Annotated in this window: 210 protein-coding genes and 3 tRNA genes (2 of these 213 cut by a window edge); 131 read left to right on the top strand and 82 right to left on the bottom strand. The window is 70.5% G+C overall.

Annotation, left to right across the window (positions count from 1 at the left end; genetic code table 11):
* The 3 genes from C4K88_RS10590 to C4K88_RS10580 form a co-directional block, all read right to left on the bottom strand.
* On the bottom strand, positions 1–516 hold the 5' portion of the coding sequence (locus C4K88_RS10590; RefSeq protein ID WP_104121583.1) for an ABC transporter ATP-binding protein. The gene continues 1308 nt to the left of window position 1, outside the view; 516 of the gene's 1824 nt are visible here — the first part of the coding sequence; its start codon is at positions 514–516; its stop codon lies off the left edge, out of view.
* A 111-nt stretch (positions 517–627) separates the two neighbouring features.
* Complete coding sequence (locus tag C4K88_RS10585) at positions 628–1575, bottom strand: metallophosphoesterase (RefSeq protein WP_438502347.1); 948 nt, start codon at positions 1573–1575, stop codon at positions 628–630.
* Position 1576: 1 nt separating this feature from the next.
* Positions 1577–3844, bottom strand: coding sequence for a transglycosylase domain-containing protein (locus C4K88_RS10580; protein ID WP_104121581.1), 2268 nt, complete (start codon positions 3842–3844; stop codon positions 1577–1579).
* 35 nt (positions 3845–3879) lie between these two features.
* On the opposite strand from C4K88_RS10580, the gene sp36 reads away from it, so the two are divergent.
* Genes sp36 through C4K88_RS10570 form a run of 3 tightly spaced genes read left to right on the top strand, consistent with a single transcriptional unit; the run spans position 3880 to position 5438 of the window.
* Complete coding sequence (gene sp36, locus C4K88_RS17140) at positions 3880–4035, top strand: Sp36 family protein (protein ID WP_146065669.1); 156 nt, start codon at positions 3880–3882, stop codon at positions 4033–4035.
* Between the two features lie 2 nt (positions 4036–4037).
* Positions 4038–4520: a RidA family protein gene (locus tag C4K88_RS10575; protein WP_241521834.1), complete on the top strand. Its 483-nt coding sequence runs from the start codon at positions 4038–4040 to the stop codon at positions 4518–4520.
* A gap of 3 nt (positions 4521–4523) precedes the next feature.
* On the top strand, positions 4524–5438 hold the full coding sequence (locus C4K88_RS10570; protein ID WP_104121580.1) for an NUDIX hydrolase: 915 nt from the start codon (positions 4524–4526) through the stop codon (positions 5436–5438).
* 179 nt (positions 5439–5617) lie between these two features.
* Here C4K88_RS10570 and C4K88_RS10565 read toward each other — a convergent pair whose 3' ends face one another.
* Positions 5618–6295 carry a Crp/Fnr family transcriptional regulator gene (locus C4K88_RS10565; RefSeq protein ID WP_087028341.1) on the bottom strand — a complete coding sequence of 226 codons (678 nt, stop codon included), beginning with the start codon at positions 6293–6295 and terminating at the stop codon, positions 5618–5620.
* Between the two features lie 224 nt (positions 6296–6519).
* On the opposite strand from C4K88_RS10565, the gene C4K88_RS10560 reads away from it, so the two are divergent.
* Entirely contained in the window at positions 6520–7725 is a 1206-nt protein-coding gene (locus tag C4K88_RS10560; RefSeq protein ID WP_104121579.1) for a MarP family serine protease, read from the top strand.
* A 58-nt stretch (positions 7726–7783) separates the two neighbouring features.
* Positions 7784–8533, top strand: a complete 750-nt coding sequence (locus C4K88_RS10555; RefSeq protein ID WP_104121578.1) for a polysaccharide deacetylase family protein — start codon at positions 7784–7786, stop codon at positions 8531–8533.
* Here the strand turns inward: C4K88_RS10555 and C4K88_RS10550 are convergent.
* Positions 8501–9676 (bottom strand): GNAT family N-acetyltransferase, encoded by a 1176-nt coding sequence (locus tag C4K88_RS10550; protein ID WP_104121577.1) that lies wholly within the window; start codon positions 9674–9676, stop codon positions 8501–8503. The two genes, C4K88_RS10555 and C4K88_RS10550, sit on opposite strands and share 33 nt — an antisense overlap.
* A gap of 85 nt (positions 9677–9761) precedes the next feature.
* Complete coding sequence (locus tag C4K88_RS10545) at positions 9762–10796, bottom strand: DUF2332 domain-containing protein (protein WP_104121576.1); 1035 nt, start codon at positions 10794–10796, stop codon at positions 9762–9764.
* A 240-nt stretch (positions 10797–11036) separates the two neighbouring features.
* On the opposite strand from C4K88_RS10545, the gene C4K88_RS10540 reads away from it, so the two are divergent.
* From C4K88_RS10540 to C4K88_RS10530, 3 genes are all read left to right on the top strand, one after another.
* A complete protein-coding gene (locus C4K88_RS10540) occupies positions 11037–12731 on the top strand; it encodes an ABC transporter substrate-binding protein (RefSeq protein ID WP_104121575.1) in 1695 nt (564 codons plus the stop codon).
* 93 nt (positions 12732–12824) lie between these two features.
* Positions 12825–13829 carry an ABC transporter permease gene (locus C4K88_RS10535; RefSeq protein WP_104121574.1) on the top strand — a complete coding sequence of 335 codons (1005 nt, stop codon included), beginning with the start codon at positions 12825–12827 and terminating at the stop codon, positions 13827–13829.
* A complete protein-coding gene (locus C4K88_RS10530) occupies positions 13826–14767 on the top strand; it encodes an ABC transporter permease (protein WP_104121573.1) in 942 nt (313 codons plus the stop codon). Before C4K88_RS10535 ends, C4K88_RS10530 begins: the two co-directional genes overlap by 4 nt.
* 68 nt (positions 14768–14835) lie before the next feature.
* Here C4K88_RS10530 and C4K88_RS10525 read toward each other — a convergent pair whose 3' ends face one another.
* Positions 14836–15789 carry a DUF5996 family protein gene (locus C4K88_RS10525; protein WP_241521833.1) on the bottom strand — a complete coding sequence of 318 codons (954 nt, stop codon included), beginning with the start codon at positions 15787–15789 and terminating at the stop codon, positions 14836–14838.
* A gap of 290 nt (positions 15790–16079) precedes the next feature.
* Between C4K88_RS10525 and C4K88_RS10520 the strand changes: the two genes are divergently transcribed.
* On the top strand, positions 16080–17534 hold the full coding sequence (locus C4K88_RS10520) for a reverse transcriptase family protein (protein WP_104121572.1): 1455 nt from the start codon (positions 16080–16082) through the stop codon (positions 17532–17534).
* 6 nt (positions 17535–17540) lie between these two features.
* Here C4K88_RS10520 and C4K88_RS10515 read toward each other — a convergent pair whose 3' ends face one another.
* The 4 genes from C4K88_RS10515 to C4K88_RS10500 all read right to left on the bottom strand — a co-directional run bounded on the left by C4K88_RS10515 (position 17541) and on the right by C4K88_RS10500 (position 21915).
* Positions 17541–19385, bottom strand: a complete 1845-nt coding sequence (locus tag C4K88_RS10515) for a dipeptide ABC transporter ATP-binding protein (RefSeq protein ID WP_104121571.1) — start codon at positions 19383–19385, stop codon at positions 17541–17543.
* A 56-nt stretch (positions 19386–19441) separates the two neighbouring features.
* Entirely contained in the window at positions 19442–19924 is a 483-nt protein-coding gene (gene aroQ, locus C4K88_RS10510) for a type II 3-dehydroquinate dehydratase (protein ID WP_104121570.1), read from the bottom strand.
* A gap of 7 nt (positions 19925–19931) precedes the next feature.
* On the bottom strand, positions 19932–21260 hold the full coding sequence (locus C4K88_RS10505) for an MFS transporter (protein ID WP_241521832.1): 1329 nt from the start codon (positions 21258–21260) through the stop codon (positions 19932–19934).
* A 76-nt stretch (positions 21261–21336) separates the two neighbouring features.
* Positions 21337–21915 carry a TetR/AcrR family transcriptional regulator gene (locus C4K88_RS10500; RefSeq protein ID WP_104121568.1) on the bottom strand — a complete coding sequence of 193 codons (579 nt, stop codon included), beginning with the start codon at positions 21913–21915 and terminating at the stop codon, positions 21337–21339.
* A gap of 103 nt (positions 21916–22018) precedes the next feature.
* On the opposite strand from C4K88_RS10500, the gene C4K88_RS10495 reads away from it, so the two are divergent.
* Entirely contained in the window at positions 22019–22441 is a 423-nt protein-coding gene (locus C4K88_RS10495) for an organic hydroperoxide resistance protein (RefSeq protein WP_104121567.1), read from the top strand.
* Between the two features lie 76 nt (positions 22442–22517).
* On the opposite strand, the gene acs is transcribed toward C4K88_RS10495, so the two are convergent.
* Positions 22518–24476 (bottom strand): acetate--CoA ligase, encoded by a 1959-nt coding sequence (gene acs / locus C4K88_RS10490; protein WP_104121566.1) that lies wholly within the window; start codon positions 24474–24476, stop codon positions 22518–22520.
* Between the two features lie 288 nt (positions 24477–24764).
* Here acs and C4K88_RS10485 point away from each other — a divergent pair, with 288 nt between their 5' ends.
* From C4K88_RS10485 to C4K88_RS10475, 3 genes are all read left to right on the top strand, one after another.
* Positions 24765–26258, top strand: a complete 1494-nt coding sequence (locus tag C4K88_RS10485; protein ID WP_104121565.1) for a DUF4118 domain-containing protein — start codon at positions 24765–24767, stop codon at positions 26256–26258.
* Between the two features lie 56 nt (positions 26259–26314).
* A complete protein-coding gene (nth, locus tag C4K88_RS10480; RefSeq protein ID WP_104121564.1) occupies positions 26315–27118 on the top strand; it encodes an endonuclease III in 804 nt (267 codons plus the stop codon).
* 93 nt (positions 27119–27211) lie between these two features.
* Positions 27212–27895, top strand: a complete 684-nt coding sequence (locus C4K88_RS10475) for an NUDIX hydrolase (protein WP_104121563.1) — start codon at positions 27212–27214, stop codon at positions 27893–27895.
* A 100-nt stretch (positions 27896–27995) separates the two neighbouring features.
* On the opposite strand, the gene C4K88_RS10470 is transcribed toward C4K88_RS10475, so the two are convergent.
* The gene (locus C4K88_RS10470; protein ID WP_104121562.1) at positions 27996–29690 is read right to left on the bottom strand and encodes a bifunctional 3'-5' exonuclease/DNA polymerase; all 1695 of its coding nucleotides are present in this window, start codon (positions 29688–29690) and stop codon (positions 27996–27998) included.
* A gap of 122 nt (positions 29691–29812) precedes the next feature.
* On the opposite strand from C4K88_RS10470, the gene ssd reads away from it, so the two are divergent.
* The 7 genes from ssd (at position 29813) to C4K88_RS10435 (ending at position 35714) form a co-directional block, all read left to right on the top strand.
* Complete coding sequence (gene ssd / locus C4K88_RS10465; protein WP_104121561.1) at positions 29813–30886, top strand: septum site-determining protein Ssd; 1074 nt, start codon at positions 29813–29815, stop codon at positions 30884–30886.
* Positions 30883–32490, top strand: a complete 1608-nt coding sequence (locus C4K88_RS10460) for a TadA family conjugal transfer-associated ATPase (protein ID WP_306418612.1) — start codon at positions 30883–30885, stop codon at positions 32488–32490. Before ssd ends, C4K88_RS10460 begins: the two co-directional genes overlap by 4 nt.
* Entirely contained in the window at positions 32487–33263 is a 777-nt protein-coding gene (locus C4K88_RS10455; RefSeq protein WP_104121559.1) for a type II secretion system F family protein, read from the top strand. The genes C4K88_RS10460 and C4K88_RS10455 overlap by 4 nt, the downstream gene beginning before the upstream one ends.
* Positions 33263–33976, top strand: coding sequence for a hypothetical protein (locus C4K88_RS17790; RefSeq protein WP_241521831.1), 714 nt, complete (start codon positions 33263–33265; stop codon positions 33974–33976). The genes C4K88_RS10455 and C4K88_RS17790 overlap by 1 nt, the downstream gene beginning before the upstream one ends.
* Before the next feature lie 487 nt (positions 33977–34463).
* Entirely contained in the window at positions 34464–34799 is a 336-nt protein-coding gene (locus tag C4K88_RS17785) for a DUF4244 domain-containing protein (RefSeq protein ID WP_241521830.1), read from the top strand.
* A gap of 173 nt (positions 34800–34972) precedes the next feature.
* Positions 34973–35311 carry a TadE family type IV pilus minor pilin gene (locus C4K88_RS10440; RefSeq protein ID WP_241521829.1) on the top strand — a complete coding sequence of 113 codons (339 nt, stop codon included), beginning with the start codon at positions 34973–34975 and terminating at the stop codon, positions 35309–35311.
* Positions 35304–35714 (top strand): Rv3654c family TadE-like protein, encoded by a 411-nt coding sequence (locus C4K88_RS10435; RefSeq protein ID WP_104121557.1) that lies wholly within the window; start codon positions 35304–35306, stop codon positions 35712–35714. The genes C4K88_RS10440 and C4K88_RS10435 overlap by 8 nt, the downstream gene beginning before the upstream one ends.
* Positions 35715–35781: 67 nt before the next feature.
* Here C4K88_RS10435 and C4K88_RS10425 read toward each other — a convergent pair whose 3' ends face one another.
* Positions 35782–38358, bottom strand: coding sequence for a DEAD/DEAH box helicase (locus C4K88_RS10425; protein WP_167399021.1), 2577 nt, complete (start codon positions 38356–38358; stop codon positions 35782–35784).
* A 47-nt stretch (positions 38359–38405) separates the two neighbouring features.
* Positions 38406–39056 (bottom strand): GNAT family N-acetyltransferase, encoded by a 651-nt coding sequence (locus tag C4K88_RS10420; protein ID WP_104121556.1) that lies wholly within the window; start codon positions 39054–39056, stop codon positions 38406–38408.
* A gap of 84 nt (positions 39057–39140) precedes the next feature.
* On the opposite strand from C4K88_RS10420, the gene trhO reads away from it, so the two are divergent.
* The 5 genes from trhO to C4K88_RS10395 all read left to right on the top strand — a co-directional run bounded on the left by trhO (position 39141) and on the right by C4K88_RS10395 (position 46523).
* Positions 39141–40067 carry an oxygen-dependent tRNA uridine(34) hydroxylase TrhO gene (trhO, locus tag C4K88_RS10415; protein WP_104121555.1) on the top strand — a complete coding sequence of 309 codons (927 nt, stop codon included), beginning with the start codon at positions 39141–39143 and terminating at the stop codon, positions 40065–40067.
* On the top strand, positions 40067–41788 hold the full coding sequence (locus tag C4K88_RS10410) for a DUF7059 domain-containing protein (protein ID WP_104121554.1): 1722 nt from the start codon (positions 40067–40069) through the stop codon (positions 41786–41788). The genes trhO and C4K88_RS10410 overlap by 1 nt, the downstream gene beginning before the upstream one ends.
* A gap of 120 nt (positions 41789–41908) precedes the next feature.
* A complete protein-coding gene (gene topA / locus C4K88_RS10405; protein ID WP_104121553.1) occupies positions 41909–44656 on the top strand; it encodes a type I DNA topoisomerase in 2748 nt (915 codons plus the stop codon).
* A 54-nt stretch (positions 44657–44710) separates the two neighbouring features.
* Entirely contained in the window at positions 44711–45724 is a 1014-nt protein-coding gene (locus tag C4K88_RS10400) for a Ppx/GppA phosphatase family protein (protein WP_104121552.1), read from the top strand.
* 1 nt (position 45725) lies between these two features.
* Complete coding sequence (locus C4K88_RS10395; protein ID WP_104121551.1) at positions 45726–46523, top strand: sugar phosphate isomerase/epimerase family protein; 798 nt, start codon at positions 45726–45728, stop codon at positions 46521–46523.
* Positions 46524–46620: 97 nt separating this feature from the next.
* Here C4K88_RS10395 and C4K88_RS10390 read toward each other — a convergent pair whose 3' ends face one another.
* A complete protein-coding gene (locus tag C4K88_RS10390) occupies positions 46621–47502 on the bottom strand; it encodes an alpha/beta fold hydrolase (protein ID WP_104121550.1) in 882 nt (293 codons plus the stop codon).
* 63 nt (positions 47503–47565) lie between these two features.
* On the opposite strand from C4K88_RS10390, the gene C4K88_RS10385 reads away from it, so the two are divergent.
* The gene (locus C4K88_RS10385; RefSeq protein WP_104121549.1) at positions 47566–48120 is read left to right on the top strand and encodes a TetR/AcrR family transcriptional regulator; all 555 of its coding nucleotides are present in this window, start codon (positions 47566–47568) and stop codon (positions 48118–48120) included.
* A gap of 318 nt (positions 48121–48438) precedes the next feature.
* Positions 48439–49293 carry a pyrroline-5-carboxylate reductase gene (proC, locus tag C4K88_RS10380; RefSeq protein WP_104121548.1) on the top strand — a complete coding sequence of 285 codons (855 nt, stop codon included), beginning with the start codon at positions 48439–48441 and terminating at the stop codon, positions 49291–49293.
* Here proC and C4K88_RS10375 read toward each other — a convergent pair.
* The 3 genes from C4K88_RS10375 to C4K88_RS10365 are packed head-to-tail and all read right to left on the bottom strand — an operon-like array spanning position 49262 to position 52620.
* Positions 49262–50542, bottom strand: a complete 1281-nt coding sequence (locus C4K88_RS10375) for a glycosyltransferase 87 family protein (RefSeq protein ID WP_104121547.1) — start codon at positions 50540–50542, stop codon at positions 49262–49264. The genes proC and C4K88_RS10375 overlap by 32 nt on opposite strands.
* 4 nt (positions 50543–50546) lie before the next feature.
* Positions 50547–51215: a potassium channel family protein gene (locus C4K88_RS10370; protein ID WP_104121546.1), complete on the bottom strand. Its 669-nt coding sequence runs from the start codon at positions 51213–51215 to the stop codon at positions 50547–50549.
* Positions 51208–52620, bottom strand: coding sequence for a TrkH family potassium uptake protein (locus C4K88_RS10365; protein WP_104121545.1), 1413 nt, complete (start codon positions 52618–52620; stop codon positions 51208–51210). The genes C4K88_RS10370 and C4K88_RS10365 overlap by 8 nt, the downstream gene beginning before the upstream one ends.
* A 136-nt stretch (positions 52621–52756) precedes the next feature.
* Between C4K88_RS10365 and C4K88_RS10360 the strand changes: the two genes are divergently transcribed.
* From C4K88_RS10360 to C4K88_RS10345, 4 genes are all read left to right on the top strand, one after another.
* Positions 52757–53959 (top strand): acetoin utilization protein AcuC, encoded by a 1203-nt coding sequence (locus tag C4K88_RS10360; protein WP_241521828.1) that lies wholly within the window; start codon positions 52757–52759, stop codon positions 53957–53959.
* Between the two features lie 59 nt (positions 53960–54018).
* Entirely contained in the window at positions 54019–54558 is a 540-nt protein-coding gene (locus C4K88_RS10355; protein ID WP_104121544.1) for an ArsR/SmtB family transcription factor, read from the top strand.
* A gap of 14 nt (positions 54559–54572) precedes the next feature.
* Entirely contained in the window at positions 54573–54707 is a 135-nt protein-coding gene (locus tag C4K88_RS17615; RefSeq protein ID WP_438502346.1) for a MerR family transcriptional regulator, read from the top strand.
* A 193-nt stretch (positions 54708–54900) separates the two neighbouring features.
* Positions 54901–54999, top strand: coding sequence for a 30S ribosomal protein bS22 (locus C4K88_RS10345; protein ID WP_003792170.1), 99 nt, complete (start codon positions 54901–54903; stop codon positions 54997–54999).
* A gap of 92 nt (positions 55000–55091) precedes the next feature.
* Here C4K88_RS10345 and C4K88_RS10340 read toward each other — a convergent pair whose 3' ends face one another.
* On the bottom strand, positions 55092–55922 hold the full coding sequence (locus C4K88_RS10340; RefSeq protein ID WP_104121543.1) for an HAD family hydrolase: 831 nt from the start codon (positions 55920–55922) through the stop codon (positions 55092–55094).
* 96 nt (positions 55923–56018) lie between these two features.
* On the opposite strand from C4K88_RS10340, the gene C4K88_RS10335 reads away from it, so the two are divergent.
* Together C4K88_RS10335 and C4K88_RS10330 are read left to right on the top strand one after the other, a co-directional pair.
* On the top strand, positions 56019–56282 hold the full coding sequence (locus C4K88_RS10335; RefSeq protein WP_174705229.1) for a glutaredoxin family protein: 264 nt from the start codon (positions 56019–56021) through the stop codon (positions 56280–56282).
* Positions 56283–56487: 205 nt separating this feature from the next.
* Positions 56488–57174: a redox-sensing transcriptional repressor Rex gene (locus C4K88_RS10330; RefSeq protein WP_104121542.1), complete on the top strand. Its 687-nt coding sequence runs from the start codon at positions 56488–56490 to the stop codon at positions 57172–57174.
* A gap of 28 nt (positions 57175–57202) precedes the next feature.
* On the opposite strand, the gene C4K88_RS10325 is transcribed toward C4K88_RS10330, so the two are convergent.
* The gene (locus C4K88_RS10325; protein ID WP_146065668.1) at positions 57203–57808 is read right to left on the bottom strand and encodes a hypothetical protein; all 606 of its coding nucleotides are present in this window, start codon (positions 57806–57808) and stop codon (positions 57203–57205) included.
* A 197-nt stretch (positions 57809–58005) separates the two neighbouring features.
* Positions 58006–58563 (bottom strand): YceI family protein, encoded by a 558-nt coding sequence (locus tag C4K88_RS10320; protein WP_104121540.1) that lies wholly within the window; start codon positions 58561–58563, stop codon positions 58006–58008.
* 152 nt (positions 58564–58715) lie between these two features.
* Between C4K88_RS10320 and C4K88_RS10315 the strand changes: the two genes are divergently transcribed.
* The 5 genes from C4K88_RS10315 to ccsB are packed head-to-tail and all read left to right on the top strand — an operon-like array spanning position 58716 to position 63662.
* The gene (locus C4K88_RS10315) at positions 58716–59393 is read left to right on the top strand and encodes a histidine phosphatase family protein (protein WP_104121539.1); all 678 of its coding nucleotides are present in this window, start codon (positions 58716–58718) and stop codon (positions 59391–59393) included.
* A gap of 39 nt (positions 59394–59432) precedes the next feature.
* A complete protein-coding gene (locus C4K88_RS10310; RefSeq protein WP_104121538.1) occupies positions 59433–60053 on the top strand; it encodes a TlpA family protein disulfide reductase in 621 nt (206 codons plus the stop codon).
* Between the two features lie 57 nt (positions 60054–60110).
* Positions 60111–60866 (top strand): cytochrome c biogenesis CcdA family protein, encoded by a 756-nt coding sequence (locus C4K88_RS10305; protein ID WP_104121750.1) that lies wholly within the window; start codon positions 60111–60113, stop codon positions 60864–60866.
* Between the two features lie 13 nt (positions 60867–60879).
* Entirely contained in the window at positions 60880–62637 is a 1758-nt protein-coding gene (resB, locus tag C4K88_RS10300) for a cytochrome c biogenesis protein ResB (RefSeq protein ID WP_104121537.1), read from the top strand.
* On the top strand, positions 62637–63662 hold the full coding sequence (gene ccsB, locus C4K88_RS10295) for a c-type cytochrome biogenesis protein CcsB (RefSeq protein WP_104121536.1): 1026 nt from the start codon (positions 62637–62639) through the stop codon (positions 63660–63662). Before resB ends, ccsB begins: the two co-directional genes overlap by 1 nt.
* Before the next feature lie 449 nt (positions 63663–64111).
* Here the strand turns inward: ccsB and C4K88_RS10290 are convergent, their stop codons facing one another.
* On the bottom strand, positions 64112–64558 hold the full coding sequence (locus C4K88_RS10290) for a PLD nuclease N-terminal domain-containing protein (RefSeq protein WP_104121535.1): 447 nt from the start codon (positions 64556–64558) through the stop codon (positions 64112–64114).
* Positions 64559–64588: 30 nt separating this feature from the next.
* Between C4K88_RS10290 and C4K88_RS17370 the strand changes: the two genes are divergently transcribed.
* Positions 64589–64894, top strand: a complete 306-nt coding sequence (locus C4K88_RS17370) for a DUF4229 domain-containing protein (protein ID WP_167399020.1) — start codon at positions 64589–64591, stop codon at positions 64892–64894.
* Between the two features lie 132 nt (positions 64895–65026).
* Here the strand turns inward: C4K88_RS17370 and C4K88_RS10280 are convergent, their stop codons facing one another.
* The 4 genes from C4K88_RS10280 to C4K88_RS10265 are packed head-to-tail and all read right to left on the bottom strand — an operon-like array spanning position 65027 to position 68534.
* Positions 65027–65914 carry a 1,4-dihydroxy-2-naphthoate polyprenyltransferase gene (locus C4K88_RS10280; protein ID WP_104121534.1) on the bottom strand — a complete coding sequence of 296 codons (888 nt, stop codon included), beginning with the start codon at positions 65912–65914 and terminating at the stop codon, positions 65027–65029.
* Between the two features lie 46 nt (positions 65915–65960).
* Entirely contained in the window at positions 65961–67091 is a 1131-nt protein-coding gene (locus C4K88_RS10275; RefSeq protein WP_241521826.1) for an AMP-binding protein, read from the bottom strand.
* A gap of 8 nt (positions 67092–67099) precedes the next feature.
* Positions 67100–68047, bottom strand: coding sequence for a 1,4-dihydroxy-2-naphthoyl-CoA synthase (locus C4K88_RS10270; protein WP_104121533.1), 948 nt, complete (start codon positions 68045–68047; stop codon positions 67100–67102).
* Between the two features lie 49 nt (positions 68048–68096).
* Positions 68097–68534: a VOC family protein gene (locus C4K88_RS10265; protein WP_104121532.1), complete on the bottom strand. Its 438-nt coding sequence runs from the start codon at positions 68532–68534 to the stop codon at positions 68097–68099.
* Between the two features lie 83 nt (positions 68535–68617).
* Here C4K88_RS10265 and C4K88_RS10260 point away from each other — a divergent pair, with 83 nt between their 5' ends.
* Positions 68618–69415 carry a tyrosine-protein phosphatase gene (locus tag C4K88_RS10260; RefSeq protein ID WP_104121531.1) on the top strand — a complete coding sequence of 266 codons (798 nt, stop codon included), beginning with the start codon at positions 68618–68620 and terminating at the stop codon, positions 69413–69415.
* Here C4K88_RS10260 and C4K88_RS10255 read toward each other — a convergent pair.
* Both C4K88_RS10255 and C4K88_RS10250 read right to left on the bottom strand, forming a co-directional pair.
* On the bottom strand, positions 69412–70281 hold the full coding sequence (locus tag C4K88_RS10255) for an SGNH/GDSL hydrolase family protein (RefSeq protein ID WP_104121530.1): 870 nt from the start codon (positions 70279–70281) through the stop codon (positions 69412–69414). The genes C4K88_RS10260 and C4K88_RS10255 overlap by 4 nt on opposite strands.
* Complete coding sequence (locus C4K88_RS10250) at positions 70278–70649, bottom strand: hotdog fold thioesterase (protein ID WP_241521862.1); 372 nt, start codon at positions 70647–70649, stop codon at positions 70278–70280. The genes C4K88_RS10255 and C4K88_RS10250 overlap by 4 nt, the downstream gene beginning before the upstream one ends.
* A gap of 523 nt (positions 70650–71172) precedes the next feature.
* Here C4K88_RS10250 and C4K88_RS10245 point away from each other — a divergent pair.
* From C4K88_RS10245 to C4K88_RS10225, 5 genes are read left to right on the top strand one after another with little or no spacing between them, the layout of a single operon-like run.
* The gene (locus C4K88_RS10245; protein ID WP_104121528.1) at positions 71173–72465 is read left to right on the top strand and encodes an ABC transporter substrate-binding protein; all 1293 of its coding nucleotides are present in this window, start codon (positions 71173–71175) and stop codon (positions 72463–72465) included.
* Between the two features lie 2 nt (positions 72466–72467).
* On the top strand, positions 72468–73454 hold the full coding sequence (locus C4K88_RS10240) for a carbohydrate ABC transporter permease (RefSeq protein WP_104121527.1): 987 nt from the start codon (positions 72468–72470) through the stop codon (positions 73452–73454).
* A complete protein-coding gene (locus tag C4K88_RS10235; protein ID WP_104121526.1) occupies positions 73451–74365 on the top strand; it encodes a carbohydrate ABC transporter permease in 915 nt (304 codons plus the stop codon). The genes C4K88_RS10240 and C4K88_RS10235 overlap by 4 nt, the downstream gene beginning before the upstream one ends.
* Positions 74362–75831, top strand: coding sequence for a GH1 family beta-glucosidase (locus tag C4K88_RS10230; protein WP_104121525.1), 1470 nt, complete (start codon positions 74362–74364; stop codon positions 75829–75831). Before C4K88_RS10235 ends, C4K88_RS10230 begins: the two co-directional genes overlap by 4 nt.
* Positions 75831–76910: a LacI family DNA-binding transcriptional regulator gene (locus tag C4K88_RS10225; RefSeq protein ID WP_438502349.1), complete on the top strand. Its 1080-nt coding sequence runs from the start codon at positions 75831–75833 to the stop codon at positions 76908–76910. The genes C4K88_RS10230 and C4K88_RS10225 overlap by 1 nt, the downstream gene beginning before the upstream one ends.
* Here the strand turns inward: C4K88_RS10225 and C4K88_RS10220 are convergent.
* On the bottom strand, positions 76841–79045 hold the full coding sequence (locus C4K88_RS10220) for a S9 family peptidase (RefSeq protein ID WP_438502345.1): 2205 nt from the start codon (positions 79043–79045) through the stop codon (positions 76841–76843). The two genes, C4K88_RS10225 and C4K88_RS10220, sit on opposite strands and share 70 nt — an antisense overlap.
* Positions 79046–79217: 172 nt before the next feature.
* Between C4K88_RS10220 and C4K88_RS10215 the strand changes: the two genes are divergently transcribed.
* Genes C4K88_RS10215 through paaZ form a run of 4 tightly spaced genes read left to right on the top strand, consistent with a single transcriptional unit; the run spans position 79218 to position 84274 of the window.
* Positions 79218–80426 carry a thiolase family protein gene (locus C4K88_RS10215; RefSeq protein ID WP_104121523.1) on the top strand — a complete coding sequence of 403 codons (1209 nt, stop codon included), beginning with the start codon at positions 79218–79220 and terminating at the stop codon, positions 80424–80426.
* Positions 80426–81166 (top strand): enoyl-CoA hydratase/isomerase family protein, encoded by a 741-nt coding sequence (locus tag C4K88_RS10210; RefSeq protein ID WP_104121522.1) that lies wholly within the window; start codon positions 80426–80428, stop codon positions 81164–81166. Before C4K88_RS10215 ends, C4K88_RS10210 begins: the two co-directional genes overlap by 1 nt.
* Positions 81163–82131, top strand: a complete 969-nt coding sequence (locus C4K88_RS10205; protein WP_104121521.1) for a 3-hydroxyacyl-CoA dehydrogenase family protein — start codon at positions 81163–81165, stop codon at positions 82129–82131. Before C4K88_RS10210 ends, C4K88_RS10205 begins: the two co-directional genes overlap by 4 nt.
* A gap of 55 nt (positions 82132–82186) precedes the next feature.
* Positions 82187–84274, top strand: a complete 2088-nt coding sequence (gene paaZ, locus C4K88_RS10200; RefSeq protein WP_104121520.1) for a phenylacetic acid degradation bifunctional protein PaaZ — start codon at positions 82187–82189, stop codon at positions 84272–84274.
* 108 nt (positions 84275–84382) lie between these two features.
* Here paaZ and C4K88_RS10195 read toward each other — a convergent pair whose 3' ends face one another.
* Together C4K88_RS10195 and C4K88_RS10190 are read right to left on the bottom strand one after the other, a co-directional pair.
* On the bottom strand, positions 84383–85192 hold the full coding sequence (locus C4K88_RS10195; RefSeq protein WP_146065667.1) for a type IV toxin-antitoxin system AbiEi family antitoxin domain-containing protein: 810 nt from the start codon (positions 85190–85192) through the stop codon (positions 84383–84385).
* A 434-nt stretch (positions 85193–85626) separates the two neighbouring features.
* Complete coding sequence (locus C4K88_RS10190) at positions 85627–86238, bottom strand: TetR/AcrR family transcriptional regulator (protein WP_104121518.1); 612 nt, start codon at positions 86236–86238, stop codon at positions 85627–85629.
* Between the two features lie 141 nt (positions 86239–86379).
* Here C4K88_RS10190 and C4K88_RS10185 point away from each other — a divergent pair, with 141 nt between their 5' ends.
* The 7 genes from C4K88_RS10185 (at position 86380) to C4K88_RS10155 (ending at position 91696) form a co-directional block, all read left to right on the top strand.
* Positions 86380–86832 (top strand): helicase associated domain-containing protein, encoded by a 453-nt coding sequence (locus tag C4K88_RS10185; RefSeq protein WP_104121517.1) that lies wholly within the window; start codon positions 86380–86382, stop codon positions 86830–86832.
* A gap of 219 nt (positions 86833–87051) precedes the next feature.
* On the top strand, positions 87052–88029 hold the full coding sequence (paaA, locus tag C4K88_RS10180) for a 1,2-phenylacetyl-CoA epoxidase subunit PaaA (RefSeq protein ID WP_104121516.1): 978 nt from the start codon (positions 87052–87054) through the stop codon (positions 88027–88029).
* A gap of 54 nt (positions 88030–88083) precedes the next feature.
* Positions 88084–88377, top strand: a complete 294-nt coding sequence (gene paaB / locus C4K88_RS10175) for a 1,2-phenylacetyl-CoA epoxidase subunit PaaB (protein WP_104121747.1) — start codon at positions 88084–88086, stop codon at positions 88375–88377.
* Positions 88374–89198 carry a 1,2-phenylacetyl-CoA epoxidase subunit PaaC gene (gene paaC / locus C4K88_RS10170; RefSeq protein ID WP_104121515.1) on the top strand — a complete coding sequence of 275 codons (825 nt, stop codon included), beginning with the start codon at positions 88374–88376 and terminating at the stop codon, positions 89196–89198. Before paaB ends, paaC begins: the two co-directional genes overlap by 4 nt.
* Positions 89199–89219: 21 nt before the next feature.
* Positions 89220–89732: a 1,2-phenylacetyl-CoA epoxidase subunit PaaD gene (gene paaD / locus C4K88_RS10165; protein WP_104121514.1), complete on the top strand. Its 513-nt coding sequence runs from the start codon at positions 89220–89222 to the stop codon at positions 89730–89732.
* Positions 89732–90862, top strand: coding sequence for a 1,2-phenylacetyl-CoA epoxidase subunit PaaE (paaE, locus tag C4K88_RS10160; protein ID WP_104121513.1), 1131 nt, complete (start codon positions 89732–89734; stop codon positions 90860–90862). The genes paaD and paaE overlap by 1 nt, the downstream gene beginning before the upstream one ends.
* A gap of 54 nt (positions 90863–90916) precedes the next feature.
* On the top strand, positions 90917–91696 hold the full coding sequence (locus tag C4K88_RS10155; protein WP_104121746.1) for an enoyl-CoA hydratase/isomerase family protein: 780 nt from the start codon (positions 90917–90919) through the stop codon (positions 91694–91696).
* A gap of 16 nt (positions 91697–91712) precedes the next feature.
* On the opposite strand, the gene C4K88_RS10150 is transcribed toward C4K88_RS10155, so the two are convergent.
* Together C4K88_RS10150 and C4K88_RS10145 are read right to left on the bottom strand one after the other, a co-directional pair.
* Positions 91713–92372 (bottom strand): dihydrofolate reductase family protein, encoded by a 660-nt coding sequence (locus C4K88_RS10150; protein WP_104121512.1) that lies wholly within the window; start codon positions 92370–92372, stop codon positions 91713–91715.
* Between the two features lie 255 nt (positions 92373–92627).
* Positions 92628–93029, bottom strand: a complete 402-nt coding sequence (locus C4K88_RS10145) for a nuclear transport factor 2 family protein (RefSeq protein WP_104121511.1) — start codon at positions 93027–93029, stop codon at positions 92628–92630.
* Between the two features lie 344 nt (positions 93030–93373).
* On the opposite strand from C4K88_RS10145, the gene C4K88_RS10135 reads away from it, so the two are divergent.
* Both C4K88_RS10135 and C4K88_RS10130 read left to right on the top strand, forming a co-directional pair.
* Positions 93374–94582: a cysteine desulfurase-like protein gene (locus C4K88_RS10135; protein ID WP_104121510.1), complete on the top strand. Its 1209-nt coding sequence runs from the start codon at positions 93374–93376 to the stop codon at positions 94580–94582.
* Positions 94583–94732: 150 nt separating this feature from the next.
* Positions 94733–96484: an alkaline phosphatase D family protein gene (locus tag C4K88_RS10130; protein ID WP_104121509.1), complete on the top strand. Its 1752-nt coding sequence runs from the start codon at positions 94733–94735 to the stop codon at positions 96482–96484.
* Between the two features lie 23 nt (positions 96485–96507).
* Here C4K88_RS10130 and C4K88_RS10125 read toward each other — a convergent pair whose 3' ends face one another.
* A complete protein-coding gene (locus C4K88_RS10125; RefSeq protein ID WP_043441957.1) occupies positions 96508–96951 on the bottom strand; it encodes an Lrp/AsnC family transcriptional regulator in 444 nt (147 codons plus the stop codon).
* A gap of 208 nt (positions 96952–97159) precedes the next feature.
* Here C4K88_RS10125 and pdhA point away from each other — a divergent pair, with 208 nt between their 5' ends.
* The 7 genes from pdhA (at position 97160) to C4K88_RS10090 (ending at position 105684) form a co-directional block, all read left to right on the top strand.
* Positions 97160–98356: a pyruvate dehydrogenase (acetyl-transferring) E1 component subunit alpha gene (gene pdhA / locus C4K88_RS10120; RefSeq protein ID WP_104121508.1), complete on the top strand. Its 1197-nt coding sequence runs from the start codon at positions 97160–97162 to the stop codon at positions 98354–98356.
* Entirely contained in the window at positions 98353–99429 is a 1077-nt protein-coding gene (locus C4K88_RS10115; protein ID WP_104121507.1) for an alpha-ketoacid dehydrogenase subunit beta, read from the top strand. Before pdhA ends, C4K88_RS10115 begins: the two co-directional genes overlap by 4 nt.
* Before the next feature lies 1 nt (position 99430).
* Entirely contained in the window at positions 99431–101068 is a 1638-nt protein-coding gene (locus C4K88_RS10110) for a dihydrolipoamide acetyltransferase family protein (protein WP_104121506.1), read from the top strand.
* A gap of 45 nt (positions 101069–101113) precedes the next feature.
* Positions 101114–101491, top strand: coding sequence for a hypothetical protein (locus tag C4K88_RS17880; RefSeq protein ID WP_104121505.1), 378 nt, complete (start codon positions 101114–101116; stop codon positions 101489–101491).
* A gap of 89 nt (positions 101492–101580) precedes the next feature.
* Complete coding sequence (locus tag C4K88_RS10100) at positions 101581–104121, top strand: excinuclease ABC subunit UvrA (protein WP_241521825.1); 2541 nt, start codon at positions 101581–101583, stop codon at positions 104119–104121.
* 70 nt (positions 104122–104191) lie between these two features.
* Positions 104192–104824 carry a membrane protein YczE gene (yczE, locus tag C4K88_RS10095; protein WP_104121503.1) on the top strand — a complete coding sequence of 211 codons (633 nt, stop codon included), beginning with the start codon at positions 104192–104194 and terminating at the stop codon, positions 104822–104824.
* Entirely contained in the window at positions 104821–105684 is an 864-nt protein-coding gene (locus C4K88_RS10090; protein ID WP_104121502.1) for an MBL fold metallo-hydrolase, read from the top strand. Before yczE ends, C4K88_RS10090 begins: the two co-directional genes overlap by 4 nt.
* Before the next feature lie 13 nt (positions 105685–105697).
* On the opposite strand, the gene C4K88_RS10085 is transcribed toward C4K88_RS10090, so the two are convergent.
* On the bottom strand, positions 105698–106966 hold the full coding sequence (locus C4K88_RS10085) for an FAD-binding protein (RefSeq protein WP_104121501.1): 1269 nt from the start codon (positions 106964–106966) through the stop codon (positions 105698–105700).
* A gap of 144 nt (positions 106967–107110) precedes the next feature.
* Here C4K88_RS10085 and C4K88_RS10080 point away from each other — a divergent pair, with 144 nt between their 5' ends.
* The 7 genes from C4K88_RS10080 to C4K88_RS10050 all read left to right on the top strand — a co-directional run bounded on the left by C4K88_RS10080 (position 107111) and on the right by C4K88_RS10050 (position 114500).
* Complete coding sequence (locus C4K88_RS10080; protein ID WP_104121500.1) at positions 107111–108127, top strand: LacI family DNA-binding transcriptional regulator; 1017 nt, start codon at positions 107111–107113, stop codon at positions 108125–108127.
* A gap of 274 nt (positions 108128–108401) precedes the next feature.
* Positions 108402–109748: an ABC transporter substrate-binding protein gene (locus C4K88_RS10075; protein WP_167399019.1), complete on the top strand. Its 1347-nt coding sequence runs from the start codon at positions 108402–108404 to the stop codon at positions 109746–109748.
* A gap of 92 nt (positions 109749–109840) precedes the next feature.
* Positions 109841–110791, top strand: a complete 951-nt coding sequence (locus C4K88_RS10070) for a carbohydrate ABC transporter permease (protein ID WP_104121498.1) — start codon at positions 109841–109843, stop codon at positions 110789–110791.
* A 3-nt stretch (positions 110792–110794) separates the two neighbouring features.
* A complete protein-coding gene (locus C4K88_RS10065; protein WP_104121497.1) occupies positions 110795–111721 on the top strand; it encodes a carbohydrate ABC transporter permease in 927 nt (308 codons plus the stop codon).
* 47 nt (positions 111722–111768) lie between these two features.
* The gene (gene arfA, locus C4K88_RS10060) at positions 111769–113280 is read left to right on the top strand and encodes an arabinosylfuranosidase ArfA (protein ID WP_104121496.1); all 1512 of its coding nucleotides are present in this window, start codon (positions 111769–111771) and stop codon (positions 113278–113280) included.
* Entirely contained in the window at positions 113277–114185 is a 909-nt protein-coding gene (locus C4K88_RS10055) for an aldose 1-epimerase family protein (RefSeq protein ID WP_104121495.1), read from the top strand. Before arfA ends, C4K88_RS10055 begins: the two co-directional genes overlap by 4 nt.
* Before the next feature lie 54 nt (positions 114186–114239).
* Positions 114240–114500 (top strand): DUF2630 family protein, encoded by a 261-nt coding sequence (locus C4K88_RS10050; protein ID WP_104121494.1) that lies wholly within the window; start codon positions 114240–114242, stop codon positions 114498–114500.
* 39 nt (positions 114501–114539) lie between these two features.
* Here the strand turns inward: C4K88_RS10050 and C4K88_RS10045 are convergent, their stop codons facing one another.
* The 4 genes from C4K88_RS10045 to C4K88_RS10030 form a co-directional block, all read right to left on the bottom strand.
* Complete coding sequence (locus tag C4K88_RS10045; protein ID WP_104121493.1) at positions 114540–115448, bottom strand: carbohydrate ABC transporter permease; 909 nt, start codon at positions 115446–115448, stop codon at positions 114540–114542.
* Positions 115445–116596, bottom strand: a complete 1152-nt coding sequence (locus C4K88_RS10040; protein WP_438502344.1) for a carbohydrate ABC transporter permease — start codon at positions 116594–116596, stop codon at positions 115445–115447. Before C4K88_RS10040 ends, C4K88_RS10045 begins: the two co-directional genes overlap by 4 nt.
* 110 nt (positions 116597–116706) lie before the next feature.
* A complete protein-coding gene (locus C4K88_RS10035) occupies positions 116707–117969 on the bottom strand; it encodes a sugar ABC transporter substrate-binding protein (protein WP_104121744.1) in 1263 nt (420 codons plus the stop codon).
* Positions 117970–118001: 32 nt separating this feature from the next.
* Positions 118002–119072, bottom strand: a complete 1071-nt coding sequence (locus C4K88_RS10030) for a LacI family DNA-binding transcriptional regulator (protein WP_104121492.1) — start codon at positions 119070–119072, stop codon at positions 118002–118004.
* Between the two features lie 155 nt (positions 119073–119227).
* Between C4K88_RS10030 and C4K88_RS10025 the strand changes: the two genes are divergently transcribed.
* Positions 119228–121096: a glycogen debranching N-terminal domain-containing protein gene (locus tag C4K88_RS10025; protein ID WP_104121491.1), complete on the top strand. Its 1869-nt coding sequence runs from the start codon at positions 119228–119230 to the stop codon at positions 121094–121096.
* A 31-nt stretch (positions 121097–121127) separates the two neighbouring features.
* On the opposite strand, the gene C4K88_RS10020 is transcribed toward C4K88_RS10025, so the two are convergent.
* The gene (locus C4K88_RS10020; protein WP_104121490.1) at positions 121128–121664 is read right to left on the bottom strand and encodes a GNAT family N-acetyltransferase; all 537 of its coding nucleotides are present in this window, start codon (positions 121662–121664) and stop codon (positions 121128–121130) included.
* A gap of 68 nt (positions 121665–121732) precedes the next feature.
* On the opposite strand from C4K88_RS10020, the gene C4K88_RS10015 reads away from it, so the two are divergent.
* From C4K88_RS10015 to crcB, 5 genes are all read left to right on the top strand, one after another.
* The gene (locus C4K88_RS10015) at positions 121733–122257 is read left to right on the top strand and encodes a GNAT family N-acetyltransferase (RefSeq protein ID WP_104121489.1); all 525 of its coding nucleotides are present in this window, start codon (positions 121733–121735) and stop codon (positions 122255–122257) included.
* 51 nt (positions 122258–122308) lie between these two features.
* Positions 122309–122716: a DUF1801 domain-containing protein gene (locus C4K88_RS10010; RefSeq protein ID WP_104121488.1), complete on the top strand. Its 408-nt coding sequence runs from the start codon at positions 122309–122311 to the stop codon at positions 122714–122716.
* Complete coding sequence (locus C4K88_RS17775) at positions 122713–123459, top strand: dienelactone hydrolase family protein (protein ID WP_241521824.1); 747 nt, start codon at positions 122713–122715, stop codon at positions 123457–123459. Before C4K88_RS10010 ends, C4K88_RS17775 begins: the two co-directional genes overlap by 4 nt.
* Positions 123460–123541: 82 nt before the next feature.
* Positions 123542–123922, top strand: coding sequence for a fluoride efflux transporter FluC (locus C4K88_RS17770; RefSeq protein ID WP_241521823.1), 381 nt, complete (start codon positions 123542–123544; stop codon positions 123920–123922).
* Entirely contained in the window at positions 123919–124314 is a 396-nt protein-coding gene (crcB, locus tag C4K88_RS10000) for a fluoride efflux transporter CrcB (RefSeq protein ID WP_104121487.1), read from the top strand. Before C4K88_RS17770 ends, crcB begins: the two co-directional genes overlap by 4 nt.
* Before the next feature lie 527 nt (positions 124315–124841).
* Here the strand turns inward: crcB and C4K88_RS09995 are convergent.
* The gene (locus tag C4K88_RS09995) at positions 124842–126398 is read right to left on the bottom strand and encodes an HNH endonuclease signature motif containing protein (protein WP_167399018.1); all 1557 of its coding nucleotides are present in this window, start codon (positions 126396–126398) and stop codon (positions 124842–124844) included.
* Positions 126399–126683: 285 nt separating this feature from the next.
* Here C4K88_RS09995 and C4K88_RS09990 point away from each other — a divergent pair, with 285 nt between their 5' ends.
* On the top strand, positions 126684–127916 hold the full coding sequence (locus tag C4K88_RS09990) for an MFS transporter (RefSeq protein ID WP_104121485.1): 1233 nt from the start codon (positions 126684–126686) through the stop codon (positions 127914–127916).
* Positions 127917–128092: 176 nt separating this feature from the next.
* On the opposite strand, the gene C4K88_RS09985 is transcribed toward C4K88_RS09990, so the two are convergent.
* From C4K88_RS09985 to C4K88_RS09975, 3 genes are all read right to left on the bottom strand, one after another.
* Complete coding sequence (locus tag C4K88_RS09985) at positions 128093–128683, bottom strand: hypothetical protein (RefSeq protein ID WP_104121484.1); 591 nt, start codon at positions 128681–128683, stop codon at positions 128093–128095.
* Positions 128684–128692: 9 nt separating this feature from the next.
* Positions 128693–129841 (bottom strand): zinc-dependent alcohol dehydrogenase, encoded by a 1149-nt coding sequence (locus tag C4K88_RS09980; protein ID WP_104121483.1) that lies wholly within the window; start codon positions 129839–129841, stop codon positions 128693–128695.
* Between the two features lie 106 nt (positions 129842–129947).
* Positions 129948–130862, bottom strand: coding sequence for a phosphatase PAP2 family protein (locus C4K88_RS09975; protein ID WP_146065664.1), 915 nt, complete (start codon positions 130860–130862; stop codon positions 129948–129950).
* An 86-nt stretch (positions 130863–130948) separates the two neighbouring features.
* Between C4K88_RS09975 and C4K88_RS09970 the strand changes: the two genes are divergently transcribed.
* The 3 genes from C4K88_RS09970 to menD all read left to right on the top strand — a co-directional run bounded on the left by C4K88_RS09970 (position 130949) and on the right by menD (position 136397).
* Entirely contained in the window at positions 130949–131980 is a 1032-nt protein-coding gene (locus tag C4K88_RS09970; protein ID WP_277621645.1) for an o-succinylbenzoate synthase, read from the top strand.
* A 108-nt stretch (positions 131981–132088) separates the two neighbouring features.
* Complete coding sequence (locus C4K88_RS09965; protein WP_104121480.1) at positions 132089–134206, top strand: PhoX family protein; 2118 nt, start codon at positions 132089–132091, stop codon at positions 134204–134206.
* Positions 134207–134504: 298 nt separating this feature from the next.
* Positions 134505–136397, top strand: a complete 1893-nt coding sequence (gene menD / locus C4K88_RS09960) for a 2-succinyl-5-enolpyruvyl-6-hydroxy-3-cyclohexene-1-carboxylate synthase (protein WP_277621644.1) — start codon at positions 134505–134507, stop codon at positions 136395–136397.
* Here the strand turns inward: menD and C4K88_RS09955 are convergent.
* The 4 genes from C4K88_RS09955 to C4K88_RS09940 form a co-directional block, all read right to left on the bottom strand.
* Positions 136394–137161 (bottom strand): amino acid ABC transporter ATP-binding protein, encoded by a 768-nt coding sequence (locus tag C4K88_RS09955; protein ID WP_104121742.1) that lies wholly within the window; start codon positions 137159–137161, stop codon positions 136394–136396. The genes menD and C4K88_RS09955 overlap by 4 nt on opposite strands.
* Before the next feature lie 5 nt (positions 137162–137166).
* The gene (locus tag C4K88_RS09950; RefSeq protein ID WP_438502343.1) at positions 137167–137820 is read right to left on the bottom strand and encodes an amino acid ABC transporter permease; all 654 of its coding nucleotides are present in this window, start codon (positions 137818–137820) and stop codon (positions 137167–137169) included.
* Positions 137821–138036: 216 nt separating this feature from the next.
* A complete protein-coding gene (locus C4K88_RS09945) occupies positions 138037–138825 on the bottom strand; it encodes a basic amino acid ABC transporter substrate-binding protein (protein ID WP_104121477.1) in 789 nt (262 codons plus the stop codon).
* Between the two features lie 125 nt (positions 138826–138950).
* Positions 138951–140294: an isochorismate synthase gene (locus tag C4K88_RS09940; RefSeq protein ID WP_104121476.1), complete on the bottom strand. Its 1344-nt coding sequence runs from the start codon at positions 140292–140294 to the stop codon at positions 138951–138953.
* 113 nt (positions 140295–140407) lie between these two features.
* Between C4K88_RS09940 and C4K88_RS09935 the strand changes: the two genes are divergently transcribed.
* The 3 genes from C4K88_RS09935 to C4K88_RS09925 are packed head-to-tail and all read left to right on the top strand — an operon-like array spanning position 140408 to position 143587.
* Positions 140408–141172: a demethylmenaquinone methyltransferase gene (locus C4K88_RS09935; protein WP_104121475.1), complete on the top strand. Its 765-nt coding sequence runs from the start codon at positions 140408–140410 to the stop codon at positions 141170–141172.
* Positions 141173–142489 (top strand): geranylgeranyl reductase family protein, encoded by a 1317-nt coding sequence (locus tag C4K88_RS09930; RefSeq protein ID WP_104121474.1) that lies wholly within the window; start codon positions 141173–141175, stop codon positions 142487–142489.
* 9 nt (positions 142490–142498) lie between these two features.
* Positions 142499–143587 carry a polyprenyl synthetase family protein gene (locus C4K88_RS09925; RefSeq protein ID WP_104121473.1) on the top strand — a complete coding sequence of 363 codons (1089 nt, stop codon included), beginning with the start codon at positions 142499–142501 and terminating at the stop codon, positions 143585–143587.
* A gap of 260 nt (positions 143588–143847) precedes the next feature.
* Here C4K88_RS09925 and C4K88_RS09920 read toward each other — a convergent pair whose 3' ends face one another.
* From C4K88_RS09920 to C4K88_RS09910, 3 genes are read right to left on the bottom strand one after another with little or no spacing between them, the layout of a single operon-like run.
* Positions 143848–144321, bottom strand: coding sequence for an HIT family protein (locus C4K88_RS09920; protein WP_104121472.1), 474 nt, complete (start codon positions 144319–144321; stop codon positions 143848–143850).
* Entirely contained in the window at positions 144321–144746 is a 426-nt protein-coding gene (locus tag C4K88_RS09915) for a hypothetical protein (RefSeq protein ID WP_104121471.1), read from the bottom strand. The genes C4K88_RS09920 and C4K88_RS09915 overlap by 1 nt, the downstream gene beginning before the upstream one ends.
* A gap of 36 nt (positions 144747–144782) precedes the next feature.
* Positions 144783–145439 (bottom strand): trimeric intracellular cation channel family protein, encoded by a 657-nt coding sequence (locus tag C4K88_RS09910; RefSeq protein WP_104121470.1) that lies wholly within the window; start codon positions 145437–145439, stop codon positions 144783–144785.
* Between the two features lie 107 nt (positions 145440–145546).
* Here C4K88_RS09910 and C4K88_RS09905 point away from each other — a divergent pair, with 107 nt between their 5' ends.
* Positions 145547–146515, top strand: a complete 969-nt coding sequence (locus C4K88_RS09905; protein WP_104121469.1) for an alpha/beta hydrolase — start codon at positions 145547–145549, stop codon at positions 146513–146515.
* Between the two features lie 47 nt (positions 146516–146562).
* On the opposite strand, the gene C4K88_RS09900 is transcribed toward C4K88_RS09905, so the two are convergent.
* The 3 genes from C4K88_RS09900 to C4K88_RS09890 all read right to left on the bottom strand — a co-directional run bounded on the left by C4K88_RS09900 (position 146563) and on the right by C4K88_RS09890 (position 148534).
* Positions 146563–147024, bottom strand: coding sequence for an ATP-binding protein (locus C4K88_RS09900; protein WP_104121468.1), 462 nt, complete (start codon positions 147022–147024; stop codon positions 146563–146565).
* Positions 147017–147349, bottom strand: coding sequence for an STAS domain-containing protein (locus C4K88_RS09895; RefSeq protein WP_104121467.1), 333 nt, complete (start codon positions 147347–147349; stop codon positions 147017–147019). Before C4K88_RS09895 ends, C4K88_RS09900 begins: the two co-directional genes overlap by 8 nt.
* Before the next feature lie 84 nt (positions 147350–147433).
* A complete protein-coding gene (locus C4K88_RS09890) occupies positions 147434–148534 on the bottom strand; it encodes a PP2C family protein-serine/threonine phosphatase (RefSeq protein WP_104121466.1) in 1101 nt (366 codons plus the stop codon).
* 221 nt (positions 148535–148755) lie between these two features.
* Between C4K88_RS09890 and C4K88_RS09885 the strand changes: the two genes are divergently transcribed.
* Positions 148756–150441 (top strand): sensor histidine kinase, encoded by a 1686-nt coding sequence (locus C4K88_RS09885; protein WP_104121465.1) that lies wholly within the window; start codon positions 148756–148758, stop codon positions 150439–150441.
* A 17-nt stretch (positions 150442–150458) separates the two neighbouring features.
* Here C4K88_RS09885 and C4K88_RS09880 read toward each other — a convergent pair whose 3' ends face one another.
* On the bottom strand, positions 150459–151724 hold the full coding sequence (locus tag C4K88_RS09880) for a sensor histidine kinase (protein ID WP_241521822.1): 1266 nt from the start codon (positions 151722–151724) through the stop codon (positions 150459–150461).
* An 86-nt stretch (positions 151725–151810) separates the two neighbouring features.
* On the bottom strand, positions 151811–153397 hold the full coding sequence (locus C4K88_RS09875; RefSeq protein WP_104121464.1) for a PucR family transcriptional regulator: 1587 nt from the start codon (positions 153395–153397) through the stop codon (positions 151811–151813).
* A gap of 167 nt (positions 153398–153564) precedes the next feature.
* Here C4K88_RS09875 and C4K88_RS09870 point away from each other — a divergent pair, with 167 nt between their 5' ends.
* Positions 153565–154995, top strand: a complete 1431-nt coding sequence (locus C4K88_RS09870) for a gamma-aminobutyraldehyde dehydrogenase (RefSeq protein ID WP_104121463.1) — start codon at positions 153565–153567, stop codon at positions 154993–154995.
* A 27-nt stretch (positions 154996–155022) separates the two neighbouring features.
* Positions 155023–156408 carry a 4-aminobutyrate--2-oxoglutarate transaminase gene (gene gabT, locus C4K88_RS09865; protein WP_104121462.1) on the top strand — a complete coding sequence of 462 codons (1386 nt, stop codon included), beginning with the start codon at positions 155023–155025 and terminating at the stop codon, positions 156406–156408.
* Between the two features lie 97 nt (positions 156409–156505).
* On the opposite strand, the gene C4K88_RS09860 is transcribed toward gabT, so the two are convergent.
* On the bottom strand, positions 156506–157174 hold the full coding sequence (locus C4K88_RS09860; protein ID WP_104121461.1) for a TetR/AcrR family transcriptional regulator: 669 nt from the start codon (positions 157172–157174) through the stop codon (positions 156506–156508).
* A gap of 117 nt (positions 157175–157291) precedes the next feature.
* Here C4K88_RS09860 and C4K88_RS09855 point away from each other — a divergent pair, with 117 nt between their 5' ends.
* The 5 genes from C4K88_RS09855 to C4K88_RS09835 all read left to right on the top strand — a co-directional run bounded on the left by C4K88_RS09855 (position 157292) and on the right by C4K88_RS09835 (position 162688).
* Entirely contained in the window at positions 157292–158725 is a 1434-nt protein-coding gene (locus tag C4K88_RS09855) for a flavin monoamine oxidase family protein (RefSeq protein WP_104121740.1), read from the top strand.
* 2 nt (positions 158726–158727) lie between these two features.
* Complete coding sequence (locus tag C4K88_RS09850; protein WP_104121739.1) at positions 158728–159618, top strand: universal stress protein; 891 nt, start codon at positions 158728–158730, stop codon at positions 159616–159618.
* Positions 159615–161135: an APC family permease gene (locus C4K88_RS09845; RefSeq protein ID WP_104121460.1), complete on the top strand. Its 1521-nt coding sequence runs from the start codon at positions 159615–159617 to the stop codon at positions 161133–161135. The genes C4K88_RS09850 and C4K88_RS09845 overlap by 4 nt, the downstream gene beginning before the upstream one ends.
* Positions 161136–161229: 94 nt before the next feature.
* Positions 161230–162072: a universal stress protein gene (locus tag C4K88_RS09840; RefSeq protein WP_104121459.1), complete on the top strand. Its 843-nt coding sequence runs from the start codon at positions 161230–161232 to the stop codon at positions 162070–162072.
* A 106-nt stretch (positions 162073–162178) separates the two neighbouring features.
* Positions 162179–162688 carry a MarR family winged helix-turn-helix transcriptional regulator gene (locus tag C4K88_RS09835; RefSeq protein WP_167399017.1) on the top strand — a complete coding sequence of 170 codons (510 nt, stop codon included), beginning with the start codon at positions 162179–162181 and terminating at the stop codon, positions 162686–162688.
* Between the two features lie 176 nt (positions 162689–162864).
* On the opposite strand, the gene C4K88_RS09830 is transcribed toward C4K88_RS09835, so the two are convergent.
* Positions 162865–163407: a TetR/AcrR family transcriptional regulator gene (locus tag C4K88_RS09830; protein ID WP_104121457.1), complete on the bottom strand. Its 543-nt coding sequence runs from the start codon at positions 163405–163407 to the stop codon at positions 162865–162867.
* Positions 163408–163509: 102 nt separating this feature from the next.
* Here C4K88_RS09830 and C4K88_RS09825 point away from each other — a divergent pair, with 102 nt between their 5' ends.
* Both C4K88_RS09825 and C4K88_RS09820 read left to right on the top strand, forming a co-directional pair.
* Entirely contained in the window at positions 163510–165066 is a 1557-nt protein-coding gene (locus C4K88_RS09825; protein ID WP_104121456.1) for an APC family permease, read from the top strand.
* Positions 165066–166286, top strand: a complete 1221-nt coding sequence (locus tag C4K88_RS09820; protein WP_104121455.1) for a saccharopine dehydrogenase family protein — start codon at positions 165066–165068, stop codon at positions 166284–166286. The genes C4K88_RS09825 and C4K88_RS09820 overlap by 1 nt, the downstream gene beginning before the upstream one ends.
* 30 nt (positions 166287–166316) lie before the next feature.
* Here the strand turns inward: C4K88_RS09820 and rarD are convergent, their stop codons facing one another.
* The gene (gene rarD, locus C4K88_RS09815; RefSeq protein ID WP_104121454.1) at positions 166317–167396 is read right to left on the bottom strand and encodes an EamA family transporter RarD; all 1080 of its coding nucleotides are present in this window, start codon (positions 167394–167396) and stop codon (positions 166317–166319) included.
* 75 nt (positions 167397–167471) lie between these two features.
* Here rarD and C4K88_RS09810 point away from each other — a divergent pair, with 75 nt between their 5' ends.
* The 5 genes from C4K88_RS09810 (at position 167472) to C4K88_RS09790 (ending at position 174507) form a co-directional block, all read left to right on the top strand.
* Complete coding sequence (locus C4K88_RS09810; protein WP_104121453.1) at positions 167472–168893, top strand: FAD-dependent oxidoreductase; 1422 nt, start codon at positions 167472–167474, stop codon at positions 168891–168893.
* A 62-nt stretch (positions 168894–168955) separates the two neighbouring features.
* A complete protein-coding gene (locus tag C4K88_RS09805; protein WP_104121452.1) occupies positions 168956–170281 on the top strand; it encodes a GAF domain-containing protein in 1326 nt (441 codons plus the stop codon).
* Positions 170282–170437: 156 nt separating this feature from the next.
* On the top strand, positions 170438–172423 hold the full coding sequence (locus C4K88_RS17610) for a peptidoglycan DD-metalloendopeptidase family protein (RefSeq protein WP_241521819.1): 1986 nt from the start codon (positions 170438–170440) through the stop codon (positions 172421–172423).
* Positions 172424–172564: 141 nt separating this feature from the next.
* Positions 172565–174088 carry an acetaldehyde dehydrogenase ExaC gene (exaC, locus tag C4K88_RS09795; protein WP_104121451.1) on the top strand — a complete coding sequence of 508 codons (1524 nt, stop codon included), beginning with the start codon at positions 172565–172567 and terminating at the stop codon, positions 174086–174088.
* Positions 174089–174096: 8 nt separating this feature from the next.
* The gene (locus C4K88_RS09790) at positions 174097–174507 is read left to right on the top strand and encodes a DUF779 domain-containing protein (RefSeq protein ID WP_104121450.1); all 411 of its coding nucleotides are present in this window, start codon (positions 174097–174099) and stop codon (positions 174505–174507) included.
* 69 nt (positions 174508–174576) lie between these two features.
* On the opposite strand, the gene C4K88_RS09785 is transcribed toward C4K88_RS09790, so the two are convergent.
* The 3 genes from C4K88_RS09785 to C4K88_RS09775 all read right to left on the bottom strand — a co-directional run bounded on the left by C4K88_RS09785 (position 174577) and on the right by C4K88_RS09775 (position 176877).
* On the bottom strand, positions 174577–174891 hold the full coding sequence (locus C4K88_RS09785) for an ArsR/SmtB family transcription factor (protein ID WP_174705228.1): 315 nt from the start codon (positions 174889–174891) through the stop codon (positions 174577–174579).
* Positions 174891–175805 carry a cation diffusion facilitator family transporter gene (locus C4K88_RS09780; RefSeq protein WP_104121449.1) on the bottom strand — a complete coding sequence of 305 codons (915 nt, stop codon included), beginning with the start codon at positions 175803–175805 and terminating at the stop codon, positions 174891–174893. Before C4K88_RS09780 ends, C4K88_RS09785 begins: the two co-directional genes overlap by 1 nt.
* A gap of 88 nt (positions 175806–175893) precedes the next feature.
* Positions 175894–176877, bottom strand: coding sequence for an aldo/keto reductase (locus tag C4K88_RS09775; protein ID WP_104121448.1), 984 nt, complete (start codon positions 176875–176877; stop codon positions 175894–175896).
* Between the two features lie 123 nt (positions 176878–177000).
* Between C4K88_RS09775 and C4K88_RS09770 the strand changes: the two genes are divergently transcribed.
* Both C4K88_RS09770 and C4K88_RS09765 read left to right on the top strand, forming a co-directional pair.
* The gene (locus C4K88_RS09770) at positions 177001–177630 is read left to right on the top strand and encodes a TetR/AcrR family transcriptional regulator (protein WP_206604363.1); all 630 of its coding nucleotides are present in this window, start codon (positions 177001–177003) and stop codon (positions 177628–177630) included.
* Positions 177631–177670: 40 nt separating this feature from the next.
* Positions 177671–180223 carry an MMPL family transporter gene (locus C4K88_RS09765; protein WP_104121446.1) on the top strand — a complete coding sequence of 851 codons (2553 nt, stop codon included), beginning with the start codon at positions 177671–177673 and terminating at the stop codon, positions 180221–180223.
* Positions 180224–180302: 79 nt separating this feature from the next.
* Here C4K88_RS09765 and C4K88_RS09760 read toward each other — a convergent pair whose 3' ends face one another.
* A complete protein-coding gene (locus C4K88_RS09760) occupies positions 180303–180938 on the bottom strand; it encodes a YitT family protein (RefSeq protein WP_104121445.1) in 636 nt (211 codons plus the stop codon).
* Positions 180939–181156: 218 nt separating this feature from the next.
* Between C4K88_RS09760 and C4K88_RS09755 the strand changes: the two genes are divergently transcribed.
* The 4 genes from C4K88_RS09755 (at position 181157) to C4K88_RS09740 (ending at position 184949) form a co-directional block, all read left to right on the top strand.
* Positions 181157–181798 (top strand): ABC transporter permease, encoded by a 642-nt coding sequence (locus C4K88_RS09755; RefSeq protein WP_104121444.1) that lies wholly within the window; start codon positions 181157–181159, stop codon positions 181796–181798.
* 4 nt (positions 181799–181802) lie between these two features.
* Positions 181803–183110, top strand: coding sequence for an ABC transporter ATP-binding protein (locus tag C4K88_RS09750; RefSeq protein WP_104121443.1), 1308 nt, complete (start codon positions 181803–181805; stop codon positions 183108–183110).
* An 88-nt stretch (positions 183111–183198) separates the two neighbouring features.
* Complete coding sequence (locus C4K88_RS09745; protein ID WP_438502348.1) at positions 183199–183939, top strand: ABC transporter permease; 741 nt, start codon at positions 183199–183201, stop codon at positions 183937–183939.
* Entirely contained in the window at positions 183936–184949 is a 1014-nt protein-coding gene (locus C4K88_RS09740; protein ID WP_104121441.1) for a glycine betaine ABC transporter substrate-binding protein, read from the top strand. The genes C4K88_RS09745 and C4K88_RS09740 overlap by 4 nt, the downstream gene beginning before the upstream one ends.
* On the opposite strand, the gene C4K88_RS09735 is transcribed toward C4K88_RS09740, so the two are convergent.
* From C4K88_RS09735 to C4K88_RS09720, 4 genes are all read right to left on the bottom strand, one after another.
* The gene (locus C4K88_RS09735) at positions 184946–185317 is read right to left on the bottom strand and encodes a hypothetical protein (RefSeq protein ID WP_104121440.1); all 372 of its coding nucleotides are present in this window, start codon (positions 185315–185317) and stop codon (positions 184946–184948) included. The genes C4K88_RS09740 and C4K88_RS09735 overlap by 4 nt on opposite strands.
* Before the next feature lie 73 nt (positions 185318–185390).
* Positions 185391–186401 carry an adenosine deaminase gene (locus C4K88_RS09730; protein WP_104121439.1) on the bottom strand — a complete coding sequence of 337 codons (1011 nt, stop codon included), beginning with the start codon at positions 186399–186401 and terminating at the stop codon, positions 185391–185393.
* Between the two features lie 82 nt (positions 186402–186483).
* A complete protein-coding gene (locus tag C4K88_RS09725) occupies positions 186484–187971 on the bottom strand; it encodes a catalase (protein ID WP_104121438.1) in 1488 nt (495 codons plus the stop codon).
* 7 nt (positions 187972–187978) lie between these two features.
* Positions 187979–188458, bottom strand: coding sequence for a Fur family transcriptional regulator (locus C4K88_RS09720; RefSeq protein ID WP_241521818.1), 480 nt, complete (start codon positions 188456–188458; stop codon positions 187979–187981).
* A 90-nt stretch (positions 188459–188548) separates the two neighbouring features.
* Here C4K88_RS09720 and C4K88_RS09715 point away from each other — a divergent pair, with 90 nt between their 5' ends.
* The 3 genes from C4K88_RS09715 (at position 188549) to htpX (ending at position 191597) form a co-directional block, all read left to right on the top strand.
* Positions 188549–189253: an esterase/lipase family protein gene (locus tag C4K88_RS09715; protein ID WP_104121437.1), complete on the top strand. Its 705-nt coding sequence runs from the start codon at positions 188549–188551 to the stop codon at positions 189251–189253.
* A 57-nt stretch (positions 189254–189310) separates the two neighbouring features.
* Positions 189311–190597, top strand: coding sequence for an MFS transporter (locus C4K88_RS09710; protein WP_104121736.1), 1287 nt, complete (start codon positions 189311–189313; stop codon positions 190595–190597).
* 118 nt (positions 190598–190715) lie between these two features.
* Positions 190716–191597 carry a zinc metalloprotease HtpX gene (gene htpX, locus C4K88_RS09705; protein ID WP_104121436.1) on the top strand — a complete coding sequence of 294 codons (882 nt, stop codon included), beginning with the start codon at positions 190716–190718 and terminating at the stop codon, positions 191595–191597.
* 76 nt (positions 191598–191673) lie between these two features.
* Here htpX and C4K88_RS09700 read toward each other — a convergent pair whose 3' ends face one another.
* Positions 191674–192162: a YajQ family cyclic di-GMP-binding protein gene (locus tag C4K88_RS09700; protein WP_104051037.1), complete on the bottom strand. Its 489-nt coding sequence runs from the start codon at positions 192160–192162 to the stop codon at positions 191674–191676.
* A 147-nt stretch (positions 192163–192309) separates the two neighbouring features.
* Here C4K88_RS09700 and C4K88_RS17135 point away from each other — a divergent pair, with 147 nt between their 5' ends.
* The 4 genes from C4K88_RS17135 (at position 192310) to C4K88_RS09680 (ending at position 196054) form a co-directional block, all read left to right on the top strand.
* Positions 192310–192693 carry a hypothetical protein gene (locus C4K88_RS17135; RefSeq protein ID WP_146065662.1) on the top strand — a complete coding sequence of 128 codons (384 nt, stop codon included), beginning with the start codon at positions 192310–192312 and terminating at the stop codon, positions 192691–192693.
* A gap of 89 nt (positions 192694–192782) precedes the next feature.
* A tRNA-Tyr gene (locus tag C4K88_RS09690) sits at positions 192783–192864 on the top strand.
* 531 nt (positions 192865–193395) lie between these two features.
* Entirely contained in the window at positions 193396–194832 is a 1437-nt protein-coding gene (locus C4K88_RS09685) for a polysaccharide deacetylase family protein (RefSeq protein WP_167399016.1), read from the top strand.
* A gap of 184 nt (positions 194833–195016) precedes the next feature.
* Positions 195017–196054, top strand: a complete 1038-nt coding sequence (locus C4K88_RS09680; protein ID WP_167399015.1) for an acyltransferase family protein — start codon at positions 195017–195019, stop codon at positions 196052–196054.
* On the opposite strand, the gene C4K88_RS09675 is transcribed toward C4K88_RS09680, so the two are convergent.
* Positions 195999–196526: a DUF6314 family protein gene (locus C4K88_RS09675; protein WP_174705227.1), complete on the bottom strand. Its 528-nt coding sequence runs from the start codon at positions 196524–196526 to the stop codon at positions 195999–196001. The genes C4K88_RS09680 and C4K88_RS09675 overlap by 56 nt on opposite strands.
* Positions 196527–196621: 95 nt before the next feature.
* Here C4K88_RS09675 and C4K88_RS09670 point away from each other — a divergent pair, with 95 nt between their 5' ends.
* Together C4K88_RS09670 and C4K88_RS09665 are read left to right on the top strand one after the other, a co-directional pair.
* Positions 196622–197062 carry a MarR family winged helix-turn-helix transcriptional regulator gene (locus C4K88_RS09670; protein ID WP_241521817.1) on the top strand — a complete coding sequence of 147 codons (441 nt, stop codon included), beginning with the start codon at positions 196622–196624 and terminating at the stop codon, positions 197060–197062.
* 12 nt (positions 197063–197074) lie between these two features.
* Positions 197075–198292 carry an MFS transporter gene (locus tag C4K88_RS09665; protein WP_104121431.1) on the top strand — a complete coding sequence of 406 codons (1218 nt, stop codon included), beginning with the start codon at positions 197075–197077 and terminating at the stop codon, positions 198290–198292.
* An 18-nt stretch (positions 198293–198310) separates the two neighbouring features.
* Here the strand turns inward: C4K88_RS09665 and C4K88_RS09660 are convergent, their stop codons facing one another.
* Positions 198311–198745, bottom strand: a complete 435-nt coding sequence (locus tag C4K88_RS09660; RefSeq protein WP_104121430.1) for a DUF1810 domain-containing protein — start codon at positions 198743–198745, stop codon at positions 198311–198313.
* 84 nt (positions 198746–198829) lie between these two features.
* Between C4K88_RS09660 and trxA the strand changes: the two genes are divergently transcribed.
* Positions 198830–199219 (top strand): thioredoxin, encoded by a 390-nt coding sequence (gene trxA, locus C4K88_RS09655; RefSeq protein ID WP_104121429.1) that lies wholly within the window; start codon positions 198830–198832, stop codon positions 199217–199219.
* A gap of 59 nt (positions 199220–199278) precedes the next feature.
* Here trxA and C4K88_RS09650 read toward each other — a convergent pair whose 3' ends face one another.
* Entirely contained in the window at positions 199279–199566 is a 288-nt protein-coding gene (locus tag C4K88_RS09650; RefSeq protein ID WP_104121428.1) for a putative quinol monooxygenase, read from the bottom strand.
* 74 nt (positions 199567–199640) lie between these two features.
* Positions 199641–200615: a DNA-3-methyladenine glycosylase family protein gene (locus C4K88_RS09645; RefSeq protein ID WP_104121427.1), complete on the bottom strand. Its 975-nt coding sequence runs from the start codon at positions 200613–200615 to the stop codon at positions 199641–199643.
* 261 nt (positions 200616–200876) lie between these two features.
* On the opposite strand from C4K88_RS09645, the gene C4K88_RS09640 reads away from it, so the two are divergent.
* Positions 200877–202091, top strand: a complete 1215-nt coding sequence (locus tag C4K88_RS09640; protein ID WP_104121735.1) for a CapA family protein — start codon at positions 200877–200879, stop codon at positions 202089–202091.
* 60 nt (positions 202092–202151) lie between these two features.
* Here C4K88_RS09640 and C4K88_RS09635 read toward each other — a convergent pair whose 3' ends face one another.
* On the bottom strand, positions 202152–203309 hold the full coding sequence (locus C4K88_RS09635; RefSeq protein WP_241521816.1) for an SLC13 family permease: 1158 nt from the start codon (positions 203307–203309) through the stop codon (positions 202152–202154).
* Between the two features lie 119 nt (positions 203310–203428).
* Here C4K88_RS09635 and C4K88_RS09630 point away from each other — a divergent pair, with 119 nt between their 5' ends.
* Together C4K88_RS09630 and C4K88_RS09625 are read left to right on the top strand one after the other, a co-directional pair.
* Positions 203429–204805 (top strand): cystathionine beta-synthase, encoded by a 1377-nt coding sequence (locus C4K88_RS09630; protein ID WP_104121426.1) that lies wholly within the window; start codon positions 203429–203431, stop codon positions 204803–204805.
* 20 nt (positions 204806–204825) lie between these two features.
* Complete coding sequence (locus C4K88_RS09625; RefSeq protein WP_104121425.1) at positions 204826–205989, top strand: cystathionine gamma-synthase; 1164 nt, start codon at positions 204826–204828, stop codon at positions 205987–205989.
* 99 nt (positions 205990–206088) lie between these two features.
* Here C4K88_RS09625 and C4K88_RS09620 read toward each other — a convergent pair whose 3' ends face one another.
* The 4 genes from C4K88_RS09620 to C4K88_RS09605 form a co-directional block, all read right to left on the bottom strand.
* Positions 206089–207630 carry a sulfatase-like hydrolase/transferase gene (locus C4K88_RS09620; RefSeq protein WP_241521815.1) on the bottom strand — a complete coding sequence of 514 codons (1542 nt, stop codon included), beginning with the start codon at positions 207628–207630 and terminating at the stop codon, positions 206089–206091.
* 259 nt (positions 207631–207889) lie between these two features.
* Entirely contained in the window at positions 207890–209449 is a 1560-nt protein-coding gene (locus tag C4K88_RS09615) for a sulfatase-like hydrolase/transferase (RefSeq protein ID WP_167399013.1), read from the bottom strand.
* A gap of 300 nt (positions 209450–209749) precedes the next feature.
* Positions 209750–210166, bottom strand: coding sequence for a hypothetical protein (locus C4K88_RS09610; RefSeq protein WP_104121423.1), 417 nt, complete (start codon positions 210164–210166; stop codon positions 209750–209752).
* A gap of 8 nt (positions 210167–210174) precedes the next feature.
* Positions 210175–211362: an amidohydrolase gene (locus C4K88_RS09605; protein ID WP_104121422.1), complete on the bottom strand. Its 1188-nt coding sequence runs from the start codon at positions 211360–211362 to the stop codon at positions 210175–210177.
* Between the two features lie 144 nt (positions 211363–211506).
* On the opposite strand from C4K88_RS09605, the gene C4K88_RS09600 reads away from it, so the two are divergent.
* The 7 genes from C4K88_RS09600 to C4K88_RS09570 all read left to right on the top strand — a co-directional run bounded on the left by C4K88_RS09600 (position 211507) and on the right by C4K88_RS09570 (position 218431).
* Positions 211507–212910 carry a glycosyltransferase 87 family protein gene (locus C4K88_RS09600; RefSeq protein ID WP_167399012.1) on the top strand — a complete coding sequence of 468 codons (1404 nt, stop codon included), beginning with the start codon at positions 211507–211509 and terminating at the stop codon, positions 212908–212910.
* Positions 212910–214499 carry a sensor histidine kinase gene (locus C4K88_RS09595; RefSeq protein WP_104121420.1) on the top strand — a complete coding sequence of 530 codons (1590 nt, stop codon included), beginning with the start codon at positions 212910–212912 and terminating at the stop codon, positions 214497–214499. Before C4K88_RS09600 ends, C4K88_RS09595 begins: the two co-directional genes overlap by 1 nt.
* A complete protein-coding gene (locus tag C4K88_RS09590) occupies positions 214496–215170 on the top strand; it encodes a response regulator (RefSeq protein WP_104121419.1) in 675 nt (224 codons plus the stop codon). Before C4K88_RS09595 ends, C4K88_RS09590 begins: the two co-directional genes overlap by 4 nt.
* Before the next feature lie 20 nt (positions 215171–215190).
* A complete protein-coding gene (locus tag C4K88_RS09585; RefSeq protein ID WP_104121732.1) occupies positions 215191–215847 on the top strand; it encodes an MOSC domain-containing protein in 657 nt (218 codons plus the stop codon).
* A 336-nt stretch (positions 215848–216183) separates the two neighbouring features.
* Positions 216184–218103: a DEAD/DEAH box helicase gene (locus C4K88_RS09580; protein ID WP_438502342.1), complete on the top strand. Its 1920-nt coding sequence runs from the start codon at positions 216184–216186 to the stop codon at positions 218101–218103.
* Positions 218104–218230: 127 nt separating this feature from the next.
* A tRNA-Thr gene (locus tag C4K88_RS09575) sits at positions 218231–218302 on the top strand.
* Positions 218303–218357: 55 nt separating this feature from the next.
* Positions 218358–218431 (top strand) — tRNA-Met (locus C4K88_RS09570).
* Between the two features lie 64 nt (positions 218432–218495).
* Here C4K88_RS09570 and C4K88_RS09565 read toward each other — a convergent pair.
* The 3 genes from C4K88_RS09565 to C4K88_RS09555 form a co-directional block, all read right to left on the bottom strand.
* Positions 218496–219665 carry an RtcB family protein gene (locus C4K88_RS09565; RefSeq protein WP_104121418.1) on the bottom strand — a complete coding sequence of 390 codons (1170 nt, stop codon included), beginning with the start codon at positions 219663–219665 and terminating at the stop codon, positions 218496–218498.
* A gap of 71 nt (positions 219666–219736) precedes the next feature.
* Positions 219737–220369: a class I SAM-dependent methyltransferase gene (locus tag C4K88_RS09560; protein ID WP_104121417.1), complete on the bottom strand. Its 633-nt coding sequence runs from the start codon at positions 220367–220369 to the stop codon at positions 219737–219739.
* Positions 220359–221456 (bottom strand): NAD(P)/FAD-dependent oxidoreductase, encoded by a 1098-nt coding sequence (locus C4K88_RS09555; RefSeq protein WP_174705226.1) that lies wholly within the window; start codon positions 221454–221456, stop codon positions 220359–220361. The genes C4K88_RS09560 and C4K88_RS09555 overlap by 11 nt, the downstream gene beginning before the upstream one ends.
* Positions 221457–221547: 91 nt before the next feature.
* Here C4K88_RS09555 and C4K88_RS09550 point away from each other — a divergent pair, with 91 nt between their 5' ends.
* The 3 genes from C4K88_RS09550 to C4K88_RS09540 all read left to right on the top strand — a co-directional run bounded on the left by C4K88_RS09550 (position 221548) and on the right by C4K88_RS09540 (position 224013).
* On the top strand, positions 221548–222132 hold the full coding sequence (locus C4K88_RS09550) for a helix-turn-helix domain-containing protein (protein ID WP_104121415.1): 585 nt from the start codon (positions 221548–221550) through the stop codon (positions 222130–222132).
* A gap of 105 nt (positions 222133–222237) precedes the next feature.
* On the top strand, positions 222238–222804 hold the full coding sequence (locus tag C4K88_RS09545) for a type 1 glutamine amidotransferase domain-containing protein (protein WP_104121414.1): 567 nt from the start codon (positions 222238–222240) through the stop codon (positions 222802–222804).
* Positions 222805–222948: 144 nt separating this feature from the next.
* Positions 222949–224013, top strand: a complete 1065-nt coding sequence (locus tag C4K88_RS09540; protein ID WP_104121413.1) for an ATP-dependent DNA ligase — start codon at positions 222949–222951, stop codon at positions 224011–224013.
* Between the two features lie 30 nt (positions 224014–224043).
* On the opposite strand, the gene C4K88_RS09535 is transcribed toward C4K88_RS09540, so the two are convergent.
* Positions 224044–224466, bottom strand: a complete 423-nt coding sequence (locus tag C4K88_RS09535; RefSeq protein WP_104121412.1) for a pyridoxamine 5'-phosphate oxidase family protein — start codon at positions 224464–224466, stop codon at positions 224044–224046.
* 222 nt (positions 224467–224688) lie between these two features.
* Here C4K88_RS09535 and C4K88_RS09530 point away from each other — a divergent pair, with 222 nt between their 5' ends.
* Positions 224689–225543: the 5' portion of a DUF2797 domain-containing protein gene (locus C4K88_RS09530; protein WP_104121411.1), read on the top strand. Its footprint extends 87 nt past the window's final position; only the first 855 of its 942 coding nucleotides appear in the window; it begins with the start codon at positions 224689–224691; its stop codon lies beyond the right edge, outside the window.

Here is a 225543-nt window from a genome sequence, read left to right as displayed (position 1 = left end):
CGCGAGGAAGATCAGCGCCAGGACCCAGCTCATGAAGAACATGATGACGACGCCGAGGACCACGGTCAGCGACGTGACCACCAGCATGATGAGCCCGAAGGCCATCCACCGCCGCATCAGGTTGAGGTCGCTCATCGCGCGGGAGAGGAGCTGACCGCTGCCCCAGCGGTCGTGGAACTCGACGGTCAGGTTCTGCAGGTGGCGGTAGAAGGACGTACGCATCTTCGTCTCCACCGTCGTCGCCGGCGTGATGACGAACTGGCGGCGCAGTGCCACGAAGGTGGCCTCGAGGACACCGAGGAGCAGGACGACGCCGGACGCGATCCAGACGGTGCGGGCCGACCCGCCCTCCGCCAGGGTGTCGTTGATGAGGACGCGGAGCACCTGGGGGATGGCGAGCGCCATGACGCTCGCCCCGAGGGCGCAGAGCAGACCCAGGACCAGCCGGGGAACGATGGGTCTGACGTGCGGGTAGAGGCGGCCGAGCGATTCCCACAGGGTGTTCTGGTTCTTCATGCCAACTCTTCGGTGATCGATGGTTGTTGGTGTCCCTCAGCAACGATCCTAGGCCACGGGCGCTGTAACGTCGGTCACAGCCCCGCGTTTGTCAGAGCAGGCGGTCGCCGGTCAGTTCCCGCCTCGGGAGGTGAGGTTCAGGAGGACCGCTTCCGGCCGGCAGGCGAACCGGATCGGGGCGAAGCGCGAGGTCCCGATGCCCGCCGAGACGTTGAGCGGCACGGAGCGGCCGTCCGACTCCCACTGCGTGAGCCCCCGCGCGCGCCAGGTCGGCAGGTCGCAGTTGCTGATGAGCGCACCGTAGCCCGGCAGGCAGACCTGCCCGCCGTGCGTGTGCCCGGCGAGGATGAGTTCCGCGCCGTCGGCCGTGAAGTAGTCGAGGACCCGCTGGTAGGGCGCGTGGGCGACGGCCACGCGGAGGTGCGGCGCCTGGGCCGAGGTGCTGCTCCCGGACGGGTAGGGCACGTACCGGTCGCGGCCGAGGTGCGGGTCGTCGACGCCGGTGAAGTCGATGCGCAGGTTCCCGAAGCCGATCGACTGGGACCGGTTCGTCAGGTCCACCCACCCGGCCGCGCCGAACGCGCTGAACATGTCCGCCCAGGGCAGGTCCCGCGGTGCGGACTCCTTGGGGGCGATCGACGGACCCGCGAAGTAGCGCAGCGGGTTCTTCAGCAGCGGCGCGTAGTAGTCGTTGGACCCGGGGACGAACACGCCGGGCACCTTCAGGAGCGGTTCGAGCGCCTCGAGGAGTGGACCCACGGCCTTACCGTGACTGAGGTTGTCACCCGTGTTGACCACGAGGTCGGGCTTCAGGCTCGCCAGACTGTGCAGCCAGTCGGTCTTCGACTTCTGCCCGGGCACCATGTGGATGTCCGAGAGGTGCAGGACCCGCAGGGGAGCGGAACCCGGAGGGAGGATGGGGAGGGTCTCCTCCCGGACCTCGTAGAGCGTGCGCTCGACGGCCGAAGCGTAGGCGAGGGTTGCGGCCGCGGCGGTCAGGGTGAGTCCCGCCGCCCAGCCGAGCGGTGCCCCGCTCCGGGATGTCTGAGTCGATGTCACGCTAGTCGTTTCCTCCGTTGTCATCATTGCCGTTGGTGCCGGTCGTCCCACCAGTGGTACCACCGGTGGAGCCGCCCGTGCCAGTTCCCCGGTTGTTCGTGCCCGGCGTGGTACCGCGCTGGGTGCCGTTGATCATGCGCTGCGGCGGATCGACGAAGGGCTTCCCGACGTGCAGTCCCGGGATCTGCTGCATGAAGCGTGCCCAGGAGGGGCCCGCGATGAGCGAACCGTCGATCTCCGGGTAGGTGCGCCCGCCGATCTGGAGGCCGCTGAGGGACGTGTTGCCCTCCTTCCAGTTCCCGATCCAGCTCGCGGTCGCCATGCCGGAGTTGTAGCCCATGAACCAGGTCTGCGACCGCTGGTCGTTGGTACCGGTCTTGCCGGCCATCGGGATGTCCCCGAACTCGAGGAGCTGGCCGGACCCGCTCTTGATGACCTCCTGTGTCGCGTAGTTCACGCCCCGCGCCGTCTCCTTCGACACGGCCCGCTTGCAGTCCACCGGGGCCACCGGGTAGCTCGTGCCGTCCGCGGCGGTGACCTCGGTGAGGGCGCGGGGCTGGCAGACGTTGCCCTCGGCCGCGAAGCCTGCGAACGCGGTCACCATGGACAGCGGGGCGACGTCCTGGACGCCGCCGATCAGCCCGGGTGCGAGGACATCGAGGCGCTCCGGTTCACCCTCGGCGCTCTTGCCGTTGTGAACGCCCATGTCGAACGCGATGTCGAAGATCCGGCACATGTCCAGCTGGTGGGCGGTCTCCATGGTGATGGTGTTGTAGGACTGGGCCAGCCCCCGGAGGACCGTGTAGGTCCCGTAGTTGGTGTCGCCGTAGTTCTGCGGCGTGTAGCCCTTGCCCTCGTCGGTCAGCACGGTGTAGGCGCCGCCGCGCAGGCAGCTGGCCGGCCACCTGTCGCCGTCGGGGTAGGTGCGCTTCCGGCCGTCGATCGGGGTGTTCAGGGACCTGCCCGAGTCCACCCAGGCGGCCACGGTGAAGGGCTTGAACGTCGATCCGGGCTGGAAACCGCCCACGCCGCCGAGGCTCTTCGTGGGATCCCCGGCCTGGTACTGGTCCACGTTGAAGTTCAGCACCGAGTCGCCGGCGGCCTCGCCCGGGATGTACCGGGTGTTCTGCGCCATGGACAGGATGTCGCCGGTCCCGGGCTCGAGGCTGGTCATGGAATGTCCGACCGCACCGTCGGTGGTGTCGGGGTTCGCCGTCTCGTTGACCGCGGTCTGCGCGGCGGCCTGCACACGCGTGTCGAGGGTCGTCTTGATGGTGAGACCGGAACGGTACAGCACGTCCTCGCGGTCTTCCCGGGTCTCACCGTAGGCGGGGTCGTTGAGAATCAGGTGCGTGACGTAGTCGCAGAAGTAGGGCGCCTGCGCGGCACCCACACAGCCGTTGAGGGTCGGGGTGACGTTCAGGCCGAGGTCCGTCGCGATCGCGGCGTCGTGCTCCTCCTGCGTGATCTTGCCGCGCGTGAGCATGGCATCGATGACGAGGTTGCGGCGCTGCAGTGCACCCTCGGGGTTCTCCGTGGGGCTGTAGACGGTGGGGCCGTTGACGACGCCGGCGAGCAGTGCGCTCTGCGGGATGTCGAGGTCCTTGGCATCCACGTCGAAGAAGTACTTCGAGGCGGCCTGGACGCCGTAGCTCGTGCCGCTGAACTGCACGATGTTGAGGTAGCCCTCGAGGATCTCGTCCTTGGAGAGCTCCTTCTCGACGGCGATGGCGAGCTTCATCTCGCGGAGCTTGTCGCCCACCGACTTTCCGCCGCTCAGGGTGACGACGCCGCCGTTCTGGCGGGCCGTGTCGTTCAGGACGTTGGTGACGAACTGCTGGGTGAGGGTCGAGGCGCCGCGCGTCGACTCGCTCGTGAGGTTGCTCGCGATGGCGCCGAAGATGCCCTCGAGGTCCACGCCGCCGTGCTCGTAGAAGCGGTAGTCCTCGATCGCGATGAGGGCGTCCTTCATGGACGGCGACACCTGGTCGAGGGTGACCGGCTGCCGGTTCTCCTCGTACAGCGTCGCGATGAGCGCCCCGTCCGCGGCCTCGATCCTCGTCGGCTGCGCCAGTGCCTCACGCTCCAGTTCGGCCGGCAGTTCCTCGAAGAACTCGATCGACGCGGAGGCTCCCGTCCCAGCGGCGGCAGCCACGGGTACGAGGAGACCTGCGGCGAGCACGCCGGCCAGTCCACTGATCCCGAGGAATGCGAAGATCTTGCCGAGGGTGGTCGCCGTGTCGAACAGGGGTGATTTGCGCGCAGCCATTATTCCAGTTTACAAGCACGCGCTAGGCTTTCTTCATGACGAAATGGGAGTACTCCACGATTCCGCTCATCATCCACGCGACGAAGCAGATCCTCGATCAGTGGGGTGACGACGGGTGGGAGCTCGTGCAGGTGGTCCCCGGGCCCGACGGCAAGGGCCTCGTCGCCTACCTCAAGCGGGAGAAGAGCTAGCAGTGTCCGCAGGTAATCCCGTGATCTCCGGGGTCGAGGCGCGTCTCGCCGACCTCGGGATCACGCTGCCCGCCGTCGTCCCGCCGGTCGCCTCCTACGTGCCCGCCGTCGTGAGCGGCAACCATGTGTACACGTCCGGGCAGCTGCCCTTCATTGACGGCAAACTCCCAGCTTCCGGCAAGGTCGGCGCGGGTGTCGACGCCGCGACCGCCACGAGCCTCGCGGCGACCTGCGCCGTGAACGCGCTGGCTGCGATCAAGAGCGTGATCGGCGACCTCGACCGCGTGACGCGGATCGTGAAGGTCGTGGGCTTCGTCGCCTCGGATCCCTCGTTCACCGGCCAGCCCGGCGTGATCAACGGCGCCTCGGACCTCCTCGGCAACGCGCTCGGCGACGCGGGCGTGCACGCCCGCTCCGCCGTCGGTGTGGCCGTCCTGCCCCTCGACTCGCCCGTCGAGCTCGAGATCATCGCGGAGTTCGTCTAGGCCGTGGACCGTCTCAGCACCAGGTTCTTCCCCGTACACCCGGACCAGCGCACGGCGGCCCGGAGCTGGGTCGAACACGGGGAGCGCACACCCCTCAAGGCACGCCCGGCGTCGTCCGTGGTGCTCCTGCGCGACAGCGCGATCGGCACGGAGACGTATCTGTCCTACCGGCGCGGGCAGTCCCCGCTGGGGGTCATCGGCTTCCCGGGCGGCAGCGTCGAGGAGTCCGACGACGACGAGATCCCCTGGTACGGCCCCGCGCCGTCCGTGTGGGCGAAGATGCTCGGCGTCGAGGACCACCGGGTGGCCCGGCGCCACGTGCTGTGCGCCATCCGGGAACTGTTCGAGGAGACCGGCGTCCTGCTGGCCGGACCCGATGCGTCGTCGATGGTCGAGGGAACCCAGGCCCGGGAGTGGATGAAGGCGCGCGAGGCCATCAACGAGGGGGAGTGCCGGTTCACGGACATCCTCAGCCGCCGGGGCCTCGGCGTCCGGACGGACCTCATCAAGCCGCTCTCGCACTGGGTCACCCCGGACTTCGCCCACCGCCGGTTCGACACCCACTACTTCGCGGCCGCGCAGCCCGTGAACCAGGAGCCCAGCATCCTCGAGAGCAAGGGCGTCTGGGGCGAGTGGCGGTGGGCCGCGCAGGAGGTGGCCGACCGCGACACCACGCGGCTCGGCGACGAGGTGAGCCAGCCGAACACGGTGGGCTGCACCCTCAGCGAGCTCGCGGTGCCGGCCGTGGAGATCATCCTCGAGAAGATCGGCTCCTCGCGTGGCTGCATCGCCTACCTCTCGCACAAGCGCCCGGTGAAGCTCTACTACCCGGAACTCGCCGAGCGCGACGGCGATCTCATGCTGCAGGTCGAGTGCCCGAAGCTCACCGAGGGCGGGTCGGTCCAGCGCGGGCGCTGACCGCGTCTCACGGTTCGTCGCGCACGTGTGGCCGGCCCCGTCCCTTCCGTATGTCTTTCCTGCTCGTTGCGCACGTGCAGCCGATGCTCGACGGGCGGTCGCCAGGAACCGGAGACCGCCCGCCGGGACCCGCCACAGCTGCACACACGCCCGAGAAAGGGACGGCGCCCGATGGGGCGTCAGCGGCTGCGCTGGCGCAGACGCTGGATGTCGAGGATGACGACGGCGCGCGCCTCGAGGCGGAGCCAGCCGCGCTGGACGAACTCGGCCAGGGCCTTGTTGACCGTCTCACGCGACGCGCCCACGAGCTGCGCCAGTTCCTCCTGCGTGAGTTCGTGGGCCACGAGGATGCCGTCCGTGGCGGGCCGGCCGAACCGGTCCGCGAGGTCGAGCAGGGCCTTCGCGACGCGCCCCGGGACATCCGAGAACACGAGGTCGGCCAGCGATTCGTTGGTGCGCCGCAGGCGACGGGCGAGGGCCTGCAGCAGCTGGGCCGAGACCTCGGGGCGCGTCTCGAGCAGGGTGCGCAGGTTCTCGTTCTTCAGGCCGGCCAGACGCGTCTCGGAGACGGCGGTCGCGGTCGCGGTGCGGGGGCTCGGGTCGAAGAGCGCCATTTCACCGAACAGCTCCCCGGGGCCGAGGATCGCGAGGAGATTCTCGCGGCCGTCCTGGGCGGTCCGTCCGAGCTTGATCTTGCCCGAGACGATGAAGTACAGCTGATCGCCCTGATCGCCCTCGCGGAAGACCGACGACCCGCGGGGCAGGTCGACCTCGATCAGCTCGTCGGTGAGGGCGGCGAAGACGTCGTCCCCCAGTGATGCGAAGAGGGGCGCCCGGCGCAGTACCTCGATGTCCATGAATTCTCCTGAATGCTTCTGTAGTGCGTCGTTCCGCAGCGGTCCGCTGTCTTCTCCTGTCCCATCTTGCCGTACCTGAGCGGTTGTGACGACTGGTACACGTTCCCCGGCCCGGATTGCGGGCGGGGAACGGGGGATTCCCCGCCTTCTCACAAAGTTCGCAGCTAGAATCGCTCGCAGTGCCGGGATCCGCCCAGCCGTCCCGCGCCTATAGCCAGGGGAGAATGTACGTGCCGGAAGTCAGCTTCGGGGAGTTCACCGTCCTCGACATCATCCTGGTGGTGATCCTCCTCGGCTACCTGGTCGCCGGGCTCCGCAACGGGTTCCTCGTCACGCTCGGCGGCATCGCGGGCTTCGTCGCCGGGGCCGTCGCCGCGTTCTTCGCCGTCCCGCTGGTCAGCGGGTGGGTGCCGGACAACCCGTGGCGCCTGATCGCGGTCATCGGCACGGTCATCGTGCTCATCATCGTGGGGCAGGGCGTGGGCTCCGCCCTCGGCGCGTCCATCCGCCGCTGGTCCGACTTCCCGCCCCTGCGCCTCATCGACCGCATCCTCGGCGGGGTGGTGAACGTCGTCGTCGCCGCGCTGGTCCTGTCCATGCTGGCCTTCAGCGTCGGGACCCTCGGGGTTCCGTTCCTCTCCCAGCAGCTCGCATCCTCCCAGGTCATCCGGAGCATCGACACCGCGACGCCCGGGCCCGTGCGGACCTGGCTGGCCCAGCTGCGGACCATCGCGGTCGACGACGGCATCCCCACCATCCTCGAGAGCGTGGGACCGGCCGTCCCCGCCGCGGTGCCCGATGCCTCGGTGGACACGCCCGAACTGGCCGCCGCGGGGGCGTCGGTGGTCCGCATCACCGGTACGGCCTTCCAGTGCGGCCAGAACCAGACCGGCTCGGGCTTCGTCATCGCGCCCGGGCGCGTCATCACGAACGCGCACGTCGTCGCCGGCGTGGAGCGGCCCGTCGTGGAGGTGTCCGGCGGCCGTGCGCTGCCGGGCCGGGTGGTACAGCTCGACACCGCACGCGACGTCGCCGTGATCGCCGTCGACAGTCTGCAGGCCCCGCCGCTGCCGCTCGGCGAGGAGCTCGCGAACGGCGCGACGGCGGCCTTCGCCGGCTACCCCGCGGGCGGCCCGTACCGGATCCAGCCGGCGAGCGTGCAGGGGCTCTCGCCCGTGCTCGTCAACAACATCTACGGCGCTGACCCCCGGCCCCTGCAGATCTACAGCCTCGCCGCGAACGTGCAGCAGGGGAACTCGGGCGGTCCGCTGCTCGACCTGCAGGGGCGCGTCGCCGGCGTCGTCTTCGCGAAGTCGACGGCGGACGCGCCGGTCGGCTACGCGCTGTCCCTCGCGGAACTCCGCCCCATCGCCGAGAGCGCCGGCAGCCTGGACGACACCGTCTCGGCAGGACAGTGCACGCGGGGCTGATCAGGCCCGCTGGTACGCTGTCAGCGCACATCCCGATCGTCGACCAGAGGGAACCACGGTGTTCCACGAAGCCGCCTCATCCGCGGGGCAGGTCCGTCTGACCACGCCGCCGGTGTTCATGTACCACTCGATCAGCCCGTCGGGCGGGCCGGACCCCCACCGGTTGCGGGTGCATCCGGATCGCCTGGACCGGCATCTTCGCCTGCTGCGGCGGTTGGGGCTGCGCGGGGTGTCCCTGTCCGAGTTGCTGCGCGCGCAGGAACGCCGGGAGGCGCATCGGCTGGTCGGGCTCACGTTCGACGACGGCTATACCGATTACCTCGAGCATGCACTCCCCGTCCTGCAGCACCATGGCATGACCAGCACCCTGTATGTCGTGGCCGGACGCCTCGGCGGTACCAACGAGTGGGACGAGGCCCCCCGTCTCGATCTGGTCGACGCCGACCAGGTGCGCGCCGTCGCGGCCGCCGGGCAGGAGATCGGCAGCCACACCATGACCCACCCCCATCTTCCACGCGCGGGCGCGAGCGCCCTGCTCGAGGAGATCAGCGGAAGTCGTGAGGTCCTGCAGGACGTCCTGCAGTCCGCGGTCCCAGGCTTCTGCTACCCGTACGGCGAGTTCGACGACGCCGCCAGGGAGGCGGTCCGTGCCGCGGGGTACGACCACGGATGCGTGATCGGCGACTACGCCCCGGGCGACCGGTTCACCCTGCCGCGCTGCTACATCAGTCCGCGGGACACCTCGGCGCACCTGGTGGCACGCATGGCGCGGCACTCACTGCGGCTGGGGCTGCGCGGACGGCTCTGATCCGACGGTCTCGCCGGGACGCGCCGCCCCCGCAGGCTTGCGCGCTCGCCGTGCCTTCCCTGCCAGCAGTGCCCGCTTGGCGATGCGCCGTGCCGCGAGGACGCCGTCATCGAGGACCATGGCCGCCCGACCCGGTACCGTGCGCGGTAACCGCACCTGATGGAGTGGCAGGGGCCGCGCGGCGAAGTCGGACTTGTACGACTCGTCACCCACGGTGAGGTCGAAGTAGGACGTGCCCCGACGGATCGCGTCCTGCACCAGGCCGTCGACGATCAGGAGACCGAGCGAGTAGTTGCGGAGGCGTTCGACGTCGTAGCCCACGAGCAGGAACAGCTCGCGGTCGGGCTCCACCAGATCGAGGGCGATCGCGACCGGATCCCCGGCAACTTCCAGTACCGCCAGACGCGCCGGTCCTCCCCGGCGCACGCTGTCCTCGGCAACGGCCCGGTAGAAGGCGTAGGTGGCATCGTCCTGCACGAGGTCCACGCCGCCCCGCTCGGCGAAGCGAGCTGCCCGGAAGGCGCGCAATCTCAGCATCAGGGGGGCGACCTCGGCGACGTCCGTCACCACTCGCAGGGTGCGTTCGCCCTTCGGACGCAACCGCTTGTACTTTCGCTCGAGGTGGCGGACGAAGGCCGCGTCCAGGGTCTCGCGCCATGCCTCCGGGGTGCTCTCCAGCGTCATGACGTGGGTGTCGTAGCGGTGTCGGTGCACCAGCGCTCCGCCGAACAGCGCGGCTGTCGCCTGCGGGGAGCCCGCGACGCGGTCCACCCGGAGCAGGTCGAAGCGCCCCAGGGCACGACGGATCCCGGCGACGACCTCCGGGCGGCGGCCGAGTTCCATGAGCGCCGTGGCCGAGGCGACGGCCGCGTTGTAGTCCGCAACTCCGAGGTCGGCGAAGGTGAGGGTCAGGACGGCCCTGCCCGTGCGGACCAGCGGCAGTACCAGCACCAGTTCCCGGTCGGCCTCCCGCCGCACCGTCACCACGACCGGATGGGCGTGTCGAGCAGGAGCGAGGGCTGCGTAGAGGCGGTGCAGCCAGACGCCGTCCTGGAAGGCCGTCGCGGACGAGGCGGCGTGCAGGGCCGCGTACTCGGTGGACAGGAAATCGAAGTGGTCCTCACGCTCGATGCTGTAGCTCATGGCGCTCCTCCCGGGTCCGGATCGTCGCCACAGTACCAGCAGCCTCGTCGGGGGATGCTGGGCCAGGGGAGGCCCGGCGCCCGGGTCACCAAGCAATCGGCACGGACGGCAGGGCCGGGAGCCAGGCGATCGACTGCCCGTGCGGACCCGTCCGGGCCACCGACCGCCCGTTGTGCTGCAGCACGAACAGGCCGTCCCGCTCACCGGGTACCGGCTGCATGGCGCCGGGCACTCCCGTGAGCGTGCGGTGGCCCTCGTGGGAGAGCCAGTGCACCGGGCGGGTCCGGTCCGCCGCCAGCCCCAGCATGGTCCCGGCGAAGCGGTTCCGGCCCGCCTGGTCGAGGTAGGCGAGTACCGCGCTGTGGAACACGACGACGACGGCGTCCCGCGGGGCGCGCCGGACGAGCGGCTCGATGTGCTCGTTCAGGTCACCGCGGACGAGCAGCGGCGGATCGGCCCGGACGACGCCGAGGGCAGCACGCAGCCGCTCGGCGCGGAAGGCGTGCTCCGGCCAGATCAGCGCCTCGAGCCACCGGACGTCGTCCTCGTTCCGCGCGTCGAGCGGGTTCAGGTCGATCCCTGCCCGCCAGATCACCTCCGGCAGCCGCGCGGGCAGCGGCGCGTCCCCGCTGACGGCGCACTCGAGCGGAGGAACCGGGGATCCCGACGCCGGTTCGAGCACCGGCCCCGGGGTGTAGGCGTACGCGTACCGATCGGGGAAGAGGCAGGCGCCGGCTGAGGCGCCGACCTCGATGAGGGCGAGCGGCCGGCCCTCCTCGGCACTGATGGACGCGAGCAGCGGAAGCAGGACGGCGCAGCGCCCCGCCTCGTTGGTCTGGGTGGTCCGGCTCTCCATGACAGCGCGGACGGACGGCCATTCGGCGAGGACGAAGGAGCGGAAGGCGGAGTAGTCGCCGAGGGGCACCCCGACGAAGCGTGCCGCGCCGAGGAACAGGACCGGCTGGCGACGGTGGGGCGGCAGGGTGTCGAGGCGGGAGAGGATGTCGTCGTCGTCGCTGACGCCCGTGCACCACTCGTCGTACAGCGGCGAGTAGCCGCGGGCCTCCACCTCGGCGAAGCGGCGGAAACGCTCGGCGGTGGTCGTTTCGGTCGGGGCCATCGGTCCTCCTCGTGCATCGGCAAGTCCATCGGCAAGTCCTTCGGCAGACCCAGGGGCAGGTCCGCCGCCGGAGTCCTCCCGGGGGTCGCCGATACCAAATCGTAACCACCGGGGCCCCCGAAATGCTGCTTGTGCCCCGTCCGGAAGTTAGGCTCGTCACACCTATCAGCGTGCTGGTCGTCGAGGTCCCTCGGGACCCGGCCCGGCCGCCAGGAATCACTCGTCACCAGGGAGTACTACATGTCCAACCGAGGCACATCCGTGCGCGGCGCAGGTTTCGTCAGGAAACGCGCCGCACTCACCGCGGGAATCTCCATCGCTGCACTCCTCCTCACCGGCTGCGTCCAGAGCCAGCGCGAGGAGAACACCGGGGCCGAGGGCGACTCCGCCGTCGACTCCACCTTCGTCTTCGCCGCGTCCTCCGACCCGAAGTCGCTCGACCCCGCCTTCGCGAGCGACGGCGAGTCCTTCCGTGTCAGCCGGCAGATCTTCGAGGGACTCATCGGCGTCGAGCCCGGCACCGCCGACCCCGCTCCGCTGCTCGCGGAGTCCTGGGAGACGGCCGAGGACGGCCTGTCCACGGTCTTCCAGCTCAAGGAAGGCGTCACCTTCCACGACGGCACCCCCTTCAACGCGGAGGCCGTCTGCTTCAACTTCGACCGCTGGTACAACTGGACCGGCATCCAGCAGGCCGAGTCGACGTCGTACTACTACGGGTCGCTGTTCCGCGGGTTCGCCGACAGCCCCGAGAAGGCCATCTACGAGTCCTGCGAGGCCAACGGGGACAACGAAGTCACCATCAACCTCGCCAAGCCCTTCGCCGGCTTCATCCCCGCGCTCTCGCTGCCGGCCTTCGCCATGCAGAGCCCGACGGCGCTCGAGAAGTACTCGGCCGACGAGATCGGCGGCACCTCCGAAGCCCCGTCGCTGAGCGAATACGCCCTCGGCCACCCCGTGGGGACGGGCCCCTTCAAGTTCGATTCGTGGGACGTCGGCCAGCAGCTCGAGATCTCGATCTACGACGACTACTGGGGCGAGAAGGGCCAGATCACCAAGACGATCTTCCGGATCATCGACGATCCGCAGGCCCGCCGCCAGGCCCTCGAGGCCGGCGACATCGACGGCTACGACCTCGTGGCACCCGCCGACACGCAGTCCCTCAAGGACGCCGGTTACAACATCACCCCGCGCGATCCGTTCACCATCCTCTACCTGGGCATGAACCAGGCCGTCCCCGAGCTCGAGGACCCGAAGGTCCGCGAGGCCATCGCCCACGCGATCGACAAGGACGCCCTCGTGGCACAGACCCTGCCCGAAGGCACGAAGGTGGCCACGCAGTTCATCCCCGACGTCGTCGACGGGTACAACGAGGACGTCACGACCTACGACTTCGACCCCGCCCGCGCCAAGGAACTGCTCGCCGAGGCAGGCTACCCGGACGGCTTCGAGGTCACGTTCAACTACCCGACGAACGTCTCGCGTCCCTACATGCCCACCCCGGAGCAGGTCTTCACCAACCTGCAGGCGCAGCTCAGCGACGTCGGCATCACGGTCAAGCCCGCTCCCGCAGCGTGGTCCCCTGACTACCTGAACCAGATCCAGGCGACGCCCGACCACGGCCTGCACCTGCTCGGCTGGACCGGCGACTACAACGACACCGACAACTTCATCGGCGTCTTCTTCGGCCAGGAGAAGCTGGAGTTCGGCTTCGACAACCCGGAGCTGTTCAAGGCCCTCGACGACGCCCGCGCCGTGAGCGACCGCGACGAGCAGACCGAGCTGTACAAGGAGATCAACGAGCAGATCGCGGAGTACAACCCGGCGATCCCGCTGGCCCACCCCGCTCCTTCGCTGGCGTTCGCGAAGCGCGTCACCTCCTACCCGGCGAGCCCCGTCAACGACGAGGTCTTCACGGAGATCGAGCTGAGCGAGTAGCAGCACCCTGCGGTGCGGGCCGGCCACTGATCCCGGTGGCCGGCCCGCACCGTTCCCCCGCCCGGCATCCCGGTTCACCCGGAAGGATCCCCAGTGTTACGCGTCATCGGTAAGCGGCTAGCCCTGCTCGTCCCCACCCTGTTCGGCCTGTCCATCCTGCTGTTCCTGTGGGTGCGCAACCTCCCCGGCGGCCCGGCCACCGCCCTGCTCGGCGAGAAGGCCACCCCGGAGGCCGTCGCCCGGATCAACGAGCTGTACGGGTTCGACCGCCCGCTGATCACCCAGTACCTGACCTACATGGGCAAGCTCCTCCAGGGTGACTTCGGCGTCTCGATCAACACGGGGCGCCCCGTGCTCGAGGAGTTCGCCACCCGCTTCCCCGCGACCGTCGAGCTGACGATCATCGCCCTGATCTTCGCCGTCGGCGTCGGTGTCCCGCTCGGGTACCTCGCGGCGCGGCACAACGGCCGCCTCATCGACCACGGCTCGGTGGTCCTCAGCCTGATCGGCATCACGGTGCCGGTCTTCTTCCTCGCGTTCATCCTCAAGTACCTGTTCGCGATCCAGTGGTCGCTCCTGCCCCCGGACGGCCGGCAGGACCCGCGGATGGACGCCACGCACTACACGCAGTTCTACGTGCTGGACGGAGTGCTGACCGGCGAGTACGACGCCGCCTGGGACGCCTTCCTGCACCTGATCCTGCCCGGCATCGCCCTCGGCACCATCCCGCTGGCGATCATCGTCCGCATCACGCGCGCCTCGGTCCTCGAGGTGCAGAACGCCGACTACGTGCGCACCGCCCGCGCCAAGGGCCTCAGGGAGAGCACCATCCGCGGCAGCTTCATCCTCCGGAACGCGATGCTCCCCGTCGTTACGACCATCGGCCTGCAGCTGGGCCTGCTCATCTCCGGAGCGGTCCTGACCGAGACGGTTTTCGCCTTCAACGGCATCGGCCGGTTCCTGCGGGACGCCATCTTCGGCCTCGACTATCCGGTCCTCCAGGGCTTCATCATCTTCATCGCCGTCCTCTACGCGCTGATCAACCTGATCGTCGACCTCTCCTACTCCGTCATCGACCCGAGGGTGCGTGTGCAATGAGTACCATCCTGCCCCCCGCCCCCGGCGGTTCCGTGGCCCCGAACGATCCCGCCATCGACACCGGGCGCGGCACCGGCCTGTGGAAGGACGCCTACCTCCGGCTGCGTCGGAATCCGCAGGCGATCGTCGGTGCCGTCATCATCGGGCTCTTCCTGCTCGTGGCCATCCTCGCCCCGATCCTCGCGCCCTACGGCGGCGACGAGCTCCCGGGCCGCACGGCGGTCACCCCCACCACCATTCCCGGTCCGGGCGAGATCGACGGCTTCCCGCTGGGACTGGACCGCTTCGGCGGTGACGTGCTCAGCAAGCTCATCTGGGGTGCCCGGGCATCGCTGCTGATCGGCGTCGTCTCGACGGCGCTCGGCCTCGCGGGCGGCATGCTGCTCGGCGTCCTGGCCGGGGGCCTCGGCGGCTGGGTGGACAGCGCGATCATGCGGTTCGTGGACATCCTGCTCTCCGTCCCCAGCCTCCTTCTCGCCGTCAGCATCGCCGCGATGCTGGGCCAGAGCACCTACGCGATCATGATCGCCATCGGCGTCTCGCAGATCCCCATCTTCGCGCGGCTCCTGCGCTCCACGATGCTGTCGCAGCGGGGCGCCGACTACATCCTCGCCGCGCAGACCCTGGGCCTCAGCCGCCGGACCATCACCATGAGCCACCTGCTGCCGAACAGCATGGGTCCCGTGATCGTGCAGGCCACCCTCAGCCTCGCGACCGCCGTGATCGACGCCGCCGCGCTGGCCTTCCTCGGCCTCGGCGGCGGGCTGCCGCAGACCGCCGAGTGGGGCCGCATGCTCACCTACGCGCAGGCGGAGCTCGGGGTCGCACCCCAGCTCGCCTTCCTCCCGGGCGCGTGCATCGTCATCACCGCACTGGGCTTCACCCTGCTGGGGGAGTCCCTGCGCGAGGCCCTCGACCCGAAGACCCGCAAGAAGTAACCGGCGCGAGCAGGACGCCGGACAGGAGCGGCCATCAGCCTCCGGGCGGGTGGCCGCTCCTGCGCCGTTCAGCGTGCGTGTACGTCCAGCCGCCGCGGGTCGGTCAGGAGCCGCGCGTCCCAGCCGCCCGCCGCCGCGGCGTCGTAGGTGGCCCGCAGGAAGGCGAGCAGCACGGCGTCCGGGTCGGCAGACTTCCGCACGGTCTCGTAGGGCAGCAGGAACTGGCGGAACTCTGCACTGTAGAACGCGCCCTCGACGTCGACGGGCGCGTCCCGGTACCCCTCGGGTTCGGGGTAGGCGTACGAGTAGAACGCGCCCTCCTCGCCGCCTCCGGGCCAGAATCCGCAGCTCGAGAGTTCGTGGGAGTACCCCTCCTCCATGACCCAGTCGGGGCAGTTCGGGGCGCCTCCGGGATGGGTGGGCGCAGGCCGTCCCGAGAAGCGCGTGCAGGCCAGGTCCATGCTTCCCCAGAAGAAGTGCACGGGGCTCACCTTGCCCAGGAACTCGGCCCTGAACCGTGTGAGCACGCGGTCGGCCTGGATGAGCTGGCGCCAGAAGGCCGTGACGGCGCCGGCGTCGTAGGAGGCGTGCCCGTGGTCCTCGGCGAAGGGAACTGCCGGCTCCACCTCCGTGGGGACCGACCGGATCGGTGCGTCGATTCCCAGCTCGGCCAGCGCCCCCAGGGTCCGCTCGTGGAACCGGGCCACGGACTGCGGCTCGAGGGGGACCACGCGGTCCTCACCCGAACTGGCGCGGAGGAGCAGGCGGTGGTTCACGACGTCGAACTCCACGTCGAACACGCCGTTGCCGTAGGGGATCGACGACGTGCCCCAGCCGCGCGCGGTCAGGTAGAACGGCACCTGCCACCAGTGGTTGACCAGGGGAGCGTGGGCCATCCGGATCTTGCCGACGATCTGGCACCACATGTGCAGGGTCGCCCGGGTGTCCTGCCAGTCCTCGACCCGGAGGGCGGGCCAGCCGCCGGCCGTCGTCGTCCCGTTCATCGTGCCGTGCCCGCTCATGGTGTCCTCCGTCGCCGCGTGCGGACAATCTATGCGGCGCGCGGGCTGCCCGTACAGGGCGGGCCCGGACCGGTTGCTAGTGTGACAGCGACGGACCCCGGCCGAGGCGGGCCGCGTACGCCGTGCGCGGTCCTCTCCGGGGCTACCCCGGGGCACGCAGACCGACCGGCACAGGGCACCTCAGGCGCCCGACTGCGCTCCGCGCAGCTCAGCGCCCGAACAGAGTGGCAGGTCGGCCGGGGTCCGTCCCGCCGGCCGGGGGCGGCATACGTGCGGGGCAGAGGGGGAGCATGGACGGCGCCGGCCCGAGGGCGGTCAGGGGTCCGGCGCGCCCGCGCCGTGGGCGCGGAGCCCCGGAAGGGCCGACGTCGGCCTCGGCCACGCTGGCCCGCGAGCCGGCCCCGGGCGTCCCCGGCCTCGCATTCCTCCTGGCGCATGCCTTCCTCGCGGCCCCGGACTGGCGGCGCGAGGATCTGGTTGCGGCGGGCGCGGCTCTCCTCGGCGCACGACGACGCTGGCTGGGGCCCCTCGTCCGCGGCGTCCTCGCCGGCTACCCGCGGCGCCCCGAGGGTGCTCCGCGGGAGCTTGCCCGCTGGATCGCGGCACAGCCCGCCCTGACGGACGCCGTCGCCAGGGCGGCGGCGCGCGGCGAGCCCGTTCGCCCGGCACGGTATCTCCCGCCGGCACCGGAGGAGCAGGCGTTCGGTGACCGTTCCGCACCGGGCGGCGTCGAGGCGTCCGGCGCCAGGGATCTCGCCTGGCTCGCGCGCGAGGTGCGCCTCACCCCGGGGGAGCTCGACTGGTTCGCGGACACCCGGCACTGGAACCGGCGCGCCGGGGCCCCGGCGCTGCACCACTACCGGTACGTGTGGCGTGCCCGGCCGGGTCGCGCGCCGCGGCTCCTGGAGATCCCCGGGATCCGCCTGCGGACGGTGCAGCGCCGGGTGCTCGACCACCTCCTCGCACCGATCCCCCTGCACGAGGCAGCGCACGGCTTCGTGCCCGGACGCAGTGCGCGGACGGGCGCGGCTCTCCACACGGGCGCCGACGTCGTCATCGCGCTCGACCTCGTCTCCTTCTTCGCCCGCGTGCCGCCGGGCCGGGTCTTCGGGGTCTTCCGCCAGGCGGGCTTCCCGGAAGCGACAGCCCACGCCCTCACCGGGCTCTGCACGCACGAGGTCCCGGACGCGGTTCTGCGGGCCATGCCCGACGGCGGCAGCGCCGAGGACCGCTTCGCCCTCGCCCGGGCGCTGCGGACGGCGCACCTGCCGCAGGGTGCGCCGTCGTCGCCCGCCCTCGCCAATCTCGCCGTCCGGCGCCTCGACGCCCGGCTGTCCGGCTGGGCGGCCGCGGCCGGGGGCAGCTACACGCGGTACGCCGACGATCTCGCCTTCAGCGGCCCGGCCGATCTCGCGCGGCGGGCCGACGCGTTCGTCCGCGGCGTCGAGCGCATCGTCGTCGCCGAGGGCCACACCGTGAACCGGCGGAAGACCCGGGTGCGCGGCGCCGCGGTCCGGCAGACGGTGACCGGGGTCGTCGTGAACGCGCGCACCAACGTGGCGCGGACGGACTACGACGCCCTGAAGGCGATCCTCCACAACTGTCGCGTGCACGGGCCGGAGTCCCAGCGGCGCGGGCAGGCCGATTTCCGGGCGCACCTCGCGGGGCGGATCTCCTGGGTGGAGTCCCTGAACCCGCAGCGGGGCCGCAGGCTCAGGGACGCCTTCGAACGGATCAGCTGGTGAGGGGCCCTAGGAGGCCAGCTCGCCGATGTTGAGCTCGTTGCCCGGGATGGAGGCGAGCAGCTTCCGCGTGTACGGGTGGCGTGGGTTCTGGAAGACCTCCTCCGAGCTGGCCGCCTCGACCAGCTCGCCGTCCTTCATGACGCAGACGTAGTCGGAGATGAGGCGGACCACCGCGAGGTCGTGGGAGATGAACAGGTAGCTGAGCCCCAGCTCGGACTGCAGGTCCCCGAGGAGCTTCAGGATCTGCGCCTGCACCAGCACGTCGAGCGCGGAGACCGGCTCGTCGCAGACGATCAGTTCCGGCTTCAGCGCCAGCGCCCGGGCGATCGCGACGCGCTGCCGCTGCCCGCCCGAGAGTTCCGCGGGGTAGCGGCGCAGGGCGTTCTGCGGCAGCGAGACCTGGTCCATCAGTTCGCGGACCCGCGCCGCGCGCTCCTTCTTCGACCCCCTCTTGTAGGCGTTGAGGGGCTCCTCGACGATGCGCTCGATCGTGAACATCGGGTTCAGCGAGGAGTAGGGGTCCTGGAAGATCGGCTGCACGCGCTGCCGGAAGTCGTTCAGCTGCGCCTTGTCGAGGGTCGCGACGTCCAGGCCGTCGAAGGTCATGGTGCCCGACGTCGGTTCGATCAGTTTCAGCAGCATGCGCGCCGTCGTGGTCTTGCCCGAGCCGGACTCACCGACGATCGCGACGGTCTGCCCGCGCGGGATGTCGAGGGTGACGTTCTTCGCCGCGTAGAAGTCCTCCTTGCTGCCGCGTCGCTTGTACACCTTCGTGAGGTCCCGGATCTCGACGATGTTCGCGGGGACGGCGGGCGTCGCGGCCCCCGCCGGCGGTGCCGGCCGGTCCGACGACGTCGTCGCCGCGTGGGCGCCCCCGGTGTGGAGAGCGGCGGGCTCGGAGGTGTCGAGGGTCTCCACGGCGGGCCCGGCCCCCTGCTCGGTGACGGCGGCCCCGGCGAGTTCCAGCCGGCTCGCGGCGTCCGCGGTGAAGGCGCCCGGGCTCAGGCGGACGGCGGCGACGCTGGGGGCCGCGCGCACCAGCGACTGCGTGTAGGGGTGCTGCGGGTCGTTGAGCAGCTGGTCCGCCGGGCCGGTCTCGACGACCCGCCCGCGGTGCATGACCACGAGCTGCGAGGCGCGTTCTGCGGCGAGACCGAGGTCGTGGGTGATGAGGAGCACCGATGTGCCGAGCTGCTCCGTCATGGTCTCGATCTGGTCCAGGATGGTGCGCTGCACCGTCACGTCCAGGGCCGACGTCGGCTCGTCCGCGATCAGCAGGCGCGGCTGGCAGGCGAGGCCGATGGCGATGAGCGCTCGCTGGCGCATGCCGCCCGAGAACTCGTGCGGGTACTGCTTGGCGCGCTCCCCGGCGTCGGGCAGGCCCGCCGCGGTGAGGACCTCGATGACCCGCTGCCTGACGTTCTTCTTCGTGGCCATCCCGTGCACGAGGAGGGTCTCGGCGACCTGCGTGCCGATCTTCGTCACCGGGTTCAGGTTCGACATCGGGTCCTGCGGGACCAGGCCGATCGCCCGGCCGCGGATGGAGCGCATCTTCGCCTCGGGCAGGGTCGTGAGGTCCTGGCCCTCGAAGAGGATGCTGCCGGAGGTCACCCTCCCGTTGCCCGGCAGCAGGCCGATGCAGGCCATCGCCGTCGTCGACTTGCCGGAGCCGGATTCGCCGACGATGGCCAGGGCGCTGCCGCGCCGGAGGGTGAAGCTCGCGTCCTCGACGGCGTGGACCTCGCCGTGGGTGGTGCGGAAGGTCACCGCCAGGTTCCTCACCTCGAGCAGGGGTGCGTCGGGGTTCTCGGGCTGGGCGGCCGCGCTTCCGGCGGGAGTGATGTCCGTCATAGGACCATCGTGCCCTATGGGTCGGGTGATCGGTGCCGTGGCGGGACGGGCGCGCGCTAGTTTTCCGGTGCCCGGGCGGCGTCGGGGGCCGCCGCGGTGAGCCGTCCGGCGAGGTGGTCGACGGCGAGCCGGTAGCCGTCGATGCCCGCGCCGACGATCACGGCGTCGGCCACGCCGGAGATGTACGAGGTGTGCCGGAAGGGCTCCCGGCGGTGCACGTTGCTGATGTGGACCTCGACCACGGGCAGGCCGACGCCCGCGAGGGCGTCACGGATGGCGATCGAGGTGTGCGTGTAGGCCCCGGCGTTGATGACGATGCCGTCCGTCGTGGTGCGCGCGGCGTGGATGGCGTCGATGATCCCGCCCTCGTGGTTCGACTGCACCGCGCGGACGGCACAGCCGCGCTCCCGCGCGGTGTCGGAGGCCAGGCGGACGACGTCGTCGAGCGTCGCCGTCCCGTAGACGTCCGGTTCCCGCGTGCCGAGCAGGTTCAGGTTGGGTCCGTTGATCACGAGGATGCTGGGCGTGCGCGGGGTCATGCCCTAACTATGCCGCACCCGCGGGCGCGGAGGCGGCCGGGTCCGCGGCCCACGCGCGCAGGCGCACCGCGCCGAGCGCGCCGGCCGCGGTGACGAGGCTCATCGCGGCGAGGACGACGCCGGGGTGCCACCACGCGCCGTCGGTGGCGATGCCGAACTGCTGCGTGATGGACGGCGCGAAGCCGGCGACGATCGCGGCGATGCTGTAGGCGAAGGAGAGCGCGGTGAACGCCGTCGCCGGGGTGAAGATGTCCGCCATGAGTCCGCCGAGCGCCGCCCAGCTGGCGGTCGGGAGGATGCCGCCGAGGATGATCGCCGCGACGTACACGGGTTCGGTGGCGATGCTGATGACCCAGTACAGCGGGAAGGCGATCAGTGCCGTGCCGAGCGCCCCGCCGGCGACGACCCGCGCGGAGCCGATGCGCATCGCCAGGTAGCCGAACGCGGGGATGGTGACGAGCTGCAGGACGGACCCCACGAGGGCCGCGTTCAGGACCGTCGCCTGGGACAGTCCCAGGGGCCCGGTGCCGTAGGCCTGCGTGTAGGTGACCATCAGGAAGTAGGAGCCGATGCCCAGGACGGCGGAGGCGACGGCGACGACGATGGCGACCGGCTGGGATGCCAGGACGGCGAGGAAGGGGATGCGGGGGAGCGCCTGCTCGCGGCTCGTCTCCTTGAAGACGGGCGTCTCGTCGATCGCCAGCCGCAGGTAGATCGCGACGGCGAGGAACGGGAAGGCGAGCAGGAACGGGATGCGCCAGCCCCAGGTGGTCATGACCTCGGGGGCGAGGACGGCGAGGGCCAGGAAGATGGCGGAGATCAGCATGGTGCCCACGGGCGAGCCGAGCTGCGGGATGGAGGCGTAGAGCGCCCGCTTGCGCGGCTCGGCGTGCTCGGTGGCGATGAGGATGGAGCCGCCCCACTCGCCGCCGAGGGACAGGCCCTGCAGGAGGCGGAGGACGGTCAGGATGATCGGCGCCCAGATGCCGATGGTCGAGTAGTCCGGCAGCAGGCCCACCGAGCCGGTCGCCAGTCCCATCAGCGTGATGGTCCAGATCAGCGTGCGCTTCCGGCCGATCCGGTCCCCGAGGTGCCCGAAGAGGATGGCGCCGAGCGGGCGGGCGACGAAGCCCATCGCGAAGACCAGGAACGCCGAGAGGGTTCCGGCCAGGGGGTCCTGCTCGGTGAAGAACACCGTGTTGAAGACGAGCGCCGCCGCCGTGCCGAAGACGTAGAAATCGTAGGACTCGAGCGCCGTCCCCACGAAGGAGGCGCCGGCGACGCGGCGGGCCATGCGGGGATTCGTGGCGGGAGGCTGCTGCAGGGTTGTGGACACGCTGACATCATCCTCTCGCCCCGGGGGATCGACCACCTTTCAGGACGAACGTCACACCTTCCGGCCCCGGTCCGGGTCAGGCCGGCAGGGGTGCGCGGCGGTGCGCGCTGATGATCGCCCGTCCGGCGGTCGTGAGGGACCCTGCCACGCCGGCCGGGTCGCCCATGAAGCCGTGCACCATGGCGCCGTCGCGCAGCATGATGAGCTGGTCCGCGACGACGCCGGGTCCCTCCACCGCGAGCTCGGTCAGCAGCTCGGTCACCACCGCGTGCAGCCACCTCCGGTACTGCTCGACGGCGTCCCGCACCGGGTTGCCCTCCGCGGGGTACTCGGCGGCCGCGTTGATGAACGTGCAGCCGCGGAAGCCGGGGCGGCACGCCGCGTCGCCGTTCGCGGCAGCCAGCCGGAGCAGGACGGCGCAGGCGTCCGCGCCCTCTGCCCGCTCATGGTCCACCGCCTCCTGCAGCAGGCGCAGCTGCTCCTCGAGATACGCGACGACGAGGTGGTCCTTGGACCGGAAGTGGCGGTAGAAGGTCACCTTCGTGGTGCCGGCGTCGGCGATGACCCGGTCGGCGCTGACCGAGCGGATGCTCGTGGCGTCGAACAGGTGGGTCGCCGACGCGAGGATGCGCTCGCGGACGGAAGGGGCTGTCATTCTGCTCCGTTCTGGCCGGATGCCGATTTGGTAGAAGTAGAGTTACTAGTTAGTCTACATAGTCGGCAAGGGCATCCGGCCCCCACGACGAAAGGATCGACCCATGAGCGCTCTCTACACGGCGGTGGCGACGGCGACCGGTGACGGCCGCAACGGCAAGGCACGCACCGACGACGGGCAGCTCGTCGTCGACCTCGCGGTCCCCACGGAGATGGGCGGGGCCGGCGGTGCGACCAACCCCGAGCAGCTGTTCGCCGTCGGCTACGCGGCCTGCTTCCACAGTGCCCTCAAGCTCGTCGCGGCCCGCAGCAAGGCCACGATCAGCGAGACGGCGGTGACCGCGGAGGTCAGCATCAGCGCGGTCGAGGGCGGTGCGTTCCAGCTCGCCGTCGCCCTCCACGCCGAGATCGGAGGGGTGGACCAGGAGACCGCGGACCGGCTCGTGGAGCACGCGCACCAGGTGTGCCCCTACTCGAACGCCACGCGCGGCAACATCGAGGTCACGGTCGACGCCACGATCGGCTGATGACTTCCGGATCACACGAGGAAGGCCCCCGCGGGTGCGGGGGCCTTCCTCGTGCGCGTGGACCGGGTCCGGGCTGCTACTTCCGCAGGGACCCGGCGATCTGCTGCATGATCGTCGGATCGGACAGCGTGGTGGCGTCGCCGACCTCGCGTCCCTCCGCGACGTCCTTGAGCAGGCGCCGCATGATCTTCCCGCTGCGGGTCTTCGGCAGCTCGGGCACCACGAGGATGTTCCGCGGCTTCGCGATCGGGCCGATCTCCGTGCCCACGTGGTTGCGCAGGGTGGTGACGATGTCGTCGTCGTCCTTCGCCGAGCCGCGCAGGATCACGAACGCGACGATCGCCTCGCCCGTCGTCTCGTCGCTCGCCCCGACGACGGCGGCCTCCGCCACCGAGGGGTGACTGACGAGGGCCGATTCGATCTCCGTGGTCGAGAGGCGGTGGCCCGAGATGTTCATGACGTCGTCCACCCGGCCGAGGAGCCAGATGTCGCCGTCGGCGTCCTTCTTCGCGCCGTCGCCGGCGAAGTACATGTCGTCGAAGCGCGACCAGTAGGTGTCCTTGAACCGCTGGGGGTCGCCCCAGATGCCGCGCAGCATCGCGGGCCAGGGCTCGCGGATGACGAGGTAGCCGCCGGCGCCGTCCGGGACGGACTCACCCATCTCGTCGACGACGTCGATCGCAATCCCGGGCACGGCGACCTGCGCCGAGCCGGGCTTGGTCGCGGTCACCCCCGGCATGGGGGCGATCATGTGCGCCCCGGTCTCGGTCTGCCACCAGGTGTCCACGATCGGCGCCTTGCCCCCGCCGATCACGTCGCGGTACCACATCCAGGCCTCGGGGTTGATGGGCTCACCGACGGAGCCGAGCACGCGGATCGAGGAGAGGTCGTACTTCTGCGGGATGTCCCGGCCCCACTTCATGAAGGTGCGGATGGCCGTGGGTGCCGTGTAGAGGATGCTCACCCTGTACTTCTCGATGAGTTCCCACCAGCGGCCCTGGTGCGGGGTGTCCGGCGTCCCCTCGTACATCAGCTGGGTGGCGCCGTTCACGAGGGGTGCGTATGTGACGTAGCTGTGCCCGGTGACCCAGCCGATGTCCGCGGTGCACCAGAACACGTCGGTCTCCGGGCGCAGGTCGAAGGTGTTGCGGTGCGTGAACGCGGTCTGGGTGAGGTAGCCGCCGGTCGTGTGCAGGATGCCCTTCGGCTTCCCCGTGGTCCCCGAGGTGTAGAGGATGAACAGGGGGTGTTCGGCGTCGTGCGCCACCGCCATGTGCTCGTCCGGGGCGCCCCCGACGACGTCGTCCCACCAGAGGTCGCGGCCTTCGGTCCAGGTGACGGGCTCGTTGTTGCGGCGGACCACGACGACGTGCGAGACGGTGTGGCCCTCCTTCTCGAGGGCGCCGTCCACGGCGGGCTTGAGGGCGCTCGGCTTGCCGCGGCGGTACGTGCCGTCGGCGGTGACCACGAGCTTGGCCTCGGCGTCGTCGATGCGGCTGCGGAGCGCGTCGGCGGAGAAGCCGCCGAAGACCACGGAGTGGACCGCTCCGATCCGGGCGCAGGCGAGCATGGTGACGACGGCTTCGGGGATCATGGGCAGGTACACGGCCACGCGGTCGCCCTTCTGCACGCCGAGGGACTCGAACGCGTTGGCGGCCTTCTTCACCTCGCGGGTCAGCTCCGCGTAGGTGATGGTGCGGGTGTCCCCGGGCTCGCCCTCGAAGTGGATGGCCACGCGCTCGCCGAGGCCTGCCTCCACGTGCCGGTCGAGGGCGTTGTAGGCGGCGTTCACGGTCCCGCCGACGAACCACTTGGCGAACGGCGCGTCCGACCAGTCGAGGGTCTGGGTGAAATCCTGGTCCCAGGTGAGCAGTTCGCGGGCCTGCCTGGCCCAGAACTCGGTGCCCTGCTCACGGGCCTCGTCGTAGAGCGACGGCTGGGCGACCGCCTGCGCCGCGAACTCCTCGCTCGGCGGGAAACGGCGCTCCTCGTGCAGCAGGTTCTCGAAGGCGTCGCCTTGTCGTTCGGCGGTCATGATCTACCCCTTTGTGACGTGGTCGGTAACGGACGGCAGAAGCGGGGTACGCCCGTCCGGCGCACCACCACGTGCTCTACGCGGAACCCTATCGACTTCTCCCGGACCGCGCGTGCCCTGCGTCACAGGGCCTAGCCGAACTGCGGCGATTGTGCGATGAGCGGCGCAGTGCCGGTGCCAGTGCTTGCTGGAGAAGGTCCGGACCGGTGGCTAGGGTGGAGGCAGGCAATCGACGTCGGAGGCCCCTGGTGCTCCGTGGGACACCAGCGCCATGAACGGGAGTACACCATGACCGAAGCATCCGAGGAACATCGCAGCACAGGCCACGGGTCGGCGGACGCCGCGGTGCGGAACCCGTCCTCCGTGCGGCCCACCGGGTCCGACGCCTCGTCCGCTGAGAGCCGCCCCGTCGGCCGGAGTCGGGCCCTCGTCGGGCCGTTCACCCTGCGCGAGGTGCTGTTCGCCGGCGGGGTGCTGGTCGTCTTCATCGGCACCCTCCTGCCGTTCATCGAGGGGGACGTGCGGTCCGAGAACTTCTGGAACACGGCGCTGCTCTTCTTCGTCGGCATCGGGATCCTGCTGCCCGTGATCGCCCTGGCCCTTCTCGCCGGACGCCGCCTGGGAAGTTCGGGGCTGCGTGTCGGCTCACTGTCGGTCGACCAGTTCGCCTCGGTCTCGTCGGTGCTGGCCACGACCTACTTCTTCCTGCAAACGGTGACCGACTTCCACTACGGGCCGCTGGTGGCCCTGATCGGGTCGCTCGTCATGCTCGTGGCAACCGTCGTCGCTCCGTTCCTGCCCGTCCTCAAGGACGACTTCGCCGACCGTCCCGAAACACCGGCCCACCCGGTGGCGCGCGCCATCACGGCCGCGCAGCCCCGCCCCGCCAAGCCGGCGACCCCCGCCCGGGAGAAGCCTGCCCCCGCGAAGGCCGGTGGTACGAACGCCGGTGGCACGAAGACCGCTGTCACGGACGCCTCGGCGACGGATGCGCCCGCGTCGGGTTCTGCCGCGTCGGCTTTCCGGTTCGGCCGGAAGGACAAGTCCGAGGTGAACCCTGCCGCCGCGCCCGTCCTGCAGAACGGCGCCGGCCTGTACGGGGCCGGAGGAGCGGGGGCCGTGGGCGCCGGCGCCGCAGCCTCGGGCCAGTCCGGTATGGAGCCGGGCGCCGCCCGGAGCTCGGCAGCATCGGCCCCGCCCGTCGACGACGCGTCCACCGACGCATCCACCGACGCGTCCACGGCCAGCGTGCACACCGGCGACGACGAGTCCGCTGACCGCACCGCCGTCGCGTCAGCCCACAGCTCGGTTCCCTCCGCGGAGTCGTCCGAGCCGTCTGCCGGGGGCGCCCACGCCGTCGACAGCCACGATGCGGCGCCGGGCAGCGGGGAGAGCGAAGGCTCCTCGACGGCGGCCCAGGCGTCGTCCGTCGACGAGACCCGGATCCACGACGTCGTCCGCGACGAACCGACCCCGGCCGAGACCGCGCAGCCCACTACGACGGCGCAGCCCGCCGAGGAGCGCAACCGCCAGGAGCCGATCACGGCCACCCGGTCGGCCGCGGAGGAGGAGTCCGTCGTCGAGGCGTTCTGGTTCGCCGTCGGATCCCCCCGCCCGGTCTTCGACGAGCAGACGGACCGTCAGGTCTTCGTGCTGCAGCCCGGCGACTGGGAGGTCGGTATCGAGGACCGCGGGACCGAGTTCCTCGTCCAGGACAAGCGGACGGGCTTCGTCGGAATCCTCCGGGACCTCCGCAACATCGAACGCGCCCCGCAGGACTGACCCCCGCCCCGCCGCCGCACGGGCCGGCGGGGGCAGCACCGGAAGGAGACACGCGAGTGGCAGGCAGGACAGCGCAAACCGGCGGGGAGTCGCCGGTCGCCCTGAAGCGGCGGGCGCGGAAGATCAAGCGCATCCTGGGCGAGACGTACCCGTACGCCGTGGCCGAGCTCGACTTCGGGAACGCGTTCGAACTGCTCGTCGCGACGGTGCTCTCCGCCCAGACCACGGACGTACGCGTGAACCTGACGACGCCGGCGCTGTTCGCCCGCTACCCGGACCCGCGGGCACTGGCCGAGGCCGAGGAGAGTGAACTGCAGGAGCTCATCCGGCCCACGGGGTTCTACCGCGCGAAGGCCAACAGCCTGCTCGCGCTGTCCCGGCGGCTAGTGGACGAGTTCGACGGCGTGGTGCCCGGCACCGTGGAGGACCTGGTGACCCTGCCCGGGGTCGGGCGGAAGACGGCCAACGTCGTCCTGGGCAATGCGTTCGGCATCCCCGGCATCACGGTGGACACGCACTTCGGGCGGCTCGCCCGCCGCTTCGGGTGGACGACAGCCGAGGACCCGGTGAAGGTCGAACAGGACGTCGCCGCCCTGTTCGAGCGCAAGGACTGGACGATGCTCTCGCACCACGTCGTCTTCCACGGTCGCCGGATCTGCCATGCGAAGAAGCCCGCGTGCGGGGCCTGTCCCGTGGCCGCACTGTGCCCGTCCTACGGTGACGGGGAGACGGACCCGACCAGAGCGGCGAAGCTGCTGAAGTACGAACTCGCGCCCGGTCGGGAGGAACTGCTCGAATCCATGCGCGCCGGACGGACGCGGTCCGAACTCCGCGAGGCGGGGCACGGCCTGGGTGCGTAGGACCGCCCGCCCGCGGCCCGGGCAGGATCGTCGGGGCGGACGCCGGTGCCGGCCCGTCCGAGATCAGGTCAGCGCGTTCCGGGGGACCCGGCGGTGACGGCGCGCGACGAGCTGGTCCGCTGGGTGGAGTCCCTGCAGGTGACGACGACGAGCCTCGTGCGCGCGGACGGCTGGCAGTTCGCCACGCTCGATCCCGCGAAGAGCCGGCGGGCCGCCGTGCTCATCCTGTTCGGGACCCGCGGCGACCCGCCGCCGGGCACCCCATCACGGCCTGCACCCGACGACGTCGACCTCCTCTTCGTGATGCGCGCCAGCTCGCTGGCCCACCATCCCGGGCAGGTGGCGTTCCCGGGCGGGACCATCGACGCCGAGGACACGGACGAAGGCGCAGCGGCACTCCGCGAGGCACGCGAGGAGACCGGGGTGGATTCCGACGGCATCGAGATCCTGGGCACGCTGCCCGAGGTGGGGCTTCCGGTCAGCAACTTCCTGGTCACGCCCGTGCTCGCCTGGTGGACGGAGCAGTCCCCGGTCCATGCGGTGGACACCGCGGAGTCGGAGCTCGTCTTCCGGTGCCCCGTGAGCACGCTCCTCGACCCGTCCCGTCGGAGGACGGCCGTGGTGCGACGGAACGGATTCGTCAGCAGGACCCCCGCCTTCCTCACACCGGACGCCGTGATCTGGGGATTCACGGCGATGCTCCTGGACGCGATCTTCGACGGCCTCGGCTGGACGAGGCCGTGGGACCGTTCGCAGGAGATCCCGGCTCCGCTCTGAGGCTCCCGGCCCCGCGGCGCTCGTACGGGCTCGGCGAACCGGCCCGGTGACGGGGGATCCCGCGCAGGACCGGGCGGACGATGCGCGGGCCGCCCTGCGGCTACTTGGCGTCGGCATAGGACGTGACGGTGACCGTCGAGATCGAGAACTCGATGGGGATCTCCCCGAACATCAGCCGGGTCGCGGCCCGCGCGGCGTCGGCGAGGATCGCCGTGGCCTCGGCGTCCCTGCCCTCGGGGACGTGCAGGACCACTTCGTCGTGCAGGAAGAACGCGATCCGGCTGCGCGGCTCCGGGATGGTGCTCTCCGCGAACCGACGCCGGATCTCCGCGAGCCAGCACAGCGCCCACTCCGCGGCGGTCGCCTGGACCACGAAGTTCCGGGTGAAGCGTCCACGGGCCCGCGCCGCGCCGTCCGCGCGGCGCTGCTCCTCCGCCGTCGTCGTGCGTTGCCGTGCCCGCCACTCCTCCGACGCGGGCGGGCAGCCCCGGCCGAGGTGGCTCGACACGCCGTCTCCGGCCTCCCCGGCCCGCGCGGCCGCCTCGACGACGCCGATGGCCCGCGGGTACGTCCGGGTCAGCTGGGGCATGAGGCGCCCGGAGTCGCCGCTCGTCGCCCCGTACATGGCCCCGAGCATGGCGAGCTTCGCCTGCGCGCGGTCACCGCCGAAACCCTGGTCGGCGATGCCCTGGTAGAGGTCCCTGCCCCGGGCCGCCGTGGCGAGCGCCGAGTCCTGACCGAGGGCGGCGAGGACGCGGGGCTCGAGTTGCGCGGCGTCGGCGACGACGAAGACATGCCCCGGGTCGGGGCGGACGGCGTCACGGACCTGGCGCGGGATCTGCAGGGCGCCGCCTCCGCGGGAGGACCAGCGCCCCGACACCACGCCACCCACCACGTACTCCGGCCGGAAGCGGCCGTCCCGGATCCAGGTGTCGAGCCAGTTCCAGCCGTTCGCCGTCCAGAGCCGTGACAGCTTCTTGTAGGCGAGCAACGGCTCGATGGCCGGGTGCCGTTGCTGCTCGAGCTCCCATGACCGCGTCGTCTTCACCTCGATGCCTGCCCGATGCAGGGCCCGCAGGACCTCCTGCGGGGAATCCGGGTTGAGGGTAGGGCTGCCCAGGGTCCGGCGCAGTTCGAAGGCCAGCTGTTCGAGCTTCAGCGGCCGGGCTCCTTCGACGGGGCGCGGGCCCAGGGTCCGTTCGAGGAGGTCCTCGTGCACGTCCCTGCGCCAGGGGAGCCCCCAGTGTTCCATCTCGGACGCGATCAGCGCGCCGGCGGACTCCGCGGCCACGAGGAGGTTCAGGCGCCCGGGATCGGTGGCGTCGGCGAGGGTGGACAGCTGCCGGGTGAACTCCTCCACGACGTCGTCGAGGAGCGGGCCCGTGGCCTCGGGCGGCTCGTCGAACAGCGAGTGCTGGTTCGGTGGGGGCGGCGGCGGGAGCAGGGTCCGGGGAGGTTCGGTGCCGTCCGCCGTGAGCGCCGCGGACCGGATCGACGCCAGGTAGGGCGAGGGAGCGCAGGACGGCGAGTTCGCGAGGAGGGCGCGGGTCAGGGCGATGTCACGGCAGCGGTCGACGTCGACCCCCGCCGCCAGCAGCTCGGGATACCAGAGCCGCGTACTCGACCAGACCCAGACCGGTCGCCGGCCGGCGGCCTGCGCGACGGCGGCGGGGAACCGGTCACGGGCCATCACCATCGGCTCGCCGAGGCGCACGCCGGCGGCGTCCAGGGACTGGAGTGCGACGGCGTCCCGGCTGTCCGGGGTCGGCGGCCCGGGGGCCACGGCGATGTACATGGCCCTATCATCGGCCGCGCCGGTGTCATTCCTGCAATCCCGGAGCGTCGACGTCAGAGGCCGTTGTCCACATAGGGCGTATCGGGCGCACCGGGTGCTGCCCGCCCGGGCAGACTTCCGGCATGACCCAGCAGACGTGGACCCGCGAAGACCATCGGCCGGTGGTCCTCGCCGGCGGTTCCCAGTTCGTCCAGGACCAGGTGGCGCGGGCCTGTGCAGCCGCGGGGGTCACCCCGCACTTCGCCGCCGACCTCGCGCAGGCCCTTCCCCTCGAGCCGACGGTGCTGCTCCTCGGCGCCGACCAGGCCGCCGGCGGGCTGCCGACGCTCCGCGAGGTCGTCGTCGTGGGGTCGGCCGACGACGAGACGAGGGCGTGGGCCGCGGCGGCGCACATGGCGTCCTCCCGCGTGGTCATCCTCCCGCAGGGTGCGGGCTGGCTGGCGGAGCACCTCGGCCGACGCCTCAACCCCACTGCATCCGGGGCCGTCGTCGGCTTCCTCGGGGCGGCCGGCGGGGCGGGGGTGAGCACGTTCGCCTTCTGGTGTGCACGCCACGCCGCAGGCCAGGGGACGACCACGCTGCTGGTGGACGGGCACCCCCTGGGCGGAGGACTGGATCTGGCCCTCGGGATCGAGGAGCGCCCGGGCGTGCGCTGGAGCGACCTGCGCGACCTCCGGGGCACGCTCCGCGCGGAGCAGCTCGCGGGGGCGCTGCCGGCCGACGGGCGTCTCGCCGTCCTGTCCCATGCCGCGCACCCGGAGGGCGCCGGCCAGCCCTCCGGTCACGGGATGGACGCGGCCGGAGCCGTCCTGGATGCCGCCCGCGGGGCGTTCGATCTGAGCATCGTGGACCTCGGCAGCGCCGGCAGCGCCGCGATCCAGGCCCTCGTGCCGCTGTGCGACCAGCTCGTCCTCCTCGTTCCGTCCAGGCCGCGGAGCGCCTTCGCGGTGACCCGCATCCTCGAGGCCTACAGCTCGCTGCCCACCACCGTCGTCCTCCGTGGCCCGGTGCTCGACGGACTGGATGCCTGGCTGGTCGCGGACCTCGCCGGGTGCCCCGGCCCGCTGCCGTACCTGCCGTTCGTCCGGGGGTCGTCCGTGGCGGAGGCCAACGGCAGGATGCTGGACTTCCCGTTGCCCCGGCGGGCCCGGAAGCTCGTCGGCTCGGTCGTCGCCGGTCTGGAGCGGGCGGGATGACCGTCTCCGGTGAGGGCCGGACGGAGTGGCACGGGTCGGCGGGGCGCGGGACAGCGGGGGGCGTTGTATCAGGGCCCGGCTCGGCGGAGGGCGGCGAGGAGGACGGCGCGATCGCAGGAGCGCCCACCAGGCGCCAGCGGCGGGCGGCGAGCGGACGACCGGCCCGTCCGGTCGGGGCGGGCGGAGCCGCAGACACGGGACGCAGTGATCCGCCTGGCACCTCGATGGTCGACTCGGTCCGCAGGGCCGTTCTCGCCGGGAACGTCCAGGCGACCGGGGCGGCCTTCGCGGACGCGATCGGGGCGAGCGGCAGGCTGCTCGGCTCGGAGGGCACCCTGTCCGCGCTCGATCGCGTGCGCGCGGAACTCAAGGGGCTGGGCCCACTCGAGCACCTCCTCGCCGACGAGTCGATCACGGACATCCTCGTCAACGGACCGGACGACGCATGGGTCGACGGCCCGGCCGGCCTGCGTCGCACCGGGTGCACCTTCTCGTCCGATGCGGAGGTACGGGCGTTGGCCGTCCGCCTGGTGGCGGCGGGAGGACGGCGCCTCGACGACGGCTGCCCCGCCGTCGACGTCCGGCTGGAGGGCCTCCGGGTGCACGCCGTCCTCCCGCCGATCTCGACATCGGGAACCCTGCTGTCCATCAGGATCCACCGGGCACGGACGTTCTCGCTCGGGGACCTCATGGACAGCGGGACGGTCGCACCGATGATGGCGGAGGCGCTCCGGCTCATGATGCGCCGCCGCCTGAACTTCCTCATCAGTGGCGCGACGGGAACGGGCAAGACGACGCTCCTGGCCACCCTGCTCGGCCTGGCCGCGCCCCACGAGCGGGTGGTCCTCGTCGAGGACGCTGCGGAGCTGAACCCGGAGCACCCGCACACGGTCGGGTTGCAGGCGCGGCACGGCAACCTCGAGGGGGCGGGCGTACTGGACCTGACCGAGCTCGTCCGGCAGGCGCTGCGCATGCGACCGGACCGGCTCGTGGTGGGGGAGTGCCGGGGCGCCGAGGTCCGCGAACTGCTCGCGGCGATGAACACGGGCCACGACGGCGGCGGGGCGACCATCCACGCCAACTCCGCCGAGGCCGTGCCCGCGCGGCTCAATGCGCTCGCAGCGCTTGCCGGGCTCACGCCGGAGGGAGTGGCGCTCCAGGCAGCGAGCGCCGTCGACGTGGTGGTGCACGTGGTGCGTGATGCGAATGGCAGGCGCGTGGAGAGCCTCGGCAGCCTGGAGCGGGCCGACGCGGGCGGGCTCACCGTGCTGCCCATCCTCACGGATGCGGGGGCGGGCTGCCGGCGGGCCGCGGGCTGGGAGGACTTCGCGCGGCAGGTGTGCTGGCCCGTGTCCGGGTCCGCGCCTGAGCCCGGCCGCGGGGACGGGTCCGGGGACAGGGGCAGGGGCGGGCGCGGGGACAGGGGCAGTGATAGGGACGGGCGCGGGGAAGAGTACGAGAACGTCGGGCCAGGGGCCGTCCCGGGGTCGGCGTCGGGGCTGGGGTACGGGTCGGGGCACGGCGCCGGGACCGGCCGGGGACAGCGCGACGTCCACGAGTGGGGCTCCGGTCATGACCCCGTGCGCGGCGGGCGGGCCCCATGACCGGCGTGGCGGTGGCCCTCCTGATGGCCGTCGCCTGTATCACCCTCGCCATCCCGAGGCCCCGCGCCGCACAGCGCCGGAGGACGCCCGGCGCCGCCGGATCCGACCGATCCGCCGGACGCAGCTCCACCGCTGGCAAGTCCAGCGCCGACAGATCCACCGTCCGCCGGGCCGTCGACCTCCACGAGCTCCCGCTGTTCGTGCACCAGCTCGCGGGCCTCCTCCGCGCGGGCCGCCCTCCGCATGTCCTGTGGGAGGACATGGAGCGTGTCCACGCCGACGGACGCACCGCCTTCACGGCAGCTGCCCTGCCGGTGATCGCGACGGCCCGGCGGGCGGCGGAGCTCGGACTGAGCGTGCCCGATGCTCTGCGCCAGGCCCTGGACGGTGATTCGGGCCGGTCGAGGGGAGACAGGGCCGGCATCCGCGTCGACAGGTTGTGGATCGACCTCGCCGGATGCCTGATCGTCGCGGAGCGCAGCGGCGCGCCGCTCGCCGGGATCCTCGAGCAGTACGCCGCACAGCTCGATGCCCAGCTCGATGGCCTCTCGGCGCGGGAGACCGCGCTCGCCGGGCCGCGGGCAACGGTCGTCCTCCTGGCCTGGCTCCCCGCCGTGGGGCTCGTGCTGGCCATCGCCCTCGGCGTGAATCCGTTCGAGGTGCTCCTGGGGTCCTCCCTCGGACGGCTCGCGCTCGCCGTCGGCGCACTGCTCATGCTCGCGGCCCGCCTCTGGTCCCGCCGTCTGGTCGGGTGGGTCGACGGTACCCCGTGATGGCAGGGCTCGGCGTGTTCCTCCTCCTCGCCGCGGGGGCGCTGGTCCTGATGACGCCGTCCGGCCGGCTGCAGCGCGTCTCCGACGCGCCGGCGGATCGGGCACGGCACCAGGGCGTCAGGGACGGTCCCCTCATCCTCGACCTGCTGGCAGCCGTACTGTCCGCAGGAGCGTCCGTCGAGAACGCGCTGCTGGTCGTCGGGGAGGCCTGCGATCCCTCCATCGGCGCGGTGCTGACGAGGGTGCGCGCAGCCCGCCTCCTCGGTGCATCCTGGGAGGCGGCGTGGGATGCCGGAGCCACTGACGACCGCCCGTCCGCCGCCTCGTCCGCAGGCGTCCCCGCGGCCGATCACTCCGTGAAGGGCCGGCGGCCGATGCCGCCATACGGCTGGCGCCTGTCCTCGCCCTTCGGCCGGGGGCCCACCTCCCCGCGATCAGCGCCCCGGCGCTCGGCCCGCGGGCAGGTCGATCCGCTGCCGATCATCGAGGACGTCAGACAGGGTCTGCGGTTCGGCACGGCAACCGGCGCCCCGTCCGCGGCACTCCTGCATGCCCACGCCGCCCAACTTCGACGGCGCCGCAACCGTGAGGTGGACAGGAGGGCTGCCGCGCTCGGGGTCCAGCTCGTCCTGCCGCTCGGCCTGTGTTCCCTACCGGCGTTCATCTGCCTGGGCGTGGTGCCCGTGGTCCTGGGTCTGCTGCCGGATCTGTGACCCGGCCGGTCGCTCCACCTGCCCCCGGGCATCCGCTCCCGGTACCGTCCGTCCGATCCTGGGCAGTTCTTCCATGGCCCGCCTCGTGCACTCCGGACGACCACGGACGCCTCCGGTCGGAAGGACGCCCGGGTTATCCACTTAGCGGCTCCTCCGCCCCGCGGCCGACCCGCGCATCGACAGAGTTGATCCAGCGACGTTCGTCGCTCACAGCACGTGGGGCGACTCCCCACCGACGAAAGGGCATGTCATGGCGATTCAGACCCAGCGTACGGATGGAGGGGGCACGGCATTCCGGGCCCCCCGGATGGATTCCGGAAGCCCCCTCGATGGTCGAGCCGGCGCGTTCGCGGACGCAGCCACGGTCCGGGCCCAGGACGGAACGCAGGGCACAGCATGGCAGGGGCGGGAACCGATGATCCTCATGCCACCGATACCCCTGCGGCCCCCGACGGCTCACCAGCCCCTCCCTGCCGAGGAGTGTGTGGTGCTTCCTGTGCCGTTCATCCGTCTGGTCCGATCCGTCGATTCCCGACCCGGGGCCGAGCCCGGGACGGACGGGTCCGCCGGCAGCGAACGGGTCCGCCCCGCGGACCGGGCCACCCGCCGCGCCGACGCACGGCGACGGCGGGCCGACGACCGGGTCATCCGGAGGGCGCGGGGCCGGGTCCTGGACCAGGAGGCGGGCATGGCGACGGCAGAGTACGCCATCGCCACCCTCGCGGCGGTGGGGTTCGCCGCGCTCCTTGTCGCAGTGCTCTCCAGCGGTGAGGTCAAGGGACTGCTCATGTCCCTGATCACCTCGGCGCTGAACTTCGGCTGATGAGGACCAGCCAGGGCGGGGCGACACGCGACGCACCGGAGCCCGACACGCCGTCTTCGACGAAGCCGCGTCCCTCTGCGCTGTGCTCCGTACCGCCCGGCGGGACTCCCCCCGCGTGGAGCGTGCGGGGGGACCGGATGGCGCGCTCGTACCGGGGGGAACGTACAGCAAGCTTGCAGCGGGGATCCGTCACCGCCGAGGTTGCCGTCGTCCTCCCCGCCCTGGTCGTCCTGCTCGCTCTGCTCCTCGCGACGGCCCACGTCGGCAGCGCGCAGCTGCGCCTGGAGGAGGCTGCGCGGGCCGGAGCCCGGGAGGTGATGCGGGGCGAGAGCAGCGCGAGCGTGCAGCAGACCGTGCAACGCCTCGCCGGGGACAACGCGACGGCCCAGGTCGGGGTGGCCGGGGACTGGACGACCATCGAGGTCCGGGCCCGTGTGGAGGGTCCCCTCGTCGAGCTCATGGACCTCGAACTGCGCGCGTCGGCCTCGGGACGGAAGGAACACGATGGGTGAAGCGCGGGAGGATGCCAGCAGCGATGCCCGGGAGGGCGCGGCACTGCGGCGGGACGTCGACGCCGAGTGTGGTGCCGGCACGATCCTGATGGGGGCGCTCGCCCTCCTGGCGCTGCTGCTGGTCGCGTCCGCGGCGCTCCTGCTCCAGGCAGCCTCAGCGGCCTCGAAGGCGGCGACGGCGGCCGACCTCGCGGCGCTCGCCGCGGCGGATGCCGCCCGGGGACTGTCCACGGGCGACCCCTGCGCAGCGGCCGCGGCCGTGGCGGAACAGCACGACGCCACGGTCGCGCACTGCGAGATCGGGGCGACCGGCGCGGGGACCGCCGTCATCCGGGTGTCCGTGGAGGTGCCGGGCGTTCTTCCCGACGCCGTCGGTGCGGCACGGGCCGGCCCGCCGCCGTGAGGGTCGCGGGACGGGGGACGCAGCCCGTCCGACGACGGCGTCCCGGTCGCCGCGACCGGTCGAGTCGTCAGGCCGCGCCCGCGCCCGTCCCCGGTCCGGTGCCCCGTGCCGACGAAGCGTCCAATCCCGTCGGATCGGACGGATCGGACGGATCGGACGGATCGGACGGATCGGACGGATCGGACGGATCGGACGGGTCGGACGGGTCGGACGGGTCGGACGGGTCGGACGGGTCGGACGGATCGGACGGATCGGACGGATCGGACGGGTCGGATGTGCCCGCCATGCCGGAGGCGCCGGACACCCCGTCGGAGCGAGTGGCACCGCCCCCGGCCTGCTGCAGGATCAGGGACAGTACTGCCACGGCACCGCCTTTGCTCAGCGGATTGTTCCGGTTGCCGCACTTCGGGGACTGGACGCAGGAGGGGCAGCCGGACTCGCACTCGCAGGCCTCGATGGCGTCCCGGGTCGCCGACAGCCAGGTGCGGGCTGCTTCGAACCCCCGCTCGGCGAACCCGGCGCCCCCGGGGTGGCCGTCGTACACGAAGATGGTCGGCAGGCCGGTGTCGGCATGCAGGGCCGTGGACACGCCTCCGATGTCCCAGCGGTCACTCGAGGCGACCAGGGGCAGCAGCCCGATCGCCGCGTGCTCGGCGGCGTGGAGCGCGCCCGGGAGTTCCTCGGCGAGGATGCCCTCGGCCTCGAGCAGTTCCGGGCTGATCTCGAACCAGACGCTCTTCGTGAAGAGGTCGCGTGCCGCCAGCTCGAGCGGCTCCTCGCCCAGCACCTCGTTCGAGGAGAACGCCTTGCGCTGGAAGGACACCACCTGGGTCGTCACCTTCACGTCACCGAAATTCGCGAGGACACCGCCCCACAGGCTGCTCACGTCCCGGCCGATGACCTCGATCTGCGTGACGTCCCGTGCCTGCGTGTAGTAGTCGGGCTGGGCTCGGGACACCACGGCGCAGTGGTCCTGTTCGTCGAGGTCCTCGACGACGTACGTCCGGCCCTGGTGCACGTACACGGCACCGGGGTGGGCCTGGTAGTGGCTCTGCGGCGAGTCCATCGTCCCGAGCAGGGCACCGGACCCGGCCTCGACGATGTTGATCGGACCACCGCCGTCGGCCCGGAGGTTCACCATCCCGGCCGCACTCTGCGGGTGTGTCCAGAACCAGCCGGCGGGGCGGCGTCGCAGGAAGCCCTGCTCGCACAGGGTGCCCAGCAGGTCCTCCGCCGTGGAGCCGAACAGGGGCAGGTCCGTCGCGGTCAGCGGCAGTTCGGCCGCGGCCGCACAGAGGTGCGGGCCCAGCACGTAGGGGTTCGACGGATCGAAGACCGTGGCTTCGACGGCGAGGTCGAACACAGCTTCCGGGTGGTGGACGAGATAGGTGTCCAGGGGGTCGTCGCTGGCCACGAAGGCGGCGAGGGCGTCCTGGCCGGAGCGGCCCGCCCGGCCGATCTGCTGCATCAGGGACGCGCGGGTTCCGGGCCACCCCGCCACGAGGACGGCGTCGAGGCCGGAGATGTCGATCCCGAGCTCCAGGGCCGACGTGCTCGCCACGCCCAGCAGCTCACCGCTGCGCAGCGACGCCTCGAGGGCGCGCCGCTCCTCCGGCAGGTATCCCGAGCGGTAGGCCGCGATGCGGTGCGGCAGGCTTGGATGCACGTCCTCGAGCATCCGGCGCGAGGTCTGGGCGATGCTCTCCGCGCCGCGCCGGGACTTGATGAACGCGATGGTGCGCACGGAGGACGAGACGAGGTTGGCCAGGAGGTCCGAGGTCTCGGCGATCACGGTCCGCCGGGTGGGTGCGCCGTTCTCGCCCTTCTTCCCGGTGAGCTGCGGCTCCCAGAACGCGACCGTCGTGGAGCCGTGAGGCGAGGAATCCCGGTCGACGGCGCGCGCCGGGGCGCCGATCAGCTTCCCGAAGGACGCGGAGGGCTCCGCCGACGTCGCCGAGGCCCCGATGAACACGGGGTCCGCACCGTAGCTCGCGCAGATGCGCCGCAGGCGGCGCAGCAGATTCGCGACGTGGGAGCCGAAGACGCCCCGGTAGCTGTGGGCCTCGTCGATGATCACGTACTTCAGCCGGCGGAAGAACCTGGCCCACCAGGTGTGGTTCGGCAGGATGCCGTAGTGGAGCATGTCGGGGTTCGCGAGGATCAGGTTGGCGTGGTCGCGGATCCACCGTCGGGCGCCCGTCTCCGTGTCGCCGTCGTAGGTCTCGGCGCGGACGGTGGGGATGCCCAATGCGTTGATGGCGGACAGCTGGTCCGCGGCCAGTGCCTTGGTGGGGGCCAGGTACAGGGCGACGGACCCGGTGGGCACGAGGGTGGCGCGGTCCAGCAGTTCGCTGCGGTGGATCTCGTCGAGCACCGGCAGCTGGTAGCAGAGCGACTTCCCCGAGGCGGTCCCCGTCGCGATGATGGTGTGCGCGCCGTCGTGGGCGGACGTGGCCCCGTCCACCTGGTGCCGCCACGGCTGGTGCACGCCGCGCCGGGTGAACGCCTCGACGACGTCGGGGTGCGCCCAGGCGGGCCACGGCGCGTGCTCCGCGTCGCGGGCGGGGATCTCCCGGACGTGCAGCAGCTGCTCGGGGTCTGGTCCGCCCCCGAGCAGGTCGATGAGGGAATCACGCGCAGCCACCGGGCCATTCTTCCACCGGCGTCCGGGTGGAGCCGCGGGAACGCGCCTTATCCTCTGATGACGAACACGTCGGCGAGGTGTTCCCACCCGAGGAACGCGTAGAGTGCGCGGCCGTCGGCGGAGGCCATCAGCAGGCCCGTGGTGACGTCGTCCTCCAGGACCCCGGCGGTGAGCGCGCGCATGACGAAGCTGCCGAGCCCCCGCCGCCGGAAGTTCTCCTCAGTGATGATGCGGTCGTACACCGCGTAGTCGCCCACGGCCGCCACGGATCCGCGGGCCGCGAGTTCCCCGCGGGACCGCACCAGGACGCGGCGGCAACCGCCGTCCCTGGCGTGCTCCAGCGTGTAGTCGTCGCCGGGCGGGCGCGGGTCCTCGACGTCCTGGCCGCTCATGTCCACGCTCATGAGGGCCTGCTGGCGGTCGGTGACCCGCATGCCGAGCGGGTGCGCCGCGTCGATCAGCTCCCGCATCCGGTTGGTGACCACAGTCAGGACCCGCGTCGGATCCCCTCGCGTGTCGGTGGCCAGATCCAGGAACTGCTCGGTCGTCGGCTCGAACAGGAAATGCTCCGTCTGGTCCTGCTGGTCGGTGAGCAGGACGGAGGTGCTGCGTCCGTCGTCGTGACGTTCGTAACCCCGGCACCTGGTCCATCCCGTGATCCAGGTCTGGAGGAGTTCATTGTCTGCATGGGCGTTCATGTCCTGACGATAGTTCTCCGGCGCCCCCGATGACATACCCGATTGCGAGGTGACGGCTATGAGTCGCGACGTAGACTTTGAACGGTGTCGATGAACCGGATTGCCCTGTATTACGCCTTCGCGCCCCTCCCCGATCCCGAAGCCGTCCGGCTGTGGCAGCGGGCCCTCTGTGAGAAGTGGGGTCTGCGCGGCCGGATTCTCATCTCGAAGGACGGCATCAACGGCACCGTGGGCGGCGACATCGACGCCGTGAAGCAGTACGTGAGGACGACCCGCGAGTACCCGGCCTTCAAGGGCCTGGAGATCAAGTGGTCCGACGGCGGCGCGGAGGACTTCCCGCGGCTCAGCGTGAAGGTCCGCGACGAGATCGTCTCCTTCGGCGCCCCCGGGGAACTGAAGGTCGACGAGAACGGCGTCGTGGGCGGCGGCATCCACCTCGCCCCGGAGGAACTGCACGCGCTCGTCGACGCCCGGCGCGCGGCGGGGGAGGAGGTCGTGTTCTTCGACGGGCGGAACGCCCTCGAGGCGCAGATCGGTCGCTTCAAGGGAGCCGTCGTCCCCGACGTCCGGACCACGCACGACTTCGTCCGCGAACTCGACTCGGGCAGGTACGACGACCTCAAGGACAAGCCCGTGGTCACCTACTGCACGGGCGGCATCCGCTGCGAGGTGCTCTCCAGCCTGATGATCAACCGGGGCTTCCAGGAGGTCTACCAGCTCGACGGCGGGATCGTCCGCTACGGCGAGAAGTACCGCGACGCCGGGCTGTGGGAGGGCTCGCTGTACGTGTTCGACAAGCGGATGCACCTCGAGTTCAGCGACGACGCCGTGACGATCGGCAGGTGCGTGCGCTGCCAGGCGCCCACCAACAAGTTCGAGAACTGCTCCAACCAGTCCTGCCGCAACCTCACCCTGTACTGCGCCGCGTGCGCGGCCGACCCCGCGACCCTGCGCTGCCCGCAGGGGTGCGAGTCGGACGAGGCCGAGGCGACGGCCGCGGGTGCTGCCTGATGCCGGCGGCAGACGCCTGGCCCGAGTTCGACGACGACGTCGCGTCCGCACCGTCGGGCCGTGACCTCGCCGTGCTCGCCGTCCTGGCCGATGACCTGACCGGTCTCGACTACACGGTCGAGGGCGTCGAGGCGCTCCTCGGCCCGGCGGCGTACGCGGCCCTCGGCCGGGACCAGCTCGTGCCGGCCCTGCTGGCCTGTCGCCGCGCCCCCGGGCCGGACGCAGCGCGCGCCACCCCCGTGCTGCTGTGGCTGCTCGGCGAGACCGTGACGGAGCAGGAACTCACCCGGGCGTTCCCCGGCGTCGGCGTGGCGGGCCTCGAGCAGCTGAGGCTCATCGAACGGGCCCCTGACGTCCCCGGGGAGAGCACCGGAGCGAGCGCCCCGGACCATGCCGGAGGCGGCGCCCCGGACGGAGCCGGAGCCGGCGCAGACGCGGGTGCCCCGCACCCCTCCGCGGCACCCCGCTGGCGTGCCGCCGTCGAACTCCGCCCCTACAGCTCGGACGTCGGAGGGCACCTCTGGGTGGCCAGCGACCTCGGCTCGGAGCAGCGCCCCGGTCCCCTGCCCCACGACCACGTCCTCGGGATCGGCGGGGCTTCCCTGACCCTCGCCCAGACCGTCCTGAGGACGCCGGTGGGGCGGGCGCTGGACCTCGGGACGGGGTGCGGTATCCAGGCCTTCCATCTGCTGGCCCACGCCGACCACGTGACGGTGACCGACATCTCCGACCGGGCGCTCGCCTTCACCCGCTTCAACCTCCTCCTCAACGCGCCCGCGCTCGGCATCGATCCGGAGCGGCCCGGTCTCCGGGTCAGCCTCCGGCGGGGCAGCCTCCTCGAGCCGGTCCGCGGCGAGGAGTTCGACCTCGTGGTGTCCAACCCGCCCTTCGTCATCACGCCCCGCACGGGCGGGACCGGTCAGGCATACACCTACCGCGACGGCGGACTCGCGGGCGACGCCATCGTCAGCACGCTCGTGCGGGACCTGCCGGGCGTCCTCACCCCGGGCGGGGCGGCGCAGCTGCTCGGCAACTGGGAGATCACCGAGGGCACCCCGTGGGACCGTCGCATCCGGGGTTTCGTGCCGCCCGGCGTCGACGCCTGGATCATCCAGCGCGAGCAGCTGACGCCCGTGCAGTACGCCGAGACGTGGCTGCGGGACGCCGCCGAACACCGCGACCGCGAGGCCTACGTGGCAGGCTTCGCCGCCTATCTGGCCGACTTCGCCGCACGGGACGTCGAGGGCATCGGCTTCGGATCCGTCTGGCTGAGGCGCCCCCGGACCCCGAGCGACCTGACGCGGGTGACGCTCGAGGAGATCACCCACGACATCGAGCAGCCCGTGGGCCCGCACCTGGCGGCGGCGATCGGCCGCGGCGACTGGCTCGCCGCCCACACCGAGCAGGCCGCGTCCGGGATCGGGATCGCCGACGAGTTCCTGCTCGTCGCCGAGGACGTCACCGAGGAACGCCATCAGAAGCCCGGCGCCGAGCACCCCGGGGTCATCCTGCTGCGGCAGGGCGCCGGCCTCCGCCGGACCACCCTGCTCAGCACCGAACTGGCCGGGTTCGCCTCGGCGTGCGACGGCGATCTCACGGCCGGGCAGATCGCGGGAGCCCTCGCCCTGCTGCTGGACCGGCCCGATGCCGCGTTCACCTCGGAACTGCTGCTGGATGTCGAGCAACTCGTCCGCGAGGGCTTCCTCCTTCCTGCCCCCTGAAACCTGCCATTAGTCTTGTGCAGGTACTCATGACGCATACTGTGGAGTGAGCCCGGCAGCGGGATCCGGACCGGATCCCCAGGACCTGCCGCGGCATTCGCTTGTATATATAGGAGAGAAGTGCCGACCAAGGCCACGGACAAGAAGCACGGCAAGAAGCTCGTCATCGTTGAGTCCCCCAGCAAGATCAAGAGCATTTCGGGCTACCTCGGTGAGGGTTTCCAGGTCGCCGCGTCCATGGGGCACATCCGGGACCTCCCCCAGCCGTCCGACCTCCCCGCCGAGCTGAAGAAGTCCTCGGTGGGTAAGTTCGCGGTGGACCTCGACAAGGACTTCGAGCCCTACTACGTGGTCTCCCCGGAGAAGCGGAAGACCGTCGCCGAGCTGAAGGCCGCCCTGAAGGACGCCGACGAGCTCTACCTCGCCACCGATAACGACCGCGAGGGCGAAGCCATCGCTTGGCACCTGCTGCAGGTTTTGAAGCCGAAGGTCCCCGTCTACCGGCTGACCTTCGGTGAAATCACCAAGGAGGCGGTCACGCGCGCCATGGGTGAGCTGCGCGACGTCGACATCCCCATGGTCGACGCCCAGGAGACCCGGCGCATCCTCGACCGCCTGTACGGGTACGAGATCTCCCCGGTGCTGTGGCGCAAGGTGGCCCGTGGCCTGTCGGCCGGCCGTGTGCAGTCCGTTGCCACACGCCTCGTCGTCGAGCGCGAGCGGGAGCGCATGGCGTTCCGCACGGCGTCCTACTGGGACCTGACCGGCACGTTCACGCCGGAGGATCCGAGCAAGGGCACCGCGTTCCCGGCCAAGCTCGTGGCCGTGGACGGCAGCAGGATCGCCACGGGCAAGGACTTCTCGGACCGCGGCGAGCTGAAGGCCGCGAACGCCGTGCGGCTCGACGAGGATTCCGCGCGATCCCTCGCCACGGGACTCGAGCGCGCAACCTTCCAGGTCCGTTCCCTCGAGACGAAGCCCTACACGCGGCGTCCGGCTGCGCCGTTCACGACGTCGACTCTCCAGCAGGAGGCGGCGCGCAAGCTCCGCTTCAGCTCGAAGGTCACCATGCAGGTGGCGCAGCGCCTGTACGAGAACGGCTACATCACCTACATGCGTACCGACTCGTCGGCGCTCTCGGACCAGGCCATCAATGCCGCCCGCCGGCAGGCGTCGGAGCTGTACGGGCCCGAGTACGTACCCGAGTCCCCGCGCACCTACAAGGGCAAGGCCAAGAACGCGCAGGAGGCCCACGAGGCCATCCGCCCCGCCGGTGATTCCTTCCGGACGCCCGCCCAGGTGGCGCAGGGCCTGCGCGGCGACGAGTTCCGCCTCTACGAACTGATCTGGAAGCGCACCGTCGCCTCGCAGATGGCCGACGCCAAGGGCTCGACGGCGTCGCTGCGTCTCGGCGCGACGAGCGCGGACGGCAGGGACGCCGAATTCTCGGCCTCCGGTACCGTCATCACCTTCCGCGGTTTCATGGCCGCCTACGAGGAGGGCCGCGACGCCGGCCGCAACGAGGACGGGGCCGACGACGACGGCCAGGGCACCCGCCTGCCGAACGTCACCAAGGGCGACGCGCTGGGCGCGGAAGCCGTCGAGGCCGTGGGCCACGAGACCTCGCCGCCCCCGCGCTACACGGAAGCCTCCCTGGTCAAGGTGCTCGACGAACGCGGCATCGGCCGTCCGTCGACGTACGCCGCGACGATGTCCACCATCATGGACCGCGGGTACGTCACCTCCCGGGGGCAGGCCCTCGTGCCGAGCTGGATCGCCTTCTCGGTGGTCCGCCTGCTCGAGGAGCACTTCAACGACTACGTCGACTACGACTTCACCGCGGAGCTCGAGGAGGACCTCGACCGCATCTCCCGCGGCGAGACCGGCCGCGTCGAGTGGCTGAACCGCTTCTACTACGGCAACCGCAAGGACACCGGGCTGCACACCATCGTCAACGACCTCGGCGAGATCGACGCGCGGAGCATCAATTCGGTGGAGATCGCCGAGGGCATCACGCTGCGGGTGGGCAAGTTCGGGCCGTACCTCGAGAAGCCCCTGCCCGCGGACGCCCCGGAGGGCACGGAGCCGCAGCGCGCCAACGTCCCCGAGGACCTCGCACCGGACGAACTGACGGCCGAGAAGGCCATCGAACTGATGGAGGCCCCGACGTCGCAGGAGCGCGTCCTCGGCACGGACCCCGAGACGGGGCGGTCCGTCGTGGCACGCGACGGCCGCTACGGACCGTACGTGATCGAGCTGATCACCGAGCCGACGGCGGAGGAACTCGCCGCCCAGCCGGTCGAGTACTACAAGAACGGCAAACCCAAGCCCCCGAAGAAGCCCGCGAAGGTCAAGCCCCGCACCGGGTCCCTCTTCAAGTCCATGTCCGTGGACACCGTGACCCTCGAGGACGCCCTCAGGCTCATGAACCTGCCGCGGGTCCTCGGCACGGACGAGGAGGGCAAGGAGGTCACGGTGCAGAACGGCCGGTTCGGACCGTACCTGAAGAAGGGCAGCGACTCCCGCTCCATCGGCTCCGAGGAGGAGATCTTCACGATCACCCTCGAGCAGGCGCTGGAGATCTACAAGCAGCCCAAGCAGCGCGGCGGCCGGACCGTCACGCCGCCGCTGGCCGAGTTCGGTGACGATCCCGTGAGCGAGAAGCCGATCGTGGTGAAGGACGGCCGCTTCGGCCCCTACGTCACCGACGGCGATACCAACATCACCGTGCCCGGGTCGATGGCGATCGAGGAACTGACGCGCGAGCAGGCGATCGACATGCTCGCCGAGAAGCGCGCGAAGGGCCCGGCCCCCAAGAAGACGACCCGCCGGGCGCCCGCGAAGCGCAAGGTCGCCGCGGGCAAGTAGCTGAGAGCAGGCAGGACACACGTTGGCGGGGGATGAGCTGGAAGCGCAGGAACCATGCGGCTAGGCGTACTGGACATAGGCTCGAACACGGTCCATCTGCTTCTCGTGGATGCCCACCCCGGCGGGCGGCCGGTGCCGTTCGCGAGCCACAAGAAGCCCCTGCAGCTGGTGGCCTACCTCGAGGAGGACGGCAGTATCTCGCGGCGGGGGCAGGACGAGCTGGTCGGATTCGTCCGCGAGGCCCGCGCGTTCGCCGCCGGGCACGACGCCGAGGACTTCCTGGCGTTCTGCACCTCCGCCATCAGGGAGGCTGCCAACGGCCGCGCGGTCCTGGACCGCGTGCGCCGGGAGACTGGCGTCGACCTCCAGGAGCTGTCCGGGGACCAGGAGGCCGCGGTGACCTTCCAGGCCGTGCGCCGCTGGTACGGCTGGGGCTCGGAGTCGATCCTCAACCTGGACATCGGCGGCGGCTCGTTCGAGATGGCGATGGGCGCCGACGAACTGCCCGAGGTGGCCCTGTCCGTCCCGCTCGGCGCCGGGCGGCTCACGCGGGACTGGCTGCACGGGGACCCGCCGTCGGCCAAGAGCGTGAAGGAACTGCGCCGCTACATCCGGGCGACCCTGCGGGAGGCCGTCCCCCGCTTCGCCCACCTCGGCACCCCGCATCTCGTGGCGGGGACGTCGAAGACCTTCCGCTCCCTCGCCCGGATCGCGGGCGCCGCGCCGTCGGCCGCCGGGCCGTTCGTCCGCCGCGAGCTGCGCCTCGAGGACCTCGGCCTGTGGACGAAGCGGCTCGCGGCCATGACCGTCGAGGACCGCACCCACCTGGACGGCGTCTCCGAGCTGCGCGCCCCGCAGGTGCTGGCGGGCGCCCTCGTGGCCGAGTCCGCCCTCGACCTCTTCGGCGTCCCGTCCATCAGCATCTGCCCGTGGGCGCTGCGCGAGGGACTGCTGCTGAGGCGCTTCGACGCCAAGATGTTCGACGCCGACGAGCCCCTCCCGGGCGCCGGCGTGGGCCACGTCCAGCTCGACGCGACGTCGCGCGCCCCCGTCGCGCGGGGAGCCTGACGTGGCCGGCGCCGGCGGCCTGCCCGCCATCCCCGTCGCCCTGTCCAGTGCGTCGGTCTACCCGCTCGCGGTGCACGACGCCTTCGCCCTCGCGCAGGACCTCGGGTACGACGGCGTCGAGGTGATGGTCACCAACAACTCGGTCAGCCAGGACCCGCACCAGCTGTCCGCACTGAGCGAGCACTACGAGCTGCCGATCCTCGCGATCCACGCACCGACCCTGCTCCTGACCCAGCAGGTCTGGGGCAGGGCCTGGACGAAGATCGAGATGTCCGCGGCGATGGCCGCGGAGGTGGGTGCCTCGACCGTCGTGACCCATCCGCCGTTCCGCTGGCAGACGGGGTACGCCGAGGAGTTCCCCGAGGGGATCGCGCGCATCGCGACGGAGTACGGCGTCGACATCGCCGTCGAGAACATGTACCCGTGGAAGGTGCGCGGCCGCGAGGCGAAGGCCTACCTGCCGCACTGGAATCCGATCCCCGAGCCGTACGAGCGCATCACCTGGGACTTCTCGCACGCCGCGATCGCCGGCATGGACTCCTACGAGGAGATCAGGACGCTCGGCACAAGGCTCGCGCACGTGCACCTGACCGACGGCACGCCGAACGGCAGGGACGAGCACCTTCTCCCCGGCCAGGGCCAGCAGCGGTGCGCGGAGGCGCTGGGGCACCTGGCGGCGTCGGCGTGGGACGGCGTGGTCGCCGTCGAGGTGAGCACGCGCCGCGCGAAGGGGGCCGGGGAGCGTGAGGACTGGCTCGCGGAGACGCTGCGCTTCGCCCGGAAGCACCTGGGCCACTGACCGGCCCCGATGCGGAATCCCCGCAGGCCCCTGCTCCGAGGCGTCGGCAGGGACCGTCCGCCGCCCGTCCGTCAGGGTCGAGGGCGCCGGCCGCGCCTCATGCGGCGCGTCCGAACCAGTCGAGGGCGAGGTCGGCGACCGCGGCGGGGGCGTCGTCGGTGATGAAGTGCGCGGCATCGTCGACGAACGCGAACTCGACCCGATCGGCGTACCGCTCCTCGTTGCGGCAGATACGGCGCAGGATCTGTTCGCTCCACGGGTAGTCGTCACGGCCGTACACGATGAGGGTTGCCACCGTGAGCCGGCGGCGGCGGTAGGTGCCGCGCATCATGCGCATCGCCTCGGGCAGGATCATGCCGCGAACGAGCGGACGCACCGCGCCGTCGATGGCGGGTCGTTGCAGCGGCGCGAGGTGGGCGTCGACGGTCGCCTCGGACATCGGACGGGTCACGTACGCCGCCGAGAAGACTCCGCGCAGAGAAGCTCCCGGGCGGTGCCAGACGAAGGGGGGCAGGTGCCGGAACCCAGGGATGATCTTCGGGCTGAACGCGAAGAAGGCCGGAGGCACCGCGAGTTGCACTGCCGTCCGGACCCGTTCGGGGTGGTCGTAGGTCAGCTGCATCGCGGTCAGGGCGCCCATGTCGTGGGAGACGACGTGCGCACGCTCGATGCCGAGGACATCGAACAGCGCGAGCAGATCGCGGAGTCGCGTCTCCCGCTCCACCCGTGGGTCGTCCGCCACGGTCCAGCCGGCCCCCCGGAGATCGGGGCACAGGACACGGTAGCCGCGCGCGGCGATGACCGGGGCCACGGCGTGCCACTGCCACCAGTGCTCGGGGAACCCGTGCAGCAGCACGACAGGCTCGCCCTCGCCGACGGCAGCGACGTGCGTCCGCAGGCCGGGCGTGTCGACCACGAAATGGTGGAAACCGGTGGCGTCGGGTAGCGGCGGCGACCAGACCGTGGCAGGTGTGGGCATTGCGACCCCCTTCGTGCCAGGAAACTACTATGTTCATAGTAGATCTCGTGGAGGGGAGAATCCATGCCGGCGACCACCCGTGAGCGCGGACTCGAGGCGGCCGTGGAGCTACTCGGCGCCGAGGGCGTGCGCGCATTGAGCCACGCGCGGGTCGACGAGCGGGCGGGCCTGCCGCCGGGGTCCACCTCGAACTGGTTCCGCACGCGCAGGGCCCTGCTCGGCGGCGTGGTCGACTGGATCGCAGACCGCGAGCGGGCCGATTTCGACCGGACGGCACTGCCCGCCATCGAGGGACCTGACGGACTGATCGACGGCCTGTGCGCCATGGTCGAACTGCAGACGGGCGCTTTCGCCGTGCGGACGCGTGCCCGGTACGTCCTCTTCCTCGAACTCGCCGGCGATCCGGAGCTCGGCGAGCCGCTGCGGAGGCAGCGCCGCGAGTTCGAGGAGTGGACCGAGGCGATCGTCGTCGCCGTCGGCATCCCCGATCCGGTGCCGGCGACCCGGGCGCTCATGGCGCTCGGTGACGGACTGCTCCTGCACCGGCTCACGGTCGACCCCGATCTCGACATCCGCCCAGCCATCGAACGCGCGGTGCGTGGCCTCACGGTCTCCTGATCCGACGCCCAGTCCCGGCCCGACCGCCAAGGCCGGGGCGCCCGATCGTCGGCCGGCTGTCGGCTGTCGGCTGTCAGTGACCTGTCCCGACGGCACCGACCGGACGCGGACCTGGGCCGTCGCCATTAACGAACGATGGCGCCGGTGGTCCGGATGGTGGGGGATCCATCCGGTGCCACCGACGCCGGGCCGGATCAGGAAGTTCCGGCCGCATCACTCGCATCCTTATGAGGTACTCCAACAGTAGTCGGCCTCCATGTGCTGCAACATCACGCACGCTGGGAGTAGCCTGTGAGGCCTCCGTGGCAGGATGGCATCATGACCACTTCCAGCGCCCGGCGCATCGCCTTCCTCGGCTGCGGATCCATGAACGAGTCCATCCTGGCCGGCCTCCTGGCCGCCGGCCTCGACCCCGGGCGGGTCACCGCGACAGTGCGGCGCGCCGAGCGTGCGGCAGAGCTCCGACAGCGGCACGGCATCACGGCACTCGCCACGGCGGACGACGACGCCGCGAACACCACCGCCGTACAGGACGCCGACGCCGTCATCCTCGGGGTGAAGCCCGGGGGCATCGTCGCGCTCGCGCGTGAGATCGGCCCGTTCCTGGCCCCGGACGCCGTCGTCCTCAGCGTCGCCGCCGCCGTCACGACCGCGATGATCGAGGCGGTCCTCCCCGAGGGGCAGCCCGTCATCCGCTCGATGCCGAACACCCCGTCGCGGCTCGGCAGGGGGGTGCTCTCGCTCTCCGCGGGAGCCGCGGCCGGACCGGCGCAGATGGCGCGGGCACGGGACCTCCTGGCGCCCGCCGGGACCGTCGTCGAGATCCCCGAGGAGCAGGTGGACGCCCTGTCGGCCGTCAGCGGGTCCGGGCCGGCGTACGCGTTCTACCTGGCGGAGGCGATGGCCGCGGCCGGCGTCGAGCTGGGCCTCGACGCGGGTCTTGCCGCGCTGATCGCCCGGGAGACCGTCGCGGGTGCCGGTTTCATGCTCGCCGAGGAGGGCGCGGACGCCGCCGCCCTCCGCCGCGCCGTCACCAGCCCCAACGGCACCACGCAGAGCGCCCTCGAGACCTTCGAGGAGCGGGGCCTGCCCGGGATCGTCGCCGACGGGGCCCGCGCAGCCACGGCACGCGCGGCCGAGATCACCCGCGGACTGGCGCCTCCCGCCGGCTGACGGGCCGGAGCGACCACAGGACCAGGAGGGCGACCGGCAGGACCACCCCGAGGCCGGTGAAGAGCCGGAGCGGCAGCGGCCCCTCGCCGGAGACCGCGCCGGTGAGCGTGAGTGTGACGGTGATGGAGGAGAACATCATCACGGGCAGCAGGAGCGCCAGCAGCACCCGGCCCGCCGTGCGTCGTCCGCCCGCCTGCTGCCGCGCCAGGACCCAGCCGGCCGGAAACACGAGGGCGATCCACACCCAGTGGTGGAACCACGAGATGGGCGAGATCGCGAGCATGACGACGGCGTTCGCGGCGATCGCCCGCACGGGGTCGCCGTCGTCGTCCGCCCGGCGGATCGCCCGGTAGCCGACCACGACGACCGCCAGGGACGCCAGGACCCACACGGGGCGCTGCAGGGCCTCGGCGAGGCCCGACTGGGCCACGATCGAGTTTAGGGAGACGTTGTAGAGATCGGCCGTCGCGCCCACCCGCGAGGCGTCGAAGAGCGCGTCGAGCCAGAAGATCGCCGACTCGCGCGGCGCCAGGGCCCAGCCCACGCCGACGGTCGCCGCGAAGGACGCCGCGAGCCAGGCCAGGGAGCGCCAGTCGCGGCGGGCGAGGAACACCAGGCCGAAGGCGAGCGGCGTCAGCTTGATGCCCGCGGCGATCCCGATGAGCACGCCCGAGGGCAGCCGGGTGGAGCGCAGCAGGTCGGCGAGGATCAGTACCATCAGGAGGGCGTTGATCTGGCCGAACCCGAGGCCCTCCCGCCAGGGCCCGCTGACGCCGATGAGCAGCATGGCGGCCAGGACGGCGCCGGGCGCCCATCGCCCGGCACTTGCCAGCACACCGGACGTGCGGAGATAGCGCACGACGACGACCGCCACGCCCACGAGGCACAGGCCGGTCAGGGTGGTGACGATCCCGAGGGCGGCGGCCTCCGGGAGGACCGCGAGGGGGACGAAAAGGAGGGCGGCGAAGGGCGGATAGGTGAAGGGCAGGCCCCGCGTGTCGGTCTGGATCAGGGCGTCGTCGTACAGGTCCTTCTCGCCTGCGCGGCCGAGGAGTGCGAGGGCACCCTCGCGGTAGACCGTCAGATCGAGGCCGTGGATCTGCGCCGCGAGGACAACGGCTGCGAGGACGAACGCGCCGCCGAGCCCCGCGGCCCACCGGCCGGCCCACCGAGGGGCCGCTGCGGCGGGTATCTGACGGCGGGATCCGCTGCGCACCCGCCGCGCCGCTTTCCCGGTGGCCTCCTCCATGCGGCTAGGGCCGGCCGGCAAAACGTTCCAGCAGATCCACGTGCCCGGACACGATCAGCATGTCGCGGCCGGACACCTTGGTGTCGGGGCGCGCGTAGGTGAAGTCCTCGCCCGGCGATTTCACGCCGACCACGGTGACGCCGTACTTGGACCGCACCGCGGACTCCGCGAGGGTGAAGCCCTGGGTCTCCTTCGGCGGGTACATCTTCACGATCGCGAAGCCGTCGTCGAACTCGATGAAGTCGAGCATGCGGCCGCCGACGAGGTGCGCGGCGCGCTGGCCGGCGTCCGCCTCCGGGTAGATCACGTGATTCGCGCCGATGCGCTTGAGGATCTTGCCGTGCGAGGGCGTGATGGCCTTGACCCACAGGTGGTCGATCCCGAGGTCCACCAGGTTGGCGGTGATGAGCACGCTCGATTCGATCGAGGTGCCCACCCCCACGACGGCGGCCGAGAACTCCTGGGCGCCGAGCTGGCGGAGGGCGTCGAGGTTCGTGGCGTCGGCCTCGACGACGTGCGTGAGGATGCCGGAGAATTTCTGCACGAGCTGGGGGTCCCGTTCGATCGCCAGCACTTCCCGCCCCTGGCGGACGAGCTGTTCGGCGGTCGCCGCACCGAACCGGCCGAGGCCGATCACGAGGACGGGTGCGTTGTGGGCGGGTCGTTCAGCCAATGATCGGCCTCTCGTCGGGGTAGCGGTAGAGGGTGCTGCGCTGCCTCAGCGCGAGCGCGGAGGCGAGGGTGATGGTGCCCATGCGCCCGGCGAACATCAGGGCGGACAGGACGTACTTCCCTTCGGGCGGCAGCTCGGCGCTGAGGTTCGTGCTGAGCCCGACGGTCGCGAAGGCGGAGATCACCTCGAAGACCACCCGGTCCAGGGGGTCGTCGGAGATCGCGAGGATGAGCCCGCTCCCGAGCAGCACGAGCGTGGCTCCCATGAAGATCACGGAGATCGCTACGCGCATCGCCCCGGAGGGGATGGTCCGGCCCCACGCGCGGACGTCGGAGTCGCCGCGGGCCTCGGCCACGATGGCGAGGAACATGACGGCGATGGTGGTCACCTTGATACCGCCGGCCGTGGAGGCGGAGCCGCCCCCGGCGAACATGAGGGCGTCCGTCAGGAGCATGGTGGTGGTGTTCATGTCGGACTGGTCCACGAGGTTGAACCCGCCCGAGCGCGTCATCACCGAGGCGAAGAGGGAATGGATGGCCTTGTCGGCGACGCTGAGGGTGCCGATCGTGCGGTCGTTCCACCACTCCAGGAAACCCCAGGCGAACGTCCCGGCCACGAGCAGGATCAGTGAGACGAACACCGTGAGCTTGGCGTGCAGGGTCCACTTGCTGAAGCGGTGGCGCACCTGCACGAGGACCATGATCACCGGGAAGCCGAGGCTGCCGAGGAACACCCCGACCATGAGCGGGACGAGGATCCACAGGTCCGTCTCGTACGGGACCAGCCCGTCGCTGTGCGGGGTGAAGCCTGCGTTGTTGAAGGCGGAGATGGAGTAGAAGACGCCGTGCCAGACGGCCTGCCACCAGGGTTCGCCCAGGATCATGAAGCGGGGGATGAGGACGGCGGCGAGAACGATCTCGATCACCACCGATGTCGTGATGACGATCCGCAGGAGTGTACCGATCTCGCCGAGGCGGCTCGCGTTGTTCAGCGCCTCCTGGGCCAGCAGCTTGCCGCGCACCCCGAGGCGCTTGCTCACGATCAGCGCGAGCAGCGAGGCCAGGGTGAGCGTGCCGAGGCCCCCGATGAAGATGCCCAGCAGGATCACCAGCTGGCCGAAGAAGGACCAGTAGGTGGCCGTGGACACCACGGTGAGGCCCGTGACGCAGACAGCGGACACCGCCGTGAAGAAGGCGTCGTGCAGGGGCACCGCCGTCCCGCTGCTGGTGGACATCGGCAGGCTCAGCAGCGCGGTGAACAGGAGGATCACGGCGCTGAAGATGAAGAGGGCCAGACGCGCGGGCGAGCTGTTCGCGAAGGAGTCGGCGAAGTCGCGGATCGAGGCCAGCAGCCTGATGTACCCGCGGCGATCGTCCGTCAGCCATCGTGGCTGTTGACCTACCATTGACGTCCGCTCTGCCCTGTCCGCTGGTCCTTCCGCCGCACCGGCGCGTAACCATGCCTCATTGTGTCCCTGCAGTAGTAAAGCATCTCACCTGTGTGCGGCGTCGGATCATCCCGCATCGCGTAGCCTTTCAGGAATGTCTACGCATTCACGGTCTGCGGTGCCCGTCCAGGTCGCCTGGGACGAGTCGATGCTGGCCTACGACTTCGGCGGCAAGCACCCCATGAACCCCGAGCGGCTGCACCTGACGGCCCGGCTCGCGCGGGACTGCGGGCTGCTGGACCTCGACGGCGTGACGGTCGCGGCTCCCCCCGTGGCCTCCGACGACGAGCTGGCGACGGTTCACAGCCCGGACTACATCAGGGCCGTCCGGCACGTCAGCAGCAACCCCGGCACCTCCGACGCCGCCCGGGGCCTCGGCACCGAGGACACGCCCGCCTTCGCGGGCATGCACGAGGCCAGTGCCCGGTTGGCCGGCGGGTCGCTCGACGCCGCCGAGGCGATCATCCGGGGCTCCGCCGTCAGGGCCGTCAACTTCGGGGGCGGCATGCACCACGCGGCGCGGTCCCGCGCCAGCGGCTTCTGCATCTACAACGACGCCGCGGCCTCCGTCCAGCGGCTGCTCGACCGCGGAGCCCGCCGCGTCCTGTACATCGACGTCGACGCGCACCACGGGGACGGCACGCAGAGCATCTTCTGGGACGAGCCCCGCGTCATGACGGTCTCCCTGCACGAGACGGGTATGAGCCTGTTCCCGGGCACAGGCTTCGCCGCCGAGACCGGGGGGCCGTCGGCGGAGGGCTATGCGGTGAACGTGGCACTGCCCACCGTCGCCGGGGACGCCGCGATGCTGCGGGCCTTCCACGCCGTCGTGCCGCAGCTCGCCGGGGCCTTCGCGCCCGAGGTCATCGTGAGCCAGCACGGCTGCGACTCCCACCGGGAGGATCCCCTCACGAACCTGCGGGTCAGCGTGGATGCCCAGCACGCGCTGATGGTGGGTGTGCGGGAGCTGGCGGACCGACTCTGCGAGGGGCGGTGGATCGCGACCGGGGGAGGCGGGTACGCCCTGGCCAGCGTGGTGCCGCGGTCGTGGTCGCTGCTCGTCGCCGTGGCCGCCGGCGCGCCGGTGGGCCCCGCCACGCCCGTCCCGCCCGCGTGGCGGGAGTACGTGCTCGAGCGGCACGGCGTCGAGGCGCCCCGCCTGATGGGCGACGGCGCGGACATTTGGTGGCGCTCGTGGGAGGTCGGCTACGACCCCAACGACGATCTCGACCGGACGGTGATGGCCACCCGGAAAGCCCTCTTCCCACTCCACGGACTGGACCCCTGGTTCGACTGACCGGGACCCGCCGGTGGCAGCAGGATGCCGCGCTGCGTATATATCGCTAGGGTAGGCGGATGGGAATCGATGATGTATTCGCCGTCATCGCCGAAGGCACGCGCAGGCAGATCCTCGAGAACCTGCGCGACGGCGACAGGGCGGTGGGGGAGCTCGTGATCGAGCTGCAGGTCAGCCAGCCGACGGTGTCGAAGCACCTGAAGGTGCTGCGCGAGGCGGGCCTGGTGAGCATGCGGGCGCAGGGACAGAAGCGCTACTACTCGCTGGAAACCGCCCCGCTCGGGTTGGTGCGCGACTGGCTGGCCGGGTTCGAACCCGCCGACGCCCCGGTGTCCGTCGGGGCGTTCGAGGAGACCGCCCAGGACGGGCGGTCCGGGGCCCGGACGGTGGCGGACGTCGTCGCGGTGCTCGAGCCGGACACGACCGACGGGCCGGGCGTCGAGGACTCGACGGCGCTGGCGGCGGCGGTCCTGACGGTCCCTCCCGCGGTCGGCGTGCCGGACGCGCCGCGACCGATGGGCCGGACCATGGGCCGGGCGGCGGAGCGGGCCGCGGATCTGCTGTCCCAGCTGCGCCGGCGGCGCGACCCGTCGTCGTAGGAACGACCGCGACGATGACCGTGTACAGGCTCGTGCACGCCGGGGAGCCGCCCGCCGTCCGGTTCGGCCCCTCCTGCCGGGTCCCCGAGTCGGCGGCCGAGGGGTTCCTCCGCCGCGCGCAGGCCGACGGGCAGTCCGAGACCGGCTGATCGTTGCTCGTCCGTCGGTTCCCCAAACGGATGTACCCTGTTAAGGAGCGTTTTGGGTGGGTTTCGAGCCTGCCCGACTTAGTGCATCACACGGGCAACTGCCACCAGGCATGCGTCTTTCGTCATCACCAGGGCGTGCCTCGAGCTTTTCGCCGCAGTCCGCCCTGGCAACACAACAGTTTGTGAGGACTCTATGGGTTCAGTAATCAAGAAGCGCCGCAAGCGTATGGCAAAGAAGAAGCACCGCAAGCTGCTTCGCAAGACCCGTCACCAGCGCCGCAACAAGAAGTAGTCAGGCGCCCGGCCATGAGCCGGAGTGTGCCGACCGGCCCGGATTCCCGCCTTCGCGGCGTGGAAGCCGGGCCGTCGTCGTCTGCGGGCCCCTCAGGCGTCGGTGCGGGGACCGGGGCCCCTGAACCGTGAGTATCCGCGCCACAGTCCGTAGACAGAACCGAGGACGGTGGCGGTGCGCAGGCCGAGGGTCGCGGCCCGCCGTCCGCTGCGGAAGTCGTAGACGGGCCAGTGGTTCGCGCGGGCATGGCGGCGGAGCCGGGTGTCCGGGTTGATGGCCACCGGATGCCCGACCGCGCTCAGCAGCGGGATGTCGTTGTAGGAGTCGCTGTAGCCCCAGCAGCGCGAGAGATCGAGGTTTTCCCGCTGCGCCAGGTCCAGCACCGCTGCCGCCTTCGCAGGGCCGTGCAGGAACTCGCCGACCAGCTTGCCGGTGTACAGCCCGTCCGCGACCTCCCCCACCGTCCCGAGGGCACCCGTGAGGCCGAGGCGGCTCGCGATCACGCCGGCCACCTCCACGGGGGTGCCGGTCACCAGCCAGACCTGCCGGTGCGAGGCCAGGTGCTGTTCCGCCAGGGCGCGCGCGCCGGGCCAGATCTTCGAGGCGATCATCTCGTCGTAGACCTCCTCGCCCAGGGCGAGGATGTCCTCGTGGGCGAGCCCGATGGCGAAGGCGAGGGCGGCATCGCGCACCGAATTGACGTCCGTCATCGTCTCGCCCCGCATGATGAAGCGGAGCTGCTTCCAGGCCAGGCCCGCGGCGAAGCGCAGGGTGAAGGCCTTGCGCTGGTACATCTTGCGGCCCACGTGGAAGAGGCTCGCGCCGCGCATCAGGGTGTTGTCCACGTCGAAGAAGGCCGCTTCGCCCGCGACGGTCGCCGAAGGCTGGAGGAGGGGGTGCGAGACCCGGGCGACGTCCGGCATGGCCCGAGTCTAGTTCTTCCCTGCGGTCCCGGGCGGCTTCGTCCGCCCGGACGGGCGTCTGCTGCCTACGCCGCACGGGCGCAGTACCGTGGAGGGATGGAAACGTCCGCGGAGCTGCCCGGTGCCGGCGTCGTACTCCTCACCCGGGCCGGGTGCCACCTCTGCGAGGACGCCCGCGTCGTCGTGCGGCGGGTGACGGCCGACCTCGGCCTGGACTGGCGCGAGGTGAGCGCGGCCGAGGCTCCGGGCCTCGGCGCCCGGTTCGCGGAGGAACTGCCCGTCCTGTTCATCGACGGCGTCCAGCGTGACTTCTGGTCGATCGACGAGTCGAGGCTCAGGCGGCTGCTGACGGATCCCTGACGGGTCCCTGACAGGCCGGTGAACGCATGCCCAGCCGCCGCTCGCCGCCGCTCGCCGCCGCTCGTCGTCCGGCTTGGAGGCCCCGCTCCGGCGGCATACAGTGGTGGTACTTCCGCCCCCGACGCCGAGGGATCACGGAACCGCGGCTCCCGGACCGGGCGCCGCGGTGCTAGCAACGGAGCCGATCACAGTGACAACGCCGGACATGCCAGGCCTCCACCGCGTGGAGGATGCGGCGCGCCACATCCCTCCTGCCTCACTCGCCCGTCTCACCATCTACCTGCGGGCGCTGAACTCCCTGCTCGCGGAAGGCATCGAACGGGTGTCCTCCGAGGAACTCGCGGACGCCGCCGGAGTGAACTCGCCCAAGCTCCGCAAGGACCTCTCCTACCTCGGGTCCTACGGCACCCGGGGCGTGGGTTACGACGTCCAGTACCTCAACCGGCAGATCTCCGCCGCCCTCGGGCTGACGCTCGACTGGCGCGTCGCCATCCTCGGCGCGGGCAACCTGGGACGGGCCCTGGCCGGGTACTCCGGCTTCGCTTCGCGGGGCTTCGAGATCGTGGCGCTCTTCGACGCCGACCAGCTGGTCGTCGGCTCCGAGGTGGGCTACCTCCGGGTCAGTGCCGTGGACGACCTCGAGGCCGTGCTCGGGCGCACCCGCACCAACATGGCGGTGCTCGCGGTTCCCGCGGCGGTCGCGCAGGAGCTGTGTGACCGCCTCGTCGCTGCCGGGATCTCGAGCATCCTCAGCTTCGCGCCCGTGGTGCTGCAGGTGCCGCCTCACGTCCAGCTGCGCAAGGTGGACATGTCCACCGAACTGGAGATCCTGGCCTATCACGCACAAAGGGCGCAGGAGCCGGACCTCGGTCCGATCTCCCGCGCCCAGTAGGCCGGCAGATCCGGCTACGCGCCCGCGCTCAGTACCCGAGCCTCTGCGGAGCGAAGTACGGCCGCGCGGGCTTGAGGTAGGTGAAGACGACGCCCACCACGAGGAGGAGCGTCACCAGCACGCTGGACACCAGCGAGATCACGGATGTCTCGGGCACGGCCTGTCCGGACGACTCCGCGGCGGCGGCGAGCATGGGCACCAGCAGGAGGGTGCCGAGCGTGCCGAGCACGCTGAGTGCGGCGAGGACCGTCGCGGTGATGCGTGCCCAGTTCCGCCCCCTGCGGATGAAGACGGCCACGAGGACGTACAGGGCGGCGATGATCACCGAGATGACGAGGCCGATGCCCACTCCGACCGCGGCTCCCGCCACGTCCGGCACCTCGGTCGTCAGGAGGGAGATGATGCTCACCAGCAGGTAGACGATGCCCGCGGCGAGGATGAGGTAGTACGCCCGGTCGACCTCCTTGGGCGCCGGTCCCTTCTCGACGACGCCGGGCGCGCCCTGGGTGGGGTAGGCGTAGCTCGGGGACTGGGGCTGCTGGGAATAGGGGCCCTGGCCGCTGCCGGCCGACCCCGGTGAATCCCAGGCGGGCCCGTTGTTCTGGCCGTTCGGGTTGTCCTGTGGTGTGCTCATCGTCGCGCCCTCCGCTGATCGGATCGTGGTCATCCGGCCGGTGGTGCCCCCATGGACGCGCCCACCACGGATGTGGTCGCTACCAGCCTAGTTCGAGGCGCCGGGCGGGGGCAGGAGGAAACGCCGACGGCCGGCGTCGCCGCTGAGGACGACGCCGGCCGTCGGGCCGGGTGCCGGGCGCGGGCCCGGGCGGTGGATCAGACCGTGGCGACCGCGGGGGCCACGAAGGCGGCCTCGATGGTGATGGTCACCTTGTCCCCGACGAGGACGCCGCCGGCTTCGAGGGCGGCGTTCCAGGTGAGGCCGAAGTCCTTGCGGGAGATGCTCGTCGAGGCGGAGACCCCGGCGCGGGTGGCCCCGAAGGGGTCCACGGCCACGCCGTTGAACTCGGCCTCGAGGACCACCGGCTTGGTGATGCCGCGGATCGTGAGGTCACCGTTGATCCTGTACGTCTCGCCGGAGCCCTCGTGGGAGGTGGAGACGAAGGTCATCTCCGGGAACTGCTCGACGTCGAAGAAGTCGGCGCCGCGCACATGGGCGTCACGGTTCTCGTCGCCGGAGGTGAAGGAGGCGGTCCTGATGGTCGCCGAGATACTTGAGTCCTCGAGGGACGAGCCGACGGTGAGGGCGGCGTCGACGTCCTGGAAGGAGCCACGGACCTTGCTGATGCCTGCATGGCGGACGCTGAAGCCCACCTCGCTGTGCGAAGGGTCGAAGGACCACGTGCCGGAGGTGAGGCCTGAGGGAACAGTCATGGGAGAACTCCTGGGAAGAGTAGCTGGCGGATGCTTACAGGGACTAGAAGCATGCATATGCATGTTTTATTCCATGGATCGGTCAAAGGTTCAACTGATGCGCGTTCACGTGCCGATTGGCCGTCCCACGGAGCATGGGCGAAACTGGAGGGATGCAGCGATCAACCGTCCACCTGGTCCGCCACGGTGAGGTCCACAACCCCGAAGGAGTCCTCTACGGGCGGCTCCCCGAGTTCCATCTCTCCGGTCTCGGCCGCCAGATGGCCGCACAGGTGGCCCGGCACTTCCTGGCGCGACGCGACGATGGCGCCGACCTCGTGCACCTCGTCGCCTCGCCGCTCGACCGCGCGCAGGAGACCGCACAGCCGCTCGCGGACGTCCTCGGGCTCGCCATCGTCACCGACGGCCGCATCATCGAGGCGGAGAACCGCTTCGAGGGCCTGTCGGGGATCAAGAGCCGGATCCGGCAGCCGCGCCACTGGCCCTTCCTGCTCAACCCGCTCCGCCCCTCCTGGGGCGAGCCCTACCGGGAGCAGGTCGACCGCATGATGGCGGGCGTCCACGACGCGCGCCGCCTGGCCCTCGAGCTCAGTGCCGACAAGGGGGAGGGCCGCCCCGCGGAGGCCATCTTGGTCAGCCATCAGCTCCCCATCTGGGTGACGAGGCTCGCCGCCGAGCACCGCCGGCTCTGGCACGACCCGCGCCAGCGCGAGTGCACGCTCACCTCCGTCACGTCCCTCGAGTTCGACGGCGACACCATCCGGCGCGTGCGCTACGCCGAGCCGTGCGCGGACCTGCTGCCCGAGGCGGCGAATGTCCCCGGCGCGTAATAGAATTACTACACGTCGTAGAAATCAACGGAAGAAGCCGTGACACCACCCGTCCGTCCCGCACCGCGCCGCCGCCCCCTCACGCTGCGCCTGGCGCTGGCCTTCGCCGTGCCGGTCTCGCTGGCACTGGCGTCCTGTGCGGCGGAAGACCCGCTGGCACAGCAGGCCACCGCGGGCGACGGCAAGAACTACATCGCGGGTGATGGCTCGGTCACCGAGTACGCGGCGAGCGACAGGGGAGAGCCCGTCGAGGTCGCGGGCACCCTGTTCGACGGCACCTCCGTGTCGAGCTCCGAGTGGGACGGCCAGGTCACCGTGCTGAACTTCTGGTATGCCTCCTGCGCCCCCTGCCGTGAGGAAGCCCCCGACCTCGTCTCGCTGCACGACGACTACGCGCCGGAGGGCGCCGTCTTCTACGGCGTGAACATCCGCGACGAGAAGGCCACGGCGGAAGCCTTCGAGCGCAGCTTCGACATCCCGTACCAGAGCTTCGCCGACAAGGACGGCGGGGTGCTGCTCGACATGACGCAGTACGTGCCGCCCCAGGCGGTTCCCACCACGATCGTGCTGGACCGTGAGGGGCGCGTCTCGGCGCGCATCCTCGGACTCGCGGACCGCAGCACGCTCAAGGCCCTGATCTCCGATGCCCTCGCCGAATAGCGCGCCGGGCCGGGCGGGCCGATGACGGGGGCGCTGGCCGCGTCGATGCCCCTCGCCGTGGGCAACGCCTTCGCCGATGCCGTCCTGAACGGCTCCATGCTCCTGGCCTTGCCCGTCGCCCTCCTGGCGGGTCTCGTGTCGTTCGTCTCACCCTGCGTCCTCCCCCTGGTCCCCGGCTACCTCGGGTACGTCACCGGCCTGACCGGCGTCGACCTCGAGAAGCAGAAGAGGGGCCGCATGCTGGCCGGGATCGGCCTGTTCGTCCTCGGCTTCTCGGTGGTCTTCATGGCCTACGGGACGCTGTTCGGCCAGCTCGGAGCCTTCCTGCGGGTCTCGCAGGGGTGGCTCCTCCAGGTCCTCGGCGTCGTCGTGATCCTCCTGGGCATCATCTTCATGGGAGGGTTCTCCTGGTTCCAGCGGGAGAGCCGCGTGCACGCCAGGGTCCCGGCAGGGCTCCTGGGTGCGCCGCTGCTCGGGGTGACCTTCGGGCTCGGGTGGGCGCCGTGCATCGGGCCGACCCTGGGTGCGGTGCAGCTGCTCGCCATCTCCGGCAACGACGCCACGGCCCTGAAGGGCGCTGTCCTGACCTTCGTGTACTGCCTCGGGCTCGGGCTGCCTTTCCTGCTGATCGCCCTCGGCGTACGGCGGGGCATGGGCGCGCTCGCGTTCTTCCGGAGGCACCGGCTCGTACTGCAGCGCTCCGGGGGAGGGCTCCTCGTCCTCGTGGGAGTCCTCATGGTCACGGGCGTCTGGAACCTCTGGATCACGCAGCTGCAGGATCTGCTGATCGGCAACGTCGTCCTCCCGATCTGATGGGGAGCGCGGCATGGAATCGAATCGACTTGATGGAAGGCCCACAGTGAAGCAGGACGTCACGCAGGACACGACGGAGAGGCCGGGCACCCCGGAGACCCAGTCTGACGTCGTCCTGCCCTCCCTGGGGTTCTTCGGAACGCTCCGGTGGGCATGGACGCAGCTGACGAGCATGCGCACCGCGCTGTTCCTGCTCCTGCTGCTCGCCGTCGCCGCGGTTCCCGGCTCGCTGTTCCCGCAGCGCCCCGCGAACCCCGCCGTCGTCACGCAGTACATACAGGACAACCCGGACACCGGGCCCATCCTCGACTGGTTCCAGCTCTTCGACGTCTACTCGTCGGTCTGGTTCTCCGCCATCTACCTCCTGCTCTTCATCTCCCTCATCGGCTGCGTGATCCCCCGTGCGATCGCGCACTTCCGGGCGGTGCGCTCGAAGCCGCCGCGCACGCCGAAGCGGCTCTCGCGCCTGCCCGTGCACGGCATGCTCGAGGTGCCGGCGGACCAGGCGCGCCGGACCGGACTCACCCCGGCCACTGCCGCCGAGCAGGCCGCGGTCATGCTCCGGAAGCGCGGCTACCGCGTGGACGTCCGGGACGCGAGTACGGACCGCCCCTCGGTGGGCGCCGAACGCGGACTCGCCAAGGAACTCGGCAACCTCGTGTTCCACACCTCCCTCATCGGGGTCCTCGTGTCGGTCGCCGTCGGCGGATTGTTCGGCTACAACGGCCAGAAGATCGTCGTCGAGGGTGACAGCTTCGTCAACACCCTGATCGGCTACGACTCCTTCAGCCCGGGCTCCAACTTCTCCGACGACCGGCTCGAGCCGTACTCCCTCCGCCTGGACTCCTTCGACGTCCGCTTCGACCGCGAGCAGGAGAGCCACTACGGGCAGCCGCTGGACTTCACCGCGAACGTGACCACGCAGGACGGCCCGGGTGCACCCGAGGAGGCCCAGGTCCTCAAGGTCAACGCGCCGATCACGATCGGCGGGACGAATGTCTACCTCGTCGGCAACGGCTACGCGCCCATGGTCACGGTGCGCGACGGCGAGGGCAACATCGCCTCCGAGGGCCCCGTCGTCTCGGTGCCGTCGGACGGCCTCTACACGTCGCTGATCGTCATCAAGGCCCCGGACGCCAAGCCGGACCAGCTCGGGTTCGTCGGGTTCTTCCTCCCCACGGCGTTCGTGGACGAGCAGGGGGTGTCCTTCTCCCGGGACCCGGACCCCTTCAACCCGCAGCTCAACCTGAACTCCTACTACGGCGATCTCGGGCTCGACGACGGCACGCCGGAGAACGTGTACGTCCTGGACACCGCGGACCTCACCGAGCTGAACAGCCGTACCAGCGACGACGGCGGGATCGTGCTCGGCGTGGGCCAGACCTTCGACCTCCCCGAGGGCAAGGGATCGGTCACGTTCGACGGGCTGAAGCGGTACGTGGCCCTCGACATCCACCACGACCCCGGGGAGGTCGGCGCGCTCGTCTTCTCGACGCTCGCGCTGCTCGGCCTGACGGCGTCCCTGTTCATCGGGCGCCGTAGGCTCTGGGTCCGCACGGGGGAGCACCCCGACGGCCGTCTCGTGGTCGAGTACGGCCTGCTCGCGCGCGGCGAGGACCACCGGCTGCCCGCGGAGGGACAGGCCGTGGAGAAGCTGCTCGCGGATCGATGGTTGGAACCGCAGGGCGGCGCAGGAGAACATAAGGTGCCGGAGGCCGCGTCGTCGGCAGCAGGCACGGGGCAGTCGCACCACAACGCAAAGGACAACTGATGCCACAACCAGTCAACGCAGAGCTCGGGCAGGCCAGTGAGCTCTTCATGCTGCTGGCCTCCATCGCCTACGTGGCGGCCCTGATCTTCTTCGTGCTCGATCTCGTGCGCTCGAGCACGACCATCGGCTCGCTCGAGACCCGGCTCGCCCAGGAGAAAGCCACACCGGCCCTCGCCGGCGTGGGCGCACGCGGCGGCTCGACGTCGGCCGCCGTGCCGACCGGTCCCGCCACCGCCGACGACTCGATGGACTACGGCTCCGGGCCGCGGCGAGGAGCCGCGCGTATCGCCGTCGCGCTGACGGTGCTGGCCGCCGTCATCCATGGCGCCGCCGTCGTCACCCGCGGCATCGCCGCGAATCGCGTGCCGTGGGGCAACATGTACGAGTTCTGCACCACGGGAGCGTTCCTCGTGTCCGTGATCTTCCTGGTCACCCTCACCCGCAAGGACCTCCGCTTCGTCGGGTCCTTCGTGGTGGGCCTCGTCGTCGTCATGCTGTGTGCGGCCACCGTCGGGTTCCCGACGCCCGTCGCCCGGCTGATCCCGGCGCTGCAGAGCTACTGGCTGATCGTGCACGTGTCCATCGCGGTGGCCTCCTCCGCGCTGTTCACCATCACGTTCGCGATGTCGGTGCTGCAACTCCTGCAGTCCTCCCGCGAGACCAAACTCCTCGCGGGCAAGGCGGACACGGCCAGGTTCCTGCGCCTCGTGCCGTCCGCGCTGAGCCTCGAGAACCTGTCCTACCGCCTCAACGCCATCGCGTTCGTGGGCTGGACCTTCACCCTCATGGCCGGTGCCATCTGGGCCGAGCAGGCCTGGGGCCGGTACTGGGGCTGGGACACCAAGGAGGTCTGGACCTTCGTGATCTGGACCGTGTACGCCGGCTACCTCCACGCCCGCGCGACGCGCGGCTGGACGGGGACGCGTGCTGCGTGGCTGTCGATCGTCGGCTACCTCTGCATCGTCTTCAACTTCACGATCGTGAACATCTACTTCTCGGGCCTCCACAGCTACTCGGGGGTCTAGAGGCCACTGCAGGCCACTGCGCAGGATCGGGCCCGCCGCCCGGACACACGAGAGCCCCGCAGCTTCGGCTGCGGGGCTCTCGTGCGTCCAGGGCTCTCGCGTCCGGCGTTTCCGGGTGTCTCTGTGTCCGGCGTCGGGCATGCCCACTGGACGGGGTGAGTCGGTGGGCATGCCCGTCATGCAGAGCAGGGCAGGTCTGTCATGCAGAGCCGGGCGGGTCTGTCGGGCAGGCACGGCGGGTGAGGCGCGAGAGGGCGAGGAACCGGCGTCCGGCTTCGCATCTGCCTACTGGACGGGGTGAGTCGGTGGGCATAGGCAGACATGCGCACTGAAGTCCGCGAGTCGGTGGGCAGTTCTGTCGTGCAGAGCAGAGCAGGGCAGGTGAGTCGGTGGGCATACCTGTCGTGCAGGGCTTGAGGGGAGTGGCGCGGGGGCAGAGAGCCACCCCGTCAGGGCTGGTGCGCTCCCGTGGGGCCCGATCCGGCGTCGTCGTTGCCGTCGCCGTCGTGCTTGCCGTCCTGCGCGGGCTTGTTCGTCCCGGCATCGCGGGCCTTGGCCTCGCGCTCCTTCTGCTCCTGCTCGCGGCGACGCCTCTCCTGATCGCGGGCCTGCTGCCAGCGCTGGGCTTCGAGGTTCTGCAGGAAGGCGGGATCGTCGTCGGGGGCCGTCGGCTGGCGGGGCGCCGGGCGGCGCGGACCCGGGGGCCGCTCGCCACGCGGACGGCCGAGCAGGAACCACATCCCCGCTCCGATGAGTGGCAGGAGCAGGATCGTGATGAACCACGCGGTCTTCGAGATGCTCCGCACTTCGTGTTTTCGGCTCATCACGCAGTCGATCAGCGCATATATGACGACGGCGACTCCGAGGATCGCGGCGAACAGCAGGAGGCGGGGCATGCGCTAATTGTAGGCGAGTAAACTTGGAGCGTGGCCTTCCTCAAATTCACCGCCCTCCGACTGCTCCTGATCCTCGTCTTCTACGTGGCGTGCGTTCAGCTGGGCCTCGGACTGGTCCTCTCGGCAGTCGTGGCCGCCATCCTCGCGTGGTGCGTCACTTACCTGTTCGCCCGGGATCTCCGGAATGCCGCTGCGGCCACCCTGCAGCGCCACATGACGCCCGGCGCCCCTCCGGTGCGGACGGCGGTCGAGCTCGACGACGCCGCCGCCGAGGACGCCCTCGACCCCAACACACCGGTCAACGCCGACCGCAAGCCCCGCCGCGACGCCGCCTGAGGCCAGCCCCGCCGCGACGACGCCTGATGCAAGCCACGACCGCAAGCCCCGCCGCGACGCCGCCTGAGGCCAGCCGCGGCCGGGAGCCCCGGCGAGGGCCTGCGCGATGACGAGGCCCACCGTAGCCTGTGGCTAGGCGAGGGTGCGGGTGAGGACGATGCCCGCCGCGAACAGGATGCTGAAGGCCAGGTTGATCAGCCCGGTCTGCTTCAGGACGGGGATCAGGGTCATGCGCTCGGTGCCGGTGAGCATCAGCCGGCTCGGCAGGATGCCCGCCGGGACGAGCAGCAGGACGAGCAACATCCACGGGTACTCGCCGGTCAGGAACAGCGGCAGCAGGACGGCGGCGGCCAGCATCATCACGTAGCTGATTCGCGCGGCCGTGTCGCCGAGCCTCACGGCCAGGGTCTTCTTCCCGACGGCGGTGTCGGTCGGGATGTCCCGGACGTTGTTGGCCATGAGCAGGGCCATGGCGATCAGTCCGGTGCTCACCGCGCCGATCCAGGCGGCCGCGCTGAGCTGGCCCGCCTGCGTGAATGTGGTGCCGAGGGTCGCGACGAGCCCGAAGAACACGAAGACGAACACGTCGCCCAGCCCGAGGTAGCCGTACGGGTTCTTCCCGCCCGTGTAGCCCCATGCGGCCGCGATGCAGCCTACGCCGACGAGCAGCAGGACCAGCGACGCCTGCGACAGCAGGATCAGGGCCAGCCCTGCGAGCATGGCCACGCCGAAGCACGCGAAGGCCGCGAACTTCACGTGCCGGGGTTGCGCGGCCCCCGACCCGGTCAGGCGGAGCGGTCCCACGCGGACGTCGTCCGTCCCGCGGATGCCGTCCGAGTAGTCGTTCGCATAGTTCACGCCGACCTGCAGCAGCACCGAGACGATCAGCGCGAGCGCGGCGTTGAGGGGTTTGAAGGCTCCGAGGCCGAAGGCCGCGGCGCTGCCGACGATCACGGGGGCGAACGCCATCGGCAGTGTGCGGGGGCGGGCTCCTTCGAGCCACTGAGCGGCAGTCGCCACGGGTCAGTCCTTCGGGATCGGGTGATGCGGGAGCGCCTGCGGGCGCCTAGGCGCGTTCGAGGAGCGTATGGATGGTGCGGCGGTCGGGCTTGCCGCCCGGCAGCAGGGGAAGGGCGTCGAGGGTGACGATCGACTTGGGGACCGCGTGTGCCCCCAGTTCCACGTGGACCGCCTGCCGGATGAGCTCGGCGTCGACATCGCCGACGATCGCGGCGGCCACCGCCGTGCCCCACTCCTCGCTGCGGATCCCGAGCACCAGGGCCTGTTCGACGCCGGGCACCGCCTGGATGACGTCGGAGACCCTCGTGGCCGAGACCTTCAGCGCCCCCGTGATGATGACGTCGTCGAGCCGGCCGTGGACGGTCACGGAACCGTCCGTCGCCACGTCCCCGGCGTCGTCGGTCACGAACCAACGCTGACCGGAGTTGAAGACGAATCGCTCCTCGGTGAGGCCGGGCGCGTCGAGGTAGCCGTCGGCGAGGACGGCGCCGCCGATGCGCAACCGGCCCTCCACGGAGCGGAGCTCGACGCCGTCGAGCGGTGTGCCGTCGTACACGCACCCGCCGCAGGTCTCGCTCATGCCGTACGTCTCGACGATCTTCAGGTCCTGACTGCGGGCGAGGGAGCGCAGGGACGCCCCGGCCGGCGCTCCTCCGAGGAGAATCGCGTCGAAGCGGCGCAGGAGCCGCAAGGTCTCCGGCGTCGGATCGGTCAGCAGCCGGTGGAGCTGGGTGGGCACCAGGGACGTGAAGCGGACGCGGTCGGTCAGTTCGCCCGCGGCGTCCGTGAACGCCTGGGGCGTGAATCCCCCGGAGGTGTCCATGACCCAGGGCTGCGTCCCGGCGTACAGGGAGCGCACGAGGACCTGGAATCCCGCGACGTAGTGCACGGGCAGCGTGAGGAGCCACTGGCCCTCCGCCTGCAGGGCGAGCGCGGTGCCCATCGCCGAGGCCGCGAGGGCGTCCACGCTGAGCATGGTCTGCTTGGGGGTCCCGGTGGATCCCGAGGTGCTGATGATCGCCGCGATCTCGTCATTGGGCAGTTCCCCGCCGAACACCTGATCGGGCATCACATGGGGGGCGACGGCGGGACCCTCGCCGGCGAGGGCGGCGGCGAGGGGCTTGAGCAGCCCGAGGGCGTCGAAGCCCTCGGGGGTGTGCACGGGGAGGAGTTCCACGGCTGCTCCTAGAAGTAGTAGGGGAATGAGGACCAGTCCGGGGAGCGCTTCTCGAGGAACGCCTCCTTGCCCTCCACCGCCTCGTCCGTCATGTACGCGAGGCGGGTCGCCTCGCCCGCGAAGACCTGCTGGCCGGCGAGGCCGTCGTCGGCGAGGTTGAACGCGAACTTCAGCATCCGGAGGGCCTGTGGGCTTTGGCGGGCGATGTCGGCGGCGTACGCGAGCGCGGTCACCTCGAGCTCCTCGTGGTCGACGGCCTCGTTGACGGCGCCCATGTCCACCATGTCCTGTGCGGAATACTCGCGGGCCAGGAAGAAGATCTCCCGCGCCTTCTTCTGTCCGATCTGGCGGGCCAGGAGGGCGGACCCGTACCCGGCGTCGAAGCTGCCCACCGTGGCGTCCGTCTGCTTGAACCGGCCGTGCTGCGCCGACGCGATCGTCAGGTCGGCGACGACGTGCAGGCTGTGCCCGCCGCCCGCGGCCCACCCGTTGACGACGGCGATGACCACCTTCGGCATGGTGCGGATCAGGCGCTGTACCTCGAGGATGTGGAGGCGGCCGGCCCGCGCCGGGTCGATCGTCTCCTTCGTCTCGCCCTCCGCGTACCGGTAGCCGTCGCGGCCCCGGATCCGCTGGTCGCCTCCCGAGCAGAAGGAGTGGCCGCCGTCGCGCGGGCTGGGCCCGTTGCCGGTGAGCAGCACGGTGGCGACGTCGGGCGTCATCCGCGCGTGGTCGAGGGCGCGGTACAGCTCGTCGACGGTCCCCGGGCGGAACGCGTTGCGCACCTCGGGGCGGTCGAAAGCGATCCGCACCGTGGGCAGGTCGCGGACGGCGTCGCCGTCGCGTTCCACCTGCCGGTGGTAGGTGAGGTCGGTGAAGTCCTCGAAGCCCGTGACGACCCGCCAGCGGGTGGGGTCGAAGATGTCGGATACCTTGGCGGGGAGCTCTGAAGTCACCGGTCGAGTCTAGCGGCGCGGGCCCGGGCGCGTGCCCCGGTGCCCGCGGTCAGGCGATGCAGAACTTGTTGCCCTCCGGGTCGAGCATGACGTACCAGGCGTGCGGGCCCTGGGCGTGCTGCTCCACGTAACGCGCGCCCCGTGCCTCGAGCCGCGCCCGCTGGGCGTCGCGGTCGGCGCCGTCCAGATCGACGTCGATGTGCATGCGGTTCTTGACGGTCTTCGGTTCCGGCACCGGTTGGAAGAGGATCCGCTCGCGGCCCGGACGGCCGACGTCGTCCGCCCGGCAGATGGCGGTGCCGTCCTTCCAGACGCGCGCCCCGTTGCGCGTGATGACGTCCGTTTCCCGCGCGTACCCCGCCGTGATCATCCGGTCGATGAACGCCTCGTCGGTCGGTTCGACGGTCCAGCCGAGTGTCTCCGCCCACCAGTCCGCCTGGGCGTGGGGGTCCGTGCAGTCGAGGGTGATCTGGATCGCGAAAGGCATGACGGAAGGCTAGGACTTCCGGAGGGGAAGCGGAAGGGCCGTGCCGGACGGCGGGCCCGTCCGCCCGTTGCTACGCTTCGGCCATGGACGCCACCCCGCTCGCCGGCCCCGACGCCACCCCTGATGTCCCGGCAGCGGACACCAGCGCCTCCGGACGGACGGGTGCCCTGTGGGACGGTGCGGTGAACGCGCGGGACCTCGGCGGTCTCGGGGGCTCCGTCCAGCCGGGCAGGCTCTACCGGATGGGCCGCCGCGAGTGGCTCACGGAGGCGGGATGGCGCCAGGCGTGGGGGCAGGGCGTCCGGACCGTCATCGATCTCCGTTCCCCCGTGGAGGTCGGGCGCCGGGCAACGGACCCGCAGGTCGGGAGCGACGTCGTCGAGCGCTTCGTGTTCCTCAACCGTCCGACGGAGGACCCGGCGGACGAGGAGTTCCGGGCACTGTGCGGCCCGTACCTCAGTTCCCCGGAACACTACGGTGAGAACCTCAGACGGTGGCCGGAGCGATTCGTCGGCATCGCCCAGGCGTTCGTGGCAGCACCTGCCGGGGGCGTGGTGCTCCACTGCGCCGCCGGGAGGGACCGCACGGGACTCGTGGTCGCGGTGCTGCTCGGCGCGGCGGGGATCGGCACCGCGGAGATCTGCGCCGACTACGCGCGGGCCGTCACCGCCATGAACGAGCGGTACCGCGGCCAGGAGACACCGCACGAGACACCGAGGACGGACGACGAGCTCGCCGTGTGGCTCGCCCGGGCGCAGACGCAGCTCGAGGACCTGCTGTCATCACTCGACGCAGCGCGCTACCTCCGCGACGCCGGCCTGAGCGCCGATGAGCTCGCCGGTCTCAGGGCACGCCTGACGCGCCCCGTCCGGCCCCTCTAGCGCTGCAGCTGGGCGAGGTTCACCGAGCTGCGCACGGCGGGGAAGTAGCCGGACCGGTAGCCCTCCGCCGTCGGGTGCAGATTGTCGACGGCACCGGGCTGGAAGGTGATCCAGGGATCCGTGGAGCCGAGCCCGTGACCCTCGAACTTCTGCACGAGGTCGACGAACGTGAATCCGTGAGCCTCGGCCCGGACCCTGATCACCGCGTTCACGGCGTCGGTCGCGTCGTTGAACGCGATCTGCGAGGCGACCGGCAGGAGCGCGGGCGTCCCCGCCTCGGGGGAGAACAGGTGCGGATAGCCGGTGACCACCACGGTTGCCCCGGGCGCCGCGGAACCGACCGTGCTGTACAGCGTATCGAGGGTGCGCTCGAGCGCCGGAAGGGCCGTGGCGTTCTGGACGGCGATGAACTGCTCGCAGTCCGCGGTGGGACGGGTCGCGCACACTCCGGCGACCTGCCCGAAGCCCGCGTCGTTGCCACCCGCTGAGATGGTCACGAGGTCCGTGGACGGGGAGAGGGCGCCGGTGGCGGTGACGCGGGCCACCTGTTCCGGGAGGTCCAGGGCTCCTCCCGCCTCGCTGGCGGCCTTGGCGCCGGCGCAGGTGGCATCGGCCACCAACTCCACCTGTTTCTTCGAGTCGAGGATGCCGGGCAGGCCGAGGGGAGACTGGCCGCACGCGTTCACGTAGGAGCCGGTGCCGAACCCCGAGGCGTACGAGTCCCCGAGCGCCACATGGGCCAGCGGTGCCGGCGGTGCGGCCGCGACGGGGCCTGCGGCGCCCCCGAGCAGGGCAGCCGTGGCCGCCGCGGCGAGGGCGGCGAGCCGCGTCGTCCTGGTCCTGGTGGTGCGCTTCGTGAGGTTCATGGGCTCACGGTACCGGGGATCGGCCGATCGAGGAGCAGGTTGGTGATGCGGAGCGTGCACAGGCGCCGTCCGGCGTCGTCGGTGATCAGCACCTCGTGCGTGGTGAGGGTGCGCCCGAGGTGGATCGGCGTCGCCGTGACGGTGACGACACCGTCCCTCACGCTCCGGTGATGCGTGGCGGATACGTCCACGCCCACCGCCGTCCTGCCGAGGGTGGACGCGTGGATCACCGCGGCCCAGGACCCTACCGCCTCACCGACGGCGAGCGATGCTCCGCCGTGGAGGAGTCCGAAGGACTGGCGGTTCCCCTCGACCGGCATGGTCGCCACGACCCGCTCGACCGACTGTTCCACGATGGCGACGCCCATCCGCTCGTCGAGCTCTCCGAGGGTGATGGTCCAGGGGGGTAGGGCTTCGTTCGTCACGGCGTGCTGCTCCTGTGGGTGGGTCAGAGTGATGGGTTGTCCGCCACTCTAGCGCCGGCCGGTCCCTGCCCAAGGCGGGCGCGTTTCATAACGATCCGGTCAAGGCGGCGTCGCGCACCTCGCGCTGACCTGCGACGATGTCGATCCCACCCCCGCCCTCGGACTGGTGGAAGCGCTCCCACTTGACAGTGTCACAGGTCACAGTCACGATGGATGACACGGCGTGAGAGCGCTCCCACCGGGATCGTCCCACAGAGGGAGGCGCACTCCCCGCCGTTACCACCACCCGCATCCGCGGCGAGCTCATCCATGTGCTCCCGCGCCCGTCGGCGCCTTCGACCTCCTGAAGGACATGTACCAGCCGACCGTTCCAGCCCACGTCCCCTGGGGGCGCGGGTGCCATCAGGAAGTTCCCTCCAGGATCCGCTGCAAACGCAGGGGGATCCGAGTTGACGAAGGAGTCACCGTGCGCAATCGAGTACGAATCACCGCCCTTTCGGCCGCGGCCACCTGCCTCGCCCTGACCCTCACCGCCTGTGGGTCGGGCGGCGAGGAAAACCCCGGAGTGGAGGGGGAGACCGGCACCGAGGACGTCACCCTCTCGGTCGGCACGTTCAACGAATTCGGCTACGAGGAACTCTTCACCGAGTACGAGGAGCTCAACCCGAACGTCACCATCGAGCACAAGAAAGCAGCGACCTCCAACGAGGCCCGCGACAACCTCACCACGCGGCTCGCGGCCGGCTCCGGCCTCTCCGACATCGAGGGTATCGAGGTGGACTGGCTGCCGGAGCTGCTCGAGTACCCGGACCAGTTCGCGGACCTCTCCGACCCCGCCGTCGAGGGACGCTGGCTGGACTGGAAGACCGCCGCCGCCACCACCAAGGACGGCGCCCTCATCGGCTACGGGACGGATGCAGGGCCCCAGGGCGTCTGCTACCGCGCGGACCTGTTCGAGAAGGCCGGGCTCCCGAGCGACCGCGAGTCCGTCGCCGAAATGCTCGACGGCTCCTGGCAGGACTACTTCGACGCCGGCAAGAAGTTCGTCGCGGCGAGCGACGGCGTGGCCTGGTTCGACTCCGCCGGAGCGACCTACCAGGGCATGATCAACCAGGTCCAGAACGCCTACGAGGACAACGACGGCACGGTCATGGCCACCGAGAACGCCGAGGTGAAGGACATCTACGAGCAGGTCCTGCAGGCCTCCGTGGATGACGACCTGTCCGCGCACCTCACACAGTGGGAGGACGACTGGGTAGCCGGCTTCCAGTCCGACGCCTTCGCGACCAAGCTCTGCCCGGGGTGGATGCTCGGCGTCATCGAGGGCAACGCAGAGGGCATCGAGGGCTGGGACATCGCCGATGTCTTCCCCGGCGGCGGCGGCAACTGGGGCGGGTCCTACCTGACCGTGCCCACCCAGGGCGACAACCAGGCCGAGGCCAAGAAGCTCGCGGACTGGCTGACGGCCCCCGAGCAGCAGATCAAGGCCTTCGAATCCAAGGGCACCTTCCCCAGCCAGGTCGACGCCCTCGAGAGCGACACGCTCCAGGGGCAGACCAACGCGTTCTTCAACGACGCCCCCACCGGTGAGATCCTCGCCAGCCGGGCCGCCGCCGTCGACGTCACGCCGTTCAAGGGCCCCAAGTACTTCGCGATCAACGACGCGATGCAGCAGGCCCTGACCCGCGTGGACGTCGACAAGACCGACGACGCGGCCTCCTCCTGGGACAAGTTCGTCACCGCTGTGGGCGCTCTGTAACCATGGCTGTCACGGACCGGGTCCAATCCCCCCACCCCACGGACGGGCAGGCGCCACGCGAGAAGAGCGTGAAGCGGCTGGCCTTCTCCCAAAAGGTGTCGAAGTGGGACGTCAGGCTGTCTCCGTATCTCTACATCTCCCCGTTCTTCCTGCTGTTCGCCGTCACGGGCCTGTTCCCCCTGCTCTACACCGCATGGGTCTCGCTCCACGACTGGAACCTCATCGGGGGACAGGGCGCCTTCACGGGACTGGAGAACTTCCAGTTCGTCCTGGCGCAGCCGTTCTTCTGGAACGCGGTAGGCAATACGTTCAGCATCTTCCTCCTCTCGTCCGTCCCGCAGGTCGTCATCGCCATCGCCATCGCGGCGGTGCTGGATGCCAACCTCCGGGCCAGGACGTTCTGGCGGATGGGCGTCCTCGTCCCCTTCGTGGTGGCCCCCGTGGCCGTCGGACTGATCTTCAACAACCTCTTCGCCGACCAGGCCGGCCTGGTGAACGAACTGTTGACGGGGATCGGACTGGACCCGGTCCGCTGGCACTCCGACTCCCTCGCGAGCCACGCGGCCATCGCGACAATGGTCAACTTCCGCTGGACCGGCTACAACGCGCTGATCTTCCTCGCCGCCATGCAGGCCGTCCCCCGGGACGTCTACGAGGCGGCGACCATCGACGGCGCCGGGCGGCTCCGCCAGTTCTTCTCCGTCACCGTCCCGATGCTGCGGCCGACGATCATCTTCGTGGTGATCACGGCGACCATCGGAGGCCTCCAGATCTTCGACGAGGCCAGGGTCTTCGACCAGGCGGGACTCGGCGGGGCCGACCGGCAGTGGCAGACCCTCACCATGTACATCTGGGAGCTCGGCTGGGGCCAACGCAACTTCGGCAGGGCCTCGGCGGTCGCCTGGCTCCTGTTCCTGATCATCGTGGTCATCGCGCTGGCAAACTTCCTCATCACCCGCCGCATCGCAAGCCAGGGAGGCCGACGATGAGTTCCATCCCCATGATCGAGCAGACTGCAGGCAAGGGCGCGGCCCGTGCCGCCCAGCGGGGCCTCGGCTCCCGACGCCGCGGTGCCCCGGGCGGCACCATGCGGCGCCCGGGCTTCCTCACCTACGGGTTCCTCGGGGCCGTGATCCTCGGGTCGGTGTTCCCGCTCTGGTGGTCCTTCCTGGTGGGCAGCCACGACAGCTCCGTGATCAGCCAGGGCGTCCCCCTGGTGCCCGGCGGCAACTTCGTCGCCAATGCAGCCACCGTGCTGGACAGCATCCCGTTCTGGAAGGCGCTCGGCAACAGCGTTCTCGTCTCGACCGTCACGGCGTTCTCCGTGGTCCTGTTCTCCACGCTCGCCGGGTTCGCCTTCGCGAAGCTCCGCTTCCGCGGGAGCAAGGCCCTGCTCGTGTTCGTCATCGCCACGATGGCGGTCCCCACCCAGCTCGGTGTGGTGCCCCTGTTCATCGTCATGGCGAAGCTCGGCTGGACCGGCTCGCTCTGGGCGGTGATCGTACCCGGCGTGGTCACGGCGTTCGGTGTCTTCTGGATGACCCAGTATCTCCGGGACGCGCTGCCGGACGAGCTCATCGAGGCCGTGCGCATCGACGGCGCCTCGATGATCCAGGCGTTCTGGTACGTGGGACTGCCCGCGGCGCGCCCGGCGGCGGCTATGCTCGCCCTGTTCACGTTCGTCGCCACATGGACCAACTTCTTCTGGCCGTTCATCGTGCTGGATCCCTCCAATCCCACCCTCCCGGTGGCACTGCAGCTGCTCCAGGCCGCGCACTTCGTCGACTACTCGATCGTGCTCGCCGGTGCCGTGCTCTCCACCATCCCCCTGCTGCTCCTCTTCGCAGTCGCAGGACGCCAACTCGTTTCCGGAATCATGCAAGGAGCAGTCAAAGGATGAGCAGTACCGAGATCACCTTCCCCGAGGGCTTCCTCTGGGGCGCGGCGACCGCCGCCTACCAGATCGAGGGCGCAGCCCGCGAGGGCGGCCGCGGGCCGTCCATCTGGGACACGTTCGCCCGGGTCCCCGGCGCCGTCGCGGACGCCCACAACGGCGACGTCGCCTGCGACCACTACCATCGCTCGGCCGACGACGTCGCGCTCATGAAGAGCCTCAACCTGCAGGCGTACCGGTTCTCCACGTCGTGGTCCCGCTGCATGCCGGACGGCGTCACGCCGAACCCCGAGGGCATCGCCTTCTACTCCCGGCTCGTGGACCAGCTGCTCGAAGCCGGGATCAAGCCCTGGCTCACCCTCTACCACTGGGATCTTCCCCAGGCGCTCGAGGACCAGGGCGGCTGGACCAACCGCGACACGGCCTACCGCTTCGCCGAGTACGCAGCACTCATGCACGAGGCCCTCGGCGACCGCGTCCGCATCTGGACCACGCTCAACGAGCCCTGGTGTGCGGCGTTCCTCGGCTACGCCGCCGGCGTGCACGCCCCCGGACGGCAGGAGCCGACGGCGGCCCTGGCCGCGGCGCACCACCTCCTGCTGGGGCACGGTCTGGCGACGCAGGAGCTGCGCCGCCGGGACCCGGAGGCGACGCTCGGCATCACGCTGAACCTCACCGTCCCGGACCCCGCCGACCCGGCCAGCGAGGCCGACCGCGACGCCGCCCGGCGCATCGACGGGCAGTTCAACCGGATCTTCCTCGACCCCGTGCTGCGGGGTTCCTACCCCGAGGACGTCCTCCGCGACGTCGAGCACCTGGGGCTGGCCGACCACATCCACGTGGGGGACCTGGACGTCATCGGCGCCCCCATCGACGTGCTGGGCGTGAACTACTACCACGGTGAAGCCGTGACGACCACGCCGTCGGGGGAAGCCGCACCGCAGGAGGGCCACGCCCCGCTCGAGCGCCCGGTCTCCTCGCCCTACGTCGCAGCGCCGGGCGTCCGTTCGGTCCCGCGCGGGCTGCCCGTGACGGCCATGGACTGGGAGGTGCAGCCCGAGGGGCTCCGCCGCCTGCTCAACCGGCTGCAGGACGAGTACACCGGACCGGCCGGGATCCCGCTCTACATCACGGAGAACGGTGCCGCCTACAACGATGCCGCGGACGCCGACGGCTTCGTGGACGACCAGGACCGCCTCGGCTTCTTCGACGTCCACGTCCGGGCCATGAAGGACGCCATCGACGACGGCGTGGACCTCCGCGGCTACCTCGCGTGGTCCCTCATGGACAACTTCGAGTGGGCCTGGGGCTACCACCAGCGCTTCGGCCTGGTCCGGGTGGACTACGAGAGCCTGGAGCGCACCCCGAAGGCGAGCGCCCTCTGGTACGCCCGCCTGGCCGCCACCAACACCGTGCCGGCCAGAAATTCCGCGCAGGACGTCGTGACGGCGGGTGTCGTATTGTCGGGATGATGAACACGTCCCCGCCCCGGTCGCCGCGCCGGACCGCAAGCCGCCCGAGTCCTACGCTCGAGGATCTTGCGCTGGCGGCCGGGGTGTCGCGGTCCACGGCGTCCCGCGCCATCAACGGCGGGGACCGCGTCAGCCCCGAGGCGCAGGCGGCCGTGGAACGAGCCGTCGGGGACCTCGGGTACATCCCGAACCGGGCGGCCCGCAGCCTCGTGACGCGTCGGACGTCCTCGATCGCCCTGGTCATCCCGGAGCCTGACGTCCGGGTCATGATGGACCCCTTCTTCGCCGTCGTGATCACCGGCATCACGGAGGCTCTCCGGGACACCGACGTGCAGCTGGTGCTGCTGATGTCGCGAGCCGACGACGACGCGTCCCGCACCCTGCGCTACCTGCGCGGCGGGCACGTGGACGGCGCCATCGTGGTCTCGCACCACGAGGCCGACTCCTGGGCGAGGTCCCTCGCCCAGACGGGCCTTCCCACCATCTTCATCGGCCGCCCGTGGGACACGGCCTCGGACGTCACGTATGTGGATTCCGACAACGTGGGCGGCGGCCGGCTGGCGGCCCGACACCTCGTCGGGCTCGGACGCCGCCGCCTCGCGACGGTCGCCGGCCCCGCCGACATGACCGCCGCCGTCGACCGCCTGCGCGGCTGGACCGAGGGGCTCGCCGAGGCCGGCCTCCCCGCGTCGCCCGTGGTGCACGGCGACTTCACGACCGAGGGCGGCGCCGCCGCGGCCCGCCGGCTGATCGCCGAGCACCCGGACATCGACGGCGTCTTCGCGGCGTCGGACCTCATGGCGCTCGGCGTGATCGAGGCACTCCAGGCCGCGGGCCGGACCGTCCCCGGGGACATCGCGGTCATCGGCTACGACAACCACGCGGTCGCGGCGACGGCGCCGACACCCCTCACCACGATCACGCAGCCCATGGTCGGGATGGCTGTCCGGGCGGGGAGGATGCTCCTCGAGGAGATCGAGGCCCCGGGCTCGCACCCGGAGCCCGTCATCTACCCGACGGAGCTCGTCGAGCGCGCCAGCACCGCCGTCGCGCCCACGGCGTCCGCGGCGAACGCGTAGTCCCAGGCGATGTCGCGCCAGCGCGAATAGCGGCCGCTGGCCCCGCCGTGGCCGCCGTCCATCTCGGTCTTCAGGACGATCGGCTCGGTGCCCGTGGTGGTCTCGCGCAGCTGGGCCACCCATTTCGCGGGCTCCACGTAGAGCACCCGCGTGTCGTTGAAGCTGGTCACCGCGGCGATGCGCGGGTAGGCCACGGGACGCACGGTCTCGTAGGGCGTGTACTCCTTCATGTACCGGTACACCTCCGGGTCCGTGATCGGGTTGCCCCACTCCTCCCACTCCAGCGCCGAGAGCGGCAGTTCCGGGTCGAGGATCGTCGTGAGGGCGTCCACGAAGGGCACCTGCGCCACGATCGCCCGGTACTTCTCCGGTGCCAGGTTCACGACGGCGCCCATGAGCAGCCCTCCGGCGGACCCTCCCATCGCGGCGATGCGCCCGGCGTCCACCCATCCCGAGGTGCCGAGGTAGGTCGTGGCGTCCACGAAGTCCGTGAACGTGTTCTTCTTGGCCAGCTTCTTGCCCTGCTCGTACCAGCTGCGGCCCATCTCCCCGCCGCCGCGGATGTGCGCGACGACGAAGACGATGCCCCGGTCCAGCAAGGAGAGCCGGGCGATTGAGAACGCCGGATCCATGCTGACCTCGTAGCTGCCGTAGGCGTAGATCAGGCCCGGATTGGACCCGTCCCGGGGGAGGTCCGCACGGCGGATGACGGACAGTGGGATCAGCGTGCCGTCCGTGGCCGGCGCCCAGTGCCGTTCGGCGACGTAGTCGGCGGGGTCGTAGCCGCCGCGCACCTCGGTCTCCTTCCGCAGCTCCAGCGATCCCTCCTCGAGCACGTAGTCGTAGACGCGCGGCGGCGTGAGATAGGAGGTGTAGGAGAGGCGGATGATCGGGGAGTCGAACTCGGCGTTGGCGAGGTTGCTCGTGAACAGCTCCTCGTCGAAGTCCGGCTCGGTGGGCACGCCCTGCGCGGGCGTCCCGAGGCCCGCCAGCGGCAGGACCTGCACGCGCTCGATGGTGTCCTTCCGGACGGACAGGACCAGGTGGGTGCGGGTGACGGTGGCGCCCTCGACCCGCACGGCGTCGTCGTGCGGGACGACCGTCGTCCACGCCTGGTCGGCGAGCGGCTTGGCGAACTCGCCGGCGGCCACGAGGCTCACCATGGAGTTCTTCGCGTCGCGGTCGTGGGTCAGCAGGTAGTACGGTGCGCCGTCGAGGGTGAGCGGTTCGGCGTCGTACAGGATGCGCTCGTCGCGGGAGAGCAGGGTGGTCAGCCCCCGCTCCGGCGCGGCGAGATCCAGGACGCGGTACTCGCTGTACTCGGAGCAGCCGATGGTGATGAGCAGCTGCGTACGGTCCGCCGAGATCTCGAAGCCGGTCCACAGGGCCACGTCGTCCTCCTGGAAGACGACGGCGTCCTGTTCCACGGGGGTTCCCAACGTGTGCGCGCGCACCTGGTAGGGGCGCCAGGAGTCGTCGACGACGGTGTAGTAGACCCGCGTGCCGTCCGGGGAGAAGGCCAGGCCGTAGAAGACGTTCGGCACGGCGTCCGGCAGCAGGTCCCCGGTCTCGAGGTTCTTGATGCGCAGCGTGAAGCGCTCGTCGCCGGCGTTGTCCTCGCTGTACGCGAGCAGCGTGCCGTCCTCGGTGACGGACAGCCCGCCCAGCGAGAAGAACGGCTTGCCCTCGGCGAGGACGTTGCCGTCGAGCATGACCTGCTCGCCCGGGACGGGCTGCCCGGGAACCACCACGGGCGGCGTCCAGTCGCGGGTGGGATCGCCGGTGTCCTCGGCGGCCACCCGGCACTGGATGCCGTACTGCTTGCCCTCCTCGGTGCGGGAGTAGTACCACCACCCCTTCTTCCGGGCGGGCACGGACAGGTCCGTCTCCTGCGTCCGGTCCCGGATCTCGCCGAAGATGGCCTCGCGGAGCGGTTCCTGGGAGCGGGTGACGGCCTCGGTGTACGCATTCTCGCGCTTCAGGTGCTCGATCAGTTCCGGGCTCTCCTTCTCGCGCATCCACTCGTAGTGATCGATGAACGTGTCCCCGTGGTGGGTGCGCTCGGAGGGCACCTTCCGGGCGGGTGTGGGGAGGGGGATCTCGGTCACGGCGGCATCAGCGGTCATGGCCTCCATCTTGCCACTGCCGGTCCGCCGCCCCGCTGCTCCTGCGGGTCCAGGACCCCGCCGTCGCGGCCGGTTGACCGTGCCGGGGTGCCGTGCAATTCTGGAGCAGGCCTTTACAGAACGAGCGTTCGGTAATTCCTTCGACGGGAACGGGCCGACCACGACGACGAGGGAGACGAACATGGCCGAGGCTTTCCTGGTGGGTGGTGTCCGCACCCCCGTTGCCCGGTACGGCGGCGCCCTCTCGAGCGTCCGGCCGGACGACCTCGCAGCGCTCGTCCTCTCCGCCGTCGTCCAGCGCGCCGGCGTCGACCCTGCCACCGTGGACGAGGTGATCCTCGGCAACGCCAACGGTGCGGGGGAGGAGAACCGCAACGTCGCGCGTCTCGCATCCCTCCTCGCCGGCTTCCCGGACGGCGTCCCCGGCATCACCGTCAACCGGCTCTGCGCCTCGGGCCTCTCCGCCATCATCATGGCGTCCCACATGATCAGGGCCGGGGCCGCCGACATCGTCGTCGCCGGCGGGGTCGAATCCATGAGCCGGGCGCCGTGGGTCATGGAGAAGCCCACCAAGGCCTTCGCGAAGCCCGGGGCCGTGCTGGACACCTCCATCGGGTGGCGCTTCACCAACCCGCTGCTCGCGGCCCGCGACAAGGCCACCTACTCGATGCCCGAGACCGCCGAGGAACTCGCGGCACTGGACCGCATCACGCGCGACGACGCCGACGCCTTCGCGCTGCGGTCCCATCAGCGGGCCCTCGCGGCCATCGACGCCGGACGCTTCGCGGAGGAGATCGTCCCCGTGCAGGTGAACCGCGGCAGGACGTCCTTCTCGGTGGACACCGACGAGGGGCCCCGGGCCGACACCACCCTCGAGGCCCTCGCGGGGCTCCGGCCCGTGGTCCGGCCGGACGGCATCGTCACCGCCGGGAACTCCAGCTCCCTGAACGACGGCGCCTCCGCCGTGATCGTCGCGTCCGAGGCGGCGATCGAGCGGTACGGGCTGACGCCGCGCGCCCGCATCCTCGACGGCGCGTCCGCGGGCGTCCCACCGGAGATCATGGGCATCGGCCCGGTCCCGGCCACGCAGAAGGTCCTCGAGCGCACCGGGCTCACCGTCGCCGACCTCGGCGCCGTCGAACTCAACGAGGCCTTCGCCACGCAGTCGCTGGCCTGCATCCGCCGGCTCGGCCTCGACGAGGAGATCGTGAACCGCGACGGCGGGGCGATCGCGCTCGGCCATCCCCTGGGATCCTCGGGCGCGCGGATCGCGGTCACTCTGCTCGGCAGGCTCGAGCGCGAACTCGCCGGACCCGCCCGGCGCCTCGGCCTGGCGACCATGTGTGTCGGCGTCGGCCAGGGGACCGCCCTGCTCGTCGAGGCCGTCTGATGGCGTCGTCGCTGACGCTCACCGACGCGCCCGGACGCCTCGTCGCCGCCCTGAACCGGCCGGAGGCCCGCAACGCGATCGACCGCCGGATGGTCGACGAGCTCCACGCCGTGTGCGCGGACCTCGAGCGGTCACCGCGCACGCTCATCCTCACCGGGTCCGACGGCGTCTTCGCCTCGGGCGCCGACATCGCCGAGCTGCGCGAGCGCCGCCGCGACGACGCCCTGGCCGGCATCAACTCCACGCTCTTCGCACGCATTGCCGGACTGCCCATGCCCGTCATCGCGGCCCTCGACGGGTACGCGCTGGGCGGGGGCGCGGAACTCGCCTTCGCGGCGGACTTCCGGCTCGGGACCCCGCGCCTGAGGATCGGCAATCCCGAGACAGGCCTCGGCATCCTGCCCGCCGCCGGCGCCACCTGGCGGCTCAAGGAGCTCGTGGGGGAGCCCCTCGCCCTGGAGATCCTCCTCGCCGGGCGCATCCTCTCCGCCGAGGAGGCCCTGGACGCACGCCTCATCACGGAGATCCACGCACCGGAGGATCTCCTACCGGCAGCCCACGCCCTCGCGGACCGCATCGCCCGGCAGGACCCGCTCGCCGTCCGCATCACCAAGAGCGTCTTCCATGCACCCCGGGAGGCGCACCCGATGATCGATCAGCTGGCCCAGTCCATCCTGTTCGAGTCCGACGCCAAGTTCGACCGCATGCAGCGGTTCCTCGACCGAAAGAAGGGTTCATGAGCAGCGGTTCCAGCGGGGTCCCGGTCGACCCCAGCGCCGACGCCAAGGCCGAGCCCGGCACCGACCCCGGCGCTGGCCGCAGCAGCGTCGCGGACCGCGTCCCCGCGCGCGTCGGCGTCCTCGGCGGCGGCCGCATGGGCGCCGGCATCGCCCATGCGTTCTGCCTCGGCGGGGCCGAGGTCGTCGTCGTCGAACGGGACGACGCCGCGGCGCAGGCCGGGCTCGACCGCGTCACCCGGGCCCTCGCCCGCAGCGTCGAGCGCGGGACGACGGCGGCACCGCTCGCCGACCTCGAGGCCCGGATTTCCGTGTCCACGGACTACGCGGACTTCGGCGGGTGCGGCCTCGTGGTGGAGGCCGTGCCGGAGGACCCCGCCCTGAAGCGGCAGGCGCTGCGGGCCGTCGAGGACGTGCTCGACGACGATGCCTGGCTCGCGACGAACACCTCCTCCCTGTCGGTTGACGCGCTCGCGGGCGCGCTGCGCCGCCCCGCGCAGTTCTGCGGGCTCCACTTCTTCAACCCCGTCCCGGCGTCGGCCCTCATCGAGGTGGTCCTCGGGACGGAGACCTCGGCCGGGCTCGAGGAGGCCGCCCGGTCCTGGGTCGCCGCCCTCGGCAAGACGCCCGTCGTCGTGCGCGACTCACCCGGGTTCGCGAGCTCGCGGCTCGGTGTGGCCATCGCCCTGGAGGCGATGCGCATGCTCGAGGAGGGCGTCGCCACGGCGGAGGACATCGACGCCGCGATGGTCCTCGGCTACCGGCACCCGGTGGGCCCCTTGCGCACCACGGATCTCGTAGGGCTGGACGTCCGGCTCGGCATCGCCGAATACCTGGAATCCACCCTCGGACCCCGCTTCGCCCCGCCCGCGATCCTTCGCGAGAAGGTGGCGCGCGGCGACCTCGGCCGCAAGAGCGGCCGCGGCTTCTTCGCCTGGGACGACGCCCCGCCGTCGCCCGCTCCTTGACCCAGCCAGACCCCCAGCGCCCATCCCGGCAGCACCAGTGAAAGGTGAGCGGACCATGACCACCGCCCCGGAACGAGTACAGATCGACGTCGTGCCCAGCTTCCTCGAGGACGCTTGGTGGACGCCCGAGCGGGCCGCCGCGGAGGGCGACGGCACCGTGGTGCGCGACGCCAGCACCGGCGAGGACCTCGCCCTCGTCAGCACGGCCGGGATCGACACGGCCGCCGCGGTCCGGTTCGGGCGGACCACCGGTCAGGCGGCCCTCGGCCGGTTCACGTTCCACGAACGCGCGCTGAAGCTCAAGGAACTCGCCCAGTACCTGAACGCCCAGCGCGAGCCGCTGTACGAGCTGTCGGCGAAGACCGGCGCCACGCGGGTCGACTCGATGGTGGACATCGACGGCGGCATCGGCGTGCTCTTCACGTTCGGGTCCAAGGGTCGCCGCGAACTGCCGAACTCGCACGTGATCGTGGACGGCCCGCCCGAGGTGCTCTCCAAGGACGGCTCGTTCCTCGGCACGCACATCCACACGCGCATCCCCGGCGTCGCGGTGCAGATCAACGCGTTCAACTTCCCGGTGTGGGGCATGCTCGAGAAGCTCGCGCCCGCCTTCCTCGCCGGGGTCCCCACGATCGTGAAGCCGGCCACGCCCACCGGCTTCCTGACCGCAGCCGTCGTGAAGCTCATCATCGGCTCCGCGATCCTGCCCGAGGGGTCCCTGCAGCTCGTCTCCGGCCCGGCCCGCGACATCCTCGACCACCTCGACTACCGCGACCTCGTGTCCTTCACGGGCTCGGCGTCCACCGCGAACCACCTGAAATCCCACGCGTCCGTCGAGCGCGGCGGGGTCCGCTTCACGTGCGAGACCGACTCCCTGAACGCCGCGATCCTCGGTCCGGACGCGGTGCCGGGGACCCCCGAGTTCGAGGCCTTCATCAAGTCCCTGGTCACCGAGATGACCGTCAAGGCCGGGCAGAAGTGCACGAGTATCCGGCGGTCCATCGTGCCCGAGGTGCTGGTCGACGACGTCGTGCGTGCCGCCGGCGAGCGGATCCGCTCGCGGGTGACGCTCGGGGACCCGCGGGCCGACGGCGTCACCATGGGCGCGCTCGCGTCGCTCGCGCAACTCGAGGGCGTGCAGGGTGCCGTCCGCGAACTGCTCGACGGCGGTGCGTCCCTGGCCTTCGGCTCGCTGGACGCGCCCGACGTCGTCCTCGCCGACAACACGACCGGCAAGGCGCCCGGCGGCGCGTTCATGGAGCCGGTGCTGCTCACCTGGGCCGACGTCGAGGCCGGGGCCCTGCACTCCGTGGAGGCGTTCGGGCCTGTCGCGTCCGTCATCGGCTACGAGGACCTGGCGCACGCCGTCCGGCTCGCCGCCCTCGGCTCGGGGTCCCTCGTCGCGACCGTGTGCACCAACGATCCGGCGGTGGCGCAGGAGCTCGTGCTCGGGATCGCCGCGCACCACGGCCGCGTGCTCATCCTCAACCGCGAGGACGCCCGGAGTTCCACGGGCCACGGATCGCCGGTCCCGCACCTCGTCCATGGCGGCCCCGGCCGGGCGGGCGGCGGCGAGGAGCTGGGCGGTATGCGTTCGGTGCTGCACCACATGCAGCGCACCGCAGTACAGGGTTCGCCGAACATGCTCACGAGCATCACGGGGGAGTGGCACACCGGCGCGGACCGCCGGTTCGACGACGCCCACCCGTTCCGGAAGGACCTGGCGACGCTGCGCATCGGCGACGCCGTCCGCTCGGAGCTACGCAAGGTGACGCTCGAGGACATCGAGGCCTTCGCGGAGACCACGGGGGACACCTTCTACGCCCACACTAACGAGGAGGCGGCGGCTGCGAACCCGTTCTTCCCGGGGATCGTGGCCCACGGGTACCTGCTGCTGTCCTGGGCCGCCGGCCTGTTCGTGGACCCCGCACCCGGGCCCGTCCTCGCGAACTACGGACTGGAGAACCTGCGGTTCATCACTCCGGTGGCCGCCGGGGACTCCATCCGGGTGACACTCACGGCCAAGCGCATCACGCCGCGCGAGACCGATGAGTACGGCGAGGTCGCGTGGGACGCCGTCCTGCACAACCAGGCCGATGAGATCGTAGCGACCTACGACGTCCTGACCCTCGTGCGGAAGTAGCCGGCGCTTCGGCCCGGTGCGCGGGTAGCCCGGTGCCCGGTTTCGCTTGTGATGCCCACCGACACGTGCACCTCGGTGGGCATCACCGATCATGCCCACCGGAATCGCTCAGTGACCGGGCCGGCGTGAGGCGATGGCGGCCCGTACGAGTGCCAGGAACTGGTCCGGCTCACGTGTCAGCAGGGCGTGGGTCACCCTGAGGACCGGCACGCCCTGCATGGTGAGCACGTTCCAGCGGCGTCGGTCCTCCTCGAACTCGCGATGGTCGCTGTGGTGCTGGCGCCCGTCCACCTCGATGCCGAGGATTCCGTCCACGTACAGATCGAGCCGGCCCACGCCCCGGATGTATACCTGAGACTGGGTGCTGAGGCCCGCGGACCGGAGGTGGTAGCGCGCCACGGTCTCGAGGACGGACTGCGAATGCGGGTCGATGAGCTCGACGATCCGCCGCAGGGCCCCGTCCCGTCGTCCGCCCACCGAGTCCTTCAGCCGGGCGAGCGGGACGTGGCCCAGCGCGACGGCGGACTCGACGATGCACAGGGCATCTAGTTCGGGCAGGCACCGCATCGCCTGGAGGCAGATCCGCAAGGGAGTGAGCAGTCCCTCCGATCTGTGCACGCGGAATCGGGCGTCGAGGGCGCGCCCGTGGTTCACGCTCGCATGGATCAGCGACGGCGGTCGCAGGGTCCAGAGGCCGGGACCCCGCGCCGCACTGATGCAGGCAAGCTCCGCGTGCACGCAGGTGGCCGTCAGAAGACCACTGGTATGGCCGGGCAGACAGTAGACACCACGGACCGGGCGGAGTACCTCCCCGCGCGTCAGCGCCCGCCTGAGCCGATGAGGGGTGACTCCGGCCCGGAGAAGTCTCGTGCTGCGGGCTACACCGCCGAAGGCTTCCAGCGCATTGCTTGGGTTCATGGAGGCACCCTGACAGTCCGTGCTGCTCGCCGACCCGCATGACCGGCGTATGTGGACAAGGTACTGACACTCATGCACGCCGGTCAGGTGATCGTCAGGGGTGCTTCAGTGGTTCTGCCCACCGACGCCGGCCCCGGTCAGCGGCGCTTGAGTGCTGCTGCCCATCGACACACCTGGTTCGGTGGGGATGTCTCACCATGCCCACTTAGCTGGGCGAGTCGGAGGGCAGAAGGGTTGCACGGGCAGGGGTCGTAGGGCAGAAGGGTTGCGCGGCCCGGGGGCGGGGGTGCTTCAGCGGTTCTGCCCACCGACGCCGGCCCCGGTCAGCGGTGCTTGGGTGCTTCTGCCCATCGACACAGCTGGTTCGGTGGGGATGTCTCACCATGCCCATTTAGCTGGGCGAGTCGGCGGGCAGAAGCGTCGCCCGGCCAGGGTCAGCGCCGATGCAGGCCGTCGAACACCATGTGGATGATGTCGTCGGAGAGCTTCTCTGCGGTCAGGGGGCCACCCGGCTTGTACCACTCGACGATGGAGTTGATGGTGCCGAAGATCAGGCGCGTGGTGGTCCTCGGGTCGATGTCCTTCCGGATGGAGCCCTCATGCCGCGCGGCATCGACGAGGGCCGCCACTTCGCGGTCGAAGGCCCTGCGTCGCTGGAGCGCCTCCCGCTCGATCTCCGTGTTGCCGCGCAACCGCAACAGCAGCGTGACGAAGGGCAGCCGGTCGGTCAGGACGGCGATCGTCCCCCGCAGCACGAACTCGAGCCGGGCGTCCGCGGGGCCGGTGTGCGAACGGGGGTCCTGCAGCACGGATTCCAGGCCGCCGAGCGCCTGATCGAGGGCCAGCCGGAGGAGGTCCCCCTTGGACGGCACGTGGTGGTAGATCGCGGACTTGCTGATGCCGAGCTCTTCGGCGAGCATGCCCATCGACGTCGCCTCGTAGCCGTGCCGGTTGAAGGCTGCGACCGCGACGGCGAGGACCGACTGCTGGTCGTACCCGGGGCGTCCGCGCCGGGCAGCGGCTGGGCGGGATCCGTCGACGGTCATGGGCCCATTTTTGCACGACGCTCCAGCACACCGGACGGGTGGCGGTGAGGGAGGCATCACTCTCAGCGGGTGATAGTTAGCTTGCCTAGTTAGTAGTACCCTTATTACTATCATTTGCTCCACTCGGAAAGGCCGCTCCCCGTGCTGACCACCTCCTGGGACCTCCGCCTGCGGGCACTCATCGCCTTCCGTGACAGTGAGGGCCGTGACCCGTATTTCAGGGCCTCCACGCCGGGCGAGCACCGCCTGGCCGTGTGGCTCGACGAACAGCGCAAGGCCGCCCGTGCCGGTCGCCTGACGCCGGCGCACCGGGCGAAGCTCTGCGAGGCAGGGCTGCTCTCAGAGGACGCGACCGGTCATCAGCGCACCGGGGCCGCCTGGCTGAAGGTCGAGAGCATCTCCGCGTTCCTCGAGGACGAGGGCCGATTGCCGTCCCTCTCCTCTCCCGCGACCGCCGGGGAGAAGCGGCTGGCCGCCTGGATGAACGCCCAGCTCTCCTCGCGAGCCGCCGAGAACGGACCCGTCCGGGAACTGCGGGAGATCCTGGCCGCGAGCCAGGACAGCCGGGACGCGCCACTCGCCCGCGTGGGCTGACGCTGCACCCCAATGACGCAATGACGCAATGACCCAATGACCCAATGACCCAATGACGCCCGGCGCACCACGAGGCCCGCACCTTCCAGGCCTCAAGAATCCCCTCCCTGACCAGCCGAACCCTGCCCGCCCAACCGTTGACCTCCCTCGCCGGCCCTCCCTATACTGAACGAACGGTCGGTAATTAAACCGGACGTCCGGACGAGCGAGGCAGGCACCATGACGGCTACAGCGATCGAGACCCGCGCGGACCACGACGCCGCCGGCGAGAAGGTCTTCAACGACCTCATCGCCCAGGACATGCGCATCGAACCGCGCGACTGGATGCCCGCGGACTACCGCAAGTCCCTGACCCGCCAGATCTCCCAGCATGCGCACTCCGAGATCATCGGCATGCAGCCGGAGGCGAACTGGATCACGCGGGCGCCGTCCCTCAAGCGCAAGGCCGTGCTCATGGCGAAGGTCCAGGACGAGGCCGGGCACGGGCTCTACCTGTACTCCGCTGCGGAGACCCTCGGCACCCCGCGCGACCAGATGACCGAGGACCTCATCGCCGGCAAGGCGCGCTACTCGAGCATCTTCAACTACCCCGTGCTGACCTGGGCGGACATCGGGGCCATCGGCTGGCTCGTCGACGGAGCGGCCATCTGCAACCAGGTGCCCCTCTGCCGCGCCTCCTACGGCCCCTACGGGCGTGCGATGGTCCGCATCTGCAAGGAGGAGTCGTTCCACCAGCGGCAGGGCTTCGAGATCCTGCTCGAACTGGCCAACGGCACCCCCGAGCAGCGCGCCATGGCCCAGGACGCCGTCAATCGCTGGTACGCGCCGTCGCTCATGATGTTCGGTCCGCCGGACGAGGATTCCCCGAACTCGCAGAAGTCCATGGAGTGGAAGATCAAGCGCTTCTCGAACGACGAGCTGCGCTCCCGCTTCGTCGGCATGATGGTCGAGCAGATCAAGGTCCTCGGACTCGACCTGCCGGACAAGGACGTCCGCTTCGACGAGGAGAGCGGCCGGTGGGAGCACGGACCCCTCGACTGGAACGAGTTCAAGGAGGTCCTCGCGGGCCGCGGACCCTGCAACGCCCAGCGCATGGAGCGGCGCCGGGAGGCCCACGAGGACGGCGCCTGGGTCCGCGACGCCGCCTCGGCGTACGCGGCCCGCCAGGCCGCGAAGCACACGACGAAGGCGGCCTAGGTGACCGGCGGATCGACCACGGGCGACGACGGCGCGACCGCACCGACGTCGGGCCTGCACGAGGACCGCGCGGCCTGGCCGCTCTGGGAGGTCTTCGTGCGCTCCTCCCGCGGGCTCTCCCACGTCCATGCGGGATCGCTGCATGCACCCGACGCCGCGATGGCCCTGCGCAACGCCCGTGACCTGTACACGCGCCGCAACGAGGGCGTGAGCCTGTGGGTGGTCCCGGCGTCGTCGATCATCACGAGCGACCCGGACGCGAAGGGGGCCTTCTTCGAATCGCCGCAGGGCAAGGACTACCGGCATGCCACGTACTACACGAAGAGCGAGGGGGTGAAGCACCTGTGAGCGAGGCGAACGCCAGTGCCACCCGCATCACCCCGGGCAACGCGCTGCGGCCCGAGGACATCGCCCTCCAGGACGCGAAGCCCGCCGACGCCGTCGCCCGGTACGCGCTCGGGCTCGGCGACGACGCCCTGATCCTCGCGCAGCGGCTCGGCTGGTGGATCTCCCGGGCCCCCGAACTCGAGGAGGACGTGGCGCTGGCCAACATCGCCCTCGACCAGATCGGCCACGCGCGGTCCTTCCTGACCTACGCCGGCCGTGCCTGGGACAGGACCGAGGACGACCTCGCCTACTTCCGCCGCGAGCCCGAGTTCCGCTCGGTGCACCTCGTCGAGCAGCCCAACGGGGACTTCGCCCGCACCATCGCCCGGCAGTTCGTCGTCTCCCTCTACCAATGGGAGCTCTACTCCCGCCTCGTCCACTCGAGCGATCCGACGCTCGCCGCGATCGCCGCCAAAGCCGTCAAGGAAGTCGACTACCACCGGGACCACGCCACCCAGTGGGTCCTGCGCCTGGCGCTGGGCACGGAGGAGTCGCGCCGCCGGATGATCGCCGGGCTTCGACTCACCTGGCCCTACGTCGAGGAACTGTTCACCGATCACCCGCTCATCGACGAGGTGGGCGACGCCGGCGTCCGCCCGAGCGAGCTCCGCGCACCGTTCGACGACGCCGTGCTGACGGTCCTCACCGAGGCCGAACTCGACGTCCCCGCCGTGCCGGGAGCCACCGGCGGCGGCCGTCTGGGACGCCACAGCGAGCACCTCGGGTACATGCTCGCCGAGATGCAGGTCCTCGCCCGCGAGCACCCCGGGGCGTCGTGGTGAGGGCCTACCTGTGAGCGCGGCATGGTGACCGGCACGGACCTGCGGCCTGCGGCGGCACCCGACGCGGCGGCATGGGACGTCGCGGCCACGGTCGTCGACCCGGAGATCCCGGTCCTGACCATCGAGGACCTCGGCGTGCTGCGTGAGGCCCACGTGGCGCCGTCGGGCCGGGTCGAGGTCGCGATCACTCCCACCTATTCGGGCTGCCCCGCCATGGACGCCATCCGCGACGACGTCACCGCGGCACTGCACGCGGCGGGATACGACGACGTCGCCGTCCGGCTCGTGCTCTCGCCCGCCTGGACCACGGACTGGCTCAGCGACGACGGCAAGGCGAAGCTCGCGCAGTACGGCATCGCGCCGCCGACCGGCAAGGCCGCCGTCGGGCCGGTGCGCCTCGGGCTGAGCGTCAAGTGCCCCCAGTGCTCGTCCCTGAACACCCGCGAGCTGACCCGCTTCGGGTCCACCTCCTGCAAGGCGCTGTACGTGTGCAACGACTGCAGGGAACCCTTCGACTACTTCAAGGTGCACTGATGGCCGTTGTCCTCGCCCCCTCCACCAAGCGGCGGAGCGCCTTCCACACGCTCACCGTCCGTAGCGTCCGCCGTCTGACGGAGGACGCCGTCGAGGTCACCCTCGACGTCCCTCCCACGCTGCAGGACGCCTTCGGGTACCTGCCCGGGCAGTACGTGGCGCTGCGCACCACGCTCGACGTCGACGGCGTCCCGCGGGAGGTCCGCCGCAGCTACTCCATCTGCGCCGACCCCCAACCCGGTGAGCTGCGCGTCGCCGTGAAGCGCGACCTCGGCGGCGTCTTCTCCACCTGGGCCAACGAATCCCTCGCGGCGGGGGACACCCTCGAGGTCATGAGCCCGCTCGGGCAGTTCACACCGCGCACGACGCCGGGGGAGCAGGCCGCCTCGTTCGTCGCCGTCGCCGCCGGGTCCGGGATCACCCCGGTGATCTCGATCGCCCGGTCCATGCTCGCCGCCGGCCCGGACGTGCGCTTCGACCTCGTCTACGCGAACCGCGCCGCGATGGACGTCATGTTCCTCGAGGAGCTCGCCGACCTCAAGGACCGCTACCCCGCCCGCTTCGCGGTGCACCACGTCCTCTCCCGCGAGCAGCGCATCTCGCCGCTGCTCTCGGGCCGGATCGACGCCGACAAGCTGGAGAAACTGCTCGGCACGGTCATCGACACCGACCGCGTGGACGAGTGGTTCCTCTGCGGGCCGTTCGAGCTCGTGCAGCTGTGCCGGGACTTCCTCACCGACCGCGGGGTATCCGCGGACAGGGTGCGCTTCGAACTGTTCACCACGGGTGAGCCCACCCGGCCGGAGGGCAGCCACGGGCGCCCGGTCCTGCCCGCCGACAACGGGGAGAACTACACCATCTCCTTCAACCTGGACGGGCTGCAGGGCTCCGTGCAGAGCCCCACCCACGCCCGCGAGTCCATCCTCAACGCCGCCCTCAGGGTGCGGCCCGACGTGCCGTTCGCGTGCGCCGGCGGGGTCTGCGGGACGTGCCGCGCGAAGCTCGTCCAGGGCACGGTGGCCATGGAGGAGAACTACGCCCTCGAACCCGACGAGGTGGCCGCGGGCTATGTCCTCACGTGCCAGGCCCACCCGACCAGTAGCGACGTCGCCGTCGACTACGACGCCTGAGAGGCAGCCATGACCCCCTCCACCACGCCGCCGCCCGGTGACCCCTCCGCCGGCATGGTCCGCCTCACCATCGTGAACGGCATCGCCGAGGTGGTGCTGGACGCCCCGTACCGGCTCAACGCCGTCGACGAGCAGGCGCTCACCGAGCTCTCCGCCGCGTACGACGCCGCCGCTGCGGGGGTCGCTGACGGCACCGTCCGCGCGCTCGTGCTGCGCGGGGAGGGGCGCGCGTTCTGCGCGGGCCGGGACCTCGGCTCCATCCAGCCGGGAGCCGACGACGCCTTCGGGTTCCTCGATGCCACGCTCACCCCGCTGCTGCGGAGGATGGCCGACTTCCCCGCGCCCACCTTCGCGGCGGCGCAGGGCGCGTGCCTCGGCGTCGGGCTGGGTCTGCTGCTCGCGACGGACGTCGTGTACGTCGCGGACAACGCGAGGATCGGCTCGCCGTTCGCCGCCCTCGGGCTGGCGCTGGATTCCGGCGGGCACTGGCTGTTCACCGAGCGGCTCGGGCCGCACCGGGCGTTGGACCTCATGTACACGGGGGACCTCATGACGGGGGCGGAGGCGGTGGCCGGCGGACTCTTCAGTCGCGCCGTGCCCGCCGCGGAGCTGCTCGACTTCACCCGGTCGAAGGCCGTGCGGGCGGCGAGCGGTCCGCTGCAGGCGCTGGTCGCCTCGAAGCAGCTCGTGGCGCGGATCCGCGACGAGCGGCTCGGACTGTGGCGGGCCATCAGCGGCGAGAACGACGTCCAGGGCGTGCTCGGGGCCTCCGACGACTACCGCGAGGGCCTCGAGGCGTTCCGGGAGAAGCGGGCGCCGCGCTTCACCGCCTGACGCCTGGCGTCCGGGTTCACCGGGCGCCGCGACGCGTGCCGACCAGGTGGACGACCCCCGACGGGGACGGGGTCGCCTCGATGTCGAAGCGTTCCTCCAGCCCTTCGAGGCCCTCCCACAGGCGCTCGCCCCGGCCCAGGATGATCGGCACGACGACGACGTGCAGGTGGTCGATGAGGTCGGCCGCGAGGAACTGGCGGATCGTGATGGCGCCGCCGCCGATCCGCACGTCGAGGCCGCCGGCCAGGGCGCGGGCCTGCTCCAGCGCGACGGCGGGGCCGGCGTCGACGAAGTGGAAGGTCGTCCCGCCGTCCATCTCGAGGGCCGGCCGAAGATGGTGGGTCAGGACGACGACGGGCGTGTGGAACACGGGGTTCTCCCCCCACCAGCCCTTCCACTCCTCGTTCTCCCAGGGTCCGCGTTGGGGGCCGAACTTGTTCCGGCCCATGATCTCCGCGCCGATCCCGGGCCCCCAGGCGCCGGCGAACGCATCGTCGACGCCGAAGGAGGCCTCGGAGTCCCCGTGGAGGCCCATCGCCCGGAAGGTGCGGGTGCCGATCGCCCACTGCATGAGCCGTGAGCCCGCATGCCCGAACGGGGCGTCGAGTCGCTGGCCCTCGCCGGTGGCGAAGCCGTCGAGGGAGACGGAGAAGTTGTGGACACGGACGAGGGACATGGGAGCTCCTGGTGCTGGTCGTGATCACCGGACGCGGCGACTGACGACCGACACTAGACAACGCAACCCCTGATGTACATGGGGCTCGGATCGGACGGCAGTCGAGATCTTCGCGAAGCCTACGAGCGCCGATGGCTGTGACGGTCGTCGCCCGACCGACGCGACACCGGTCAGGGCCACGGCTCACCGGCCATGTGACGGCGCATCCGAACAGCGTGTCCCCACCGGGGATCCGTCGGCCGTCGCCGGGCCGGCTCAGGCGGGTGCGGGGGAGCAGTGCCAGCGGGCTTCTTTCCAGCCCTCGTCGGTGTGTTTCCAGACGATCGTCACGACACACGGGTTCTCAATCACGGCGTCGGCGAGTTCCACTCTCTGCACGAACCGCAGCACGGAGTAGCCCAGGGAATCGACCTGCACGCCGTGGTAGTCGATGACGCGGGAGGACAGCACAGCATCCGCGGCTCGCATCGCCGCGAAGTTCTCGGCCATGTAGGTGTCCCATTGCGCTCGTGTGTCGATCACCACCGTCCGGCCGTGCGGATCGATGTCGACGATGCCGTAGTCATCGTCGACCATCGCGCGCAGGGCATCGAGGTCGAGCGCGTTCACGGCGTCCAGGAGCGCCTGTGTCTCCGCACGGAAGGGAAGATCCGGCATTCGCGGTCCTCGTGACGTCGTCGTCGAGTGCGGGCGGCCGCCCGTAGAGCACTGATGCTAGCGCATGGTTCACCGGGTCGACGGGAATCTCCGCGGACGATGCGGAGGCCGGGTGCCTGCACGGGCCGGAGGGCGAAGGGCTGGCGCCGACGGATATCGGGAAGATCATCGGCGCCAGCCGTGCCACCGTATACCGGTACCCGGGTCTTGGGGAGAAGGACGTCCTGGCACGGACAGGTCACGCATGGCGCACGGGAGTCGAACAGCGAAACACCATCGAGCGATCCACGACGGCCTTCGCCCGCGCCCTTTCCCGTATCGGCCCCACCTGAGACAGTAGCGACATGACCCTGGACATCGCGGGCTTCCGCGCGCACTTCCCCGCCCTGCTCACCGGCACCGCATATTTCGACGGCCCCGGCGGAACACAGACCCCCGCCGTCGTGGGAGCCGCGATAGCGGACGCCATCACCGGGCCGCTGTCCAACCGCGGCCTGGGGGCGGGCTCGGAGAGCAACGCCGAAGCGGCGGTCGGCGGCTTCCGGGCGGCGATGGCCGACCTGCTCGGGGCGCATCCCCGCGGTGTCGTCTACGGGCGAAGCGCCACGCAGCTCACCTACGACTTCTCCCGCCACCTCGCCAAGACCTGGCAGCCGGGTGACGAGGTCGCCGTCTCACGCCTGGATCACGACTCCAACATCCGCCCCTGGGTGCAGGCAGCCGCCGCGGCCGGAGCCACGGTGCGCTGGATCGATTTCGATCCGGACACCACGGAGATCGACGAAGCGTCCGTCGCCGCCGCGATCACCGAGCGCACGAAGCTGGTAGCGATCACCGCGGCGTCGAACCTGCTCGGCACCAAACCGCCGGTGCGCCGTATCGCCGATGCCGCTCACGCCGTCGGTGCGCTGGTCCACGTGGACGGGGTCCATTACACCGCACATGCGGCGGTCGACGTGAAGGCGTTGGGATCCGACTTCTTCACCTGTTCGCCCTACAAATTCCTCGGGCCCCACTGCGGTGTCCTCGTGGCCGACCCGGATCTGCTGGAGTCGCTGCAGCCGGACAAGCTGCTGCCGTCCACGAACGAGGTTCCCGAGCGGTTCGAGTTCGGTACCCTCCCGTACGAGATCATGGCCGGGGCCACCGCGGCCGTGGATTTCCTCGCGGCGATCGCGCCGGGCGCCGCGGCCGGCCGCCGTGCACGCCTCCTCGCATCCGCTCACGTGGTCGATGGGTACGAGCTCGGGTTGCGCTCCCGCATCGAGGCAGGGCTGGCCCACCTGGGCGACGCCGTCACGCTGCACTCGAAGGCCCGGGACCGGACACCGACACTGCTGGTGACCTTCCCGGGCCGTTCCTCCGCGGACGCCTACAGGTTCCTGGTAGGACGGAACATCCTCGCGCCGGCCGGCTCGTTCTACGCGTACGAGGCCTTCCGTCGCCTGGATCTCGAGGACAGCGCCGCCCTGCGGGTCGGTCTGGCGCCGTACAACAGCGACGACGACGTCGACCGCCTCCTGACCGCGCTCGACGAGTTCATTTCTTCGTAGCGCGGGGTGCGGATTCACTCCGAGGAAAGTGCCCCGTCCCTGGACCCGAAGGACGCCATCCGGGCAGGAAGCGTCGCCCTGGACCGCCCGGGTCAGCACGACGGCCATACCGGCCTGCGGGCTGACGGGTAGAAGGAGTACAACATACGTATGACACCAGCTCCCTTGGTCCTTGGCCCCATGCTGCGGTATGTCGACGAAACCTCGGCAAGTATCTGGGTGGAGGTCGGCGCCGCGGCGCGCGTCGTCGTCCGGGCCGCCCGACGATCCTGGGAAGCACGCACCTTCGCGGTGCACGGGCACCATTACGCGCTCGTCGAGGTGGACGGCCTCGCGCCGGCAAGCGTCACCGCCTACACGGTGGAGATCGACGGACACCGGGCCTGGCCGGACCCGCGATCGGATCCCGACGTCCCGCCGTCGAGCATTGCGACACGCACCCCCGGGAAGCCCCTGCGGTTGGCCTTCGGGTCCTGCCGCACGAGCGTCCCCCACACCGAGGAGGGCAATCGCACGCATGGCGTCGACGCCATGCGTGCGTACGCGCTCGACCGGATGAAGGGCGACAGTCCCCCGCGGCCGGACCTGATTCTCTTCCTCGGCGACCAGGTGTACGCCGATTCCACCAGCGAGGAGATGCAGCAGTTCATCCGCGCGCGGAGGGACATCGAGGAGGACCCCGGTACCGAGCTCAAGGACTACGAGGAGTACGCCCACCTGTACAAGCTGGCCTGGTCCGACAGCGCCAACCGATGGTTGCTGTCCACCCTTCCCAGCGCCATGATCTTCGACGACCACGACATCCGCGACGACTGGAACGCCTCCACCTCCTGGAAGCAGGAGATGGAGGCCACCTCCTGGTGGCAGGAACGGATCGTCGCGGGTCTGGCGTCGTACTGGGTGTACCAGCACCTCGGCAACCTGTCACCGGAGCAGCGCGCCGAGGACCGCCTCTGGCAGCGGATCGTCGACCACCACGACGACGCCGAGCTCGACCTGAGCGAGGAGCTCGACACCTTCGCCGATCGGGCGGACAAGGACCCGGCCAGCTACCGCTGGAGCTACTGCCGCGACTTCGACGACACGCGCCTGATCGTGGTCGACTCCCGCGTGTCCCGCGTGCTGACGCCCGATGCGCGGGCCCTGCTCAGCGAGGAGGAGACGGCGTGGCTGGATGACCGGATGGTGGGCGGATTCCGGCACCTGCTGGTGGGAACCTCGCTGCCGTTCCTCCTGCCGCTGGGGCTCCATCACATCGAGTCGTGGGACGAGGCCCTCGCCCAGGGTGCGTGGGGCGCGCGGGGCGCACGGCTGGGTGAGAAGCTGCGGCAAGGCATGGACCTCGAACACTGGGCCGCCTTCCAGAACAGCTTCCGCGCCGTGGCCCTCATGGCCATGGACGTGGCGGACGGCAACCGTGGGCCGGCACCGGAGACGGTGACCTTCCTGTCGGGTGACGTCCACTTCTCGTACGTCGCGGAGGTGGACAGGACGTCGGGCAGCCGGATACTCCAGGCGGTCTGCTCCCCGATCCGCAATCCGCTGCCGCGGCTCCTGCGCTCCTCCACCGCCATCCTCTCCTACACCGTGGCCGCCCCTCTCGGAGCCCTCGTGGCGCGCTCCGTGAAGGTCCCCGACCCACCGTTCCGCTGGCAGAACATCAGGGGGCCCTGGTTCGACAACAATCTCGCGTCGCTCGAGGACACCGCGGACGGGCTCACGCTGTCGTGGCACTCGGGAACGGTGGACGGCGATGACCACCTCAATCCCCGGCTCACGGAGGTCGCCGCCATGACCGTGCCGCGGCGTGAATCCGGGGCTGTGCCGGGAGGGGACGCGGCGCCCGAGGCAGTGCTCTCGACGCCCAGGGGCACGCGGATCCGGAGAGGACGGCGACAGTAGGGAGACGGTGCAACCGCGCGGCCTCAGCGCGTGTCGAGGTCCTCGAAGACCAGGAACGTCTGCGTGTCCAGGACGCCCGGCATCGACTGCAGCTGGTCGAAGATCACCCGCCGCAGCCCCACGTTGTCCTCCGCCCGCACCAGGAGGATGACGTCGAAGTCACCCCCGACCAGCGCGATGTGGTGGATCTCCGGAACGCTGCGCAGCCTGTCGCGGAGCTCCCGCCAGGAGTGCTGCCGTACCTTGAGGGTCACATAGGCGGAGGACCGGAGGCCGGCCTTCGCCGGGTCGATGATCGCCGTGAACCGCGTCAGTACGCCGTCCTCCGTGAGCTTCGCGATACGGGAGTAGGCATGCGCGCGCGAAATGTGTACGCGCTCCGCCACGGAGGTCACGGACTGCCGGCCGTCCCGCGTCAGTTCGGCGAGGATCTTCCGATCGACGTCGTCGAGCACCCCGTCCACCACGTGTCCACGTTCCTTTGCGTAATCCAGCTCACACTGCCAATTCGTCCATAGAATAGCCCCCTTCCCAAGAAAAAATCTACACTTCGTCGAGTCCGTGGATACAAAAGATGCCCGCTGTCCATACTGGTCTCACACAGCATCCAGTGCCGGAGCTACCGCTCCGCGCCGGGAATGGACTGCCGCTGCAGCGGCTGGTGATGGAGGCGGAATGAGTACGGCAACGAATGAGGGCCGCGGTGGCCTGCTCGGCGGGACAGCCGCCGGCGGAGCGCACGACGGCGGCGCGACGCCGGAGGGCGCCCTGCTGCCGTCGGCCGAGCCCGTGCAGCTGGTGGACCCGGACGGACGCCACTCCACCGACGAGCGCTACCTGCTCCCCGACGGCGAAGTGCTGCTGGAGGCCTACGGGCGGCTCGTCGCCGGCCGCCGCATCAACGACCAGGCCAACGCCCTCGTCCGGCAGGGCCGGATGGCCGTGTACCCCTCCTCCCACGGGCAGGAGGCCTGCCAGGTCGCCGCCGCCGCGGTCCTGGACGCCCAGGACTGGCTCTTCCCGACCTACCGGGACACGGTCGCGGTCATCACGCGCGGCGTCGACCCGCTCCAGGTCCTCACGCTGCTCCGCGGCGACTGGCACAGCGGCTACGACCCGCACGAGCACCGCGTCGCCACCCAGGCCACGCCGCTGGCCACGCAGCTCCTCCACGCCGTCGGCGTCGCCCACGCGGCCAAGCTGCGCGGCGAGGACACCGTGGTCCTCGCCATGTGCGGCGACGGCGCGACCAGCGAGGGCGACTTCCACGAGGCCCTGAACTTCGCCGCCGTCTTCCACGTGCCCGTCGTGTTCTTCGTCCAGAACAACGAGTTCGCCATCTCCGTGCCGCTCAGGAACCAGAGCGTCGCGCCGTCTCTCGCCCACAAGGCCATCGGGTACGGCATGCCCGGCGAGCGCGTGGACGGCAACGACCTCGCCGCGCTCCTCGCGGTGCTCGGAAGCGCCGTCCGGAGGGCCCGCGACGGCGGCGGCCCCAGCCTCGTCGAAGCCCACACGTACCGGATGCAGGCCCACACCAACGCGGACGACGCCACCCGCTACCGGTCCGCCGACGACGTCCGGCGCTGGGTGCCGAAGGACCCGATCACGCGCATGCGCACCTACCTGCGCTCCCTGGACCTGCTGACGGACGAGAAGGAGCAGTCCTTCGCCGACGAGGCGGACGCGATCGCCGCCGACATCCGGAAGGGACTCAACACGGAGGTCACTGTGAACCCGGCAGAACTGTTCGAGTACGTGTACACCGAGAAGACGACGCAGCTCCGCGAGCAGGCCGAGCAGCTCCGCGAGGAGCTGGCGCGCGACGCCGCCGGCACCCCCGCGGCAGAGACGAAGGCGGGCGGACGATGACGCAGACCACGGAGGCACCCGCCGGCGGCGCGGACGTCCGAACCGACGACGCTCCGGCGCCGGGAGGCGGGTCGACGTCCACCTTCGCCAAGGCCCTCAACGCAGCCCTCGCGGACTCCATGGCGGCCGATGCCTCCGTGCTGATGTTCGGCGAGGACGTCGGGACGCTCGGCGGCGTCTTCCGCATCACGGACGGCCTGACGGCCCGCTTCGGGGAGCAGCGCTGCTTCGACACCCCGCTCGCCGAGGCCGGCATCATGGGCATGGCCATCGGCATGGCGATGAACGGCATGAAACCCGTCGTCGAGATGCAGTTCGACGCCTTCGCCTACCCGGCCTTCGAGCAGGTGGTCAGCCACGTCGCGAAGATGCCGAACCGCACCAGGGGCACGGTCCGGCTGCCCCTGGTCATCCGGATCCCGTACGCCGGCGGCATCGGCGGCGTGGAACACCACTGCGATTCCTCCGAGGCCTACTACGCGCACACCCCCGGGCTGACGGTCCTGGCCCCGGCAACCGTCCGCGACGCCTACTTCATGCTGCGCGAGGCCATCGCCTCCCCGGACCCCGTGGTGTTCCTCGAACCGAAGAAGCTGTACTGGTCGAAGGAGGAGCTGGACCTCGCGGAGCTGCGCCGGACCTTCGAGGCCGGGCAGGCGCCCCGACGCATCGGCAAGGCCGTCGTCGGCCGCCCCGGGACCGACGCGACCCTCATCAGCTACGGGCCGTCCGTGCCGACGGCGCTCGCGGCGGCCGCGGCGGCCGCCGAGGAGGGCCGGTCCATCGAGGTCATCGACCTCCGCTCCATCGTGCCGTTCGACGACGAGACCGTCTGCGCCAGCGTCCGCCGGACCGGCCGTGCCGTCGTCGTCGCGGAGGCGCCGGGCTTCGCGTCCGTGGCGTCGGAGATCGTGGCCCGCGTGCAGGAGCGCTGCTTCCACTCCCTCGCGGCCCCCGTGCTCCGCGTGACCGGCTTCGACATCCCGTACCCCTCGCCGAAGCTCGAACATTTCTACCTGCCCAGCGTCGACCGCATCCTCGACGCCGTGGACGCCCTGCAGTGGGAGGACTGACATGAGTGCACCCGCCGTCGAATCCGGGCTCCAGGTGTTCGCCCTCCCCGACCTCGGAGAGGGCCTGACCGAGGCCGAGCTGGTGTCCTGGCTCGTCGCCGAGGGGGACACCGTGGCCGTCGACCAGCCCATCGCGGAGGTCGAGACCGCCAAGTCGGTGGTCGAGGTCCCCTCGCCCTTCGCCGGGACCGTCGCCGTCCTGCACGGCCGGCCCGGCCAGGTACTCGACGTCGGTGCGCCGTTCCTCTCCGTCCGGCCCGAGGGCGGTGAAGCTGCGGGCACCGCTCCTGCAGGTGCAGGACAGGAGAGTGCAGAACCGGAGGGTGCAGGACCGACAGCCGACAGTGCCGGCGGTTCAGGCATCGACGCCGGGATCGCCGCCGCCGCCGCGGAACTCCGCGAGGAGGCCGGTGTCCCGGCCGCCGCCACCGGGGGGTCCCCGACGGCCGGTGGAGGCTCGGGGAACGTGCTGATCGGCTACGGCACGCCCGGTGGTCTCGCCGGTGGCCGCACCCGGCCGCGCAAGGGCGCGGTGCCCGTCCCCGCTGCATCGGCTCCGGCCCCGACGACGGCCACCCGGACGACGGCGGCGCCGACCACGCCCGCCGCAGCGCCGGCCTCTCCCGCCGCGACATCAGGTGCTCAGGCCACGGCGACCGACGGGGGAGCGGCACCGGTTGCGACCGCCGGAACGAGCGCACCGTCCGCCGCGGCGCCCACGTGCGTCTCGCCCCTGGTCCGGAAGCTCGCGCGGGACAACGGCGTCCGCCTCGCCGACCTCCACGGGTCGGGGGAGCAGGGGCTGATCCTCCGCCGCGACGTGGAGCAGGCGATCGCCGCGGCGTCGTCGTCGGACCTCGAGGCTCCCGCCGACGTCATCCCCGGCGCGACGCCCGGAATCGCGGCCGCGACGCTCGATCCCCGCTCCGGGCTCGCGGTCCTCGAGCGGACACCGCTGCGGGGTGTCCGGCGGACGATCGCCGACGCGATGACCCGCAGCCGGCGCGAGATCCCCGAGGCGACGGTCTGGGTCGACGTCGACGCCACCGCCCTCGTGGACCTGCGCGAGGAGATGAAGCGCCGGACGCCGGACGCAGTGCCCGGCCTGCTGGCCTTCGTGGCACGGTTCGTCGTGGCCGGTTTGGACCGCTACCCGGAGCTGAACAGCCGGATCGTGACCGGCGACGACGGCGTCCAGGAGCTCGTGCGGGTGGACGGCGTGAACCTCGGGATCGCGGCGCAGACGGACCGCGGCCTCGTGGTGCCCAGCGTCCGGCGGGCCGACACACTGTCCGCCCGCGGACTCGATGCCGAGATCCGCCGCCTCGCCGCCCTGGCCCGTGAGGGGAAGGCCACGCCGTCGGACCTGGCCTCCGGAACCTTCACCCTGAACAACTACGGGGTGTTCGGGGTGGACGGCAGTGCGGCCATCATCAACTACCCGGAATCGGCGATCCTCGGGATGGGCCGGATCATCGACCGCCCGTGGGTCGTGGACGGTCGGCTCGCTGTCCGCAAGGTGACCGAGCTGACGCTCGCCTTCGACCACCGCGTGTGCGACGGCGGCACCGCGGGCGGTTTCCTGCGGTTCGTCGCGGACGCGATCGAGAATCCGGGCGGGATGCTGGCGGACCTGTAGGAGCGGGGGCGGAGTAGAATATGCACCCCACGATGAATCAGGTGCATGATGAAGATCCGCCGCATTCACAGGACGCAGAAGCAGGCCGGCCCGGCATCGACGGCCGACGCCGGGACGGACCAGGAGCCACTGCCGCACCCGGAGGGCCACCACCGCTCCTTTTTCGACGGGCTCGACACCACCGCCCGGATCTTCTTCGGACCGGCGGCGCGCTCCGACGGGAGCACGCCGGTGGTGCACCGCCACGACGCCGCCGAGGAACAGTCCGAGAGCGCCCTGCGCTCCATCGAGATCCACACGGACTCCCTCGGGCACCACTACGCGGTGCAGAAGCGCCGGCCGGCGCGGTCCGCCGCTGGAGTTCAGGAGCAACCGGAGCCGCCTGAGCCGCCCGAGCCATCGGAGGAGCCCCAGGGCCCCTAGGGTCCTCCGGCTGTCAACTCCCCGGAGACGACGGCCGCGCCCCAACCGTCGGTCCTTCGTGCCCGTCGGGGAACCGTAGGGTTGGGGTGGTGATCGAATCCAACGCCCCTGCCCACACCGCCACGGCCCGGGACGGTTTCGTCAGCGTCCGTGGCGCGAGCGAGAACAACCTGCGGGGCGTCGACGTCGACGTGCCGCGCGACGCCGTCGTCGCCTTCACCGGGGTCTCCGGCTCGGGCAAGTCCTCCCTGGCGTTCGGGACCATCTACGCCGAGGCGCAGCGCCGCTACCTGGAATCGGTGGCGCCGTACGCCCGGAGGCTCATCCAGCAGGGGCACTCGCCGCACGTCGGCTCGATCACCGGTCTCCCTCCCGCCGTGGCCCTCCAGCAGCGGCGGGGCACGCCGAGCGTCCGCTCGACCGTCGGGACGCTCACCACCCTCTCCAACTCGGCCCGCATGCTCTACTCGCGGGCGGGCACCTACCCTGCGGACGCCGTCGAACGCCTGGAATCCGACGCTTTCTCACCCAACACCGCGGCGGGAGCGTGTCCGCGCTGCCACGGGCTGGGCATCGCCCGGGACGTCACCGAGGACACGCTGGTCCCCGACCCTGACCTGACCATCCGCGAGGGTGCCATCGCCGCCTGGCCGGGCGCCTGGCAGGGCAAGAACCTCCGCGACGTCGTCAGCGAGCTGGGCCACGACATCGACGTGCCCTGGCGGAAGCTGCCGCAGCAGGCGCGGGACTGGCTGCTGTTCACCGAGGAGCAGCCCGTCGTCGAGGTCACCCCGCAGCGCGACCGCGTGGCCAAGCCCTACAAGGGACGCTTCTGGAGCGCGAAGAGCTACGTGATGCACACCCTCCGCGACTCCAAGAGCCAGCAGATGCGTGACCGCGTGCTGCCCTTCATGGAGTCCGGCCCGTGCGGGGTGTGCGGCGGGAGCGGCCTGCGCCCGGAGGCGCTCGCCGTGACCTTCGCCGGGCTGTCGATCGCGGAGGCCAACGCCCTGCCGCTCGCGGACCTCGCCGTGCACCTCGGGCCGGCGGCCACGCTGGAACACCCGGTCGCCGCCCACGGGTCGTGGACCTCGGGGGAGGGGACGGAGGTCTCCGTCACCATCAGCCGCGACCTCGTCCAGCGGCTCGACGTCCTCGTGGACCTCGGGCTCGGCTACCTGAGCCTGGGCCGCGCCACCCCCACGCTCTCGCCCGGCGAGATGCAGCGGCTGCGCATCGCCACGCAGCTCCGGTCCGGACTGTTCGGTGTCGTCTACGTGCTCGACGAGCCCTCCGCCGGCCTGCACCCCGCCGACGTCGAACCGCTCCTGGCCGTCCTGGAGGCCCTGAAGGACGCCGGGAACTCGGTGTTCGTCGTCGAACACAACATGGACGTCGTCCGCCGCTCGGACTGGATCGTCGACGTCGGCCCGCTCGCCGGGGAGGGCGGGGGCGGCATCATCTACAGCGGCCCCGCCGACGGACTCGTGGACGTGCCGGCCTCCCTCACGGCACCGTTCCTCGCCCGGACCACGCCGGTACCGGTGGACGGCGCCGCCCGGGAGCCCTCGGCCTGGCTCCGCCTCGAGGGCATCCGCCGCCACAACCTCCAGGGGCTCGACGCCGCCATCCCCGTGGGCGTGCTGACCGCCGTGACGGGCGTGTCCGGCTCGGGGAAGTCCACGCTCGTCAGCACGGTCCTCGCCGAGGCCGTGGGTGCACACGTCCGCGACGACACCCCCGCCGACGCCGAACCGGTCGACGACGGCGCGGCCTCCGAGGCGGAGCCCGGCTCCCCGGTGGCCGGCATCAGCGGGCTCGAGGCCTTCGACCGTCTGGTCAGCGTGGACCAGAAACCCATCGGGCGGACACCGCGCTCCAACCTCGCGACCTACACGGGACTGTTCGACGCCGTCCGGAAGGCCTTCGCCGCGACGCCCGCCGCGCGGTCCCGCGGGTTCGGCGCCGGCCGGTTCTCCTTCAACGTGCCGGGCGGACGCTGCGAGACCTGCCAGGGCGAGGGCTTCGTCGCGGTGGAACTCCTGTTCCTGCCCGGGAGCTACGGCCCCTGCCCGGCCTGCGCCGGGTCCCGCTACAACGAGGAGACCCTCGAGGTCACGCTGGAGGGACGCACCATCGCGGACGTCCTCCGGATGACGGTCGACGACGCCTCCTCCTTCCTCGGCGGCATCCCCGCCGCCGACCGCTCGCTCGCCACCCTGCAGGAGGTGGGCCTGGGCTACCTCCGCCTGGGGCAGCCGGCCACGGAACTCTCCGGGGGAGAGGCCCAGCGCATCAAGCTGGCCACCGAACTGCAGCGGGCACGGCGCGGCCACACCCTCTACCTGCTGGACGAGCCCACCACGGGCCTGCATCCCGCGGACGTGGTGCTGCTCCTCGCGCAGCTGCGGAAGCTGGTCGGGGCGGGCAACACGGTGGTCGTCGTCGAACACACGATGGCCGTCGTGGCGGCTGCGGACTGGGTCATCGACCTCGGCCCCGGGGGAGGTTCGGCCGGCGGCAGGATCGTGGCCGCCGGGACGCCCGCGGACATCGCCGGCCTCGCGCCGGACGCCAGCGCGACGGCGCCGTACCTCGCCGATTACCTCGGAGCGCGGGTCGGGGCCTGATCCGGGCGCCACGCGCGTGCCGGCACGAGGCCGTCTTGCCGTCCGTCCCCTCCCCGGTTGTACTGGGACCATGACGTTCCTCGGCGCCCGGCGCGGGCTGCAGCTCCTTCTCGGCCTCTTCCTCTACGGTTTCTCGCTCGCCATGATGATCCGGGCCACGCTCGGGGTGTCGCCGTGGGACGTCCTGGGCCAGGGCGGATCGCTGCGGACCGGCATCCCGTTCGGCACGATGACCATCATCATCGGCGTGATCGTCCTGCTGCTCTGGATCCCGCTGCGCCAGCGCCCGGGCGTCGGTACGGTCCTGAACGTCCTGCTCGTGGGTCCCAGCGCGGAGATCGGGCTCGCGCTGATCGGGGAGCCCGGCCAGCTGTGGGCGCGGATCCTGCTGTTCACCGGCGGGCTCGTGCTGCTGGCGGTGGCCAGCGGCCTCTACATCGGTGCCCGCCTCGGTCCCGGCCCCCGCGACGGCCTCATGACCGGACTCCATACCCGCTTCGGGCTGCCGATCTGGCTCGTCCGCACGGCCATCGAGGGCACCGTGCTGCTGCTCGGGTGGTCGCTGGGCGGCTCGGTCGGCGCCGGCACCGTCGCCTTCGCCCTGCTCATCGGGCCGATGATCAACATCGCGCTGCCGGTCTTCAGGATGCCGGAGCGTGCCGGACCTAGACTGGAGCTCCTGCCGTCAGAGAGGACCCCATGACCACCGACGTCCCCAGCCCCCAGACCTCCAGCCCGTGGCGGGAGCTCGGACCGGGCATCTACGTGCTCCGGACCGCGCGCTTCCGGATGAACGTGGGGCTCGTCGTCGGCTCCGAGCAGGCGCTGGTCGTTGATACGGGTGCGGGACCGCTCGGCGCGGCGGAGGTGTACGCGCACGTGCGGGCCGTCACCGGCCTGCCGCTCGTCGTCGTGAACACCCACGCCCATGCTAGCCACTACTTCGGCAACGACTACTTCGCGGCCCACGGCGTCGAGGAGTTCTGGGCGACATCGCGGTGCAGCGCCGTGCAGGCGGAGAAGGGCGAGGAGCAGCGGGTCCTGGTGCTCGCCGTCGAGCCGGCGATGGGTGCGGGCGACGGCGAGCACACCCGGATCCTCCCCGCGAACCGGCTGGTGGAGGGCAAGCCCGTGGACCTCGACCTGGGCGGGCTGTCGGTGACGCTCTTCCATCTCGGCAGCGGTCACACCGACCACGATCTGCTCGTGGGCGCCGGCAACGTCCTGTTCACGGGGGATCTGCTGGAGGCGGGGTCCGATCCGGTCTTCGAGGACGCGTTCCCCGTGGACTGGGTGCGCACGCTCGGCAAGATGGCCGCCCTCGAGGACCTCTACGACGTGTTCGTGCCCGGTCATGGCGAGCCGGTGGCCGTCCAGGACGTCGTCACGCAGATGAACACGATGCGCAGTGCCATCCGGGTGACCCGGGTGGCCATGGACGAGGCCTCGGTGGACATGACCAAGGCCATCCCGATCCTGCCGTACGGCCCGGAGCAGTCCCGTGCCCTGCTCATCCGCCTGCGCACCCTCGCGCACTGGAAGTGGCTGACGCGCCGGCACTGAGGCCGGCGTCCTCCTACGCCCCGAAGACCGTGCGGTCCAGGAACGCGTTGCGGAACTTCCCGGCGGGATCCAGGCGACCAGCCAGGGCCCGGAAGTCCTCGAAGCGCGGGTAGAGCGGTGCGAGCTGCGCGGCGTCCGCGGCGAAGAGCTTGCCCCAGTGCGGGCGGGCCCCGAGGGGGAGCAGTGCCGCCTCGAGCTCCGGCAGCAGGGCTTCCACCTCCGCCTGCAGCGGCTTCCAGGTGAAGTGCAGGCCGATCCCGTCGCGGCGGTAGTTGCTGCTGAGCCACAGCTCGTCCGCCGCCATGGAGCGCACCTCCGAGACCAGCAGCAGCGGCGCGATCCTCGGCGCGAGGTCCCGCACCGCCTGGATGGCCTCGACCGCGTGCTCGCGGCCCACCAGGTACTCGGTCTGCAGCTCGTCCCCGTTGCTGGGCGTGAACGCGAGCCGGAAGTGGGCCAGCCGGTCCGACCACGGTCCCGGGACGCCGAGCTGCTGCGTGCAGTGGTCCGCGGCCACCCCGGGGACCGGATGGTGGGCCCGGTCCGCCGGCGTCCCGCCGTAGAACGCGTGCGGCGCGGAACTCCCGCCGTCGACGCGGCTCTTCAGCCACGCCTGGCCGATGGTGTCGCCCGACCAGTCCGTGAACAGGCTGACGCTGTACGCGGCGGACGTGGCGGCGTCGTAGTCCGCGAGGACCGCGTCCCACGGAATGTCCGTGAACACGTCCTGCCGCACGTCGAAGGTCGGCTCGATGCGCAGGGTCACCCGGTGGACGACACCGAGGGCGCCGAGGCCCACGACGGCGCCGGGGAAGTCGTCGTCGCCCGCGGCCAGGGCCAGGACGTCGCCGGAGGCTGTCACGAGCTCCAGTCCGACGACGGCGGTGGCGAGGTTGCCGTTCGCATCCCCGGAACCGTGGGTGGCGGTGGCGATGGCGCCGCCGACCGAGATGTGGGGCAGGGAGGCGAGATTGTGCAGGGCGAAGCCGCGCCGCTGCAGGTGCTCGGCGAGGACGCCGTACCGCACGCCCGCCGCCACGGTGACGGTGAGCGCGTCCTCGTCGATCAGCACCCCGGGGTCGAGCACGTCCAGGCAGACGAGGGTCCCCGGGCTGTCCGCGATGTCGTTGAAGGAGTGGCGCGAGCCGAGGGCCCGGACCCGACTGGCTCCTGCCACGGCACGCTGGAGGTCGGCGAGGGAGGTGGGGTGCTCGATCGTCTGCGCCCGGTACTCGTAGTTGCCCGCCCAGTTGAGCCTGTCCCGTACGTCTTCTTCGAGCATGGTGGTCCTTGTCTGGCGGTGTCGCGGCGGCGGAACCCGAGGCTGCGGCGGCACGTGCGGAGAGGGTGCCCGCCCATACTACAACGTTGTAGAATCACCTCACGCGTGACGTGCAGGGCATCACGACGGGACCCGGGGAGCGGCATGGCGGCCACACTGAAGGACGTCGCGCTGGCGGCCGGCGTCTCGATCAAGACCGTCTCCAATGTCATCAACGACTACGAGCACATCCGTCCCGACACCAAGCAGCGCGTCATGGACGCCATCTCCGACCTCGGGTACAGCCCCAACCTCTCCGCCCGGAGCCTGCGTTCGGGGCGGACCGGGGTCATCGGGCTCGCCGTCCCCGAACTCTCGCTGAGCTACTTCGCGGAACTGGCCGACTCCACCATCAAGGCCGCGGAGCGACGGGGGCTGAAGGTCCTGATCGAGCAGACCGGCGGCGACCGCTCGCGTGAGCTCGAGATCCTGTCCGGTCCCCGGTTGCAGATGACGGACGGGCTGCTGTTCAGCCCGCTGGGCATGTCCAACGAGGACGCGGAGTACCTGAACGTGAACTTCCCGCTCGTGCTGCTCGGGGAGCGGATCTTCGGCGGGCCCACCGACCATGTCACCATGAGCAACGTCGAGTCGGCACAGGCCGCCACCGCGCACCTGCTGTCCCGGGGACGACGGCGCATCGCCGTCATCGGTGCGCACGAGGGCGAGGTGATCGGCTCCGCCGGCCTGCGCCTGCGGGGGTACCGGCAGGCGCTCGAGGAGGCCGGCGTCCCGTTCGACCCTCGGCTCCTGGGGTACACGACCCTGTGGCATCGCTCGAACGGCGCCACGTCCATGCGGGAGATGCTCGCGTCCGGTGTCGAGTTCGACGCGGTGTTCGGCCTGAACGACACGCTGGCCCTCGGGGCCATGCGTGTCATGCAGGAGGCGGGCCGCCGGATCCCCGAGGACGTCGCGGTGATCGGCTTTGACGACCTGGACGAGGGCAGGTACTCGCTGCCGACGCTCTCGACCATCGACCCGGGCAGGGACGAGATCGCCGATACCGCCGTGCGGGTGCTGCAGGAACGCATCTCGGGCAGCGCCGGAGACGTCCCGCCGCGCGAGTTCGAGGCGCGGTTCCAGGTCATCGAGCGGGAGTCCTCCGCGCCGTCCCCTTGACTGCGTCGAGATCTTTTCCGGCCTGATGCTTGACAGTGACGGTCACCACTCCGCATGATTTCTACATCGTTTACCTACAACGATGTAAATGACGGACCGACACCCTTGCAACCGCCTCCCCAGCTGGGCGGGGCTGCCGGAGGACGGACCCGGATCAAGGAAGATTCGAGCGGGTACAGCATCCGGTACCCCGGTGATCCTCCTCCCTGCAGCACCTGGCCCGGACGCCCGGGCGGACCACGGTGGACCGCCACCGCGAGAGGAAGCAAGAGATATGAAAGCCAATTTCCTGGCATCGGCCGGCATCGTCGCCGCCACTGCCGTCGCACTGACAGGCTGCTCCGCAGGGAGCGACAGCGGAGGTAGCTCGGAGGCTGCGTCCTGCACGAACACCATCGTCAACGCCGATGCCCCCCAGGTGACCGTCTGGGCCTGGTACCCGGCCTTCGACGAGGTCGTCGACCAGTTCAACAACACCAACGACGACGTCCAGATCTGCTGGACCAACGCGGGCCAGGGCAACGACGAGTACACCAAGTTCTCGACATCGATCGAGTCCGGTTCGGGCGCCCCCGACGTCATCCAGCTCGAATCGGAGGTCCTCTCCAGCTTCACCATCCGCGATTCCCTCGTGGATCTCACCGAGTTCGGCGCTGACGACGTCGAGGCGGACTACGCGGAGGGCGCCTGGGAGGACGCGAGCAGCGGCGACGCCGTCTACGCCATCCCGGTCGACGGCGGACCGATGGGCATGCTCTACCGCCAGGACCTCTTCGATGCGGCAGGCATCGAGGTGCCGACCACCTGGGAGGAGTTCGAGGCAGCGGCCCGGAAGCTCAAGGAGTCCGGCGACGGCGCCGTCATCGGCGACTTCCCGACCAACGGCCGTGCCTTCAACCAGGCGCTCTTCGCCCAGGCCGGATCGGTCCCGTTCGAATACGACTCCGCGAGCCCGCAGGAGATCGGCATCAACGTGAACGACGACGGCGCCAAGAAGGTCCTCGAGTACTGGGACGGACTCGTGAAGGACGGCCTCGTCGCGACCGATGACGCCTTCACGGCCGACTACAACACCAAGCTCGTCGACGGTTCCTACGCCGTCTACCTCGCTGCCGCATGGGGACCGGGGTATCTGCAGGGGCTGTCCGACGCCGACCCCGACGCCGTCTGGCGTGCGGCTCCGCTCCCGCAGTGGGACGCGGCGAACCCCGTCCAGGTGAACTGGGGCGGTTCCACCTTCGCCGTGACCGAGCAGGCCAAGGACAAGGAACTGGCGGCCAAGGTGGCCATGGGGATCTTCGGCAACGAGGAAGGAATGAATCTCGGTGTGGACAAGGGGGCCCTCTTCCCGTCCTACGCGCCGGTGCTCGACTCGGCGGCGTTCGCCGACAAGGAGTACGAGTTCTTCGGCGGCCAGCAGATCAACAAGGACGTCTTCCTCGAGGCGGCGGCGGGCTACGAGGGCGCGACCTTCAGCCCCTTCCAGAACTACGCCTACGACCAGCTCACCGAGCAGCTCTACGCGATGGTGCAGGGGGAGAAAGATGCCGGCCAGGCGCTCGACGACCTCCAGGCATCCCTCGAGCAGTACGCCACCGAGCAGGGCTTCACCGTCAAGTAGCCCGGCGGGGAGGGTGCCGGTCCGCCGGCACCCTCCCGATCCCGGCACCTCCCTTCGCCGCGCTATCCGAACCAGCCCGAGGAAAGACCATCATGGCCACGACCACTGCGCCGACGTCGTCCCAGCCGGCTCCCGCACCCCAGCAGGCCAGGCACCGCCCCGACAGGAACTACCGGCGCAAGCAGCGCTGGGGCTGGCTGTTCGTGGCGCCCTTCGCCCTCATCTTCCTGACCTTCCTCATCCTTCCCCTGGTCTACGCCTTCAGGATGAGCCTGTTCACCAGCACCCTCGCGACCGGCACCAAGTTCGTCGGGGCGGACAACTACCTCAAGGCGTTCTCCGACCCGATCTTCCTCCAGGGACTCGGCACGGTGGCGAAGTTCGCCCTGATCATGATCCCGGCGCAGATGCTCGTGGCCCTCGTCGCGGCACTCGTCCTCGACAACCTGGCCACCTGGGCCTCCAAGTTCTCACGCCTGATGATCTTCATCCCCTACGCCGTCCCTGTTGTCATCGGCGCCCTGATGTGGGGCTTCCTCTACAGCCCGCGGTTCGGTCCTGCCAGTTCCATCTTCAGCATCTTCGGACTGGCGGCACCGGAATTCCTGGCACAGGACAACATCTTCGGCAGCCTGGTGAACATCGTCACCTGGCAGTGGGCCGGCTACTACATGATCATCATCTACGCCGCCCTGAGGGGCATCGACCCCGGGATCTACGAGGCGGCCGTACTCGACGGCGCCTCCGACCGGCAGATCGCCCTCCGTATCAAGGTCCCGATGATCTCCTCCTCCCTGGTCATGGTGGTCATCTTCGCCCTGATCGGCACCCTGCAGTTCTTCACCGAACCTCAGGTCCTCAAGGGAGTGGCACAGGGAGCCATCCCGGTCTCGTACACGCCGAACATGTATGCGTTCACGCTGGCGTTCTCCTATAGCCAGTTCAACTACGCGTCGGCCATCTCGTTCGCCCTCGGCATCGTCGTGTTCGTCTTCTCCTTCATCTTCCTCTTCCTGACCCGCAAGCAGAGCGGACTGAAATAAGCCATGGCACTCGTCACAGACACCCTCCAGCGGCGGGACGGCCGGAAGGGCCGCGGCTCCGCATCACGGAACCGGGCCCGTAACGGCGGTCCTCGCATCGGCTCCCACATCTTCCTGCTGATCCTCGTCATCTACTTCATCACCCCCCTCTGGTGGCTGACGGTCGCGAGCACCAAGGACACCGCAGGACTGTTCGGTGGATCAGGCGGACCGCTCTGGTTCGACGACGAATTCCACTTCTTCAGCAACCTGCAGGGCCTGTTCGAGCGTCAGGACGGCATCTACTGGCGCTGGCTCGGCAACTCGTTCCTCTATGCGATCTCCGGCGGTGTCGGCGCCACCATCCTGGCGGTCCTCGCCGGCTACGGCTTCGCGAAGTACAACTTCCGCGGACGGGCCGCCTTCTTCGGCATCCTGCTCGGAGCGGTCATGGTGCCCCTGACGGCGCTCGTCATCCCGACCTTCGTCCTCCTGAGCTCGGTCGGGCTCGTCAACACCATCTGGGCCGTCATCCTGCCCTCGCTCCTGAGCCCCTTCGGCGTCTACCTGATGAGGGTCTTCGCCCAGGAGGCCGTGCCGGACGAACTCCTCGACGCAGCACGGATCGACGGGGCCGGGGAGATCCGCACGTTCTTCCAGATCGCCCTGCCGCTGCTGCGCCCGGCCATCGTGACCGTGCTCCTGCTGTCGGTCGTCGGGACCTGGAACAACTTCTTCCTCCCGCTCGCCGTCCTCAGCGACCCGCTGCTGCTCCCCGTGACGGTGGGCCTCAACGGCTGGCAAGCCCTCTCCAACGCCGGCAGCGGCGGCGAGGCGCTGTGGAACCTCATCACCACGGGCGCCTTCATCTCGATCATCCCGCTGATCATCGCGTTCCTCTCCCTCCAGAAGTACTGGCAGGGCGGACTCTCGCTGGGCTCGCTCAAGTAGCCCGCACGCCGCCCCACCTGACGCCACCCGAAACAGAAAGCAGTTCGATGCATAACGCACGCCTCACACTCGACCCCTCCTTCACGGTCGGGCGGATCAACCGCAACATCTTCGGTGGCTTCGTCGAACATCTCGGCCGCCATGTCTATGACGGCATCTACGAGCCCGGCCACGCGACCGCGGACGACGAGGGCTTCCGCGAGGACGTCATCGCACTCGTCAGGGAGATGGGCGTCTCGACCATCCGCTACCCCGGGGGGAATTTCGTCTCCGGCTTCCGCTGGGAGGACAGCGTGGGACCGCGCGATGAGCGCCCCACGCGCCTCGACCTCGCCTGGCACTCCACCGAGACCAACCAGGTGGGCATGCACGAGTTCGCGTCCTGGCTGCGGAAGGTCGACAGCGACCTCATGCTGGCCGTGAACCTCGGCACGCGGGGGACGTCCGAGGCCCTCGACCTCCTCGAGTACTCGAACCTGCCCAAGGGCACCGCTCTCGCCGACCAGCGCATGGCCAACGGCCGTCCGGACCCGTTCGACGTCAAGATCTGGTGCCTGGGCAACGAGATGGACGGCCCGTGGCAGCTCGGCCACCGGTCCGCCGAGGACTACGGCAAGCTCGCGGCCATCACGGCCCGGGCCATGCGCCAGCTGGATCCCTCCATCGAACTCGTGGCCTGCGGCTCGTCCAGCGCCCACATGCCGACCTTCGGCGAGTGGGAGCGCGTGGTGCTCTCGCACACGTACGACGTCGTCGACTACATCTCCTGCCACGCGTACTACGAGGAGAAGAACGGGGACCTCGGCTCGTTCCTCGCATCCGCCGTCGACATGGATCACTTCATCGAATCCGTCGTCGCCACCGCGGACCACGTGAAGGCCGTCCGCGGCAGCTCGAAGACCATCAACATCTCCTTCGACGAGTGGAACGTCTGGTACATCAGCCGCTTCGAGAACGTCGACAAGATCGAGGGCCTCGACAACTGGCCCGTGGCCCCGCGCCTGCTCGAGGACTGCTACTCGGTCGCGGACGCCGTCGTGTTCGGCAACCTGATGATCTCGCTGCTGAAGCACGCGGACAGGGTCACCTCGGCGTCCCTGGCGCAGCTCGTCAACGTGATCGCCCCGATCATGACCGAGCCCGGCGGCCCGGCCTGGCGTCAGACCACGTTCTTCCCCTTCTCCATCACCTCGAAGCTCGCCCAGGGGTCGGTGCTCGAACTCAAGCTCGACGCCGGGACATACGAGACCGGCGAGTACGGCGTCGTGCCGCTCGTGGACGCCGTGGCCACGCACGACGACGAGACGGGTGCCACCGCCGTGTTCCTCGTCAACCGCTCGCAGACCGAGGAGACGACCGTGACCATCGACATCGCCGCGCTCGACGGGTTCAGCACCATGACCGCCGAGTCGCTGTACGATACGGACGTATATGCCAAGAACACCCTCGAGGAGCCCGAGCGCGTGACCATGAAGACCAACACGTCAGCGACGATCGACGGCGACTCCGTCACCATCACGCTTCCCCCCGTGTCCTGGACGGCCGTATCCCTCGCATGAAGCATTCCGAATACAGGATCGAGGGCGGCGGCTACACGGCCGTCGTCCTCGGACTCGGTGCAGCCGTCCGCGAGCTGACCCACGAGGGGCGCCCGCTCGTGGTCGGCTTCGGCGCCGACGAGGACATGCCCAACTTCCGGGGCGCCTTCGTCGCCCCGTGGCCCAACCGCATCGCCGACGGGCAGTACTCGTTCGACGGCGCCGACTTCGAACTCCCAATCAACGAACCGGAGCGCGGCACGGCTCTCCACGGGCTCGTGTTCGACATCCCCTGGTCCCTCGTGGAGCACACGGAGTCCGCCGTGACGCTCGGGTGCACGATCGAGCCGACGGACGCGTACCCCTTCACCGTCGCGCTGCACGCGCGATTCAGCGTCGATGGCGCCGGCTTCCGGACGGACGTCACCGCCCTGAACACGGGATCGCGCCGGGCGCCCTACGGTGTCTGCCCCCACCCCTACCTCGTCGCCGGGCCGTCTCCCCTCGATGAATGGGTGCTCGATCTGCCCGCCGCCACCGTCCTGACGGTCACGCCCGACCGGCTGCTGCCCGTGGCGAAGGAGCCCGTGGCCGGGACGCCCTTCGACTTCCGGACGGCCCACGCCCTCGGTGACGTGCAGATCGACCATGCGTTCACGGACCTGAAGCGCGGTGATGCAGGCCTGGCCACGGTGCGCGTCACCGATCCGGCCTCGGGAACCGGGACCGCCATGGTCTGGGACGACACCTGCCCCTGGGCACAGATCCATACCGCGGACCTGCCGCTGAAGCCGGAGAACACGCGGCTCGGTCTCGCCGTCGAACCCATGACCTGCCCGCCGGACGCCTTCAACACCGGCGAGGACCTGATCGTCCTCGCGCCGGGAGGGACGCACCGGACCGGCTGGACCATCTCGGCCCTGTAGCCCCGCCCGACGTTCCCGGGTACGGTACCCCCAGGCACGATGAGGAGGCCCGGCATGGACGACCAGGACATCCTGTCCACCATCCGCTCCCTCGTGGAGGAGGAGCACCGGCTCCGGGAGCGCGCGGCGGGCAGCATGCGGGGTCACGAGAACGAGGGACGCCTGCGCCGCATCGAGGAGAGCCTGGACCAGTGCTGGGACCTGCTGCGGCAGCGCCGGGCCAAGAAGGAGTACGGAGAGAACCCGGATGCGGCGTCGGTCCGGCCGGTCAGCCAGGTGGAGGGCTACTGGCCCCGATCGAGGAGCCGATCCTAGGCCTCTGACGCCGCGCGACGTCAGAGGCCGTCGGTCCGCCTATTCCTTGACGGCCCCCGCCGAGGCGTTCATGATCCGCTTCTGGAAGACGAAGAACACGATCGCCACCGGGACGGTCATCAGGGCAGCCGCCGCGAGCTTCAGCGGGTACTGCGTGCCCTGGCTCAGCTGGCCCGAGGAGAGCTGGGCGACGCCCTTCGTCAGCGTGGTCAGGGCCGGATCCTGTGTGGACACGATGAAGTGGTTCAGCTCGTTCCAGGACCCCTGGAAGGACAGGATGACGATGGTCATGACGGCCGGGCGGGCCATCGGCAGGACCACGGACCAGAACGTCCGGAACGTGCCGGCGCCGTCGATCCGCGCCTGCTCCTCGACGCTGGCGGGGATGGACTCGAAGAAGTTCTTCATGATGAACACCCCGGCGGCATCCGCGAGCAGCGGCAGCACCATCCCGGCGTAGGAGTCGTAGATGCCGAGCTGGTTGATGACGAGGAACTTCGGGATGAGCAGCACCACGCCCGGCACGGCCATGACCGCCACGAGGAGGGCGAAGACCAGGCCCCGTCCGCGGAACGGGATGCGGGCCAGGGCGTAGCCGGCGAGGGAGTTGAAGAACACGCGCCCGGCGGTCACGAAGAGGGTGACGATGAAGGAGTTCTTCGCCCAGGTGGGGAAATCGGACGATTCGAAGAGCTGCGTGTAGGCGGCGGTGGTCCAGTTCTGCGGGATCAGGCCGAGGGGGTTCTGGGCCGCCTCGGGTTCCGTCTTGAAGGAACTCGACACCTGGATGAGGAACGGGAAGATGTAGATCAGGGCCAGGAGGGCCAGCAGCAGGTAGAGGGCCAGGGCCCTGCGTCCCACACTCGGGGCCTTCCTGCGGCGGCGGGTGGACGGCGCCGGCGTCGGGGGTGGTGTCGGCGCGGCGGGACGGGTGGCGAGCTGGCTCATGGCTTCGGCTCCTTGACGGGCAGGGCGCTGCTGGAGGCGGTGCGCGCACCGGTGGACGACGCCGTCACCGGCACCATGCGGCGGCGGCGGGGGACGTCGCGTTCGCGGAGCGCGAGGCGCTGCAGCAGCGTGAGGGTGACGATGATGGCGAACAGGATGAACGCGATCGCCGCGCCCTCGCCCCAACGCTGGTTGTTGAAGGCGGTGCTGAAGGACAGGTAGGCCGGGGTCAGCGTGGTCTTCGCGGGACCGCCCTGCGTGCCGGTGTAGATCTGGTCGAACACCTGCCAGGAGCCGATCAGCCCCAGCGTGAGCACGGTGAACAGGGTGGGGCGCAGCATGGGCAGGGTCACCTGCCAGAAGCGCTGCCAGCCGTTGGCGCCGTCGACCATCGCCGCCTCCTGCACCTCGCCGCTGATGTTCTGCAGCGCCGCGATGAACAGCAGCATGAACGTGCCGGACGTCGTGAAGATCGCCATGAGGATGAAGGCGCTCATCGCCACGGACGGGCCGGCGAGCCACTCCCATCCCGAGACGCCGAGGAAGCCGGGCGCGGTCAGGGCCTCGGGGGCGGTCCGGATGCCGACGGCCGCGAGGATCACGTGGATCACGCCGCGCGGGTCCTGGAACCAGTTCGGTCCCGAGACCGAGATGAAGGAGAGCACGCGGTTCACGACGCCGGTGGAGCTGAACAGGAACAGCCAGAGGACCGTGATCGCGACCGAGCTCGTGACCGAGGGGAAGTAGAACGCGGTGCGGAAGAAGCCGCGGCCACGCAGCACCTGCCGGTTCACGAGGACGGCGAGGAACATGCTGAGCCCGGTCTGGAGGGGCACCACCAGCAGGACGTAGTAGAGGTTGTTGCGGATGGACGTCCCGAAGTCGCGGGAGGCCAGGCCGTCACCGTCGAGGATCGCGGTGTAGTTCTGCCCGCCCACGAAGCTGACGGACCCGCCGACGGGGCTGCCGCGACCGGTCCAGTCGGACACGCTCACCCATGCGGCCATGAGGACCGGGACCACGAGGAAGAGGCCGAGGATCACGACGACGGGCGAGATGAACAGCCAGCCGGTCAGGCCCTGCCGCCCCCGTGTGGTGCGGCGACGGGCGGTGCCGCCGCCGGGAGGTGAGGGAATCGATCGTGCCACCGGAATGCTCCTTCGCAGCGGGGCGGCCGGCCGTCAGGGCCTGGCCAGGGGATGGGACCGCGGCAGCGCCCGTCTTGCGGGCCGGGCGCTGCCGCGGGGTTCAGGGTGCCCTACTGGGCGTCGGCGATCACTGCTTCGAGGTCCGGCTGGACGCCGTCGAGCAGCTGCTGCGGGTCGGCGGTCTTCAGGCTCTCGAGCTGCGCGTTGAGTTCCGCGATGACGTCCACGGCGCCGGGCTGGGCCGGGACGTTCTGGGCGTAGTCGCCGCCCGCGATGAACGGCGCCAGGTCGGGGTACTGCTCCGACCACTGGTCGGCGGCCGACTGCACGGAGGGCATCACGCCGAAGGCCTTCGAGAACGCCAGCTGGCTGTCCACGGAGGTCAGCTGCTCCACGAGCTGCCGGGCGCCCTCGACGTTGTCGCTGTCGGCGGCGATGCCCCAGCAGTTCGTGAACTGCAGAGTGCCCTTGCCGGCCGGGCCCTCGGGCAGTTCGGCGACGGTGTACTCGACGTCCGGGTAGTCGGCGCTCATGGCCCCCGCGATCCAGTTGCCCTCGATGACCATGGCGGCCTGCCCCTTGCCGAAGGCCTCGCCGCCCCAGCCGGCGCCGAGGTCCGAGGAGTAGCTGGCCGATCCGTCGTTCAGGAGCTTCTGCACGTAGCTGAGCGCCTCCACGTTCTCGGGGGAGTTCGCCGTTGCCTCGCCGTCGGTGACGAGGCCACCGCCGGCAGCGGCGGCGAACGCGCCGACGCGCTGGAACTCGGGGCTGAACGCCAGCCCCGCGGTGTCGCCCTTCGTCAGGGTCGCCGCGGTCTCCGCGAGCTCGTCCCACGTGGTCGGGATGTCCGCCTCGGTGAGGCCTGCAGCGGCCCACAGTTCGTCGTTGATCACGAGCGCCAGAGTGGAGAAGTCCTTCGGTGCGCAGTAGAGCGTGTCCTCGTAGGTGAAGGCCTCGCGCAGCGCCGGGTAGAAGTCGTCCTTGCCGGGGAGGTCCTCGGCGTAGGGTTCCAGCGATCCGTTGGCCGCGTAGCCCGCGAAGGAGTCCGCGGAGACGTAGAAGACGTCGGCCGGGTTGCCGGAGGCGAAGCCCTGGCTGAGCTGCTGCGGGAGATCGGAGGCGACGTTCACGGTCGCGTCGATGCCCGACTCGCCGGACCAGGAGGAGACCGCCTCGGTCACGGCGTCCGTCTCGGCGGTCCCCGAAGATCCGATCAGGACGGTCAGGGGAGCATCGGTGGCCTCGGTCTGGTCGCCCGAGCCCTCACCGGCCTCGGAGAAGCCAGACCCGCCGCAGGCGGTCAGCGCCAGAGCGCTCACGGCCACGAGGGTGGCGGCCGCGAGGCGCCGGGAGTTGCGGGGAGTGCCAGTCATCATTGTCTGTGTCCTTCGTCGGTGGTGTTCCATCAGGGGGTGCCGGCGGTGGGGATGCCGGTGTCGAGGGGATACGGGGTGCGCCGGACGAGCGCCGCCGGGAGCAGCAGGTGCTGCTCCGGCGCCGGGACGCCGGCGCCTCCCGTGGTTGTTTCCGCAAGCTGGTGGGTGAGGACTGCGACCGCGTGGCGGGCGGCGGCCTCGATGGGTTGGGCGACGCTCGACAGCCCTACGGCGGCGGCCACCGGGGTGTCGTCGAAGCCGGTCACGGCCGCCGGCACCCCGGGGAAGGCCCGGCGCAGCTCCATGGCGGCGCCGAGTGCGAGGGAGTCACTGACGCAGACGATCGCCGTCGCACCCGCGGCGATCAGGTGGCGGGCCGCGACCGCGCCCGTCTGCACGCCGTCGTCGATGGACGCCGTGAGCTCCTGGATGCGGCCGGGTGCGACGCCGGCTGCGGCGAGGGTGCGCTGCCAGCCGGCGCGGCGGTCGTCCCCGGCCCCCGAGCCGGCCGGCCAGCCGAGGAATCCGATGGACGCGTGGCCGTCGTCGAGGAAGGCGGCGGTGGCCTCGGCCGTCCCGGCGCCGCCATCGACGTCCACCCAGGCGTGCCTGCTCCGGCGCGGATCCTCGGCGTCGTTCCAGGGGCGGCCGAAGGCGGCGAACGGGACGTCGTGGTCGAGGAGCCAGGCTGTGCGCTGATCGCCGTGGTGGGTGCCGGTGAGGACGAACCCGTCGATGTCGGAGACCTGGAGCAGTTCCTCGTACTGGTGGATCTCGTCGGCGTCGGAGTCGGCGCAGAACAGGGTCAACCGGTACCCGTCGCGCTGCGCGGTCTCCGTCAGGGCGTGCAGGAAGCGGTCGAGGATGGAACCGTTGATGCCGTCGTGGACGGGCATGAGGCGCAGGCCGAGGTTCATCGACCGGCGCGTCCGCAGCTGGCGGGCCGCGGCACTCGGGCGGTACCCGCTGGCGGAGATCGCGGCCTCCACCCGGGCGCGGGTCTCCGGCTTCACCCGGTGCGGGGCGTTGATGACGTTCGAGATGGTCTGCCGGGACACCCCGAGGGAATCCGCCAGTGAGACCAGGGTGGTCTTCGTCATGGGTCCTCCTCGTCGTCGGGGTGTGGCACCGGTCACCGATGCCTGTTTACAACAATATGAACGTTCAAATAGGGTGGTGTCAACAAGTAATTTGATCGATCAAACAGTCGGAGCCCGTTGGCGGGCAGACGGCTGCCCAACGACTAGGAGCTCCGATGGCGCACCTCCAGCCCTTCCTGCACGATCTGACCGGCGTCTTCAGCGCGCCCATCCAGGCGTGGTCGGACCCGCACGGCCAGATCCGCGGGACGGGCGCGCAGGGCATCCACTGCGGCGACGACCGCGTGATCAGCAGCGCCGTGCTGACGGTGGACGGTAGCGAGCCGGAGTGGGTCAGCGCCCAGGTGCGATCGGCCTGCCGGGTGGATTTCCTGGCGATGGTGCGGGTCGAGAACGCCGGTGCGGACCCGCTCGTCCAGCTCACGCGCACCCGGACGGCGTCCGCTGACGGGATCCGCGAGGTGGTGCGGATCGACTCCGCCCTCGACGAGCCGGTCACCCTGGTGCTCGCCTGCAGCCTCGCCGCGGACAGCACCCCCATGGAGAAGGTGAAATCCGGTCAGGGATCCGGCACGCCGCTGGCGATCGACGCGCTGCAGTGGAACTGGCGCAACGCCGAGACCACCGCCCTCCTCGATCCCGGCACGGCCGCCGTCTCCTTCGGGGACGGCAGGATCGAGCTCCGCTGGCAGGTCACGGTCGACGCCGGATCGACGGCGGAGATCGCGTGGTCCCTCGCCCTGCAGGACACCGGCGCCCCGATGACGGCGCCCTCCACGGCCCCCCTCGAGGCTCCGGCCGTCGGCGACCGCCGCCTCGACCTGTTGCTGCGGCACTCCATCTCGGACCTCAACGGCCTCCGCATGGCGCCGGCCGACCAGCCCGCAGCGACGTTCCTCGCGGCCGGAGCCCCCTGGTTCTTCACGATGTTCGGCCGCGACTCCCTGATCGCCGCCCGCCTGCTCCTCCCGGTGTCCACGGAGCTCGCCGGCTCCACGCTCACCGCGCTCGCCTCCCGGCAGGGCACCGTCAGCGACGCCTCGACGGCCGAGCAGCCGGGCAAGATCCTCCACGAGGTACGCCGGGGCACGCTCCGGTTCGAGGAGGACGGCACCGGGATCGCCCTTCCCCCGGTCTACTACGGCACCATCGACGCCACCCCGCTGTGGATCATGCTGCTCCACGACGCGTGGCGTGCAGGCCTGGACGACGACGTCGTCGGGCGCCTCCTCGACCCGCTCGAGAAGGCGCTGACGTGGCTGCGGGACTTCGGCGATTCCGACGGCGACGGCTTCCTCGAGTACCTCGACACGAGCGGGCACGGGCTGGCCAACCAGGGGTGGAAGGACTCCGGTGACTCCATCCGCTGGCACGACGGGTCCCTCGCCGAGGGCCCGATCGCCCTCAGCGAGGTCCAGGGCTACGCCTACGAGGCGGCCATCGGGGGAGCGGCGCTGCTCGAGGCGTTCGGCCGCCCCGGTGCGGAGAGCTGGCGCAGCTACGCCGCCTCCCTGGCGGAGCGCTTCCGGGAGGCGTTCTGGTGCTCGGACGCCACCGGCCGCTACCCCGCGATCGCCCTGGATGCTCAGAAGCGCGCCGTCGACGGCGTGACGAGCAACATGGGCCACCTCCTCGGCACGGGGATCCTGACCGCCGAGGAGGAAGCCGTGGTGGTGGCGCGGCTGCTCGACCCGACGATGTTCTCGGGCTTCGGCATCCGGACCGTCTCGACGACCAACGGCGGTTTCTGGCCCACCCGGTACCACGCGGGATCGGTGTGGAGCCACGACACCGGCATGATCATCAGCGGGATGCTCCGGGCGGGCTTCGCGGACGAGGCCGCGGTCCTCGCGAGGGGCCTCCTCGACGCCGCGGAGGGCTTCGACTGGCGGCTGCCCGAACTCTTCTCCGGGCACACGGCCGGCGAGGTGGAGCAGCCGGTGCCCTACCCGGCGTCGTGCCGCCCGCAGGCCTGGGCCGCCGCGTCCGCCGTGCCGATCGCCCAGGCGCTCGGCGCGCTCTGACGCCCTCGCGTGTCGGCGGGACCACCCGGGATCAGTGCAGGATGCGCTGGTACAGCAGGTGGTCCTGCCAGGACCCGGCGATCCTGAGATAGGACGGCGCCGTCCCGATGAGCGTGAAGCCCGCCCCGCGCAGGACCGCCGTCGAGGCGGCGTTGCGCGGCAGGACGGACGCCTGGATGCGGTGCAGTCCCAGCTCGTCCCGGGCATGCCGCAGCACCTCCTGCAGGGCGGCCGAGCAGACGCCCCGACCCTGCAGCCGCCCGGCCACCCAGTACCCCACGTGCGCGCTGAGGAACGGCCCGCGGACGATGCCGGCGAGGGTCATCGTGCCCACGATCCGCTCCTCCGCCTCCAGGACCCACGGCAGGTCGGTGCCGGCGGCCCCGGCTTCGAGCCGCGACGCGATCTGCTCGGCCTGGCCCGCCTCGGTGAAGAAGCGTTCGTCCCGCAGGGGCTCCCACGGCGCGAGGTGCTCCCGGTTGTCCCGGTACGCCCGGGCGAGGGCGGGCGCGTCCTCAGCCCTCAGGAGACGCAGGGTCACACCGCATGGCAGAGTAGGGAAGGGCACCCGGCCACTGTAGTCGGAGGCCCGGCGCCGTCGGTCAGGACGGCGGGAGAGCGGCAGGGAGGTGGCCCGTGGACGGGACCTGGACCATCCGTGAGGCGGCACCCGCGGACGCGGCCGAGTTCGCGCGCATCCAGATCGACGCCTGGCGTGCCGCGTACGGCGGGATCCTGCCCGCCGATTACCTCGCACGCCTGGACAGCGAGCGCCTCACCGCAGTCTGGGAGCACCGTCTGGGCGGCATGGGGATCGACGACCGCCAACTGGCCGTCTGCGTGAGCGGTCGAATCGTCGGGTGGTCGGGCTTCGGGGCGCCGCGGGACGACGTCGACGACGGCGTGGGCGAACTGCACGCCATCAACCTGGACCCTGCTTACTGGTCCGTCGGCATCGGCTCCTTCCTGTTCAGCCGGTCGGTGTGCGAACTGGCCGGCATGGGCTACGGCAGCGCCTACCTGTGGGTGGCCGACGGCAATGCGCGGGCCCTCGCGTTCTACGGGCGGCACGGGTGGACGCTCGACGGCAGCAGCAAGGACGACGACCGGTTCGTTCCGCCGTTGCGCGAACTCCGGGTGGTGTCCCCGCCGTTCGGGTGACGGGCATGTCGGCCCTTCCGGCGGTGTCCCTCCGCTGGCACACTGTCGCCCATGGCCGGAGCCCCTGACCCCCGCATCGACGACTACATCGCCGCGCTGCCCGCCTGGCAGCAGGAGATCTGCCGGACCGTCCGCCGCGTGGCGCACGAAGCCGACCCGGACATCGAGGAGACGATCAAGCGCACCCGCCAGCCCTACTTCGTGCTCGACGGGAACGTGTGTGCACTCCTCGCCACCAGGGACCACGTCAACGTCTTCCTCTACGACGGCGGTCTGGCCCCCGACCCGCACGGCCTCATCACGGGCGGGCAGGGCAACGTGACCGGGCGGACGATCGCCCTCTACGAGGACCGTCCCGTCGACGAGGACGCGCTGCGGGAGATCTTCCGGGCCGTCATCGCGGACAACCGCGCCGGCGGTTGGCGCACCATCACGAAGCGTGCCAACCTAGGCGGATGAGCCCGCTCCACGACATCCCCACCGCGGCCGGCCCGCTCCCCGCCTATGTGGTACGGCCCGACGGACCGGTGCGGGGTGGGCTCGTCCTCATCCACGAGGTGTGGGGGCTCGTGTCCCACACCCGCGATGTCGCCGATCGGTTCGCGCGCGAAGGCTACGTCGTCGTCGCCCCCGATCTCCTCGCTGATCAGGGCATCACCGAGGAGGCCACTGCCGGAATCGACGAGGCCCTGTTCGGGCCGGACGAGGCAGCACGGAACGAGGCACAGCCGAAGCTCCGTGCGCTGCTCGCACCGCTGCGGAACCCTGCCTTCGCGGCGCTCACCACGGAGCGCGTACGGGCATGCTTCACCTTCCTGTACGACGACGTCGCGGTGGCGGGGCGTGTGGGTGTCACCGGCTTCTGCTTCGGCGGGACCTACGGCTTCTCGCTCGCCGTCCACGAGCCGCGCCTGCTCGCCTGCGTGCCGTTCTACGGCCACGCCGACTTCTCGGGCGAGGAGCTGTCCCGCATCACGGCACCCGTCCTGGCCTTCTACGGGGAGGACGACGAGAGCCTGGTCGCCGGCTTGCCCGCACTCGAGGCGGCGATGGCCGAAGCAGGCGTCGATTTCACCGCAGTCCGGTATCCGGGGGCGGGTCACGCCTTCTTCAACGACTCCAACCGCTTCGCCTATCGCGCAGGACCGGCCGGGGACGCCTGGACCCGGACCCTGGACTTCCTCGCCCGATACGTTGCCTGACCCCCAGCGCCGCCGTCCCCCTCGGGACGGGACGCCACCGCACCTCCGGCCGGGATACCTCGGACTGGTGTTCCTCGGCGGCATGAGTGGGACTCTCGTGCGGTTCGGACTGTCCGAGGTCCTGCCCGCTCCATCGGGTCTCCCCTTCGGCATCTTCCTGATCAATATCGCGGGGGCATTCGCCCTCGGTCTGCTCCTCGAGGCCCTGGCACGGCGGGGCCCCGACGAAGGCCGACGCCGGGCGCTGCGGCTCCTGTTCGGTACCGGCTTTCTCGGCGGCTTCACCACCTACAGTGCGCTCGCCGTCGACTCCGCGCTCCTCCTGGGCGGCGGCCGGGCCGCGGCGGGCATGGGCTACCTCGGGCTGTCCGTGGTGGTGGGGCTCGGGGCGACCGCGCTGGGGATCGTGGCGGGAAGCCTTGTCCGTCGTCGCTCACCGGGTAGTCGGGGAGGGCCGCCGTGAGCGTGCTCGTGGTGCTCGCGCTCGGGATTGCAGGTGGGATGGGGGCGGTGGCACGCTTCGTGCTCGACGGCGTCATCAGGGCGCCCCTCCGCGGCGTGGTCCCCATCGGCACCATGACCGTCAACATCACGGGCTCCTTCCTGCTCGGTCTCGTCGCCGCGTTCGGCATGACCGGCGTCCTCCCGTCCGAGTGGACATCGATCTGCGGCGTGGGCTTCCTCGGGGGCTACACCACCTTCAGTACGGCGAGCAGCGAGACTGTGCGACTGCTCCAGGCGAAGCGCATCGGGGCCGCAGTGCTCTCGGGGGCGGGGACGGCGCTGGCGTCGTTCGGGGCGGCAGCGCTGGGCCTGTGGGTGGGGTTCTTTCCGACCGGTCTCGGCGGGAGCTGAAGCCTGGTGCTGGGCCCAGCCGAATCTGGTGGGTTATGAGCGCCGGGTGGAATCTGCCGGGCTGTAGCCGCCGAGCGGAATCAGGCGGGCCTGTAACCGACGGGCAGTGACCGACGGTCCGAGTCCGTCGGTCCGGAAGTGACGGGCAGTGACCGCCGGGCCGAGTCCGCCGGGCCGGAAGCGACGGGCAGTGACCGCCGGGCCGAGTCCGCCGGGCCGGAAGCGACGGGCAGTGACCGCCGGGCCGAGTCCGCCGGGCCGGAAGCGACGGGCAGTGACCGCCGGGCCGAGTCCGCCGGGCCGGAAGCGACGGGCAGTGACCGCCGGGCCGAGTCCGCCGGGCCGGAAGCGACGGGCAGTGACCGCCGGGCCGAGTCCGCCGGGCCGGAAGCGACGGGCAGTGACCGCCGGGCCGAGTCCGCCGGATTTACCGGCCGGCCGAAGCATGCCGGGCCCGTAGCTGCCAGACCGAGTTCGCTGCTCCCTTCATCCGCCCCTCATCGGTGAGTCCGAGTCCTCCCATCCCTTCATCCTCCGCCGGTGTCCGTCAGGTCGGAACTCGCTGTCGGGTCGGATCCTCCGGTGTCCGTCAGGTCGGAGATCGATGGGTTCCAGGCCGTGTCGGATCCAGGTGCTGTGCCGAGTTTGCTGCGAACTGCACGCCCCGCCTGCCAGTACAGATTCCTTCGTGGGTTGCCGGACGATCGTCGATAAGGCGGCGGGGTGAACCACGGGATGCCACCTCGTGATTCGACAGTCCACAGGCCCTCGTGGATGACATGGTGGTGCCTCGAGCACAAAAGCACCCCGTTGTCGACGCTGGTCGCGCCACCACGCGCCCACGGTGTCAGGTGGTGTGCCTCGCACCAGCTGGCCGGAAAGGAGCAGTCCGGGAAGGCGCATCTTTTGTCCCGTGCAACAAGTGCTCGCCGAAGATGTGGTGGGAACAGGCGTTGCGCCCGTCCGACGTCGAGCACCTGCCCGTTCCCGCCCAGGACCAACGGCACGATGTCCGCGTCGCAGGCGAGCCTCCTGATGTTTTGAGCACTGATCTGTCCGGAGAAGACGGAGTCGCCGGCCCGCTCGGTCCGGCCGATCAGGTCCTGGTAGTCGATGGTCACCATCACCTGTGGACGGTGACCACCTGATGCAGGCAGTCCACCGGTGGACAGTGCGATCCTGCAGGCGGAAACCAGACCGTCGAGGAGTTGTTGCGCCCGGGTCGCCCCGCCGTGATCGAGCGACCGCTCCTGCGAAGCACGTGCTGTCCCTTGTGCTGCACGATGTGTTGCCTCCAGTTGTGCGCTGTCGACCTGGTGGTCGGCGAGCCCCGAGGAACTTCGCGGGTTCGCGGCTGCGTTCATGACGGTTGCGAGCTGGTCGAACTGCTCGTCCGTGGCGCCGATCTCCAGAACGTGCAATCCATGGCGTCGTCCCTTGAGGAAGACGCCTTGACGTGCCCGAAGTACCTTCTCCGTCGGTTCCTGCCCGTCCTGGTCGAGCACTGATTCCCAGCGACGTGCCAGGATGCGGAGGATGTCCTCGTCCGACTCGACCGCCTGCCGGGTGAGGTGCTGCTCCATCGACGCGAGCTGTTCGGGCGTCGCGAAGGACTTCACCTGCCCGATCGCATGCGCCACGACGGTAGCCGCACGCCCGCTGATGGCGAAGGAGCCCACGGCTTCACCCAAGGCCTCCAGCGGGGGAGGGAGCGGGTTCCCGGTGGGCGACAGGCTCGGCAGCACGACCGCCGCCAGATGCAGACGACGTCGTGCCTCGGTACGGCTGATCCCCAGCGTCTCCCGAAGGAAATCCGCACAGTTCCTGAAGCCGAGACGGGCCTCGGTGGCCGAGGCGGATGAATCGGACGAGTCGGATGAGCCGGATGAGTCGGATGAGCCGGATGAGCCGGATGAGTCGGATGAGCCGGATGAGTCGGACGACATGACCCCGGGATGCTCCGCATCCGATGGTGCTCCCGCGGGAGGGGATGAGCCGAACCTGCCGTCCTGTGCCGAGGCGAGGCCGTGATGATCCGCCACCCGGGCGGCGAGGACCTGCAGGTGATCGATGACCTTGGACACCTGCTCCACATCGATGACGAACCGGAGGGCGTCCTGGGGTGACAGGAGGTGGTGGTACTGGGACAGGCCGAGTGCACAGTCGCTGAGGAGGGTACGTGCTTCCTCGAGGGAGGACCCAGGCCGGGACGAGAGCTTCATCGGTGTGACCGTCATGACACGATAATATCGAACACGTGTTCTATTAATCGAGGCAGGGGTGCCGTTGTGGAGGGGTAGTGGGGACGTATTTTTCAGACGATCCGGCTTGAACCGACGGGCGGGCACCCTGCGGACTAGGCTGGACGGGTGCCCCAGGAAACCTTCGATCTCCGTGCGATCGCGGTGGGAGCCTACGGGCCGTCGCTGCTCTACGGGGTGGCCACCGGCGCCATCCTGCCGGTCATCGCGCTGACCGCGCGCGACCTCGGCGCGGACGTGGCGACGGCCGCCCTGGTCATCACGCTCTCGGGCATCGGATCGCTGGTCACGAACGTGCCGGCGACGCTGATCGCCACGCGGTTCGGCGAACGGAAGGCGCTGGTGGGGGCGGCGCTCTGGTGCGCGGCGGCCATGTTCCTCGCGCTCGCGGCGCCGACCCTGCCCGTCTTCGCGGCCGCCGTCTTCATGGTGGGCATGGCGGGTGCCGTCTTCGGGCTCGCACGCCAGAGTTACCTCACCGAGGCCGTGCCGGCGCACTTCCGCGCCCGGGCACTGTCCACGCTCGGGGGCGTCACGCGCATCGGGGTCTTCGCTGGCCCGTTCGCGGCCGCCCTCGCCATGAGCGCCGTCGGGCTCGACGGCGCGTACTGGGTGGGTGGGGTGGCGAGCCTCGCCGCGGCGGCCCTGAGCTGGCGGGTTCCCGAACTCGATGCCCCGGGGCGGGGTGCGCTGACGGCCGGGCCCCTCGTGGGGGCCGCGCCCGCTTCCCGTCCGACGGTGCGTTCGATGGTGCGCAGCCACGCCCGGATCTTCCTCACCGTCGGGATCGGGGTCCTGCTGATCGCGGCGGTGCGGGCCACCCGTCAGGCGGTCCTACCCCTGTGGGCCGAGAACATCGGCCTGGACGCCTCCGCCACGGCCCTGATCTACGGTCTGTCGGGCGCGATCGACATGCTGATCTTCTACCCGTCCGGCAAGGTCATGGACGTCCGGGGCCGGCGCTGGATCGCGGTCCCGTGCATGCTCATCATGGGCGTCGCCCTCACGCTCCTGCCCCTCACCGGGGACGCGACGGGCCTGCTCCTGGTCGCCCTGCTCATCGGATTCGGCAACGGCATCGGCTCGGGCATCGTCATGACGCTCGGGGCGGACTTCTCACCCTCGCCCGGCCGGCCCCAGTTCCTCGGCATCTGGCGCCTGCTCACGGACGTCGGGACCATGGCCGGCCCCGGACTGCTCGCCCTCGTGACCGCGCTCGCGACCCTCTCGGCCGGTATCTGGGCGACGGCGGTCCTCGGCTTCCTCGGGGCAGGGGTGCTCTGGTACTGGATCCCGCGGGCGACCCCGGGGTCGGCGGAAGCGGCGCACTCCGTGGGCTGAGGCGCGGGACCGGCGTCGTGCGCGGGACCGTTCCGCCCACCGAGCAGCCGCGTTCGATGGGCATATCCGGTCATGACCGCACAGCTGAGCTGTTGAAGGGGGAGGAAGACGGTGTCGACGGTGCGGGCGCTCCGGGTTCGACGCCGGCGAGTGTGCCCGATGCGGAGCTCCCGGCCTCAGCGTGCCCTGCGGACCGCAGCCCGCACCACCACGACTGCTCCTGCGGCCGCAGCCACCCACGGCCCGGCGACGACGACCGGGTCCAGCCAGAGGTGGTTCACATCCGCCCGCTTCTTGCCGAACCGCGAGGTGATGCCCTGCCGGCGCACCTCCGAGAGGACACCCGTCTGCGTGACCGGGTTGTCGGGGCGCAGCGACGCGAGCGACCACAGGTGCGCTCCCCAGGCGTCCACGCGGTCGCCCGCCAGGAGCAGGAGCCAGTGGGCCGCCCGTCCCTCGCTGTACCGGTAGGCGTAGCGACGGATGCTGCCCGAGACACCGTGCAGCGGCGCGCTCGTCCCGAAGACCGGCGTCAGCTGCCCGTGCTCGATCGATCGCTCCCGCCCCTCCCGGCCCGGCTGCTCCTCGGGGTAGTCCCAGTGGGCTCCGGTACCGGCCGGATCGAACACCTCGCGCGGATAGGAAGGGCGGTCCTTCGGATCTAGGTCCACACCCCAGCCCGGGATCCTGGCCCGCAGCGCCTCGGCACTCGGGACGTCCTTCGGCTTGTTCGCGACGTAGGGCGTGGACGGTGTGGGGGTTGTCATGATGGCCTCCTAGCCGGCGTCCGCGATGATGAGCGGCTTGATGCACCCGTCGAGTTTCGACGAGAACAGGTGGTACCCCTCGGCGATGTGCTCGAGCGGGATCCGGTGGGTGACGATGTCGCTGGGTTTGAGGTAGCCGTTGCGGATGTGCTCGAACAGGCGCGGCCACTGGCGTTTTACCGGCGTCTGGTTCATACGCAGCGTCAAGCCCTTGTTGAGCGCGTCCCCGAACTTCACGGCGCTGAAGATCGGCCCGTACGCTCCGACGACGGCCACGGTGCCTCCCTTGCGCACGGAATCGATCGCCCAGTTCAGGGCCACGGGGGAGCCGCCCTGCAGCTTCAACTTGGTCCCCGTCACCTGCTGGAGGAAGCTGCCGTCCGCCTCCGCCCCGACGGCGTCGATGACGACGTCGGCCCCGAGGTGATCGGTGGTCTTCTTCATCTCCACGATGATGTCGTCGTACTCGGCGAAGTTGAAGGTCTCGGCCTGGGCGAAGACCCGCGCTTTCTCCAGGCGGTACTCCAGGTGGTCGATGACGATGACGCGTCCCGCCCCCATCAGCCACGCCGACTTCGCCGCGAACAGCCCCACCGGGCCGGCGCCGAAGACCACCACGGTGTCGCCCTCGACGATGTCGCCCAGCTGGGCCCCGAAGTACCCGGTGGCCAGGGCGTCGGTGAGCAGCACCGCGTCCTCGCTGTCCATCCAGTCCGGGATGATCGTCGGCCCGACGTCGGCGAAGGGCACCCGCACGAATTCGGCCTGACCGCCGTCGTACCCGCCGCACGTGTGCGAGTAGCCGTAGATGCCGCCCACCGCCGTCGCGTTCGGGTTCACGTTGTGGCAGTTCGAGTACAGGCCGCGGGCGCAGAAGTAGCAGGACCCGCAGTAGACGTTGAAGGGCACCATCACGCGGTCCCCGCGCGTCAGGTTCCGGACCGAGGGTCCCACCTCCTCGACGACCCCGATGAACTCGTGCCCGAACGTGGTGCCCACGCGGGTGTCCGGCATGAGCCCGTGGTACAGGTGCAGGTCGGAACCGCAGATCGCGGCCGTGGTCACACGGATGATGGCGTCGTTGGGGTGCTCGATCGTCGGCATGGGCTTCTCCTCGACCCGGATCTTGTAGGGGCCGCGATACACCATGGCTTTCATCGATAGTCTCCCTCGTCGCTGGTCCGGTCAGCGTGGCACCCCGCCTCCAGCAGGGCAACGACGCGCGGCCGCCCTGCACGCGACGTGCGCGGCGGCCCCGGAGGTGTTAGGGAGTGCGCGGGGCGGCGGACACGCGGGCCTGCGCGGAGAAGAGCCAGCCCGCGGCGGCCGCGAGCGTGAACCCGACGCCGATGATCCACGTGAGCCCCCACCAGAAGAACAGCGGGACGTTCGCGGTCCCGGGCTCCGGGGCCGGCCCGATGGCCAGGACGGCGAGGTAGAGCACCATGGACAGCGCCAGGCCACCGAGCCCCAGCACCCAGCAGGCCACCAACCACCCACGCGACGACGCCCAGTACGCGCCGTAGCCGTGCCAGTTGTTCCAATGGTCGCCGGTCCGCATGATGATCAGGCCGCCGATGAGCGTCCAGGTCCCGACGGCGAGGAGCGCAGCGACGACGTCCGCCGGTCGGTGCCAGAGGTTGATGAACGTGGCCGCCCCCGCCAGGACCGAGTAGGCCCCGCCGGCAGCCGCGGCGAACGGCCGCCACCGCGGCGACGCGATGATGAAGACGGCAGCCGCCGCCGAGGCCGCGAGCGTCGTATGCCCGGAGGGTAATGAATTGAAGGCGAGGGTCTCCACGCCCCGGTCCGGGCGGTCGAACACGATGTTCTTGAGCAGCTGCGTGGTGAGATTCGCGGCGAGGATGACGCCGAAGGCGGTCACTGCGGCCGCCACCCGCCGTCGTACCACGGCCACGAACAGGATCGCGGCCGCCGCTACGACGATCGAGACGAGCGGCAGGGTGTCGAGGAACCGCAGGAACGGGAGCTGCGTGTCGGGTGCTGCGACGTCGGCCTCGCGCCAGGCGGACTCGTCCGCGAACTGGCCCCGGGTGGTCCGGACGAAGGCCCAGTAGGTCCAGCCGAGCGCCGAGGCGCAGAAGACGGCGGCCAGCACGAACAACAGCGGCGAGCGTGCTGCCCGCGCCGATCCGGTGGAGATTCGCTGGGACATCATCCCGTCCATCGTTCCACACGATGGCGCCTGTCCCGTCGCCTTTCCCTGACCTCCGCGGCGGTGTGCCGCTCCCGTACCCTGAGGGCGTGCACACCTCGGACCTTCCCCTGCCGGACCCCCTTCCCCTGCCGCCCCTGGCGGAGGTGGTGGCGTCGGCGCGGGTCGTCTCCGTGCCCATGCGCGTGAAGTTCCGCGGCGTCCTCGTCCGCGAGGCCCTGCTGGTCCGGGGGCCTGCCGGCTGGGGGGAGTTCTGCCCGTTCCTGGAGTACGACGACGCCGAATCCGCGCCGTGGCTCGCCGGCGCCCTTGAAGCGGCCTGGCACGGCTTCCCGGCCCCGGTCCGGTCCGCGGTCCCCGTCAACGCGACGGTCCCGGCCGTCGGGGCGGCCGACGTCGAGGGCGTGCTGGCCCGCTTCGGCCAGGTGGGTGCGGTCAAGGTGAAGGTGGCCGAGCGGGGCCAGTCCCTCGCGGACGACGTCGAGCGGGTCGCCGAGGTGCGCCGCGTCCTGCCCGACGCCGGCATCAAGATCGACGCCAACGGCGGCTGGACGGTCCAGGAGGCGCTGGAGGCCCTCGACGCCCTCCACGGCTTCGGCCTGCAGTACGTGGAGCAGCCCGTGGCGGACATCCCCGGCCTCCGCGCCGTCCGGCTGGAGCTCCGCCGCCGGGGGCAGGCGGTCCTCGTCGCGGCCGACGAGAGCGTGCGCCGCCAGGAGGACCCGCTGCGGGTGGCCCGCGAGGACGCCGCCGACGTCCTCGTCATCAAGGCCCCACCGCTCGGCGGAGTCCGGCGGGCACTGGCGATCATCGACCGGGCCGGGCTGCCCGCCGTCGTCAGCTCAGCCCTCGACACCTCGGTGGGCATCCGTGCCGGGGTGGCCCTCGCAGCCGCGCTCCCGGCCCTGCCGTACGCATGCGGCCTCGCCACCGTCTCGCTCATGGCCGGCGACATCACCGACGCCTCCCTCGTCCCCGAGCGCGGGTACCTCCCGGTGCGGGACGTCGAGGTCGCGGAGGAGCGGCTCGAGCACCTCATGGCCGGCGAGGAGCGGCGGCGCTGGTGGCTGGACCGCCTGACGCGCTGCTACCGGGTGCTCGACGGGGCGCAGCCGCGCTGACGCGAGTTCCGGTTCCGTTCACGCACGGTTCACCGGCGTGCACCGCGCCCGTTCAGGAACCCCCGACAGGGTGGAAGCAACGCCGTTCACCCTGTCGAGAGGTATTCCATGACTGACACCGCGCGCCGCCTCCTGCCCATGCTCGGCCACACCAAAGGGAAGCGCAGCGCCGTCACCTGCGCCCTGAAGTGTGACAACGCCTGCGCCGACGCCGTCTGCAACACCTCCGCCAACAGCTACTTCCGCGACATCGCCTCGCGCGAGTTCTCCCGCCGCAGCGCACTCGGCACCGGGGCGGCGGGAGCCCTGACGCTCCTCGTCGCCTCCCAGACCGGTGCCGGTTCCGCCGTCGCGGCGCCCGGCGGGAAGGGTTCCAACGCCCTGCCCTTCACCGCCATCGCGCCCGTGGACGCGCTGGTCGACGACATGACGGTCCCGCAGGGCTACGGCTGGAAGCCTGTCATCCGCTGGGGCGATCCGATTTTCCGCACGTCGCCGGCCTTCGACGCGAACAAGCAGACCGCCGCCGCGCAGGCGCTGCAGTTCGGCTACAACTGCGACTACACCGACGTCCTCGAGATCGAGGGCAGCAAGGGCCGCCGGGCGGTCCTGTTCGCCAACCACGAGTACACGAACGAGAACATCATGGTGCCCCCGACGACGCCCGCGGCGGAGGTCCGGGGCATCGGCAAGGCGGCCCATGGGTTGTCCGTGGTCGAACTCGAGCGCAAGAACCGGAACAAGCCGTGGTCCTACGTCCAGGGCGCCCCGCTCAACCGCCGCTACCTGACCACCACCGCCTACGAGGTGACCGGCCCCGCCGCCGGGTCGGACCTGCTGAGGACCAAGGACGATCCGGCCGGTCGCAGCATCCTCGGCACGCTCGGCAACTGCGCCGGCGGCACCACCCCGTGGGGCACCATCCTCTCCGGCGAGGAGAACTTCAACGGCTACTTCGTGGCCGCCGGCACCAGCGACGGCGACCGCCGCTACGGCATCACCAGCAAGCCGACGGCGCGCGGCTGGGAGATCGACGAGCCCCGCTTCGACACCCGCAACGCCGGCTACGAGAACGAGAAGCACCGCTTCGGGTACATCGTGGAGGTCGATCCGTTCGACCCCGCGTCGACTCCGCGGAAGCACTCCGCGCTGGGACGCTTCAAGCATGAGGGCGCGAACGTGACCGTCGCCGCGGACGGCCGTGTGGTGGCCTACATGGGCGACGACGAGCGCTTCGACTACCTGTACAAGTTCGTGTCGACGAAGAAGGTCCAGCCGGGCAGCAGTCCTGCGGCGCGCCGGGCGAACATGACCCTGCTCAGCGAGGGCTCGCTGTACGTGGCGCGGTTCCAGGGCAACTCCGTCGCCGAGATCGACGGCACGGGCACGCTCCCGACCGACGGCGCGTTCGACGGCGTGGGCGAGTGGCTGCCGCTGCTCGTCGACAACAAGTCCGTGGTCGCGGGCATGACCGCCGCCGAGGTGTGTGTCTTCACCCGGATCGCCGCGGACAGGATGGGCGCCACCAAGATGGACCGGTGCGAGGACGTCGAACCGAACCCGAGGACCGGCAAGGTGTACGTGGCGTGCACCAACAACACGAACCGCGGCGTCGGCAGCAGCGCCGTCGCGGACGAGGCCAACCCGCGCACCCAGAACCGCGACGGCCACGTCGTCGAGCTCACGGAGGCCGGCGGCAATGCGACGGGTACCCGCTTCACGTGGAACCTGCTGCTGGTCTGTGGTGATCCCGCCCGCAACCCCAGCACCTACTTCGCCGGCTACCCCACGGACAAGGTCTCGCCGATCTCCTGCCCCGACAACGTCGCCTTCGATTCTGCGGGCAACCTGTGGATCTCGACGGACGGGCAGCCGGGCACCGTGGGCTTCGCGGACGGCCTGTTCAAGGTAGGACTGGAGGGCGCCGAACGCGGCCGCGTGCAGCAGTTCCTCGCCGTTCCGCGGGACGCCGAGACGTGCGGCCCGATCATCCACGACCAGGACGGCACCGTCTTCGTGGCGGTACAGCACCCGGGGGAGGACGGCGACTGGGCCGAGCAGGCCTCCCTGTTCCCCGATTACGTGCCTCTGGGCGGCGCCCCGCGCAGGGGAGAGGCCGCGCTGCCGCGCCCGTCGGTGGTCCAGGTCTATCGGGCCTCCGAGGGCCGCCGCGACGAGGACCACAACGGGCGCGGCCGGAAGCGGCAGGGCACACCGCGCCGCTAGCATCCTGCCCGAGGGAGGGGACGGCGGCGAGGCCGAGGCGGGGACGGCGGCTTGCATCGGGGACGGCCGCGGGAAGCGGGGACGGCGGTGAGGCCGAGGCGGCGACGGCGGCCTGCAGCGGGGACGGCCGCGGGGGCGCGGCGTCCGTTCTGCCCGTTGATCGGCTGCTTTCGGTGGGCAGCACTGCGACGTGCCCGGTGAACACCGCGAGTCGATGAGCAGGACGGGCGGATTCCCGTCGTCGGGCGGACGCACCCCTGCGTGGGGCGCGTCCGCGTGCGGGTGGAAGGATGGAACCGTGACCGACGCAGCCCTTCCCCAGCCCTCCTCCCTCGACTCCGCGGCCTCGGCCGCCCGGGTTGTCCGGGCCCTCGTGGCCGGCGGCGTGCACGACGTCGTCGTCGCCCCCGGCTCGCGCAGCGCCCCCCTCGCCTACGCCCTGTCCGACGCGGAGGACGCCGGCCTCGTCCGGCTGCACGTGCGGATCGACGAGCGGTCCGGCGCCTTCACCGCCCTTGGTCTGGCGCTCGGCGGCCAGCGTCCGGCGGCGGTGGTGACGACGTCGGGCACGGCCGTGGGCGAACTCCTGCCGGCGGTCATGGAGGCGAACCACGCCGCGGTGCCCCTGGTGGTGATCTCCGCCGACCGGCCCGGCGAACTGCGCGGCACCGGGGCCAACCAGACCACGGTGCAGCCGGGGCTGTTCGGCGTGCACGTGCGCACGGGTATCGACGTCGGTGCGGGCGAGGACCCGATCCGAGCGATCCAGGACGCCCTGCGCGCGGCCCTCGGTCACGCCATCGACGGCGTCCCGACCGCTCCGCGGGGCCCGGTCCATCTCAATCTCGCCTTCCGCGATCCGCTCGTGCCCGCAGGCTTCGGGGACGCCTGGGACACGGGGGTCACCGGGAACACCGGGGTCACTGGGAACACGGGCGAGGACCGGCCGGCGACCCTGCCGGGGGCCGATCCGGCAGCGTCCGCCGGTGCGGACGACGGCGGCGGCACGGCGCTCATGCCGGTCGGTGGCGCGGCGGGCGGCTCGGTCGGTGCGGACGGCGGCGGCGCCGCGGCGGTCGGGTCGGTCGGCGGCGCGGAAGCACCCGTGTCCGCGGACGACGGCGGCACCGCGGCGGCCGGGCCGGGCCGCACAGGCACCGGCAGGACCGTCGTCGTCGCGGGCCACGGGGCGGGGGAGCTCGCCGCGGTGTTCGCCGCGCACCTGGACCTCCCGCTCTTCGCGGAACCGTCCTCCAATGCGCGGTTCGGTGGCAGCGCCGTCGCACCGTACCGGCTGCTCCTGGAACACCTCGGCGCCCCGATCACGCGGGTGGTGACGTTCGGCCGGCCCACGCTGTCCCGTCCCGTCACCGCGCTGCTGGCCCGGCCCGACGTCGAGCACGCGCTGTACCTCCCGGCGCCCGTCGCCTGGTTCGAGGAGGGACGCCGTCCTGAACGCATCGTCGACACCCTGCCGGAGCTGGTCGCCTTCGCCGGACGCGGCGAGGAGGGCTGGCTGCGCTCGTGGCGGGAGGCGGGCGCTGCGGCGGACGCCGCCCTCCAGACGCTGCTGGCCGACGAGCAGCGCATCACCGGGCTCCACGTGGCCGACGCCGTCTGGGAGCACACGGACGGCAACCTGGTGCTCGGCTCGTCCAACCCCATCCGGGACGTTGACCTCGTCGCCGCCACGGACCAGCATCCGCTGGAGGTCTTCGCGAACCGCGGGCTCGCCGGGATCGACGGCACCATCTCGACGGCCACCGGGGTGGCCCTCTCGGCGGGCATCCCCACGCGCGCGCTCCTGGGGGATCTCACGTTCCTCCACGACGTCGGGGGACTGCTGATCGGCAGCGGCGAACCGCAGCCCGACCTGCAGATCGTGGTCCTCAACGACGGCGGGGGCGGGATCTTCGGTCTGCTCGAGCACGGCGCCGAGAGCACGACGGCGCGCTACGGCCCCGCCGTCGAGCGCCTGTTCGGGACGCCGCACACCGTGGACCTCGCCGCGCTCGCGGCCGCCTACGGGCTGCGCCACGAGCGGGCGACGACGCTGGAGGAGCTGGATACGGCGATGGAGCGGCCCATCAGGGGCCGCTCCATCCTCGAGGTCCGGGCGGAGCGTTCGACGCTCCGGGACCTCCACGCGCGTGTCCGCCGGGCGGTGGCGTCGGCCGCTCGTCCGGCCTAGAGCACCTTCGAGAGGAAGAGCTTCGTCCGCTCGTTCTGCGGGTTCCCGAGGACGTCCTCGGGCTTGCCCTGCTCCACCACGACGCCGCCGTCCATGAAGACCACGCGGTCGCCGACCTCGCGGGCGAAGCCCATCTCGTGCGTGACCACCATCATGGTCATGCCCTCCCGGGCCAGCTGCTTCATGACCTCGAGCACGTCACCGACGAGCTCCGGGTCCAGGGCGCTGGTGGGCTCGTCGAACAGCATCATGTCCGGGTCCATCGACAGGGCGCGGGCGATGGCCACGCGCTGCTGCTGGCCGCCCGAGAGCTGCGCGGGGAAGGCATCGGCCTTCTCCGCGAGGCCCACCTTGGCGAGGTTCCGGCGCGCGACCTCGACCGCCTCGGCCTTCTTGCGCTTCTTGGCGCGCTGCTGGGCGAGGGTCAGGTTCTTCAGGACGCTCAGGTGCGGGAAGAGGTTGAACTGCTGGAACACCATGCCGATGCGCGTGCGCACGCCGTCGAGGTCCGTCTCGCTGTCGGTGATGTCGACGCCCTCCACCATGACCGTACCGCTGGTGGGCTCCTCGAGCCGGTTGACGCAGCGCAGCAGCGTGGACTTGCCGGAGCCGGAGGGCCCGATCACGCACACCACCTCGCCGTGGTCCACATGGAAGTCGATGCCCTTGAGCACCTCGTTGGTGCCGAAGCTCTTGCACAGTGCGCGGACCTCGATTGCGGGGACCGCCGCCGAACGCGTCGGAACCGATGCTGGGTGTGCCACCGGGATCACCGGCCTCTCTTGTTGTGTCGTTCGAGCTTCGCCACGAGCTGGGTGAGCGGCAGCGTGATGATCAGGTACAGCAGCGCGGCGACCACGAGAGGTGTCGCGTTGGCCGTGCTGGTGAGGGCGTCCCGCGAGAACGTGGTCAGTTCGCGGTCGCCGATGGCCATGCCAGCGATGAACAGCAGCGAGGTGTCCTTGATGAGGATGACGAGCTCGTTCGTCAGCGGGGGCGTGATGATGCGGAAGGCCTGGGGGAGGGTCACGGTGACCATGGTCCACGGCCCGTTCATGCCGAGGGAGCGCGCCGCCTCGACCTGCCCCTTGGGCACGGCTTCGATGCCGGCCCGGATGGTCTCCGCGATGTAGGCGGACGAGACGATGATGAGGGCGATCAGCCCCGCACCGGCGTTCCCGCCGGGTGCCCGCCACTGGAAGGCGATCGGGATGGCGTAGGCGAACCCGAAGATGACCAGCAGCGCCGGGAGGCCGCGGAACAGCTCGATCCAGGCGGTCGCGAACCAGCGGTACGGGAGTACCGGGGAGAGTTTCATGAGCGCCAGCAGGAGGCCGAGCAGCAGGCCGCCGACGAAGGCGATGGCCGTGTAGATGACGGTGTTCTTCGCCGCGATCGTGACGATCTCGGGGAAGACCCCCACGGCGACGTCGAGGTTGAAGAAGTACGCCCGGATGGTCGCCCAGTCGGCGGAGAGGAGCACGAAGGCGACGGCGGCGGCGAAGACCGCGTAGAGGACGCCTTGGGTGAGGCGTCTGCGGGTTGAACGTTTCACGCGGGGGACTACCTTCCTTCGGGGGGTGGCACCCGTGCGGCCCCGGAGTCGACGGACGTCCGGGGCCGCACGGGCAGGGCGGGGCTACTCCGCGAAGTAGGAGTCGTAGATTTCCTGGTACTTGCCGTTGTCGCGCAGCGTCTTCAGCTGTTCGTTGACGGCGGCGACGAGTTCCTCGCTGCCGGTCTTGGCCATGATGAAGCCGTACTGCTCGTCGGTCGGCAGTTCCTCGGCGATCGTGAAGGCGCCGTCCTCGGTGTGGCCGATGTTCACCGGGAGGTCCTGCAGCAGGGCGTCGACGTTCCCGGCCTGGATGGCGGCGTACATCTCGGCGTCGGAGGGGAACTGGACCAGTTCCGCCTCGGGGGCCTTCTCGGCGGCGTAGGTCGCGCCGGTGGTGCCCTGCTGGACGCCCACCTTCTTGCCCGCGAGGTCGTCGATCGAGGTGATGTCCGAGCCCTTCGGCACGAGGATGGACTGCAGGGAGTCGTAGTACGGGTCCGAGAACGCGAGGTTCGCCTTGCGCTCCTCGGTGATCGTGACGGCGCTGGCACCGATATCGCACTGGCGGGCACCGAGCACGGCGCCGCTCTGCAGGCCGTCGAAGCCGACGTCCTGGACGGAGAGCTCGAGATCCATCCCGGCGGCGATCTCCTTCATGAGGTCCATGTCGAAGCCGGTGTACTCGCCGTTCTCCTCGTACTCGAAGGGCGGGTAGGGGATGTCGGAGCACACGGTGAGCGCACCCTCGGAGACGAGGTTCAGGCCGCTCGCCGTGTCGGAGCCGGTGTCACCGGAGTCTCCGCCGCACGCGCTCAACGCGAGTGCGCCGGCGGCCATGGCGGCCAGCAGTGCTGATTTCTTGGAAAGCATGGGGTACCTCACTTGGGCGGACGGGGTGGAACGGGGACGGTCCTGCTGATTCTAGCGGCAGGGGAGAGGTGCATCACAGGCGACAGACATTGCCTACCGGTCACCCCGACGGGTGCCGGGACGGATCACCGGGACAGGCCGAGGGCCTCGATCATCGGCCGGAACTTGCTCCACGTCTCGGCGAGCTCCGCCGCGGGCTGCGACCCCTCGACGATCCCGCACCCCGCGTAGAGCCGCACGCGCGTGGGCGTCTCGACGACGGCGCCGCGCAGGGCGATACCCCACTCGCCGTTGCCCCCGGCATCGATCCAGCCCACCGGCCCTGCGTAGGGCCCGCGCTGCAGGTGCTCGAGTTCGCGGATGAGCGCCCCGGCCACCGTGGTCGGGGTCCCGCAGACCGCGGCGGTCGGGTGGAGCGCCTGGACGAGGGCCAGCGACGTCGGCACCCGGCCGTCGTCGTCCGCGGCGAGCTGCGCCGTGACGTCCGAGGCGAGGTGCCACACGTTGGGCAGCTGCAGCACGAACGGCTCGCTGTGGGAGGTCATGGAGCTCGTGAACGGCTGGAGGGTCTCGGTGAGGGAGTCGATCGCGATCTGGTGCTCGTGGAGCTGTTTCTCGGACCCCGCGAGGACCCGGGTGGCGTAGTCCGGGTCGTCGGCCGGGGCGTTGGCGCGGTCCAGGGTCCCGGCGAGCACCCGGGCACGGGCCGTGTTGTTCTCCACCTTGATGAGCATCTCCGGCGTCGACCCGATCAGGCCGTCCACGGCGTACGTCCAGCAGTCCTCGTAGCGCACCGCGAGATCGCGCAGCACCTGCGCCGTCGCCACGGGCGTCTCGAGGTGCGCGACGATGTCCCGTGCCAGCACGAGCTTGCTCAGCTCGCCGGCCTGGACGTGCTTCACGCCCTCGGCGACCGCGCGTTGGTACTGGTCCTCGCTGAGGACGCCAGGGCCGAGGCGGTCGCCGGGGCCGGGGGACCGTCCGGCATCGGGTTCGGAGAGATAGGCCGCGAGCGCCGCCTCCGCCGCTTCCGCGCTCAACTCGGCCTCGGCGTCGGCGGTGATGAGGGTCAGCCAGGCGCGGCCATCACCGCCGCAGCCCACCACCACCCGGGGGACGATGAGGCGGGACTCGTGCGGCGAGGTCTTGGAGAAGGCGAACGAGCCGAAGGCGATGAGGCCGGTGCCGGGGATGCCGAGATCGTCCAGCACCTCCGCGCCGGCGAGTTCGCGGCGCCACCACTCCTGGGCCTGCGTGAAGCGGTCGGGGCCGGTGACGGTGAACCGTGCGGTCTCGCCGTACGCCACGAGTCCGCCGCCGCGGCGGATCCACGTATGGGCGTCGTTGCGGACCACGTAGTCGAGCAGACCCGTCCGCGGGTCCATGTCCGCCCGTGTCACGGTGATGCTGCGGAGCCCGCGGGACTGTCCGGGCGCAGGGGGCAGCGCGGTGAGGGACGGAGTGCTCATGATGCCTCAAGCGTACTCCGCGGCGTCCCGGCGCATCCGTGCGGGACCGTGAGGTTGGGCACGTCGCGCGGACGCCGGTCGGGTCCTCGAGGTTTCTTTGAGACAATGAGCGAGTGAATCGCGCATCGCTGGAGAAGCGGCCTGACGAAGTAGCAGCCATGTTCGACGACGTGGCCCCCAAGTACGACGTCGTCAACGACGTCCTGTCCATGGGGCAGACCCGCCGGTGGCGCCGCATCGTGGTGGACGCCGTCGGCGCGGAGCCGGGACAGCGCGTCCTGGACCTCGCGGCCGGCACGGGCACGTCGAGCGAACCGTACGCGGACGCGGGCATCGACGTCGTCGCCTGCGATTTCTCCCTCGGCATGCTGAAGGTGGGCAAGCGACGCCGCCCGGACATCGACTTCGTGGCGGGGGACGCCACCGACCTCCCCTTCGCGGACAACTCCTTCGACGCGTGCACCATCTCCTTCGGGCTGCGCAACGTGAACGAGCCGCAGAAGGCGCTCGCCGAGATGCTGCGCGTCACCCGTCCGGGCGGGCGCCTCGTCATCGCGGAGTTCTCCCAGCCCACCGTCGCGCTCTGGCGCACCACCTACACCGAGTACCTGATGCGAGCGCTCCCGGCGATCGCGCGCAAGGTCAGCTCCAACCCGGACGCCTACGTGTACCTCGCGGAGTCCATCCGGGCGTGGCCGAACCAGGACGAGCTCGCCGCGTGGATCCGCGACAGCGGCTGGGGCGACGTCGCGTACCGGAACCTCAACGGCGGCATCGTCGCCGTGCATCGTGCCACGAAGGCGCCCGTGGCGCCCGGCGAGGAGCCGCTCCTGCCGGGCCAGGTGCGGCTGCGCCGGCTGACGACGGCGGTCGACTAGATGGCGGTCATCATCGTCGGGGCCGGTCCCGCCGGTTCCACCGCCGCCTACTACCTCGCGCGCGCCGGGATCGAGGTGACCGTCCTCGAGAAGACGCACTTCCCCCGGGAGAAGGTCTGTGGCGACGGCCTGACGCCCCGCGCCACGCGGGAACTGCAGCTGCTCGGCCTGCCGCACGACGAGAGCGAGGGGTGGCGGCGCAACCGCGGCCTCCGCCTGATCGCCGGCAAGCGCACCGTCGAGGTGCCCTGGCCCGAGCTCAGTGACTTCCCCGACTACGGCCTGGTCCGCACGCGCCTCGGCTTCGACGAGGCCCTGGCCCGGCACGCCCGGTCCGCCGGCGCCACGATCCTCGAGGGCCACTCCGTGTCCTCCGCCGTCCGCGACGACGCGGGGCGCGTCACCGGCGTCACGGTGAACCTGCTCGACGCCGACGGCCGCAAGACGGGCGAGACCCGCACCTTCACGACCGACGTCGTCCTCGCCGCCGACGGCAACTCGACCCGGACCGCCGTCAGCCTCGGCATGCAGAAGCGCGACGACCGCCCGCTCGGCGTCGCCGTCCGCACCTACTTCACGAGCCCCCGCACGAACGACGACTGGATGGAGGGCTGGCTCGAACTGCCGGACTCCACCGGCAAGCCCCTGCCCGGCTACGGCTGGGTCTTCGGCGTCGGCGACGGCACCTCCAACGTGGGCCTCGGCATCCTCAACTCCTCCGCCGAGTTCGGGAGGCTCGACTACAAGCAGGTGCTGCGCGACTGGACGGCGGGCATGCCCGCCGAGTGGGGCTTCACGCCGTCGAACATGGTCGGGGAGATCCGCGGGGCGGCACTGCCCATGGGCTTCAACCGGACCCCGCACTACAGCCCGGGGCTCCTGCTCCTCGGCGACGCCGGCGGCATGGTGTCCCCGTTCAACGGTGAGGGCATCTCCTACGCGATGGAGTCCGCCCGCTACGCCGCGGAGTTCATCGAACGGGCGCAGGGAGTGGCCTCGCCGCTCGGCCGTGACCAGGTGATGTCCGGCTACGCGCCCTACGTCCGCGAGCAGTGGGGCAGCCACTTCACGCTCGGCCGGGTCTTCGCGCAGCTGATCGGCAAGCCGGCCATCCTGTCCCTGGCCCTGCGCACGGGCATGCCCGTCCCCATCCTCATGCGGTTCGTGGTGCGCATGCTCGCGAACCTGACGGACGCCGGTGGCCGGGGCTTCGAGGACCGCGTCATCCACCTGCTCGAGTCCCTGGTGCCGCCCACCTCCAACCAGCCGTCCCTGGCCGGTCACCTGCGTGCGCAAAGCGCCGCCCCACTTCGTTAGTCTTAGACCGTGACACAATCCTTCGACTCCGGGTGGGCCAGCGCGGGCCTCGACAGCGCGCTGGACACGGCGGACACCCCGGGCGACGCCCTGCGCCTGCCACCCGGGTTCGCCCTCATCGCCGAGGACCCGGAGCTCGGCCCGTCCGTCTCGTCCTGCCTGGCCGAGGTGGAGAAGCAGCTGCGCAACGCGATCGCCAGCTCGGATCCGCTGGCCGACGCCACGAGCCGGCACCTCGTGGAGGCCGGCGGCAAGCGCATCCGACCGCTCCTGACGATCCTCGCCTCGCACCTCGGCAACCCGACGCGGGCCAAGGTGGTGCAGGCCGCCGTCGTCGTCGAGCTGACGCACCTGGCCACGCTCTACCACGACGACGTCATGGACTCCGCCCCCTACCGCCGCGGTGCCCCGACCGCGCACGAGGTGTGGGGCAACTCCGTCGCCATCCTGACCGGGGACCTCATCTTCGCCCGCGCGTCGATCCTCGTCTCCGAGCTGGGCGGCGAGGCCCTCGGCATCCAGGCCCGGACCTTCGAACGTCTCTGCCTCGGCCAGCTCCACGAGACCGTGGGTCCCCGTGACGGGCAGGACGCCCTCGAGCACTACCTCTCGGTGATCGCAGACAAGACCGGCTCGCTCGTGGCCGCCTCCGGGCAGCTCGGCGCCCTCTTCGCGGACACCCCGCGGGAGGTCATCGACGTCATGGTCGCCTACGGCGAGAAGGTCGGCGTGGCCTTCCAGCTGGCCGACGACGTCATCGACGTGACCGGCCTCAAGGTGAAGTCGGGCAAGGCACCCGGCACCGACCTCCGCGAGGGCGTCCCCACCCTGCCGGTCATCCTGCTGCGCCGTGCGGCGGCGGCGGGTGACCGCTCGGCGGCCGACGTCGTCGCGCTCTTGGACGGCGACCTGTCCTCCGACGAGGCACTCGCCGCCGCCGTCGCCGCCGTGCGCGAGCACCCGCAGACCCGGGAGGCCTGGGCCGTGGCCCAGCAGTGGGCGGACGAGGCCGTGGCGGCGCTCGCGCCCCTGCCGGACGGCGTCGTCAAGCAGGCGCTCGCGAGCTTCGCGCAGGCCGTCGTCAGCCGGGACGTCTAGCCCCGCCCGGGTGCCGTGCCCGGTGGTGCGGCTTCGTGCACGGCCTTCAGCGGCGGAGCGTCGATTCTGCGGCGTGTCCTCGCGCGACACTCCCTTCGGCGGCTGGAACCGGTGCACGACCCCGCACCGTCCCGGGCACGGCGGCTGGAGCCCGTGCACGACCCAGCACCGTCCCGGGCATGGCTGCTGGAACCCGTGCACGACCCCGCACTGTCCCGGACATGGCGGCTGGAGCCCGCACGACGGGAACGACGGCGGAGTTAGCGGGGAAGGAATGCCCTCAGCTCGTCGGCCTTCCGCGCCCTGATCTCCGGGTCCACGATCGGCCGCTTCGGCGTGAAGTAGAAGCCGTCGTCGTGCCAGCGCGGCAGGACGTGCTGGTGGTAGTGCCACACGTGCTGGCTGCCGGCGGGCTCGTTGTGCTGCCGGGTGGAGATGCCGTCGGGCTCCCAGGCCAGCTTGATGGCGATCGCGATGTCACGCGTCAGCGTCATGATGCGGGCCGCGGCGTCGTCGGGCAGCTCGTACAGCAGTTCCACGTGGTCCCGCGGGGTGATCAGGACATGGCCGGGGTTCGGGTCGAAGCCGTGCGAGGCGATGAACGCGAGCGCGAGGTCGTCGGCGTAGATGACGTCGCCCGGGCGGCACAGGTTCTTCGGGTTACCGAAGTCGGAGCGCGCGAGGTCGCAGAACGGACACCGGTACCCCTCCGGGGCGTGGTGGGCGAACTGCATCAGCTCTCGTCGTCCTCCTCGAAGACCCACGCGAACAGGTCGAGCACGTATTCGCTGAACGTGCCCTCCTCGCTCTGCCATTCGCCGCGGACGTTGTTGCGCCGCCATACGATCGGGTCGGGGACGTCCAACTGGTCCGCCCGCATACCCCAGGTGTACTGCTCGTCCTCGTCCTCGAGGAACAGCAGGAAGCCGTCCTCGATCTCCAGCTCGTCGGGGTCCCAGAAGAAGTGGAACGCCTCCATGATGTCCTCGGTGGCGCCGACGGCCCGGTAGAAGTCCCGCAGGGCCAGGGGCAGGTCGAAGTCCTTGCCCTGGAGCATGTCGGCCAGCTCGTCGTCGGACAGGCCGTCCTCCTCCACCCACTCGTCCTCGAAGTACGAGGGCACCAGGGCGCGGAATTTGTCGGAAAACAGCTCAGTCACAAGTACTCCAGGAGTGGGGGTGGGGATACCCCCATCCTAGCGGCCGCCTCCGACGCCGGGGCTCCGTGCGTCCGGGGTCCGTACGGCGAGCGGCGCGTGCCACCCGTAGCGCCAGGCGAGGACCCGCAGGGAGAACACGAGGGACGCGGCGACGGTCCCCGTGACGAGGGTGAAGGTCCCGGTCAGGTAGAGCACGGTGACGACGACGGAGCCCAGCATGGCGGGCAGCGCGTAGATGTCGCGGGGGTCGAAGAGCTGCGGGACCTCGTTCGCGACGACGTCGCGCAGGAGGCCGCCGCCGACGGCCGTGGTGACGCCCAGGAGGGCGGCGGAGACCGGGTGCAGTCCGGCGTCGAGCGCCTTGAGGGTGCCGGTGATGCAGAACAGGGCCAGGCCGCCGGCGTCGAAGACGACGAGGACGCGCATGCCGCGTTCCACGCGGGAGAACACGAAGTACACCAGCACGGTCGCGAGCAGCGGAGGCACCAGGTAGACGGGATTCGTGAAGGCGGCGGGCGGGACGTTGAGGATGAGGTCCCGGGCCACCCCGCCGCCGAGGGACGCGAGGGACGCCAGCAGCAGCGACCCCACGAGGTCGAAGCCCTTGCGGGCCGCCAGCAGGGAACCGGAGACGGCGAAGAAGAACACGCCGAGGAGATCGGCGCCGAGCGCGACGTGCAGAACGGTGTCCATCTGATCCTTCGGCGTTCCGGCGGGGGCCCTCGGGATCCGGTGCGACGGCGGAAGGGCCCATCCATCATGACAGACGGGGCCCCTGCGCCCGGCACTAGGCTGGGCGCATGACGAGCACGGACGCGGATGGTACGGACACGACGGAGCCGAGTGCGAAGCACGGTTCGCTCGCGATGCGCCTGGCGGCACGGCTGATCGGCTTCCTGCCGACGAAGCGGAACCTGGACGGCACCGACTGGGTGAACGCGACGTACCCGGGCCGCAGCTATCCGGCGACGGCCGCCATCCCCTGGACGCTGAAGCGGACCCACACCGTCCAGGAGAAGCGGATCGACGGCCTCAGGACCCTGACGATCCGCCCGCTGCGGGGCGCGACGCGCTCGCACATCGTCTACACGCACGGCGGGATCTACATCAACGAACTGGCCCGGCCGCACTGGTGGATCATTGCCGAGCTGACGAAGCGGACCGGGGCCGCCGTCACCGTGCCCCTGTACCGGCTGGCGCCGGAGAGCAGCTACCGGGAGGCCTTCCCGTACCTGGTGTCCGTGTACCGCGACGTCCTCAGGACGGCGCAGCCCGAGGACGTCACGCTGATGGGGGACTCGGCGGGCGGCGCGCTCGCCGTCGCGCAGACGTGGGCGTTCCGGGAGGCAGGGCTTCCTTCCCCCGGGCGCGTCGTCGCCTTCTCGCCCTGGCTCGACGTCACGGCGACCAATCCCGCCATCCCCGCCTACGAGGCCGTCGACCCGATGCTGTCGGTGGGCGGCGGGGTGCAGGCGGGGCTGTGGTGGGCGGACGGCGACGACCCCCGGACGCCGCTGGTCAGTCCGGCCTGCGCGCCGGAGGACCTGCTGGCGGTCCTGCCGCGCACCCGCATCTACCAGGGCACGCGCGACGTCTGCATGGCGGACGCCGTGGTCTTCCGGGACCGTGCGGTCGCGGCCGGTGCCGCCGTGGACCTGGAGGTCTACCCGGGCGGCTTCCACGTGTTCCCGGCGTTTCCCCGCCTCCCGGAGTCACGGGCGGTCTTCGCGGATATCACCGCGTTCCTGGGCCGGCCGGCCCTCCCCTGACGGGCACCGGCCTGGGCCGGTCCAGGCCCGTCACAGGGCCGGCGGGGTCAGTTCCGGCCGGAGTCCCGGGAGAGGACCCAGATGTTGGTGTCGCCCTCGCGCTCGACCGTGACGGTGGTGACGAGCGCGCGGATCATCGAGAGCCCGCGCCCGGACTCGTCGTAGTCCTCCAACAGCGCGTCGTCGTCGAGGGCGGCAGGGCCAGTGGGACCGGTGAGATCGGGCACCGGATCCATCGGCGCGGCGCCGATCTCGCTGATGACGGCGCGCAGCCGCGCGACGGCGACGGTGAGCTCGACGCCGAGGAGGAGCGTGGCGCCCTCCGCGGGGATACCGTGCTGGACGACGTTGCTCGCGGCCTCGATCACCGCCGTGGTGAAGGCCATGCGGTCGGGCTCCGGCACGAAGGCGGCATCCAGCCACAACTGTTCGAGGAGGAGGTGCAGGTCCTCGATGGCCTGCTCCGCGGCGGGCTCCTCGAGGGTGCGCCGTGCCAGGATGTCAGTCATTGCGGAAGGCGTCGTCCGCCGACGCGTGGGGCGTGAGCACGCGGTGCATGCTGGTGAGCTCGAGCACCATGGTGACCTGCGGCTGCACCGCGGCGATCCGCAGGTCGCCGCCGGACTGCCGGGCCAGCTTCAGGCAGCCGATCAGCGCGCCGAGGCCCGAGGAGTCCATGAAGCTGGTGTCCGCCAGGTTCACGACGATCCGCTTCCCGCCGCCGCTCACCACCTCGTCGACGACCTTGCGCAGCGACGGCGCCGCGACCATGTTGAGTCGCCCGTTCGCCGCGACCTCGGTGTAGTGCCCTTTGTCCTGGACCGTGAATTCCATCGTTCCTCTTCCGTCGTCCTGTCCTGAAACCCTGTGTCCTGCAGTGGTGCCCCGGACCTGCCGCAGGGGTCGGCCCGGCCGGTGTCAGCCGCGCGCGTGGCGCAGGATGACCACCGTGACGTCGTCGGCGACCTCAGGCACGTCCGCCAGGTCCAGCAGCACCGCGCAGGCCTCCTCGGCGCTCGCCGCCGTGGAGACCACGTCCGCGACCGCCTCCGTGAACCGGTCGACCGTCTCGTAGATGTCGAGCAGGCCGTCGCTCACGATCGCGAGCGAGTCACCGGGCGCGAGGCGCAGGGAGGCCGCACGCCAGGTCTGGTCCGGCCAGGCGCCGACGGGCGGGCCCGCGGAGGGCAGGCGGGCCACGCTGCCGTCCGCCGCGACGTGCAGCGCGAGGCCGTGTCCGGCGTCGACGTATCCGACGACGCCGCTGGCGCCATCGAGGCGGCCGTGGAACAGCGTGACGAAGGAGCTGGTGTGGTCGAGGTCCGCCTCCGTGGACCGCGCCGCCGTCGCGAACGCCGTCTCCAGGCCCGGCTGGGACGCCACGGAGCGCATGGTCGCGCGGACGGTCGCCGCGACCAGCGCGGCACCCATGCCCTTGCCCATGGCGTCGGCGACGGTGAAGTGCAGGCCGTCCGGTGTGGGATACCAGTCGTAGAAGTCGCCGCCCACGCTCCTCGACGGCCGGAAGCGCCCGGCCAGGTCGAACCCGTCGAGGGTGAGCTTCTGGCGGGGCAGCAGGTTCTGCTGCACCTCCGCGGCGCGCTGCCGCTCGTCCGCGTTCGCGACGTCGACGGCGGCCCGGTGGCTCTGGCGCCGGAACAGGGAGTTGATGCGCGCCACGAGTTCCCGGGGACTGAAGGGCTTGCTGATGTACTCGTCCGCGCCCGTCTCGAGGCCCGTGAGGCGCTCGATCTCGTCGGTGCGGGCCGTGATCATGAGGATGTAGGCGTCGGAGAAGGTGCGGACCTCCCGGCAGATCTCCACGCCGTCACCGTCGGGGAGGTTGAGGTCCAGGGTGATGAGATCGGCGCCCGCGCGTGCCTTCTGGAGCCCTTCGCGTGCGGTCGAGGCCTCGGTCACCTCGAAGCCCTCGCGCTTCAGGATCTGGACGAGCAGACCGCGGATGTCGCCGTCGTCCTCGACGACGAGGGCACGGCGGATCTCCGGGGCGACAGTCATGTTGCTCATTAAACGCTACGGATCACGGCGTTCAGGACGCCACACCCCGCGCCGCCCCGATCGCTGGGTTGTTGCGGCGAACTTGAGGCGATCTTGAGGGCACCATCGACTTTCGGTACCAGGAATCGCGGGGCGGCCGCGTTAGTGTGTGGCTGGCGGGCCGAGTATCGCCCCGTTCCGACGAACGAATCCGACGAACACATAGGGGGCGCGGCGAGCTGATGGACAGAGTGCTCTCCTATCTCACCCTCGACACACGGCAGTTCCACGAGCTCACGCTGCGCTCGCGGGTGACCCTCAGCCAGCTGCCCCTGTCGCTCACCGTCCTGCTGATCGTCGCCTTCGGTCTGGCGTTCCACCAGGAGCTCTTCGCCAGCCCGTCCTTCCTGATCGGCCTGTGGCTGCAGGCCGTGCTGCTGGCCCTGTGCGTGCTCGTCCCCTGGGACCGGCTCCCGCACGCGAGCTTCCTCGTGATCCCGCTGCTGGACTTCGTGCCGATCGGGTTCATGCGCTACGGGGCAAGCACGATCATCACCGGCGTCGGACTCCTCACGGTGTTCCCCGTCATCTGGCTCGCCGCTTCCGGCCTGTACCCGCGGGCCCTGCTGGCCGCGAGTTTCCTCGCTTCGCTGGCCGTCGTGTGGGTGCCGGTCTTCGTCACGGATGTCGCGGTGACCTCGCAGTCGCTGACGCAGTCCTTCCTCCTGCCCTTCATCATGCTCGCAATCGGGGTGACCATCCGCGTGATGACGGCGAGCATGATGGCCCAGCAGGCCGTCGTCGAGGAGAAGGACCGCGCCCTGCGGGGACTGCTCGAGGAGAGCGCACGCCGCGAACGGCTGCTGGACACCGTGGTCAACAGCGTGGACATCGGGGTGACCGCCGTCGACGAGGCCGGGCGGACGGTCCTCGCGAATCGTAAGCTCGAGCACTTCCGTGCGCTCGCCGGCGGGGCAGGGGATGCCGACGAGGCTACCCTCCGCATCTTCCAGCAGGACGGCGAGACGGACCTGCCGGCGGTCCGGCGGCCCACGCGGCGGGCGGCGGAGGGCCAGGTGTTCTCCGACTACCTGCTGTGGTGGGGCGAACGGCCCGGCCAGCGGGTGCTCTCGGCGTCGTCCCGGCTGATGACCAACCAGGCGGGGGACCGGGAGGGTTCCGTGGTGACGTTCAACGACGTCACGGAGCTCGTCACCGCCCTGAACGCGAGGGACGAGTTCGTGGCGACCGTCTCGCACGAGCTGAGGACCCCGCTGACCGCGATCCGCGGCTACCTCGAACTGCTGCTGGGGACACCGGATCTCGACCCGGAGGTGGCCTCCGGCCTCGAGGTGGTGTCCCGGAACTCCGAACGGCTGCACAAGCTCGTGGTGGACCTCCTGTCCGCCGCGGAGGGGTCTCCCGAGATCCAGCCGGTGCCCACGGACTTCTCCGACCTCGTCGGCCGGCGCGTGGCCACGGCCGAGGAGGGCAATACGAACCCGCTGGTGGCGTTCGAGGACCTCACCGATCCGGGGCTCGTCGCCCTGTGTGATGCCTCGAGGATCACCCAGGTGGTGGACAACCTGCTCTCGAACGCGATCAAGTACTCGCCGGCCGGAGGGCGGGTGACCGTCCGCGCCCGCGAGGTCGGGGGCCAGGTGGAGTGCACCGTCAGCGATGAGGGCAGCGGCATGACCGCCGAGGAGCAGAGGGGTGTGTTCTCCAAGTTCTTCCGCACCGCGGGTGCCCGCAACGCGGCGATCCCCGGGGTGGGCCTCGGGCTCGCGCTCTCCAAGGCGATCGTGGAACGTCACGGTGGCACCATCACCTGCCGCAGCGTCCTCGGCGAGGGCTCCACCTTCGCGTTCCGCCTGCCGCTCGCCCACGCGGAGCATGGCCAGGAACTGCAGGAGCAGCGACTCTAGCCGGGCCGGGACGCCGGTCAGGCCGGGCCGAGGTCCACGGTGGCCGTGATCCCGCCGCCGGGCGTCTCCGTGAGGCTGATCGACCCTCCGTGCGCTGCCGCGATCCGCGCGCACGTCGCCAGGCCGATCCCGCTCCCGGCCGGATCGCCGTCCCGGTGCAGCCGTACCAGGGGCTCCAGGACCCGCTGCCGGTCCGCCGGGTCGATGCCTTTGCCGTGGTCGATGACGTGCAGCAGTTGCGTCGGACCGGCGCTCGCGATCACCTCGATGCGCGGCGGGCAGCCGGGCGTCGCGTACTTGATGCCGTTCGCCACGAGGTTCTGCAGCAGCGCGGTGACCTGCGCCTCGTCGACGCTCAGCTCGGCGTCCTGCACCGTCACCACGGCATCGCAGGCGCTGCTGAGCGGCAGGACGTCCTGCAGGACGGCGCTCATCAGAGTGTTCAGGCGGACCGTCCGGCGGCTGATCCTCCCGCCGATGCGGGAGAACTCCAGGACCTCCTCCACGGTGGAGAGCATGCGGTTGGCACTGCCCCTGATGATGCCGAAGTAGCGGGCCGCCGGTCCGCCGGCGACGTCGTCGTCCTGCTCGCTCAGCTCGGCGTAGCCGAGGATCGCGGTCAGCGGGTTCCGGAGATCATGGCTCACGCGGGCCGCGAACCCGGCCAGGTCCTCGTTGCTGCGCCGCACCACCTCGAGGGCCTCGACGAGCTGACGCGTCTTGAACTGCAGCTCGAGGACCTCCACGACCTGCCGTGCCAGGATCTCGAGCCCCTCCCGCTGCTCGGCGTCGATCGTCCGCACCGTGGGCGAGAACACGCAGAGCGTGCCGAGGGCTGCACCGTGCCCCGTGACGAGCGGGACGGACGCATAGGAGCGCACGTGAGCGAGGCCGCCGTTGACGAAGGGGTTGTCCGCGAACCGCCGGTCGAGGGAGGCGTCCGCGAGGGCGGTGATCGCCCCGCTCGTGAAGACCTTGGAACACATCGAGTCGTTGCGCGAGCAGACGGCGGCGTCCACGCCGACGGCCGCGATCTGGTGCTGCTGGTCCGCCGTGATGATGTTGATGGCGCCGGCCTCCATGCCACTCACCCGCACGGCGAGCTTCACGAGGTTGAGCAGTTCCGGCGGCGTCTCGTAGTCGGGCCGACCGCCCGAGGGGCCGGCGGTGTCGCCGTAGGGAAGCCGGTAGTCCTGCAGGGCCGCCAGGCGGGCGATCTCCTGGAGATCGGACTGGTCGGTGGAAGACCTCTCGGTGGACGACCCGGTGGAAAGCAGCGACACGAAGACCCCCGAAGAACTGTGAGACCGGTACAGGTGCGTCCACTATCCCACGCAGGACGTCCGTGCCGACGCAGGTGCGGGCCGCGTCAGCCGAGGGCCCGGACGCGCAGGGCCAGATACAGGTGCACGCGGTCCGCGGTGACCGCCGGATCGTAGCCCGTGAGCGTGACGACCTGCTGGAGCCGGTAGCGGATGGTGTTGCGGTGCAGGTCCAGGGCCGCGGCCACGGCGGCCACCGAGCCGTCGAGGTCGAGGTAGCGCTGCAGTGTGGTCAGCAGCCCCGCACCGTGCGAGTCGTCGAAGGCCTCGAGCGGCCGGAGGGTCTCCGCGGCGAGGTCGGCGAGCGGGACGTCAGCGCTGGCCATGAGCAGGGACGTCAGGCTCAGGCGGTCGGCGACGTTGAGGGGCTGCCCCCGCTGCAGCGCCTCGCGGGCCTCGAAGTAGCTCCACCGCAGGCCGTTCGGCTGGGCGTAGGTGCCGCCGACGCCGATGCGCGCGGTCAGCCCGGCCCCGTGCAGGTACCGGCTCAACCCGGCGGGATCGGGCGTGGCGCCGGCGGGAAGGACGAGCACGAGCCGGTCGTCGACGAGCCCGGTGGCGCCGTCGTCCCAGCCGTCGGGCAGGGGGAGCGTCCGCAGGGCGCGTCGCTGGCCGGAGGCGACGTCGACGATCAGCACGCTGTGCCGGAGCGTCGTGTCGATGCCCGAGCTGGCGAGCCGGACCGCCGCCTCGGCGCCGGAAAGCGTGCCGCGCACCACGTCCTCGAGCAGCTGGCCCGCCGCGGTGCGGGCGCCGGTCCGGTTCCTGGCCCGGTTGGTGAGCTCGACCGAGATCAGGCTCTGCGCGTAGTCGACGACGGCGGACCGGCCGTAGGGCTCGGCGATGGCGAGGGTGCAGCGGTCCTTGAGGCCGGTGGCGACGGGCAGCCGGTGCCACGACACCGGTCCGGCGTCACCCGTCGGCGTGTCAACCGTCGGCGCGTCACCCGTCGGCGCGGACGCGGGCAACGCGGAGGTGGGCAGGGCGCCACCTGCCGGGGCGTCACCCGTCGGCGCGGACGCGGGCAACGTGGAGGCAGGCAGGGAAGAGGCCGTCGGGGCTGTCCTCGGGGCCGGGGCGGGAGGGCCCGGCCGGGACGCCCGGGCGATGCACGCGCCGTACTGGAACAGGGCGACGTCGCTCCCGAGCATGCGGGCGAGCTCGCCGAGGAGCGCGGACAGACCGCCTGCGCCCAGCAGCGCCGAGGCCAGGACGGCATGGCCCTCGAGGAGGTCCTCGAGGCCGGCGTAGTGATCGGCGGACAGGGCGTCGGCGACCGTCTTCCCGATGGCGATGAAGGGCACCTCGTACGGCACCCGGAAGGCGGGCAGGCCGACGGCGTCCGCCTCCGCGAGCAGGGCCGCGGGGATCCGCCGGTGCGTGAGCCCGACGCCGAACCCGATGGCCAGGGCCCCGGCGTCGTGCGCCCGCCGGACGAACGCCCGCTGGGCGGCGCCCGTCTTCAGGCGCACGCCGGTGGTGAGGACCACCTCGGCGCCGTTGAGAAACGGTCGCGGATCCTCGAGCTCGGTCACGGCGACCCACTGGATGGGCTGGGCCGGCGGTTCCGACCGGCCTTCCCCGACCAGGCCGAGGGCGGGATCGGACAGCAGGTCCGCGAGCGTGATGGCCATGGACCCAGCTTAGGCGGCACTGTGCCCTTGCACGTACGCAAGGGGTTGGTGCTGTGCAGATAACTCTGGCATGGCATGCGGCGTGCCGGTACGGTCGGGACGACACCCCGTGGCCGGAGGTACCCCGAACGCGCCGCGGACTCCATCCTCGTGAAAGGCGCTGCAGCGTGGCTGAGACCCTTCAGAACTACATCGACGGAGCGTTCGTGACGCCCGCCGGGACCGAGCTCCTGGACATCGTCAACCCGACCAACGGCGAGGTGGTCGCGCAGTCGCCCGTCTCCACGGCGGCCGACGTCGACGACGCCATGCGCGCCGCGGCGCGTGCCTTCACCACCTGGAAGCGGACCACGCCGAGCCAGCGTCAGCTCATGCTGCTGAAGCTCGCGGACGCCGTCGAGGCCGCCAGCGACGAACTCGTCGAGGCCCAGCACCGCAACACGGGTCAGGTGCGCGCGATGATCGCCGCCGAGGAGGTCGCCGTCGGCGCCGACCAGCTGCGGTTCTTCGCCGGTGCCGCACGGCTCATGGAGGGCAAGTCCGCGGGCGAGTACATGGAGGGCCACACCTCCTACGTGCGCCGCGAGCCCATCGGCGTCGTCGCCCAGGTGGCACCGTGGAACTATCCGCTCCTCATGGCCATCTGGAAGATCGGCCCCGCCCTCGCCGCAGGCAACACGGTGGTCCTCAAGCCGAGCGACACCACACCGGAGTCCACCCTCGTCCTCGCGCGCCTCACGCAGGGTATCCTGCCCGACGGCGTCCTGAACGTCGTACTCGGCACGGGGGAGACCGGCGCCGCCATGACGGAGCACCCCGTGCCCGGGCTCGTGTCCATCACCGGGTCCGTGCGGGCAGGGATCGCCGTGGCGACCAGCGCCGCGAAGGGCCTCAAGCGGGCCCACCTCGAACTGGGCGGCAAGGCCCCCGCCGTCGTCTTCGCCGACGCCGACCTCGTCAGGAGCGCGCAGGCCATCGCCGAGTTCGCGTTCTTCAACGCCGGCCAGGACTGCACGGCCATCACCCGCGTGCTCGTGCAGGAGCAGGCGCACGACGAGTTCGTCGCCGCGATGGTCGCCCACACGGCCACCCTGAGGACCGGCAGCGCGGAGGATTCCGAGAACTACTTCGGGCCGCTGAACAACATCAACCACTTCAACGCCGTGAACGCCGTCATCGACGCCCTGCCCGCCCACTGCAGCATCGCGACGGGCGGTCGGCGCGCCGGGGAGAAGGGCTACTTCTTCGAGCCGACGATCGTCACCGGCGCCCGGCAGGACGACGCCGTGGTGCAGCAGGAGACGTTCGGGCCGGTCGTGACGGTCCAGACGTTCACCACCGAGGAGGAGGCGATCGAGCTCGCCAACGGTGTGGACTACGCCCTGGCCTCGAGCGTCTGGACCTCGAACCACGGCACCGCGCTGCGTGTGTCCCGCGACCTCGACTTCGGGGCGGTCTGGATCAACACGCACATCATGCTGACCGCCGAGATGCCGCACGGCGGCTTCAAGCACTCCGGCTACGGCAAGGACCTCTCCATGTACGGCGTGGAGGACTACACCCGCATCAAGCACGTCATGAGCGTGCTGGACGCCTGAGCGTCCCCTTCTGGATAGGAATCATCAATGACCACCATCGCAACCACCCCCGGCGCCGTCGCGCCCGGTTTCAGGCTCGAGCAGAAGCGCCGCATCACCGGCGCCTTCCCCGGCCCGAAGTCCACGGAGCTGGCCGCGCGCCGCGCCGCCGTCGTCGCCAAGGGCGTCGCCTCGGGCGTGCCCGTCTATGCGGCGGACGCCGACGGCGGCATCGTCCAGGACGTCGACGGCAACTCCTTCATCGACCTCGGCGCCGGCATCGCCGTGACGAGTGTCGGCGCCTCCGATCCCGCCGTGGTCGCCGCCGTCAGGGAGCAGGTGGAGCACTTCACGCACACCTGCTTCATGGTCACGCCCTACGAGGGCTACATCGCCGTCGCGGAGCAACTCGCCGAACTGACGCCGGGAGACTTCGAGAAGCGCACGGTCCTGTTCAACTCGGGTGCCGAGGCGGTCGAGAACGCCGTCAAGGTGGCACGGCTGGCCACGGGGCGGGACGCCGTCGTCGCGTTCGACCACGCCTACCACGGCCGCACGAACCTCACCATGGCGCTGACCGCCAAGTCGATGCCGTACAAGGCGAACTTCGGGCCCTTCGCACCCGAGATCTACCGCGTCCCGATGAGCTACCCGTTCCGCGAGGAGAACCCGTCCATCACGGGTCCCGAGGCGGCGCAGCGTGCCATCACCATGATCGAGAAGCAGATCGGTGCCTCCTCCGTCGCCGCGATCATCATCGAGCCCGTCCAGGGTGAGGGCGGGTTCATCGTGCCCGCCGACGGCTTCCTCCCCGCGCTCGCGGAGTGGGCCAAGGCCAACGGCGTCGTGTTCATCGCCGACGAGGTGCAGTCAGGGTTCTGCCGCACGGGCGAATGGTTCGCCGTGACCCACGAGGGCGTCGTCCCCGACATCATCACCATGGCCAAGGGCATCGCCGGCGGCATGCCGCTCTCGGCCATCACCGGGCGCGCGGACCTGCTCGACGCGGTGCACGCCGGTGGGCTGGGCGGCACCTACGGTGGCAACCCGGTGGCCTGCGCGGCGGCGCTGGCCGCGATCGGCACCATGAAGGACCAGGACCTCGCCGGCCGCGCCCGCAGCATCGAGGCCCGCGTCTCCGAGCGCATCGCCGCTCTGCAGGCCGAGCTCGGCGACCGCAGCATCGTGGGCGAACTCCGCGGCCGCGGCGCCATGCTCGCCATCGAGTTCGTGGAGCCGGGCGGCAGGACCCCCAACGCCGAGGCCACGAAGGCGATCGCCGCCCGGTGCCTGAGCGAGGGCGTCATCATCCTCACCTGCGGCACCTACGGCAATGTGGTCCGCCTGCTGCCGCCGCTCGTGATCACCGACGAACTGCTCGACGACGGCCTGGACGTCCTCGAGGCAGCGATCCGCGCGGTCAGCGCCGGCTGATCCCCGACCCGTCCACGGAGGCCCTGCAGCTGATGCTGCGGGGCCTTCGTGCGTTCCGAGTCGTCGCTCGGTGCGCGGCCGGCGGCGGGATCCGACGTCAGGAGTGGGCGGCCAGCTGCTGGCGGAGGCCCGCGATCATGCCGTCGAGCCCGGCCCGGAAGGCGGCATCCGCCGCCCGTTCGGCACCCGCCGCATCCGAGGCGCTACGGACGGCGGACGTGAAGACCGGGAAATCGTCCGCGAGCGCCCCGGAGTCGAAGATGTCGCCGGGGGCGGCGACATCGAGCGCGGAGCCGTAGATGAAGGATTCGAGCGCCACGATCGAGGGCACGATCCGCTCCTCCGGCCAGCCCGCCGCAGCGAAACCGCGCGCCACCTCCTCGTACATGTGCAGCGTCTCCGCGGCGTCGGTCACCGGGAGGACGGCGATCACCGGGATCAGCGGGGCATGCCGGGCGAAGACCTCGCGGTAGGACCATGCCCACTGCCGTACGGCCTCGTCCCAGGGCTCCACGGCGAACGCGCTGAAGTCCACCATGGTCATCACGTGGTCCTGGACCCAGCGGAGCACTTCCTGCTTCGACGCCGCGTGGTTGTACAGCGCGGAGGGTGCCACCCGGAGCCGGCGGGCGACGGCGGACATCGTCAGCCCCTCGTAGCCCTCCGCGGCGATGAGGGCGAGGGCGGCCGCCGTGATGCGCTCCTTCGACAGGACACTGCGCGGGGGGCGCCCGGCGCGCCGGGGGGTCGGATGTGCTGTGGTCATCGAGCGTGTTCTCCCTGTTGCGATGGCGTTAACTCTACGGTCGGCCCTTCCCTGTCCGAAGCCCGATGGCTATAGTGGACCACAATAATGAATCCCATTCATTTTGTGGCCTGCGTCATGCAGCATCAGGAGGATCACGTGAAGACCATCGACCGCGACGTCGTCATCATCGGGGCAGGGCCCTCGGGCCTCACGGCCGCCCGCGAGCTCAGGAAGGCCGGGCATTCGGTCGCCGTGCTCGAGGCGCGTGACCGCGTGGGCGGGCGCACCCACACGAACGTCATCGAGGGCGCCGTCTTCGAGGTCGGGGGACAGTGGGTGTCGCCGGACCAGACCGCGCTCATCGGTCTCCTCGACGAGCTGGGCCTGCAGACGTTCTCCCGGTACCGGGAGGGCGACTCCGTGTACATCGGGCCCGACGGCGAACCGATCCGCTACAGCGGGGAGATGTTCCCCGTGAGCGACTACACGCGCGAGGAGATGGAACGCCTCATCGTGATCCTCGACCGGCTCGTCGACGAGGCCGGGCCGGAAGCGCCGTGGAACCATCCGGATGCCCGCGCCCTCGACACCATCTCCTTCCACCACTGGCTCCGGCAGCAGTCCGACGACGAGGAGGCCTGCGACAACATCGGCCTGTTCATCGCCGGCGGCATGCTGACGAAGCCGGCGCACTCGTTCTCCACCCTGCAGGCCGTCCTCATGGCGGCGACCGCCGGGTCCTTCTCGAACCTGGTGGACGAGGACTTCATCCTCGACAAGCGCGTGGTCGGCGGGATGCAGTCCGTGTCCGAGCGCATGGCGGACGAGCTGGGGGAGGACGTCATCCTCTCGAGTCCCGTGCGGACGCTCCGGTGGAGCGGCATGGACGGCCCCGACACCACCGAGGGGGTCACGGTGGTCTCGGACACCACGACGGTGCGGGCACGGTACGCCGTCGTCGCCGTTCCGCCGAACCTGTACTCGCGCATCAGCTACGACCCGCCGCTGCCGCGCCGGCAGCACCAGATGCACCAGCACCAGTCGCTCGGCCTGGTGATCAAGGTCCACGCCGTCTACACCACGCCCTTCTGGCGCGAGGAGGGGCTCTCGGGGACGGGCTTCAGCGCCGGGTCGATCGTCCAGGAGGTCTACGACAACTCGAACTTCGAGGACCCCCGCGGCACCCTGGTGGGCTTCGTCTCCGACGAGAAGGCCGACGCCATGTTCGAGCTGGCTCCGCACGAGCGCCGGGAGCGCATCCTTGCCGCGATCGCGAACTTCCTCGGCCCGAAGGCGCTGGAGCCGGAGGTGTACTACGAATCGGACTGGGCGTCGGAGGAATGGACGCGCGGCGCGTACGCCTCCAGCTACGACCTCGGCGGTCTGCACCGGTACGGCCGTGACCAGCGCACGCCCGTGGGACCCATCCACTGGTCCTGCTCCGACATCGCGGCCGAAGGCTACCAGCACGTCGACGGCGCCATCCGGATGGGCCAGCGCACCGCGGTGGAGATCGGCCGGGCGCTGTCCGCCGGCGTGCAGGCCGCCCCGACCGGCCGGGGGGCGTGATCATGCGCTACGTCGTGGGATACACCGCCGATGAACGCGGGCACGACGCCGTCTGCCTCGCCGTCGCGCTGGCGCGCCGCCAGGGTGCCGACCTGGACCTCGTCCTCGTCACGCCCGAACGGTCCCCCTACGCGGGGACCTACCTGCCGGACAAGGGCTTCGAGAGCCTCCTGACCGACCAGCTGCAGGAGTGGATGGACCAGGGCCTCGCGCTCGTGCCGGAGGACGTCCCCGCGCGCGGCGTGATCGTGCGCGCGGAGTCCAACGCGGAGGGCCTCATCCAGGCGGCCGAGGACACCGAGGCGTCCCTGATCGTGATCGGCGCCAGCTCCCGTGGCCTCACCAACCGGTTCAACATCGGCAACGTGGCCCGGAGTCTCCTCCACGCCTCGCCCGTCCCGGTGGCGCTGGCACCGAAGTCCTACCGCCGGACCGATCCCATCACCCGCATGACCTGCGCGGTCGGCAACCGGGCGGGAGCGGACGACGTCGTCGCCGTCGCCGTGTCCTCCGCGCAGCGCCGCGGACTCCCGCTGCGCCTCGTGTCCCTCGTCGCGCTCGACGCGGGCCACTCGGATCCCGAGGGCATGGAGGACGAGGCGAACCGCCGGCTCGCGGAGGCCGCGTCCGCCCTCGCCGCCGGGGGGCGGGTGAGCGTCGAGACGGCGCACGGCCCGTCCATCGAGAAGGCCATCGAGGCCCTGGCCTGGGACGAGGGGGAGGTGCTGCTGGTCGGTTCCAGCCGCCTCGCGCAGCACATGCGCATCTTCCTCGGGTCCACGGCCAACAAGATCCTGCGTACGCTGACCATCCCCATGATCGTCGTCCCGCGTACGTACGCCACGCCCGGCACCACCGGCCCGGGCGCCCAAACCCACGAGGCGGACGCATGAGCATCGAGAAGACCACACAGAAGGGATCGGGGCTCAGCAAGAAGGGCCTCGACGCCGGGACCGTCGGACTGCTGGGCGCCGTGGTCATCGGGGTGTCCTGCGTGGCCCCCGCGTACACGCTCACCGCGGCCCTCGGGCCCACCGTCGCCGAGGTGGGGGTGCAGCTGCCGGCCATCTTCCTGGTGGGCTTCATCCCCATGCTGCTCGTGGCCTTCGGCTACCGGGAACTCAACAGCGCCATGCCGGACTCCGGCACCACCTTCACGTGGGCCACCCGGGCGTTCGGCCCCTGGGTCGGCTGGATGGGCGGGTGGGGGCTCATCGCCGCGACCGTGATCGTGCTCTCCAACCTGGCCGCCGTCGCCGTCGATTTCTTCTACCTGATGCTCGGGCAGATCTTCGGCAACCCGGCCATCGCCGACCTCACGCTGAACCTGCCGGTTAACATCGCGACGACGCTCGTCTTCATCACGCTCGCCTGCTACATCTCCTACCGGGGGATGGAGACCACCAAGGCCGTGCAGTACGTGCTGGTGACCTTCCAGATCATCGTCCTCGCGTGGTTCGCGATCGCCGCGTTCGTCCACGTGGCCAACGGCACGGCCTTCGACGCGACACCGATCAGCGCCGACTGGTTCAACCCCTTCGCGGTCGGCTCCTTCTCCGCCTTCGCCGCCGGCGTCTCGCTGTCCATCTTCATCTACTGGGGCTGGGACGTGACACTCACGATGAGCGAGGAGACCAGGAACCCGGAAAAGACCCCGGGCCGCGCCGGCGCCCTCACGGTCGTCGTCATCGTGGTCATCTACCTGACGGTCGCCCTCGCGACGCTGACCTTCGCAGGTGTGGGCGAGGGGGAGCTCGGCGCCGGCAACCCGGACAACCAGGAGAGCATCTTCGCAACCCTCGCGGGTCCCGTGATGGGCCCGTTCGCCATCCTGATGTCGATCGCCGTCCTCAGTTCCTCCGCCGCGTCGCTCCAGTCCACGTTCGTGTCCCCGGCCCGCACCCTGCTCGCCATGGGCCACTACAAGGCCCTGCCGAAGGACTACGGCCGCATCAGCCCCCAGTACAAGTCACCGAGCTACGCCACGATCGCCGCCGCGGTCGCAGCCGCCGGCTTCTACGTGTTCACGCGGCTGGTGTCCGAGAACGCGCTCTGGGACACCATCACCGCGCTCGGCCTGATGATCTGCTTCTACTACGGCATCACGGCGCTCGCCTGCGTCTGGTACTTCCGGGCCCAGGCCTTCAGCAGCGCCAGGAACATCCTGTTCCGGTTCCTCTCACCGCTGCTCGGCGGAGTCATCCTGCTGGTCATGTTCTTCAAGACCGCCACGGACTCCATGGACCCGGCCTATGGTTCCGGCTCCGAACTGTTCGGCATCGGCATGGTGTTCATCCTCGGTGTCGGCGTGATCCTCCTCGGCGCCGTCCTCATGCTCATCTGGTGGCGTATCAATCCGGCGTTCTTCCGCCAGGAGGTGATTCTCAAGGGGTCGGCTCCGAAGGAATGACGGGACGGACGGGGTCGCTGCTGCGCTAGAGTGAACCGACTCCGCGGCGCTTCCGAAGGCCGCACTGCCTTCATGCCGACCGAGAGGAACCGCCGTGCGCTACGTCGTGGGCTACACCGGGAATGACCGCGGGCAGGACGCCCTCGAACTCGCCACGTCCCTCGCCCTCACGCAGTCGGCGGCCATCGACCTCGTCACCGTCCTCGACTGGCCCCAGGACGGCAGCATGGCCCCCGGCACGAAGCGCGCCCAGGAGGCCCTCGACCAGGCTGCCGCAGGGGTGGCCGACGGCGTCGAGGTCGTCACGCACGTGCAACTCGCCGACTCGTTCGCGCAGGGACTCCTCGAGGTGGCCGACGAGGTCGACGCCGGCCTGATCGTGGTCGGCGCGGCGAGCAACGGCCTCCTCCGGCGCTTCACCGTCGGCAGCGTCGCGAACGCCGTGCTCCACAGTTCCGGCGTCCCCGTGGCGCTCGCCCCGCGCGGGTACCGGCACCGGTCCGCCTTCACCCGGATGACGAGCGCCGTCGGTACCCGTGCGGGGGCGGACGGCGTGCTCGACGTCGCTGTCGAGTCCGCGGCCCGGCGCGGCCTGCCGCTGCGGCTGATCTCCCTCGTCGCCCTGGACGTCCACGAGGCGTCCGACTCCGGCGAGGCCATCAACAAGGCCCACCAGCACGCCCACTCGGTCCTCGCCCGCGCCGTCGAGAAGCTGCCCGACGGCCACGAGGCCTCGATCGCCGTCGCCCACGGACGGACGATCGAGCAGGCCATCGACGAGATCGAGTGGGATCCCGGGGAGCTCGTGATCGTCGGGTCGAGCCGCCTCGCCCAGCGCCGCCAGATCTTCCTCGGCACCACCGCCAACCAGATGCTCCGCGCCCTGCCGGTGCCCATGGTCGTGGTCCCCCGCGACTGGGTGCGCAACCCGCGCTGATCTCCCTGCACCCTGATCCCTGCGCTCGTCCCGCCCGGCGACGTCATGACGCGTCATGCTGCGGTTTCCGGGTCAGAACAGGTCCTCTCCGGCTTACGATGCGGCGATGGAACCACTCTCCGACGCCGCGGACGGGCCGGTCCCCGTCGGTCGGCGTGGGGGACGCCTCGCCGCGCTCGACGCCGTCGAGGACACCGCCGCCTCGATGTGCCGCAGTGAGCAACGGGTGTGCCGGGCGCTCGCCTGCGGCATCGACCCGGCGATGGAACCGGTAGCCTACAGCGTGCTGTGCGCCGTGCGCCTGGTCGGGTCCTGTCGGGTGACCGACCTCGCGGTGACCCTCGGCATGCGCACCTCGGCCGTCAGCGGGCACGTCGCGTCCCTGCAGCGCCTCGGGCTGGTGGAGCGCGGACCCGCCCTCGACGACGAGCGGTCCCGCCCGGTCCGGCTCACGCCCGAGGGTCTCCGGCGCCTCGACGAGGCCCGTGCCCGCCGGCGCCGGGGCTTCCGACGGCAGCTCGCGGGCTGGAGCCGTGCCGACGTCGTCGACCTGGCGGAGCTCCTGACGCGTTTCAACGCGGCCTATCCCGGGGGATCGGACGGCCCTCCCGGGTGAGGCGCCGGAGGGTACCCGTCCGCGGGCCGGGATGTCGGGAGGGAACCCCCGCGGTGCCGCCCGCGAGGATCGTCGCATCGTGGGCGTGCCCGCCTCCGTCCGTCCGGGAGGGCACCCGTTCCCGGGGCCCTCCCGGAGACCCTGTCGCGGTCAGCGGACGGCGCCCGCCGTACGGGTCAGTACCGGATGGTCCTCACGAGCGCCATGATGCGGTCGATCGTCGCCGGGTCGGTCTCCTCGGGCATCGCGCCCGTGCCCGTGAGGGACGCGTTGAAGTAGATGCCGTCACCCAGCAGCATCACGAGGTGCACCATGTCCTCGTGGCCCATGGCATCCATCAGGACCTCGAACCACCGCGTCCGGCACTGCGCCAGCAGTTCGTTCGCCTCCGGGTGGGAGCCCTGCGCCAGCCGGGTCACTGCCACATTGCACCGCTCCAGGGGGCTGCGGACATCGAGCGAGCTCGTGACGTAATAGGCGGCCGCCGTCGCCGGGTCCGCACGCATCACCGCAACGTCCTCGTCCACGAGGGTGCGGAGGCGGTCGAACAGTGCGGCCGCCAGTTCGTCCTTGGACTTGAAATGGTAGGTGAGGCCGCCCTTGGACACCCCCGCCCTGCGGGCGATCGCGTCGAGGGTCGCCGCCCGTTCGCCGTCCGTGAGGAGGATGTCCTCGTAGGCGTCGATCAGGCGGTGGACGGTGGTCGGGGACGTGGCCATGATTCGCAGTCTAGGACCCTTCTCGAAAAACCGACTGGTCGGTATAGTGACCTGTGCCACGCGATGTGGCGGCAGTGGTCCCTTCCAGAGTCGAGGCACCCCATGAATTCGATCCCGTCCGAAACGAGGGCCTCCGGCGGACCGGAGGCCGGCAAGGGCCTCGCGGCCGGCACGCTGGGGCTCTGGGCGTCCGTGGTGATCGGCCTGGCGTCGACGGCGCCCGTCTACTCCCTCGTGGCCACCCTCGGATTCGTGGTCCTCGCCGTCGGAGCCCAGACACCGATCGCGTTCATCGTCGCGTTCATCCCGATGCTGTTCGTCGCCTTCGCCTACCGGGAGTTGAACCAGGCCGTCCCCGACTGCGGGACCTCCTTCACCTGGGCCACCAAGGCGTTCGGTCCCTGGGTGGGCTGGATGGCAGGCTGGGGCGTCGCCGTCGCCGGCATCGTCGTCCTGGCAAACCTCGCACAGATCAGCGGCCTGTATTTCTGGCTGCTCGTGGGAGACGGCTCCCTCGCCGGGAACCCCCTGCTGGTCACCGCCACGGGCGTCGTCTTCATCGCCCTCATGACGTACGTGAGCTACCGCGGGGTCGAGATCGGCGCCAGGCTGCAGAACATCCTGCTCGGCATCCAGTACCTGGCGCTGGCCCTCTTCGTGATCGCCGCCCTCGTCTCGATGGCGAACGGGACCGCGGAGAACGCCACACCCGTCTCCGCCGAGTGGTTCAACCCCTTCGCCTTCGAGAGCGTCGAGGGCTTCACCGAGTCCATCCTCCTGGCCCTGTTCATCTACTGGGGCTGGGATGCCTGCCTGGCCCTCAACGAGGAGACGAAGGACCCCCGCCGCATCCCGGGTCTCGCGGCCCTCGTCTCGACGGTCCTGCTGCTCGTCACCTACGTGGGTGTCAGTGTCGTGGCGATGATGTACGCCGGGGTAGGGGACGAGGGGATCGGCCTCGGGAACGAAGCCAACTCGGAGGACGTGTTCCTGGCGCTGAAGGACGTCGTCCTGGGTCCGTGGGCCTGGCTGCTGGTCGTGGCGGTCCTCGTGTCGGCGGTCTCCTCCACCCAGACGACCATCCTTCCCACCGCCCGCGGCACGCTCTCCATGGCCGTCTACAGGGCCCTGCCGCCCCGCTTCGGCACGGTGCACCCCCGCTTCAGGACCCCCTCGTTCTCCACCCTGGTGATGGGGATCGCCGCGATCGCCTACTACGTGATCATGACGATCATCAGCGAGAACATCCTGGCCGACTCCATCCTGTCGCTCGGCCTGGCCATCGCCTTCTACTACGCGATCACCGGTTACGCCTGCGTCTGGTACTTCCGGCGCGAGCTGTTCACCTCGGCCCACAACGTGATCTTCCGCTTCCTGATGCCGCTGCTCGGCGCGCTCATGCTCACGGCGGCGTTCGTCCGGTCCGCCATGGACATGGTCGACGTCGAGTACGGCTACAGCGTGCTGCTGGGCATCGGCGGGACCTTCGTGACCGGCATCGGCTCCCTGGCACTGGGGCTCGTCCTCATGGTGCTGTGGCGGACCCGCTCGGGCTCCCTCCCCTTCTTCCGCGGGGAGAGCCTCAACGAGGACACCCCGGTCCTGGTGCCCGATTCCCCCGCTCTCCCCGAACGTCCCACCGATGGAGGTCTGTCCTGATGCGCATTCTCATTGTCGGAGCCGGTGGCGTCGGCTCCGCCGCCGCCCGGATCGCGGTCCGCCGGTCCTTCTTCGACCTGCTGGTGGTCGCCGACTACGACCCCGACCGACCCCAGCGCCTCGTCGACGAGTTGGGCGACCCCCGGCTGCTTGCAACGCGGATCGATGCCTCGTCCGCCGAGGGCGTGGCCGCCGTCGTCCGGGAGCACGGCATCACCCACGTGCTGAACGCCGTGGACCCGCGGTTCGTGATGCCGGTGTTCAACGGCTGCTTCGATGCCGGCGCGACCTACCTCGACATGGCGATGAGCCTCTCCGTCCGGCATCCCGAGGACCCGTACGAGAAGACCGGGGTGATGCTCGGCGACGAGCAGTTCGAGGCGGCCGCGCGCTGGTCGGAGGCGGGGCGGCTCGCGCTGGTGGGCATCGGGGTGGAACCGGGCCTTTCGGACGTCTTCGCCCGCTACGCGGAGGACGAACTGTTCTCCTCCATCGACGAACTCGGGGTGCGCGACGGCGCCAACATCACCGTCGAGGGCTACGAGTTCGCGCCGTCGTTCTCCATCTGGACCACCATCGAGGAATGCCTGAACCCGCCGGTGATCTTCGAACGCGACCGCGGCTGGTACACGACGGAGCCGTTCAGCGAACCGGAGGTGTTCCACTTCCCGGAGGGGATCGGCCCCGTGGAGTGCGTGAACGTGGAGCACGAGGAGGTGATCCTGATGCCGCGATGGACCGGAGCGCGGAGGGTGACCTTCAAGTACGGGCTCGGCGAGGAGTTCATCGGCGTCCTGCGGACCCTGCACAAGCTCGGCCTGGACTCCACCGAGCAGGTGTCCGTGAAGGGCGTATCGGTGGCGCCCCGGGACGTCGTCGCCGCCGTCCTCCCTGACCCTGCCACCCTGGGCGACCGCATGAAGGGCAAGACCTGCGCGGGGCTCCTCGTCACCGGCAGGGGCAAGGACGGCACGCCCCGCTCGGTGTACCTCTACCACGTGGTGGACAACGAGTGGTCCATGGCCCAGTACAACTCCCAGGCGGTCGTGTGGCAGACCGCCGTCAACCCGGTGATCGCCCTCGAACTGCTGGCCTCGGGCACCTGGCGGGGGTCCGGGGTCCTCGGGCCGGAGGCCTTCGACGCGCGGCCCTTCCTGGATCTGCTCGCCGCCGAGGCGCCGCACGGCTATGGGTCCCCGTGGGGGATGGAGGAGCGCTGACGGCCGGCGCGGGACGGTCCGCGCCGGGTCTCAGACGGTGGTGGCTGCGGGTTCCGGCGACTGCGCCGGCTTCGGCTGGCGGCGCACGGTCCGGAGCATGTCCACCGTCAGGAGGATCAGGCCCACCCACACGAGGCTGAAACCGACCCACCGCTCGAACGGCATCTCCTCGTGGAGGACGAGGAGCGCGAGCAGGAACTGGAGTACGGGGGCCAGGTACTGCAGCAGCCCGATGGTGGTCAGGGGCAGTCGGCGTGCCGCCGCACCGAAGAAGATGAGGGGGACCGCCGTGATGACGCCAGAGGCCGCCATGATCCAGAAGTGTCCCGCGCCCTCGGTGGTCAGGGTCGCCGTGCCCGTGGACCCGAGCCACAGCATGACGGCGAGGGCGATCGGCGCGAGCACCACCGTCTCGATGCTGAGACTGGAGATGGCGTCCACGCGGGAGCCCACCTTCTTCTTCGCGAAGCCGTACAGGCCGAAGGAGAAGGCGAGGGTCAGGGCGATCCACGGCACGGCGCCGTACCCGATGGCCAGCACGATCACGGCGAGGATGCCCATGCCGATGGCTGCCCACTGGAGCGGGCGCAGCTTCTCACGGAGCACCACCACGCCCAGCAGGACCGAGACGATGGGGTTGATGAAGTACCCGAGGGCGGCCTCGATCGCCTGCCCGGTGGTGACCCCGTAGGTGTAGACCAGCCAGTTCACCGCGATCAGCAGGGCGGCCACGGTCAGGGTCCCGACGATCCGCGGCGTGCGCAGGGCGGTCAGGACGGGCCGCCACGAGCGCAGGACCGTCAGTAGCAGGGCGCAGAAGATCAGGGACCACAGCACACGGTTGGCCACGATCTCGACGGGGCCGGCGGGCGCCAGGACGAGGAAGTACAGCGGGAGCAGCCCCCACAGGCCGTACGCACCGATCCCGAAGAGGACGCCCGTGGAGTTCTCGCTCCGCGCCGGTCGCGGTGTCTTGCCCGTTGTGGTCACGAGGTCCTGAACCGGGCCCGGGAGGCCTTTATTCCCCGTCCGTCCCGTCCTGCTCGTCCTCGGGAACGAACTCAGGGGGAGATGCGCGCCACTGTTTTCGTTCGGGCCGCCCCGGGACATTTAGAATAGGGAACTGTGCGCTTATCTGCACGGCGGTAACCATCGGGAGCATTCCACCGGGAAGAAGGCTATTCAGTGTCTACCTCAGCTGCGGCACGACCGCTGCGGGTCGCGATCATCGGTGCCGGTCCGGCAGGCGTCTACGCGGCCGACATCCTGACGAAGTCCAACGAGGTCCAGGGCGGCGACTTCGCCGTCAGCATCGATCTCTTCGACCAGTACCCCGCACCCTACGGCCTGATCCGGTACGGGGTCGCCCCGGACCACCCGCGCATCAAGGGGATCGTCAACGCGCTCCACAAGGTGCTGGACCGCGGGGACATCCGGTTCCTCGGGAACGTGAACTACGGACGCGACCTCACCCTCTCCGACTTCCGGCGCTTCTACGACGCCGTCATCTTCGCCACCGGCGCCATCAAGGACGCCGACCTGGACATCCCGGGTATCGGGCTCGAGGGCTCCTTCGGCGGCGCCGACTTCGTGTCCTGGTACGACGGCCACCCCGACGTGAGCCGGGACTGGCCGCTCGAGGCCCGCGAGATCGCCGTCATCGGCAACGGGAACGTGGCGCTCGACGTCGCCCGCATCCTGTCCAAGCACGCCGACGATCTTCTCTCCACCGAGATCCCGGACAACGTCTACCGGGGCCTCAAGGCCTCGCCCGTGACGGACGTCCACGTCTTCGGCCGCCGCGGACCCGCGCAGGTGAAGTTCACGCCCCTGGAACTGCGCGAGCTCTCGCACTCGCGTGACGTCGACATCGTCCTCTACCCCGAGGACTTCGACTTCGACGCCGGCTCCGAGGCGCAGATCGCGTCGAACAATCAGACCAAGACGATGGTGAAGACGCTCACCAACTGGCTGGTCGAGGACGAGCCGACGGGGGCGTCCCGCCGCCTCCACCTGCACTTCCTCCACTCGCCGGTCGAGGTCCACGACTCCCCCGAGACCCCGGGCAGGGTCGCGGGGATGCGGTTCGAACGCACCGAACTGACCGGGGACGGCAGCGTGCGCGGGACCGGCGAGATCGTCGACTATCCTGTCCAGGCCGTCTACCGGGCCATCGGCTACTTCGGGTCGGAGCTGCCCGAGGTCGGCTTCGACGCGAAGCGCGGCGTCATCCCCAATGAGGGCGGACGCGTCATCGACGAGGACGGCCGGCCCGTGCCCGGCATCTACGCCACCGGCTGGATCAAGCGCGGACCGGTGGGACTGATCGGCCACACCAAGGGTGACGCGCTCGAGACCATCGGGTACCTGCTCGAGGACCGGCTGAATCTCCCGCCGGCCGAGGACGGGTCGGAGGATGCCATCATCGAGCTCCTCGAGGCGCGCGGTGTCCGGTACACCACCTGGGAGGGGTGGCTGAAGCTGGATGCCCATGAGATGAAGCTGGGAGCCAACTTCGTGAACACCTCGGGCAACGCGGAGCTCGTGCGGGAGCGCGTGAAACTGGTGCCCCGCGAGGACATGGTGGCCATATCCCGCAGTGAGTAGTTTGGCTACACTGTGACCTGTCCCACGCCACCCCGTGGGACTGGTCACGAAGCGGAGTGCCGATGTCGCCGTCCCGTTCATTAGCCGAAGCCGAGCTCTCCTCCGACGCGCTGCAGCGAAGAGCCTTCGCAGCGCACGAGGCACTGGGGCGCGGTGCGGGAGTCGACGGCGATCTCCGCGGCGTCGTCCGTGAGTCCTGGCGCCGGTCGCTCGGTTTCCTCCGCGACCCCGCTGCCGCCGAGGCCCGCCTGTTCTGCTCCGAGGAGGAGCTCGAGGCCTACCGTCAGGGGCATCCTCTCGCGGCCGTCATGCCCGTCATCGACCGCCTGCTCGTCCAGCCGAGCCTGGCAGCGGGGATGCTCGTGGCGGTCGGTGACGAGAACGGGCGCCTCCTGTGGGTGGACGGCGATCGCGAGCTGCGACGCCGGGCGGAGGGCATGCTCTTCGTCCCTGGAGCGGACTGGTCCGAATCGACCGTCGGCACGAGCGCTCCCGGCACGGCGCTCGCCCTCGACCGCAGCGTGCAGATCGCCGGAGCGGAGCACTTCAATCGCAAGGCCCATCCCTGGAGCTGCACCGCCGTGCCGGTGCACGACCCCGACTCGAGGACGGTGCTCGGCGTCGTCGACATCACGGGGACCCACGACGCCGTGGCGACCCACACCCTGGCGCTCGTCGAAGCGGCGGTGGCGGCAGCGGAGGCCCAGCTGAGCATCCACCGGCTGCAGGAACGGCTGCCACGTGCGAAGCGCCGTCGGCCGGGGCGCACGCAGCCCACCCTCTACCGGAACAGCCTGCAGATCCTGGGCATGGATCACGGGGTGGTCCACACCGGCGGGGCTTCGCTCGAACTGAGCCTCCGCCATGCCGAGCTGCTCACCATCCTCGCCCTGCACCCGGAAGGCCTCACGGCGGACCAGCTCGCCACGATGGCCTACCCGGAGGACGCATCCGGGACGACGGTCCGTGCGGAGATCCTGCGCCTGCGAAAGGTCCTGGGACAGTACGGGGACGCGACTGTGCCGCAGTCCCGTCCCTACCGATTGCCGGGTCAGCTGGTCGTCGACGCGGTGCAGGTCCTGAGCTACCTGGACCGTGGTGCCCACCGCATGGCGCTCGGGATCTACCGGGGGCCCGTCCTCCCGCGGTCGCAGGCTCCCGCGATCGTGAGGCTGCGCAACGAGGTGTCGGTCCTGCTGCGTGACGCCGTCCTCAACGACGGCGCACCGGAGACCGTGCTGCAGTACCTGGCGCTCGCGGAGGCGGAGTACGACGCCGAGGCATGGCAGCTCGCACTGCGCGTGCTGCCGCAGCGCTCACCACGGCGGGCCGCGGTCGTGGCCCACGCGGAATGGCTCGACGCCGAGTTGGCTGTGCCCTCGACCTGACCCTCAATTTCTTCTAAAGTTTGTCACCCGATCGCAATGATCCGTCGTCCTCGAGGCCGGGGCCGGGTTAGCGTTATGACTGGTGGCTGATGATTCCGCCGGACAACAGTTCCCGGGGGCTGCTTCGATGCAGCACACGGGCAAGGGGGAACACTCATGACGCAATCCACACGACGCCCGACCGGGCAGGCCCGGAGCGTTCGGACATCGCGCACCACCATGCATGCCAGCGTGGCGATCGTGGTCTGCTTCGTCGGCTTCCAGGGCTTCGTGCCGCAGTCTTGGGAGGCGGCCTCCGTGATGTCGTCGGGACCGCTGTCCGCCTCGACCCTCACGCAGTCCGGACAGGACGCCCTCGCGCCGACGGGCATCGTGGGCCCGTCGTTGCTGGCACCCGCAGAGGCACGCGCCCCCCTGGACGCGCTTGTGCCCGGACGGCCGCCAGTCGGTTCCCCACCGGCGGTCGGCGGACCGACTGCCGGCAGCAGCGCACCTGCCGGCCCCCAGGTCTCGGCGACGTCGGCCATACGGCGACCCGCTGCCGGCACCCTTTTCGCGCCCCTCGACGGCCTCGTGCCCAGCTCTTCGTTCGGCCACCGGACCAGCCCCATCTCCGGCGAGGCAAATGAGTTCCACACGGGCCAGGACTACGCCGCCGAGTGCGGTGCGCCGGTCTATGCGGTCGACGCCGGTACGGTGCGGGCCGTGGGTTGGCATCCGTGGGGTGGCGGCAACCGCGTCGAGATCGACCACGGCAACGGCCTGATCACGAGCTACAACCATCTGCAGGGCATCTCCGTGGAGGAGGGGGACGCCGTCAATGGCGGCGACACCGTCGCCGAGGTCGGGTCCACGGGGTCCTCGACCGGCTGCCATCTTCACTTCGAGACGATCCTCGACGGCGAGCACGTCGATCCCATCGAATGGACCATGGCGCCCGTCCACCACGGAAAGAGCGGCGGGGAGTTCAGGGACTACAGCCCCGGCGGGAGCAGTGCTGCCGCCCTCCCGGACTGGGCGCAGTCCACCACGCGGTCCGACCAGCCGACGCCGGACGGTCTTCCGTCCGGTGCTGCCCCGTGGGGCGGGAACGCTGTCGCCGACGCAGGGCAGGCTGCCGGAGACACCGGTGGCGCTGCAGCGGGACACGAGCCCCCAGCGCCGCACTACGAACGGCCGGGTGCTTCGGCGGACAGCAAGCCTGCCTCCGCGGTCAAGGCGAACGAGAAGCCTGTGGCTCCAGGTAAGGCGAGCACCCCGGTGAAGCCGGGTCCGGCGCAGGAGGGCAAGCCCGGGAAGCCTGCCGCCGAGCAGCCCGAGCAGCCCGGGAAGCCTGGGAAGCCCGCGCCGAAGCCGGAGAAGCCCGAGTCGAAGCCCGAGACGCCTGCGCCCGGGAAGCCCGAGAAGCCCGAGCCGAAGCCGGAGAAGCCCGAGGAGAAGCCCGGGACGCCTGCGCCCGGGAAGCCTGGGAAGCCTGGGAAGCCCGCGCCGAAGCCGGAGAAGCCCGAGTCGAAGCCCGAGCCGAAGCCGGAGAAGCCCGAGGCGAAGCCCGAGACGCCTGCGCCCGAGGAGAAGCCTGAGCCGAAGCCCGAGCCGAAGCCGGAGAAGCCCGAGGCGAAGCCCGAAGCGCCTGCGCCCGAGGAGAAGCCTGAGCCGAAGCCCGAAGCGCCTGCGCCCGAGGAGAAGCCCGAGCCGAAGCCCGAAGCGCCTGCGCCCGAGGAGAAGCCTGAGCCGAAGCCGGAGAAGCCCGAGAAGCCTGCACCCGCGCCGAAGCCGGCACCGGCACCTGACCCCGTGACACCTGATGACCCCTGCGCCGCCGACCCGGCGACACCGGAGGTCCCCGGGTCAGCGGAGGCCGCCGGTGACGCCGCTTCCGCGGTGCCGTCCGACGCAGCGGCTGAGGCAGCGAAAGAAGCCGCAGCAGCGAAGGAAGCCGGAACGGACGACGGAACCGAGCTGACGCCCGGGGAAGAGCCGACGCCCGGAGAAGAGTCGGAACCCGGTGACGAGTCGGACCCCGCCGATCCGTCGTGCGACGACCCGGACGCGCCGAGGGAGACCGACACCGTTCCGGCCGACCCTGCAGCCCCCGCTCGCCCGGCCGAGGACGAGGCAGCGCCCACGGGGGACAAAGGCTGACGCAGGGAGGGACTGACGGGCCGACGCAGCGATGCTCCGGCCTCGATCGCGCCGCCATGCAACGTTGATGCAACCTTCGCGCTTCTAAGGTGTTCCAGGGACGAGGACGTCCTACATCCACGGAGTTCAAGGAGTTCGACGATGACTGTTTACGCCCAGCCTGGCCAGGATGGATCGAAGGTCAGCTTCAAGCCGAGGTACGAGAACTGGATCGGCGGTGAGTGGGTCTCACCCATCAAGGGCCAGTATTTCGAGAACATCTCCCCGGTGACGGGCAAGGCCTTCTGCGAGGTGGCGCGCGGCACCGCCGAGGACATCGAACTGGCGCTGGACGCAGCCCACAAAGCCGCACCGTCCTGGGGCAGGACCTCCGCCGCCGAGAGGGCCATGGTCCTCAACCGCATCGCGGACCGCATGGAGGAGAACCTCGAGATGCTCGCGGTGGCGGACACCTGGGACAACGGCAAGCCCGTCCGCGAGACCCTCGCCGCGGACATCCCGCTCGCCATCGACCACTTCCGGTACTTCGCCGCTGCCATTCGTGCCCAGGAGGGCCAGCTGTCCCAGCTGGACGAGGACATGACGGCCTACCACTTCCGCGAGCCGCTCGGCGTCGTCGGGCAGATCATCCCCTGGAACTTCCCGATCCTCATGGCGACCTGGAAGCTCGCACCCGCGATCGCCGCCGGCAACGCCGTCGTGCTCAAGCCGGCGGAGCAGACGCCGTCGTCGATCCTCGTGCTGATGGAACTGATCAGCGATATCCTGCCGGCCGGCGTCATCAACGTCGTGAACGGTTTCGGTGTGGAGGCGGGCAAGCCGCTCGCCTCGAGCAAGCGCATCCGCAAGATCGCGTTCACCGGCGAGACGACCACGGGCCGCCTGATCAGTCAGTACGCGAGCCAGAACCTGATCCCGGTCACGCTGGAACTCGGTGGCAAGAGCCCGAACATCTTCTTCTCGGACGTGGCGGACAGCAATGACGCGTTCTACGACAAGGCACTCGAGGGCTTCGCGCTCTTCGCGCTGAACCAGGGCGAGGTCTGCACCTGCCCCTCCCGCGCACTCGTGCAGGGCTCCATCTACGACTCCTTCATGGCCGACGCAATCGCCCGCGTGGAGAAGATGGTGCAGGGCAACCCACTGGACACCGACACGCAGGTGGGCGCCCAGGCCTCCAACGACCAGCTCGAGAAGATCCTCTCCTACATGGACATCGGCAAGCAGGAGGGCGCGAAGATCCTCACCGGCGGTGAGCGGAACATCCTCGGCGGCGACCTCGCCGAGGGCTACTATGTGAAGCCCACCGTCTTCGAGGGCACCAACAGCATGCGGGTGTTCCAGGAGGAGATCTTCGGGCCCGTGGTCTCGGTGACGCGGTTCAACGACTACGCGGAGGCCCTCGAGATCGCCAATGACACCCTCTACGGTCTGGGCGCTGGCGTCTGGTCGCGGAACGGGAACGTGGCATACCGTGCAGGACGCGAGATCCAGGCGGGGCGCGTGTGGGTGAACAATTACCACGCCTACCCGGCGGGAGCTGCGTTCGGCGGGTACAAGTCCTCGGGCATCGGCCGCGAGAACCACGCCATGATGCTCGATCACTACCAGCAGACCAAGAACCTGCTGGTCAGCTACTCCGAGTCCAAGCTCGGCTTCTTCTAGGAGGCGCCGTGACCGTCGAGGCCTCGGTGACCATCCCGGGTGAGACCCTCTCGCGGGTGGCGCTGACGGACACCGCCGTCGAGCTGCTCGAGAAGCTGTGGCTCATCCACGGGCCGCTGATGTTTCATCAGTCCGGCGGGTGCTGCGACGGCTCGTCGCCCATGTGCTACCCGGCGGGCGAGTTCATCACGGCGGAGGCGGACGTGCTGCTCGGCGTCCTCGACCTCTCGCAGGGGAACCCCGCGGCAGCTGGGAACGATGCGCCGCGGCTCATCGAGTTCTGGATGTCGCGGGAGCAGTTCGAGTACTGGCGCCACACGCACCTGACGGTCGACGTCGTCCAGGGCAGGGGGAGCGGCTTCTCCGTGGAGGCGCCGGAGGGCAAGAGGTTCCTCATCCGCTCGCGGCTCATGGGCTAGGGCGGGGAGAAAGGCCCGGCGCACCTGGTGCGCCGGGCCTTTTCCATGCTTTTCCAGGCGCGCCGCGCGTCAGGGGTGGTCGTGGTGGGTGGGGTCCACGGCGAGGACGATGCCCAGGAGGTCCGTGAGCGCGTGCCCGAGTTTCGGGTCCACGAGTTCGTAGCGTGAGCGCCGGCCCTCGGGGACCGATATCACGAGGCCGCAGCCCCGCAGGCACGAGAGGTGGTTGGACAGACTCTGGCGGCTGACGCCGAGCAGCCCTGCCAGTTCGGTGGGGTAGGCCGGCGCATCGCGGAGGGCCACCAGGATCCGCACGCGCGTCGGGTCGGACAGGGCCGTGCCGACGCGTTCCAGGACCGACGTCGAGGTCAGGGTCTGCAGCATCAGTGTGTCAGCTCCGTCTCGTGGTGGACGTGGCCCAGCGGCTCGATCTGGAAGGTGCAGTGGTCGATGCTGACGTCGAAGTGCCGGGCCACACATTCCTGGAGCTGGTCGAGCACTGCGTGGGCGGAACCGTCCCGGTAGCAGTCGTCGTCGACGACGATGTGCGCGGTGAGGACCGGCAGGTCGGTGGCGATCTGCGTGATGTGCAGGTCGTGGACGTCGCGGACGTGGGGTAGGCGCGCGATATGGCCGCGGACCTCGTCGAGGTCGATGCCCGCGGGGGTGGACTCGAGCAGTACGTCGATGGTCTCCCGCAGCAGCTTCAGGGTCCGCGGGATGATCAGCGCGCCGATGAGCATGGCCACGAGGGCGTCCGCCCGCATCCACCCCGTCAGCGTGATGATCACGGCGGCCACGATGACGGCCACCGACCCGAGGGCGTCGTTGAGGACCTCGAGGAACGCGGCCCGCAGGTTGAAGCTGGCCGTCCGGTGCCGCGCCAGCAGTCCGAGCGCGGCGAGGTTGCCCACGAGCCCGATCACGCCGAAGACGATCATCTCCGGGGCCGCGACGTCCGTCGGTGTGATGAGCCGGCGGACGCCCTCGACCAGCACATAGGCTCCGACGGCGAGCAGGAACGCGGCCTGCAGCAGGGCGGCGATGACCTCCGCCCGCCGGAACCCCCACGAGCGCCGTGCCGACGTCGGACGGACCGAGAGCGTCGCGGCGCCGAGCGCCATGGCCAGGCCGGCGGCGTCCGTGAGGACATGTACGGAGTCGAAGAGGAGGGCGAGGCTCCCGGTCCACAGCGCCCCGACGATCTGGACGACGAAGACGCCGAGCGTGATGACGAGCGCGCGCGCCAGCGGACCGCGCCTGGCGGAACTCACGGGAGCGTGGTGGTGGGAACCCATGCCTCGATAGTACATCCGTCCGTGAACCTTCGGGCCGGCGAAGGAGGGTCCAGGAAGGAGGGTCCCGGTAGGAGCTGCGGGATCCGCCCTACCGGTCGACGCCGGACATGTCCTCGTAGCGGTCGCCGACGGGGGCTGCGACGCCGTCCAGCTGCGCGAGCTGCTCCGGGGAGAGCGTCAGGGCGTCGGCCGCGACGTTCTCCTCCAGGTAGCGCACCTGCTTCGTCCCCGGGATCGGGGCGATGTCCGGGCCCTGAGCGAGGAGCCAGGCGAGGGCCACCTGCCCCGGCGTCGCACCGAGCTGCCGTGCGACGTCGTCCACCTGCTCCACGATCCGGATGTTGGCCTGCAGGTTCCCGCCCGCGAAGCGCGGGTTGTTGCGGCGGAAGTCGGACGCGTCGAGCTGGTCGACGGAGCGGATGGTCCCGGTCAGGAAGCCGCGGCCGAGCGGCGAGTAGGGCACGAACCCGATTCCGAGCTCGCGGACGAGCGGAAGGAGCTCGCGCTCGGGGTCCCTGCTCCACAGGGAGTACTCGGTCTGGAGCGCCGTCACCGGGTGGACGGCATGGGCCCTGCGGATGGTGGCGGGAGCCGCCTCGGACAGTCCGACGTGCCGGATCTTGCCCTCCTCGACGAGCCCTGCCAGGGCGCCCATGGTGTCCTCGACCGGGACCGAGGGATCCATGCGGTGCTGGTAGTAGAGGTCGATGTGGTCGGTGCCGAGCCGCCGCAACGACCCCTCGACCGCGAGGCGCACGTTCTCCGGGCTGCCGTCGAGCCCCATGGCACCGCCTGCCGAGTGGCGGATGGTGCCGAACTTCGTGGCCAGCACGACGTCGTCGCGTCGGGTCCTGAACGCCCGGCCGAGCAGTTCCTCGTTGGTGTAAGGGCCGTACATCTCCGCGGTGTCGAAGAAGGTGACGCCGAGGTCGCGCGCACGGTGCAGCGTGGCCGTCGCGGCGGCGTCGTCCTTCCCGCTGCCGGTGTAGAACGCCGACATGCCCATGCAGCCGAGGCCGAGGCGGGAGACGTCGAGGCCTGAACCGGGGGAGCCGAGGGTGATGGTGTGCATGGGGGCCGCCTTCGGGGGAGGGAGGTGATGCCTGGGCCAGCGTACGCCCATGAGCGGGAGGGCGTGGATACCGTCGGAAACACCTTGTTGCACGCTGTGCAAGATTGTGCCTACGCTGGGATCGTGCTGGAGAAGACCGAGAACGCGGTGCCTGTGGGCCGACGCGAGCAGAACAAGATCGATACCCGGCGGGCGATCGCCGATGCGGCGTTCGGCCTCGCCGTGTCCGTGGGGCCGGGCTCGTTCACGGTCGACCAGATCGCCGAGCGTGCCGGGGTCTCCCGCCGGACGTTCTTCAACTACTTCCACAGCGCCGAGGACGCCCTGACCGTCCGCACGGACGGATTCCTCGACCTGGCACTGGAGGTCTTCGGGCGGATGCCCCAGGACGAGCCCCTCTTCGACTCCATCATCCGCGCCTTCTCCGAGACCACGCGGATGGAGGGCCTCCTGCAGCACGGCGCGCTCTTCCGCATGGCGGACTCCAACCCGGATCTCCTCCGCGCGCAGCTGCACGCATGGGAGCGCGCCGAGGTGCGGATCGTCGAGGGATTGCGCCGACGACTCGGCTCGGACGCGTCCGAGCTGTACCTCACCGCCCTCGTGGGGAGCGTGCTGTCCTGCACCAAGGCGGCCATGCGCGACTGGTCCGCCATGCCCCCCGACGCCGCCGGCGACCCCGGCGAGCAGCTCGAGGGACGCATCCTCGCGGTGCTGACCATGCTCCGCGACGGTTTCTCCCCCCGCACCTGAATCCCCGTTCTCTCCGCTCTCTTCCTGCTAGGACCCCCTCATGGCTTTTCTCCTCTACCGGCTCGGCTCCTTCGCGTACCGGAGGCGCTGGTGGGTCGTCTCCGCCTGGCTCGCCATCATGCTGGCGGTCGGCGCCGCGGCCGTCGCCTTCTCCGGGACGCTGACCAACAACTTCACCATCCCCGGGACCGAGTCGCAGCGGATCTCCGATCGCCTGCGGGACGAGCTGCCGGAGGCGGTCGGCGGCACCGGCACCGTGGTGTTCACCTCCGACGACGGCGCCGCGTTCACACCCGACCAGCGGAAGGGCGTGCAGTCGGCCCTGGCCGACATCGCTGCGCTCGACGGCGTCCGCGCCGTCATCGACCCCTTCGAGGTCGCGGACCAGGTGGCTGCGGGCGGCGAGGAGCTCGAGGCGGGACGCGCGGAACTCGACACCAGCGAGCAGCAGCTGAGCGTCGGCGAGGACCAGCTCGCGCAGGGCCAGCAGCAGCTCGACGAGCAGCGGGCCCAGTTCGAGCAGGCCCGCGCGCAACTCCCGGCGGCCCAGGCCGCGGCCACCGCCCAGCAGCTCGAGCAGGGCCAGGCGACGCTCGACGCGAGCCGCACCGAACTGGAATCCGGGCGGGAGCAGCTCGACGCCGGACGCACCGAACTCGAGCTCGCCGAGCGGCAACTGGAGGCCACCTCCGGGGTGAGGCTGGTGTCCGAGGACGGCTCCACCGGCGTCGCCAGCGTGCAGTTCGACCAGCAGATCAACGCGGTCTCGCCGGAACTGCGCGCAGAGGTGCAGGAGAAGGCCGCCGAGGCGGAGTCGGCCGGAGTGACGGTCGAGTACAGCAAGGAGATCGTCGAGGACGTCTCCGGGATCATCGGGGCCACGGAGATCGTCGGCCTGGCCGTCGCCGCGATCGTCCTCGTCCTGATGCTCGGCACCCTCGTGGCCGCCGGGCTGCCGCTGCTCATGGCGATCGTGGGCGTGGGCGTGGGCGTCGGCATCACCTTCGCCCTCTCGGGGATCGTCGAGATGAACAGCATCTCCCCGGTCCTCGCGCTGATGCTCGGCCTCGCCGTCGGCATCGACTACTGCCTGTTCATCGTGAACCGGCACAGGACGCAGCTACTGCACGGCATGGACCTGCAGGAGTCGATCGCGCGTGCCACCGGCACCGCCGGGAACGCCGTCCTCTTCGCGGGCATCACCGTGATCGTGGCACTCGCCGCGCTCGCCGTGCCCGGGCTCCCATTCCTGACCGTCATGGGCCTCTCCGCGGCCGGTACGGTCGCGGTCTCGGTCCTCGTGGCCCTCACACTCACCCCGGCGCTCCTCGCGCTGATGGGGCGTCGCGTCATCTCGAAGCGCCGCTGGGCCAAGGCCGCCGGCCACAAGCACTCCGCCGCCCTGCCCCTGGACTCGGAGGACAGCACGGTCCTGGCCGACCAGCGCGCCGCGAGGGGCGCGGGCTGGGGTGGCTTCGTGACCCGGAAGCCTGTCCTCACGGTCCTCGCCGGCGTGGTCCTGCTCGGCGTCATCGCCATCCCCGCCGCCCAGCTGCGCGTCGGCCTGCCCGACGGCGGCACGGAACCGGCCGATTCCACGGCGTTCCAGGCGTACACCGCCATCGGCGACAAGTTCGGGGCGGGCACCAACGGCCCGCTGATCGTCGTCGGATCCCTCCCCGAGACCGCCGACGAGGCGGAGCTCACCACGCTCCAGCTCGACGTCAACGATCGCCTGCGGGATGTGCCCGGCGTCGCCGCGTCCGTCCCGGCGACGGTGAGCGAGGACGGCCGCACGGCGATCTTCCAGGTCATCCCGGAGGAGGGTCCGGCCAGCGAGGCCACCGAGAACCTCGTCCGCGACCTCCGCGGCGCGACCGACGAGTTCGAGGACGAGACCGGTGTCGCGATCGCCGTGACCGGGCAGACCGCGGCGAACATCGACGTCTCCGCGAAGCTGATGGAGGCGCTGCCGGTGTACCTCGCCATCGTGGTCGGGCTGTCCCTGATCCTGCTCCTGCTGGTCTTCCGCTCCATCCTGGTGCCCATCATCGCGACCGCCGGGTTCCTGCTCTCCCTGCTCGCGAGCTTCGGCGCCACGGTGGCCATCTACCAGTGGGGGTGGCTCGGCGACGTCTTCGGGGTGACGAACCCGGGGCCCATCCTGAGCTTCCTGCCCATCATCCTCATCGGGGTGCTCTTCGGCCTCGCGATGGACTACCAGATGTTCCTGGTGTCCGGGATGCGGGAGGCGTACGTCCACGGGGACGACCCCAAGGCCGCGGTGCGCATCGGCTTCAGCCATGGCGCCCGCGTGGTCACGGCCGCCGCGATCATCATGGTCTCGGTGTTCGCGGGCTTCGTCTTCTCCCACCTGGCGATGGTGCGCCCCATCGGGTTCGGGCTCGCCTTCGGGGTACTGCTCGACGCCTTCGTGGTCCGCATGACCCTCGTCCCGGCCGCCATGTACCTGCTGGGCAGGCATGCCTGGTGGCTCCCGGCGTGGCTCGGGAAGATCCTCCCCGACGTCGACGTCGAAGGGGCCCGGCTCCTGCGCGAGGAGAAGAAGGAGGCCGTCTCCGTCCCGGCCTGACGACGACGGCGCTGGTGGTGCGCAGCCCGGACGGGGCCGGGGCACGGCGGGGGCACGTGCGGGTGTCCCCGCCCGGTGCTCAGGCGCCGAGGTAGCGCCCGGGACGGTGGTTGAGCGCCACCACGAGGTTCAGCACCACGGCGCCGACGGCGGAGAGCAGGACGCTCGCGGGGTCGACGACGGCGAAGGCGGCGAGGATGACGGCCGTGTCGAGAGCCATCTGGACGTACCCGGCACGCCAGCCGAGCCGCTCCTGGAGGATGAGCGCGAGGATGTTGAAACCGCCGAGGCTCGCCCGGTGGCGGAAGAGGATCAGCAGGCCTACGCCGGCCAGCAGGTTCCCGCCGAGCACCGCATAGACGGGGTGCAGGGAGAGTCCGCCGAGCGCCAGCGGGTGGACGGCGGCCAGGCCTGCGACGAGCGCCACGGCCACGACGGTGCGCAGCGTGAAGTCCCAGCCCTTCTTCCACACGGCGAGGGCGAAGAACGGGACGTTGACCGCGAGGAACAGGACGCTGAAGGACAGTCCGCCCGCGTAGCCCAGGAGCATCGCGAGGCCCGCCGTCCCGCCGGTCACGGCGCCGCTCGTCGCGAGCAGGAACAGGCCGAGGGACACCGTGAAGGTGCCGGTCACCATCCCCAGGACGTCCTCCACCGCCGAGTGCCGGACGACTGCATCGGTGCCGGTCGGGGCGAGGGCTGTCGTGGTGTCCATGGCGGCAAGTTATCACCGGACGGTACGGGCCGAAGCACCGGAGGCCGCCGATGTGAACAACGGCACAGGGGCGGCGCAAGTACTCGGGGCACCCGGATCGCTTTTCCGCTCGCCCCCGATCTCCGGTACGGTGGAAAAATAAGCTGGCTTATGGTTTCGCCTCTGGCGTACCGTCCGTCGGGTCAGGCATGCGGCGTCGCCGCGACGGGGAGGTGGACATGGTCGATTACGTGGGCAGCAGGTTCGAGCAGATCCTGTTCGCCAGCTGGCAGCATTTCTCACTCGTGGTCCAGTGCCTGGTGATCGCGACCGTCCTGGCCATCGTGGTCGCGGCGCTCGTCTACCGCAGTCCCGCCCTCACCACCGTGGCGAACAGCGTGTCGGCGATCGGCCTGACCATCCCGTCCTTCGCCCTCATCGGCCTCCTGATCGCCCCGTTCGGCTTCGGAGTGGCACCCGCCGTCATCGTGGTCGTGTTCTTCGCTGTCCTGCCCATCCTGCGTAACGCCGTCGTCGGCCTGACCAGCGTGGACCGCGCCATCGTCGAATCCGCGCGGGGGGTGGGGCTGAGCCGCTTCCAGACCTTCCGCCGCATCGAGCTGCCGATGGCCTGGCCCGTCATCCTCGCCGGCGTGCGGGTCTCGGCGCAGATGGTCATGGGCATCGCCGCGATCACCGCCTACGTCCTCGGGCCCGGCCTCGGCGGCTTCATCTTCACCGGGCTGGCCCGGCTCGGCGGCGCCAATGCCCTCGAGTCCGTCGCCACCGGGATCATTGCCGTGGTCATCCTGGCCATGGTGCTCGATCTCCTTCTGGTCGGCCTCGGCCGGCTCACAATCCCACGAGGTATCCGTGTCTGAGAGTATGTCCGTCACCCCCGCGTCCGCGGGCGCCACGTCCCTGAACCCCACCGCGGAGATCACGGGTGCGAGCATCCTGCTGGACAAGGTCAGCAAGCGCTATCCCGGTCAGGCCGGAGCGGCCGTCGACGGACTCACGATGGAGATCCCGGCCGGCAAGATCGTCATGCTCGTCGGCCCGTCGGGCTGCGGCAAGACCACCACCCTGAAGATGATCAACCGCCTGATCGAGCCCACCGAGGGGCGGATCGTACTCGACGGCGACGACGTCACGGGGATCGACGGCGACGCCCTGCGCCGCCGCATCGGCTACGTCATCCAGGCCGGCGGCCTGTTCCCGCACATGACCGTCGCGACGAACATCGCGATCGTCCCGAAGATGCTCGGCTGGAGCAAGGAGCGCGTGGCGGCCCGCGTGGACGAGCTCCTCGAGCTCGTCTCCCTCGACCCGGAGCAGTATCGCGACCGGTTCCCCCGGGAGCTCTCCGGCGGTCAGCAGCAGCGCGTGGGCGTGGCCCGGGCGCTCGCGGCGGATCCGCCCGTGCTGCTCATGGACGAGCCGTTCGGTGCGGTGGACCCGATCACCCGGGTGCGCCTGCAGGACGAGCTCATCAGCATCCAGAAGGAACTGCAGAAGACGATCGTCTGCGTCACCCACGACTTCGACGAGGCGGTGAAGCTCGGGGACTGGATCGCCATCTTCACGGAGGGCGCGCAGCTGGTGCAGTACGACACCCCGGCACGCATCCTCGCCGAGCCCGCCAACGAGTTCGTGGAGAACTTCATCGGAGCCGGTGCAGGCCTCAAGCAGCTGACCCTGACGCGCGTCAACGAGGTCGCCCTGCAGCCCGCCGTCACCGCGTCACCGGGTGACCTCACCTCCGACGTCCTCTCGCGCCTCGACCAGGAGGGCCACGACCACGCCGTCGTCATCGACGGCCGCAACCGGCCGCTGCAGTGGCTGTCGCGGCGGCAGCTCGCCCGGCTGGAGCGGATCGGCGACGACAGGGATCCGCGCCTTCCGCTGATCGGCGAGCGCGCCACCCTCAACGATGCCCTCGACATCATGCTCGTCTCGAGCGTCGGTGCGGCGCTCGTCACCGGCGGACGCGACAGCTTCCGCGGCGTCATCGACGTCGAGACCGTCATGGAGGCGATGAGCCAGGCCCATGCCCGGGCGCGTACCTCCCATGCCGAGGGCAGGCCGGTGGGCATCAACACCGGTGCGCTCACCGCGCTCCCCGCGCCCGACGACGCGCCCGACGACGACCGGCCCCTGCACGCGGCCGGCAGGGGTACCGCGGGTGAGTGAGCTCGTCGGCGCTCCCGCCGAGACCGTGGCCCAGGGCCGGACGGCGGGCGCAGGCCCCGTCACCGGCGCGCGGGGCGCAGCCGATCCCCTGACCGTCAGCACGGGCCGCGGATGGCGCCCGCTGCTCCTCCAGCTCGCGGGCATCCTCCTGGCCGTCGGTGCGCTGGTCGCCTGGCTCCTGACGACGCAGCTCACCGAGACCGAACGGATCACCCTCAATCCGGCCTCCCTCCTCGTCTACACGCGGGAGCATCTGGCGCTGACGCTGCTGTCCGCCGCGATCGTGCTCCTGCTCGCCATCCCGCTCGGCATCCTGCTGACCCGCAGGCCGTTCCGGCGGCTGGCCGGCCCGGTGCTCGCCGTCGTCAACATCGGCCAGTCCGCGCCGGCCATCGGGATCGTCGTGCTCCTCGCCGCCTGGCTCGGCTTCGGCTTCCGTGCCGCCGTGACGGCGCTCGTGGTCTACGCGCTCCTGCCGGTCCTGCGGAACACCATGGTCGGTATCGGCCAGGTGGACGACCGCCTGGTCGAGGCCGGTCGGGGGATGGGCATGAGCGCCGCCGCCGTCCTCTTCCGCGTGGAGCTCCCCCTGGCGGTGCCCATCATGCTCGCGGGCATCCGCACGGCGCTCGTGCTGCTCGTCGGCACCGCCGCGCTCTCCACGTTCATCAACGGCGGCGGGCTCGGCATCCTCATCACCACCGGGGTGAACCTCAATCTGACACGCGTCCTCGTCGCCGGCGCCGTGAGCGTCGCCCTCCTCGCGCTGCTCGTGGACTGGGTAGGGCGCGTCGTCGAACTCCTCGCCCGCCCGAAGGGACTCACATGAGCCACCGTCCAGCCCCCCGCGGTCACCGCTCAGGCGCCGCTGTCGCGCTCGCCGGTGCGGCCGCCGTCGGCTTTCTGCTGACCGGGTGCGGATTGCAGCCGGCCACGTCCTACGTCCCGGTCGCCGGCCCGGGATCCATTCAGCCCATCGAGGGCGTCGACGACGCCCCGCTCACCGTCACGTCCAAGAACTTCACGGAGCAGCTGATCCTCGGGAAGATCTCCGTGCTGGCTGCCCAGGCCGCCGGGTTCGACGTCACGGACCTGACCAACGCGCCAGGGTCGCAGCCGCCCCGCGACCTGATCCTCTCGGGGGAGGCCGACCTCACGTGGGAGTACACGGGCACGGCCTGGCTCGCCTTCCTGGGTGAGGAGGCCGGCATCGCCGACCAGCAGGAGCAGTGGACGGCGGTACGGGACGCCGACCGCGCCAACGGGCTCGTGTGGGGCGGGCCCGCGCCGCTGAACAACACGTACGCCATGGCCGTGCGGACAGAAGCGCTCCCCGAGCTCGGAGGAATCACCACGATGTCCGGGCTGGCCGAGCTGCCACCCGAACAGCGGACGTTCTGCGTGGAGGCCGAGTTCAACTCCCGGACGGACGGCATGACGCCCATGCTGGAGCACTACGGCCTGGAGCGCGGAGCGGCGACCGGCGTCCCGGACGCGAACATCGGCATCTACGACACGGGCGCCATCTACGGGGCGACCGACACCGGCGCGTGCAACTTCGGGGAGGTGTTCGCGACGGACGGACGCATCGAGGCCCTCGACCTGACCCTGCTCGAGGACGACCTCGGGTTCTTCCCGGCCTACAACGCAGCGCCCGTGTACTACGGGAAGACCCTCGAGGAGTTCCCCGAACTCCAGGAGGTGTTCGACACCATCACCCCGGCCCTCACGGATGAGGCGCTGCGCGTCATGAACCTCAGGGTCGACGTCGAGGGCGAGGAACCCGCCGACGTCGCCTTCGACTTCATGGTGGACAACGGGTTCATCTCCCGGCCCTAGCCGGCAGGAACAGGCCGTCCGGACGCCGTCCCCACGGAGGACAGCCAGGCGCGGGCCTCGCCGCTGTCCGTGAAGTAGCGGGTCCTGCTGGGCGACTGGACGATGAACGCCGCGAGGACGCGGTCCACGGGGTCCTGGCCCGTCAGCCCGATCGGCCCTGCGTGGTGGTACGCGACGAGCATCCGGCGCGCGGGCTGCGTGATGTGCCGGACGAGATCCAGGTGCACGAGGACCGGGGAGACGTGCCAGTGCGGGAAGTGCGTGATCGTGTTCGCCAGGACGTCGAGCTGCGCGGGTCCGATCCGGACCCCGGGCCGCCAGAGGACCGCCAGGATGCCTGCGTCGTGGGTGATCGTGAAGTCGGCCAAGACGGTGCCTTCCTCGATCGGCGCCCGGTGCAGGCACGGTCCAGTGCAGTCTTGCACCGGAGGGAGCCCTCGCCTAGACGGCGCGCGGGGCGTGGGCGGAGACGCGCCAGGCCTCGACCTCCGCCAGCAGGTCCTGGCGCCGACCCTCGCTGATGAACGCCGAGCGGACCGAGTTCGCGGCAAGCCGTGCGCGGTCGTCGATGCCCAGCCCGAATGCGTCGACCAGCGCCGCCAGGTTGTCGTCCAGGTAGCCGCCGAAGTACGCCGGATCATCCGAGTGCACGGAGACGTTCAGGCCGCGCGCGAGCATCGCCGGCAGAGGGTGATCACCGATGGCGTCGACGGCGCGCAGCCGCACGTTCGAGAGCGGGCACACCGTCAGCGGGACCTGGTCGGCGACGAGCCGCTCGACGAGCGCCTCGTCCTCGAGGCAGCGGATCCCGTGATCGATGCGGTCCACCGCCAGGAGGTCGAGCGCCTCCCACACATAGGCGGCCGGGCCCTCCTCGCCCGCGTGGGCGACGCACTTCAGCCCGGCGTCCCGGGCGACGTCGTACACCTCCCGGAACAGCGACGGCGGATACCCCGCCTCCGCCGAGTCCAGGCCGATCCCGATGATGGGGGCGTCCATCGCGAGGAGGTCGCGCAGCACCTCCAGCGCCTCCGCCGCGGGCCGGTCCCGCAGGAACGCGGCGATCAGGGACGTACTGATGCCGGCGTCGGTCTCGCTCGTGGACAGGGCCGCCGCCACACCGTTGACGCACGTCTCGAGGGGCACGCCGCGGGCCAGGTGTGCCTGCGGGTCCATCATGATCTCCGCGTGCCGGACCCCCGCCGCGGCCGCCCGGCGCAGGTACGCCCGGGTCATGTCCGTGAAGTCCTGCTCCGTGCGCAGCACGTCCATGTTCGCGTAGTAGAGGTCCAGGAAGGACTGCAGATCGGTGAACGCGTAGCGCGTGGCCAGGTCCGCGGGATCGGCGTAGGGGAGCGAGATGCCGTTCCGCGCCGCGAGGGTGAAGATGAGCTCCGGTTCGAGGGTCCCCTCGATGTGCAGGTGCAGTTCGGCGCAGGGCAGTGGCGGCATGGGCCCAGCCTAGGTGACTCCGAGGATGCGGAAGGAGGGCGGACCCGTGCGGGTCCGCCCTCCTCAGGTCGTACCGGAGCTGCTAGTAGAGCGCGGCTTCGGACTCGGTCGCGGGCGTCTGGCCGCTGCCGAGGTTCGCTGCGAGCTTCGCGCCGAGGTCGGCGTCCACGTTGGCCCAGTACTGGACGGCCCGCGCGCGGATCTCGTCGCTCTGCACTCCGCCGACGGCCCCGGTGATGGTCTCGAGGAAGCGCGCCCGCTGGGCGTCGTCGAACACCTCGCGGTAGAGCGTCCCGGCCTGGCCGAAGTCGTCGTCCTCGGCGTGCAGCGAGTGCGCCGCGTACACGAGGTCGCCGTCGTTCTCCCAGCCGCCGTGGGCGCCGTACTGCGCCGGATCGGCGGCGGGGCCGCCCACGGAGTTCGGCGCGTAGACCGGGGTGGTGGCCGCGTTGAAGTGGTAGCGCGCCGCGCCGTCCTTCGAGTAGTTGCGCACCTCGTTCTTCGGCATGTTCACGGGCAGCTGCGCGTGGTTGGTGCCCACGCGGTAGCGGTGCGCGTCGGCGTAGGAGAAGATGCGCGCCTGCAGCATGCGGTCCGGGCTCGCGGCGATGCCGGGCACGAAGTTCGACGGCGCGAACGCGGCCTGCTCGATCTGCGCGAAGTAGTTCTCGGGGTTGCGGTTCAGGGTCAGCTTGCCCACCGGGATGAGCGGGTAGTCGGCCTGCGGCCACACCTTGGTGAGGTCGAACGGGTTGAAGCGGTACGTCTTCGCGTCGTCGTACGGCATGATCTGGACCTTGAGGTCCCAGCTCGGGTGGTTGCCCTTGGCGATGTTCTCCGAGAGGTCCCGCAGGTGGTGGTCGGCGTCGGACCCGGCGAGTGCCTCGGCCTCGTCGACCGTCAGCACCTCATGGCCCTGGTTGGACTTGAAGTGGTACTTGACCCAGAACTTCTCGTTCAGTTCGTTGATCCACATGAAGGTGTGCGAGCCGTAGCCGTTCATGGTCCGCCACGAGTTCGGCAGGCCGCGATCGCCCATCAGCCAGGTCACCTGGTGCGCGGACTCAGGGCTGAGCGTCCAGAAGTCCCACTGCATGTCGGCGTCGCGCAGGTTGGTGCCGGGCAGGCGCTTCTGCGAGTGGATGAAGTCGGGGAACTTGATGCCGTCGCGGATGAAGAACACCGGGGTGTTGTTGCCCACGAGGTCGTAGTTGCCCTCGGAGGTGTAGAACTTCAGCGCGAAGCCGCGCGGGTCCCGCCAGGTGTCGGGGGAGCCCTGCTCGCCGGCCACGGAGGAGAAGCGCAGGAGCGTCTCCGTGGTCGTGCCCTTCTGGAAGAGCGCGGCGCGCGTGTACATGCTGACGTCCTCGGTGGTCTCGAAGACACCGAACGCTCCACCGCCCTTGGCGTGGACCACGCGCTCGGGGACGCGCTCGCGGTTGAACTGGGCGAGCTTCTCGACGAGGTAGTGGTCGGTCAGGGGGATGGCGCCGTCGCGGCCGAGGACGGACGAGTTGCCGTCGTCGATGACGGGTGCGCCGGACTGCGTGGTGCTGAAGTTCGCGGTCATGGTGCTCCTATTCGTGGTGGGTTGGGGGGTGGTGTGGGGCTGCCGGTCGGCAGTCGTCGCAGAGTCCCTGGTACAGGACCTCTGCGACCTGGATGGTCATCCGGGAGGCGCCCGGAGACCATTCGGGGGTGAGGCAGGGCGCATGCCCGACGGCGCAGTCGACGTCCTCGATCCGCCCGCAGCCGGTGCAGACCGCGTGGTGGTGGTTGTCGTTTACGCGCGTCTCGTAGCGGGCGGGGGAGTGCGGTGTCTCGATGCGGCGCAGCAGGCCGATCCCGGTGAGATCGGCCAGGATCACGTACACCGACTGCACCGTGATGTGGGGCAGCTCGGCGCGGACCGCCGTGGCGGCGTCGTCCGCGGTGGCGTGCGGCAACTGCTCGACGGCGGCCAGCACCGCCAGGCGCTGGCGCGTCACGCGGCGCTGGTGCGCGTGCAGGGTGGCGGACCACCGGGCCTCGCGCTCCGCCTCCACCGTCCGCATCATTGCTTCAGTGAATCAGTAAATCTGAGTTTCTCATAATAAGGCGCCGTCAAGACCCGTTATGGGAGCCGGGCGGTCGGTACGGTGGACGGGATGAACTTCTTCACACGCGGTCGGGCCTGGATCCTGGACTACGCCTACGTGGGCTTCTGGCAGGCGCACGGCTTCCTGCTGCGGACGGATCCGGCACGCTACCGGACGCCGGCCCCGGATGCGCCGGCCGGCAAGGCGCCCATCCTGCTCCTGCCCGGCATCTACGAGACGTGGCAGTTCATGCGCCCCATCGCCCACCACCTGCACCGGGCCGGCCACCCGGTCCACGTTGTGCAGAAGCTGGGCTACAACCGCGGCACGGTCGAGGACATGGCGCAGCTCGCCGCGGCACACCTGCAGGAGCACGACCTCACCGACGTCGTCATCGTCGCGCACAGCAAGGGCGGCCTGATCGGCAAGTTCCTCCTGACGATGTCGGGTGCGGCCCCGCGCGTCACCCGCCTCGTGGCGGTGAACACGCCGTTCTCGGGGTCCATCTATGCCGCCTTCTTCCTGCTGCCCAGCATCAGGGCGTTCTCCCCGTTCGACCGCACGCTGCAGATGCTCCGCACGAACCGCGCCCTGAATGCCCGCATCACCTCGATCTACGGGCGGTTCGACCCGCACATCCCGGGCGGCAGCTTCGTCGAGGGGGCCCGCAACGTGCAGCTCGAGACCATGGGTCACTTCCGCCCCATCGCGGACAGCCGGGTGCTCGAGGAGATCGAGCGGGCGATCGTGGCGGGAGACACCGAGGCCGTCTGAGCGAAGGCCGGCTCCGAGCCTCGACCGTTGCCGCAGCGAATCACTTAGACTGTGCCCGTGCCCAGACTCCTCGCCGACATCACCCCGCTGAAGGAGAGTCCGGCCTTCCGGCGGCTGTACATCGGGACGGCGCTCTCGGCGATCGGCACGCAGCTCACCATCGTGGCCGTGAGCCTGCAGATCTACTCCCTCACGCAGTCCACCCTGAGCGTCGGGCTGCTCAGCCTCTTCGCCCTCGTGCCCCTGGTGGTGGCGGGTCTCTACGGCGGCGCCATCGCCGACGCGCAGGACCGCCGCACGGTCGCGCTGCTCTCGGGACTGGCGCTGTGGGCCACCACCGCGGCCATCGCGCTGCAGGCGTGGATCGGCATGGACAGCGTGGGGTTGCTGTACGGTCTGATCGCCGTGCAGTCCGGCGCGGCCGGCATCAACCAGCCCACCCGGAGCTCCATCATCCCGCGCCTCGTGCGACCGGCGCTGCTGCCCGCCGCGAACGCCCTGAGCATGATCACCTTCGGCCTCGCCTTCACCGTGGGCCCGCTGCTCGCGGGCCTCCTCGTGGCGCAGGTGGGCTACGCCTGGACGTACACGGTCGACGTCGTCACCTTCACCTTCGCGCTGTGGGCCGTGTACCGGCTCCCGCCGCTGCCGCCGGAGGGCCCCACGCGGCGGGCCGGCCTCGCCACCGTGCTGGAGGGGTTCCGCTTCCTCGGCACGCGGCCGAACATCCGGATGACCTTCATCCTGGACCTCATCGCCATGATCACGGCGCAGCCGCGCGCCCTGCTGCCGGCCGTGGGCGCGGTGCTCATCGGCGGCGGCGAGCTGACCGTGGGCATCCTGCTGGCGTCCGGCGCCTTCGGGTCGGTGCTGGCCGGGCTGTTCTCCGGCCCGCTCGGGCACATCCACCGGCAGGGTCAGGCCGTCATCTGGTCGATCGTCGGCTGGGGCGCCTCCGTCGCCGGGTTCGGGCTCGTCGTCGTCATGGCCACCGCGACCGGCCAGCCCGCCGCGGGTGAGGGCGAGATCTCCGGCTGGGTCCTCCCGGCGGCCGCGTGCCTCGTGCTCGCGGGCATCGCCGACTCCGTCAGCAGCGTCTTCCGCAACACGATCCTCCAGTCGGCGACGCCGGACGCCATGCGCGGACGCCTCCAGGGTGTGTTCATCGTCGTCGTCGCCGGCGGGCCGCGCCTCGGCGACATGGTGGCCGGCGGCCAGGCGGCCTGGCTGGGGGAGGGCTGGACCGCCGTCATCGGGGGAATCGCGTGCGCCGTGCTGGTGCTCGCCGTCGCCCGCTGGCAGCCCCGTTTCGCGCAGTACGACGCGCGCCACCCCCAGCCCTGACGCCCTGCCCGCTCCCTGCCTGCTCGCAGCGCCGGCCCGTACGATGAACGGAACAGGCCGCCGAGCACCCGCGTTGTACTGGTGACAGCGACGGCCGCCGCAGCCCAAGGAGACAGCAGTGCACAACCATTTCAACGGCGCCAAGACGGCGTTGCTGTTCGGCGCCCTGATGGGGATCTTCCTCGTCTTCGGTGCCGTCATCGCCGGGGCGACCGGCAGCTCCATGTTCATCTGGCTCTTCGCCCTGCTCGGCGTCGGTTCGATCGCCTACAGCTACTGGAACAGCGACAAGATCGCGATCCGCAGCATGCAGGCGGTCGAGGTGACGGAGCAGCAGCAGCCGGCCATGTACCGGATCGTCCGGGAGCTCAGTGCCCGGGCGAACAAGCCGATGCCGCGGCTCTACGTCTCACCGACCATGGCCCCCAACGCCTTCGCGACCGGTCGCAACCCGGAGAACGCCGCAGTGTGCTGCACGCAGGGCATCCTGCGGCTGCTGGACGAGCGTGAACTGCGCGGCGTCCTGGGGCACGAGCTCATGCACGTGTACAACCGCGACATCCTCACCGGGTCCATCGCGGCCGCCGTCGCCGGCGTCATCACGTCCGTGGCGCAGATGTTCGCTTTCGCGGGCATCATGGGCGGCAACCGCAACCAGGGCGGCAATCCCATCGCGGCGCTGCTCCTCGCCTTCCTCGCGCCGCTCGCCGCGGCGCTCATCCAGACGGCGATCGGCCGGACCCGTGAGTACGACGCCGACGAGGACGGCGCCGCCCTGACCGACGACCCGCTGGCGCTCGCCTCCGCCCTCCGCAAGCTCGAACGCGGGACCCAGCGGGCTCCGCTGCCCAAGGACCAGCGCCTCGTCAACACCTCGCACCTGATGATCGCCAATCCGTTCAAGGGGGGCGGTGCGGGCAAGCTGTTCGCGACCCACCCGCCGATGGACCAGCGCATCGCCCGCCTCGAGGGCATGGCAGGCCGCCCGCTCACCCAGTAGGGCGGCACGGACGACGGCGGCCCCACCTTCGGCAGGTGGGGCCGCCGTCGTCCGCTGTCCGCTCAGGGCGCTGCGGTCAGCGCATGTTCACGAACTGGAGATCGGCCTCGTCGAAGTTCTTGAGCAGGGCCATGGTGGCCTGCAGGTCGTCGCGCGACTTCGAGCTGACGCGCAGCTCGTCGCCCTGGATCTGGGACTTGACGCCCTTGGGCCCCTCGTCGCGGATCAGCTTGTTGATCTTCTTGGCGATGTCCTGGGCGATGCCCTCCTTGATGGAGGTCTCGAGCCGGAACTCCTTGCCCGAGGGGAAGGGCTCGCCGGTGTCGAGGGACTTCAGGGAGATGCCGCGCTTGATCATCTTGGACTGCAGGACGTCGAGGACCGCCAGGACGCGCTCCTCCGAGTTCGCCTTCATGAGGATCTTCTCGCCGCTGAAGTCCACTTCCGCGCCGACCCCCTTGAAGTCGTACCGCTGGGCGATCTCCTTCTGCGCCTGGTTCAGCGCGTTGGCGACCTCCTGCTTGTCCACTTTGCTTACGACGTCGAACGTGGATTCACTCGCCACGATGCCTCCTCGGGGTGGTTGGGTTTCCTTGCCCCCAAGCGTATCCGCAACCCTGCCCTTCACAGCAGGTGCTCAGGCGGCGCTGGGGACACGCACACCGCCGGCTGACACCCTGGTGACAATCACCCGGACCGAAGGAGCACCGCCATGACCGAGACGCCGCGCCGCCGCTACCGGGTCCGGCTCCGCCGGGCCATGGCCGGGTCCTTCCTTGCTGCGGCCACCGCGGCTTCGTTGACCGGGGTGGCTGCGGGTCCGGCGCTCGCCGCTCCGTCGTCGGTCATCGCCCCCACCGACAGCACCGACAGCACCGACAGCACCGACAGCACCGACAGCACCGACGGTGACGCCCGCGATCTCCTGTCGGGGGCGCCCGCTGTCGTCGTCAAGGTTCCGGCGGCGACCTCGCAGGACCGCCTCGCCGGAGTCCGGGCGGACCTCGACACCGCCGTCCTGCTGCGCCTGGTCACGCCCGAGCAGGCCGGCAGTTTCTACGCGCAGATCGAGCGCCGGGTGGCAGCGGGCCTGTAGCGTCGCCGGCCGATTCGTCTCCCGGGCGGTTTGTGGGTAAAGTTGTCTTGCCCGCTCTTGCTGCGGGCGGTCTTCCTGTGAAGACGTTCGGCAGATTACCCGAGCGGCCAAAGGGGGCTGACTGTAAATCAGCTGGCAACGCCTACGGGGGTTCGAATCCCTCATCTGCCACTCGCCAGTAATGGCGGGAAACTTGGACCCACTGGGACCTCTTCGGAGGTCCCAGTGGGTTTTTTCTTGCCCAGTGAGCACGCGCCCTGCTCCTGCGTGATGCGGCAGCAGTGCAACAAGCACCACCCCTCACGGTCAGGGTAGCGATCGACGATCAAGACAGGTACCGGCTACTGGGACCATCCAGTCCCGCCGGGACTACCCTGACTGCAGCAGACGGGCGAACCTCTGAAACCGGCCCCCTCCGTAGCCGACGCAATCGACCAGCACTCTTCAGGGGGCCGGCACGAGAGTCCACGAGGCGAGGACGAGATGGACATCATGAATCGATTCCGTGTACTAGCGACCGCTCTCCGGAACCGGACTGCTCCTAGGCGATCGTCGCAGCGCCCCTCGGACCGGGGGAAGCCCCGGACCGGCCGGCAACGCCTCTCGATCAGACCGTTGGCGGCGTTTCCGCTGTCCTTGGGACTGGTGCTCGGCGGGGCTTCTCTCTGGGCGCCGCCCCCTGCCCAGGCTGCACCCGCAGGCATGGTGAGTGTGACGTTCGACGACGGGTGGACCAGCCAGTACAACAACGCTCTGCCCGTCCTGAACAAGTACGGGGTCCCGGCCACGATGTACATCATCTCGGGATCCATCGACGACGCCCCGAACTACATGACCCAGGCCCAGATCCAAGCCTTCGCCGACCGCGGTGACCAGATCGCGTCCCACACCGTGACCCACTCGGACCTGACCACACTCACGGCGGGCCAGCTCGACAGTGAGCTCGCACAGAGCAGGGCCACGCTGCAGCAGCTGTTCGGTCCTTCAGCCGGGATCGATTTCGCGTCGCCCTACGGTGCGTACAACGCGACGACCACGGCTGCGGTGAAGAACTACTACGCCACCCAGCGCAACACCGATGAGGGGTTCAACGCGCCGGCCGGCTTCGATCCCTATAACGTCGTCGTCCAGAACGTCGTCTCCACGACCACCACCGCCACGGTCCAGGGGTGGGTGGACACCGCTAGGGCCACCAATACCTGGCTGATCCTGGTCTACCACGAGGTGGGAGCGAGCATCGGCGGGGACGTCTTTCATGTGGACACAGCCGTGCTCGACTCCCAAATGGCCGCGGTGAGGAACAGCGGGCTGCCGATGGTCACGGTGCGCCAGGGCGTCCAGGCGCTGACCCCGCAGGCCGCAGCGGCGCCGGCCGCACCGACCGGGGTCACGGCCACCAGGGGGAACGGCTCCGCGACGGTGGCCTGGACCGCACCGAACAACGGCGGCTCGCCCATCACGTCCTACACCGTGACTCCCCGTTCCGGGACCACCAACCTCCGGCCCGTCACCGTCACCGGCAACCCGGCCGCACCCCGCGCCACCATCACAGGGCTCTCCAACGGCACCGCCTACACGTTCACCGTCACCGCCACCAACGCGGTCGGCAGATCCCCGGCCTCCGCCGCATCCGCTTCCGTCACCCCCGCAGCGCCCCCCAAGAGCGTCATCACCAACGGCGGCTTCGAATCCGGCCTCGCCGGCTGGACCACCGGCGGCGTCCTGCCCCCGAAGGCCTCCGCCACCGCCCGCACCGGAATCCGTTCCGCTCTCCTCGGCCTGACCTCGGGCCCGGAACCCCTCGGGAACAGCAGCCTGTCCCGGACCATCGCGGTCCCGGCCACCGGAACCTCCACCCTGTCCTTCTGGTACAAGCCCCACACCACCGACGAGCGTTGTGAAGGCTCCGCCTGCCGCTACGACTGGACGGAAGCGCAGATCCGCTCCACCAACGGCACCGTGCTGCGCAGCCTGTTCAAGCGCGCCAGCAACTCCGCGACCTGGACCCGCGTCACCGCGGACCTCAGTGCCTACAGGGGCAAGAGCATCACGCTCTGGTTCAATGTCCACCTCGAAGGAGCAGTCCCCGCCGACGACACCTGGATGTACGTCGACGACGCCGCCATCACCACCAAGTAGGGCGCACGTACACCGCCGCGACCTGTGGCGGCCGGGCAGGTCCGCCGGCGCAGATCCGTCCCGTCCACCCGCCTGAAGGACCTCGCCGCGAACATCTCCGTCTCCGCGGATCCTCGATACCCATGTCAACTCCTTCGTCCGGATGCCATCCGGAGCAGGGGTCATCACCGAAGTACCGGGGCACGTGCGTACAGTGGAAGCTCGACGGCGGGGGGTCAGGATCAGCAGCTCACGACAGGCGCGCGTCGGATGGCTGGACAGTCTCCGCGGCGTCGCCATCCTCCTCGTCGTCCTGCTCCATGCGAGCGAGGCCCTCAGAATGGCGGTCGGCCCGACCCCCGGGATCGACCAGCTCAACCTCTTCCTCGAGCCCTTCCGCATGCCCGTCCTGATGTTCCTCTCCGGCGTCCTGCTGCCGCGGTCGGTGGCCAAGCGCGCCCGCACCTACTTCGCGGGCAAGGTCTCCCTCGTGGCGTGGCCGTACCTGCTCTGGTCGCTGATCATCCTGGCCGCGACCGAAGGCCTGAGCGCAGGCGCCGTGGCGCAGATCGTCTATTTCTCGCCCACCTACCTCTGGTACCTGTGGTTCATCCTCGTCTTCTACGCCGCGGCCTACCCGCTGCGCCGCGTCCCGGCGGTCGCCGTCGCCGGTGCAGGTCTTGCCGCGTCGCTGGTCCTGCCCGACGGCGGCCGTCTCCAGATGATGGCGTTCCTCGCGGCGTTCTTCTTCTTCGGCGCCTGGTGCGTGCAGCACGCCGGGCTGGTTGAGCGCATGATCAGCAGGCCCTGGGTGCCGGTTCTCGCCGGCACCGCGGCGGTCACGGTGGGCGCCCTCAACGTGGCCGGCCGGGACGTGCTCTACCGGGGGGAGTTCGTGTGGGGCGTGGTGGGTGCACTCGGCGTCGTGTGCTGGCTCTTCCCGCGGCTCGGGGCGAACCGTGCGACGGCGGCGCTGGAGTTCGTCGGGCGCCACTCGATCGTCTTCTACGTGGTGCACCTCGGACCGATCATGGGCGTCCTCGCCCTCGCGGACGCCGCCGGGGTTGCCGGGACCTGGCTGCTGCCGGCCCTGCTGGCGGTCGGTGTCGGGGCTCCGCTGGGGCTGGCATGGATGTATTCGACGAGGAAGCACGCCTCGGTGAACCTGCTGTTCGAGCTGCCCGCCCTCAAGCGCCGCCCGATGGCGACCACGGCGCCCGCGGCGGGCCGGTCGGGGGCCTGAGCGGTCCGGCTCCGATCCGGGTCAGGACGGTCGTGAGCAGGAGATTCTTCGCGGGCCCGATCACGTCCCAGGAGTACCGCACCGTGTCCGGTGACGGCACCGTGAAATCCACCCGGTAGGTGTCGGGGGAGCAGGGGTGCTCGTCGCGGGCACGGCCGCGGCTGAGGTCCAGTCGGCACAGCACGCGTCCGTCCGGGAACGTGACGACCACCCCGGTGTCATCGGCGTCGATCCGGTACGAGCGCGACGCCGGCCCCCGGTAGGAGGCCCAGCGGGCCGTCCCTTCCTCGTCCCAGCGCAGGCCGCCGTCGTCGGGTGTGAAGGTCGTGGTGCCGGTGAACGTGCCCGTCGCGCCGCCCGCCCGGTCCAGCATGGTCCGCTCGGTGGCCCATGCGCCGGCGAGGAAGACGAGAGGCTCGGGGACGGGGACCAGGCCGGAAGGCATCACGGCCGATGGCGCATCGTCGTGCATGGATCCCCTTCCGTCCCGTGTGGGACCAACGCTAACCCGGCGCCGACGACGGGGCAGGATGCGACCCACCCCTCAGAATGTTAGGCTTCCTAACTATGAGCCCCGAACAGCTGGACCCGCAGGTCCTGGCCCTCGCGCAGTCCTTCCGCACCACGCTGCGCCACGCCGTCTACCTCAGCCGGTCCATGGACAGCGACGGCGACATCACCGCGATGCAGATGAGCACGCTCAGCATGGCCGCGGACGCCCCGCTCCGGGTCAGCCGGGTCGCGGCGAACCTCGGGATCCGCGTTCCGTCCGCCACCGAGCAGATCATCAAGCTCGAGCAGGCGGGCCTCGTCAGCAGACAGCCGGACCCGACCGACTCCCGCGCCGTCCTGGTGGAGCTCACCGAGCAGGGCCGCGCCGCGTGGGAGGACGCCAGTCGGCGCCGCAACGCGCGCGTGGCAGCCCTGCTGGACCGGCTCGACGACGGGGAGCGGGCCACGCTCGCCGCCGCCCTGCCGATCATCCAGAAGATCAACCACACCTTGTAGGAGCCACCAGCAGTGACCACCCATGCCTCACCGGCAGCACCACCCGACACGGTCCTCGCGGACGAGAAGCCTTCCTTCTTCCGCCAGCCCAAAGCGGTCTGGGCCACGGCCCTCGCCGCCGTCTTCGCCTTCATGGGCATCGGCCTCGTCGACCCCATCCTCCCCGCCATCGCCGAGAACCTCGACGCCTCACCCAGCCAGGTGTCACTGCTCTTCACCAGCTACTTCCTCGTGACCGCCGTCGCCATGCTCGTCACCGGCGTCATCTCCTCCCGCATCGGCGGCAGGAAGACCCTGCTGCTGGGGCTCGGCCTCATCGTGGTGTTCGCCTCCCTCTCGGGACTGTCCGGCGACGTCGCGACGCTCGTCGGCTTCCGCGCCGGCTGGGGCCTCGGCAACGCCCTGTTCGTCGCCACGGCGCTCGCCGTGATCGTGGGCGTCGCCAGCGGCGGCACCGCGACCGCGATCATCCTGTACGAGGCCGCCCTCGGGCTCGGGATCTCCCTCGGTCCGCTGCTGGGGGCCCTCCTCGGCGGATGGCAGTGGCGTGCCCCATTCTTCGGGACGGCCGGCCTCATGGCCGCGGCCTTCATCGCCCTCGCCGTCCTGCTGCCGGCCACCCCGAAACCCGCGACCCGGACCTCCCTCAGGGATCCGCTTCGCGCCCTCGGACACCGGGGCCTCCGCACGACGGCGACCAGCGCCCTCTTCTACAACTACGGGTTCTTCACGATCCTCGCCTTCACGCCGTTCGTGCTCGGCATGGACGCCTACGGCATCGGTGCCGTCTTCTTCGGCTGGGGCCTGATGGTCGCCGTCTTCTCGGTCCTCGTCGCGCCGGCGCTGCAGCGGCGGCTCGGCACCACGCGCGTCCTGCTGCTGACCCTCGGTGCCCTGATGCTCGTCCTCGTCGGCCTCGCCGTCGCCGCCGGGCACTCGGTGACCGCCGTCGTCGTGCTGGTGATCGCCTCCGGGGCCCTGCTCGGCATCAACAACACGCTGTACACCGAACTCGCGATGAGTGTCTCCGACGCGCCGCGGCCCGTCGCCTCCGCAGGCTACAACTTCGTGCGCTGGATGGGCGGCGCCCTCGCGCCGTTCGCGGCGACGAAGCTGGCCGAGCTCTACACCCCGCAGACCACCTACGCGGTCGCCGCCGCCATGGTCCTCGTGGCGGGCGCCGTCGTGGCCGCCGGACGCGCGTCCCTCACGCACGCCGCCGAGGTCTAAGATCAGGGCCGGACGGCGTCAGCCCGCGAGGATCGAGTCCGTCCCCTGGTCCTCGACGCCACCGTAGTAGCGGTCCAGTACGGCCTGGAACCACGGCTCCTGCGGGGCGGCCCGGTTGAAGAGCGTCATGGAGGACTGCAGCTTCCGGGCGTCGATCCCGCCGAGCACCGCCACCGGGTCGCTGCCGTCGAGGGTGAGGAGGGCCTGCGTGCTCTCCATCAGCCGTGGTCCGAGTACGGGGTGCGACAGGTAGGCCTCGGCCTCCTCCAGCGATCCGATGGCGTAGCGGACCGCCGTCGGGCTGCTCCCGAGCCCTGCGATCTGGGGGAAGACGAACCACATCCAGTGGCCCGTCTTGCGGCCCCCGTTCAGTTCGGCCAGGGCCTGCGTGTAGGTTCCGTGCGCATCCTGCGCCGCGACGAACCGCGCCAGGTCATAGGGATCTTCGGTCACTCGGGCCTCCGGGGTCGGTGGTGCGGTTCTTCATCGGTAGCGAACACACCTGACATGGCGGCCGGGGGTCGTTAGCGTTGAAGGATGTCGACTATCAACATCACTGAGGCAAGCTTCCCAGAAACCATCGAGGGCAACGACATCGTGTTCGTCGACTTCTGGGCCGACTGGTGTGGCCCGTGCAAGCAGTTCGCCCCGGTGTACGACGCCGTGTCGCAGCAGCACGAGGACGTCACCTTCGCGAAGGTGGACACCGAGGCCGAGCAGTCGCTGGCCGCGGCCGCAGGCATCACGTCCATCCCCACGCTGATGGCCTTCCGCGAGAAGGTGCTCGTCTTCTCCCAGCCGGGCGCCCTGAACGCGACCCAGTTCGGCGAACTCGTCGACGCCGTGAAGGGCCTCGACATGAAGACCGTGCACGAGCAGATCGCCCAGCAGCAGGCCGGGAGCGCCCCGGCCGCCGACGGCCAGTAGCCGCCCCGTAACGAGGAAAGCCCCGCACTCCTTTGAGTGCGGGGCTTCGTCGGTCCTGGTCAGGCCTTGTCGGAGCGGACGACGTCCGCCGGCCGGGCCAGCAGGGCGCTCAGTGATTCGCCGAGGTCCTGGATGGCGGGGCCGCGCAGGTGCTGGTCGAGGAGTTCGGTGGACTCCCACTGCTCGGTGAGGACGATGCGGTCCTCCTGGGCATCCGTGATCTCGTACCGGATGCATCCGGGTTCCTCCACCACCTGTTCGATGGCGATGTCGAGGGCGAGCTTCACGCGGAAGAACTCGCCGTCGAGCGGGGTGAATACTGCTGTGACGTCTACGGGCTGGCTCATCCTCCAACCCTAGCGGTGGGCGCCCTCTCCGCCGCATCGCAGCCGGGCCGCCCCGTGCCGTCAGCGCCGTGCCTTCAGCGCCGGCGGTGATCCTCGGGGGAGAGCCTCGGGCCGAACGTCGGTTTGCGGAACCCGCTGGCGTAGAGCGACCGCACCACGCGCTGGCGCTGGCCCTTCCACGGTTTCAGGAGTTCGATCATGCCGGCGTCGTCCGTGCGGCGGCCGGTGAGTGCCGCGCCCACGTAGGCGGCGAGGTGGTAGTCGCCCACGGAGATGGAATCCGGGCACCCGTGCGTCCGCTGCACCACCTCGGCCACCGTCCAGACGCCGATCCCCGACACGGATCGCAGACCGGCACGGACGGCGTCGCCTCCCGGCAGCGCCGCGAGGCGTTCCAGACCGGTCGCCATGTGGGCCGCCTTGAGGACGGTGGACGACCGCTGGGCGTCGACGCCGGCCCTGTGCCACTCCCAGGACGGCACGCGGCGCCACTGCTCGGCGGTCGGCGGGAGGCGGAGCCCGGCAGGCCCGACGTCGCCGGCCCTGGGGGCGACGTCCCCGTACCGGACCAGCAGATAGCGCCAGGCGCGCTTGGCCTCCAGGCCGGTCACCCGCTGCTCGAGGACGGCCCGCGCGACGGTGTCGAGCATGCGGCCCGATGACGGCAGGCGCAGTCCGGGACTGAGGTACCGACCCTTGCGGGCGAGGTCCGGCAGCGTGGCGCGGAACTCCGCCGCGTCGAAGGCGCTCCAGTCGTCGTCGGCGCCGAGCAGCCGGGGAACAGATGCGAGCGCGCAGGCCGCACCGGTACCCCACGCCGTCGCCTGGACGCGGCTCTCGTTCAGCGATCCGCGCTGGCGGAGGGCCAGCGTGACCGGGCCGTCGGCGGTCCGGAACGCCAGCCAGTGGTCGGGGCCCTGCACGATGAACGACGGGTCGTGCGGACCGCACTGCAGGGTGCCGATCGTCCTGGCCAGGCTGTACGGGCCGTTCGGCACCCATTCCACGGCCTCGGCGCCCGAGGCCACGACGGCGGGAGCAATGGTCATGGCTCAATCGTCCCACGGCGGACCCGGACTCCGGGCGTCCCGGACCGGAGATGGCCGGCGGCGCGCACGGTACCAGCACGGGTCCGCGGCGGCTACGGCGGGTTCCCAGGCCGGCGGGATCGCGCGTCACCCCTACCAGTGCGGAGTAGCATCGGACGTCCGGTGGAATCGTCATGAGGACGGCAGATGGCTGCGGTGCCCAGGAATCGGGGGAGGGGGATGTCCCCCGTCATGTCCCGCGTGTGCCGTCCCGCTCCGAGGATGACCCTGCGTCTCGTCGTCCTGCTGTGGGTGATCCTCCTGTGCGGCTGCTCGGGGGACGGCGGTGCGGCGGAGGATCCAGCACCTCGAGCGGCTGCCTCGGACCCGGCGTCGACGGCGCCCGCACCGACACCAGCACCGACATCAGCACCGGCTCCGGCTCCCGCGGCCTGTGAGGACTGCGCGAGCATCGTCCTCACAGGGGACCTCCTGGTCCATCCGCAGCTGTGGGAGCAGGCGGCCGCGGATGCGGCGGTGACCGGGAATCCTCCGCTCGACTTCGAGCCGCTGCTCGCCGGCCAACGCCCCTACCTCTCCACCGCAAGCCTGGGGATCTGCCACCTCGAGACGCCGGTGGCGGCGCCGGAGGGACCCTTCGCGGGGTACCCGCAGTTCAACGTCCCCCCGCAGATCCTCGATGCCGCGAGGGATGTCGGTTACGACGCCTGCACGACAGCCAGCAACCACTCCCTGGACTGGGGGCCGGAGGGTGTCGAGCGGACCCTCGCCGCCCTGGACGCGGCGGGCCTGGACCACACCGGTTCCTACGCCAGTGCCGCGGACGCGGAGGAGACCCTGATCCTCGACCGGTCGGGGGTGAAGGTGGCGGTCATCGAGGCGACGTACGGCCTGAACGGGGCCGTGCCCGACCAGCCGTGGCGGGTGGACCTGCTCGACGCGCCGACGATGATCGCCAAGGCCCGGGCCGCCCGGGCCCTGGGCGCGGACATCGTGATCGCTGCACTGCATGCCGGCGACGAATACGCCTCGGTCCCGAACGCCCAGCAGACCGGGACCGCGCACGCGCTCGCCGACAGCGGCCAGGTGGATTTCGTCTACGGCCACCACACCCACTCCGTCCTGCCCATCGAGAGGTACAAGGACACCTGGATCGTCTACGGCCTGGGGAACGGGGTGACCGAACTGTCACCGGTCCACGACGTCAACAACGAGGGGCTGATGGTCAGGGCCCGCCTCAGCCGGGACGAGACCGGCGCCTGGTCGGTCGCGGGGCTCGACTGGCTCCCGTCCCTGATCGTCTCCGACCCCTATCGCTGGTGTTCCCTCGCTCCGGACCGGCCCGTCGGCTCCTGCTCGTCGCCCGAGCAGGAGGCTGCCGTCCGGGAGCGCACCCGGGGCGTCGTCGAATCCCTCGGCGCTGCCGCCGCCGGCGCCCGTCAGTGGGAGCTGTCCGCGGAGGCGACCGGTCGCTAGAACCCTTCCTCGACAATGCGCGATCCTGGTGCCGAGCGACGCCGTCGTGCCGCCCCGGCCTCACCCCTCGAGCAGCCAGAGCACGGCGACGGCGGCCGGCAGCATCGGCAGGGTGACCAGCAGCCCGGCGAGGGCGAACGGCACCCACCGGATACGCAGGCCCAGGGACCGCAGCCGCTCGGCCCAGAGCAGCGTCGCGAGGGAACCCCACGGGGTGACGAGCGGGCCGAGGTTCACGCCGATCAGCACCGCCGCGAGCCGGACGGGGGACCCCGCGGTGGGCTCGAGGGCCAGATAGGCGGGCAGGTTGTTCACGGCGTTGGCGCCCATCGCGCCGGCGGCCGTGAGCTGCAGCAGGTCGGCGAAGCCCTCGCCGGTCCCTGCGGCCGGGGTGAGGAAGCCGTCGAGCCCCTGCGCGTGGGCCGCGGTCACGAGGACGAAGAGGCTGAGTGCGATGACGAGCGGATTGACGGGGATGAGCCGGACAGTGAGCGCGTCCCGGCGTCGGACGGCGAACAGGACCGTCAGGACGACGGCGGCGAGGGTGGCGCTGAGGGCCACCGGGACCCCGCTGACCAGGGCCGGCAGGAGGAGGGCGAGCACCACGTAGCCGCAGCGCAGCAGGACGCTGTCGTCCACCGTGCGGGAGGGCGCGGGGGAGAACCGTCCGGCGAGCTGGCGTCGGAAGATCAGGAACAGGACGGCGCAGGGCACGACGACGCCGACCGCGGCGGGCCCGTACACGAGCCCCGCGAACGCGACCGGGCTGAGCCCCAGTTCCTCCTGCACGAGCAGGTTCGTGAGGTTGGACACCGGCAGAAGGAGCGATGCCGTGTTGGCGAGCCAGACGATGGTCACCGCGAACGGCAGCGGCGGCAGGCCGGCCCGGCGGGCGAGCAGGACCACGAGGGGTGTGAGCAGGACGGCCGTCGTGTCGAGGGAGAAGAACACCGTGCAGGCGACGGCGAGGAGGACCGTCACCAGCCACAGCACCAGGGTGCGTCCGCCGGCGATGCGCGCGGCACCCGCAATGACGCGCTCGAAGACGCCGGCCGAGAACAGCAGGTCGGTGACCACCGTCATGGACGTCACGAAGAGCAGGATCGGCCAGATCCGCTCCCACAGGGCTACGAGATCCGGGCCCGGCAGCAGGCCGGTCACGATGCACAGCACTGCGAGGACGGGCAGGATCGCACGCGAGGCATGGCGCAGGTTCAAGGGTCTCCGTTCCGCCGGCCAGTATGGCACGCGTGCCGGGTGGGTGCCGCGGAGGTCGTGATGTCCCGCTACGTAACAGCGGCACGGAGGTTGGGGGGCCAGCCGGTAGCGTTGTACCCATGAAGTATGCCAATTCCATCGTTGACCTGATCGGCAACACCCCGCTGGTCAAGCTCAACTCCGTCACCGACGGCATCAGGGCCACCGTCCTCGCGAAGGTCGAATACCTCAACCCCGGCGGGTCGGTGAAGGACCGCATCGCGGCCAGGATCATCGACGCCGCGGAGGCCGAGGGCAAGATCAAGCCCGGCGGCACCATCGTCGAACCGACCTCCGGCAACACCGGCGTCGGTCTGGCCCTCGTCGCCCAGCAGCGCGGGTACAAGTGCGTGTTCGTGGTCCCCGACAAGGTCGGCGAGGACAAACGCAACGTCCTCAAGGCGTACGGCGCGGAGGTCGTGGTCACCCCCACGGCCGTAGCGCCCGACAGCCCGGAGTCCTACTACGGCGTCTCCGACCGGCTCGTCCGCGAGATCCCCGGCGCCTACAAGCCGGACCAGTTCTCCAACCAGTACGGTCCGCTCAGCCACTACGAGACCACCGGGCCGGAGATCTGGAACGACACCGACGGCACCCTGACGCACTTCGTCACCGGCGTCGGGACGGGTGGAACCATCACCGGCACGGGCCGGTACCTGAAGGAGGTCTCCGCCGACCGCGAGGGCGGTCCCGTCCGCATCATCGGCGCGGACCCGGACGGCTCCATCTACTCCGGCGGCACCGGCCGCCCCTACTTCGTCGAAGGCGTCGGCGAGGACATGTGGCCGGACTCCTACGACCCCTCGGTGCCGGACGAGATCCACGGGGTCACCGATGACGAGAGCTTCGCGATGACCCGCCGGCTCGCCCGCGAGGAGGGCCTGCTGGTCGGCGGTTCCTGCGGCATGGCCGTGGTCGCGGCGCTGCGCGTGGCGAAGGACCTGACGGAGGACGACGTCGTCGTGGTCCTCCTGCCCGACGGCGGCCGCGGCTACCTGGGCAAGATCTTCAACGACGACTGGATGAAGTCCTACGGCTTCATGGACGGCGGCGAGGACACGAACGTGGGGGAGGTGCTGCGCGCCAAGAGCGGTGCCCTGCCGGACCTCGTGCACACGCACCCCACCAAGACGGTCCGCGACGTCATCGCGATCATGGCCGAGTACGGCGTGTCCAGCGTCCCCGTGCTGTCGCAGGAACCGCCGGTCAAGATCGGCGAGGTCCTGGGCTCGATCGACGAGCGGTCCCTGACGGCGAAGCTCTTCCACGGCGAGGCGAAGCTGACGGACGAGGTCTCACGGCACATGGAGGCGAAGCTGCCCCTCATCGGGTCCCGCGAATCCGTGGAGACGGCCCGCGAGAGGCTCCAGCACGGCGACACGCTGATGGTGACCTCCGTCGGCTCGCCGGTGGGAATTCTCACGCGGCATGACTTGCTGACATACATGAGCCAGTAACCCCGAACTCCAGGAGCATCGTGACGCACTCTGACGCCCAGGGTTTCAACACCCGGGCCATCCACGCGGGCCAGACCCCCGATCCGACGACCGGCGCGGTGATCCCGCCCCTGTACCAGACCACCACGTTCGCCCAGGACGGCATCGGTCAGCTGCGCAACGGCTACGAGTACGGCCGCGGCACCAACCCCACCCGGGACTCGCTGCAGGTCCAGATCGCGGCGCTCGAAGGGGGCAGGCATGCCTTCAGCTTCTCCTCCGGCCTCGCCGCCGAGGACGCCCTGATCCGCGCCGCGCTGCGTCCGGGCGACCACATCGTGCTCGGCAACGATGCGTACGGGGGCACCTACCGCCTGATCAGCCGCGTCCTGTCCGAGTGGGGCATCACGAACACCGCCGTGGACATGGCGGACACTGACGCCGTCCGGGCCGCCATCGCTGTGAACAACACGAAGATGGTCTGGGTCGAGACGCCGTCGAACCCGATGATGAAGATCACCGACATCGCCGCCACGGCCCAGCTCGCGCACGAGGCCGGTGCCCTGCTCGTCGTCGACAACACGTTCGCGTCGCCCTACCTGCAGCAGCCGCTCACGTTCGGGGCCGACGTCGTCGTGCATTCGACCACCAAGTACATCGGCGGGCACTCCGATGCCAGCGGCGGGGCCGTCGTCGTGAACGACGACGCGCTCGCGGAGAAGGTCGGGTTCGTACAGTTCGCGGTCGGTGCCGTGTCCGCGCCGATGGAGGCCTGGCTGACCACGCGCGGGCTGAAGACCCTCGGCGTCCGCATGGACCGCCATTCCTCGAACGCGACGGCGATCGCCCGCTGGCTGCAGGAGCAGGACGAGGTGGAGCGCGTGTTCTACCCGGGGCTGCCGGAACATCCCGGCCATGACCTCGCCGCTGCCCAGATGAAGGACTTCGGCGGCATGATCTCCGTGACCTTCAAGGGAGGAGCGGACGCCGCGAAGAAGGTGGCCGAATCCACGCACGTGTTCACGCTCGCGGAGTCCCTCGGCGGCATCGAGTCGCTCATGAACTACCCGAGCGACATGACGCACGCCTCCGTCAAGGGGACCGAACTCGCCGTACCCGAGAACCTCATCCGGCTGTCGGTCGGCATCGAGGACATCGAGGACCTGATCGGTGACCTCGAGAAGGCCATCGCGACCCTCCGCTAGACCTCACGCCGCTGGACCTCACGGAAAAGGCCCCTTCTGTCGAAGGGGCCTTTTCCGTGTTCGGCAGTCATTGCCGGGGGCGGTGTGCGCCCCCGGCCGCTATTTGGCGCCGGCCCCGCCGGCCCAGGCCTTCTCATAGAAGTCCTGGGACCCTGATTCGAGCAGTTGCACGTAGGAATCCCCTTCCATCGACTGCGCCGAATCGTCCGGGATCTCCGACGTGAACGCGGACACACCCAGGCCGGCCTGGCGGTCCTTCAACGTCAACCCGGCGGCCTCCAGGATCGTCGGGAACATGTTCAGCTGATCTGCGTCGGTGCGCATCGGGCTGGTGCCCCCGCCAGGGACCCAGACCCGATTGAAGATGGTGCGGTGGGGGTTGTTGTCCAGCTGCTTGTGGAAAGGGTCGCCTGCCGTCATGAGCTTCAGGTGGTCGCCCATGATGATCACAGCCGTGTCGTCGAGGTAGCCCTTCGCCTCCATGTGGTCCACGAACCCGGCCACCTGGGCCATGGAGCACGAGAACACCGATGTCATCACGTTCTCGGTGTCCACGGAGCAGTAGTCGAAGACGTGCGCGGGGTCGTGGGTGTCCAGCGTCAGCATGGAGAGGTTGAAGGGCTGGCCGGTCCGCTCCGCTTCCGCGTGCAGCTCGTCGATCTCGTCCTTCGCGTTGTCCATCAGGCGTCCGTCGCTCAGGCCCCAGTCGGCGCTGAAGTTCTCCTCCGGCTCCCCGGCGGCCTTCCAATCGGGGAGGTCCTTCACCTTGGAGTAGCCGTGTGTCTCCAGGAAGGTGCCCTTCGCGGCGAACTCGGCGTTGGCGCCGCCCAGGAACACACTGGTGTACCCGTGGGCCTCGAGGATGTCACCTACGCAGGTCGTGCCGCCCAGGTAGGCACCGATCGCGCTGTCGAGTCCGTTGAGGGAGCCGCTCTTCGGGGCGGGGCCGCCGCCCTTCAGCGGGATGCCGCACTGCGTGCCGACGATGCCGGCCATGGTCCAGCCTCCCCCTCGGTAATTGTAGAGAGGGTCGACGCTCTGCCAGCCGTCCGAGGCCTGGGTGACCTCTTTCAGGGGAGCGAATGCATCCTTCTCGAAGAGATCCTCGTCCTCGAACGTGGCTTCGCCGGACTCCAGGTAGATCAGCACCAGGTTGCGCTTGGCCTCATCACTGGTGACCGTCGGCTCCACGTAGTAGTCGCTCACGTCGTACCCCGAGTTCGCCGCCTTGATGTAGTCGACCATCCCGACCGCGCTGGAGAAGGCCGTGGTGCCGCCGACGACCAGCGCGGCGACGAGGGCGGTGGAGACGGCACGCACGGGCCACGGCGATCGGTCGGTGCGCTCGTCCTCCCCGACCTGGCGGCGCTTGCGGCGACGGTAGTACTGGAACAGGGCGATCCCGACCGTGATGAGCAGGGGCAATACTCCCACCCCCAGGATGCCCATCCAGACCAGCGCCCCGCCGCCTCCTTCGGTTTCCACGGAGACCAGGTTCAGGAGCATCTGATTCACCGAGATCTTGCCCCAGTAGAAGTGGATGCCGGCGGCGGCGATGAGCAGGGTGAGTCCCGCCCAGATCAGGACATAGACAAGCGTGCGGCCCACGACGATGCCGATTCGTCGTGTCACGTGATTCATCCGTTCGGAAATGGGAGGCCCTTTCATTCCAGATGTCCGTTCTCGCCGTACACCTTGACAATGCGCCCATCGCGGGGCGTGAAATCGAGTAGTACAGACACGGTACCCGTTCATTTACGGTTTACCCACCGGCCACGGCGCGTTCACCACGTGTCCCGATGATCAGGACGGTCCTTCCGCGGGTGTTGGTCCGGCTCGGAGATCCCGGACAGGCGCCGCCTCCGTGCGTCCTACGGGACAGGCGCCGCCTCCGTGCGTCCTACGGGACAGGCTCCGTGTCGGTCCAGGCCTCCGCGTAGAAGTCCGCGGAGCGCGAGTCCAGCAGCTCCGCATAGGGGCCGGGGTCCATGGCCTGTGCCGAGCCGGCCGGGATCTCCGGGGCGAAGGCGGACACCCCGAGCCCTGCCTGCCGGTCCTTCAGGGTCAGTCCGGCGGCTTCGAGGAGGGTCGGGTACAGGTTCAGCTGGTCCCCGCCGGCGCGGAGCGCGCCGTTGCTGCCATCGACGGTGCTGCCGGGGATCCAGAGCCGGTTGAAGATGGTGCGGTTGGGGTGGTGGTCCAGTTGTTCGTGGAACTGGTCGTTCGCATTCATGTGCTTGAGGTGGTCCCCCATGATCACCACGGCGGTGTCGTCCAGGTAACCCTTCTCCTCCATGTGGTCGACGAACCCGGCCACCTCGGTCATGGAGCAGGAGAACACGGAGGTGAGCTCGTTCGCCGTGTCCACCGGGCAGTAGTCGTGGACGTGTACGGGCTCGTGGGTGTCCAGCGTGAGGATGGACAGGTTGAACGGGGTGCCGGTCGCCTCCGCGTCAGCATGCAGGGCGTCGATCTCGTCCCGTGCGTGGGCCAGGAGTCGCTGGTCGCTCAGACCCCAATCGCTGCGGAAGCTCGTCGCGGGTTCGCCGGCGGCGCGCCAGTGGGCGAGATCCTTCACCTCGGAGTAGCCATGGTCGCGCAGGAACGTCTCCTTCGCCGCGAAGGAGGCATTGGCGCCGCCGAGGAACGTGCTGGTGTACCCGTGCTCCGCCAGGACGTCGCCGAGGCAGGTGGTCCCGCCCAGGTAGGTGGCGACGTCGTCGCCGAGGTCGTTGAGGGAGTCGCTGCTCGCCGTGGGGGCGCCGCCCTTCAGCGGGATTCCGCACTGGGTCGAGACGAGTCCGGCCATGGTCCACCCACCACCTCTGTACTGCTGGAGATCGTCGATGCTCTGCCATCCGTCCGACTCCTGCGTGGCGTCCTTCAACGAAGCGAAGGCGTCCTTCTCGAAGAGCTGGCCGTCGGCGAGGGTGGCTTCGCCCGATTCCAGGTAGATCAGCACCAGGTTGCGCTTCTGCTCGTCACCGGTGACGACCGGCTCCACGTGATACCGGCCGAGGTCGTACTCGGAGTTCGCCGCCTTGATGTAGTCGCCCATTCCCACGGCGCTGCTGAAGGCGGTGGTGCCTCCGAGGACCACCGTGGCAACCAGGGCCGTGGAGACGGTGCGTGTCACCCACGGCGGGCGCCGTATGCCTTCATCCCGGTGGAGGCGCCTGTTTCGTCGGGAATGCTGCCACAGCGCGATGCCGACGGTGATGAGGACGGGGAGGACTCCGAGGCCCAGGATGCCCATCCAGACGAGTGGCCCGCCACCGCCGTCGGTCTCCACGGAGACGAGGTTGAGGATCATCTGGTTGACGGAGATCTCACCCCAGAGGAAACGGATCCCCGTGGCGGCGACGAGCAGCACGAGCCCCGCCCACAGCAGGACGTAGAGCAGCACACGTCCCACCATCACCCCGACCCGTCGGGTCATGTGGGGAATGCGGTCGGACATGCGGTACCTCGCGATCCAGATGACCGCGTGTTCGTCGTGCACCCTCGACAATGCACCCGCTCATAAAGCCTGAAAATCCTGATGTCGACACGCTACCCGTTCGACAACGGTTCACCCGTCAGACGCGGACCGTTCACCCGGTTTTCCCAGCTTCGTGTGAGCCCCCGGAGGTGGGTCCTTCAGGGGTGGGTCCTTCAGGGGTGGGCCGCCGCGGCGGGGGCGCAGAGCCGGGGGAACGGAGCCACGGGCCCGGGCCGCCGCGGCGGGCGCGGGCTCGGGGAAGACGCCGCCGGGCTCGGGCTACCGCGACCCCGGCAGCCGGAGGCGCTTCTTCGCCTTCGGCTGTGTCAGCTGGAAGTAGTCACTGGTCTGCGGCAGCCACATGAGCAGGACGGCGACGAGCATCGCCCCCGCGATCAGCGACAGCCCCGGTGTCCCACGGACCACGATCGGCACGCCCGCGATGATCCCGATGGTGCTCAGCAGCTCGCGGGCGCTCCTCCTGCCCCGGCGCAACGGGAGCAGGAGGAGCAGCTGCAGGACGGCGAGTGCCCCGAAGAGCGCGCCGAGACCGATGAAGCCTGCGCGGTCGAGATCCTGAACCGCGGCCGACGTGATGAAGGTGCCGGCGGCGACGAGCAGCAGGACCGCGATCACGAGCCACAGCACGACGGCGGCCCGCAGGGTGAACGGCCGCGGCGGCAGGGGCTTCGCCATGGGACGTCCTAGACCCGCGGGGCGACGGTGCCGGTACGCGCGTCGGTGTCGTAGGAGTAGACCTCCGTGCCACCGATCCAGACCTGCAGGGCGCGCTGCATGACGTCGAGCGGGTCACCGCTCCACAGCACGAGGTCCGCGTCCTTGCCGACGGCGAGCGAGCCGAGACGGTCGGCCAGCCCGAGGACCTTCGCCGGGTTGATCGTGATGGAGCGCAGCGCCGTCTCGCGGTCGAGGCCCTCCTTGATGGCCAGCGTGGCCTGGTGGACGAGGAAGTTGATCGGGATGACCGGGTGGTCGGTGATGATCGAGATCTCGACGCCGGCCTTCGCGAGTTTGCCCGGGTTGGCGATCGACCGGCCCCGCAGTTCCACCTTGGACTTCGTGGTGAAGAGGGGCCCGATCAGCACGGGGGTCCCGCGCTCGGCCAGGACGTCGCCGAGCAGGTGCGCCTCGGTGCCGTGGTCCAGGACGAGGTCGTACCCGAACTCGTCCGCGATCCGGATCGCGGTGGCGATGTCGTCGGCGCGGTGTGCGTGCTGGCGCCAGGGGATCTCACGGCGCAGCACCATGGCCAGCGCCTCGAGGTGCGGGTCGCGTGCGTTCTCATCGGCCTTGCCCATGTAGTTCTGGGCCTTCATGAACGCCTCACGGATCACGAGTGCGGTGCCGAGGCGCGTCGACGGCGTCTTGTCCTTGCCCCCGTACACGCGCTTCGGGTTCTCGCCGAGCGCCGACTTGAGGCCGCTGGGGGAGCGCAGCACCATCTCCTCGAGGTACCGGCCATGCGTGTGGAGGGCGACGGCGAGCCCGCCGATCGGGTTGCCGGACCCCGGGTTGACGTTCACGGTGGTCACGCCGCCCGCGAGGGCGTCGTCGAACCCCGGGTCGAAGGGGTTGATCGCGTCGATGGCGCGGACGCCGGCGGTGTTCGGGTTCGTCATCTCGTTCGTGTCGTCGCCGGCGGGACCCTCGCCCTCCTCGTGCGTCCCGAGGTGCACGTGGGCGTCGACGAAGCCGGGCAGCAGCCACTTCCCCGCGGCGTCGACGACGGTCGCGCCGTCGGGCACGGAGACGGACGCCCCGAGGGCCGTGATCCGTCCGTCCTCGACGACGACGGTGCCGTCGAAGGGATCGCCGTCGATCGGGACGACGTGCGCGTTCGTGATGGCGGTGGTTCCGCTGGAGTACGACATCTGGAGTGAGACCTTTCACAGGGGGTCGGGTGATTTCCACCATATCGCCACGCGGGCCGGCCGGCCGGGGCGTGCCTACACTGGATGAGCCGTTCGCCGGGCTTCCCGGACCGGTTCCAGCACCCGATCCCCGAAGGGAGAAGCATGAGCCGGCGCAGTGCTCCGACGACGGCGAGGACCCGGGCGCTGGCCCTGGTGGCCGCAGTGGTGGTGGCCGGGGCCCTGGCGGCCTGGGCGTTCGCCTGGGCGGACTTCATCGGCCTCGACTTCAGGGTGTACCGCATGGGCGGGCAGTCCGTGGTCGACGCCGACGGCTCGCTGTACTCGCGCTCCTTCGGTGAGGGCGAGGGCTCCCTGCTGTTCACCTATCCGCCGTTCGCCGCGCTCGCCTTCACCGTGCTGACGCTGGTGAGCGCGGAGACGGGGGCCGCACTCTTCGTCGCGCTGTCCGTCGCGATCGCGGGTGCGACGTCGCTGCTCATCACCCGCTACCTCGGCGGTTTCTCCGCCGTCCGCGACGTGCTCCGTCACCCGATCGCGCTGCCGCTCGCGATCGCCGGGACCGGCCTCGTGTGCCTGCTCGGTCCCTGGCGGGAGACCATGGCGTTCTCGCAGGTCAACATCGTGCTCTTCGCCATGATCGCCGTCGACCTCCTCTCCGGGCCGCACCGCCGGATGCCGACGGGCCTGCTCACCGGTATCGCCGCCGGCATCAAACTGACACCTCTGGTCTTCGGCCTGTACTTCCTCGTCCGCGGCGAGTGGAAGCAGCTGTTCGCCATGGCGGGCGGCTTCTTCGGCACCATCGCCGTCGGCTTCCTCCTCCTCCCGGGCGAATCCCTGACCTACTGGCTGCAGATGCTGCGGGACACCGGGCGCATCGGCGGCGAGGGGTATGTGGACAACCTCTCGGTCCGCGGGGCCATCCTCCACTTCCTGGGTCCCGACTTCCCCTCCACCGTCCCGTGGCTGGTCGTCTCCCTCCTGCTCGTCGCTGCGACCGCCTACGTCATCCGCGTCTCGAAGCAGCACCGCGACCGGTTCCTGCCCATCGCGATGACCTCGCTGCTCATGCTCCTCATCTCGCCGATCTCGTGGTCGCACCACTGGGTGTGGATCGTCGTGGTCCTCGCTGTCCTCGCCGGGCAGGCCGCAGGTCTGCCCCAGGGCCTGTCGGCCTACCGGACGACGGCGGCGGTCCTCTTCGTCGTGACCCTCCTGGTCTTCATCTACTCGCCGAAGACGATCGGCCTGCTGTTCGGGGCGGAGGACCTCAACTCGCAGCTCACCACCGGCTGGCTGATGGCCTCCAGTGCCGGTGTCTTCTGTGCCCTCGCGATCACCGTGTTCTGGGTCCTGCTGACCTGGACGCGGCAGGCCCTGCCGGCGCCCGCACCCCGCGGGGAGCACGCTGACGGCGGACACGCCGGCCGCGGACACCTCAGCTCCGGGAACGGCAGCACCACTGCCGGGACGAACCGTGCGGGAACCGGAGCGGACGGCCCGACTGCTCCCGACGACGCCCTCCCCGGCACCTCCCGCCGCTGATGGCACCGGCGGCGCGGCGCACTCTCGCGGCTCCCGTCGGGCGGCTGCGCGTCGCGGTCGCCTGCGCCGTCGCGCTGATCCTGCCCCCGCTGCTCGAGGCGGCCGTCTTCCGAGTGGGCGGTTCACTGCTGGCGGTCGACGTCCTGTTCCAGCTCGCCTGCGTGATCGCCGTCGCCCTGATCGGTGGCCTCTGGCCGGCCCTCCTGGGTGCGCTGTGGAGCACCATCATCCTGAACTACACGTCCACCGAGCCGTTCGGGTCGCTCGAGATCTCCGATGCCGAGAACATCGCCACGGTGCTGATCTTCATCGCCGTCGCGGTGACCGTGTCCCTCGTGGTCGGACTGTCGGCGCAGCGCTCCCGCGACGCCGCACTGGCGCAGCAGGAAGCAGCGCTGCTCGGGGCGTTGGCCCGCGGCGCGCTCGCGGAGGAGGACACACTGCAGGGCTTCCTGCGGCACGTCCAGACCCAGTTCGACGTCGACGCCGTCGCCCTCTTCGGTCGCACCGCAGGTCCCACCGACACGGGGGATCAGCACCCGGACCATGAGCTCACGGCGGGTCTCGGCGTGGAGCGGACGGCGCTGGCGGTGCGCGACACGCCCGGCGTCGGGACGGACCGGCGCGGCACGACATCGGACCGGCTTGACACGATGCGGGAGGGACACGATGCGGCCCGGCGCGACGGCGCGGACCCGTGGACGCCCGAGGCGGCGACCACCCTCGAGCCGCTGGACGGCGATGTCACCCTAGCCCTCTACGGACACCAGTTGTCGGCCCGTGAGCGGGGCCTCCTGACGGCATTCGCCGGACAGCTCCGGTCCATGCTCCAGCGGCAGGAACTGGTCCGGAGCACGCGCACCAACCGGCGGCTGGTCGAAGGGAACGTGATGCGCACGGCGATCCTGCGGTCGGTGTCCCACGATCTCCGCACGCCCCTGGCCGGCATCAAGCTGGCGGTCAGCAGTCTCCGTCATTCCGAGATGAACTTCTCCCGCGAGGAGGAGGACGAGCTGCTCGAGACGATCGAGGACTCCTCGGACAGGCTGGACGCGCTCGTCAACAACCTCCTCGACATGTCGCGGATCACGGGCGATGCGGTGAACGCGCTGCTGCGTCCGCTCCGGTGGGTCGACGTCGTCGGGCCCGCCCTCGTGAACATCCCCGCGGACCGCGTGCACGTCGCCATCCCGCCGAACCTCCCGGCGATCGAGGCGGATCCGGTGCTGCTGGAGCGCGTCCTCGCGAACATCGTGGAGAACGCGGTGAAGTACGCACCTGGATCGTCCATCGAGGTGACGGCGTCCGTCGGCGGGACGGGCAAGGCGCTCATCAACGGCTTCCCCGCCAGCGAGCTGCGCGTGATCGACCACGGGCGCGGGGTGTCGCGGGAGGACGTCACCGCCATGTTCCGGCCGTTCCAGCGTCTCGACGACGCGCCGTCGGGGGCCGGCGTGGGGCTCGGGCTCGCGGTGGCGAAGGGCTTCACGGAGGTGATGGGCGGGGTGCTCGACGCCGAGCAGACGCCGGGCGGCGGCCTCACGCTCGTGATCCGCCTGCCCATCTCGACGGGAGCGGCGGAGCTGTGACGCGGGTGCTGGTGGTCGACGACGAGCCGCAGCTCCTCCGTGCCCTCGAGATCAATCTCCGCGCCTACGGCTTCCAGTGCGTGACGGCTGTCGACGGCGAGACCGCCCTCGCCGCCGCCGTCGAGCACCACCCGGACATCATCGTGCTGGACCTGGGACTGCCGGACCTCGACGGCGTGGACGTCATCCGGCGGATCCGCGGGTGGTCGCAGGTCCACATCATCGTGCTGTCGGCGCGGCACGGATCGCAGGACAAGGTGGACGCCCTCGACGCCGGCGCCGACGACTACGTGACGAAGCCCTTCGGCCTCGACGAACTGCTGGCGCGGCTCCGCGTGGCGGCCCGGCGGTCGGCGATCGCGGCGGAGGCCCCGGTGATCGTGACGCCCGACTTCACCCTCGACGCCGGGGCGCGGCGCGTGGTCAGAGACGGGAGCGACATCCGGCTGACGCCCACCGAGTGGAAGATCGTCGACCGGCTGATCAGTCATCCCGGCCGGCTGGTGTCCCAGCAGCAACTGCTCCTGGACGTCTGGGGTCCCGCCTATGCGAAGGACGTCCAGTACCTCCGTGTGTACATGGCGCAGCTGCGCAAGAAGCTCGAGCCGGATCCGGGCGCACCCCGCTACTTCGTCACGGAGAGCGGCATGGGGTACCGCTTCGAGCCGTGACCGAACCTAAGATGATGCCCATGACCTCCGGCACCCTCCTCGCGGTATGCCGCGTGCACGAACTGCTGCCCACGCGGGACTCCACCGGCGTCACCGCCATCGACAAGCGGGCCGTCGCCGGGCCCGTGAACGTCCACCCGCTCGGGCTCACGGGGGATGTCCAGGCCAGCCGCAAGCATCACGGCGGTCCCACGAAGGCCGTCTACGCCTACTCGCAGGAGGACGCCGACTTCTGGGCTGCCCAGCTGGGGCGGGACGTTCCGCCGGGACTCTTCGGCGAGAATCTGCGGGTCGGCGGGATCGATGCCTCCCACGCCGTCATCGGCGAACGCTGGAGCGTGGGAGACCAGGTGGTCCTCGAGGTCACCATGCCGAGGACGCCGTGCGTGAACTTCGCCCGGTACCTGGGGGAGAAGTCCTGGGTGAAGCGCTTCAGCGAGGCCAACCGGGTGGGGACCTACCTGCGCGTGGTGGTGAAGGGCAGCATCACGGCCGGGGACCCGGTCAGGATCAGCAGCGTCCCGGACCACGGGGTCACCGCAGCCCAGGTCTATGCGGGCCTCGACGAGGCGCGGGCCCTGGCCCTTCTCGATGCCGCGGCCGCCGGCTCCCTGACGCTCACCCCGCAGGTGCGCAAGGCCGCCCTGCAGGCCCTGAAGGTGGCAGCCCCGGCCTGACGTGCCGAACGTCACCCGCCGCCGTCGTCCTTCTGGTGCAGGCCACCGCCGTCGTGCCGTAGACTGGGAGCATCCCCCACACCGGTATTCCCTTTACATCCGCCCTTCTGGGCCGGATTGGTTGTGTTGGGGCTCGGAGCACAGACTCGCGAGCAGATTCATCAGGGAGCGCCGGCTAGAAGAAACGTCACACGTCACTGCTGAGAGAGCAGAGAGAACCGTGTGGCCCGGAGTTCGGCGCCGGGATTGAAACAGTGCCGGATTCCTACGTTCATTCGGCACTGCGGGCTCCATCCTGCCAGGGCCGTCCGGCACCTACCTGGAGGATTATTTCCCGTGCCTGAATACCTGTCCGAACAGATCACCGACTCCACCCCCGTCACCGACGAGACCGCAGCGGCCCCCGCCGCACCGGCCGACGACGACGCCGTGGAGATCCGCTTCACCGACCTGAACCTCGACGGCCGTGTCCTCGCAGCCCTCACCGATGTCGGCTACGAGAAGCCCTCGCCCATCCAGGCAGCGACCATCCCCGCACTGCTCGAGGGCCGCGACGTCGTGGGCCTCGCCCAGACCGGCACCGGCAAAACCGCCGCGTTCGCCATCCCCGCACTGTCGAAGATGGCCGAACTCGCCGACATCAACGGTGGCCCGAGCAAGAACACGCAGGTCCTGGTCCTCGCACCCACCCGCGAGCTCGCGCTACAGGTCGCGGAGGCCTTCACCTCGTACGCCAAGCACATGGAGGGCTTCACCGTCCTCCCCGTCTACGGCGGATCGCCCTACGGCCCCCAGCTGGCCGGGCTCCGCCGCGGCGCGCAGGTCGTCGTCGGCACCCCCGGCCGCGTGATCGACCACATCTCCAAGGGCTCGCTCGACCTGTCCAACCTCGAGTACGTGGTGCTCGACGAGGCCGACGAGATGCTGCGCATGGGCTTCGCCGAGGACGTGGAGCAGATCCTCTCCTCGACCCCGGCCGAGAAGCAGGTGGCCCTGTTCTCCGCGACGATGCCCCCGGCCATCCGCCGCATCGCCAAGAAGTACCTGAACGACCCCGCCGAGATCTCGGTCAAGGGCAAGACGACGACGGGCACCAACACGCGTCAGCGCTACCTGCAGGTCATGGGCCCGCACAAGCTCGACGCCATGACCCGCATCCTCGAGGTGGAGGACTACGACGGCATCATCGCCTTCGTCCGCACCAAGATGGCGACCGAAGACCTGGCGGACAAGTTGCGTTCACGGGGCTTCTCGGCTGCAGCCATCAACGGGGACATCCCCCAGCAGCAGCGCGAGCGCACCGTCGAGGCGCTGCGCGACGGCAAGATCGACATCCTCGTCGCCACGGACGTCGCAGCCCGTGGACTCGACGTGGAGCGCATCTCGCTCGTCGTGAACTACGACATCCCGCACGACACCGAGTCCTACGTGCACCGCATCGGGCGTACCGGCCGCGCCGGCCGCTCGGGTGACGCGATCCTGTTCATCACCCCCCGTGAGAAGTACCTGCTCCGGTCGATCGAGAAGGCCACGCGCCAGCCGGTCGAGCAGATGCAGCTGCCCTCCACGGAGAAGATCAACGAGCTGCGCCTGAGCAAGTTCGCGGACAAGATCACCACGACCCTGGCCACCGAGGACGTCTCGCTGTTCCGCGACCTGATCGCGAACTACGAGGCCGAGCACGACGTGCCCGCGGCCGAGATCGCCGCGGCCCTCGCCGTCATGGCCCAGGGCGGCCAGCCCGTCCTGGTCAAGGACATCCCGGTGGCCCCCGCCGGGCAGCGCGAGCGCGCCGACGGACGCAAGGACGCCTTCGGGTCCCGCGGCCCCACGCGCACGCTCACCGAGGGCAACGCCACCTACCGCATCGCGGTGGGCCGTCGCCAGCGCGTGATGCCGGGCTCGATCGTCGGGGCCATCGCGAACGAGGGCGGGCTGTCCTCCTCGCAGATCGGCGGCATCGACATCCGTGCGGACCACAGCCTCGTGGAACTGCCGGCCGATCTGTCCAAGGACCAGCTGCGGGCGCTCTCCAAGACGCGGATCGGCGGCGAGCTGATCCACCTGGAGCTCGACAAGGGACGCAAGCCCGCGGGTAACCGTGGTGCGGGCGAGTTCAAGAAGCCCTTCAAGAAGGACTTCCCCAAGCGCGACGGCGACACCCGGTTCTCGGGCGACGCCAACCGCAAGCCTCGCCAGGCCAAGGGCGCCGGCGCCGGGGCAGGACGCCCCAGCACGCAGTCCGAGCAGTGGTAGCACCTGACTGACCCACCCCGTCGGACCCGTGCCCTGCACGGGTCCGACGCGGAATCCGGGGTCCGCCCCTGAGGGCGGCTGTCGATTTCGCACCAGCGGCAGGGAACTGGTAAAGTTTCTTGCTGTTGCCCCCCTAGCTCAGTGGTAGAGCGCGTTCTTGGTAAGAACGAGGTCACCGGATCGATTCCGGTGGGGGGCTCGCAAATGAGGGGGCCCGTGACGATCATCCGATCGGTGCGGGCAGACTCATTTAGGGCGGTGTAGCTCAGCTGGTTAGAGCGCACGACTCATAATCGTGAGGTCGTGGGATCGAGTCCCACCACCGCTACCGAAGAACAGCAGAAGGCCCCGGAGCTTCGGCTCCGGGGCCTTCTGCGTGTCACGGGTCCGTGTCAATCACCCTTGACGTTGATGATCTGCCGGAGCGTGTGGCGGACGTCCACGAGGTCCCGCGCGTCCTGCAGAACGACGTCGATGTCCTTGTAGGCGGCGGGGATCTCGTCGAGGAACGCCGGCGTGTCCCTGAACTCGATACCGCGCATCGCTGCCCGGAGCTGATCCTGGGTGAAGGTCCTGCGGGCCCGGGTGCGGGAGTACTCGCGGCCCGCCCCGTGCGGTGCCGAGTCCATGGCCTCACGGTTGCCCTTCCCCGTGACGACGTAGGAGCGGGTGCCCATGGAGCCCGGGATGAGTCCTGGCCGCCCTGGGTCGGCTGCGATCGCTCCCTTGCGGGAGAGCCACACGTCCTTCCCGTAGTGCGTCTCGCGGTGCGTGTAGTTGTGATGACAGTTGATGCGCTCGCGTTCCCGGACCGGCCCGCCCACCCAGTCCGTGAACTGGCGCACCACGCGGTCCATCATCTCCTCGCGGTTGAGCAGGGCGAACTTCTGCGCCCACAGGAGCTCGCTGATGTAGCGGTCGAACTCCGGGGTGCCTTCCTCGAGGTACGCGAGGTCCCGGTGGGGGAGAGCGATGGAGCGCGAAGCACAGTAGTCCTGCGCCGCTCGGATGTGCCGCTGGGCGATCCGGTTCCCGATGCCCCGCGACCCCGAATGCAGGAACAGCCAGACGTCGTCCTCCTCGTCGAGGGACACCTCGATGAAGTGGTTCCCCGAGCCGAGGGTGCCGAGCTGCAACCGCCACTGCCTCACGTAGGTCGCCGGGTCGAAGCCGGCGGACCGGGCGTCCTGCTCGAGGGCGTCGATGCGGGGTTGCGCCGAGGCGCTCACGCGCCTGTTGTTGTTGCCGGCCGAGAGCGGTACGGCCCGTTCGATGGCCTCGCGGAGCGTGCGTCGGTCCAGCCGCACCAGGTCCCGTGCCGTGTGATCCGTGTGCACGGCGACCATGCCGCACCCGATGTCGACGCCGACCGCCGCGGGGATGATCGCGCCGAGAGTCGGCAGGACGGACCCGACGGCGCACCCCAGACCCAGGTGGGCATCGGGCATCGACGCGAGGTGCGGGTACACGAACGGCATGGAACTGGTCATCCTGTTCTGGGCCAGGGTGGCGTCATCGATGATGCTCGCGAAATTGACGTACCCGTCGCTGATCCACTCCATCCTCCGAGGCTACCGAGGAGCCCGCTGGCGGGTCGCGGGCGGTGCCGTGCGGTCCCGGCCTTGCGTCGGCCTCAGCGGAGCCGTACCGCCTGCAGGACGGCGTCCCTGATGGGAACGTCATGGCCGTCCGCGGTGCGCTGCGTCCTCGGCCGGGACTCGCAGGCCCGGATGTCCCAGGAGTCGTCGAGCAGGGCGGCGAGCTGCTCCGGGGTGTAGAACACCTCGGCGTGCGGTGGGCGTCCCACACCGGCGTGCCGGTCCGAGGGGTCGTGGCCGACGATCAGGAGCGTGCCGCCCACGCCGACGAGCGCCGCAAGCTGCCGGAAGATCCGTGAACGGTCCGGGTCGGGCAGGTGCATGAACTGCACCGAGACGAGGTCCTGTCCGCCCGGGAGCTCCGGCGAGGCCAGCAGGTCCACCTGCCGCCACCGAAGGCGGTCCGCGATCGTCCCCTCGTACTCCCCGGCGTGGGCCCGTGCGCGGGAGAGTGCCACCTCGGAGACATCGATGCCGAGGACGGTCCACCCCCGGGCGGCGAGCCACACGGCGTCGGCACCCTCCCCGCAGCCGACGTCGAGCGCCCTGCCCGGTGGCAGGTCCTCCGCTGCGGCGACGAGCTGCCGGTTCGGGTTGCCGCTCCAGATCCGCGCCGCATGCTGCCGGTAGCGGTCGTCCCAGAACTCCTGCGTGTACTCAGCCGACACGGTGTACCTCTTCCCGATGATTGGAGCCGCCGGATGCGGGGGCGCCCGTGGCCGGCTGGTCCAGTCCGTGGCGGCGGAGTCCAAGGATACGCTCCGAGACCCCGGCCTCGGACGACGCCGAGAAGGGGCCGCGGTACCCCTCGACGGCCCAGGCCGTCTCCTCCTGGACCAGATCGGCGTTGATCGCCGCACCCGCGGTGGTGCCCTCGGCGGCGGCGACCACGACCTGCGCGGACAGGTTCGAGACGTTGCCCGCCACGTACACGCCGGGCACCGCGGTGGCACCCATCGGTCCGGGCGCCATGGCGTGCCCCATGCCGGACGGGTGGGCCTCCGGCGCGATGCCCATCGTTTCGAGCAGGCTCCCGCGGGCCTCCATCCGTGTCCCGACCGCGAGGGCCTGCAGGGCGAAGGTCGCGCCGCCCCGCAGGGTCACCCCTGTCAGGGTGTCGTCCACCTGGTCGACGGAGGTGACGGCGCCGTCCGCGACGCGGATCGACCGGGCGGCCAGGCTGTCCCATTCCTCGTCCGTCGGGCTCACCGTGTCATTGAGGAACAGCGTGATGTGTTCCGACCACTGCCGGAACAGGAGCGCCTGGTGGATCGACATCGGGCCCGTGCCGAGGACTCCGATGCGCCGGCCGCGGATCTCGTACCCGTGACAGTACGGGCAGTGCACCACGCCGGCTCCCCACTGATCGCGGAGGCCGGGAAGGTCCGGCAGCCCGTCCGTGAGGCCCGTGGCGAGGAGCACGCGCCTCCCGAGCACGCTCCGTCCATCGGCCAGCACGACGTCGAATCCGTCGGCCCCCCGCTCGAGGCGGACGGCGTCGGCTTGGACGAGCGTCGCTCCATAGGATTCGGCTTCCGCGCGACCGGCCCCGAGCAGGGCCAGGGGGCTGATCCCTTCCCGGGTCAGGAAGCCGTGGACACCCTGCGCGGGTGCGTTTCGGGGCCTGCCGGCGTCGAGCACGAGGACGGAGCGCAGGGCACGGCTCAACGTCACGGCAGCGCTCAGGCCCGCGGGCCCACCGCCGATGACGACGACGTCGTACCGCTCCTGCAGGGTTGGATCGAGGGGCGACATGGTAATTCCTTCCCGGTTCGTGGATACCTCCAGCATCGGGCCGCATCCTCCGAAACAGCAAGATCCTTTGCTGTTGTGGCAAACTGGAGCCATGACTGCAGATCTCGATGCCGTGCTCGACGCCGTGGGGCCTCGCCTCCGAGCCCTGAGGGCGCAGCGCAGCCTCACGCTCGGGGACGTGTCCTCGGCGTCAGGGATCTCCGTGAGCACGCTGTCGCGGCTGGAATCCGGCCGACGGCGCCCCAACCTCGAGATCCTCCTGCCCATCGCCCGGGTGTACGGGGTGCCGCTCGACGACCTCGTCGGCGCTCCGCCCACCGGCGACCCCCGCATCCACCTCCGGCCCGTCGAGTACCACGGGATCACCGCCATCCCCCTCACGCGCCGTCCCGGCGGCATGCAGGCGTTCAAGATGGTGCTCGACGGCGATGCGCGCGGGAGCGAGCCGGATCCGCAGGTCCACGAGGGCTATGAGTGGCTGTACATCCTCAACGGCTCCCTCCGACTCGTCCTCGCGGACAAGGATTTCGTGCTCGGGCCCGGGGAGGCCGCCGAGTTCGACACCAGGACGCCCCACTGGTTCGCCAGCGCCGATGGCAGGCCCGTGGAGCTCATCAGCCTCTTCGGACGGCAGGGCGAGCGCATGCACGTCCGGGCCCGGCCGAAGCGGTCCTGATCCGGTCCCGGCGGTGTCCAGACGAATGCTCAGCTTGCTTATGATCCGGAGCATTCCTAGGCTGGAGGCGGTACGACAGCCACGCTCTACACAAGGGAGAACAGCATGTCCGAACACAACATCTCCGGCAAGAAGGTCGCGTTCCTGCTGACGGACGGAGTGGAGCAGATCGAGCTCACGAGTCCCTGGGACGCCGTCAAGGGCGCCGGTGGCATCCCCACCCTGGTCTCGCCGAAGACCGGGACCCTGCAGGGCTTCGACGGCATGGACAAGGGGGACACCTTCGACGTGGACCTCGCCGTGGCCGACGCGAAGGCCGACGACTACGACGCCCTCGTCCTGCCGGGTGGCGTCGTGAACGCCGACTTCCTGCGCGTCGACAAGGACGCCCAGGCCTTCGCCCGTGCGTTCTTCGAGCAGCACAAACCCGTCGCATCCATCTGCCACGGTGCCTGGCTGCTGATCGACGCCGGTGTGGTGAACGGCCGGGACCTGACGTCCTACCACACGCTCGCCACCGACCTGAAGAACGCCGGTGCCAACTGGAGCGACGAGGAGGTCGTGGTGGACCAGGGGCTGGTCACGAGCCGCAGCCCCGAGGATCTCGAGGCGTTCAACGACAAGCTCCTGGAGGAGATCGAGGAAGGCCCCCACGAGGGCCAGACCCCGTAGCGGGCGCTTCACCGACGACTCCTGGGTCGCAGGGTCCGCCGTGCGGCGGGCCCTGCGACCTTTTCGGCCGGGCCCGCCCTGTCCCTTTTCGGCCGGGCCCGCCCTGTCATGGCGCAGCCCGGCAGCATACGACAGGATCAGTGCATGACCGACCTCCCGTTCCCGATCCAGCCCATGCTCGCCAAGGCCGTTCCTGCTGTCCCCGAACCGGGCAGCGTGGCGGGCGGCCTCGTGTACGAGCCCAAGTGGGACGGCTTCCGGGCGATCGTGCGGATCGCGGACGGCACCTGCGAGATCGGCAGCCGGGGCTCGAAGACGCTCACCCGGTACTTCCCCGAACTCGTCGACGCACTGCTCGGGAGCCTCCCGGCGCGCTGTGTCGTCGACGGCGAGATCGTGGTGCGCAGGGGAGAGCCCGGTGCGGAGCGGCTCGACTGGGACGCCCTGTCGCAGCGCATCCACCCCGCGGAGAGCCGGGTGCGGCTCCTCGCCGAGAAGACGCCGTCGTCGTTCATCGCCTTCGACCTCCTCGCCCTGGACGGCGACGACCTCATGGATGCCCCCTTCGGCGAGCGGAGGAAAGCCCTCGAAGGTGTGGGGAGGTCCTTCGCCGCGCCTGTTCATCTGTCACAGGTCACGGCCGACGTCGACCTGGCGCGTCGCTGGCTCGTCGAGTTCGAGGGCGCCGGACTCGACGGCGTCGTCGCGAAGCCCCTGGCCGCCGGGTACGAGCCGAACAGGCGGCGCATGCTCAAGGTCAAGCACCATCGCAGCGCCGACACCGTGGTGCTCGGGTACCGGATCCACAAGTCGGGACAGGGCGTCGGATCGCTGCTGCTCGGTCTCTACGACGACGACGGGGACCTGCGGAACGTCGGCGGGATCTCCGCGTTCTCCGACACGCGCCGGCGGGAGCTGGTCGACGAGCTGGAGCACGACGTGATGCGTGACGACGACGGGGCGGCGGAACGGGGTGCGACCGAGCGGAGCCGGTTCGCCGCCGCGAAGGACGTCTCCTACATCCGGCTCCATCCGCGCCGCGTGGTCGAGGTGCGGTACGACCAGATGGAGGGCGACCGCTTCCGCCACACCGTCCAGTTCGAGCGCTGGCGGCCGGACCGGGAGGCACGCTCCTGTACGTTCGAGCAGCTCGACCTCCCGGCGGCCTACGACCTCAGCCGCGTGCTTCTGAACGAATCGGGGTCGTGACCACCGGCTGCCCTGTACCGCTCCAGCTCGTCAGTACCGCTCCGGCTCGTCGCCGAGTTCGAAGTGGCGGCCCTGGATGTACGTGGGCGTGATCTCCACATAGGTGTACTTCCGCGTCGGGATCCACGGCTTGAGCGGTAGCGTGTCCGCCGCGTCCACCTCGGACTGCGCCACGATGACCCGCGCCGTGCCCTTGAGCACCACGCTCCAGGCCTCGTCGCCGTTCACCTCGTCCACCTCGAAGGCGACGCGCTCGTTCACCGTGAGTTCGGCCAGCTTCGTGCCGGGATTCGTGCGCATGAACAGGGCCCCGTCGTGTGCGACGAAGTTGAGCGGGTAGATGTCCGGTTCACCCATGACACTCACGGCGAGGCGACCGTATTCGCAGTGCTTCAACCGGTCCCATGCCTCGGCCGCGGACAGGACCGTTCCGGGTCGTTCGTCGCTTTCCATGGCGGGATCCTCCTGGACGTCGGGGCGCCCGGTCGGGCGGGCGCGCGGGTGGTGCGGCACCAGTGTCCCCGACGTCCGGAGCGGGCGCCAGAGTCGCATGAACCCCGGTGTCCGGTGTGCGGTACCCGGATCTGATGTCCAGTGCGCGGCGGGCCCGGCCGGCCGACTGTCCCGGAACCCGCCTCCGCCGTCGTTGTCGGTGCGTGCCCATACGCTGGTTCCGTGGAACCCACTTATCTTTGTAGCGGGGTGACCTGGCACGACGCAGGGCCGGCCCTGTCCCTGCACGAGGTCCAGGCGCTCCCTGCGGACTCCGTCGACCACGACGGGACGCGGCGTGAGCTGCTGCTCACCCCGGACACGAGACTGGCCTTCGAGGTCACCGCCGAGGAGAAGTACTGCCTCGGCTTCCATCGGGTCCATGGACGGGACGATCGCACCTGGATGCCCTGCGCCGAGCAGGCTCCGGCCGAGCGCGGCTCCCAGTGCGGCCGGTGCTTCGCGCAGGACGACCTCCGATTCATGCACGACATCCACCGCTCCGGCATCGCCCCGGCCGGGTTGAAACGCTACCTCGACCAGCCCCACTGGCTGTACGTGGCCACCTTCGCGGACGGGTCGACGAAGGTCGGGACGGCGTCGGACCTGCGGAAGCGGGCCCGCCTCGTGGAGCAGGGTGCCGTCGTGGCGCAGTACGTCGCGTATGCCCGCGACGGGCGGATCGTCCGGATCCTGGAGGACGAGGTCACCCGCACCGTCGGTCTTCAGCAGGCCGTGCGCTCCGCCACCAAGGCTGCAGCCCTGTGTGCGCCGCTGCCTCCGGTCGAGCTGGAGCACGTCAATGACGGCTTCGCGCTGGCGGTCCGCGGGCTGCTGGGTGGGGGCATGGGGATCGAGGGGTTCGAGGTGGTGCACGAGGAGTTCGAGCCGCCGTCGTCGTGGGCCAGGGTTCTGGGCTACCGGGGGCTGCAGCCGTATCCGGAGCCGCTGGGCCGCGGCCGGCACGGTGTCACCGTCCGTGAGGTGCTCGGTCCGTCGGCGCTGGTGTCGATCGACGGCGCGGACCTCGTGTTCGTG

The sequence above is a fragment of the Arthrobacter pityocampae genome, assembly GCF_002927275.1.
In the GTDB taxonomy this organism is placed as follows: domain Bacteria; phylum Actinomycetota; class Actinomycetes; order Actinomycetales; family Micrococcaceae; genus Arthrobacter_D; species Arthrobacter_D pityocampae.
The sequence above is the reverse complement of the archived record's forward strand: the minus strand, read 5'-3'. Positions and strand labels throughout refer to the sequence as shown.

What these genes read in the sequence shown, in the direction of transcription:
- C4K88_RS10580 (WP_104121581.1), bottom strand. Translation starts at nt 3,844, where the DNA reads ATGGCTGCGCGCAAATCACCCCTGTTCGACACGGCGACCACCCTCGGC.
- sp36 (WP_146065669.1), top strand. Translation starts at nt 3,880, where the DNA reads ATGACGAAATGGGAGTACTCCACGATTCCGCTCATCATCCACGCGACG.
- C4K88_RS10565 (WP_087028341.1), bottom strand. Translation starts at nt 6,295, where the DNA reads ATGGACATCGAGGTACTGCGCCGGGCGCCCCTCTTCGCATCACTGGGG.
- C4K88_RS10560 (WP_104121579.1), top strand. Translation starts at nt 6,520, where the DNA reads ATGTACGTGCCGGAAGTCAGCTTCGGGGAGTTCACCGTCCTCGACATC.
- C4K88_RS10550 (WP_104121577.1), bottom strand. Translation starts at nt 9,676, where the DNA reads ATGAGCTACAGCATCGAGCGTGAGGACCACTTCGATTTCCTGTCCACC.
- C4K88_RS10545 (WP_104121576.1), bottom strand. Translation starts at nt 10,796, where the DNA reads ATGGCCCCGACCGAAACGACCACCGCCGAGCGTTTCCGCCGCTTCGCC.
- C4K88_RS10540 (WP_104121575.1), top strand. Translation starts at nt 11,037, where the DNA reads ATGTCCAACCGAGGCACATCCGTGCGCGGCGCAGGTTTCGTCAGGAAA.
- C4K88_RS10530 (WP_104121573.1), top strand. Translation starts at nt 13,826, where the DNA reads ATGAGTACCATCCTGCCCCCCGCCCCCGGCGGTTCCGTGGCCCCGAAC.
- C4K88_RS10525 (WP_241521833.1), bottom strand. Translation starts at nt 15,789, where the DNA reads ATGAGCGGGCACGGCACGATGAACGGGACGACGACGGCCGGCGGCTGG.
- C4K88_RS10520 (WP_104121572.1), top strand. Translation starts at nt 16,080, where the DNA reads ATGGACGGCGCCGGCCCGAGGGCGGTCAGGGGTCCGGCGCGCCCGCGC.
- C4K88_RS10515 (WP_104121571.1), bottom strand. Translation starts at nt 19,385, where the DNA reads ATGACGGACATCACTCCCGCCGGAAGCGCGGCCGCCCAGCCCGAGAAC.
- aroQ (WP_104121570.1), bottom strand. Translation starts at nt 19,924, where the DNA reads ATGACCCCGCGCACGCCCAGCATCCTCGTGATCAACGGACCCAACCTG.
- C4K88_RS10500 (WP_104121568.1), bottom strand. Translation starts at nt 21,915, where the DNA reads ATGACAGCCCCTTCCGTCCGCGAGCGCATCCTCGCGTCGGCGACCCAC.
- C4K88_RS10495 (WP_104121567.1), top strand. Translation starts at nt 22,019, where the DNA reads ATGAGCGCTCTCTACACGGCGGTGGCGACGGCGACCGGTGACGGCCGC.
- acs (WP_104121566.1), bottom strand. Translation starts at nt 24,476, where the DNA reads ATGACCGCCGAACGACAAGGCGACGCCTTCGAGAACCTGCTGCACGAG.
- C4K88_RS10485 (WP_104121565.1), top strand. Translation starts at nt 24,765, where the DNA reads ATGACCGAAGCATCCGAGGAACATCGCAGCACAGGCCACGGGTCGGCG.
- C4K88_RS10470 (WP_104121562.1), bottom strand. Translation starts at nt 29,690, where the DNA reads ATGTACATCGCCGTGGCCCCCGGGCCGCCGACCCCGGACAGCCGGGAC.
- ssd (WP_104121561.1), top strand. Translation starts at nt 29,813, where the DNA reads ATGACCCAGCAGACGTGGACCCGCGAAGACCATCGGCCGGTGGTCCTC.
- C4K88_RS10460 (WP_306418612.1), top strand. Translation starts at nt 30,883, where the DNA reads ATGACCGTCTCCGGTGAGGGCCGGACGGAGTGGCACGGGTCGGCGGGG.
- C4K88_RS10455 (WP_104121559.1), top strand. Translation starts at nt 32,487, where the DNA reads ATGACCGGCGTGGCGGTGGCCCTCCTGATGGCCGTCGCCTGTATCACC.
- C4K88_RS17790 (WP_241521831.1), top strand. Translation starts at nt 33,263, where the DNA reads ATGGCAGGGCTCGGCGTGTTCCTCCTCCTCGCCGCGGGGGCGCTGGTC.
- C4K88_RS10435 (WP_104121557.1), top strand. Translation starts at nt 35,304, where the DNA reads ATGGGTGAAGCGCGGGAGGATGCCAGCAGCGATGCCCGGGAGGGCGCG.
- C4K88_RS10420 (WP_104121556.1), bottom strand. Translation starts at nt 39,056, where the DNA reads ATGAACGCCCATGCAGACAATGAACTCCTCCAGACCTGGATCACGGGA.
- C4K88_RS10410 (WP_104121554.1), top strand. Translation starts at nt 40,067, where the DNA reads ATGCCGGCGGCAGACGCCTGGCCCGAGTTCGACGACGACGTCGCGTCC.
- C4K88_RS10400 (WP_104121552.1), top strand. Translation starts at nt 44,711, where the DNA reads ATGCGGCTAGGCGTACTGGACATAGGCTCGAACACGGTCCATCTGCTT.
- C4K88_RS10390 (WP_104121550.1), bottom strand. Translation starts at nt 47,502, where the DNA reads ATGCCCACACCTGCCACGGTCTGGTCGCCGCCGCTACCCGACGCCACC.
- C4K88_RS10385 (WP_104121549.1), top strand. Translation starts at nt 47,566, where the DNA reads ATGCCGGCGACCACCCGTGAGCGCGGACTCGAGGCGGCCGTGGAGCTA.
- proC (WP_104121548.1), top strand. Translation starts at nt 48,439, where the DNA reads ATGACCACTTCCAGCGCCCGGCGCATCGCCTTCCTCGGCTGCGGATCC.
- C4K88_RS10375 (WP_104121547.1), bottom strand. Translation starts at nt 50,542, where the DNA reads ATGGAGGAGGCCACCGGGAAAGCGGCGCGGCGGGTGCGCAGCGGATCC.
- C4K88_RS10365 (WP_104121545.1), bottom strand. Translation starts at nt 52,620, where the DNA reads ATGGTAGGTCAACAGCCACGATGGCTGACGGACGATCGCCGCGGGTAC.
- C4K88_RS10360 (WP_241521828.1), top strand. Translation starts at nt 52,757, where the DNA reads ATGTCTACGCATTCACGGTCTGCGGTGCCCGTCCAGGTCGCCTGGGAC.
- C4K88_RS10355 (WP_104121544.1), top strand. Translation starts at nt 54,019, where the DNA reads ATGGGAATCGATGATGTATTCGCCGTCATCGCCGAAGGCACGCGCAGG.
- C4K88_RS17615 (WP_438502346.1), top strand. Translation starts at nt 54,573, where the DNA reads ATGACCGTGTACAGGCTCGTGCACGCCGGGGAGCCGCCCGCCGTCCGG.
- C4K88_RS10345 (WP_003792170.1), top strand. Translation starts at nt 54,901, where the DNA reads ATGGGTTCAGTAATCAAGAAGCGCCGCAAGCGTATGGCAAAGAAGAAG.
- C4K88_RS10340 (WP_104121543.1), bottom strand. Translation starts at nt 55,922, where the DNA reads ATGCCGGACGTCGCCCGGGTCTCGCACCCCCTCCTCCAGCCTTCGGCG.
- C4K88_RS10335 (WP_174705229.1), top strand. Translation starts at nt 56,019, where the DNA reads ATGGAAACGTCCGCGGAGCTGCCCGGTGCCGGCGTCGTACTCCTCACC.
- C4K88_RS10330 (WP_104121542.1), top strand. Translation starts at nt 56,488, where the DNA reads ATGCCAGGCCTCCACCGCGTGGAGGATGCGGCGCGCCACATCCCTCCT.
- C4K88_RS10325 (WP_146065668.1), bottom strand. Translation starts at nt 57,808, where the DNA reads ATGAGCACACCACAGGACAACCCGAACGGCCAGAACAACGGGCCCGCC.
- C4K88_RS10320 (WP_104121540.1), bottom strand. Translation starts at nt 58,563, where the DNA reads ATGACTGTTCCCTCAGGCCTCACCTCCGGCACGTGGTCCTTCGACCCT.
- C4K88_RS10315 (WP_104121539.1), top strand. Translation starts at nt 58,716, where the DNA reads ATGCAGCGATCAACCGTCCACCTGGTCCGCCACGGTGAGGTCCACAAC.
- resB (WP_104121537.1), top strand. Translation starts at nt 60,880, where the DNA reads ATGGAATCGAATCGACTTGATGGAAGGCCCACAGTGAAGCAGGACGTC.
- ccsB (WP_104121536.1), top strand. Translation starts at nt 62,637, where the DNA reads ATGCCACAACCAGTCAACGCAGAGCTCGGGCAGGCCAGTGAGCTCTTC.
- C4K88_RS10290 (WP_104121535.1), bottom strand. Translation starts at nt 64,558, where the DNA reads ATGCCCCGCCTCCTGCTGTTCGCCGCGATCCTCGGAGTCGCCGTCGTC.
- C4K88_RS10265 (WP_104121532.1), bottom strand. Translation starts at nt 68,534, where the DNA reads ATGCCTTTCGCGATCCAGATCACCCTCGACTGCACGGACCCCCACGCC.
- C4K88_RS10260 (WP_104121531.1), top strand. Translation starts at nt 68,618, where the DNA reads ATGGACGCCACCCCGCTCGCCGGCCCCGACGCCACCCCTGATGTCCCG.
- C4K88_RS10255 (WP_104121530.1), bottom strand. Translation starts at nt 70,281, where the DNA reads ATGAACCTCACGAAGCGCACCACCAGGACCAGGACGACGCGGCTCGCC.
- C4K88_RS10250 (WP_241521862.1), bottom strand. Translation starts at nt 70,649, where the DNA reads ATGGGCGTCGCCATCGTGGAACAGTCGGTCGAGCGGGTCGTGGCGACC.
- C4K88_RS10240 (WP_104121527.1), top strand. Translation starts at nt 72,468, where the DNA reads ATGGCTGTCACGGACCGGGTCCAATCCCCCCACCCCACGGACGGGCAG.
- C4K88_RS10235 (WP_104121526.1), top strand. Translation starts at nt 73,451, where the DNA reads ATGAGTTCCATCCCCATGATCGAGCAGACTGCAGGCAAGGGCGCGGCC.
- C4K88_RS10230 (WP_104121525.1), top strand. Translation starts at nt 74,362, where the DNA reads ATGAGCAGTACCGAGATCACCTTCCCCGAGGGCTTCCTCTGGGGCGCG.
- C4K88_RS10225 (WP_438502349.1), top strand. Translation starts at nt 75,831, where the DNA reads ATGAACACGTCCCCGCCCCGGTCGCCGCGCCGGACCGCAAGCCGCCCG.
- C4K88_RS10220 (WP_438502345.1), bottom strand. Translation starts at nt 79,045, where the DNA reads ATGGAGGCCATGACCGCTGATGCCGCCGTGACCGAGATCCCCCTCCCC.
- C4K88_RS10215 (WP_104121523.1), top strand. Translation starts at nt 79,218, where the DNA reads ATGGCCGAGGCTTTCCTGGTGGGTGGTGTCCGCACCCCCGTTGCCCGG.
- C4K88_RS10210 (WP_104121522.1), top strand. Translation starts at nt 80,426, where the DNA reads ATGGCGTCGTCGCTGACGCTCACCGACGCGCCCGGACGCCTCGTCGCC.
- C4K88_RS10205 (WP_104121521.1), top strand. Translation starts at nt 81,163, where the DNA reads ATGAGCAGCGGTTCCAGCGGGGTCCCGGTCGACCCCAGCGCCGACGCC.
- paaZ (WP_104121520.1), top strand. Translation starts at nt 82,187, where the DNA reads ATGACCACCGCCCCGGAACGAGTACAGATCGACGTCGTGCCCAGCTTC.
- C4K88_RS10195 (WP_146065667.1), bottom strand. Translation starts at nt 85,192, where the DNA reads ATGAACCCAAGCAATGCGCTGGAAGCCTTCGGCGGTGTAGCCCGCAGC.
- C4K88_RS10190 (WP_104121518.1), bottom strand. Translation starts at nt 86,238, where the DNA reads ATGACCGTCGACGGATCCCGCCCAGCCGCTGCCCGGCGCGGACGCCCC.
- paaA (WP_104121516.1), top strand. Translation starts at nt 87,052, where the DNA reads ATGACGGCTACAGCGATCGAGACCCGCGCGGACCACGACGCCGCCGGC.
- paaD (WP_104121514.1), top strand. Translation starts at nt 89,220, where the DNA reads ATGGTGACCGGCACGGACCTGCGGCCTGCGGCGGCACCCGACGCGGCG.
- paaE (WP_104121513.1), top strand. Translation starts at nt 89,732, where the DNA reads ATGGCCGTTGTCCTCGCCCCCTCCACCAAGCGGCGGAGCGCCTTCCAC.
- C4K88_RS10155 (WP_104121746.1), top strand. Translation starts at nt 90,917, where the DNA reads ATGGTCCGCCTCACCATCGTGAACGGCATCGCCGAGGTGGTGCTGGAC.
- C4K88_RS10150 (WP_104121512.1), bottom strand. Translation starts at nt 92,372, where the DNA reads ATGTCCCTCGTCCGTGTCCACAACTTCTCCGTCTCCCTCGACGGCTTC.
- C4K88_RS10145 (WP_104121511.1), bottom strand. Translation starts at nt 93,029, where the DNA reads ATGCCGGATCTTCCCTTCCGTGCGGAGACACAGGCGCTCCTGGACGCC.
- C4K88_RS10135 (WP_104121510.1), top strand. Translation starts at nt 93,374, where the DNA reads ATGACCCTGGACATCGCGGGCTTCCGCGCGCACTTCCCCGCCCTGCTC.
- C4K88_RS10130 (WP_104121509.1), top strand. Translation starts at nt 94,733, where the DNA reads ATGACACCAGCTCCCTTGGTCCTTGGCCCCATGCTGCGGTATGTCGAC.
- pdhA (WP_104121508.1), top strand. Translation starts at nt 97,160, where the DNA reads ATGAGTACGGCAACGAATGAGGGCCGCGGTGGCCTGCTCGGCGGGACA.
- C4K88_RS10115 (WP_104121507.1), top strand. Translation starts at nt 98,353, where the DNA reads ATGACGCAGACCACGGAGGCACCCGCCGGCGGCGCGGACGTCCGAACC.
- C4K88_RS10110 (WP_104121506.1), top strand. Translation starts at nt 99,431, where the DNA reads ATGAGTGCACCCGCCGTCGAATCCGGGCTCCAGGTGTTCGCCCTCCCC.
- C4K88_RS17880 (WP_104121505.1), top strand. Translation starts at nt 101,114, where the DNA reads ATGATGAAGATCCGCCGCATTCACAGGACGCAGAAGCAGGCCGGCCCG.
- yczE (WP_104121503.1), top strand. Translation starts at nt 104,192, where the DNA reads ATGACGTTCCTCGGCGCCCGGCGCGGGCTGCAGCTCCTTCTCGGCCTC.
- C4K88_RS10090 (WP_104121502.1), top strand. Translation starts at nt 104,821, where the DNA reads ATGACCACCGACGTCCCCAGCCCCCAGACCTCCAGCCCGTGGCGGGAG.
- C4K88_RS10085 (WP_104121501.1), bottom strand. Translation starts at nt 106,966, where the DNA reads ATGCTCGAAGAAGACGTACGGGACAGGCTCAACTGGGCGGGCAACTAC.
- C4K88_RS10080 (WP_104121500.1), top strand. Translation starts at nt 107,111, where the DNA reads ATGGCGGCCACACTGAAGGACGTCGCGCTGGCGGCCGGCGTCTCGATC.
- C4K88_RS10075 (WP_167399019.1), top strand. Translation starts at nt 108,402, where the DNA reads ATGAAAGCCAATTTCCTGGCATCGGCCGGCATCGTCGCCGCCACTGCC.
- C4K88_RS10070 (WP_104121498.1), top strand. Translation starts at nt 109,841, where the DNA reads ATGGCCACGACCACTGCGCCGACGTCGTCCCAGCCGGCTCCCGCACCC.
- C4K88_RS10065 (WP_104121497.1), top strand. Translation starts at nt 110,795, where the DNA reads ATGGCACTCGTCACAGACACCCTCCAGCGGCGGGACGGCCGGAAGGGC.
- arfA (WP_104121496.1), top strand. Translation starts at nt 111,769, where the DNA reads ATGCATAACGCACGCCTCACACTCGACCCCTCCTTCACGGTCGGGCGG.
- C4K88_RS10055 (WP_104121495.1), top strand. Translation starts at nt 113,277, where the DNA reads ATGAAGCATTCCGAATACAGGATCGAGGGCGGCGGCTACACGGCCGTC.
- C4K88_RS10050 (WP_104121494.1), top strand. Translation starts at nt 114,240, where the DNA reads ATGGACGACCAGGACATCCTGTCCACCATCCGCTCCCTCGTGGAGGAG.
- C4K88_RS10045 (WP_104121493.1), bottom strand. Translation starts at nt 115,448, where the DNA reads ATGAGCCAGCTCGCCACCCGTCCCGCCGCGCCGACACCACCCCCGACG.
- C4K88_RS10035 (WP_104121744.1), bottom strand. Translation starts at nt 117,969, where the DNA reads ATGACTGGCACTCCCCGCAACTCCCGGCGCCTCGCGGCCGCCACCCTC.
- C4K88_RS10030 (WP_104121492.1), bottom strand. Translation starts at nt 119,072, where the DNA reads ATGACGAAGACCACCCTGGTCTCACTGGCGGATTCCCTCGGGGTGTCC.
- C4K88_RS10025 (WP_104121491.1), top strand. Translation starts at nt 119,228, where the DNA reads ATGGCGCACCTCCAGCCCTTCCTGCACGATCTGACCGGCGTCTTCAGC.
- C4K88_RS10010 (WP_104121488.1), top strand. Translation starts at nt 122,309, where the DNA reads ATGGCCGGAGCCCCTGACCCCCGCATCGACGACTACATCGCCGCGCTG.
- C4K88_RS17775 (WP_241521824.1), top strand. Translation starts at nt 122,713, where the DNA reads ATGAGCCCGCTCCACGACATCCCCACCGCGGCCGGCCCGCTCCCCGCC.
- C4K88_RS17770 (WP_241521823.1), top strand. Translation starts at nt 123,542, where the DNA reads ATGAGTGGGACTCTCGTGCGGTTCGGACTGTCCGAGGTCCTGCCCGCT.
- C4K88_RS09985 (WP_104121484.1), bottom strand. Translation starts at nt 128,683, where the DNA reads ATGACAACCCCCACACCGTCCACGCCCTACGTCGCGAACAAGCCGAAG.
- C4K88_RS09980 (WP_104121483.1), bottom strand. Translation starts at nt 129,841, where the DNA reads ATGAAAGCCATGGTGTATCGCGGCCCCTACAAGATCCGGGTCGAGGAG.
- C4K88_RS09975 (WP_146065664.1), bottom strand. Translation starts at nt 130,862, where the DNA reads ATGATGTCCCAGCGAATCTCCACCGGATCGGCGCGGGCAGCACGCTCG.
- C4K88_RS09965 (WP_104121480.1), top strand. Translation starts at nt 132,089, where the DNA reads ATGACTGACACCGCGCGCCGCCTCCTGCCCATGCTCGGCCACACCAAA.
- C4K88_RS09945 (WP_104121477.1), bottom strand. Translation starts at nt 138,825, where the DNA reads ATGCTTTCCAAGAAATCAGCACTGCTGGCCGCCATGGCCGCCGGCGCA.
- C4K88_RS09940 (WP_104121476.1), bottom strand. Translation starts at nt 140,294, where the DNA reads ATGAGCACTCCGTCCCTCACCGCGCTGCCCCCTGCGCCCGGACAGTCC.
- C4K88_RS09930 (WP_104121474.1), top strand. Translation starts at nt 141,173, where the DNA reads ATGGCGGTCATCATCGTCGGGGCCGGTCCCGCCGGTTCCACCGCCGCC.
- C4K88_RS09920 (WP_104121472.1), bottom strand. Translation starts at nt 144,321, where the DNA reads ATGCAGTTCGCCCACCACGCCCCGGAGGGGTACCGGTGTCCGTTCTGC.
- C4K88_RS09910 (WP_104121470.1), bottom strand. Translation starts at nt 145,439, where the DNA reads ATGGACACCGTTCTGCACGTCGCGCTCGGCGCCGATCTCCTCGGCGTG.
- C4K88_RS09905 (WP_104121469.1), top strand. Translation starts at nt 145,547, where the DNA reads ATGACGAGCACGGACGCGGATGGTACGGACACGACGGAGCCGAGTGCG.
- C4K88_RS09900 (WP_104121468.1), bottom strand. Translation starts at nt 147,024, where the DNA reads ATGACTGACATCCTGGCACGGCGCACCCTCGAGGAGCCCGCCGCGGAG.
- C4K88_RS09895 (WP_104121467.1), bottom strand. Translation starts at nt 147,349, where the DNA reads ATGGAATTCACGGTCCAGGACAAAGGGCACTACACCGAGGTCGCGGCG.
- C4K88_RS09890 (WP_104121466.1), bottom strand. Translation starts at nt 148,534, where the DNA reads ATGACTGTCGCCCCGGAGATCCGCCGTGCCCTCGTCGTCGAGGACGAC.
- C4K88_RS09885 (WP_104121465.1), top strand. Translation starts at nt 148,756, where the DNA reads ATGGACAGAGTGCTCTCCTATCTCACCCTCGACACACGGCAGTTCCAC.
- C4K88_RS09875 (WP_104121464.1), bottom strand. Translation starts at nt 153,397, where the DNA reads ATGGCCATCACGCTCGCGGACCTGCTGTCCGATCCCGCCCTCGGCCTG.
- gabT (WP_104121462.1), top strand. Translation starts at nt 155,023, where the DNA reads ATGACCACCATCGCAACCACCCCCGGCGCCGTCGCGCCCGGTTTCAGG.
- C4K88_RS09860 (WP_104121461.1), bottom strand. Translation starts at nt 157,174, where the DNA reads ATGACCACAGCACATCCGACCCCCCGGCGCGCCGGGCGCCCCCCGCGC.
- C4K88_RS09855 (WP_104121740.1), top strand. Translation starts at nt 157,292, where the DNA reads ATGCAGCATCAGGAGGATCACGTGAAGACCATCGACCGCGACGTCGTC.
- C4K88_RS09850 (WP_104121739.1), top strand. Translation starts at nt 158,728, where the DNA reads ATGCGCTACGTCGTGGGATACACCGCCGATGAACGCGGGCACGACGCC.
- C4K88_RS09845 (WP_104121460.1), top strand. Translation starts at nt 159,615, where the DNA reads ATGAGCATCGAGAAGACCACACAGAAGGGATCGGGGCTCAGCAAGAAG.
- C4K88_RS09835 (WP_167399017.1), top strand. Translation starts at nt 162,179, where the DNA reads ATGGAACCACTCTCCGACGCCGCGGACGGGCCGGTCCCCGTCGGTCGG.
- C4K88_RS09830 (WP_104121457.1), bottom strand. Translation starts at nt 163,407, where the DNA reads ATGGCCACGTCCCCGACCACCGTCCACCGCCTGATCGACGCCTACGAG.
- C4K88_RS09825 (WP_104121456.1), top strand. Translation starts at nt 163,510, where the DNA reads ATGAATTCGATCCCGTCCGAAACGAGGGCCTCCGGCGGACCGGAGGCC.
- C4K88_RS09820 (WP_104121455.1), top strand. Translation starts at nt 165,066, where the DNA reads ATGCGCATTCTCATTGTCGGAGCCGGTGGCGTCGGCTCCGCCGCCGCC.
- rarD (WP_104121454.1), bottom strand. Translation starts at nt 167,396, where the DNA reads ATGTCCCGGGGCGGCCCGAACGAAAACAGTGGCGCGCATCTCCCCCTG.
- C4K88_RS09805 (WP_104121452.1), top strand. Translation starts at nt 168,956, where the DNA reads ATGTCGCCGTCCCGTTCATTAGCCGAAGCCGAGCTCTCCTCCGACGCG.
- C4K88_RS17610 (WP_241521819.1), top strand. Translation starts at nt 170,438, where the DNA reads ATGACGCAATCCACACGACGCCCGACCGGGCAGGCCCGGAGCGTTCGG.
- exaC (WP_104121451.1), top strand. Translation starts at nt 172,565, where the DNA reads ATGACTGTTTACGCCCAGCCTGGCCAGGATGGATCGAAGGTCAGCTTC.
- C4K88_RS09785 (WP_174705228.1), bottom strand. Translation starts at nt 174,891, where the DNA reads ATGCTGCAGACCCTGACCTCGACGTCGGTCCTGGAACGCGTCGGCACG.
- C4K88_RS09780 (WP_104121449.1), bottom strand. Translation starts at nt 175,805, where the DNA reads ATGGGTTCCCACCACCACGCTCCCGTGAGTTCCGCCAGGCGCGGTCCG.
- C4K88_RS09775 (WP_104121448.1), bottom strand. Translation starts at nt 176,877, where the DNA reads ATGCACACCATCACCCTCGGCTCCCCCGGTTCAGGCCTCGACGTCTCC.
- C4K88_RS09765 (WP_104121446.1), top strand. Translation starts at nt 177,671, where the DNA reads ATGGCTTTTCTCCTCTACCGGCTCGGCTCCTTCGCGTACCGGAGGCGC.
- C4K88_RS09760 (WP_104121445.1), bottom strand. Translation starts at nt 180,938, where the DNA reads ATGGACACCACGACAGCCCTCGCCCCGACCGGCACCGATGCAGTCGTC.
- C4K88_RS09755 (WP_104121444.1), top strand. Translation starts at nt 181,157, where the DNA reads ATGGTCGATTACGTGGGCAGCAGGTTCGAGCAGATCCTGTTCGCCAGC.
- C4K88_RS09750 (WP_104121443.1), top strand. Translation starts at nt 181,803, where the DNA reads ATGTCCGTCACCCCCGCGTCCGCGGGCGCCACGTCCCTGAACCCCACC.
- C4K88_RS09740 (WP_104121441.1), top strand. Translation starts at nt 183,936, where the DNA reads ATGAGCCACCGTCCAGCCCCCCGCGGTCACCGCTCAGGCGCCGCTGTC.
- C4K88_RS09730 (WP_104121439.1), bottom strand. Translation starts at nt 186,401, where the DNA reads ATGCCGCCACTGCCCTGCGCCGAACTGCACCTGCACATCGAGGGGACC.
- C4K88_RS09725 (WP_104121438.1), bottom strand. Translation starts at nt 187,971, where the DNA reads ATGACCGCGAACTTCAGCACCACGCAGTCCGGCGCACCCGTCATCGAC.
- C4K88_RS09720 (WP_241521818.1), bottom strand. Translation starts at nt 188,458, where the DNA reads ATGATGCGGACGGTGGAGGCGGAGCGCGAGGCCCGGTGGTCCGCCACC.
- C4K88_RS09715 (WP_104121437.1), top strand. Translation starts at nt 188,549, where the DNA reads ATGAACTTCTTCACACGCGGTCGGGCCTGGATCCTGGACTACGCCTAC.
- C4K88_RS17135 (WP_146065662.1), top strand. Translation starts at nt 192,310, where the DNA reads ATGACCGAGACGCCGCGCCGCCGCTACCGGGTCCGGCTCCGCCGGGCC.
- C4K88_RS09685 (WP_167399016.1), top strand. Translation starts at nt 193,396, where the DNA reads ATGGTGAGTGTGACGTTCGACGACGGGTGGACCAGCCAGTACAACAAC.
- C4K88_RS09675 (WP_174705227.1), bottom strand. Translation starts at nt 196,526, where the DNA reads ATGCACGACGATGCGCCATCGGCCGTGATGCCTTCCGGCCTGGTCCCC.
- C4K88_RS09670 (WP_241521817.1), top strand. Translation starts at nt 196,622, where the DNA reads ATGAGCCCCGAACAGCTGGACCCGCAGGTCCTGGCCCTCGCGCAGTCC.
- trxA (WP_104121429.1), top strand. Translation starts at nt 198,830, where the DNA reads ATGTCGACTATCAACATCACTGAGGCAAGCTTCCCAGAAACCATCGAG.
- C4K88_RS09650 (WP_104121428.1), bottom strand. Translation starts at nt 199,566, where the DNA reads ATGAGCCAGCCCGTAGACGTCACAGCAGTATTCACCCCGCTCGACGGC.
- C4K88_RS09645 (WP_104121427.1), bottom strand. Translation starts at nt 200,615, where the DNA reads ATGACCATTGCTCCCGCCGTCGTGGCCTCGGGCGCCGAGGCCGTGGAA.
- C4K88_RS09640 (WP_104121735.1), top strand. Translation starts at nt 200,877, where the DNA reads ATGACCCTGCGTCTCGTCGTCCTGCTGTGGGTGATCCTCCTGTGCGGC.
- C4K88_RS09630 (WP_104121426.1), top strand. Translation starts at nt 203,429, where the DNA reads ATGAAGTATGCCAATTCCATCGTTGACCTGATCGGCAACACCCCGCTG.
- C4K88_RS09620 (WP_241521815.1), bottom strand. Translation starts at nt 207,630, where the DNA reads ATGAATCACGTGACACGACGAATCGGCATCGTCGTGGGCCGCACGCTT.
- C4K88_RS09615 (WP_167399013.1), bottom strand. Translation starts at nt 209,449, where the DNA reads ATGTCCGACCGCATTCCCCACATGACCCGACGGGTCGGGGTGATGGTG.
- C4K88_RS09610 (WP_104121423.1), bottom strand. Translation starts at nt 210,166, where the DNA reads ATGGCGAAGCCCCTGCCGCCGCGGCCGTTCACCCTGCGGGCCGCCGTC.
- C4K88_RS09605 (WP_104121422.1), bottom strand. Translation starts at nt 211,362, where the DNA reads ATGTCGTACTCCAGCGGAACCACCGCCATCACGAACGCGCACGTCGTC.
- C4K88_RS09600 (WP_167399012.1), top strand. Translation starts at nt 211,507, where the DNA reads ATGAGCCGGCGCAGTGCTCCGACGACGGCGAGGACCCGGGCGCTGGCC.
- C4K88_RS09595 (WP_104121420.1), top strand. Translation starts at nt 212,910, where the DNA reads ATGGCACCGGCGGCGCGGCGCACTCTCGCGGCTCCCGTCGGGCGGCTG.
- C4K88_RS09585 (WP_104121732.1), top strand. Translation starts at nt 215,191, where the DNA reads ATGACCTCCGGCACCCTCCTCGCGGTATGCCGCGTGCACGAACTGCTG.
- C4K88_RS09565 (WP_104121418.1), bottom strand. Translation starts at nt 219,665, where the DNA reads ATGGAGTGGATCAGCGACGGGTACGTCAATTTCGCGAGCATCATCGAT.
- C4K88_RS09555 (WP_174705226.1), bottom strand. Translation starts at nt 221,456, where the DNA reads ATGTCGCCCCTCGATCCAACCCTGCAGGAGCGGTACGACGTCGTCGTC.
- C4K88_RS09550 (WP_104121415.1), top strand. Translation starts at nt 221,548, where the DNA reads ATGACTGCAGATCTCGATGCCGTGCTCGACGCCGTGGGGCCTCGCCTC.
- C4K88_RS09545 (WP_104121414.1), top strand. Translation starts at nt 222,238, where the DNA reads ATGTCCGAACACAACATCTCCGGCAAGAAGGTCGCGTTCCTGCTGACG.
- C4K88_RS09540 (WP_104121413.1), top strand. Translation starts at nt 222,949, where the DNA reads ATGACCGACCTCCCGTTCCCGATCCAGCCCATGCTCGCCAAGGCCGTT.
- C4K88_RS09535 (WP_104121412.1), bottom strand. Translation starts at nt 224,466, where the DNA reads ATGGAAAGCGACGAACGACCCGGAACGGTCCTGTCCGCGGCCGAGGCA.